A 223,944-nucleotide genomic window follows, 5' to 3' on the forward strand; every position below is an offset into this window, starting at 1 on the left:
TGACCGACCCGTACCCGCCCGCGCCGGCCGCCGCGGAGGCCGTCGCGTCCGGGCTGGACGCGCTGATCGCCGACGGGCATCCGGGCCCGCTGGGGTTGCTGTCCGGGGGTTCGGCGTTGCGGATGGCCGCCGCGCTCGCGGTCCGGCCCGGTGCCATCGCGCGCCGCGGCATCGGGTTCGCCGCGGAGCTGGCCCGGATCGGTGCCGGCCTCTCCCGGGTGTCGCCGGCGCCGGACGACGCGCGCTACGCCGACCCCGCGTGGTGGCACAACCCGCTCCTGCGCCGCCTCGCCCAGGCGCACCTGGCCGCGAGCGCCACCGCCGACGCGCTCGTCTCCGACGCCGGGCTCGGCGCCGCGGACGAGGCCCGGCTGCGCGGTGCGGTCGCCGCTCTGTCCGGCGCGCTCTCCCCGAGCACGTCCCCGCTCAACCCGGCGGTGTGGCGGTCGGCGGTCGACACCGGCGGGGCGAGCGCCGTGCGGGGCGTCCGCAGGCTCGTCGCTGACCTGGCCGTTCCGCCGCGCGCCCCGGTACACGTGGCGGCCTCGCTGGAGGTCGGCGCCGACGTCGGCGCCACACCGGGCGCGGTCGTGCTGCGCACGCCGGTCTTCGAGCTCATCCACTACCTGCCCCAGACCGAGCTGGTGCACGAGGTGCCGCTGCTCGTCGTGCCACCGGTGCTGAACCGCTTCTACGTCGCCGACCTCGCACCCGGCCGCAGCATCGTCGAGCACCTGGTCCGGGCGGGCGTGCAGGTGTTCGCCCTGTCCTGGCGCAACCCCGATCCCGCGGAGGTCCGGGCTCACGCTGACTGGGACCTCGACACCTACGGCCGGGCCGTGCTCGAGGGCATGGACGCCACCGAGCACGTCGCCCGCACCCAATGCACGTCGCTGATGGCCTTCGGCGCGGGCGGCACGATCACCGCGATGCTGCTCGCCCACCTCGCCGCCACCGGCGCCCAGCACCGGGTCGCGGCCGTGACGCTCGCCGGCACCGTGCTCGACACCCGCACCGTGCCGCCGGATCCGGCCACGGCACGGGCGGCGGTGGCGGAGTCGGAGCGCACCGGGCACCTGGACGGCCGGCCGCTGCTCGCCGAGCTGGCCTGGCGGGCGCCGGACGCCCTGCTGTGGCCGCAGGCCGTGCGCTCCTACCTCTGCGGGGAGGAACCCCCGACGTCGGACGTCCTGTTCTGGCTGACCGACACCACCCGCGCGCCCGCCGGTCTGCACCGCGACCTCGTCGACGTCGCGCTGCGTGCGCCGCTGTCGGTGCCGGGCGCGGCCAGCATGCTCGACACGCCGCTCGACCTGGCCAAGGTCGACCGCGACTGCTACCTGGTGGCCGGTGCCGCCGACCCCGTCACCGCGTGGCGCGACGCGTACACGGCGGCCGGCCTGTTCGGTGGCAGCTGCCGGTTCGTGCTCGCGACGGGCGGGCACGCCGCGTCGCTGGTGAGCCCTCCGGGTGGCGCCGGGACCGGCTTCCGCGCGGCGGGCGCGGTGCCCGGCAAGCCGGGCCACTGGCTCGCCGCCGCCGAGGAACAGCCCGGATCCTGGTGGACCGACCACCTCGGCTGGCTCACCGCGCGCAGCGGCCGGCTGCAGGACGCCCCACCGGAACTCGGCGGGCGCGGGATGCACGCCCTCGCTCCCGCGCCCGGGGCGTACGTGCTGGAGCGTTAGCGCCCCGCAGGGAGTGCTAGGCGGCCTCGGGCAGGCGGGCGACCGCGAGCCGGTAGGACGAGCGCCGCGTGCTGCGCATCGTGGAGAGCTCCTCGAGCTCGACGCCCGCGTCGGCGAAGGCCTTGCGGAACTCGTGCTCGTATGTGACCCGCCCGAAGTGGATCGTGGTGACGTGCTGGGCGAGGGGCTTCGCCCACTCCAGCAGCGGGGATCGCCGGTGGTGGAACGTCTGCGTGGCGTACAGCCGTCCGTCCGGCGCGAGCAGGGCCGCCACGTGCGCGATGGCGGCGGCCGGGTCCGGGAGCAGCATCAGGCTGGCGCTGAAGTACACGGCGTCGTACGGGCCGCCGCGGTGGTCGTAGACCGAGCCGAGCACCGGGGCGACGTGCCCGGTGAGGTCGGCCCGCTCCAGCGCGGCGCGGCAGCACGCCACGTAGTCGGGATCGATGTCGAGGCCGACGACGGAGAGCTCCTTGGCCCGCACGACGTCGGCGCACCGCGCCAGCGCCGCTCCGGTGCCGATACCCACGTCGAGCATCCGGGCACCGTGCGGGAGGCGCGTGAGCACCTGCCGGTACCAGGTGGAGGTCATTCCGGCGATGACGCGGTCGTAGACCCAGGCGCGGACGGCGCTGCGCACGGGGACCCGGCCCGGGGACGGCATGCTGCCGGGTACCCCGGCGGGGTGGTCAGTCAACAGACCGGCCGCTCAGTCTCCGCCACCGTCATTGCCGTCGTCCTTGCGGTACGTGTCGAAGATCTTCTTGCACTCGGGGCACACCGGCGAGCCGGGCTTCGGCGAACGGGTGACGGGGAAGGTCTCGCCGCACAGCGCCACCACCATGTTGCCGAGGACCGCGCTTTCGGCGATCTTGGCCTTCTTGACGTAGTGGAACATCTTCGGCGAGTCGTCGCCCGTGGTGTCCGTGCCCTCGGGCCGGGTGTCGACGTCGGGCAGAACCTGCGTGGCCATGTCGTCCATGATGCCCCACGTGCCCGTTCCCGTCTCCCCACGTGATCCGTTGCTGACCTCACCCGAGGTCGGCGATGCCGTTGCCGCAGGCCGCCCCGTTGTCGCGCTGGAGAGCACGCTGCTCGCCCACGGCCTTCCGGCGCCGCAGAACCGCGCCGCCGCGGAGGACCTAGAGACCGCCGTCCGCGCCCACGGAGCCGTCCCGGCCACCGTGGCGGTCCTCGACGGGGTGGCCCGCGTCGGGCTCACGGCGGGCGAGCTGGACCGCGTGTGCGCGGGCGGGCTCGCGAAGCTGTCGGTGCGCGACCTGGGCGCCGCGGTGGGCCTGCGCCGGGACGGCGCCACCACCGTGGCCGCCACCGCCGCCCTCGCGCACGCCGCAGGCGTGCAGGTGTTCGCGACCGGTGGGCTGGGTGGCGTGCACCGCGGCGCGCGGGAGAGCTGGGACGTGTCCGCCGACCTCGCCGCCCTCGCCACCACACCCGTGCTCGTCGTCTGCTCGGGCGTGAAGTCGATCCTCGACGTCCCGGCCACCCTCGAGGTCCTCGAGACCGAGTCGGTGCCCGTCGTCGGCTACCGCACCGACGCCTTCCCCGGCTTCTACCGGCGCGACTCCGGTCATCCGGTGCCGTGGCGCGTGGACACGCCCGCCGAGGCCGCGGCGGTGTGGCAGGCGCACCGGGCGCTGGGCGGCAGGCCGGGCGCCGTGCTCGCGCAGCCGGTGCCGGCCGACGCCGAGCTCGACGCCGTGCTGCACGACCGCCTGCTCGACGAGGGACTCGCGCTGATCTCGTCGCGCGGGGTCACCGGCAAGGACGTGACGCCGGTGCTGCTCGAGCACTTCCACTCGGGCAGCGACGGCGCGAGCCTGAGGACGAACCTCGCCCTCGTGCTGGCCAACGCCGCGCTGGCCGCGCAGGTGGCGGCGGCGCTCGGCGCATGACGCCGCCCCGGACCGTGCCCCGGATCGTCGTCGTGGGCGACGTCGCGGTGGACGTCCTCGTCGAGCCCCGCTCGCCGGTGGTCCCCGGAGCCGACGTGCCGGCGCGGATCCGGACGCGCGCGGGAGGCGCCGGGGCGAACACCGCCGCGTGGCTCGCCCACCTCGGTGCGGAGGTCACGCTCGTCGCACGCGTCGGGGACGACCCGGCGGGCCGCGCGGCCGCCGCCGACCTGCACGAGGCCGGCGTGCGCCCCGCGCTTTCGGTCGACCCCGGCCACCCGACCTGCGCGGTGGTCGTGCTGCTCGCCGACGGCGACCGCACGATGCTCTCCGACCGCGGCGCAGCCGCCCTGCTGGCGCCCGCCGACCTGCCCGCGTTCGACGGGGCCGACCACCTGCACCTCTCCGGGTACGTCCTGCTCGACCGGGCATCGCGGGCGGCGGGGCTGGCCGCCCTCGCGCGGGCCCGGGCCGCCGGGCTGAGCACGTCGGTGGACCCGCAGGTCGCCCCCGCGCTGGGGCCCGGGTTCGTCGACGACGTGCGCGGAGTCGGCCTGCTGCTGCCGAACGCCGCCGAGCTGGCCGCGCTGGGCGGCGTGGCGGCACTGCGGGACGTGGCCGGGGCCGTCGCGGCGACGGACGGGCCGAGGGCGGCGCGGTGGACCGACCCGCACGGGACGTGGACCGCCCATCCCCCACCCACCGCCGTGGTGGACCCGACGGGTGCGGGCGACGCCTTCGACGCGGGCCTGCTCGTCGCCTGGCTCACCGGGTCGGACCCGTCGGCCGCACTGGCGGCGGGCTGCGCCGCGGGCGCGGCGGCGGTGGGACAGCTGGGCGCGCGGCCCGCTGGTCCGCCTCAGCAGCCCAGCGCCGTCGCCAGCTCGTGAACGGAGCGGACCGCCAGGTCGGACGGCGTGTCGGCGGCCCGGTCCGCGACGCGCTGCGGGCCCTTCTCCCCCGGGCGTTCGAGGAACGCGGTGCGCAGACCGGCGTTCGCCGCCCCGGCGATGTCCCACCCGTGGCAGGCGACCATCAGCATCCGGGCCGGCTCGACGCCGAGCAGGTCGACCGCCGTGCGGTACGCGGCGGGATCGGGTTTGTAGGTCCGGGCGAGCTCGGAGGACACGATCGCGTCGAAGCGCAGGCCCGCGTCCTTGGTCAGGCGTGTGAGCAGCCCGAACCCGCCGTTGGACAGGGCGACCACGAGGAAGCGCTCGCGCAGCCGCTCCAGGCCGTCCGCCACGTCCTCCCACGCGGGCAGGCGGTACCAGCCGCGCACCAGCTCCCGGCGGGGCTGCTCGTCGAAGCGGTCGGCCACCCCGAACGCCTCCAGGAGGTCGTCGAGCGACTCGCGGTGGAGCGTGTCGAGCGGCGTCCACGGACGCTCACCGTCCCGGACCCGAGCCATCGACGGCAGGTACCGGTCGCGCCACGCGCCCGCGAGCGCCGCGGCGTCGACATCGACCCCGCCCGCGGCGGCGATCTCCGCGATCCGCCCGGTGATCCCCGTCCACCAGTCGACGGTGGTGCCGAAGACGTCCAGCGCGACCACGTCGACCTCGTCGGCCCGCATCACAGGTCGACCTCCAACCAGTCGCCGAGACCCCGCCTGCCCTGCGCCGTCACGTGCACGATGCGGCTCCCCTCGGCCACCCGCATCCAGCCGAGCGCGATCAGCCGGCTCATGACGGCCGCGCCGAGGCTGCCCGCCAGGTGGTGGCGCCGCTCGCTCCAGTCCATGCAGCGGCGGGCCAGCGGGCGGCGCAGGCGGTCGAGCTGCTCGAGCCGCACACCGATCCGCGCCAGCACGGCCGGGGCGGTCGCCGTCACCGCGTAGCCGCGACCGTTCTCGACGAGCACGTCCCGCTGGGCCAGCGCCTCGGTGAGGACGACGCCGGCCGTGCCCGCCAGGTGGTCGTAGCACAACCGGGCCCGCCGCAGGTTCTGCCCGCGGACCGAGGCCCGCAGCGACGTCACGCGGTCCGGCGGCGCGAGCAGCAGCAGCGCCTCCATGGCGTCGGCCACGGCGTTCGCCAGCCGGTACAGCCGCTGCCTGCCGACCGGCTCGACGACGAGCAGCCCGCCGTCGACGAGCTTCCGCAGATGGGCGCTCGCCAGCGACGCGGACGCCCCCGCGGCGTCGGCCAGCGCGGACGCCGACATGGCACGCCCGCTGAGCAGCGCCAGCAGCATCGCGACGCGCGTCCGGTCGGCCAGGAGCGCCCCGATCCGCGCGAGATCCGCTTCTCCCGTCACGGGTGGAACGTAACCGCCGGAAGCTCGAACGGCGGTTGAAGTGTGTCAGCCGTCGATCACCGGGTGTTCGCGCTGCTCGATCTGGCGGCGGTCGGGCTGGTAGCGGTTGGTCTTCTCGACCTTCTTCGGCAGCCGGTCGTTGGCGACGAGCACGGCCACCCACGGCAGCGGGATCGACAGCACGAGCAGGGTGACCGCGAGCCACGGGATCTGGTAGCAGGCGGCAGCGACGACCATGAACGGGATCCGCATCCCCATCATGATCTTGTAGCGGCGCTTCCGGACCGCGAGCTCTTCCTCGTAGGAGCGAGCCGCGTCGGTGATGAGCACCGGTTCGGTTGGGCGAAGTGGATCTGCCACGACTCTCCCTCTGTAGACCCCCCATCGTGCCACTCGGGTGGGCCTGCGTGTGCCCTACCCGGGTGCCCGGTTCAGCGCCTGACCGTCGAGGAGGGCGTGCAGCTCGGCGGCGCTGCGCGGGCTGGCGTCGAACCCGGCGGCGCGCAGCAGCCGGTGCACGGCCGGCGCCCAGGCCGGCCCGAGCCGGGCGGTCCGCAGCAGGTCCGGGTCGCCGAGCACGGCGTCGGCCGGTCCGGTCCGCACCCGCCCGTCCACGACCACGGCGACGTCGGCGGCCCACCGGTGGGCGAGGTCGACGTCGTGGGTGGAGAGCACCGGCGTCGTGCCGCCCGCCTCCAGGGCGGTCAGCGTGTCCAGCAGCGCCTCGACACCCGCCGGGTCGAGGCCCGCCGTCGGCTCGTCGAGCACCAGGAGTCGGGGCGCCATCGCGACCGCACCCGCGATCGCCACCCGCTTCTTCTGGCCGAACGAGAGCAGGTGCGGGGGCCGGTCGGCGAGGTGGGTGAGGTCGAGCGCGGCGAGTGCGCCGTCGACGCTGGCCCGCACGGTCGCCTCGTCAAGGCCCAGGTTGACCGGCCCGAACGACACGTCCTGCGCCACCGTGGCGGCGAAGAGCTGGTCGTCGGGGTCCTGCAGCACGAGCTGCACCGCGGTGCGCAGCGCGGTCCGGCCCGCGCGACTGCGGCGCACCGGGACGCCGTCGAGCAGCACCTCCCCCGCATCCGGCGCGAGCGCCCCGGCGAGCAGCCGGAAGAGCGTGGTCTTGCCGCCGCCGTTGGGCCCGAGGACGGCCACGCGCCGGCCCGGGTGCAGCACGAGGTCGGCACCGGTGAGGACCGGTCGCCCGGGCTCGTAACCGAAGTGGAGGCCGCGGGCCTCCAGCACCGGCGGCGTCACACCGGCACCAGCGACAGGGTGACTACCGCCGCGAGCAGCACCGCGGTTCCCGCCAGGAACCGCCGGGAGAGCCGCTGCGGCGGCAGCTGCACCCGAAGCGAGCCCGGGTCGCCACGCAGGGCGAGGCCCTGCTCCATCCGCCGTGCCCGGTCGAACGCGCTCACGAACACCGCCCCTGCCTGCCCCGCCACCGAACGGAACGTGGTGCGGAAGGAGCGGAACCCGAGCCGGCCCGCCTGAGCGGCGCGCACCGCGGCCATGCGGTCGAGCAGCAGGAACAGCAGCCGGTAGACCAGCCCGGCGACGTCGACCACGGCGGCGGGCACGCCGAGCCGCGCCAGCCGGGGCAGGGTGTCGGCGAGCGGCGTCGTCGCCGCGAACAGCAGCAGGCACAACAGCGCTGCCGTCGCGCGCCCGGCCAGGGCGAGCGCGGCGCCCACCCCGCCCGGGTCCAGCCGCACGAGCGTCGGGCCACCCACCGAGAACAGCAGTGGCAACGCGCCCACCACGACGAACAGCAGTGGCCCCCGGGCGGCCCGCAGCAACCGGCGCGCCCCGAGCCCCGCCGGGCCGAGCAGCAGCGCGAGCGCCGTCCCGCCGACCACGAGGGCGCCCGGCCACGGCGGCACCGCGACGGCACAGCAGAGCAGGCCGAACGCCAGCACGGCCTTCTCCCCCGGGTGGCGGTGCCGCCACGGCCCCGTGCAGGCCACCGCGTCGAGTGCGGGCATCAGGCGGGCGGGTCCGCGTCCCGGCGGCGCGTGCGAGCCGCCCCGAACACGTAGCCGAGCACACCTCCGCCGATCGCCGCCTGCAGCGCGAACAGGCCCGATGCCGTTTCGGCCGACGGGTTGAACAGCGGCGCGAACCACGGCCGGTAGTCGCTCTCGTCGATGCGCTCCACCGCCCTGCCGTCAGCGCCCGCGAACTCCGAGTCGCTGCCGATGAAGAGCGGGACGGCCGCGAGCAGCACCACGCCCAGCACGAGGATCCAGTTGACGATGCTGAAGCGCGACACTCAGGCCTCCTGCCGGGCCGGGCGGAAGCCGAGCCGGGCCAGCTCGGCCGGGCTGACGCGGGTGAGCAGGCGCACGACCAGCACCGTCAGCAGGCCCTCGCTCACGGCGAGGGGGATCTGGGTCACGGCGAAGATCGCGAGGAACTCGGCGAGCGCGCCCGGCACACCGGACGTGGCGTCCGGGTGGGCGAGTGCGAGCTGGACCGCGGTGGTGCAGTAGGTCGAGAGGTCGGCGAGCGCGGCGGCGAGGAACACCGCAACCGCGAGCCCACCCCCGAGCCGCCGGACCAGCGCGTACACCCCGTAGGCGACCCACGGCCCCACCACTGCCATGGAGAAGGCGTTGGCCCCGAGCGTGGTGATCCCGCCGTGGGCGAGCAGCAACGCCTGGAAGGTCAGCACGATCGTGCCGAGCAGCGCCATCACGGGTGGCCGGAACAGGATCGCGCCGAGGCCGGTGCCCGTCGGGTGGGAGCTGGAACCGGTGACGGACGGGAGCTTCAGCGCCGAGAGCACGAACGTGAACGCGCCGGCCGCGCCGAGCAGCAGCCGGGTCTCGGGCTCCTCGCGGACCTGACGGACGACGGCGCGCGCTCCGTGCACCACGAACGGGGCGGCCACGGCGGTCCAGGCCACGGCGTGCAACGGCGGCAGGTACCCCTCGGCGATGTGCACCGGCGGACACTAAGCCGACGGCGCGATCACCATCAAGTCTGAACAGTCCTTCAATCGTTCAGCGGTGATCGTCGCCATGGGCGTGCAGCACGACGTCCCCGACCACGCCCTCGGACACGACGTCCAGCAGCCGGGTGGTGAGCTCGCCGGTGACCCGGTAGCGCACGAGCCTGCCCTGCCGGTTGGCGCTCACCATCCCGTGCGCGCGCAGCAGCCGCAGCGCGTGCGACACGGCGCTGTCGCTCATCCCGACGGCGAACGCGAGGTCCGAGACGCACAGGTCACCGGCGTGGTGCAGCGCGAGCAGGATGCTGAGCCGGTTGACGTCGCCGAGCGCGTCCAGCACGGCGGCCGAGTGCTGCAGCTGTGCGGCGTCGGCCAGTACGGCCGCTGCGTCGCACACCTGGTCGGGGTCGATGACCCGCGCGTCCCGGCGGGTCTCGGGCACCCGATGCACTAGTGCCCCCCTCCGGAAGTTCGGCGCACATCTCGACGGCCCAGCTTCCCGCTGGGCGCACCGGCGAACCGGCCGAGTATGTCCAATACGAGGCCGGCCCCCCGGCGCACCCAACGAAAACCTGGATCCGTCGATATACGCACCGGCCTTCCGGAGGGGGGCACTAGCCTCCCGCCTTCGCAGCCGCCTTCTTCGCCTGCTTGTACTCCCGGACCTGGGCGAGCGACGCGGCGTCGACGACGTCGGCGACCGAGCGGTGCACGCCCTCCTCGCCGTAGCCGCCGGCGGCCTCCCGCCACCCCGCCGGGGTGATCCCGCGCTGCTTGCCCAGCAGCGCCGTGAAGATCTGCGCCTTCTGCTTGCCGAAGCCGGGCAGCGCGGCGAGCCGGCGGAACAGCTCCCGCCCGTCGTCGACGTCGCTCCAGATCCGGGACGCGTCGCCGTCGTACTGCTCGACGATCGCGGCTGCGAGCGCCTGCACCCGCCCTGCCATCGAGCCCGGGTAGCGGTGCACCGCCGGCGGGCCGCGGAAGACCTGCACGAGCGCCTCCGGGTCGTACGCGGCGAGTTCGCGCGCGTCGAGCTCGGTGACACCGAGGCGCTGCGCGATCAGGCCGGGACCGGCGAACGCCCGCTCCATCGGGAACTGCTGGTCCAGCAGCATGCCGATCAGCAGGGCCAGCGGGTCGCGGTCGAGCAACGCGTCGGCGTCGGCGTCCTGGGCGAGACAGAGGGCCACGACCGGAGGGTAGCGCCGCTGCCCGGCCCGCCGGAGTTCAGGAAAGCCACGTTCCTGTACTGCAAGGCCCTGAATGTGGCTTTCCTGAACCCACGGGGAGGATCTCCCCGTGGTTCCCCATCTCTCCCCGGCCGCCGCCGACGCGCTGCGCACCGCGCTGCTGCGCTCCCGCTACACCACCGACGGCGTGCGCGAGCTGCTCGGCCCGTCCGCGCACGCCGCGCTCGGGCGCGGCGAGCTCGAGCCCGCCTTCCGCGCCAGCCGCGACGGCGGTGAGCTCGGTGTACTGGTGCGCCTGCTGCTGCTCGGTTCGACGGAGCCGGACGCCGCCGTCGCGGCCGCGCTCGCACCGCTGGCGCCCGCCGACGCGGCCGCCGCGGGCCTGCTCGCGCCGTCGGGGCAGGGCTGGACGGCCGCGCTCGACCTGCGGCCGTACGGGGACGAGGACGGCGACTGGTGGGTGCTGTCCGACCTCGACGCCCGCCGCCAGGAACGCGACCACGTCACCGGGGTGGGTGCCGCGTCGCTCACGCTCGCCGCGGCCACGGTCCGGCGACCGGTCGGGTCGCTGCTCGACCTGGGTACCGGCTGCGGCGTGCAGGCCCTGCACGCGGGGCGGCACGCGGCGGCGGTGTCGGCCACGGACGTCGCGCCGCGGGCCCTCGCCATGGCGAGGGCGACGTTCGCGCTGAACGACCTCGACGTCGAGCTCCTCGACGGGCCATGGCTGGAGCCGGTGCGGGGGCGCCGGTTCGACCAGATCGTGTCCAACCCGCCGTTCGTGCCGGGACCGGCGCGCGTCGACTACGTCTACCGCGACTCCGGCCAGGACGGCGACGCCGCCCTCGCGGCGTTGCTGCGGGCCCTGCCCGACTACCTGGAACCGGGTGGCGTCGCGCAGCTGCTCGGCTCGTGGCTGCACGTGCGGGGCGAGGACTGGCCCGACCGCGTGCGGTCCTGGCTCCCGGCGGGCGTCGACGCGTGGATCGTGCAGCGGGAGGTCTCGGACCCCGCTCTGCACGTCGGGACGTGGCAGCGCGACGCCGGCCTCGACCTCGCCTCGCCGGAGGCGCGCCGGCAGGCCGGCGCCTGGCTGGACTGGATGGAGCGCGAGCGCGTCGAGGCCGTCGGGTTCGGGTTCCTCACCGTCCGGCGGACCGACGGGGAGCCGACCGTCGTGTTCGAGGACCTGCTCGGGGACGTCGCCGACCCGCTGGGCCCGGAGACCGCCGGCTGGCTGGACCGCGTCGACTGGCTGCGCGCCCACGCCCGCGACGACGCCCTGCTCGCCGCGCCGCTGACCGTCGCGCCGTCGGTGGTGCTCGAGACCTACGCCGAGCCGGGTGCAGAGGGGTGGACCGAGGTCGGCGCGGCCGTCGCCCGGCTGGACGGGCCGCGCTGGCGCCACGAGGTCGACGGCCCGGCCGCCGCCCTGCTGGCCGGCTGCCAGGGGGCGCTCGCGCTCGGCGAGCTCGTGGACCTGCTGGCCTTCGCGCACGACCGGCCGGCCGACGAGCTGGTGGCCGCGACCCTGCCCGCCGTGCGGGAGTTCGTCCGGCACGGCGTGCTGGTGCCGGCGTGAGGGCCGCCACATGAGAGCGGTGGCCGCCCGAGTGACGCACGCAGCGGTTCGCGTGGACGGCGAGGTGGTCGGCGAGATCGAGGGGCCCGGCCTGCTCGTGCTGCTCGGCGTGCACCGCGACGACACCGAGGCCGCCGTGCCCGTGATGGCCCGCAAGCTGCACGAGCTGCGGATCCTCCCCGGCGAGGTGTCCTGTGCGGAGGCGGGCGCCCCACTGCTGGTGGTGAGCCAATTCACCCTCTACGGGGAGACCCGCAAGGGCAGGCGCCCGTCCTGGTCGGCAGCCGCCCCACCGGAGCAGGCGGAGCCCCTGGTCGAGGCGGTGGTGACGGCGCTGCGGGAGCGCGGTGCCCCCGTGGCCACGGGGGTGTTCGGCGCGATGATGGCGGTGGAGTCGGTGAACGACGGCCCGTTCACCGTGCTCGTCGAGGTGTAAGCCGTGCCGCTGAGGGCACGCTGAGAGTGCACGAGCGCACAGTGGCGACCCGGGAACGATACGAGCGAAGGGTGCGTTGACCCCCATTGAGAGCCCCGGCGGCAGCTGAAGCCAACGCCCCGCCCGGGTCGCGTAAGGGGAGGACCACCATGACAGCGCCCACCATCAACGGGCCGAAGACTGCCCGGCCCGCCATCCCGGGCCAGCGTACCGACTCCGACCCGTTGGAGACCACCTTCGGCGACCGTCCCGAGGAGATCACCCCCGAGATCTCCGCCGAGGACCTCGACGCCCAGAGCCCCGCGGCCGACCTGGTCCGCGTCTACCTCAACGGCATCGGCAAGACTGCGCTGCTCACGGCCGCGCAGGAGGTCGAGCTGGCCAAGCGCATCGAGGCGGGCGTCTTCGCCCAGCACGTGCTCGACGAGGCCGCGCCCGGCGAGCTCGACAAGCAGTACGCGGCCGACCTGCGCGCGATCGTCCGCGACGGCCGGCGGGCCCGCAACCACCTGCTCGAGGCCAACCTGCGCCTCGTCGTGTCGCTGGCCAAGCGCTACACCGGCCGCGGCATGCCGCTGCTGGACCTGATCCAGGAGGGCAACCTCGGCCTGATCAGGGCCGTCGAGAAGTTCGACTACACCAAGGGCTTCAAGTTCTCCACCTACGCCACCTGGTGGATCCGCCAGGCGATCACGCGCGGCATGGCCGACCAGGCCCGCACGATCCGCCTGCCCGTCCACCTCGTGGAGCAGGTCAACAAGCTGGCGCGCATCAAGCGCGACCTGCACCAGAAGCTCGGCCGCGACGCCACCCACGAGGAGCTCGCCGCCGAGTCGGGCATCGACGAGGACAAGATCTCCGACCTGCTCGACCACGCCCGCGACCCGGTGAGCCTCGACATGCCGGTCGGTGCCGAGGAGGAGGCGCCGCTCGGCGACTTCATCGAGGACGGCGAGGCCGCCGACGCCGAGACCACGGTGATCTCGCACCTGCTGCACGACGACCTGCGTCGCGTGCTCGCCACCCTCGAGGAGCGCGAGCAGCAGGTCATCCGGATGCGCTACGGCCTCGACGACGGCCAGCCGCGCACCCTCGACCAGATCGGCCGCCGGTTCGGGCTCTCCCGGGAGCGCGTGCGGCAGATCGAGCGCGAGGTCATGGCCAAACTGCGGATCGGCGAGCGCGCCGACCGGCTGCGGGCCTACGCCAGCTGAACCACCCCGGACGACCTGACCGGCGCCACCCGAATGGGCTCCCCGTGAGCCGGGTGGCGCCGGCCAGCGCACTGTGTACCGGCTCCACGGCGACATCCCGGCCGGGGCACACCGGCGACGTTCGGACTTCACTCGAACGAGTCACCGCCTAGGCTCGGGCCATGGGTGCACCCGCCGGACCCGTCTCGCCCGCCGTCATGCGGGAGGTCCTCGGCCACTTCGTGTCCGGGATCGTCGTGGTCACCGCGGCAACCCCCGCCGGCCCCATCGGCTTCACCTGCCAGTCCTTCGCCTCGCTGTCGCTGGACCCGCCGCTGGTCAGCTTCGCCGCCGCCCGCTCGTCCACCACCTGGCCGCGGATCCGCGAGGCCGACACCTTCTGCGTCAACGTGCTGGCCGCCGACCACCAGGAGCTCTCCGTCGGCTTCGCCCGCTCAGCAGGCAACGGCGTCGACAAGTTCGACGGGGTGCCATGGCGCCCGAGCCCGTCCGGCGCGCCCGTCCTCGACGGCGTCAGCGCCTGGATCGACTGCACGCTCTGGAACGAGTACGACGGCGGCGACCACACGATCGCCGTCGGCCGCGTCCTGGACCTGGGCGCCACCCCCGCCCGCCTCCCCCTGCTGTACTACCGCGGCCGCTACGGCGTCACAGCCGATCCCCCGCAGACCTGACACCCAGACCGCGACTCGCGTACACCCAGCCCGCGACTCGCGGGTCTTCCCCGCGAGTCGCGGTGTGGGTGCGCGCGAGTCGCGGTGTCAGCGGGGGTGGCGGACGGCGGCCGGGCCGTCGGCCGTGAGGGCCTCCGAGGCGCGGTGGGCCGCCTGGGAGACGTCCAGCTCGCGGACCGTCTGCTTGGTCGCGGGAACGGCGGGTGGGGCCGTGCTCAGCTCGCGCACTCCGAGGCCGACGAGGAGCTGCGCGGCCACGGGGTCGGCGGCTGACTCGCCGCACACCGCCACGAGGACCCGCTCCCCCGCTGCCCGGCACACGGCGTCGACGAGGCGGAGCACGCCGGGGTCGAGGGGGTCGGCGAGCGCCGCGAGCGCCGGGTTGCCCCGCTCGGCGGCGAGCGCGTACTGGGTGAGGTCGTTGGTGCCGATGCTGAAGAAGTCGACGTGGGGCACGAAGGCGGCGGCCTTGAGCGCCGTGGCGGGCACCTCCACCATGATCCCCACCTGCAGGCCGGGCGGTGTCCCCCTTCCCTCGGCGGCGATCGCGGCGTCGAGGGCCCGGCGGGCCGCGACCAGCTCGTCGAGCGCGGCGACCATCGGGAACATCAGGCTCACCGGCGTCTCGTGCGCCACGCGGACGGCGGCCAGCAGCTGGTCGGCGAGCAGGCCGGGGAACCCGTCGGCCAGTCGGATGCCGCGCAGCCCGAGGAACGGGTTGGCCTCGGCCGGGAGCGGCAGGTAGGGCAGCGGCTTGTCGCCGCCGACGTCGAGCGTGCGCAGCGTGATCCGGCGGCCCCCGAGCGCCGCGGCGACCTCGCGGTACGCCGCCTCCTGCTCGTCGACGTCCGGCGCCTCGGTGCGGCCGAGGAACAGGAACTCGGTGCGCAGGAGCCCCACCAGGTCGGCCCCGGACGCCGCGGCCTGCGCCGCGTCCGCCGGCGAGCCGACGTTGGCCCCGACGAGCACGGAGACGCCGTCGCGCGTCACGGCCGGTGCCGCCGCCTGCCCGCGGGCCTGCGACTCCCGCTCCGCCTGGGCGGCTGCTCGCTCCCGGAAGGCGGCCAGCACGTCGGGTGCGGGGTCGACGACCAGCTCGCCCGCGGCGCCGTCGACGACGATCGGCGTGCCGTCCGGTACGTCGAGCACGGCCGGCCCGGCCGCGACGAGCGCCGGCACGCCGCGGGCGCGCAGCAGGATCGCGCTGTGGGCGGTGGGGCTGCCCCCGGCCAGCACGACGCCCGCCACCCGTTCCGGGTCCAGCGCGGCGGCCTGCGCGGGGGTGAGGTCCCTGGCCACGAGGACGGCCGCGGGGCCACCGTCATCGACCGGGACGAGGGCCGGGCCTCCGACGAGCGCCCGCAGCACCTGCACGGAGACGGCGCGCACGTCGGCGGCGCGCGCCGCGAGGTAGGGGTCGGGCACGGCCTCCCACGCGGCCGCGACGCGTTCCGCCGCGTCGGACCAGGCCCGCGGCGCGGACGCCCCGCCGTCGATCCCGGCGTGTGCGTCGGCGAGCAGTGCGGGGTCGTCGAGCAGCAGGAGGTGGGCGTCGAAGATCGCGGCCTCCTCCTTCCCGAGCTCACGCGCGGCGACGTCGCGAGCGGCCGTGATCTCCGCGGCGACCGCGGGCAGTGCCGCGTCGAGCCGCTCGCGTTCGACGGCCGGGTCGGCGGCGGGCTCATCGGGCACGACCGGGGCGGGCGGCTCGGCCGCGCGTTTCGGCCCGATGCCGATCCCGGGCGACGCGGGGAGCGGCCCGCCGCCGGTCGAGGACGACGGGGCGGGCGGTGCCGGGGCCGAGGACTCGTCGAAGTGCCGGGAGGCCAGCGCGAGCACGGCGTCCACGGCGGCGCCCGCGCCCGGCCCGCTCGCGCTGATCTCGACCCGGTGCCCGGAGAGCGCGCCCAGTGCGGTCAGCCCGGCCAGGCTCGCGGCGGGGATCCAGTCAGAGCCCGTGGTCGCGTTGCGGACGCGGACCTCCGCCCCGTCCAGGCCCCGGACGAGGGCGGCGAGCCGGGCGGCGGGGCGCGCGTGCAGCCCGTGGGCGTTGGCGACGGTGAACTCGGAGGTGGGCCCGGCTTCCGCGACCTCGGCGGGACGTGCCTCCGGGGGCCCGCCCAGCTGCGCCTGCTTACCGCCGAGCGCGGCCGAGGCCTCGGCGGCGATCTCGTCCCGGTCGGCCCCGCCCGCCGCCGTCACCGCCGCGACGACGAGCCCCTCCACCAGCGGCGCCGGGCACAGCAGGACGCGGTCGCGCGCGTCGGGGTCGTCGAGCAGGTCGAGGGCCAGCTCCGCGGAGAGCACGGCGCTGCCGAGGTCCATCAGCACGACGACGCCGCAGCCGGAGTCGGCCGCCCCGATCGCGGTGGCGATGGCGACGGCGTCGGTGCCGAACGTGGTCTCGTCGAGCCCAGCGGCCACCTCGATCGCGAGCTCCCCCGGCGCCATCTCCCTGGCCAACGCCACGGCTGCTTCGCCGAGGGCGCGGCTGTGGGACACGACGACGAGCCCCACGAGGGAACTCACGCCAGCGTGTCCGCTGCCGTCTGCAGCAGCAGGGCCGCCGACGTCGCCCCGGGGTCCTGGTGGCCCACGCTGCGCTCGCCCAGGTAGCTCGCGCGGCCCTTGCGGGCCTGCATCGGCGTGGTGGAGTCGCGACCCTGCGCGGCGGCGTCGGCGGCCGCCTGCAGCGCGCCCGCGGTGTCCTCCCCTCCGAACGCGGCGTCGAGGGCGTCGACGGCGGGGGCGAGCGCGTCGTACATCGTCTTGTCCCCCGCCTCGGCCTTGCCGCGGGCGACCACACCGTCGACGCCGGCCCGCAGGGCCGCGGCGAACAGCTTCTGGTCGACGGTGTCGGCGTCACCGATCGCCGTGGCCATCCGCAGGAAGAACGTGCCGTAGAGCGGGCCGCTCGCACCGCCGACCGTGCTGACCAGCGTCATCCCGGTCTGCTTCAGCAGGGCGCCCGGACCGCCCGTGGACCCTCCGTCGAGCTTCGCGACCACGGCCTTGAGGCCGCGGTTCATGTTGGCGCCGTGGTCGGCGTCACCGATGGGCGAGTCGAGCCGGGTGAGCTCCTGCTCGTTCTCGGCGACCGCGGCCGCGAACGCGCGGATCCAGCGCTCGATCGCGGCGGCGTCGATCGCGGCGAACTGGTCGGGCGCGGCCATCAGGCGCCCCACCGCATGCCGGGCGTGCGGACCGGTGCGTCCCAGAGCCGCAGCAGCTCGTCGTCGAGCTGGAGCAGCGTGACCGAGCAGCCGGCCATCTCGAGGCTGGTGATGTACGGCCCCACCAGCGACCGGGCGACGGAGACCCCGGCCTTGGCGAGGATCCGGGAGACCTCGCGGTACATCACGTACAGCTCCAGGAGCGGCGTGCCGCCCATCCCGTTGACGAACAGGAGCGCACCGCCGTCACCGGTGAAGTCGCGGTCGGCGAGGATCGGCTCCACCAGCATCTCCGCCACCTCGCGCGCCGGCGCGAGCGGTACCCGCCGCCTGCCCGGCTCGCCGTGGATGCCGATGCCGATCTCCATCTCGTCCTCGGGCAGGTCGAAGGTCGGCCGACCGGCGGCCGGCACCGTGCACGAGGTGAGCGCCACACCCATGCTGCGGCCCGCCTCGTTGACCCGCCGCGCGACGGCGGCCACCCCGGCGAGGTCGCGGCCCTCGTCGGCAGCGGCACCGGCCAGCTTCTCCACCAGCACGGTGACGCCGACGCCACGCCGGCCCGCCGTGTAGAGGCTGTCCTGCACGGCGACGTCGTCGTTCGTCACGACGGAGACGACCTCGACGCCGGTATCGGCGGCGGCGAGCTCGGCTGCCATCTCGAAGTTCATGACGTCGCCGGTGTAGTTCTTCACGATGTGCAGCACGCCCGCGCCGCCGTCGATGCCGCGCGTGGCCTCGAGCATCTGGTCGGGCACCGGCGAGGTGAACACCTCGCCCGCGCAGGCGGCGTCGAGCATTCCGGGTCCGACGAAACCGCCGTGCAGCGGCTCGTGCCCCGAGCCGCCACCGGACAGCAGCCCCACCTTTCCCTGCACCGGCGCGTCCGCCCGGTACACGATCTTGTGGTCGAGGTCGACGCGCAGATCTGGATGGGCCGCGGCGATGCCGCTCAAGGCCTCGGTGACGACGTCGGCAGGATCATTGATCAGCTTCTTCACGCCGGCCCTCCGCAGCGATGGGACGATCACGCGGACCCTACGACTCCTGCGTGTCCTGCGCCACGTCCCTTGGGATGGCCGGGGGTAGGGCTACGCCCGGCTGGGCCCGCACGGCTCGCTCCATCGCCGGACCGAGCGCGGCCGCGAGCGCGGACGGCTCGTGCGGGCCCCGGACGAGCGCGGTGAACAGGAGCCCGTCCAGCGTGGCCGCGAGCTCCTCGGCGGACCGGGTCGGGTCGGTGGCACCCAGCGCCCGCAGCAGGTCGGCGACGAGCGCCCGGATGGTGTCGCCTGCCCGCGTCAACTCCTCCAGCAGCTGCGGATCGCGCGTCGCGGCGAGGCTCAGCTCGTAGCGGGCCACCGTGCGGTGCCGCTGCGTGGTGATCAACGAGACAGCGGCACCGACGAGCACGTCGACCAGCCCGCGACCGTCGCGCCCGACGGCGGCGACGAGCGGCCCCTCGGTGGTGAGGTCGAGCTCCACCAACCGCTGGACACAGCCCGCGACCAGCGCGGATCGGCTGCGGAAGTAGTACGACGTGCTGCCCTGTGGGATGCCGGCGGCGGTGTCGACGGCGCGGTGGGTGAGCCCGCGCATGCCGTGCTCGGCGAGGATGTGGAGGGCACCGTCGAGTATCAGGGTTCTGCGGTCCGCCATCTTCCCTCTACGTCTGTCGCGTCAGGTGAACTACGCTCGACTCTACAGATGTAGAGGGGGAGTCATGCACGTCGTGGTGATCGGGGCCGGGCTCGGCGGGCTGGCGGCGGCGGTGGCCGCCGACCGCGCCGGGCACACCGTCACCGTGCTGGAGCGGGCGCCGGCGCTGCGCGAGACGGGGGCCGGTATCGGGATCATGCCCAACGGCGTACTGGCGCTCGACGCGCTCGGGCTGGGCGCGCCGGTCCGGGCGCAGGCCGGCCCGCTCGACGCCGGGGGCGGGATGCGCGACCGGCACGGGAGACCGCTGCTCACCGCTGACCTGGCCGCCGTGCGGGAGCGCATCGGCGCGCCGGTCGTCGTCGTACGCCGCTCCTGGCTGCACGGCCTGCTCGTCGACGCGCTCGCGCCGGGCACGGCGCTCACCGACACCCCCGTCACGGCGCTGCGCGACGCCGGCGACCACGTCGAGCTCCGAACGGGCGGGGGCCCCGTGCACGCCGACGCCGTGGTCGTCGCCGACGGGGCCCGCAGCAGGCTGCGTGCCGGACTGCTGCCCGGGCATCCCGGTCTCGCGGGATCGGGCGAGTTCGCGGCACGGGCGATCGCCCCCGCCCCGCCGACCGGTGTGGCGTTGCCGGTCGGCGAGCTCGTCGACCACCGCACCGGCGACCGCTTCGGCTGCCTGCCGCTCGCCGACGGCGGCGTCTACTGGTACGCGACCTGGCACGACCCCGCCCCGGCCGATCCCACGCAGCGGCATCGGTGGCTGCGCGAACGCCGTGCCGGATGGCACCCGGCCGCCGTCGCGCTCGTCGACGCGACGCCCGCCGACACCGTGCACGTCGTGGAGACCGCGCAGCTGGTCCACCCGCTGCCCACCCTCGCGATCGGCCGCGTCGCGCTGCTCGGCGACGCCGCCCACGCGATGACACCCGACCTCGGACAGGGCGCCTGCCAGGCGTTCGAGGACGCCGTCACGCTGGGCGCGTTGCTCGACGGCACCTCAGCGGCCGACGTGCCGGCCGCGTTGCGGGAGTACGACGCGCTGCGGGGGCCGCGCACGTCCGCCCTGCAACGCGAGTGCCGCCGCATGCACCGGCTGCTCGGACTCACCGGCTGGCGCGGAAGGCTGCGCGACGCACTGCTGGGCTGCGTGCCCCGGGCCCTCGCCGTGCGCTCGCTGGCGGCCCAGTACCGGTTCACCCCACCGCGCGGTGGGAGCATGTCGGGATGGCGAGCACGGGAGAACGAGCAGTCCCGATCCTGACAGTGGGAGACCTCGACGAGGCGGTCGGGTTCTACGCCCTGCTCGGCTTCCGGGTCGAGTCGCGGTACGACGGCTACGTGATCATGGGGCGAACGCCGACGACCGAGCTGCACCTGTCCTGGTTCCCCGACCACGACCCGCACCTCACCGCCGGGAGCATCTACCTGCGGACCACCGACCCGCAGGCCCTCTACGACTCGCTGCGCGCCGAGCTCACCCGCCAGGGCGTGCTCTACCCGGCCCCGGCGTCCGGGCTCACGCCGGAGCTGACGGCCGAGCTCCGGGCCAGGGTCGCCTCGGGCGAACGGCTGGTGCGGCTCCACGAGATCGAGGACAAGCCGTGGGGCATGCGCGAGTTCACCGTGATCGACACCGCCGGCAACGCCGTGCGCGTGGGTCAGGTGTCAGCCGGGTAGCCGCACCCGCGCGAGCACGGCCCGGTGGTCGGTGCCGGCGAGGTCGAGCACGTCGAACCGCGTGGTGACGGCCGCGGCGGGCACGAGCACGTGGTCGATCTGGATGCCGAGCCAGCGGGGCACCCCGGCCGGGAACGTGCCGACCAGGCCACGCCCCGTGCCGTCGGCGGCGCTGCGGCAGCGGCCGAGCGCCGCACGAAGGGCGGGGTGGTCGAACGTGGCGTTGAAGTCGCCCGCCACCAGCGGCTCCACCGGGCCTGCGCACCAGCTCCCGATGAGCGCGAGCTCGTCGTGCCACCAGGCGGTGCTGCTGCGCGACATCGGCGCGGTGGGGTGCACGGCGTAGAGGGTGCGCGCGCCCAGGATGCCGCCGGTGACCTCCAGGTGCGGCAGCCGGAGCCCCCGGCCGGGCTGGACCCGCACGTCACCCGCGCCCTCGCCGACGAGCAGGACGACGTCGTGTCCGTCGCGGTGCCTGCCACCCGAGGCGACCCACGCCCGGTAGCCGAGCCCGGCCAGCAGCGGCATGAGCTTGTCGCGGAAGTCGGCACCCGCCTCTGGCAGGACCACGAAGTCCGGGCGCTCGTCGGCCACCACCGCGGCGAGGGCACCGCTGTCGGCCTGCCCGTGCCACACGTTCGCGGTGAGGACGGTGACGTCACCCGGTCCCGGCGTCGCGCCCGGTCGCCGGGCCGCCCGATGCACGACCGGCGCGCCGGCGGCCAGCCCCGCCGCCGCGAGGCCTGCCGCGAGCGAGCGGGTGCGGCGGCCGGTGGCCAGCACCGCGGCCCCCACCAGCGCGGAGGCGGCCACGTGCGGGCGCCACGCCTGCACGACCGCCGCGAACGTGGCCGGGCCGCCCTGCGCGAGCAGCTGGGCCGTGTAGACCTTCTCCGCGACCCGGGGTCGGAGGCTCCGCGGGACGAGCGGGCGCACCAGCGCGGTCACCAGCGGTACCAGGGCCATGGAGTGCCGCATCCTCTCTCGGTGGGGCCCGGCGTCGCGTCGGCGGGCACCAGGTGAACGTCCACGCCGCGGTGCCGGTTCCTCGCCGGCGACTACGCTCGGGCGCGGCCAGGCTATCGCTCCAGCACTGGATGTCAGCAAAGCCACCTTGCTGACGCGTGGGGTCAGCAAGGTGGCTTTGCTGACATCGGTGGGGAGGATCTCGCGCACCCCCGATTAAGGTGAGGCTTTCCATAGCTCAGGAGACCTTCGATGCGACTGCTCGGGCTGATCCTCGCCGGCCTGCTCACCGTGACGGCGTGCTCCACGGCGGCGCCCGCCGCCACCGGCACCGGGGGCTGGACGTTCACCGACGACCTCGGCCGCACGGTCACGCTCGACCAGCGGCCCACCCGGATCGCCGGGCTCACCGACGTTGTCGCGTCGTTGTGGAACTACGGGATCAAGCCGGTGGCCGCGTTCGGCTACACCGGGATCAGCCAGGACCAGCGGTTCGCGGGGCGCGACCTGTCCGGCGTCGCCGAGCTCGGGCCGATGTACGGCCAGATCGACCTGGAGGCGCTCGCCGCCGCCGATCCCGACCTGATCGTCACGCACGCCTACCCCGTCGACGCCGCGGGCACGATCGACCAGCAGGCCCCGCTGTACGGGTTCGCCGACCTCGCCCAGCAGGAGGCCGTCGCCCGCATCGCCCCGATCGTGGCGGTCACGATGGACGGGTCGGCCGTGCAGGTGATCGACCGCACCGCGCAGCTGGCGCTCGCGATCGGCGCCGATCCGGCCGTGGTGACGGAGGCCCGCGCCGAGTACGACGCGGCGGCCGACCGGCTGCGGGCCGCGGCGGCGTCCGGGCTGCAGGTGCTGGTGGTTGCCGCCTACCCCGCCGAGGGCCTCTACGTGGCGAAGGCCCCGCACGACCCGACGCTCACCGCGTTCGCCGATCTCGGCGTCCGGTTCGTCGACCCCGGCGGCACCGGCTACTACTGGCAGATCGTGAGCTGGGAGAACGTCGGCTCGCTGCCCGCCGACGTCCTGCTCGAGTCGCAGATCGACGACATGAGCGCGGAGCAGATCATGGCGCATCCGACGTTCGCGCGGACGCCCGCCGGGCAGGCCCGCCAGGTCTACCCCTGGGTGTTCGCGAGCATGGACTACGCAGCTCAGGCGGCGTACATGACCGAGGTGGCCGGGCACCTCGCGTCCGCCCGCAAGGTGGTGTGAGCCCCGCCGCGTGCCCGATAGGGTTGCGTGTAATCACGTAATTCGGAGGGGTTCCGTGCCCGACACCGTTCCCACCCTGTACGAGTGGTGCGGCGGCTCGCCCGCCCTGCACCGCCTCACCGACGTGTTCTACGAGAAGGTGCTCGCCGACCCGCTGCTCGAACCGATCTTCCGGAACATGAGCCCGGACCACCAGGACCACGTGGCCCGCTGGCTGGGCGAGGTGTTCCGCGGGCCCACCGACTACACCGACCAGCTCGGCGGCTACCCGGCGATGCTCTCCCACCACATCGACCTGGCGATCACCGAGCAGCAGCGGGCGCGCTGGGCGCAGCTGATCGCCGAGAGCGCGGACGAGGCGGGCCTGCCCGACGACCCCGAGTTCCGCTCGGCGTTCGTCGCCTACGTCGAGTGGGGCACGCGCATCGCGAAGGCCAACTCGGAGCCGGGGGCGAACCCGCCGACGGACTACCCGGCCCCGCGCTGGGGCTGGGGAGAGGCGCCGCCCTACACCCCGTGACGGGTTGCGGCGCCCTCAGGTCAGCGCCAGTCTCCCGGCGACGAGGGCGAGGGCGGGGCGGCGCAGGCCCAACCCGCCCGCCCCGCGGACGATGCCCTCCTTCACCATCGCGGCCGCCCGCCCGGTGAGCATCGGGCCGACCGGTCCGCCGTCGGAGCCGGAGTACTGGACGAGGCCCTCCTTCCGGCCGAGGCTGATGCACTGGCCGTCGAAATCAACGCGCAGCTGCCGCGGGGTCCGGCCGGCCAGGCGGTCGCCGATCGCGCGGACGGCGCACGCGGCCGCCAGCCCTCCCGGACCGCACCCCATGCGCAGCTCCCGCCCGTCCGGGTTGTGGGCGGCCGCGGCGTCGCCGACGGCGTAGACGTCGGGGTGCGACACCGACCGCATCGTGCCGTCCACGAGCACGCGCCCGTTGCCGCCGACCTCGAGCCCGGCCTCGCGAGCCAGCTGCGGCACCCGGAAGCCGGTCGTCCAGACCACCACGTCGGCGCCGACGTGCTCGCCGTTCTCCAGCAGCAGGCCGTCCGCGGCGACCTTGGCCACCTGCGTGTGCTCGTGGAGCCGGATGTCGAGGCGGTCGAAAGTGCGGTACAGGTGGTCCTGGCCGCGCTCGGACAGCGCGGGACCGAGGGTGCCGCCGGTGAGCAGTCGCACCGTCCGATCCGGGTAGGTCTCCGCCAGCTCGGTGGCGGCCTCGATGCCGGTCAGCCCGCCGCCGACCACGGCGACCGTCGAGGCGGTGCGCATCCGCTCGGGCAGGCGCGCGGCCCGCTCGGCGTCGGCCACCGAGGTGGCGTGCTCGGCGGCGCCGGGCACGGCGTCGAGGTCGGCGCGGCTGCCCAGCGCGTACACGAGCCGGTCGTAACCGACCGGATCGGCGCCGCTCGCCAGCTCCACCTGCCGCTGTTCGGGGTCGATCCGGGTGACCTGGTCGACGAGCAGGCGGACGCCGCTGCCCCTGAGCAGGTCGCGCAACGGCAGCTCGCGCAGCCGCTGGCCGGTGGCGAGCTGGTGGTTGCGCATCCGCTCCACGAACCGGTCCCGGTTGTTGACCAGCGTGACCGGGCCGCCGGTGCGCCTGGCGAGCAGCTTGGCGGCGACGAGGCCGGTGTAGCCGGCGCCCAGGACCACGATGTGCGGTGTCGTTGTCGTCATGTGCACGAGACGCCGGCGACCCGCTCCTTGTGACACCGCCCGGCGAGACGTGGGCCACGCGCACTCCTTTTACACCGGACGGGCCACGAGGACGTGCACGCCGCTCCTCGGGCCGGTCGGCAGGACGCGGTCGAGCCGGAAGCCGCCTACGTCGAGGAGCGCGGCGAACTCGTCGGCCGTCCGCTCCTGGCCGCCCAGCAACGTCAGCATGTGCACGTCCATCCGGATGGCCGCTGGGTCGTCGGCCGCCCGTTCCGGGAGCACCGCCTCGACGAGGAGCAAGGTGCCCGTGTCGGGGATCGCGCGGCGGACGGTCCGCAGGATCGCCACGGCCTCGTCGTCGGTCCAGTCGTGGATCACGCGGGAGAGCACGTACGCGTCGGCCCCGGCGGGGACGTCGGAGAAGAAGTCGCCGCCGACGGCCGGCAGCTGCGCGTCGCGCACGACCTCGGGGCGATCGAACAGCGTCGCCGACAGCTGCGGCGCGGCGCCCAGGATCTCCCGGAGCAGCACGCCCGATCCCCCGCCGACGTCGACGAGGCTGCGGAACCGCCGGAAGTCGTACGCCTCCACCACCGCGGCCGCCTCGCGCACGGCACGCACGGCCATCGAGCCCTGGAAGCGGGCGCTGTTCGCGGGTTGGGCGTCGAGGTACTGGAAGAACGTCATGCCGTGGACGCGCTCGAACGGGGTTCCGCCGTCGCGCACCGCGTCCAGCAGCCCCGCCAGCGCGCCGTAGTAGAGGCCGCCCCGCGCGAGCACCGCACCGCGCTGCGAGCCCTCGACGCCCTCCCGCAGCAGCTCGCTCGTGGCCGTCAGCCCGAACCGGCGGTCCGGCAGCTCCTCGAAGACCTCCTCGGCGGCGAGACCGCGCAGCACCCGGCGCAGCGCGCCCGCGTCCGCGCCGACCTTCTCGGCGAGCTCCTCCGCCGTGCGCGGGCCGCCCGCGAGCTCGTCGGCGATGCGCAGCTCGGCCGCGACCCACAGCAGCTGCGTCACGACGTAACCGTCCGTGAGCCGGGCGAGCCGCGCGTCGGGAGTCATGCACGAGAACGCTATGACCCGGCTGCCCCGGCGCCTATCCGCCGGACGGCATACGCGGGGCTACTCGCTCGCGAGCGCGCGACCACGACGCCCGCGAGCGCATCCTCCGCGAGCGCGCCTGGCCAGGCCGACCCCGAGACCTCAACCGCCTGCCACCATTCCTGGCGATCATGCCCATCCGAGGCCGGCGACCGGCCTCACACACCGGCGATCACCCCGGATGGCGCCGATCAAGGGCCAATGGTCGCGGTCCAAGATCAACGAGCGACCTTCTCCCCTCGATCACCGACGGGAAGCCTGCCAATCGGCCACCTCAGGCCGAATCCGGGAGGGCAACGAGATGCCGGTGACACCGGCCTCCTGGCGGCGCCGCGCGGCCCCAGAGGGCAGGCCCTTGGGCCTGCCCGCGAAGCAGGCCCTCAGGGGCCGCAGAGGCTCACAGAAGGCACATCCTTGAGCCAGGAGCCTTGCCGCACACCTCGCGTAGCCGTGCAGTCTCTGGCTGGTCGCCGACACAGCGCGCACGCCTCCTCGCGATCCGAACCGAGGACGACGCCGTACTCCTCGACTGATCAACCGCGCGGCGGCAGCACGCAGAACTCGTTGCCCTCCGGGTCCGCGAGCACCACCCACGGGAGCTCCGGCTCGTCGGCGATGCGGGTCGCGCCCAGGTCGACGAGCCGCTGGACCTCGCTCTCCTGCGTCCCTGCGGCAGGTGCGATGTCCAGGTGCAGCCGGTTCTTCCCGGCCCGCTCCTCGGGCACCGGCTGGAAGAGCAGCAGCGGGCCGCCGCCCGTGCCGATCTGCACGTACTCGACGCCGTGGGCGTCGCGCCACCGCCGGTCGACCTCCGTGCCGAGCGCCGCGCACCAGAAGGTGGCGCAGCGCTCGGGGTCGCGGCAGTCGACGGCCACCGCGATCAGCCTGCTGACCATGCCCACCCGTTCCCTTCCCGCCGCCGGCTAGTGCGCGTCGAACAGCACGCTCACGGACTCGCCGTTGTGGATCCGGCGGACCGCCTCGGCGAGCGCCGGGGCGATCGAGAGCACGGTGAGCTTCGGCGCGTGCTCGGCGCCGGGCACCGGGACCGTGTTGGTGCAGACGATCTCCGCGACGTCGTCGCGCCGCCCGATCCGCTCCAGCGCGCCGTCGCTGAACAGGCCGTGCGTGCAGGCCACGCGCGCGGAGGCGATGTCGTGGTCGACGAGCCGGTCGAGCAGCTCGACGATCGTGCTGCCGCGGGCGATCTCGTCGTCGAGCACCACGACGTCCTTGCCGCGGACGTCACCGATGATCGAGCTGATCACGACCTTGTCGTCGGAGATCCGCTCCTTCGCGCCGGCCGCGACGGGCAGGCCGAGCAGCCGGGCGAAGCGCGAGGCCTCCTTGGCGTTGCCGAGGTCCGGCGACACCACGACGGAGTTGGACAGGTCCCCGTTGCGGAAGTGGCCGGCCAGCTCGTGCAGCGCGTGCAGGTGGTCGACCGGCACCCCGAAGAAGCCGTGCACCTGCGGGGAGTGGAGGGTCATCGTCAGCACGCGGTTCGCGCCCGCGGTCTGCATGAGGTCAGCCATCAGGCGGGCTCCGATGGAGATCCGCGGCGCACCCTTCTTGTCCGACCGCGCGTAGGCGAAGTGCGGCATCACCACCGTGATCCGCGCGGCCGACGCGCCGCGGGCCGCGTCGAGCATCAGGAGCAGCTCGACGAGGTGCTCTTGGACCGGCTGCACCAGCGGCTGCACGATGAAGACGTCCCGCTCCCGGCAGTTGGCCTGCAGCTGGACCTCGAGGCAGTCGTTCGCGAACCGGGTGATCCGGGACGGTGCGAGCGGCACCTCCAGGTGGTGGCAGATCGCGGCCGCGAGCTCCGGGTGGGCCGAGCCGCTGAAGATCGTGATCTCTTTCATCGGGTCCTCCAGACTCCGCGGCGAGCGTCGAGCAGCGGGGCCTGCAGCTGCGCCCACGGGGACAGCTCGCCCGCGACCGCCGCCGCGAGGAACGCCTCCCAGCTCCACCACTCCACCGACTCGACCTCGTCGGGCCGCGCCCGCGGCTCGCCGACGAGCGTGCACACGTACACGGGGCAGAGCTCGTTCTCCTCGACCCCGCCCGCCTCGGCCCGGTAGGCGAAGTCGGGCAGGACCAGCTGCAGGTCCACGGCATCCAGGCCGAGCTCGTCGGCCAGCCGCCGCCGGACCGCGTCCTCCATCGCCTCGCCCGGCGCCGGATGGCCGCAGCAGGTGTTGGTCTGCACGCCGGGGAACGTCGCCTTGTGCCGGGCACGGCGCGTGACGAGCAGGCGGCCGTCCCGGTCGAAGCCGTAGCAGGAGAAGGCGAGGTGCAGCGGGGTGCTCGGCCCGTGCACGGTGGCCTTGTCGGCGACGCCGATGGCGCGCCCGTCGTCGTCGAGGAGCACGACCTGTTCGGGAGGGCCCACGCGGTAACCGTAGTCGATCGCTTGCTTTTCATACATACACGCATGTATGAAAAAGAAGTGCGCAGGACGGCCGAGGACACCGCAGCCACCCGGGCCGCGCTCGTCGACGCCGCGCTCTTCGCCTTCGCCCGCGAGGGCGTCGAACGCGCGACCCTGGGCGGGATCGCCGAGGCCGCAGGGGTGACGCGCGGGGCGGTCTACCACCACTTCGCCGACAAGGACGCGCTGCTCGCCGCCGTGCTCGGTGAGACGTGGGAGGTCGTCGCCGCGCCGGTGTGGGCCGCACTCGATGCGCCCGGCCTCCCGCTGGGCGACCGGCTGGAGGCGTTCGCGCTCGCCTGGCTCACGGCGTTGCACTCCGATCGCCGGTTCGCCGCCCTGATGGCGGTGAGCCTGCGGGCGGCCGCCCCGTCCACCGGGGAGAAGGCCGCGGGGTTCCACGCGTGGCGCGACCGGCTCCGCACCGCGTTGCGTTCCGGCCTCCCCAGCGGCCCGGACCCGGCCGCGGCGCACCTGCTCGCCTGGCTGAGCGGCACCGCGCTGCTCGCGGGCCACGACCCCGCGCTCGTTCCCCCGGCCGACACCCGCAGCGTGCGGCCACTGCTCGGAGGGATCCTCCTGTGACATCCCGTGGACCGACCCACCCGCGAGCCGCGGTCGGCGTCGTCACGCTCGCGCTCGTCGTCGACATGTTCCTGTACGGCAGCCTCGTCCCACTGCTGCCCGTGCTCCCCGCGGTCGCCGGCTCGTCGGGTGCCGCCGGGCTGCTCTTCGCCGCGTACGCGGTGGCGATGCTCGTCGCGACGCCGGTGGTGGGCCGCTGGGTCGACCGGAGCGGTCCGCGGGCGCCCCTGCTCGCCGGTCTGGTCGCGCTCGCCGCGGCGACGGCGCTGTTCGCGGCGGTGGTCGACGTCCCGGGTGCCGCCGGGCTCACGGTGCTCTCGCTCGCCAGGGCGGCGCAGGGCGTCGCAGCGGCCGCGAGCTGGTCGGCGGGGCTGGCGCTGATCGCGAGCACCCACCCACCCGAGCGGCGCGGCACCGTCATGGGGCTCGCGCTGTCGGCGATCGGGGTCGGGGTGCTGCTCGGTCCGGCCGTCTCCGGGTTCCTCGCTGACGCGTTCGGCCCGCGTGCCCCGTTCGTGCTGGTCGCGGTACTGGCCGCCGCCGACGCGGTGGCTCGGATGATCTGGATCCGGCCCACCGCGGCCGCCCCGGCGTCGGTCCCCCTGCGGGTGGTCGCGCGGGGGCCGCGGGCCGGGCTGCTGATCGGGCTCACCGCCCTGGGCGCGGCCGCGATCGCGTTCGCCGAGCCCGTGCTGCCGCTGCACCTGTCCGCGCTCGGGCTGGGCTCCACCGGCATCGGGCTGGTCTTCGGCGCGGCCGCGCTGCTCGGCGGGCTGGCGGCGCCGCTCGCCGGGATCGTGACCGACCGGCTCGGCGCGCCCCGCGTGGCGGCGCTCGGCACGCTGGTCGCGGCCGCCGGGTTCGTGCTGTGCGGCATGCCGGCGGCCGCCGCGTCGATCGCGGGGGTGCTCGTGGTCGGGATCGGCGCGCAGCTGGTGCTCGCGCCCACGCTCGTGCTGATCGGCGCGCTCGCCGAGCACATCCAGCCGCCCGCCTACGGCGCGGCGTACGCGCTCTACAACCTCGCCTACACCGCCGGGCTCGCCGTGGCGCCGCTGGCGGCCGGCACCGCGGCCGCGCTGGCCGGCGTGGCAGCGACGACGATCGCGGCGGCGGCCGTCGCCGCCCTCACCGGCCTCTGGCTGCTCCTCCCCTCACGCACCTCTGCTCCGCCGACGCACCCCGTCAACGGGTAGCGCGAGCTGCGCGGGCCGCAGGAGGGGCACGAGGCTAGGTGCGCGGCAGGCGGTACCAGCGCCTCGCGGTACCGGCGCGCACCTCGGCCAGCCCCGCCTCGTCGACGCCCGCCGCGACCACCGCGGCCTCGAGGTCGCGCAGTGCCGTGGCGTAGTCGGCCCGCAGCGTCACGACGGGCCAGTTGCTGGCGAGCATCAGGCGGTCCGGCCCGAACGCCTCCACGGCGTGGGCCACGGCGGGGGCGATCGCGGCGGGATCCCACCGCTCCCAGGAGCTGAGCAGGTCGACCCCGATCGAGAGCTTCAGCGCCACGTTGGGGCAGGTGGCCAGGGCGGCGAGCCGTTCCACCCAGCCGCCGAGATCACCGGTCTCCAGGGGCGGGCGGGCCAGGTGGTCGGCGACGATGCGCAGCTCCGGCACCCGCCGCGCGAGTGCGACCACGCTCTCGACCTGCGCGTCGGTGACGGGGACGACGTCCCAGGCGAGGTCGGCGGCGGCGAGCGAGGCCATGAGGTCGGGGTCGAGCCAGTCGAGGGGCTCGCGGGCGACGAGGCAGCGCACGCCGCACCAGCGGGTCCGGTCGGCGCGGGCCAGCTCGGCGCGGGCCGCGGCCGCATCGGCGAGCGGCAGCCACCCGACGACGCCCGCCACCTGCGGGAACGCGGCCGCATAGGCGGCGAGCCGGTCGTTCTCCTCCGGGGTGTCGACCGACTCGACGAGCACGGTGGCCTCGACACCGGACGCGTCCAGCAGCGGTGCGAGGTCGGCGGGCCCGAAGTCGACGGCGAGCTCGGTGTGCGCGGGGCTGCGCCAGGGCTGTTCCTGGAGGTCGGTCCGCCAGAAGTGGTGATGCGTGTCGATCACGATCCGCTCCAGCGAGGTGCTCGGCGGGCGACGAACGCGGCGACGCCCTCCCGGAAGTCGGCGCTGCCGTAGCAGTCGGCGAGGACGTCGTCGGCGTCCACGTCGCCCGAGCCGTCGGCGGCGGCGAGCCGCCGGTCGATCTCCTTGAGCCCGGCGAGGGTGCGGGGCGCGCCGGAGGCGAGCCGCTCGGTGAAGTCCGCCGCGGCGGAGTCCAGCTCGTCGGGTGGGACGACCGCGTGCACGAACCCGGCGGCCGCGGCCTCCCGGGCGTCGATCGTGCGGGCGGTGAGCAGCATGCCCATGGTCCGGGAGACGCCGAGGCGCCGCTGCAGCCGCGCCACCGCGGCCGGTGCGAGGCAGTTGCCCAGCGTCCGCGCGATCGGCGCGCCGAACACGGCCCGGTCGGTGGCCACGAGCACGTCGCAGCACGCGGCGAGCGCCAGCCCGCCGCCCACGGCGGGCCCGTCCACCACGCCCAGCACGGGCACCGGCACCGCGAGCAGGGCCTCGATCACGGCGCCGACCCGGCGCTCGTAGTCGAGACCGTCGGCGGCTCCGGAGAACTCGGTGAACTGGGAGATGTCCGTGCCGGCCGCGAACGCCTCCCCCGCCCCGCGCAGCACCACGACCCGCAGGTCGGGGTCGGTGCGCGCCGCGAGGCAGAGCTCGTGCAGCTCGTCGTACATCTTCCAGGTCAGGGCGTTACGACGCGCCGGGTTCGCCAGCTCGACGTGCAGGACCGGGCCGTCGCGCCGACTGCGCACCTCCCCTTCCGGCTGGCTGCGCGCGGCGAGCACCTCGTCGTTGTGCTGGCCGAGCAGCGGCGGGGGCATGCGGACGGTGGCAGGCGTGCGGGACAAGTGCAGCGGCGAGGACAGCACCGGGACCGGTCCCTCGACCGGGTGCTCGACCGTGGCGACCATCCCGCGCGCCTTCACGTGCGGGTCCTCCTCGAGGACCTGCTGGTAGTCCTGGATCGGCCCGGCCGGCACGCCCGCGGCGAGCAGCCGGTCCACCCATGCGGCCGTGTCGTCGCCCGCCAGCCGCCGTTCCAGCTCGGTCACCAGCTCGCCGCGGTTGGCCATCCGGTCGTCGTTGTGGGCGAACCGCGGGTCGTCGGCCAGCTCCACCGCGTCGAGGGCGCGGCACAGCCGCTGCCACAGGCGCTCGTTGTTGGCCCCGACGGTGATGAAGCCGTCGCGCGTGGCGAGCGCCTGGTACGGCGCGGACATCCGGTGGGCGGAGCCGAGCGCCTGCGGGGCCTTCCCGGTGGCCCAGAACTCCGTCGACTCCCACACCGACAGCGCGAGCGCCGCCTCGAACAGCGACGTCTCGACGTACTGGCCCTGCCCGGTGCGCTGCCGGGACGCCCACGCGGCGAGGATCCCGACGGCGGTGAACAGGCCCGCCCCCAGGTCGGCCACCGGGATGCCCGACTTCACCGGCCGGTCCCCCGGCTCCCCGGTGACGCTCATGATCCCGGCCATCGCCTGCGCGATCAGGTCGTAGCCGGGGCGGTCGGCGTACGGCCCGGTCTGGCCGAACCCGGACACGCTCCCGTAGATCAGCCCCGGGTTGAGCGGCCGGAGCGTCTCGTAGTCGACGCCGAGCTTCGCCGCCACGCCGGGCCGCCAGTTCTCCACCACGACGTCGGCCGAGCGCACCATCTCGTGGAAGGTCGCGCGCCCCTCGTCGGACTTCAGGTCGAGGGTGATGCTGCGCTTGTTCCGGTTGAGCGCTCGGAACGCGCCCGGATGTGCGAACGACGAGCGCGTCTGGTCGCCGGACTCCGGGTTCTCCACCTTGACGACGTCGGCCCCGAGGTCCGCGAGGATCATCGTGCAGAAGGGGCCTGCCATCACCTGGGTGAGGTCGAGGACGGTCATGCCGGCCAGTGCGCCGTCGTGGTTCGCCATACGTGTCCTTCCGGTCAGGTGGTGGCCAGTGCCGCGTTGACCTCGGTGATGAAGGCACGCGCAGCATCGCGCGTCGAGGTTCCGCCGAACACCACACTCTCGTATGCCCGCACGAACGCCCCCTCGAAGCTCGCGTGGTAGCCCGGCGGGTAGACGACGCTGACCGGGTTCTGCGCCACGATCCGCTGGTACAGGTCGAGCTCGGCTCGCTTCAGCGCGGGGAGGTTCGGGTCGTCGAGCTGCTGCTGCAGGTGCCGGCTGTTGGTGACGGCTCCGTTGGCCGAGAGGAACGCCTTCGCGCCGGCGTCGTCGTTCATCCAGAAGTCGACGAATGCGGCAGCCGTCGGGATGTTGTCGCAGTTGGTCGGGATCGAGAAGCCCGAGGTGAAGAGCACGTTCCCGGGGCCGGCCGGCCCCTTCGGCTGCGGCAGCGTCACCAGCTGCTGGCCGGGCTGCGTGCCGTCGAGGGTCTTCTGCGCGGGCGTGAGCGCGTTGCCCGGCAGGTTGTCGACGAGCACCCGGCCCTGGGCGACGTAGCGCTGCTCGGTCTGGTTCGGCTCCTCGGCGGTGGCCTCGGCCGTGGTGGTGACGCCGGCTGCGCGCAGCCGCTCCCACATGTCCCAGAACTCGACCAGCAGGTCCTCCGAGAAGCCGAGCTGCCGGTCGGCGAACAAGGACTCGCCACGCCCGGCCGCGTAGGAGATGAAGTTGTTCGGCAGCGACCCGCCGAGGTTGACGGCCGGGACGCCCTCCGGCAGGCCCGGCTGGGCTCGCGTCACCCAGTCGGCGAAGGCGTCCCAGTCGTAGCCCTCCGGCGGCAGACCGACGCCGGCCTTCTCGGCGAGGGTCCGGTTGACCGTCATCGCGTCGTACGCCGCTCCGTACGGGATCATGTAGAGCTTCCCGTCGAGGCCGCGGCCGGTGTCGAGCACCTCGGCCGGGACGTCCGACACGTCGATCGCGCCGGAGTCGATCATCGGCTGCAGGTCGAGCAGCACGTTCTTCGTGGTGTAGTCGTTGAGCTGGCGGCCCTGCATCTGCGTGACGCAGGGCATGTTCCCGCTCGAGGCCTGCACGTTGAGCCGCTCGAAGTACGCCTGGAAGTCGGCCGACTCCCCTTCCACCGTCGTGCCCGGGTGCGCCGCCTTGAACAGGTCGATGACCGCGTTGGTCACCTCGTTGCGCGGCCCCGAGCCCCACCAGGACATCCGGAGGTTGCCGGCGACCTCGCCGGTGCCGGTGGCGCCCTCGTTCGGGTTGGCCCCGATCGACGTGCCGCCTGCGCAACCGGTGGCCAGCAGGCCGAGCGCGAGCGCGCAGGCCGCGAGCGAGCGTGTGAACATCGTTGTTCCCTTCTACTTCAGCCCGCTGGTCGCGATGCCCTCGATGAGCAGCCGCTGGGCGACCAGGAAGAACCCGACGATCGGGGCGAGCGAGAGCGTCGCCATGGCGAAGAGCGGCCCGTACGCCGACTCGCCGGTGGCGTCCAGGAAGCCGTTGAGCCCCTGCGCCACCGTCCACGTCTCGGGACGGACGAGGTAGAGGAGCGGCCCGAGGAAGTCGTTCCAGGTGGAGATGAACGTGAAGAGCGCCGTTGTGCCGAGCGCCGGGATCGACAGCGGCAGCACGATCCGCCGGAAGATCCCGATGTGCCCGCACCCGTCCATGCGCGCGGCGTCGTCCAGCTCGTGGGGCAGGGTGCGGATGAACTGGACCATCAGGAAGATGAAGAACGCGTCGGTGGCCAGGAACTTCGGCACCACGAGCGGCAGGATCGTGTTGATCCAGGCCAGCTCGTTGAACAGCACGTACTGCGGCACCAGCGTGACGTGGTACGGCAGCAGCATCGTGCCGAGCATCAGCGCGAACATCGTCTTCTTGAACGGGAACGTGAGCCGCGCGAACGCGTACGCGGCCATCGAGCAGGCCACCACGTTGCCCACCACCGCGAGCAGCGTGATCACCACCGAGTTCAGGAAGAACCGCGAGAAGTTGAGGTTGCCGAAGCTCCAGCCCTCGACGTAGTTCTCGGTGGTGAGGTTGCCCGGCAGGACCGACAGGGTCCCGAACGCCTCGTTGCTCGGCCGGAACGACGCGCCCACCATCCACAGCAGCGGGTAGAGGATCACGACCAGGATCGCCACCAGCAGCGCGTGCCGGGCCAGCGCGAGCACGAGCGGGTTGCGCGACCGCCTGCGTCCGAAGATCATCGTTCGTCCCCGTAGTGGACCCAGAACCGGGCACTGGCGAACAGGCCCGCCGTGAACAGGGCCAGCACGACGACGAGCATCCAGGCCATCGCCGACGCGTAGCCCATCTCGAGGTTCGCGAAGCCACGCTGGTAGAGGTAGAGCGTGTAGAAGAGCGTGGAGTCGAGCGGCCCGCCCTCGCCGCCGGAGATCACGTACGCCGGCGTGAACGCCTGGAACGCGTTCACCGTCGACAGCAGCAGGTTGAAGAAGATCAGCGGCGTCAGCATCGGCAGCGTGATGTGCACGAACCGGCGGACCGCGCCCGCACCGTCCACGGCGGCCGCCTCGTAGTACTCCTTCGGCACCTGCCGCAGCCCGGCCAGAAAGATGATCATGGTGGAGCCGAACGACCAGACGTGCAGCACCACCAGCGTCGACAGCGCCGTGCGCGGGTTGCCGATCCAGCTGCCGCCCTCGATGCCGACGAGGGCGAGCACCTCGTTGACGATGCCGTCCTGGCCGAACACCTGGCGCCACAGCACCGCGATCGCCACGCTCGAGGCGATCAGCGACGGCAGGTAGAACGCGGCGCGGTAGCCGGCCAGGAACGTCATGCCCTTGTTGAGCAGCATCGCCACCAGCAGCGACACCACGAGCAGCAGCGGCACCGAGATCGCGACGTACCGCAGCGTGACGCTCACCGACGCGAGGTAGCGCGGGTCGGCGGTGAACATCCGCACGTAGTTGTCGAAGCCCACCCACTGCGCCGGGGTCATCAGGTTGTAGCGGGTGAACGACAGGTAGAGCGAGTAGACCATCGGGCCGACGGTCAGGAGCAGCATCCCGGCGATCCACGGCGACAGGAACCCGTACGCCGCGATCGCCTCGTGCGTGCGCCTGCTCGTACGGGCCGCGACCGGCGCCGGTACCGGCGGCGCGACCGGCGTGGCGGTCCCGGCCGTCATGGGCCCGACGCCGCGCGTTCCTCGACGCGCGCGGCGAGCGTCTGGGCGAGCCAGCCCGCGAGCGGCACGGGCACGTCGGCGGCCCGGGCGGCCTGCACCACCTCCGCGAGGTCCTTGCTCCAGGGCCGGTCGTGGACCGGCGTGCCGCTGCGGTCGTAGGCGGCGGCGGTGCGGCCCCAGAAGTCGAGGTTCCGGGCGATCCAGGAGTCGCCGAGGCTCGTCTCCAGCGCCGTGAGCAGGGCCTCGGTGGCCACGCCGTGGGCCGCGGCGAAGTCGATCGCCTCGTAGACGCCCGCGAGGTTGGCGAACATCGTGAGCTGGTTGGCGAGCTTGGCCGCCGCGCCCGCGCCGACGGGGCCGACGTGCAGCACCGGGTCGCCGATGGCGTCGAGCAGCGGCCGCAGCCGTTCGAGGACCGATGGCTCGCCGCCTGCCATCACGGTGAGCGTGCCCGAGGCCGCCCGCTCCGCTCCCCCGCTGACCGGGGCGTCGACCAGGTCGACCCCCTGGGCCGCGGCGACCTCGGCCAGGCGCTTCGCGGTCTGCGGCAGCACGGTGCTGTGCACGACGACCGCCCGCCCCGGCCGGTCGACGGTGAGGTAGGCGTCGAGGACCTGCTCGACGGCGGCGTCGTCGGGCACGGCGAGCACCAGCACGTCCCGCTCGGCGAGCGCGCCCGCGTCCGGTACCGCCTTCGCGCCGAGCTCGACGAGTGGTTCGGCGCGCTCGGGCACGGTGTCGAGGACCGCGAGATCCCATCCCGCCCGCACGAGTGTGGTGGCCAGCGGGAGCCCGAGGTTCCCGAGGCCTGCGAAGCCGACCGACCCCGACATCGACCCGGCCATCAGAGGCCGGCGTAGTAGGCCTCGACGGCCTCGACGTCGACGGTGCTGTCGGCGGGGAGGCCGAGGGCGGCGTAGTGCTTGCGCCGCGCGTTCATGTCTGCGAGCAGGACCGCGCGTGCGTGCGTGGCCACCTCGTGGGCGACCTCGACGGGCACGACGATGCAGCCGTCGCCGTCGGCGCCGACGATGTCGCCGGGCCGCACCTGCACGCCACCGCAGGCGATCGTCGTCTGGACCTCCACCACCTCGATGCGGCCCGGGATGATCGTGCGCCCGCGGCGGCGGGTGCAGATCGGCGTGCGCTGGCGGATCACCTCGTCGGTGTCGCGGCAGTACCCGTCGGTGACGATCCCGTTGGCGCCCTTGACGACCGCGCCCATCGAGTTCTCCGAACCCCAGAACCCCACCTCGCGGCCGCCGCCGGAGTCGGTGACGACCACGTGGCCGGGCTCGAGGTCGTCGGACAGCCGCTTGTGGCCGTACCGGCCGAACCAGATGCCGTGGGCGCCGACGATCTCCTCGGTGGTCTCTAGCTTCCACATCGGCTTGTTCGCCGGGACGCAGCGGATCGTCGCCGCGGGGCCCCAGAACCGCATGCCCTCCCACAGCGGCCGGATCTCCGGAGACATGAGCGTGAGGTCGAAGTAGCCCATGCCGTCCAGGGCGTCGGCGACGTCGGCCACCCGCAGGTGCCGGTAGAGCGAGCCGAGGTTCTCCGGGTCTGCCGTCGCCGGGGCGGTCCGGTCGTGCGCGATCGTCATCGAACGCCTTTCGAGTCGTCTCGCTGCAAGTCGGCTATTGTCTACAACAGTCAAAAGACAGACGCAAGGCACGGACCCCCGCCGTCGCAGCGGGCAGGGCGCGGGATGCTTGGGGCGACAGGAGCACGGGAGGGCGAGATGACCAGCGTCGATGCAGTCACCGGCGAGCGGATCGACCCGCCGAGCCTGGTGGCGCTGGCCGCCGAGTCGATCCGGAAGATGATCCTCTCCGGCGCGTACGCGCCGGGCGAGCGGCTGATCGAGGAACGGCTCACCGAGCAGCTGGGGATCAGCCGCCCCCCGCTGCGCGAGGCCCTGCGCCTCCTGCAGAACGACGGGCTGATCGTCACGCGGCCGCGCTACGGCTCCACCGTCGCCACCCTCACCGACCAGGACGTCTTCGAGATCCTCACCCTGCGCACCGGCCTGGAACGCATGGCGGTGGAGCTCGGCGTGCCGGTGCAGGACCGCAGCCGGCTCACCGCCTGCCACGCCGCGCTCGAACGGATGGAGCGCAACGCCCGCGACTCCGACCGCGGCTCACTGGTCGAGAACGCCTACGCCTTCCACGCCTCGATCGTGGCGCTCGCGGGCCACCGGAGGTTGTCGGAGATGTACCGGTCGGTGCAGCAGCAGATGCTGCTGTGCATGTCCCGCAACCTCGGCGCCCGCGAGCGCCACTACGAGAACCTCGTCGAGCACGTGGGGCGCCACCGGTACCTGCTGGACCTCATCGAGGCCGGCGACCCCCAGGCCGTGCTCGCCGAGCTGGCCGTCCACGGCGAGCGCAGCTTCGCCGAGCGGCGCGACCCGGAGACGGGCCGGTAGCTCAGCCCCGCTTCGGCTGGCGGAGCTCGATCCGGTTGCCGTCGGGGTCCAGCGCCGTGGCGCGGACGCCGAACGCGTAGTCGAGGGGCTCCGGTTCCACGAACCGGACGCCGCGGGACCGGAGGACGTCGAACTCCTTGCGCAGGTCGTCCGACTCGATGAAGACCGGACCCGGCGCCACACCGACCGGCCCCTGCCCGGGGTCGCCCGGCCACAACACGATCTGCACCGACCTGTCGCTCGCCGCGACCGTCAGGAACCGCCCGTCGGGTCCCGGGTTGTCGGCGACCTTCTCCAGTCCGAGCTTCTCGGTGTAGAACGCCAGCGCCCGGTCCTGGTCGCTCACGTAGATCGTCACGAACATCAGCTTCTTCAACATCACGACCTCCTCGCCGGTACGACGAGGCAGCCCCAGCGGATGTGAGCACGGAGACGCCCGCGAGCGCGGTCTCGAGATGGGCGATGCTGCCGGTCGGCATCAGGATCGTGAGCGGACGGTCCAGGCCATGCCGCTCGTACCGCGCCAGGGCGCACGGCGCCCTGTTCGCCGGCTGCTCGGTCCCGGGGGGCTCAGCCGGTGAATTCGTTGACGCCGAGGGCGAAGTCCCAGTGGCCAACCCCGTTGGCGGCGAGGCCCACCGTGACCACGCCCACTCCTTCCAGCCAGTGCGCCATTTTCAGGCCGCCGACGTCCAGCGGGCGCAGCCCGAGGCTCTCGATGAATGCCGCCACGCCCGCCTTGGCCTGCGAATCGTCGCCAGCGATGAAGACGTTGGGCCGGCCCTTCTCCAGGACGTTGCGGAAGATGGTGTTGAACGCCTTCACCACGCTGGCGCCGGCCGGGGCCACCTTGGCGACTTCCTGCGCGATCGAGGTCTCCTCGCTGTGGGCCAGTCCGTCGAACGTGGCGTTGAAGGGGTTGCTGATGTCGACGATGACCTTGCCCGCGAGGGCGTCTCCGTACTCGGCGACGACCGGAACGACACCGTCGTACAACAGGGCCGTGATGACGATGTCCCCGGCCGGAACGGCGCCCCACTTGCCCGTCGTCGCGCCGCCGCCCAGAGCCTTGGCCAGGTCATCGGCCTTGGACTGATCGCGCCCCATGACCTCGACGGTGTTGCCGCCCGCCACGGCGAGCGTGCCGATGGCACGGGCCATGTTCCCCGTACCGATGAGGGTGATGCTGCTCATGAGGTGTGCTCTCTTCCTGTTCTCGAGGTGTCGCTCTGTCTCGTTCGTGCCGCGTGTTCAGATAGCGGTGGTGCCGCCGTCGGTGACCAGTTCCAGGCCGTTGACGTAGCTGGAGTCGTCGGAGGCGAGGAACAGGGCGACGGTGGCGATTTCTTCGGGGCGACCCATCTTTCCGCGAGGGATGAGGGACTCGAATGCTGCCCTGGTTGCCTCGTCGAACAGTTCTTCCTGTTTGGCGGTGGCGACCTGGCCGGGGGTCAGGACGTTGACCCGGATCTTGCGGTCGCGCAGTTCGTTGAGCCAGACGCGGGCCCAGGCCTGCTGGACGGCTTTGCTTCCCGCGTAAAGACTCCAGCCGGGGAAGGCGCCGAGGGAGGCGTTGGATCCGGTCATGAAGATCGAGCCGCTGTCGTTGATCAGCGGCAGTGCCTTCTGCACGGTGAACAGCGTGCCGCGCGCGTTGAGCCAGAAGGCGCGGTGGAACTGTTCCTCGGTGATCTCGCCGAGGACGGCGGGTTCGCCCATCCCGGCGCTGGCCCACAGCACGTCGATCGAGCCCTTTTCCCGCTCGACGGTGTCGTACAAGCGGTCCAGGTCGTCCAGTTCGGCCGCGTCACCCTGGACGGCGGTGACGTTGCGGCCGATCAGCTCGACGGCGTCGTCCAGTGCTTCCTGCCGCCGGGCCTGGATGAAGACGTGCGCTCCTTCCTCGACGAACAGTTTGGCGCCGGCCAGTGCCATGCCGGTGGATCCGCCGGTGATCACCGCTACCTTGCCATCGAGTTTTCCCACGGTCACTCCGTTGAATTGATGAGTATCCGAAACAGTTCGGTGCTAGCGATTCGGGTCCCTGCCGTCAGCCGGCGGAGAAGTAGTGGCCGTTGTCCAGATCGGCGAGCAGGCCGGGCCGAGCGGGTTCCCAGCCGAGGGTCCGGGGGTAGGTGGAGGGGCTGTTCTTCTCGTGCCGTAGATCGACTGACGGGACGGCACGCGAGAAGTGGCGGTGCGGGTGCGCTCAGCCGGGAAGGTTGATACCGAGAGAGAAGTTGAAGTTCCCCACGCCATTGCGGGCCAGGCTGATCATCAGCACGCCTGCCCCTTCCAGCCAGCGCGCCACCTCCAGGCCGCCGGCATCCAGCGGGCGCAGCCCGAGGCTCTCGATGAACGCCGACACGCTCGCCTTGGCCCGCGCGTCGTCGCCGAACGCGGCGGCCAATTCCCTGGCTTTGGACTGGTCGCGGCCGATGATCTCGACGGCGTTGCCGCCGGCGAGCGCCCGGTCGGCCAGGGCGCCGGCCATGTTCCCCAGGCCGATGATACTGATGCTACTCATGGTGCGCCTGCTTTCCGGAGTCAGATAGAACAGCATGCCCACCCCGTCGCTGTTGACGGTTGCGCCCTCAACGCCGTCGAATGACGCGATGGACGCGGCTCAATTCCTGATGTGCTCAACCGAATTCGCTCGGGCCCCATTGACGATGCCATTGACTTGGGTGGGTGTCCAAGACTTCTTTCAGCCGTGGTGATACCCTGGAGGCATCACCAGGTCGGGAGGTTCCATGGATCTGGACCTGCGCAAGCTGCGCTACTTCCTCGCGGTCGCCGAGAGGCTGCACTTCGGCCGCGCCGCTGAAGAGCTGCATATCGCGCAGCCGGTGCTCAGTCGGCAGATCCGCGCGCTGGAACAGGATCTCGGCGCCTCGCTGTTCACCAGGGATCGCCACGGCGTGGCGCTGACCGACGCCGGCCGACAACTGCTGGCCGACGCCGGTCCGCTGCTCGCCTCCGCGCACGCGGTCCGCCGCCGGGTGACCGTGGCCGCCCGCGGCAGCCGGCGGCTGGCGGTCGGCTTCCGGACCGGTATCCCGGTCATTCCGGCGGCCCGGGCGTTCGAGGCCCGACATCCGGACGTGGTCTTGGACGTGCAGCGGATCGAATGGGACGACCAGGCCCCGATGCTGCTCGACGGCCGCATCGACGTCGGCTTCGTGCGGCTGCCCATCGACGAGACCGGCCTGCGCGTGACCCCGCTGTACACCGAGCCGCTCATGGTGGTGCTGCCCGCAGGCCACCGGCTGGCCGGCAAGGAGGAGGTCACCGAGGCCGACCTGGCCGGTGAGCCGCTGGTCTGGCATGCCGACCAGAGCACGCAGCCCACCAGGCGTCCGCACCCCGACTCCGGGCTCCGGGTGCGCGGCGTGGAGGAGAAGCTCGAGCACGTCGCGGCCGGCCGGGGCATCTCGTTCGTGGGCCGTTCGGAGACGGTGTTCTACTCACGTCCGGACATCAGCTACGTACCCATCCCGGAACTCGCGCCCGACCAGGTGTGCCTCGCGATGGCGGCATCGCGCAACTCGCCGCTGGCCGACGACTTCTTCACGGCGGCGCAAGCGACGGCCGAGATCACGGCAGAATGTGGGAACTACGAGGCTTATTCAGGCGGTCGCGGAACTGTAGGGCGATAACGGTCGAGATGGTCTCCTGGAAAGTCTTGAGCGGTCGACGGTAGTCGGTGTGCATGACGCGCCAGGTCTTGAAGTCGGCGATTGTTCGGTGCCGAGCGACCGGGGGCCACTGGAAGGGGTCTCGCACCTCCGACGTCAGGACAGCGGCACGACGGCCGGACCGCCGACGATCCGGCCGGTGAGCGACCCGAGCTGCTCGACCTCCACCGTCACCACGTCACCGGGCCGCAGCCAGGGGTAGCGCTGCGATCCGTGCAGGCCGGAGAGCTCCAGGAGGCACCCGGTGCCGACCGTGCCGCTGCCGATGACGTCGCCGGGGCGCAGCTCGGTGCCGCGGGAGGCGTAGGCCAGCATCTGCCCGAACGACCAGTGGATGTCGGCCCAGCTGCCGCCGCCGATGTCGCGCCCGTTCACCGAGCCCCGCATCGCGAGCCGGTAGCCCTTGCCGCTGCGGTGGGGCTCCAGCTCGTCCGGGGTGACGAGGACGGGGCCGATGCTGGTGGCGCCGTCCTTGCCCTTGGCCGGGCCGAGCCCGACGGTCGACTCGCGCGCCTGCACGTCCCGCGCCGACCAGTCGCAGAAGATCGTGTAGCCGGCGATGTGCTGCTCGGCCTCGGCCGGGGTGAGGTCGCTCCCGGCGCGGCCGACGACGGCGGCCACCTCCACCTCGTAGTCGAACGCCTCACAGCCGGGGGAGATCGGGACCTCGTCGTCGGGTCCGAGGATCGCTGCCGGGTTGGAGAAGTAGAAGACGGGCTGCTCGAACCACACCGGCGGCACGTCGTCGCGGCCCAGCGCGCGCCGCGCGTTGCGCAGGTGCTCCTCGAAGGACAGGAAGTCGCGCACCGAAGGCGGCCGTGGGATCGGCGCGGCGAGCCGCACATCGGCGAGGTCGACCACCTCGACCGGGCGGGCGGTCGCGCGCTCGGCGGCGGCCGCGAGGCCCGACTCGATCAGGCCGAGCAGGGTTCCGTCCAGCCCGTGGACCCGCCCGTCCTGCAGCAGTCCGGGGCGTTCGGTGCCGTCCGCGGAGCGGTAGGTGACCCAGCGCATCAGGCGAAGCACCCGAGCGGGCCGCCGTGGAAGGCGACCATGTCCGGCCAGACGACCTCGAGCGGGATCCGGGTGCCGAGCGGGTGCCCGTCCAGCTCGTTGTAGGCGCGGTGGAGGTTCCCGACGAACCGCTCGCTCTCCTGCCACGCGGCGAACCGGTTGTCCTTCTCCGCGACGGCCGCCTCCATCGGCGTGTGCCCGGCCGCGTGGTGCTCGCGGGCCACGGCGTCGACGAAAGCCGCGTACTCGGCGAGGTCGTCGAGCAGCGCGGGGATCTCCGCGCCGCGCCGCACCGGCCCGTGCCCGGGCACGAGGATCTCCGGTTCCAGCTCCCGGATCCGCGCCAGCGCACGTGGGTAGCCGGCGAGGCTCCCCTCGACGAGGAACGGCTGGCCGCCCGCGAACGCGAGGTCACCCGCGAACAGCACGCGCTCCTGCGGCAGCCAGACCAGCACGTCACTGCGGGTGTGGGCCGGGCCGACGTGGATCAGCTCCACCGGGCGGTCGCCGAGGTGCAGCGTCATCGCGTCGGTGAACGTGACGTCCGGTGGCCGGACCTCCAGGTGGCCGTAGTCGGGCCCGGTGAGCACGTGTGCCGCGATCAGCCCGGCGGCGAGCACGTCCTCGCGGCAGGTGACGTGGCCGATGATCGGGGTCTGCGGCGGCACGAGCCAGTTGCCGAAGGTGTGGTCGCCGTGGTGGTGGGTGTTGACCAGTGCCCGGGGCCGTCCCGGGCAGACGTCGGCGACGGCGGCGAGCAGGGCCCGGTTGCGCGCCTCGGTGGACGTCGTGTCCACCATCAGGTGCCCCGAGTCCCCGGCGACCGCGCCGGTGTTGTTGATCATCCAGCTGCCGTTCGGCTGGATGTAGGCGAACACGCCGGGAACGATCTCGACCAGCTCGGGCGGGGGCATCGTGGTCACGCCCGAAGCCTGCCACGAGCGAGCGCGCGTACCGTGCCTGTAACCGCTTTCCGAAGGAGGATCATGACCCCGCGTGTCGCGCTGCTCGGCCTGCACGGATTCGGGCGGGTGCACCTCGACGGGCTGCTGCGCCTCGCCGCCACCGGCGCGGTGCGGGTGGCGGGGCTCGCCGACCCGCGGCCACCCGAGCCCGATGCCCTCGACCGGGTACGGGCCCTCCCCGGCGGCGCGGACGTGCCGGTGCTCGCCGACGCGGCCGCGCTGCTCGAACAGGTCCGGCCGGACGTCACGATCGTCTCCACCCCGATCCACACGCACCTGCCGCTCGCCCGGCTCGCACTGGCCGCCGGGTCGCACCTGTTCCTGGAGAAGCCGCCCACGGCCTCGATGGAGCAGTTCCGCGGCCTGTCCGCCGAGGTCGCCGCGGCGGGGCGGGTGTGCCAGGTCGGGTTCCAGTCCTTCGGCTCGCACGCCCTCGCACACGCGGCCCGGCTCGCCGCCGACGGTGCCATCGGACGGGTGCGCGGGATCGGGGTGCACGGCGCGTGGGTGCGGGAGCGGTCCTACTTCACCAGGGCGGCCTGGGCCGGCCGCATGGAGCTGGACGGCGTGCCCGTCACCGACGGCGCGCTCACCAACGCGTTCGCCCACGCCACCGCCTCGGCGCTGCGCGTGGCCGGTGTCACCGACGACGCCGACGTCGAGGTGGAGCTGGAGCGGTACCGCGTCGCCTCGCCGGAGAGCGACGACACCGCCGCGGCCCGGCTCACCGTGGACGGGGTACCGATCGTCGTGGCCGTCACCCTGTGCGCCACGGAGCACAGGCACCCGCTGATCGTCGTGCACGGCGAGCAGGGCCGGCTGGAGCTGGAGTACACCACCGACACGCTCACCGGACGCACCGCCGACGGCGCCGCGGTCACCGGGCCGCCCGGCCGCGCCGCGCTGCTGGACAACCTCGTGGCCCACCTCGCCGACCCGGCCGTACCGCTCCTCGCCCCGCTCGCGTCGTGCGCGCCGTTCATGCACCTGCTGGAGGCCGTCCGGCGCGACGGCCCGGCCCGGCCACTCCCCCCGTCCGCCGTGACCGAGGTCGACGGCCGCCCGGTGGTCATCGGCGCGGACGAGACGATGCGGCGGTGCGCGGAGGAACTGGCTCTCTTCTCGGAGCTCGGACCGGCGCGAGGCGGCCGGGTTCCGGTCACAGGCGGGCGATGATCGTCTCGCCGACGGTGTCGATCAGGTCGTCGATCTCCGTTCCGTCCATCGTGGATGGTTGGACGACGAGACGGTGGACGCCCGCGTCGGCGTAGCGGCGAACCTGGTCGAGGTCGATGGGTCCGGGCGGCGTGATGCTCACCTCGACTTCGCCGAGCGCGGCCGGGCGCGGGCCGGCAGCACCGATCGCGGCGATCGACTCGGCAGCCTGTTCCGGGGTGAGCTCCCAGCCGTACCACCCGTTCCCGGAGCGGGCGACGCGCCGGAAGGTGGCCGCGGACTGGCCCCCGATGATGATCGGCGGATGCGGGCGCTGGATCGGTTGCGGGCGTTGGAGAACGCCGTCGAAAGACACGAACCGGCCGGCGAAGCTCGGCGTCGGGGCGTCCCAGAGCGCGTGCATGGCAGCGAGGTACTCGTCGGTGCGGGCGGCCCGGTCGGCCAGCGACGCGCCGAGCGCCGACAGCTCGGCCTCGACGTAACCGACACCGATGCCGACGGTGAGCCGGCCGCCGGAGAGCACGTCGATGGAGGCGAGCTGCTTGGCCAGCAGCACGGGTTGGCGCTGAGGCAGCACGATCACGCCGACGCCGAGACCGATCCGGGTGGTCAGGGCAGCGAGATGGGCGAGCGCCACAACGGCTTCGATGCGTGGCTGCTCGGGCGGGTCGGATCCCCCGGCCGGCAACGCGATGTGATCGCCGACCCACAACGCCTCGAACCCCAGCTCCTCGGCCCGGCGCGCCCGCCTGGCCATTACGGCCGGCTCGGCACTGCTCCCCCGGTGCAACCCGTACAGCGCGATCTGCATGATCCGATCCAACACCGCTGCAGGACGGTTCTGCATGACCTTTCGTCGAACGCAGGCGTCGCTCCCTATCGCGATGGCGCCGCTGCGCGGTCGAGGCGGATGCGCACGGCCACGGTCGCGCAGAGGATCACGGCGAGGCCGCCGAGAACGGTCGGCAGGGTCAGTTGCTCCCCCAGGAGCAGGGCCGCCCACATGATCGTGAGAACGGGCTGCACCAGCTGCACCTGGCTGACCTGCGCCATCGGCCCGATGGCCAGGCCGCGGTACCAGGCGAAGAAGCCGAGGAACATGCTCACCACCGCGAGGTAGGCGAACGCCGCCCACTCCACCGGCGTCGCGGACGGCGGCTGCCGGAACATCGAGGCGGCCGCGAGCGCGGTCATCACCGGGGCGGACAGCACGAGGGCCCAGGACACGGTCTGCCAGGAGCCGAGCTCGCGGGCGAGCAGGCCACCCTCGGCGTAGCCGATCGCGGCGGCGACGACGGCGCCGAACAGCAGCAGGTCCTCGACGTGGAGCTGCCCGAACCCGCCACCCTGCAGCGACGCGAACGCCAGCGCGGCGAGGGCGCCCACCGCGGCCATCACCCAGAACAGCAGGGGCAGGCGTTCCCTGGCCCGCAGGACCGCGGCGACGGCGGTCACGGCCGGGAGTAGCGCGATCACCACGGCGCCGTGGCTCGCCGGGACCGTCGTCAGCGCGTACGAGGTCAGCAACGGGAATCCGGCGACGACGCCGCCGGCCACCACCGCCAGCCGCACCCACTGACCACCCACCGGGAGGCGCTGCCGGGTGAGGGCGAGCGCGGCAGCGGCCAGCAGCGACGCGACGACCGCGCGTCCGGCGCCGATGAGGAGCGGCGACAGCCCGGCGACGGCGACGCGGGTGAACGGCACCGTCAACGAGAACGACGCCACGCCGAGCAGGCCCCACCAGAGTCCCGCGCGCGATAACGCAGCTGGCCGCGGATGAGTAACGCTACTGTCTAGTGACATGTCCGACGATAGCAGTTCCCGGATCGTGGCCGGGCTCCGCGCGTGGATCGCACAGGCACCTCCGGGCGCGCAGGTGCCGTCCAACCGGGCGCTGATGGCGCAGTACGGCGCCGGCCCCGTCACCGTCCAGAAGGCGATGCGGACGCTCGGCGCGCTGGGGCTGGTCGAGAGCCGCCCCGGGGTGGGCACGTTCGTCCGCGCGGTGCGGACCGCCCGCGCGCTCGACTACGGCTGGCAGACCGCCGCACTCGGGGCGCCGCGGGCGCGGATACCCACCCTGTCGACGCCCCTGCGCAGCAGCTCGCCCGACATGATCGGGCTGCACGCCGGCTACCCCGACCGCACGCTCCTCCCGGAGCGCCTGGTGCGGTCCGCGCTCACCCGGGCCGCCCGCGGCGCCGCCGCGCTGGCACGTTCGGACGCGGCCGGGCTGCCGGAGCTGCGGGCCTGGTTCGCCACGGAGCTCGCCGAGGCCACCCCGGCCGGCGTCACCCCGCCCGCGGCGCGGGACGTCGTGATCGTCCCCGGCAGCCAGAGCGGGCTGAGCTCGATCTTCCGGGCCCTGGTGGGCTTCGGGCGGCCGGTCCTGCTGGAGTCCCCGACCTACTGGGGTGCCATCCTCGCCGCGGCGCAGGCCGGCGTGCGCGCCGTCCCCGTGCCCAGCGGGCCGGACGGCCCCGATCCGGCCGAGCTCGCTCGCGCGTTCGACGAGACCGGAGCGCGGGTGCTCTACGCCCAGCCCAACTACGCCAACCCGACGGGCGCGCAGTGGTCCGGCGAGCGCGCCGAGCAGGTGCTCGACGTCGTCCGCTCCCGGGGCGCCTTCCTCGTGGAGGACGACTGGGCCCACGACTTCGGGATCGACACCACCGCGCACCCGCTCGCCACCCACGACGACGCCGGCCACGTGATCTACCTGCGCTCGCTGACCAAGAACGTGTCGCCGTCGGTGCGGGTCGCGGCGATCGTCACCCGGGGGCCCGCCCGCGACCGCATCCTCGCCGACCGCGGCGCCGAGTCGATGTACGTGAGCGACCTGCTCCAGACCGCCGCGCTCGACGTCGTCACCCAGCGCGGCTGGGTGACCCACCTGCGCAGCCTCGGCCAGCAGCTGCGGGCCCGGCGGGACCTGCTGATCGAGAGCCTCGCCGAGCACGTGCCCGACGCGCAGCTCGACCACGTACCCCGCGGCGGCCTGCACCTGTGGGCGCGCCTGCCCGACGGCACCGACCTCGACCGACTCCTCCGCGACTGCGAGACCGAGGGCGTGCTGATCGCACCGGGCACGGAGTCGTTCCCCGCCGAGCCCGCAGGCCCCTACGTCCGCCTCAACTACACCGGGCCCGCGCCCGAACGCTTCCCCGACGGCGCCCGGGTGATCGGGCGCGCCCTCGCCCGGCAGCTCGCTTGACGCAACCAATGGATTGCCATACTCTGCTTGGCAACTGACCGGTTGCTATATGAGCGGGGTTCGAGATGGCGACGACGATCGGAAACCTGCCCGAGGTGGTGTCCCGCGAGGAGTGGCTCGCCGCCCGCAAGGAGCTGCTGGCGAGGGAGAAGGCGCTCACCCGGGCTCGGGATCAGCTGAACGCCGACCGCAGACGACTGCCGATGGTCCGGGTGGACAAGCCGTACACGTTCGAGGGCCCGGACGGACCGGTGGGCCTGCTCGACCTGTTCGAGGGCCGGCCACAGCTCGTGGTGCACCACTTCATGTTCGACCCGGAATGGGAGACCGCCTGCCAGAGCTGCTCCTCGGCAGCCGACCAGATCCCCGCCAACCTGCGGCAGCTGCACGTGCGCAGCACGACGCTCGTGGCCGTGTCACGGGCCCCGTACCCGAAGCTCGCCGCCTACCGGGAACGGATGGGCTGGTCGTTCCCCTGGTTCTCCTCCTACGGGAGCGACTTCAACTACGACTTCCACGCCACGCTCGACGACCGCGTCGCGCCGGTGATGCTCCACTTCCGCACGGAGGCCGAGCTCGCCGAGACCGGCATCCCGTGGACGGGCCGGCCCTGGACCGAGAGCGACCGCGGCGTGGAACTGCCCGGGATCAGCACCTTCCTGCGGGTCGGCGACGAGGTCTTCCACACCTACTCCACGTACGGCCGCGGCCTCGAGGAGTTCCACAACGGCGACAACTACCTCGACCTCACCGCGCTCGGCCGCCAGGAGGAGTGGGAGGAGCCCAAGGGGCGCGCGGTCCCGCTCGGCCGGCAGGTCGGCGGCCCGGGGATGCGCCTGCCCGACGAGTACGACGTCTGAGACCGGAGGAGCATCCGATGTTCGACCCACTTGCCGTTCTCCTCGCCGACAAGGCGACCGTGCACCACGTGATGTCCGGACGCCCGGACGCGCCCACGACGCCCGACCGCCCGCCGCGGCACCGTTCCCACGCGGTGCGCCGGCTGATCGTCACGACCGTGCGCCGGCTCGCCGACCGGCTCGAGCCGCGCACCGTCGGCACGTGTGCCGCGGCACCGTAGCTGCGCGCTGCCGAACCGCTGATCAGAGACTGGGGTGCGTTCCGCGGAACGCAGTCGGTACCGTCGTGGTGGAACAGTTCCGGTGGGCGCGCCGTCACCGGCTCGGGACACCCGGCCTCACCCATCCGCCCGAGGCCGCTGGTGTGGCAATCCGATCCGCTCTTCCCCACCCTTACCGGGATGGCTGGGTGGGCATCACCACCGAATTCTGTGGTTGCGCCGGCGGCCGTCCCCCAGGGGATCGGCAAAAGTCAGATGATCTTGAGTAGGTGCAGTGGCGGCTGGAGGGCCTCATGCCGTAGCGCGGCGGCGATGTTGGTGGCACCAGCGCCAGTAGGAATGAAGATCACATCCGCCCAACCGGCCGGCCGCGATCGCGGTCATCATCTGGCATGCGAATCTCGCAGTACGTCTACTTCGCGTTGCGTTCGGAGCGCACAGCAGCGCACCACATCACCGGCCGGCTCGGGATCGAGCCGGACGAGATTCAGGTGCGGGGCAGCAGGTCCGTTGTTCCGGTCCGACCCCGATATCACGCCTGGGAGATCGTCTGCCGTGACCGCGGCCTGAGGATCGACGAGCAGATCGATCGGATCGTCGCCAGGCTTGCGCCGCATGCCGACCAGATCGCAGCCCTGGTAGCCGAGATCGACGGTCCCGGAGATCGCAGCACCGCGAGCCTTCAGCTCGTGCGCTACCTCGATGACGACGGCGGTGAAGAGGAGGATCTCGGCCCGCAGGACGGCGAGCTGGTGAAGATCCCCGGCCAGCATCAGCTCCTTGGCTGGCACCTCGATCGTCGAACCCTCGAGTTCCTCTGCCACATCGGCGCCGAACTGGACGCAGACGAATACGGCTGACCGCCTCACCCGACAGAGGGGCTGGCACGTCAGATGATCTCGAGTAGCTGTGGCGGTCGGAGGGCGTCACGGCCGTGATGTCGCAGCGCGGCGGCGATGTTGGTGGCTCCAGCGAGGCGGTGCAGGCTGATCGCCAGGTTGCGCAGCGATGCCATGACTTCACGGCGGTCCCCGACGAGCGCGCGACCTGGCTGCCACGCAACTTGCTGTGGTCCCGTTCCCACCTCGACCACCCCAGCGATCCGGGCATGATCAGCGGCACCTGATCCCAGGGGTGGTCTCGGCCGCGACCATTCCAGAAGGCTGGGGTGGTGAGGGGCGGGACCACAGCAGGTTGCGTAGGCACCCGACCGCGACGGTCTCGTCCCCGACCGCCGTGCCCCCAAGCCGGGGACGGCGCGCCCACCGGCGGGCTTTCTGACGAGGGACGACCATGATCCGAACTAGCGGTTGCCCATGGCTGTCAGCACAACCATGAACGCCCGATACACCGGATCATCCCCACCAAGATCGCGTGTATCGGTTGTCCACGGCTGTCACCACAGCCATGGACAACCGCTACAGCGGATCATGCGGACGACCACCATCGAGCAGCCCCGGCAACTGCCTCAGCGGCTCGCCGCGTTACCCGCGTCCTGTGCCTGCTGCAGCCCCTCCGCCACGGGGCTGCGCCCGGCGAACACCTCGTTCAGGATCGGGTTGAACGCGGTCGAGGCCGCCTCGAACTTCGGCCCGAACGGGGCGGGGGTCGTGGCCGTGCCGCCCGCATCGCCGAAGGCGGTGGTGTCGACGCCCTGACCCTCCCAGTAGTCGTAGAAGGCCTGCTGGGCGGCGGTGACGGCGGGCAGCGCAGCGCCCTCCTCGCCGACGTAGGTCGCGCCGTCCTCGGAGCCGATCCAGCGCAGCACCTTGAGGATGGCGTCGCGGCGGGGGCTGTCGACGTTGCCGGCGGCGATCACGCTGTTGACGACGCTGACCCGGCCCAGTGGCCCGGCGACGATCGGCGCGACCCCCCAGTCGAACGTCGCCCCGTCGCCGACGTTCTTGAGGTTGTAGGTGCCGGACTGGAAGAGCGCCATCTTGCCCTGCAGGAACTGGTCACGGCTGAAGTCGCTGTTGTCGTTGGTGTCGGCGGCCGACGGCGACACGTGGTCGGTGTTGATCAGCTTGACCAGGTAGGCGAACGCCTCGACGGTCTTCGGGTCGGTGAAGGTGAAGGTCCCGTCCGGCGCCTGGATGCGGCCGCCGTTGGAGCCTGCGAAGTTGTAGTAGATGGCGTTGAGGTCGCGGGCGGCGTTGAAGCCGAACTGGGTGATCGCGCCCGGGTCGAAGCTGGGCTGGTCGGCGGTGCGGCCTGCGCCGTCGCGGGTGAGCTTGCGCGCGGCGGGGAGGAACGTGTCGGCGGCCGGGTCGGTCGGGTGCCACGTCAGGTTGCTCGGGTCGACGCCCGCGGCCTCGACCATCGCCTTGTTGTAGTAGACGGCGATGCGCCCGTCGGTGAGCGCGGGCACCCCCCACAGCGTGCCGTTGCGCGAGTACTGCTCGATCGCGGCGGGCACCCAGCTCGCCTGCTGGTCGGCGAGCTCCTTGCCGACGTCGATGAGCTTGCCGCCGTCGGCGAGCGCCCCGAAGTTGGCGGCGTTGAGCCAGTAGACGTCGTCCATGGTGCCGCCGGCGACGTCGAGGGGCAGGCGGACGAAGTAGTCCTTCCACGGCACCACGTTCACCTGCACCCGCACGTCCGGGTTCTGCCGGGTGAACTCGTCGAACGACTGCTCGTACGCGGCCGCGACCTGCTCGTCCCACAGGCGCACGGTGACGGTGGTGGCGCCCTCGCCTTCGGGCGCGTCGTCCGGCGCGGCGGGCGAGCAGGCGGCGAGTGCGAGCACGGCGGCACCTGCCGCCACCAAGGAGCGCAGTCTCATGGGGAACTCCTACCGGAACCCGGTGATCGTGATCGAGCGGACGACGTGGCGCTGGAACGCCAGGAACAGGATCGTGAGCGGCAGGATCGCGAGCGTCGTGGCGGCCATGACGATCGTCCAGTTCGAGTTGTACTGGGACTGCAGCGCCGACGTCGCCACCGTCAGCATCTGCCACTGCCGGCCGCTGGTGATCACGAGCGGCCACAGGAAGTTGTTCCAGTGCGTGACGACCGTGATGATCGCGAGCGTCGCGAGGATCGGCCGGCTCACCGGGACGACGACGTGCCACAGGATGCGCAGGGTGCCTGCGCCGTCGAGCTTCGCGGCGTCGAGCAGGTCGCCGGGGATGCCGCGGAAGTACTCGCGCAGCAGGAAGATCCCGTACGGGCTGCCGAACACGTACGGGAGCACGAGGGCCCAGAACGTGTTGCGGATGCCGAGGTCGGCGAACATCGCGTAGAGCGGGATGATCGTGACGACCTGCGGAACCATCAGCGTGGCCAGGTACACCCAGAAGAGCGGGTCGCGGCCGGGGAAGCTCAGGCGGGCGAACGCGTACGCGGCGAACACCGAGAACAGCAGCTGCCCCACCAGGATCACGGCGACGACCTGCGCGGTGACCACGGTGGGCACCACGAAGTCGTACCGCTCGCCGAACAGCTCCGCGAAGTTGGAGAGGGTGGGCGGGTCGGGCGGGGTGAGCACGGGCTCGGACGCGAACTGCTTCGGCGACTTGAGCGCCGTCATCAGGCTCAGCAGGAACGGGCCGAGCGTCACGACGGCGCCCAGCACGAGGAGCGCGTAGGTACCCGGCGGTTCTCATGTGGCCAGGTCGTAGGTCGTGCGGCGGGCGAACCACCGCTGCTGGACGAGCGTGATCGCGACGAGGAGCACGAACAGCACCAGCGCCATCACCGCGGCCTGCCCGACGGCGCGCTGCTCGAACGCCTCGTAGTAGATCCGCCCGGCGACGACGTCGGTGACGCCCTGCGGCCCGCCGTCCGGGGTGAGCGCGTAGACCGAGTCGAACACCTGGAAGGTCGCGATGATCTGCGTGACCAGCACGAAGAACGTGGTGGGCCGCAGCAGCGGCAGCGTGATCCGCCAGAACCGCTGCCACGCGCCCGCGCCGTCGAGCGTCGCCGCCTCGTGCACGGTGTCCGGGATCGCGCGCAGGCCCGCGGAGAAGAACAGCGCGACGTAGCCGACGTGCGTCCACACGGTCACCGCCGCCACCGACGGCAGCGCGAGCACGGGGTCGGCGAGCCACTCGACGCGCCTGCCGAGCAGTGCGTTGAGGGCGCCGTCGGTGGGGGCGAGCACCCAGCTCCACATCACGCCGAGCGCGAGCGGCGCGCAGATCCACGGCAGCACGTAGAGCACCCGGAAGGTGGCCGAGCCGCGCAGCCCGCGGTTGAGCAGCAGCGCGGCGACCAGCCCGAGCACGGTCTGCGCCGGGATCACGATCGCCACGAACACCGCGGTGATCAGCAGGGACCGGGCGAACCGCCCGTCGGCTGCCACCTCGACGACGTTGTCGAGCCCGACGAACGTTCGCGGGCCGATCAGGTCCCAGCGCTGCAGCGCGAGCACCGCGACGACGAGGATCGGCAGCACCAGGAACGCGCTGATGCCGAAGAGGCTGGGGGCGAGCAGCAGGTACGCCGTGCGTGTGTCCCGCCGCTGCCTCACATCCGCCCCCCGCGCTCTGCGCGCGAATCCCATCAGATCATGTATAGAGCGTGAACGGCGGGTGCGTCCCGTTGAGGAAGTGGTCGCCGACCTCCCGCCGCTTGTACGCCACCGGGTCGTGCAGCGTGTGGGTGCGGACGTTGCGCCAGAACCGGTCCAGCCCCACGGCGTTGCTCGTGGCGCGGGCGCCGGTCACCTCGAAGATCGTGTTGGTGACGTCGAGCGCGACGTCGGTGGACACCACCTTGAGGGCGGCCACCTGCTCGGCGAGCTCCCCGCGGGCCTCCCAGGTGAGCGCGTCGCCCGCGGCGTCGGCGCGGTCGAGGTGGCCGGCCACGGCGTCGGCGAGCGCCTCCACCGCCCGCGTCGCCGCGACGAGCCGGCCGTAGGTGGCGAGCACGTACGGGTCGGCGGCGGCGCTCGGGCTGTCCGACAGGATCCACGGGCGCGAGGTGGTGCGCGTGTAGTCGCGGGCCGTGCCGAGCGCACCCTGCGCGACGCCGAGGTAGAACGCGCCGAACACGGCCTGGATCGCGGGCGTCACCAGCGAGGACCGCGGGGTTGCCGCGTCCTCGCCGAGGCCGCCGAGGACCTGGTCGGGCCCGATCGCGACGTCCGTGAACCTCACGCTCCCGCTGGCGGAGAGGCGCTGGCCGAGGTTGTCCCAGTCACCGCCCCGTACGAGGCCGGGCGCGTCGCCGCGCACCACGACGAGCAGGGGTTCGCCCTCGGCGGTACCGGACACGACCGAGGCGTCCCCCACCGACACCCCGGTCGCGAAGCTCTTCCGCCCGTTCAGCCGGTACCCGGAGCCGTCCGGCACGAGCTCGAGGTCCGGGTCGGTCGGGTTGACCGCGTCGCCCCACAGCCACTGCCCCGCCGCCGACGGCGGGCCCCAGCGCTCGAGACCGCCGACCCACCACAGGTTGGCGACGTTGACGTAGTGGTAGCCGAGCAGCTGCGCGATCGAGCCGTCCGCCACCGCGATCTCGCGGACCACGCGCAGCGCGGTGGCCCAGCCGAGGCCGTCGCCGCCGACGCTCGTGGGCAGCAGCAGGGCGGGGAGGCCCGCGTCGCGCAGCAGCTGCGCCTCTGCGAGTGGCTCGGCGTTCGCCCGGTCGCGCTCGAGCGCGTCCTTGGCGAGGACGGCGGCGACGCCGCGGGCGGCCTCGATCGCCCGGTCGTGGGTGAGGGTCATGCGGTCCTCCTCAGACCAGGCCGCTGGGCGGCGGCGGGACGTCGTTGAGGGCGTGGTTGCCGATGTGCTGGATCTTCATCCGGCGCGGGTCGTGCAGGGTGTGGGTGCGCGCGTTGCGCCAGTGCCGGTGCAGGTTGAGGTCGTTCGCGGTGGCCCGGCTCCCGATCAGGGCGAACACGTCGCCGGCCACGCCGACGGCGGCCCGGTCGGTCTCGGCGCGCGCCGCCGCCACGGCGACCGACGCCTCGGCCGCGGTCTCGACGGTCAGCTCGGCGCGGGCGGCGTCGATCGCGTCGCCCGCCTCGTGCAGCAGGGCAGCGGCGGTGCGCACCCGCAGGGCGAGCTCACCGAACTCCTGGATCACCAGCGGATCCTCCGCGGGGCGGGCCGCCGTGGACTCCGCGCCCGGGCGGGCGATCCGCCGGACCAGGTCCTTCCCGTCGCGCAGCGCCGCCCGCGCGATGCCGAGGTCGATCGCGGCGTGCAGGTAGTTGCCGAACGCCCCGAACACCTCGGGCCGCTCGAAGATCGTCCAGACCGGCACGACCCAGGCAGACGGGATCACGACCTGCTCGAACCGCACGGTGCCGCTGCCCGTGGTGCGCTGCCCCATCCCGTGCCAGTCGTCAACGACCGTGACGCCGGGCGCGTCGGCCGGCACCCAGGCGGCCACCTTCCGCCCGTCGGGGTCGTTGGCGTAGATCGGGATCCACGGCGCGAACGGGGAGCCGGTGGCGTAGTACTTGGTGCCGTCGATCAGCACGTCCCCGCCGGGACGTGGCCCGAACCGGATCGCGTACTCGCCGGGCGTGCGGGTGCCCCGCTCGGAGAGCGCGTTGCCGAAGTGCCGCCCGGCGAGCACCTCGGCGAAGAAGAACTCCCGCTGGGCGGCGTTCGCGGCCTCGCGCAGGACCTCCACGAAGAAGAAATGGTTCTGCGGGATCTGCCCGACGCTCGCGTCGCCCTCGGAGAGGGTCGCGATCAGCTCACCCATCGTGCGGGCGGAGACGTCGGCGCCGCCGTGCTCGCGCGGGACGGTGACGCCGAGCAGGCCGGACGCGGCGAGCGCGGCGACCTCGGCGCGGGGCAGCCTGCGCTGCGCGTCCCGCTCGCTGTCGCCGGTGGCGAGGTCGGCGGCGAAGTCGCGGGCGACGGCGAGCGCCTGGGCGTCGCCGGTGATCACGGGGACGGCGGTCGTCGTCACGGGGTCACCGCCTTCGTCGAGAAGCGGGCGCCGGGATGGTCGTCGCGCAGCCGCACCTGCCCCGGCCCGTACAGCTCCTCGCGCAGCGTGCGGCCCGCGTAGTGCTTGGGCAGCAGGCCGCGGCGGCGCAGCTCCGGCACGACGAGCTCCACGAGGTCGACGAACGTGCCGGGCGTGATCGCGTAGGCGAGGTTGAACCCGTCGACGTCGGCGACCTCGACCCAGCGCTCCATCTCGTCCGCGACCGTCTGCGGGCTGCCGACCACCACGACGCCCATGCCGCCGATGCCGACCCACTCGGCGATGTCGCGGGGCGTCCAGTCGCGGTCGGGGTCGACGGTGGTGAAGGCCTCGACGGCGCTGCGCACCGCCTCGGTCTCGGCGTAGCGCAGCGGCTCGTCGGGGTCCATCCGCGACAGGTCGAGCCCGCTCCAGCCGCCGTAGAGGGTGAGCGCGCCCTCGAGGCTGACGTAGCGCCGGTACTCCTCGTACTTGGCCTGCGCCTCCTCGTCGGTGGGCGCGATGATCACCGTCATCAGGGAGAAGAACTTGATCGAGCGCGGGTCCCGGCCCAGCTCGGCGGCGAGAGCACGGGTGGCGGCGATCGACCGGCCCAGGATCTCTGGACGGGTGGCGGTGGTGAAGATGCCCTCGGCGTGCGCCGCGGCGAACCGGCGACCGCGCGGCGACGCGCCCGCCTGGAAGATCACCGGCGTGCGCTGCGGCGACGGTTCGGTGAGACCGATGCCCGGCACGTCGAAGTAGCGGCCGTGGTGGCCGATCGGGTGCACCTTCCCCGGGTCGGCGTAGACGCCCGCGGCCTTGTCCAGCCGCACCGCGTCGTCCTCCCAGGATCCCTCCCAGAGCTTGTAGACGACCTCCATGAACTCCTCGGCCACCTCGTAGCGCTCGTCGTGGGGCACCTGGTGCTCCAGGCCGAGGTTGCGCGCCGCCGACTCCAGGTAGGACGTGACGACGTTCCAGGCGATCCGGCCCCGCGTGTAGTGGTCGAGCGTGGCGAACCGGCGGGCGAAGGAGTACGGCTTCTCGTAGGTGAGCGAGACGGTCACGCCGAAGCCGAGGTGCTCGGTGACCGCCGCCATCGCCGGCACGGCCAGGGTCGGGTCGCCCACCGGCACCTGCGCGCCGTCGCGGATCGCGGTCTCCGGGCCACCGCGGTAGACGTCGTAGATCCCGAGCACGTCCGCGATGAACAAGCTCGTGAAGCCGCCGCGTTCGAGGAGCTGGGCGAGGTCGGTCCAGTAGCGCAGGTCGCGGTAGCGGTGGGACTGGTCGTCGGGATGGCGCCACAGCCCGGGCGACTGGTGACCGGCGCAGGTCATGTCGAAGGCGTTGAGGTGAATCCGGCGAGTCACTTGACCGCTCCCTGGGACAGGCCGCCCACCAGCGCGCGCTGGGCGAGGACGGCGAGGACGTACACGGGCACGATCGCGACGAGCGAGGCCGCCGCCTGCTGCCCGAACTGGACGGTGCGGTCGCCCTGGAAGAGCGACAGGCCGACCGTCAGCGTCTGCGCCGACGGGGACTGGGCGAACGACACCGCGAAGAGGAACTCGTTGTAGGCGAGGAAGAAGCACACGAGCGAGGCCGCGACCAGCCCGGGCACGATCAGCGGCAGCACGATCCGGCGCAGCCCGGCCGCGACCGACAGCCCGTCCACCCAGGCCGCCTCCTCGACCTCGGCCGGCACGCGGCGGACGAACCCGTCGAGCAGCCACACGGCCACCGGTACGTTCGCCAGCCCGTTGACCAGGGCGAGCCCGACCACCGAGTTCGTCAGCCCGACCGACTTCAGCAGGAAGTACAACGGCAGCACCGCCACGACCGGCGGGGCGCAGTAGGCCGCCAGCAGCCCCGAGTACAGGCGCTTGCCCGACCGCCCCGCCCGTGCCGTGACGTAGGCGGTGGGCACCGCGATCAGCGCCGTCAGCACGGTGGCCCCGAGCGCGACCACCCACGAGTTGGCGAGCATCTGCGCGAGCGGCACCGTCTGGAAGGCGGCAGGCCAGTTGTCCCAGCGCACCCGCTCCGGCAGCCAGCCGCCGTTCTGCACGTCGTCGACGCCGCGCAGGGAGAGCGACACCAGGAACAGCACCGGAGCCGTGGCCAGCACGGCGGCCACGGCGAGCACCGCCCTCGGGAGCACGGCCCTCATCCGTCCGCCCTGCGGGTGACGAGCCCGGCGGCGGCGAGCACGAGACCGACGAGCAGGCCCAGCACGATCGTCTCGGCCGCGGCCGTGCCGACCTCGAAGCTGCCGCGGAACGCCGTGCGGAACACCTCGAAGCCGGCGACGATCGTGGCGACCCCCGGCCCGCCTGCGGTGACGACGGCGACCAGGTCGAACACCTTGAACGCGATCACCAGCTGCAGCACGGCCGCGGCCACCACCGTCGGCGCGACGACCGGGCCCACCACCGAACGGAGCGTGCGCCACCAGCCCGCGCCGTCGAGCGCGGCGGCCTCCCACAGCTCGGCCGGCACCCCGAGCAGCGCGGCGTAGACCAGGAGCAGCACCAGCGGCGCCCATTGCCATGCGTGGATCAGCACGAGGGTCGTGAACGCGCCTGCGCCGGTGCCGAGCGGGTTGAACCCGGCGATGCCGAGGGCGCCCCACAGCCCGGTGAGGCCGCCGCCGACCGGGGCGAGCAGCAGCTTCCACGCCACGCCCACCGAGACCGGCGGGGTGACCATCGGCAGCAGCAGCACGGCCCCGAGCAGCCCGAAGCGGCCGCCGCGGGCGTGCAGCGCGAGCGCGCCGGTCACGCCGGCCAGCACCGCGAGCAGGGTGGCGAGCACCGCGAAGAGCGTCGAGCGCACGAGTGATCCGCCGAACGCCACCGACTCCGCGGCCGCCACGAAGTTGTCGAACCCCGCGAACTCACGCAGCGGCCGCGCCAGCGACGAGTCGGTGACCGCCAGCGCGATGCCGGCCACCGCCGGGTAGGCACCCGTCACCAACAGCGACCCGATCGCCGGCACCGCGAGCCACAGCGGGACCCGCCTGCGCCCCCGCGCAGCCCGGGTGGGAGCCACCGCCGGTCGGGACGCCGGCCGGACGGCCGTGACGGTCATGTGAGCGCCCGCTCCCAGCTCGCCTGCGCGTTCGCGAGGGACTGCTGGGGCGTCTGGCTGCCGGCGATGGCGAGCGCGAGCTGGTCGACGAGATCCTGCAGCAGCCGCGGCGCGTCCTTGTCCTTCGGCCAGACCAGCGGGGAGCCCTCCAGGCCCGCCTTGATCACGTCGGTGGCCGGGGCGCTCACCTTCGCGTAGTCCGGGGACTCGAGGGCGCTGCGCCGCGCCGGGTCGATGCCAGAGCCCGCGGTGCTCGCGAGCAGCAGGTTGCGGGTGGGGTCGGTGGCCCAGCGGACGAACGCGGCGGCCTTCGCGGGGTCGGCCGCGGCCGTGGACACGCCGAGGCCGAAGCCCGCGTTCAGCGCGGTGCGGTGCTCGGTGTTGGAGCCGCCGACCGGGAGCGGCACCACGCCCCACTTGTCGACGATCTTCGAGCTCGCCGGGTCCTGCGCCTTCAGGCCCAGGTCGGTCCAGGTGTCGAGCATCGCGGCCTGCCCGGACAGGAAGGCGGAGTTGGCCTGGTCGAAGCCAATCTGCAGCGGGGTCGGCAGCGCGTACGGGTTCACGTCGATCAGGTGCTGCAGCGCGGCCTGGGCCGCGTCGGAGGTGAGGGTCGGGGCGCCGTCCGGGCCGACCAGCGCGCCGCCGTAGCCGGCGAGCCGGTTGATGAACGAGCAGCCCAGGATCATCGGCACCTGCTGGCCCTCGACCACCGCGCCGTAGACGGAGCCGCCGCTGCGCTCGGTGATCGTGCGCGCCGCGGCGTCGTACTCGTCCCAGGTGGCGGGCGGCGCGAGGCCGTAGGTCTCGAAGACCTCGCGGTTGTAGTAGAGGACGTGCACGTCGCCGTCGAACGGCACGCCGTAGCGGCGGCCGTCGAGCAGCGTGTAGGCGTCGTAGACCGAGGGCAGGAAATCGGAGGTGTCGGCGACCGCGAGCTGATCGGTGAGATCGACCAGTGCACCCGCGTCGACCAGCGCGCCGAGGCCGAAGTAGAAGTAGTCGAACACGTCGAACTGCCCGGCGCCGCCCTGCACGTCCAGGATCTGCTGGCTGGTGAGCTGGTCGTACGGCACGGCGGTGGTCTCCAGCCTGCCGCCGAACTCGCGCTCGAACGCCGGGGCGAGCAGCTGCGTGAACGCCAGCACGTGCGGCTGGTTGACCATCGCGCGGATCGTGGCGCCCTGGAGATCGGCGGGCGCGGTGGCCGGGACCGAGGCGGTCGTCCCCTGGCCACAGGCAGCGAGGCCGAGGCCGAGGGCACCCGCCCCGAGGGCGGAACGCAGGAGCAGGCGGCGGGACAGCACGGGTGAAGGCATGCGGAACTCCGGGGACGAGCTGGGGAAGGGGGACGGGGCCGGGCGTCAGGCCGGACAGACCGCCGTGCTCGTGCGGCAGAGGTCGACGTGGTGACGGCGGACGAGCGGAGCGCTCATGCCGTCCTCCCTCCCCGTCGTGCCAGCGGATACCGCCGGGAACGGTAGAGAAACGCGCGACGGCAATCAAAGCTCCGACGTTTTTGCGATGGACGTCACGCCGAATTGTCGGGACATCGGCAGGCGTCGCCCAATCATTGGGAACGAATTGTCCGGACGATTACAGCGGGTTTGCATTTCCGGCGCTGCCGTGCTGCGCTGGAAATGCTTTCTGTGCCCGTTCCCCGAGGAGAACCTCCCGTGTCCCTGACCGCCCACTGGTTCCTGCCCACCTACGGCGACGGCCGCCAGCTCGTCGGCGGCGGCCACGGCGTCGGCGTCGGCTCCGCAGGCGGCGTCCGCCCGGCCTCGATCGGCTACCTCACGCAGGTCGCGCGGGCGGCCGAGCAGGTGGGGTTCGAGGGCGCCCTCACGCCCACCGGGGCGTGGTGCGAGGACGCCTGGCTCACCACGGCGATGCTCGTGGGCGAGACCGAGCGGCTGAAGTTCCTGGTCGCGTTCCGGCCGGGGTTCGTCTCCCCCACGCTCGCCGCGCAGATGGCCGCCACCTACCAGCGGCACTCCGACGGGCGGCTGCTGCTCAACGTCGTCACGGGCGGCGAGCCGTCGGAGCAGCGCGCCTACGGCGACTTCCTCGACAAGGACGCGCGCTACCGCCGCAGCGGCGAGTTCCTGCAAGTGGTGCGCGCGCTGTGGCGCGGGGAGAAGGTCGACCTGGAGGGCGAGCACATCCGGGTCGAGGGCGCCCACCTGGACCGGCTGCCCGACCCGGTGCCGCCGCTGTACTTCGGGGGCTCCTCCCCCGCCGCGCTGCAGGTGGCGGCCGAGCACATCGACGTCTACCTGACGTGGGGCGAGCCGCCCGCCCAGGTCGCGGAGAAGGTCGCCGCCGTGCGCGCGCTCGCCGCGAAGCACGGCCGGACCGTCCGGTTCGGCATCCGGCTGCACGTGATCACCCGCGACACCTCCGAGCAGGCGTGGGCCCACGCCGAGTCGCTGCTGACGGCGATCGACCCGGCCACGATCGAGAAGGTGCAGGCGGGGCTCGCGCAGAGCGAGTCGGAGGGGCAGCGGCGGATGCGTGCCCTGCACGGCGGCTCGACGGCGAGCCTCGAGGTGTCGCCGAACCTGTGGGCGGGCGTCGGGCTCGTGCGCGGCGGTGCCGGCACCGCGCTCGTCGGCAGCCACAGCGAGGTGGCCGACCGGATCGCCGAGTACCACGCGCTGGGCATCGACGAGTTCGTGCTCTCCGGCCACCCGCACCTGGAGGAGGCCTGGTGGGTGGGCGAGGGCGTGCTGCCGATCCTGCAGCGGCGCGGGCTCTGGCAGCCGCCCGGCGGGACCGACCTCGCCCCGGCGCCGTCCCGGACCGTTCCGTTCGCGGCCGCCCAGTGACCGCCCTCGTCGAGGAGCGCGCCCCGGCGGCACGGACCCGCACCGTTCTCACTGCGAGCCTCATCGGCACCACCGTCGAGTGGTACGACTTCTTCCTCTACGCGACCGCCGCGAGCCTGGTGTTCCCCAAGCTGTTCTTCCCGGTCGGCAACGAGGTCGCGGCCACGCTGCTGGCGTTCGGCACGTTCGCGGTCGGGTTCGTGGCGCGGCCGATCGGTGGGATCCTGTTCGGGCACGTCGGCGACCGCATCGGGCGCAAGCGCACGCTCGTCGCCACGATGCTGCTGATGGGCGCGGCAACCGCGCTGATCGGCCTGCTGCCCTCGTACGCGGCGATCGGCGTCGCGGCCCCCGTGCTGCTGGTCGTCCTGCGGGTGCTGCAGGGCCTCGCCGTCGGCGGCGAGTGGGGTGGCGCGGTGCTGCTGGCCGTCGAGAACGCGCCGCCCGGCAAGCGCGCCCGGTACGGCAGCGTCCCGCAGATCGGGCTCGGGCTGGGCCTCGCGCTGGGCACCGGCGCGTTCGCGCTGCTCGGCGAGGCGCTCGACGAGGAGACGTTCCTGGCGGTCGGCTGGCGGGTTGCGTTCGTGCTGAGCGTGGTGCTCGTCGCCGTCGGGCTGCTGGTGCGGCTGCGGATCATGGAGACCCCGGAGTTCCAGCGGCTGCGCGAGAGCGGCGCCACCGCGAAGGTGCCGGTGGTCCAGGTCTTCCGCACCCGCGCCCACCGACGCGGCATAGCCGCAGGCATGCTCGCGCGCTGGGCCGAGGGCGCGGCGTTCAACACCTGGGGCGTCTTCGCGATCACCTACGCCACGGCGACCGTCGGCATGGACCGGGTCGTCGTGCTGCTCGCCGTCACGGCCGGTGCGCTGCTGATGGCCGCGGTCGCGCCCGTCGCCGGAGCGCTCGCCGACCGCTACGGGCGCAGGCTCGTGTTCGGCACCGGCGTGGCCGGGTTCGGGATCACGGTGATCCCGTCCTTCTTCGCGGTGCAGACCGGGTCGGACCCGCTAGTCGTCGCGATCCTGCTGATGCAGCTCGGGCTCTGGTACGGACTGATGACCGGGGCGGAGTCCACCCTCTTCGCCGAGCTGTTCGACACCGACGTGCGCTACACCGGGATGTCGCTGGTGTTCCAGGGCTCGGGCATCTGGGCCTCCGGCCTCACCCCCATGGTGCTGACCGCCCTGCTGGCCGCCGGTGGCGGCAGCCCGTGGTGGGCCGCCGGGTACCTGGCCGCCACCGCGGTCGTGAGCTTCACGGCGGTGGCGGCCATGCCCCGGTGGATCGGCTGGCGACCCACCTGGACGGGCGGCACCCGCTGGTGATCGCCGGTTCGATCACCCCTGCGGCAGGATGTTGTTGTTGAGCTGGAACAGGTTGTCCCGGTCGTAGGTGGCCTTGATCCGGCCCAGTCGCGCCAGGTTGCGCCCGAACGCGCTGTCGACGTTCGCCTGCAGCGGCTCGCCGGCGCGGCCGGTGAAGTTCAGGAACACGTTCCCGTTCCCGTACTTCGAGGTGGTTGCAGTTCGCTGTGCTGCTGCGTTGTTGGTTCACGCTCCACCGGTCGAGCCGGCGTTCGGGATCTCGTCAGCCTGGCCGGCCCGGCAATCACGACGACGGCAACCGCGGTCGCGCAATGCAGACCGATACCGATCAAAGTGGGGCGGACGTCTCCGATGGCAGCCGGTAGAACCGGCAGGAAGACCGCGGAGGTGTTCAGCGACGCGTGGAACAGCGTAGCCATCAAGAGGCTGTTGCCGGTGCTGTTGTAGACCCAGGCGGTCAGAATCGCCTTTGCGATGCTGTCCAGCACGAAGAGGCCGAACGAGTAGTCCTGTGCGCTGCCTTCCGTCAGGAACTTCGGGATGTGCCAGCACGCCGCGACCAGCCCGACGACGAGACAGCCGACCAGAGCGCTGTGGCGGGCCTGGAGTCGCGACTGCGCGTACCCGCGCCAGCCGATCTCCTCCCCGTTCGTCAACACCCCCATGAGGAAGAAGACGGGCAGCAGTGCCCACAGACTCCCCGAAGGCCCGACGATCTGACGGGCGAAGGGCTGACCGAAATCCGGAGCGGCTCCGCCGAGCATGACGTGCGCGGCCAGCGAAGCCAGGTCGATGACCGCGGGCAGGAGCAGCACAACGGCGTACCAGACCAGTCCGACCCGCCAGATCAGGAACTGCCGCAGCAACGAGCGAACGCCCTCCCGCCCGTCGATGATCCCGGTCATGACGATGGCGGCGACCACGAATCCGTAGCCCACGAAGAGCGGCAGCACGGACGGAATCCGCACACTCGTCAGATCATGTGAGTCCGCCGCCGCCCACAGATCGATCGGCCAGGTCAGGGCGAACATCAGGACGAAGCCGGCGAGCACCGGGAAGCGCTTCAACGAATGCAGCATCCGGTCCACTCCGTTCGTCCTCACGGCATCATTCGGGTGACCGCGTGCATAGCGCACTCGGTTGCCGTCGGCCCCCCGTTACGGATGCGGCTGTGGTTCGTGCAGCCCCGCGCGCTGGCGCACGTTCCCGGGCGAACCCGATCGGTAGCGGCCCGGTGTGGTGCCCATGATCGTGCTGAAGGCAGCGATGAAGCTGCTGGGATTCGCCCACCCGGATGCGTGGGCGACGCGGGTGGTGTCGTGGCCCTCCGCGAGCAGGACGAGCGCGTGGTGGATGCGCAGCTGCGTGCGCCACTCGTGGAAGGTCATGCCGAGCTCGTCGTGGAACAGCCGGCTGAGCGTGCGGGCACCGGCCCCGACCGACCGCCCGAGCTCGGCCAGCGCGGTGTTGTCCGCCGGGTTGTCGTACAGGATCCGCGCAACGGCCTGCAACCGGTCGTCGCGTGGCTCCGGTAGCTGCAGCGCCTGCTCGGGTGCTTCCTGGAGCTCGTCGACGAGGACCCGGCGAAGGCGGGCGTGCGCGGCCCGGTACCGGTTGCGCGCGCCGCGGTCGTGGTTGCGTGCGCCGCTGAGGGTGAGCAGGACTTCGCGGACGAGGCCGGAGGCCGTGAACACGGCGGGATGACCCGGCAGCGGACGGGCCAGGGATGCCGGCAGGAACTCGATCCGCATGTCCGTGTCGCCGTGGGCGCGGTGGTGGTGGGTGAACCCGGCGGGGATCCATGCGACCCGGTTCGCGGGAACGATCGACGTGCCGGACTCGGTGTGGACCGACAGGACGCCGCGAGCCGCGTACACCAGGTGCCCACGTGGATGGGAGTGCGCCGAGCTCGTGCCTCCCGACCGCCAGAGATGCGCCCCACCGGACGGCCACAGGCGTGACTCGAGAGGTTGGCGGCCAACGGGCACAACGTGGCAACTTACCGGTGGTCGGCCAGGCCTCGCTCCGGCGAGGGTGCAGGCATGAGCACGACGATGCGAGCGGCGGTCTGTGTCAGCGCGGGTGGCCCGGAGGTGCTGGAGATCCGCGACCTGCCGGTACCGGCCGTTCGGGAGGGCTGGAGCCTGGTGCAGGTGAGGGGCGCGGGCCTGAACCGGTCGGAGCTGCGGACCCGGCAGGGGCATTCCCCGAACGTGGGGTTCCCCCGCGTGCTCGGGATCGAGTGCGTCGGAGTCGTGGCGGCCTCCACGGATGCCCGGTTGCCGGAGGGGACGACCGTCGCAGCCGTGATGGGTGAGATGGGCCGGGCGTTCGACGGCGGCTACGCCGAGTACGCCTTGCTGCCGAACGCGCTGCTGATGCCGGTCACCACCACGTTGCCGTGGGACGTCCTGGCCGCGCTACCCGAGACGTACCTGACCGCGCACGGCTCGCTGGACGCGCTGGGCGTCGAGGCGGGTGGACGGTTGCTGATCCGCGGCGGGACCTCGTCGGTGGGGATGGCGGCCGCGTCGATCGCGTCCGGCCGCGGCATCGGGACCGCGGCCACGACCCGCCGGTCCGGCAGGATCGACGCGTTGACCGCTGCCGGTGTGGACCACGTGCTCGTCGACGACGGTGGGTCGCTCGCGGCGAGGGTGCACGCCATCTGGCCGGAGGGCCCGGACCACGTCCTCGACCTCGTCGGCACGACCACGGCGGTGGACTCGCTGCGCCTGGTGCGGCGGGGCGGCACGGTGTGCGTGGCCGGCTCGCTCAGCGGGTGGCTGATCCCGAACTTCGAACCGATCGCGATGATCCCGTCCGGGACGAAGCTCACGGCCTTCCACAGCGACAACCTCAAGGGCAGCGCGGGCGCGGCCGTGTTGCAGCGGATCGTCGACGAGGTCGAGGCCGGCCGGTACCGGCCCAACGTCGACCGGGTCTTCCGCCTGGAGGACATCGTGGCGGCCCACCGGTACATGGAGGACGACCGGGCCACCGGGAAGGTCGTCGTGGTGCCCTAGTAGGTGCACTCCGCGCACCGCGCAGGCCACCTCCCACCAGGCCTTCGGTGGCGCCGCGCATCGTGCGGGGCCGCCCCTCACGCCTCAACGGCGCTCCGCGTCGCTGCCGCGATCGCTACGCGACCCTTGACCCGCGAGCCTCTACGACCCCTGAAGGGCCCGCTTCGCGGGCAGGCCCACGGGCCAGCCCCTTCGGCGCGCGGCGCCACCGAAGGCGGTCCTACCATCATGATCAGGCTTCGGGGCGAGCAGGAGCCGGTACCGCCACGATCAGAGGCTCCGGCGGAGGTGATCACCGCAAGTGGTGGGAGAGCGACAGATCTGTCGTCCTCACACCACTTCCGGCGATCACCCACCCGAGGCGCCCGCGACCGGCCAACACACCGGCGACCACGCCCGGATGGCGGCGATCAAGGGCTGATGGTCGTGATTCAAGATCAACTGGCGACCTTCTCCCCTTGATCAGCGACGGGCTGGGAGCCCGCGCGTCCGGAGTTCGCCGCGGACCCGGGTGTGCCGACGACGACCTTCGACGACTGGGCGAGAACCACCCTGCCCGGCCGGCCGTCCGGCTCACCCGGGAAGTGAGCCTCAGATCTGCGGCGTGATCGCCTGGAGCGCCGCGGAGCCCCGGACGGCCGCGGCCAGGTCGGCCAGGGCCGCGCCGTGGGATGCGGCGAGCTCGGCGCTCTGCTCCGTCAGCGTGGTGCGGTCGACGTAGCCGCCGTGGTCGAGGTACAGGCCCGGCGACAGCACCTGCACGGCGAAGAAGCCGGCGAGCACGTTCCGCAGGTCGCCGAGGGCGAGGTAGTGGTGCCCGCTCGCCCCGGTGAGCACGGTGGCGGCCACCTTCCCCTGCAGCGGAGCCGTGGACTCGCCCCACTTCCCGCGTTCCGTGCGCTCCAGGAGGTCCTTGAGCAGGGCGCTGTACGTGGCCCGGTAGACCGGGCTGCCGAACACCACGGCGTCGGCGTCGCCGAACGCGGCGATCACGGCGTCGACGCCCGCCTCGGCCAGCTCCACCAGCGACGTCGCGGCGCCCGCCTTCTCCGCGCCGGCCAGCACCCCGGCGACGGCGGTGGCGGTGCGCCCACCCGGCTCCGGCCCGGCGACGACGCCCAGCACCCGTGTCAATGGTCCTCCTCGATGTGCGTGGCGAGACCGTAGCGGCCCCGGTGGAACAGCAGGGGCGAGCGGGTGGCGTCGGCACCGAGGTCGCGCACCCGGCCGGCGACGATCGTGTGGTCGCCGCCGTCGTACTCCCGCCACAGCGTGCAGCTGATCCACGCGCAGGCGCCCTCCAGCACCGGCGCGCCGTCCGGGCCCGGCCACCAGCTCACCCCGGCGAACTTGTCCACCCCGGAGCGGGCGAACCCGGCGGACAGCTGCTGCTGGTCGGCGGCCAGCACGTTGACGCAGAACGCGCCTGCCGCCCGGATCCGCGGCCACGTCGACGACGTGCGGGACGGCGAGAAGCTGATCAGCGCCGGATCCAGCGACAGTGACGCGAAGGACTGGCACGTGAAGCCCAGCGGCCCATCGGGCCCGGCCGCCGTGACCACGACGACGCCCGACGCGAAGTGCCCCAGGACCTCCCGCATCGTCGCGGGTTCGACAACGACCGTCATGCCTGCTGGAGGTCGGGCCGCGGCGGGATGCGCTCCCCCGCCTCCACCGCCACCGGCAACCGGTTCTCCGCCGGTGGGAGCGGGCACGTGGCGTGGGCGGTGAACGCGCACGGCAGGTTCACGGTGCGGTTCAGGTCGATCCGGACGCGGCCGTCGGCGTCCGGGTCGGGCAGCGCGACCTGGCGGCCGCCGCCGTAGGTGCTGTCCCCGGACGTCGCGTCGCGGAAGTGCAGGGACAGGCCGCCGGCCTTGCCCGGGAACGCCACCAGCTCGTGCTCGGCCCCGTCGAGCTCGAACCGGACCACCCCGACGGCGGTCGGGAAGTGCTGCAGCCCGTCCACGACGGCGCCGACGGTGAGCTGCTTCGGCTCCGGGTACGGCTCGAAGCGGCCGTCGACCACCCAGCGCTCGTCGACGGGGAAGGCAGGCGCGCCGGTGAACGCGGTGCGCGTGATCGCCTCGGGGTCGCGTACCCGCAGCGCGTAGGTGTCGGTGCGGCGGATGACCTCGACCCGCCGGTCCCCGATCTCCACGAGCACGCCCGGCTGCCCGTCGACGGGCTCCAGCCGGACGGTGCCGCTGACCGGCGTGCCCTCGATGGCTGGGCCGATCTCCGGGTCCCCGTCGGCGGTGAGCTCCACCCCGCCGTCACCGGTGGCGCGCCAGGTGCCGGGGATGCCGTCGTAGCCGCGGGCGGTGTCGTCGAGCCAGTGCAGGGCGGTGAGGCTGAGCCAGCCGTGCGGGGTGCTCAGCTGCTCCTCGCGCTCGCGGTGCCAGGCGTCCCACTCCTGCTGGAGCGAGGACTCGATGGTGGTCATGCGGACTCCTTCCGGGTCAGCGGTGCGTGCGGGTGGCGCAGGCCGAGGTGGTCGCGCAAGGTCGGGCCGGGGTACTCGGTGCGGTAGCTGCCGCGGTCCTGCAGCTCGGGCACGACCTCGGCCACGAACCGGTCCAGGCCGCCGGGCGTCAGGTGCGGCACGAGGATGAACCCGTCGCAGGCGTCGCGCTGGACGAACTCGTCCATCTGCGTGGCGACGGTGCGCGGCGTGCCGATGAACGACTGCCGCCCGGTCTTCTCGATCACGACCTCGCGGATCGAGAGGCCGCCGTGCGCGGCAGCGAAGTCGCGCCACTCCTGCGCGACGGCCCGCGGGTCGCGGGCGTGCCGAACCCGGCCGCGGGTGATCGAGACGTTGTCGACGTCGGGCTCCAGGTCGGGCAGCGGGCCGTCCGGGTCGTACTCGGACAGCTCGCGGCCCCACACCTGCTCCAGGAAGGCGATCGCGGTCTGCGGGGAGACCTGCTGGCGCCGGATCCGCGCTGCCTCCTCCCGGGCCTCCTCGTCGGTGTCGCCGAGCACGAACGTGACGCCCGGCAGCACCTTGAGGTCGTCGGCGTTCCGCCCGTGCTGCGGGAGCCGCGCCTTGACGTCCGCGTAGAACGCCTGCCCCGCTTCGAGGGTGCCGTGCAGGGTGAAGATCGCGTCGGCCGTGGCGGCGGCGAAGTCGCGGCCCTGCGCGGAGTCGCCCGCCTGGATGAGCACCGGGTGGCCCTGCGGGCTGGGCGAGAGCGGGAAGCGGCCGCGCACGTCGAACTGCGGGCCGTGGTGCTCGATCTCGCCGCCCTGGGAGTCCCAGAGGGCGCGGGTGACGGCGACGACCTCCGCCGCCCGCTCGTACCGCTGCTCGCGCGGCAGGAACCCGCCCCGGCGGAAGTTCTCCCCGGTGAACGCGTCGGACGTGGTGACCATGTTCCACGCCGCGCGCCCCGCGGACAGGTGGTCGAGCGAGGCGAACTGCACGGCCAGCTCGTACGGCTCGTTGTAGGTGGTGTTGATCGTGCCGGCCAGCCCGATCCGCGAGGTGACGGCGGCGAGGGCGGCGAGGACGGTGAACGTGTCCGGCCGGCCGACGACGTCCAGGTCGTGGATGCGGCCGCGGTGCTCGCGCAGCCGCAGGCCCTCGGCGAGGAAGACGAAGTCCATCAGCCCGCGCTCGGCGTTCTGGGCGAAGTGTGCGAACGAGGCGAAGTCGGTCTGGCTGCCGGCGCGGGGGTCGCTCCAGACCGTCGTGTTGTTGACGCCCGGGAAGTGCGCGCCTAGGTGGATCTGCTTCTTGACGCTCACGCAGACGCTCCAGTGAAGTGGTTGGCCGGTCGGGCTAGGCCGAAGCGGGCGCGCAGCGAGCCGCCCGCCGAGCCGGTGCGCAGCAGTCCGCGGCCCGCGAGCAGCGGCACGACCTGGGCGGCCACCACGTCCAGGTCGGCGGGCAGCACGAGCGGCACCAGCGTCACGCCGTCGGCCGCGCGGGTGCGCACCGCGGCGCCGACCAGGTCGGCGAGGTCGGTGGGCGGGCCGAGCACCCGCACCGACGACGCGGGCAGCTCGGCCCCGGCGAGCCGGTCGAGCTCGACGAGGTCGCGGCGGGCCTGGTCGCGGTCCGCGGCCAGGTGCACCTCGACGTCGAGCAGCACGGTGACGTCATCCGGGTCGCGGCCGGCGCCCGCGACGGCGTCGCGGATCCGATCGCGGGCCGCCGCGGCGGCCGTGAGGTCCGGGGCCGAGATCCGCACGACGTCGGCCCAGCGGGCGGCCACCGGGAGCGCCTCGTCCTCGTCGCAACGCAGCACGACCGGCGGGTGGCCCTGCGGCGGTCGGGGGGTGATGGACGGGCCCTTGACGGAGAAGAACTCACCCTGGAAGTCGATGTGGTGCAGCTTGTCGCGGTCGACGTAGCGGCCGGTGGCGGCGTCGCGGATCACCGCGTCGTCCTCCCAGGAGTCCCACAGCCGCACCACCACCTCGATGGCGTCGGCGGCCTCGCGCCACAGCTCGTCGGCTGGAGCGGCCTGCTTGCGGCCGAAGAGGTCCGCCTCGACCTGCGTGCGCGACACGGCGGGTTCCCAGCCGGCGCGGCCCGCGGACACGATGTCCAGGGTGGCGATCGCCTTGGAGAGGTGGAACGGCTCGGTGTGCGTCACGGTCGCGGTGGGCGCCAGCCCGATCCCCGGCACCACCGGCGCGATCCGCGCGGCCAGCGAGACGGCGTCGAGCAGCGGGCCGCCGTCGGGGTGGAAGGTGTGCGGCAGCAGCACGAGGTCGAGGCCGCGGCGCGCGGCCGTGCGCACCAGCCCCGCGTGGTGCACCGCCGAGAGCAGCACCGCCGGGTCGAGCCGGGCCCAGCGCGCGGCGGCCGGATGTCGGCCGGCCGCGGTCAGCTCGACGGCCAGGTGCATCCGCGCCTCAGTGAAGGGACTCATCGCGCGAGGCTCGCCTCCGTCTCGTCGGACTTCGTGTTCCAACCCGCCCGTGCTGCGGCGTGTTCCGCCCACGCGCCGGCGAGCAGCTCGGTGCTGCGCACGCGGTCGGCGTGCTCGGTGGTGATCGTGGTGACCAGCAGCTCGTCGGCACCGGTCACGCGGGCGAGGGTGGCCAGCTTCCCGGCGACCGCCTCCGGCGAGCCGACGAGCTGCGTGTCGACCCGGTCGGCGACGACCGCCCGCTCGGCGGGCGTCCATTCCCGCGCCCTGGCCTGCTCCGGCGTGACGTAGGGCCGGGCGCCGACGCCGGTGCGGATGTCGAGCACCCACTGCGCGTACGGCGCGGCCAGCTCCTCCGCGCGCTCCTGGCTGTCGGCGACGACCACGTCCGCCGACACCACGACGTACGGCGCCGCGAGCCGCGCCGACGGCCGGAACGCGCGGCGGTAGGCGTCGACGGTCTCCAGGACCGCGCCCGGCGCGATGTGGTAGCTCGCCGCGAACGGCAATCCGCGCGCCCCCGCCACCTCTGCGCTCTCGCCGGGGCTGGAGCCGAGGATCCAGACGTCGAGGTCCGCGCCCTCGGCCGCCGGCACGGTGACCGGCCGGCCGTCCGGGCGGCGGGCGGCGCCGCCCAGGTGGTCGAGGATCGCGCCGACCTGCGCGTCGTAGTCCGGGGCCGGGTCCTCCGCCTGGATCCCGAGCAGCCGGGCGAGGTGCACGTAGGTCGACACGTCCCCGCGGAACCGGGCGGCGGGCGGGATCAGCAGCCCGTCGACGACCCGGGCGGGTGGCACGGGCGGCGGCTCGGCGTCCGGCGGCGGTGCCGTGCCGGCCAGCCGGAGGATCTTGTGGATGTCGAACCGGCCGAGGCCCAGGTCCACCCGGCCCGGGTGCAACGCGGCGACCGTGCCGAACTGCTCGGCCGCCTGCAGCGGCGAGGTCAGCGGGAGCTGCACGGCGCCGGACCCGACCCGGATCCCGGACGTGGCCGCCGCGATCAGCGCCACCAGCACGGGCGTGGACGAGGACGCCACGCCGGACGCCAGGTGGTGCTCGGCCACCCAGAAGCGCCGGTAGCCCGCCCGTTCCGCGACGCGGGCGAGGTCGACCGAGTTGCGGATCGCGTCGCGCGCCGTGCCACCGGCCGGGACCGGGGAGAGGTCGAGGATCGACAAGGGGATCGTCATGACGCCACCCCCACGGGCGAGTCGGCGGGCCGGGCGTCGTCCGGGTCGCGGGGCACGGCGCCTGCCAGTGGGCGGCTCGGCACGTCCGCCCGCAGCGCCGGCGCCACCTCCGACTGGAACGTCTCAAGCTGCTCCCGCTGCCGCCGCGGGGTGAGCCCGTCGCCGTCGAGGTGCAGGTGCAGCACTTCGTGGCCGAACACCGCGTGGTAGCGAAGCACCTTGTCGACGATCTGCTGCGGGCTCCCGACCAGCGCGGACGAGCGTTCCACGAAGTCCTCGACGGTGGGGAACACGGTCGGCAGCCCGAACCGCTCCGCCGCGGCGAGCCGCGCGGCGTAGGCGGGCCGGAACTCCTCGATCGCCTGCTGCGAGGTCGGCGCGATGTGGAACGCCGCGGTGCCGGCCCCGACGAGCGCGTCCGCCGGGTCGTGCCCGTGCGCCGCCCAGCGCTCGCGGTAGTGGGCGATCAACTCGGCGTACGGCTCGATCGGGTTGGTGACGTTCGCCGAGAACAGCGGGTCGCCGTACCGGGCGGCCACCTCGACGGACTCCTTGCTGGTCGCGCTGCCGTGCCAGACCCGGACCGGGTGCTGCCGCGGCGGCGGCCAGGTCTCGGCGTCGACGAGCGGCGGGCGGAACCGGCCGCTCCACGTGGTGCGCTCCTCGCGCCACAGCCGGCGGAACAGCTCGTAGCCCTCCGCGTTGCGGTCCCACTGGTCGTCGGTGGTCACGTCGAACAGCTGGGCCTGCGCCGCGCCGTTGCCCTTGCCGATGATCAGCTCGAGGCGGCCGTCGGCGAGCTGGTCGAGGGTGGCGTAGTCCTCGTAGGCACGCACCGGGTCGAGCAGCGACAGCGTGGTGACACCGGTGAACAGGGTGATCCGCGATGTGCGGGCCGCGATGTGCGACAGCACCACCGGCGGCGCCGACGACAGGAACGGCCGCTCGTGCCGCTCCCCCACCGCGTAGCCGTCGAAGCCCAGCTCCTCGGCGAGCACCGCGTTGTCGACCACCCGGTGCAACCGGGCGTTCGGCGTCGGCGTCCGGCCGGTGACCGGGTCGGGTCCGTTCGTGATCAGGGTGAGGACGAGGATCTTCATGCCGTTTCCTCCAACCGGCGTCCCGCGATCGCCGCGAGCAGCTCGCGCGTGTACTCGTGCCGCGGTGCGGCGAAGAGCTGCTCGGTGGGCGCGAGCTCGAGCAGCTTCCCGTCGCGCAGCACCCCGACGCGGTGCGCGATCCGGCGCACCACGGCCAGGTCGTGGGAGATGAACAGGTAGGTGAGCCCCGCGTCGGCCTGCAGCTCCGCGAGCAGGTCGAGGACCTGCGCGGACACGCTGACGTCGAGCGCGGACACCGGTTCGTCGCACACCACGAGGTCGGGCGAGAGGGCCAGCGCCCGGGCGATCGCCACGCGCTGGCGCTGCCCGCCCGACAGCTCCGCCGGCCGCCGGTCGAGCACCGCCTCCGGCAGCGCGACGCGGTCGAGCAGCTCGGCGGCGCGCGCCCGGCGCGACCGCGCGTCCCCCACCCGGAACGCCCGCAGCGGCTCGGCGATCACCTCGGCGATCGAGAACCGGGGGTCGAGGGACGCGTACGGGTTCTGGTAGATCAGCTGCGCGCGCCGGCGCAGATCCCGCCAGGCCCGCCCGCGCACGCGGGTGATGTCGGCGCCGTCGAACGTCACCGCGCCGGAGGTGGGGTCGGCCAGGCGCAGCACCAGCCGGGCGGTGGTCGACTTGCCGGACCCGGACTCACCGACCATTGCCAGCGTCTCGCCGCGCGCGATCGTGAAGCTCACGCCGTCCACGGCGCGGATGCGTCCCTTCCCCAGCGGGAACTCCTTCACGAGGTCCCGCACCTCCACCAGCGGGGCTGCGGACGTGGGAGCCGGGGCGGAGCGCGGCACCGCGCGCAGCCCGGGCGCGCTCTCCAGCAGCTGCCGGGTGTAGGGATCGCGCGGCGCGGCCAGCACCTCCCGCACCGGCCCCTGCTCGACGACCCGCCCGCCCTGCATCACGACGAGCCGGTCGGCGCGGTCAGCCGCAACGCCGAGGTCGTGCGTGACGAGCAGGACGGCCGTGCCGGACGCGCGGACGAGCTCGTCGAGGCGGTCGAGGATGTGCCGCTGCACGGTGGCGTCCAGCGCGCTCGTGGGCTCGTCGGCCACGAGCAGCTGCGGGCGCGCGGCGATCGCGATGGCGATGAGCACGCGCTGGCGCATCCCGCCCGACAGCTCGTGCGGGTACTGGCGGGCCCGCGCCGCGGCGTCCGGCAGCCCGGCCTCGGCGAGCAGCTCGACGGCCCGGGCCGGGGCGCTGCGGCGGTCGGCGAGGCCGTGCACCGTCAGCGCCTCGGCGACCTGCACCCCGACCCGCTGCACGGGGTTGAGCGAGACGCCCGGATCCTGCGGCACGAGCCCGATCCGCCGGCCGCGCACCGTGCGCCACGCCCGCTCGGACAGCCCGGTCAGCTCCTGCTCGCCGAGCGTGATCCGCCCGGCGTCGATCCGGCCGGTGCCCGGGAGCAACCCGGCCACGGCGTGCACGAGCGTCGACTTCCCCGATCCGGACTCGCCGACGACGGCGACGACCTCCCCGGGCGCCACCGCGAGCGAGACGCCGCGCACGGCCGCGACGGTGGTGTAGGAGACGCGCAGGTCGGTCACCTGCAGCAACGGCGCGGTCATCGGGGACCGTCCAGCGCGCGGGAGATCCGGTTCACCGCGAGAACGGCGGCCGCGATCGCGGCGCCCGGCACGGCGCACAGCCACCAGGCCACCGCCATGTAGTTGCGTCCCTCGGCCACCAGCGAGCCCCACTCGGGCGCCGGGGGCGGCGCGCCGTAGCCGAGGAACGACAGCGACGACACCGCGAGGATCGCGAGCCCGAACTCCAGCACGGCGAGCACCAGCACCGGACCGGCGGCGTTCGGCAGCACGTGCCGCAGCAGCGTGACGTGCCAACGGGTGCCGACCGAGCGCGCCGCCTCCACGTACACCGACTGCCGCACGCGCAGCGTCTCTGCGCGCATCACCCGGGCGAAGCTCGCGACGCTCGCGATCCCCACCGCGATCGCCACCTTGACCGTGCCGTACCCGAGCGCCGTGATCAGCGCGAGCGACAGCAGCACCGCGGGTACGGCGAGCAGCACGTCGACACCGCGCATGAGCACCTCGTCGAGCCAGCCGCGTACGAATCCCGCGAGCACACCCACCAGCCCGCCCACGACCAGCGCGACCGACACCGCGATCACCGTGGCCTGCAGCGAGAGCGACGCGCCGTGCACGACGCGTGTGTAGACGTCGCGGCCGAGGTAGTCGGTGCCGAACACGTGCGCCGCACCGGGCGGCTGCAGCCGCTCGGCCGGCACGCCGACGGCGGGGTCCCCTGGCGCCAGCACGTGCGGCGCGAACGCCGCGAGCAGCACCAGCGCCACGTAGACGATCGAGACGACGAGCCCCGGCCTGCGCAGCAGGAACCGCACGCGGCCCTCCCGGCGCGGCGGCGCCTCGTCTATCCGGGGAGCCGCGATCGGTTCCCGTACCAGCAGCTCCGTCATGAGGCAGCCCCGATCCGCGGGTCGAGCAACGGGTAGATCAGGTCCACCGCCAGGTTGACCAGCACGAACACCGCCGCGGCGAACACCACGACCCCCTGCACGACCGGGATGTCCTGCACCCCGACGGCGGCCACGGTGAGGCGACCGAGCCCGGGCCGGGTGAACACCGTCTCCACCACCACCGACCCGGCGATGAGGTTGCCCACGATGTAGCCGAGCACGGTGAGCGCGGGCAGGGCGGCGTTGCGCAGCGCGTGCCGCAGGTGGATCCCGGCGCGGCCGACGCCCTTCGCGCGCGCCGTGGTGACGTACGGCTCGCCGAGGGCCTGCGCCAGGCTCTTCGCGAGCACCTGCGCCACCAGCGCCCCGGTCGGCAGCCCGAGCGTCACCGCCGGCAGCACGAGCGCGGCCGCACCGTTCGCCCCGACCGAAGGCAGGAGGTGGAACCCGAACGCGAAGACCTGCACGAGCACGAGCCCGACCCAGAACACGGGCAGCGACACCGCGAGCGAGGGCAGCGCCATCAGCAGCTGCCGCAGCCACGGCGCGCGCGTGTAGGTGGCGACGAGCGCGGTGGTCCCGCCGAAGACCACCGCGACCAGGAGCCCGGCGGCCGAGATCTGCAGCGTGGGCGGGAGTGCCTCGATGATCGCCGAGCGCACGTCCTGCCCGTTCTGGATCGACGTGCCGAAGTCGCCGGTCAGCGCGGCGACGAGCCGGTGCCCGTACTGCACGACCACCGGCTGGTCGAGCCCGTAGCGGGCGCGCAGCGCGTCCAGCTGCTCGGGTGGGAGCGGCTCGCCGTCCAGGCCGCCGCTCGCCATCGTCGCCACCGGGTCACCCGGCAGCAGGTAGAGCACCACGAACGACACGGTGAACGCCGCCCAGAGCACCCCGACGGCCGCGAGGAGCCGCCGCAGCAGGTACCGACCGGTCATGGCTGGACTTTCCACGCGTCGTGCAGCTGGATCCGCGAGCCCGCGTCGAACGCGATGCCGTGGACGTCCGCGGCGACGCCCAGCACCGTGGTCAGCTCCACGACCGGGATCGCGTCGTACTCCTGCACGAGCAGTTGCTGCGCCTGCGCGACGACGGCGGCGCGGGCCGCCTGGTCCGGCTCGGCGGCCTGCTGGGCGAGCAGCGCGTCGAGCGGGCCGGGCGACAACCGGTAGTAGTTGTTGCCGGCCGTCGAGTAGGTGCTGCGCAGGATGTCGGGGTCGGCGCGGGTGGTGTTGCCCCAGGTCGCGACGAACTGGCCGGACTGCAGCGTCGGCGTGTTCTCCGAGATCGGCTTCTCCCGCAGCTGCAGGTCGATCCCGACCTTGCGCACCTGCTGCTGGATCAGCTCGACGGCGGCCCGGTTCGCGGGCGAGTTGGAGAACCAGGTCAGCTCCACCGTCAACGGCGTGCCGTTCCTCGCCCGGATGCCGTCCGCGCCGGGCAGCCAGCCTGCGGCGTCGAGCACCGCCCCCGCCTTCGCGGGGTCGAACGCGAGCAGCGTGGACTGGTCGGCGTAGCCGGGTGTCGTCGAGGCGAGCGCGCTGGTGGCCGGCTTCGTCTGCGAGTTGTAGACGGTGGCGACCACCTCGGCGCGGTCGATCGCGAGCGACAACGCCTCCCGCACCGCCGCGTCCCCGCCGAGCGGGGTGGCCTGGTTGAACGAGATCCCGAACGGGATGCCCGGGTTGGGCCGGCCCACCAGCTGCGCGCCGGCCGCCGTCAGGGGTGCCTCGTCCTGCTGCGCGAGGTTGCCGATGGCGTCCACCTCGCCGGACTGGAGGCTCCCCACCCGCACGCCGGACTCGGGCACGATGCGGAACTCGACCCGGTCCAGCTGGGCCTCGCCCGGCGACCGCCACAACGACGAGCCCCACGCGTACCCCGCCCGCTTGGCGAGCACGATCGCCTCGTCGCGGGTGTAGGACTCGATCACGAACGGGCCGGACCCGACCACCGCCGCGCAGCGGTCGTCGTCGCTCTTCGCCACCGTGGCCGGGGACAGGATGCCCAGGCTGTGCGTCGACGTGCCCTGCAGGAACTGGACGTTGGGCCGGTCGAACGCCACCGTGAACCGCGTCGGGCCCTCCACGGTGGTGCCCGTGTAGCCGGCGAGGTAGCCCTTCGGCAGCGTGCCCCGGGGGCCGAGGTCCTGGACGGCGTCGAAGTTCGCCTTCACGGCGGCGGCGTCGAGCGGGCTGCCGTCGCTGAACGTCACGCCCTCGCGCAGGGTGAACGTGTAGGCGCTGGCGTCGGCGTTGCCCTCCCAGCTCGTCGCGAGCCACGGCCGCAGCTCGCCGGTGGCGGGGTCCTGGTCGGTGAGCGAGTCGACCACCTGCCGCAGCGAGTAGATCGTGTCGTTGCTGCCGACCTGCTGGGGGTCGACGCACCCCTGATCGCTGCTCACCGCGAAGCGCAGCGTGCCGCCCGGTTGCGGGACGCCGGGGTCGGCGGTGCTCGCGGCAGGCGTGGCACCGCACGCGCTCAGCAGAACGGCGGCGACTCCGAGCCACGGTGCGAGTGATCGGGGCATGAGAATGGTCCTTCGAAAAGCGCAGGAGTGGGCACCACCGCGGGATGCGGTGGGTTTCGGATAGGTGCGCTCAGCCCCGACAGAGCGCCGCGCAGGTGCGGCACAGGTCGACGTGGCGGCGCCAGGCGTGCCATGTCGTCATCAGCACAGTCGTCCGCGGCTCGATCCGTTCCCGACCCGGCACTGCTACCTCCATCGCTCCCGGCGGTAGCACCCGCTCCCGCTTCCGCGGGGGGTTGCTGCGGCGTCGTCGATCCGGGTCTCTCGGCCGCTCTGGATGGGATTGCTCCTCGAACTTACGTAGCGATCGCACCGTTTTTCAAGCGGTGTGTCGATTGCCATCGAGAACCGCGAAATGACCGGACAGATTCGCCGGGGAAATGTCCGTTCGTTGACACGGCCCGGGCCCGGCCGCCTACCGTGATGTTCCGTTGACCGGGAGAGCTGGAGGCCGCCGTGCCCTGTCCACCGAGCCTGCTGGACCCGACGCCAACCGACGCCCCGCCCATCCCCACCGACGTCGCCGTCATCGGCGCGGGCGCCGTGGGTGCCGCCACCGCGTGGCACCTCGCCCGCCGCGGCCTCGCCGTCACGCTGCTCGAGCGGCGGCCGGCGGGCGTGGTCTGGCGGGCGGCCGGGCCCGCACCGTGGACCGACACGGGGCTCTCCAGCAGGCTCGCCACCCGGCTCTGGCAGCAGGTCGAGCAGGCGACCGGTGCCGCGTTGCTGCACGTCGTCGACGGGGTCCGGCAGGTGCGGGCCGACCAGGCGACGGCCGCGCTCACGGCCGCGGCCACCGCGTGGGGAGCGCAGCTGCGGCACTGCGACGAGGTCCTCACCATCGACGGCTCCGCCGGTGGCGCGCTGGTCCGCACCCGCACCGCCACCTGGTCGGCCGCACGCGTCGTGCTGGCCGGAGCCGGCCCGGCCACCCTCGATGTCGACCCGGCCGCGTCGATCGTCACGGTCGCGACCCCCGGCTGCTTCGCCGTGCCCGCGCTCACGGCCACCGTCGGGGAGATCGGCTTGACCGACCACTCCGGCCGCCCGTAATCTCCGCCTCAGGTCAAGAGCGCCAGCGTCAAGCCCCGGCTCGCTGGCCGGCAACCCTCCTCCGCGGTGGGGTGCTCCGGGTGACGACCAGGCCGCCGTGCAACCACGGCCGGCAAGCGCGGACCCGACATCCGTCCGGGTCCACAGAGTGGGTCCGGAGGACCTCGATGACTGCTGTGCTGTCCGCCCGTCCCGGCACCTGTGCCCCGGCGACCGTCACGGGCGCCGACCTGCGGGTGCCGCTCGTCACCGGTGAGCACGTGCGCTACGCCAACCTCGACCTGGCCGCGAGTGCCCCCGCGCTCACCGCCGTGGCCGACCACGTCGCCGCGCTGCTGCCCTACTACGCGAGCGTGCACCGCGGCGCCGGCTACGCCTCCCAGGTCTGCACCAACGTGCTGGAGCAGGCACGGGAGACCGTCGGCCGGTTCGTCGGCGCCCGCCCGGACGACGTCGTGGTGTTCACCCGCAACACCACCGACGCGCTCAACCTGCTGGCCGGCTGCGTGCCCGGCCCGGTGCTGCGGCTGGACGTCGAGCACCACGCCAACCTCCTCGCATGGGGCCCCGGCCGGGTGCTGCGGGCCGCCGGAACCGTCGAGCAGACGCTCGCCGACCTGCGCTACGCCCTCCTCGCCGACCGGCCCGCCCTGCTCGCCGTCACCGGGGCGTCCAACGTCACCGGCGAGCTGCTGCCCCTCGAGGAGATCGCGGCGCTCGCCCACGCCGCAGGCGCCCGCGTGGTCGTCGACGCCGCCCAGCTCGCGCCGCACCGCAGCATCGACATCACGGCCAGCGGCATCGACTACGTCGCGCTCTCCGGGCACAAGCTCTACGCCCCCTACGGCGCCGGGGTGCTCGTCGGGCACCGCGACTGGCTCGACGTCGCCACGCCGTACCTGGCGGGCGGCGGGGCCGTGCACGCCGTCACCGCGCCCGACGAGGGCGGAGCCACCGAGGTGTCGTGGGCCCCCGCGCCGCACCGGCACGAGGCCGGCACCCCCAACGTCCTCGGCGCCGCCGCGCTCGCCGAGGCCTGCCGGGTGCTGCCCGGCGCACTCGACCCCGCCCACGAGGCCGCGCTCCTGCACCGGCTCGAGACCGGCCTGGACGCGCTGCCCGGGGTCCGGACGCTGCGGATCTGGCCGGACAGCACCGACCGGGTCGCGGTCTGCACGTTCGTGGTCGACGGCCACCCGGCCGGGCGCGTCGCGGCCTACCTTTCGGCGGAGCACGGCATCGGCGTGCGGGACGGCAAGTTCTGCGCCCACCCGTTGCTCTCCCGCCTCGCCGGCACGTTCGACGGCTGCGCGGTGCGCGCCAGCCTCGGCCTCGGCTCCACGGTCGACGACGTGGACCGGCTGGTCGACGCCGTCGAGTGGCTCGTCACGGACGGGCCGGGCTGGGACTACGCCGTGGTCGACGGCCGCTGGAGCCCGGTGCCCGACCCGCGCGAGACCGACCCGCTGGGCATCGGCAGCCCGACGGGCGCCACGCTCCCCGGCTGCGGCCACTGACCTCGACCCGTGAGTGGACAATGGCGGCTGATGTCCATTCCCACCAGCGCCGACCGCCTCACCGCCGACTGCTCCCGCTGCGCCGGCCTGTGCTGCGTCGCCCTCCCGTTCGCGGCGTCGGCCGACTTCGCCGCCGACAAGCCCGCCGGCACGCCCTGCCGGAACCTGCAGGCGGACTTCCGCTGCGGCATCCACACCGGCCTGCGCGAGGCCGGCTACCCCGGCTGCACGGTCTACGACTGCTTCGGCGCCGGGCAGCAGGTCGTGCAAGTGACGTTCGGCGGCCGGGACTGGCGCGGCCACCCGGAGCTCGCCGACTCGATGTTCGCGGTGTTCCCGGTGGTCCGGGTGCTGCACGAGCTGCTGCGGTACCTCACGGAGGCGCGCGCACTCCCGGCGGCGGCTCCGCTCTCGGACGCGCTCGACGATGCCATCGCCACGACCGAGCGGCTCGCCGGGGGCACCCCCGACGAGCTCGCGGCGCTCGACGTGGAGGCGCACCGGCGGTCGGTCGCCGACCTGCTGGGACGGGTGAGCGACCGGGCCCGAGCCGCCCGTCCGGCCCCCGATCACCGCGGCGCCCAGCTGCTGGGGGCCCGGCTGCGCGGCGCCGACCTGCGCCGGGCGAGCTTCCGCGGCGCCCTGCTCGTCGGCGCCGATCTCAGAGGAGCGGACCTGCGGGGTGCCGACCTCCTCGGCGCGGACCTCCGCGGCGCCGACCTGGCAGGCGCCGACCTCCGCAACACCCTCTTCCTGACCCCCGCGCAGCTGACGGCCGCGAGAGGCGACACGACCACGCGAATCCCGCCGCCGTTGACGCGCCCCACCCACTGGAGGCCGAGGGGCCGCGCCCGCCGCTGAACCCCCGCGTCACTTCACAGAGCCCGTGCGGACTTCACACAGGGCGGGCCTTCTGTGAAGGGCGGGCTGGGTCTGTGAAGTCGATCGGGGACGGGACCGGCGACTCCTCCGTGTCGGTTTTCCGGCGGTTTCAGACCGCCGAAGCGGGTTCCGCCCGTCCCCCGGCGCCGCTAGCGTCGGTGATCGTGAAGGTGCTGATCGTCGGGGCCGGCATCGCCGGGCTCGCCACTGCCCTGTTCCTGCACGATTCCGGGATCGAGTGCGAGGTCTACGAGCGCAGCCCCGAGATCAGGGAACTGGGGGTCGGGATCAACGCCCTGCCGCTGGCCGTCGGGCCGCTGGCCGGGCTGGGCCTGCTCGACGCGCTCGACGAGGTGGCGGTGCGCACGAAGGAGCTGTTCTACTGCCACCGCCTCGGCCAGGTGATCATGCACCGGCAGTGCGGCATCGACGCCGGCTTCGACGTCCCGCAGCTGTCGGTGCACCGCGGCCGGCTGCAAGGGGTGCTGCTGCGCGCCGTCCAGGAGCGCCTCGGCCCCGGCGCCGTGCACACCGGACACCGGTTCGCCGGGTTCGAACAGGACGGCGACGGCGTCCGCGTCAGGTTCACCGCCCCGGACGGGGAGCCGCTCGGTGAGCGCTCGGGCGACGTGCTGATCGGCGCGGACGGCATCCACTCCACGGTGCGCGCCACGTTCTTCCCCGAGGAGGGCCCGCCGCGCTGGAACGGCGTGCTGATGTGGCGCGGCGCCACCGACTGGCCGCCGTTCCTCACCGGCCGTTCGATGATCGTGGCCGGCGGCAACGCGGCCAAGCTCGTCCTGTACCCGATCGGCCGGGGCGGCTCGCCCGAGACCGTGCTCACCAACTGGGCGATCTGCATCCGCACGGGCGAGCCGGGCGACCCGCCGCGCCGCAGGGAGGACTGGTCCCGCACGGGCGACCGGGCCGAGCTCGCCCCGCACGTCGAGCGCTTCCACACCCCGCACCTCGACCTGCCCGGCCTGGTGGCGGCCACACCGGAGTTCTACGAGTACCCGATGTGCGACCGCGACCCCCTGCCTCGGTGGAGCCACGGCCGCGTCACCCTCCTCGGCGACGCCGCCCACCCCATGTACCCGATGGGGTCGAACGGCGCGGGCCAGGCCGTGCTCGACGCCGTCGCGCTCACCCGCCACCTGACCTCCGGCGCCGACCCGGAGACCGCGCTCACCGCGTACCAGGACGAACGGCTGCCGGCCACGAGCGAGATCGTGCTGCGCAACCGGATCGGCGGACCGGAGATGGTGATCGACGAGGTGGAGCGCCGCGCGCCCGACGGCTTTGACCGCCTCGACGACGTGATCGACCCGGCCGAGCTCGAGTCGATCGTGAAGAGCTACGCCGCCGCGTCCGTGGCCGCACCGCGGTCCTGAGCGCTCACGCACGACCGCCCGCGGCCAGCAGGGCGAGCCATCGCCGACCACACGTCTACCGGGGCGACGGTCGCGTGGACGGTGGTCCTGTGCGCCGCGGGCGCGGGATCGCAGTCGCCGCACCCCGCCCGTCCTCCGCAGCGCGGGCCTGACGCCCCCCGACCCGGTCGGACCGCGTCGGCCAAGTGGTTTCGGTGATCGCACTAGCGATGAGTTGTCGGCTACTCCAAGGTCATAGAGAGGTCGTCCACCCACGCGAGAAAAGGACCCGACCATGACCGTCGAAACCTCCCCGGGCGTTCGGGGCATCCGGGACGTCGTTCTGCTCCTCGCCCGCATCGGCCTCGGAGTGATCATGATCGCGCACGCGAAGCTCGAATGGGACTTCGCCGGCGGGAGCCTGGCCGGGGTCGGGCAGCTGTTCGCGCAGTCCGGCATACCCCTACCGGAGATCTCGGGGCCGGTCAACGTCCTCTTCGAGTTCGTCGGTGGCGTCGCGATGATCGTCGGCCTCGCGGTGCCGATCGTCGGTGTCCTGATGGCGCTGAACATGGTGGGTGCATGGGTACTCGTGCACACCAGCCCGCTGTTCTCCATGGATCACAACGGGCCAGAGCTGGCCATCATGATCGGTCTGCTCAGCCTCGTGCTCGCCGTGGTCGGCTCCGGCCGGTTCGGGCTCGACCACCTGATCATCGCCCGCCGGAGGGCCAGGGTCACGGCCGGCCGGTAGGTCGAGTGCCCAGTTCGACCAGGGAGATGGTGGCGCACTTCGAAAATTGTCTGATCGGAAGCGGCCCGAGATGTCCGTGAAAGGAGCGTGACATCTCCATCCGCGACCGTTGCTCCCATGACCGACGGGGCGAGCGACGAGAATCGGCGCTGGAACGCCTACCTCTACCGCAGGCATTCGCCGAGGGAGCTGCGCGACTGGGCGACCCGGCTGCGGTGGTTCCGGATGTGCCGGGCGTCCGGCGGCCACCACGACGACGGTGATGATCTCCGGCTCGCCCTGCGGGCGGAGACCGAGCAGGAGCTGGGCGCCGTCCTCGCGGCGCTCGGGCTCACGGAACTCGGACACGTCCGCATCGCAGGCGAGAGCGCGTTCGCCTCGGCCCGTCCCGGCCGCCTGGAGCTCAGGCTGTCCGACCCCGACGAGCCGTATGAGGTGAGCGCACGGGCGGTCGCCTCCGCGGTCGCGATCGAAGCAGCGCTCGGCGCGCTGACGTCCTCCGTGATCGACCCGCCGCTCGACGACCCGAAGTGCGTCTGCCCCAAGTACTACCCGCACCTCTGGGCGCCCTGATCCGCCATAGTTGAGTCACGGTGACCGCGCTCCAGCTCGCCGGCCTCGACGTCGCGTTCCCCGAGCACGCCCGCCACTGCCTCGGCGGGCCGGTCGATCTTGTCCCCGAGGACCTGTTCGCAGTTCACCAGAAGTTCGCACTCCACCCACGGCCGCAGCGAGCGCGGGGCGTAACGCCGGGCCTACCGTCGGCGAGCGTCGACATGCCCCAGGGAGGCGCGATGGACATCAAGGTGGGCACGTTCAACGTCCTGAACCTCGCACGGCCCGGCGAGACCTTCTACCCGGACGACCGGCCCTACTCGTTGGCCGAGTTCGACCGGAAGGCCGACTGGATCGCGGAGCAGCTGCGCCGGATGGATGCCGACGTCGTCGGCTTCCAGGAGGTGTTCCACGTGGAGGCGCTGCAGGAGGTGTGCAAGCGATCGGGCCTCTACGCCGCCGGAACCGTCGTGGCACCGGGAGCGGACGGGGCGAGCGGGCCGCTGCTCGGGCTGGCCACCCGGCTTCCCGTGACGGAGGCGGCAACCACCATCGACACGTTCCCGGCAGGCGTCGACGTCGCAGCCGAGGGTGTCGCGCTGCCGGTGGGCAACTTCAGCCGGCCGGTGCTGCGGGCCCGGCTGCGCCTCGACGAGACGCGCGAGGTCACGGTGTTCGTCGTGCACCTGAAGTCCAAGCGCCCGATCCTGGCCGACGGCGCCGACGACCACGACCCGCGCGAGGAGGCGCTCGGAAAGGCGAGGTCGCTCATCCGGCGGGCGTCCGAGGCGGCGGCGCTGCGGTTCCTCGTGCTCGACGAGATCGTCGGCAACACGCGGGCCGCGGTGGTGCTCGGGGACCTCAACGACGGCGCCCGCGCCGTCACCACCGACATCGTGATGGGCGACGAGCCGTCCCGGTTCTGGCCGCGGCCCAATCAGAAGCCCGCCTACTGGGACCGGGTGCTGTACTCGGCGCACGAGATCAACTCGCGGCTGGCCGGCCGGGACGTCAGCTACACCCACATCTTCAACGGCCGCTACGAGAACCTCGACCACATCTTGGTCAGCCAGGAGTTCTACGACCGCAACCCGCAGCGGATCGGCGAGGTCGCGAACGTGCGTTACTTCAACGACCACCTCTTCGACAGCCGCCTGAGCGACGACGACCGCGACCGGATCGCGTCCGACCACGCCCAGCTCGTCGCCGAGCTCCGGCTGCGCCCGGCCCCGACCGGTTGAGTCACGGGTGGGGACAGCCTCCATCCGCACCGGCGGACCTGCGCCATGCGGTCGTAGTGCCAGCCGGATGGCCCGAGGCCCTCGCCACGTGAACCCTTGCGGGTGACGAGCTCACCGGAAGGTGGTCGACGATGAACACCGCGACACCCGCGGGCAACCGCGACCCCGCCGTGCCCGCGCCGCTCGCCCGGCCGGAACGCTGTGACCGGTGCGGTGCAGGGGCTCTGGTCAGGGTCACGCTGGCCACCGGGGGCGAGCTCCACTTCTGCGGTCACCACGCCCGCATGCACGCCGCCCGGCTCCTCGAGATCGGCGCAGGCCTGCGCTCCGCCCTCTGAATCTCGCGACTATGTTCGGCCCGTGACGGTGCGGGTGGAGCAACGGGACGCGGTCCGCCTCCTCACCCTCGACCGGCCGGCGAAGCGCAACGCGTTCGACGCCACCATGTCCGCGGCCCTCGACGCCGCGCTCAACGAGTTCGAGGACGACGACGGCGCCCTGGTCGCCGTCCTCACCGGCGGGCCGGACTTCTTCTCGGCGGGTACGGACATCAGGGCGTGGGCCGGCGAGCCGACCGAGCGGGGCGGGCCGTACGGGATCGCGGGGCGCCGGATGCGCAAGCCCGTCATCGCCGCGGTCGAGGGCGTCGCCGCGGGCGGCGGGTTCGAGGTCGCGCTCTCCGCCACCATGATCGTGGCGTCGCGCTCGGCGACGTTCTCCTTCCCCGAGGTCGGGCTCGGCCTGATAGCCGAGTGCGGCGGCCTGTTCCGCGGGCCGCGCGCCCTGCCCCTCAACGTAGCGCGGGAGCTGCTCCTCACCGGCGACCCGCTGCCCGCCACACGCGCGTACGAGCTGGGCCTGGTCAACCGGCTGACGGAGTCCGGCGGCGCCGTGGCCGAAGCCCTCGTCATGGCGGAGCGGATCGCGTCCCGTGCGCCGATCGCCGTGCGGGAGACGCTGCGCGCGATCGAGGCGGCCTACGACACCGGCGACGAGCAGGGCTGGGCCGAGACCGGCGTCGCCCGCGACCGCGCCCGCGCCTCCGCCGACTCCGTCGAGGGCGTGGCCGCGTTCCTGGAGAAGCGCGCCGCCCGCTGGACGGGAACCTGACGGCGAGCGCTGCAACGGTCAGGCGACGGCGGCTCGGAGGTAGAAGTCCTGGACCCGCTCGGCCAGTTCGCGGGGGAGCCCGTCGTCCTCGCACCGGGACTCCAGGTACCCGAGGAGCTCGACCCCCGTGGAGGCCTTGACGTCGAGCTCGCCGTCCCGGATCGGGTTCGAGTCGATCCGCAGGCGGGCGAAGGCGCTGTGCAGATCCGGCGCCAGCGCGGTGGCCGTGTTCGTTCCGGGAAGACCGGTCCAGGCCGGGGCGCCGCTCATCCAGGCGACCACGGAGCCGTAGCGGGGCGAATCGGGGTCGGCCACGACGTAGACCCGCTCGAGGTACTCGAACCCGCCGATCGGCAGCGCGTCGAGCTGGCCGGCGAGCCCGCGGGCCGCCGCTTCCTCGTGGACCAGCTCGACCTGGAAGTCGATCCACTCGTGGAGGTCGCGGTATCCGGGGCTGCCGTCGTAGAAGAGCTCGGTCCAGCTGAACGCCGCCGGACGTCCCTCTACGGTGACCGTCAAGTCGTAGTCGAGCTGCCCGCCTGCGGTGACGCTCCACAGCTCGCGCACCGCCTCCGGGATGGGGCCGGGGCACACCGACTCGACGTAGGCGAGGGACTTCGCGCTGATCGGCGGCTGCGCCTCGTAGATCACCCGGTCGGCGAAGAACGCCAATCCGTGGCTGCGGAGCACCGTCAGCTCGTCACCGGTGAACGGCAGGGGTTCGGGAGCCACGGGCTGACCCTAACCAGGCGCTCAGCTCACAGGCGTGGGGCGGACGAGCTGGCCTGTAAGCCGGATCCTGTTCCCGGGCGCCTCGCGGCGCTCCGTTCGGCGACCATCCATCTAGACCCGCCGTCACCGGCGGGCTCGAGCGGTCTACCCGCAGGCTCGGACGGGCCGCCCTCGAACGCCTGCGCAGCTCCCGCGCGCGGGAGCCTTTTGACCTTGCTCCGGGTGGGGTTTACCGAGCCACCCCGGTCACCCGGGGTGCTGGTGGTCTCTTACACCACCGTTTCACCCTTACCCCGCGCGGTTGCGCGAGGCGGTCTGTTCTCTGTGGCACTTTCCCGCGGGTCGCCCCGGGTTGCCGTTGACAACCACCCTGCCCTGCGGAGTCCGGACTTTCCTCGGCGACGGTTGCCCGTCGACGCGGTCGCCCGGCCAGCTCGTCCGCCTGCGCAGTTTACTCGGGGCGGTTCAGGACCAGCGGTGCGCCACGTCGACGACGACGCGGGATCCTTCGACGACGGACACCCGGAACGGGAGGCGGGCGCGCACGCCGACGCCGAAGGTCGTGGCGCCCTCGAAGCTGCTGCCGTAGACGACGGAGCGCAGCGTCCGGTAGCCGCTCAGGTCGGCGACCTCCTGCCCGGCGGCGGGCACGGGAACGACCGTCGGGTTGCCGGCGTCGTCGTATGCCGGGTGGTTGACGTTCACGAGCAGCCGTGCCCCGCCGGGCACCGTGAGCACGGCGCCGGACCCGTCCTGGAACACCTGGTCCACGTACTCCACGCGGTATCCGGCTGCGGGGCCGGCCAGGTCGAACACGACGCGGTCGAAGCAGTCGTGGCGGCCGGTCCGCACGGCGGTCAGCGGGGCGGCACCCAGCGGCTCGACCCACTCGGACGTGCTCCCCCACGGCGTGGCGCAGGACGTCGTCGCGGCGGGGACCGCCCTCGGAGCCGTGGCTGCCACGACGGGCAGCGCCACCGCGGTGAGGGCGAGCACCACGGTCAACAGGCGGCGGAGGGTGCGGGACATGGCGACCTCCTCGGTCGTGTGACCTGAGGACGTTCACCCGTGCTCTCAGGTTGCCTCGCGCTCGTCGACCGGCCGTCGCTCCGCTCCGCACCGCCAGCAGCGCTCGTCCCCTTCGCTGGGCATGGCCCCGCATTCCGGGCACAGCTTGCCGAGCCAGCAGACCACGTCGCCGCTGTCGTCGTCGGGCATGAGCCCATCCTGCGCCCGCACCGGTGTCGTGCGCACCACGCGTGACGCGGACCGCGCATCCCGAGATCCGCCGCAGGCCGCAACTACCGTTGGCCCGTGGTCGACACGTCCCCGAGCTCGCTGGCGTTCCTCCTCGTCGCCGGTCTGGTGGCCGGGGCGGTGAACGCCGCTGCCGGTGGCGGTTCCCTGCTGGTGTTCCCCTCGCTGCTCGCGGTGGGCCTACCGCCGCTCGCCGCCAACGTCACGAACTCGATCGCGCAGTGGCCGGGTTACCTCGGCATCGTCGCGGGTGCCCGCCGCGATCTGCGGGGCCAGGGCAGGCGCATCATGTTCACGTCCGTGGTGTCGGCCGCCGGCTCGGCCGTCGGCTGCGCGCTCCTGCTGGTGCTGCCCAGCGCCGTGTTCGACGCGGTCGTGCCGGCCCTGGTACTGCTCGCGAGCGCGGTGTTCGCGCTGCAGCCGCTGATCCGGCGCTGGACCGCGCCCACCCCGGGCGCACCGGACCGGCTCGCCACCCTGCTGCCCACCGTGTTCCTCGCCGCCGTCTACGGCGGCTACTTCGGCGGGGCGCTCGGCGTCATCCTCATCGCGACGCTGTCGCTGTTCGCCCACGACTCCCTCGTGCGGCTCAACGCGCTGAAAGGACTGCTGTCACTGGTGGTGGCCACGGTGACCGTCGTCTACTTCGCGATCGGCGCCCCGGTCCACTGGCTCGCGGTCGGAGTGCTCGCCCCCACCACGCTCGTCGGGGGCTACGTCGGCGCACGTGTCGCCCGGCGCTCGCCGGAACGGGTGCTGCGCGCCGCGGTGGTGCTGCTCGGGTTGACCGTCGGGGTCTACCTGCTCCTCAACCCTTGACGCACCCACGGACGCAGCACGACGCTCCGGCCCGTGAAATACGTCGTCCTGATCTACAGCAACGCCGGTTCCCGCAAGCTGTGGGAGCAGTTCTCCGAGGCCGAGCGCGGTGCGGGCCTCGCGTACTACGCGGGGATCGACGCCGAGCTGGAGGCCTCGGGCGAGCTCGTGGCCAGCCAGGCGCTCGCCGACCACACCACGGCGAAGCGGGTGCGCGTCGACGAGGGGCGGACGTTCACGACGGACGGGCCGTTCGCCGAGGCGAAGGAGCACCTCGCCGGGATCTACCTGCTCGACGTCGCGAGCGAGGAGCGGGCGGTCGAGATCGCGGCGAAGCTCCCGGAGGCGTCGCTCGGCCTGGTCGAGGTGCGCCCGGCCCGGAGCCTGGACGTCGCGGAGTGGTGACACCCACCGACGTCGGGCAGCTGGTGCGGGAGCTCGCGCCCCAGGTGCTCGTCGCGGTCGTCCGGCGGCACGGCGGGTTCGACGCCTCCGAGGACGCAGTGCAGGAGGCCCTGCTCGCCGCCGCGATGCAGTGGCCCGCCGAGGGGGTGCCGGACAACCCGAAGGGCTGGCTGATCACCACCGCGTCCCGGCGGCGCATCGAGATGTGGCGCTCGGAGTCGGCGCGCCGGCGGCGCGAGGAGAACGTCTTCGCGCTGACGCCTGCCCCCTCCGACCCGGCGCCCGCCGTCGACGACTCCCTCACCCTCCTCCTGCTGTGCTGCCATCCCGCGCTCACGCCGCCGTCGCAGGTGGCGCTCACGCTGCGCGCCGTCGGCGGGCTCACCACCGGTGAGATCGCCCGCGCGTTCCTGGTGCCGGAGTCGACCGTCGCGCAGCGGATCAGCCGGGCGAAGCAGCGGATCAAGGCCGCCGGCGCGGAGTTCCGGATGCCGCCGCCCGCCGAGCAGCCCGAGCGGATCGCCGCGGTGCTGCACGTCCTCTACCTGATCTTCAACGAGGGCTACACGGCCAGCTCCGGCGCGGAGCTGAACCGGGTCGACCTCACGGCGGAGGCGATCCGGCTCACGCGCCGGCTGCGCGCCATGCTGCCCGCGGACGGCGAGGTCGCGGGCCTCCTGGCTCTCATGCTGCTCACCGACGCCCGCCGCGCCGCACGCACCGCCCCCGACGGCAGCCTCGTGCCGCTGCCCGAGCAGGACCGTCGCGAGTGGGACGCCGCCGCGATCGCCGAGGGCACCGCGCTGATCAGCGAGACACTGGCCTCCGCTCCGATCGGCCCGTACCAGCTGCAGGCCGCGATCGCCGCCGTGCACGACGAGGCCGCTCGTGCCGAGGACACCGACTGGCCCCAGATCCTCGCGCTCTACAACCACCTGCAGGTCCTCGCCCCCGGGCCGATGGTCACTCTGAACCGGGTCGTCGCCGTGTCCGAGGTGCGCGGGCCACTGGCGGCGCTCGAGCAGCTGACGGCGGCGGCAGCCGATCCGGCGCTGGCCGGGCACCACCGACTGCACGCCGTGCGCGCCCACCTGCTCGAAGCCGCAGGTGACCGCGACGCCGCAGCCGTCGAGTTCCGGCTGGCCGCCCGCGGCACGCTCAGTGCGCCGGAGCAGCGCTACCTCGAGGCACAGGCCGCCCGGCTCGCCCACTGACCAGGACGGCCGCGGTCGCGATCGCCACGACCGCGGTGGCGCCGTGGATCCCGTACGCCGCGTACGCCGGGCCACCGTTGGCCAGCACGATCAGGGCGTCACCGATCGGGATGGAGCTCGCCGCCAGCGTCACCCAGCCGAGGACGTGGGGCCTGCGCAGCGCGAGCAGCGTGAGCAGGATCAGCCCGCTGCCGATGTCCCGCACCCCCTTCACGGCCAGGAACGGATCGTCCGCGGCAGGCGCCGGCACCCCGAACGCGACCGCGGCCGCGGCCGGGTCCAGCAGGAACCTGAGCCCGATGAAGATGATCCCGACGCCGATGAGCCCGGCGACGACCAGGGCGATCCGGTGCAACCACATGTCTCCTCCTAGCACTGCTAGCTTCTCTGTCGAAGCTAGACTAGCGACGATTGAATTGCTAGCGGTGCTAGAATCCGGAGCTGTGAGTGCCGCCACCCGCCGGGAACGCCAGCGCGCCGAACGCCATCAGCTGATCATCGACACGGCCCGCGAGATCGCGGAGGCCGAAGGCTGGGACGCCGTCACCACCCGCAGGCTGGCCGAGCGGATCGAGTACAGCCAGCCCGTGCTCTACAGCCATTTCTCCGGCAAGGATGCGATCGTCGGTGCCGTCGCGCTGCAGGGGTTCACCGAGCTGGCGCAGCGGATCCGGGAGCGCGTCGCCACGGCGTCGGACACCCGGTCGGCCGCAGCCGCGGTCGCCCGCACGTACCTGCAGTTCGCCACCGACCGTCCCGCGCTCTACGAGGCGATGTTCCAGCTCGCCACGGACTACCCGTTCGCCGATCCGGCGTCCCCGGCGCCACTGCACGAGGCGTTCGCCGCGCTCCGCGACGGCCTCGAGGCGGCGACCGGACCGGACGACCTCGACCTGCGCACCGAGGTGTTCTGGAGCGCGTTGCACGGCCTCGTGTCCCTCACGAGCAGCGGCCGGCTCCCCCCGGAGGCACAGGACGAGCGGCTGCGCCTGCTCGTCTCCCATCTCGGGTGAACCGGGGCGGAATCGGGCACAATCAGTTGCCACCGGCCGGCGACAAGGAAGTCACCATGACCGCTCCCACCCCTGCCCTCCGGACCTCGCGCAAGGTGGCATTGGCGAGTCTCGTCGGCACGACGATCGAGTGGTACGACTTCTTCATCTTCGGCACCGCCGCCGCCCTGGTGTTCGACCAGGTCTTCTTCCCGGAGTTCGACCCGCTCACCGGCACGCTGGCGGCGTTCGGCTCGTTCGCGGTGGGTTTCATCGCCCGCCCCGTCGGCGGCGCGGTCTTCGCGCACTTCGGTGACCGCATCGGCCGCAAGCCGATGCTCGTGTACTCGCTCCTGCTCATGGGTGCGGCGACGCTGCTGATGGGTCTGCTCCCTGGCTACGCCACGATCGGCGTGGCAGCCCCGGTTCTGCTCGTGCTGCTGCGCTTCGCGCAGGGCTTCGGGGTGGGCGGTGAGTGGGGCGGCGCCGCGTTGATGTCGGTCGAGCACGCACCGTCGCACCGGCGCGGCTTCTACGGCAGCTGGCCCCAGGTCGGAGTCCCGCTCGGGCTGCTGCTCGGTACCGGCGCGTTCGCCGTGCTCTCGGCCAGCCTGACCGACGAGCAGTTCCTCGCGTGGGGGTGGCGGATCCCGTTCCTCGCGAGCGTCCTGCTCATCGCCGTGGGCATGTGGATCCGGCTGACGGTCAGCGAGAGCCCGGTCTTCCAGGAGACGTTGGACGCGAAGGCCGCCGCCCGCATGCCGGTGCTCGACGCGATCCGCACCTACCCGAAGGAGATCGCGCTCGCCGCCGGGTCGTTCGTGGCCACGCACTCGACGTTCTACGTCGGCTCGGTCTGGCTCGTCTCCTACGCGACCACGCAGCTGACCTACGAGCGGACCGCCGTGCTCAACGCGAACGCCGCGTTGAGCGCTTCGGACATCCCGATGATCATCGCGTTCGGCCTGCTGTCGGACCACATCGGCCGTCGGCGGCTGTTCCTCGCCGGTATGGCCGTGCTCGCCGCGTTCGCGGTGCCGTACGTGCTGCTCGTGGGCAGCGAGAACATCTGGCTGTTCCTGCTCGGCGGCCTGGTCGTGCAGGCCTGCCGCAGCGCGGTGTACGGGCCGCAGTCGGCGTACTTCGCGGAGATGTTCAGCACCCGGATGCGCTACAGCGGCAGTTCGCTCGCCTACCAGCTCGCGGCGATCTTCGGCGGGTTCGCACCGCTGATCTGCACCGCGCTCGTCGCCGCAACCGGGAGCCTGTACGCCGTGGCGGGATACGTGGCCGTGCTCGCGCTGATCTCGCTGACCTGCTCGGCGCTGATGACCGAGACCGTGCGCACGGGCCTGCGCACGGACGACCCGGTGCGGGGCGCTCAGGCCGGATGATGACCGGTGTCGTTGACCAGTCGCACGCTCGCGCCGCCGTCCGGGTAGAAGTCGACGATCGACAGCGCGGCGAGGTCCAGGTGCAGCCGGTACAGCACGCCCGGGCCGGCCTGCAGGGCGTCGCGCAGCAGCATCTTGATCGGCGTGACGTGCGTGACCAGCACGAGCGTCGCACCCGGGTACTCGCGCAGTACGTCGGCGAGCTCCACGGCCACCCGCCTGCCCACCGCGGCGAAGCTCTCGCCGTCGGGCGGGGCGACGTCCTCGGAGCCGAGCCACTCGGCGTGCAGCTGCGGGTCGCGGGCTCGGGCCTCGAGGAAGGTGAGGCCCTCCCACTTGCCGAAGTCGGTCTCGATCAGCCGCTCCCGCACGACGAGCGGGGCTCCGGTCGCGGCGGCCACCAGGCCCGCGGTCTGGCGGGCGCGCCGCAGCGGCGAGGTGAGCACGGCGGCGATGTCCGGGACGCGCGCGAGCCGCGCGGCCGCCCCGGCCGCCTGCGCGTGGCCGAGCGGGGTGAGCTCGGGATCCCCGTGGCCGGAGTAGCGCCGCTGCACCGACAGCTCGGTCTGCCCGTGGCGCAGCAGGAGCAGGCGGGTCGGGGTGCCGACCTGCCCGGTCCAGGACGCAATCGTCACCGGTCGGCGGCCTGCGCGTCCATCGCCTGGTTGGCCAGGGCGTCGGCGCGGGAGTTGCGCAGCCGCGGGATCCACTCGAACCGCACCGAACCGATCTCGCGGACGAGCCGGCCTGCCTCCTGCGCGAGCGGCTGCATCGCCGGGTGCTTGATCTTCCAGCGCCCGCTCATCTGCTCGACCACCAGCTTCGAGTCCATCCGGACGTCGACCTCGGTGGCTCCCAGCTCGACGGCGGCGCGCAGGCCCGCGATCAGCCCCTGGTACTCGGCCACGTTGTTGGTGGTGATGCCGAGGCCTTCCGCCCGCTCGACCAGCACCTCGTCGGTGTCGGGATCCAGCACGACCGCGCCGTAGCCGGCAGGCCCGGGGTTGCCCCGCGAGCCGCCGTCCGCCTCGATGATCACCTTCACAGCCCGGACGCCTCCGTGCGCACGAGGATCACGCCGCACTCCTCGCAGTGCACCACGTCGTCGGCGGGTGCGGCCTTCAGCTCCGCGATCGCGGTGCGGTCCAGCTCCAGCCGGCACGCCTGGCAGCGCCGCGCGATCAGCGCCGCCGCCCCCACCCCGTGCTGCTCGCGGCGTCGCTCGTAGGCGGCGAGGACGTCGGCCGGGATCGTCACGACGACCTCCTCCCGGGCGCGGCGGCGACCGGCCTCGGCGGTGTCGATGTCGACGAGGGCGGTGTCGCGGCGCTCCGTGACCGCGGCCAGCTCGTGCTCAGCGGTGGCCAGCACGACCCGGGAGTGCTCCAAGTCCGAGCCGACGGCCTCGCGCTGCTCCATGATCTCCAGCTGCTCGTCCTCCAGCACGGCCTGCCGGCGCGCCAGGGTCTCCAGCTCGTGCTGCAGGTCGGCCGCCTGCTTCGCGCTGATCCCGGCCCCGGCGAGCAACTGGTTGTCGCGTTGGGTGCGCGACCGCACGCCGTCGACGTCGCGTTCCAGGCGGCGGATGTCCCGATCGAGGTCGCCTGCGGCGGTCTCGACCTCCACGAGCTTGTCCTTCGCCTCCCGCACCGCGGCCTCGGCTGCGGTCAGCTCGGCGTGCTCGGGCAGGGTGCGGCGGCGGTGCGCGAGCCGCGACAGCTCGGCGTCGACCTCGGCCAGGTCGAGCAGCCGGCGCTGGACGGCGGGGTCGGCTTTCACGAGGAGGTCCTTCCGGGCGAATGCGGACCCCGACGCTACCGCCCCGCGCCACCCTCGCTCCGCGGGCGCCCCGGGTGGCCGGAGGTTCAGGAAAGCCACGTTCCTGTACTGCAGGTTCAGGAAAGTGGCTTTCCTGAACCTCCGTAGGTGGCGCCCTCTAGGTACAGGTGCGGCCTGCGGTCACGCAGGGCGTCATTGCGGGGACCGACGCTCTTGTCCCGGGCCTCGGCCGGGTCGAGCTCCGCCGTGAGCACGGCGGGCGCCGCCACCGCGCCTTCCGGGGTGGCCGGGCCTGCGAGCAGGTACCCGGTGCTCGCGCACACGAGGCTGCCCCCGATCCATTCGACGCCCCGCTCGCGGCCGCAGCGGTCGGCGACGACGACGTGCACGCGGTAGGTCCCGGCGGCCGCCTGCGCCTTGACCACCTCCAGCGCGCGCTCCCCCGCAGGCCGCGGCAGCAGCGGCCAGTTGACCGGCACCGCGACGATCTCCGCGCCGGCCTGCGCGGCGAGCCGCACCCACTCGGGGAACTCCAGGTCGTAGCAGACCATCACCGCCACCCGGCCCACCGCGGTGTCGACGACCGGCGGCGGCGCGTCCCCGGGTACGAACAGCTCCGACTCCCGGTCCCACAGGTGCACCTTGCGGTAGCGCAGGCGCACCTCGCCGTCCTCCACGAGCACGGCCGCGTTGTGGACCGCGCCGTCCGCACCCCGCTCGGCGAACCCGCACACGAGCACGCAGCCCAGCTCCCGGGAGAGGTCCCGCAGCAGCGTGACGGTCGGCCCGTCCAGGTCCTGGGCGGCCGCGCGTGCCTCGGCGGCGTCCCGGAAGACGTAGCCGCACACGGCCAGCTCGGGGAGCACGATGAGGCGCGCTCCCCGCCCGGCCGCCTCCCGGACGGCGGCCACCAGCGCGGCGTGGTCACCGGCCCCCACGCGCACCGGGATCTGGCAGGCCGCGACGGTGATCACCACGCGGGTCAGTCGTCCTCCGTCGCCGCTGCCAGGACAGCGGCGGGGGCCAGGTAGCCGTTCGGGTCCAGGACCCGGCCGGCCCGGCGGGCCGCCGCGGCGACCTCCGGGGCCCAGTCGAGCTGCGTGCGCCCGTCGCCACCGGTGACCACGAGCAGCTCGCCCTCGCCGTCGTCGAGCTGCGTGAACGAGCGCCACGCGCCGGGGGGGACGGAGAGCGTGTCCAGCCTGCCTAGCTCGACGACCTGCTCGTCGGCGCCCGTGTTGAGGCGCACCGCCCAGCGCCCGGTCCTGGCCGTGACGACCTGAGTGGCCTGGAGGCGGTGGGTGAGCAGCCCGTCCCCGGCGCCCGCGCGCAACCAGGCGAGGGAGAACCCGTGCGGCTCGTGCAGCCGCGGCACCGCCCTGCGCTGCTCGCTGATCCCGTAGCCGATCACCAGCGAGAGCTGGGCGCCGCCGCCGGGCAGCCCGGAGCACAGGAACGGCTCGGCGATCCACTCGCGGTCGGCGGCGGTGGTGACGCGGCCGCGGAACTGCGCGGTCGTGAAGACGTCGAGCCGGTCGATCTCCTCCTGCGGCATCGGCTCGATCAGCTGCGCGCCGGGCGGCACCTGCTGCCCCTGCACCGTGTCGATCAGCTGGTTCTCGGCGGTGAGGTACAGGCCGTGGCCTGCCGCCTCGCGCAGCACGTCGGGGCCCCAGATGATGCCACCGGTGTCGTCGCGCCCGAGCACGGTGAGCAGGACGCCCTCGTCGTCGCCGATGTTGGTGAAGCCGCGGAAGATCCAGGTCGGCACGGAGATCACGTCGCCGTCGACGCTGCGGTACTCGCCCTGGCGGCCGTCGGCGCCCCAGCGCAGCTGGTAGTCGCCGTCGAAGTTGATGAACACCTCGGCGGTGAAGTGCAGGTGCAGGCTGTTGGTGGTGCCGTTCGGCATGCCGGCGGCGCCGAGGTTGAACCCGTGGGGCTCGGTGAGGTTGACGAACTGGTCGGCGTTCTGCGAGACGCCCGAGCCGATGAAGGAGTAGTTGTCCTTGCGGTCCGAGCCGGGCGTCCGGCAGTCGATGAACGCGGCCTTGCACGGGACCCAGTCGCTGCGGCGGATCGTCCGGCGGACGACCTCGCCGGGCGGGACCACGGTGTCGGTCATGGCGATCCCTCTCAGTAGATGTTCGTGTCGGTGAACTCGCCGTCGCCCCGCGTCGAGTTGATCTGCGCCCGCAGCGCGATCTCGTCGTAGACCCGCACCTCGCGGACGATCCGCCCGCGCTGCACGAGGAACTGCGAGACGCCCAGCAGGTCGACCGGGGCGTTGGTCAGGGGCCCGAAGGCGGGCGTGCCGTGGTAGGTGCCGTGCATCGTCCACAGCACCGCGATGCGCAGGCCCGCGTAGCGCTCGGCGTGGTTGGTCTGGACGTCGCGCACGGCGAACCGCGCGTCCGGGAACGGCGCGACGAGCGACAGCAGGTCGCGCTGGTAGCCGTCGGGACGCACGACCGTGGTGTCGCCGATGGTGTGCAGGAACAGGTCCCGCTCCATGTACTGCGGCACCTTGTGCAGCCGCCGCTGGTTCCACACCTCGTCGAGGAACTCGAGCACCATCTCGCACTCGGGCCAGAAGTCGTCGGCGCGCGGGCCGCTGTCACCGGCGCTCAGCACGTCGGACGGCGCAGGCTTGGTCATCGAGCCCTCGTAGCCGCGGAAGCGCATGCCGCGGGCCGCCTCGTCGGGGTCGATGCCGCGCTGCAGGCACTCGGCGAGCTCGTCGCGCACCACCCACTCCTCGACCATCCGCCCGCGGCGGTAGAGGCAGTTGGCGATCGTCCGCTTGCGGATCCGCCGAACCCGCCCGTCGACGATGTTCTCGTCGCTGGAGAACACCAGGTGCGAGCTCAGGAACGCGTCGTCCCCACGTGCTTCCCACACCACGTCCTCGGCCTGACCGACGTGCTGCGGCGTGCCGGCGATGCGCATGAGGCTGCCCTCGATCACGCCGTCGCGCCCGACCACCGTGCCGAGCCCGCCGTGGACGATCGAGTCCGGCTCGTAGTTGTCGACGATGTAGGAGATGTCGCGCTGCACCCAGATCCGGTCGGTCACCTCCCGGATGAAGTCGTCCGGGTCCTCGTAGGGCCGGTACGCGACCGGGTCGAGCGGCATGTCGATGATCCTCTCCTCGTCGGGTCGACTTGGACTGTATGCGTATGCACAACGCGGGCACAAGAGGCCCGCGTCCGCCGAGTGGGCACGACTCAGGGGCGCGGTGCGGCGATCGTCGCGCGCGCGACGTACCGCGTGGGGTAGACCGGGTGCGCAGGCGGCGCGTCCGGTCGCTCCACCCGCGCGACGATCAGGCGGGCCGCCTCCCGCGACATCTCGTCGAGGTCGTAGGCCACGGTGCTCAGCCGGATCAGCGCCCAGCTCGACGTGGGCAGGTCGTCGAACCCGGCGATCGAGACGTCGTCCGGAACCGCGAGACCGAGCTCGGCAGCTGCGTTGAGCGCCCCGAGGGCCACCACGTCGTTGCCGCACAGCACGAGCGTGGGCGGGTCGGCGCGGTCCAGCAGCGCCCGCAGGCCCTCGTGGCCGGTGCGGAAGTCGAAGGGGCCGTGCCGGACGTCGCGGTGCGCGAGCGCCAGACCGTGCTCGTCGAGCACGGCGTGCACGGCGTTCTCGCGCTGCTCACCGGTGCTGGTGTTGCGCGGGCCGAAGATCGCGCCGATCCGCCGGTGCCCCTTGCCGATCGCGTCCTCCAGCAGCTCGCGGACGCCGTTCTCCGGGTCGACGGTGACCGCGTCCGCCTGCACGCTCTGCGAGGTCCGGTTGAAGTAGACGAACGGGACGCCCCGGTCCTGCAGCCGGACCGGTACGACCGACTCCACCGTGGTCGTGGCCAGCACCACGCCGCACAACCCGTGGGCGGTGACGTGCTCGGCCACCGGTGCCGACTCCGACGACTCGGTGATGAGCACCAGCTCGTAGCCCAGCCGCTCGAGCTCGTGGTGCATCGGGGCGATGACGTGCGCGTAGAACTGGTTCTCGAGGTCGGTGACGACGAGCCCGACCCGCGTGGACCGGCCGACCGACAGCGCGCGGCCGATCGCGTTCGGCGCGTAGCCGAGGGCGAGCGCCGCCTCGCGCACCCGCTGCTTCGTGGCCTCCGAGACCTTGGGGTCGTCGCGCAACGCGCGGGAGACCGTCGGCTGGGACACGCCGGCGAGCCGCGCAACGTCCCGGCTGGTGATCATCTGCGACGCCCTCCCCCGACCCGGCGCGAGCATAGCGGCGGCACCGTGATCACCGGTGCCGCCTTGACAGCGCGACCGCTCGCCGGTTCAACTATCGCGCATACGTATGTTACATCGACGGGAGCAGCATGGCGCGCGAGCTCAAGAAGACCGTTTCCCCCGCACGCGGGGCGGCGTCCGGCGGCGAGGTCGCCGAGCGGGTCCGGGAGATCATCGCCGAGGTCCGCGCACGCGGGGACGCAGCGGTACGCGAGTACTCGGCGCGATTCGACGGATGGGAGCCCGAGTCGTTCCGGCTGGACGCGGACCGGGTGGCCGAGCTCGTCGCCTCGCTGCCCGACCAGGTCGTCGAGGACATCCGGTTCGTGCAGGAGCAGGTGCGCGGCTTCGCGCTCGTGCAGCGCGAGGCGCTGCGTGAGGTCGAGGTGGAGACGCTGCCCGGGGTCGTGCTCGGGCACAAGCACGTGCCGGTCGCCGCTGCGGGGGCGTACGTCCCGGGCGGGCGCTACCCGCTCACGGCCTCGGCGCACATGACGATCGTGACGGCGAAGGCGGCCGGCGTCCCGCGCGTGGTCGCGTGCACGCCGCCCATCCGCGGTGAGGTGCCTGCCGCCACGGTGGCCGCGATGCACCTCGCGGGCGCGGACGAGATCCACCTGCTCGGCGGCGTGCAGGCCGTCGCGGCGATGGCGCTGGGCACCGAGTCGATCGAGGCGGTGGACCTGATCGCGGGCCCGGGCAACGCCTACGTCGCCGAGGCGAAGCGCCAGCTGTTCGGCGAGGTCGGCATCGACCTGTTCGCCGGGCCGACCGAGATCCTCGTCGTCGCCGACGACACGGCCGACCCGCTCACGGTCGCCGTCGACCTGCTGTCGCAGGCCGAGCACGGGCCCGACTCCCCCGCCGTGCTCGTCACGACCTCCGAGGCGCTCGCGCGCGAGGTCCTCGAACTGGTCGAGCGGCTGCTGCCGGGCCTGCCGACCAACGACATGGCCGGCCCGGCGTGGCGCGACCACGGGCGGGTCGTCGTGTGCGACGACGCCGACGAGATGTGGCGCGTGGCCGACTCGCTCGCCTCCGAGCACGTCGAGGTGCTCACCGCGCAGCCGCGCGAGGCTCTCGAGCGGATGCAGAACTACGGCGCGCTCTTCCTCGGCGAGGGCACCTGCGTCTCCTACGGCGACAAGGTCATCGGCACCAACCACGTCCTGCCGACGCTCGGCGCCGCCCGCTACACCGGCGGCCTGTGGGTCGGGAAGTACCTCAAAACCGTCACCTACCAGGAGGTGCGCGACCCGGCGCAGAGCGCGGAGCTCGGCCGCGTCTGCGGGCGCGCCTCACGGGTGGAGCTGTTCGAGGGGCACGCGCGCTCGGGCGACCTGCGCGCGTACAAGTACGGCGGCGACCGCTTCGACTGGATCGACGACCTCGTCGGAGCGCAGGCGTGAGCCTGGCGGGACGGACGGCGCTGGTCACCGGCGGCGGCTCCGGGCTCGGCGCCGCGATCGCCGAGCACCTCACCCGGGCCGGCGCCCGGGTCGTCGTGACCGGGCGGCGCGCGGAACCGCTGCAGGAGGTGGCCGGGCGGCTCGGCGCCCGGGCCGAGGTGTGCGACGTAGCCGACCCCGCCGCCGTCGACGCGCTCGCCGACCGGCTGCGCGACGAGGAGGTCTCGATCCTGGTCAACAACGCCGGCATCGCCGGGCCGGTCGCGCCGCTCACCGAGATCGCCCCGGACGAGTGGGACGAGGTGTTCGCGGTGAACGTCCGCGGCACCTACCTCGTGTGCCGGGCGTTCCTGCCGCCGATGGTCGCGCGCGGGGACGGCGACGTGATCAACCTCGCCTCGGTGTCCGGCAAGCGGCCGCTGACCCGCCGCACGCCCTACTGCGCATCGAAGATGGCGGTGCTCGGGCTGACCTCCACACTCGCGTTCGAGGTCGGGCCGGCCGGGGTGCGGGTGAACGCGCTGTCGCCCGGGCCGGTCGAGGGCCACCGGATGGACCGCAACTTCCGGCTGGAGGCCGAGCGCACCGGCACGTCCGTCGAGGAAGCGCGCGCGGCGTTCGTCGGGCGGGCCGCGCTGGGCCGGATGATCACCGCCGACGAGGTGGGCGCTGCCGTCGTCACGATGCTCGCCATACCCGGGATGGCCGGCGCCGACGTGGACCTCTCGGCCGGGATGGTCGCATGAGCCCCGCGCTGCGGGCCCGGCTGCGCGCGGGCGAGCGGGTGGCCGGTGGGCTGGTGCGGATGCCGTGCGAGGAGCTCGTGGAGATGCTCGCCGTCGCCGGGCTGGACTTCGTGCTGATCGACTGCGAGCACGGGCCCGCCGACGTCGTCGAGCTGCGCCGGCACATCGCCTACGCCGACGCGCACGCGCTGCCGGTGCTCGTCCGGATCGGCGAAGGCGAGAACCACCTCGCGCAGCGCGCCCTCGACCAGGGAGCGCAGGGGATCGTCGCGCCGCACGTCGAGTCCGCCGCCGATGCCGCCGCCCTCGTGCAGGCCCTGCACTACCCGCCGCGGGGCGCCCGGGGCTTCGCCACCTACCCCCGCGCCGGGCTGTTCGGCACGGTGCCGGCGGCCGAGCACCGGGCTGCGGCGGCGGAGACCACCCTGGTGATCGCCATGCTCGAGTCGCCCGCCGCGATCCGCGCCGCCGGCGAGATCGTCGGCGTCGACGGGATCGACGGCTGGCTGGTCGGTGTCGCCGACCTCGCCGCGTCCCGGAGCCCGGACGACCCGACCGTCGAGGAGCTGCTCGCCGAGGTCCGCCGCGACCCGGCCGTGGCCGGCGCGGTCCGGGCCGACCTGGCCACCAGCGCCGAGGCCGCCGCGGCGTCCTTCGCCGACGGGGCGCAACTGGTGGTGCACAACATCACGCACGTGCTGATGGAGGCCCTGCGCCCCCTGCGCGCCTGAGGCCTCCGCTCCCGGATGTCAGCAAAGCCACTTTCATGACGTCTCGTGACGTGAAAGTGGCTTTGCTGACACAGGCCGGGGCGGGGCGCACCTCAGCTCGCCCGCCAGGTCCCCAATGCTTCGGCTACCCGGGCCGGGGCCTCCAGCGGCATGAGGTGGCCGACGCCGGCGACGACCTCCAGCCTGGCCCCGGGAACCAGCGCGGCGATCTCCTCGTGCCGGTCCGGCGGGCAGAGCCGGTCCTGCGCCCCGGCGAGCACGAGGGTGGGCACCCGCACATCCGCGAGGCCGGGGCGTTCGTCGATGCGGGTGGCCTGGGCGGCGAGCTGCCGGTCGAACGCCGCGGTGCCGACATCGTCGGCCATGGCGAGGGCCGTCTCGTCGTGGGTGCGGTCGTGGAGGAGCAGCGGGAGCAGGTCGCGCTGCAGGTCGCGGGCCCGCCGGCCGGCGGCGAGGCCGGAGCGCGCGGTCGCCCAACCCTCGTACTGGGCGGGGGTCGGGCCGCGGGCGTTCGTCGCCAGCAGCGCCAGCCGCGTCACCCGCTCCGGCGCCCGCCGCACCAGCGCCATCGCCACGATCCCGCCGAGCGAGAGGCCGGCCAGCGCGAACCGCGGGGGCAGCACGTCCAGGAGGGCGTCGACGCAGCCGTCGATGCTGGGCCGGTCGAGCGTCCCGTGCACGACCGGCACGTCCGGCAGCGCGGAGCACCACAGCCGCGGCGAGCAGCCCATGCCCGGCAGGACGACCAGCGTCACCCCTTGACCGACCCGGAGCTGAGGCCGGCCACCAGGTAGCGCTGCGCGATGAACGCGAACGCGACCACCGGCAGCGTCAGCAGCATCGCCGCGGCCCCGGCCTGCTGCAGCATCGGCAGCGTCTGGCCGAGCTGGGTGGCGATGAAGACCGGCACGGTGCGGGCGGAGACGTCGGTGAGGATGTTCGCGGTGAGGTACTCCTGGAACGCGAACAGGAAGACGAAGATCCCGGCGGTCAGGATGCCCGGACCCATCAGCGGGATCATCACCCGGCGCAGGATCCCGAACCGGCTGCAGCCGTCGATCATCGCGGCCTCGTCGAGCTCCTTGGGGATCTCGGCGAAGAAGTTGCGCAGCAGCCAGATGCTGAACGGCTGGTTGATCGCGACCAGCGCTGCCGCCACCGCGAAGGTGGTGTCGTAGATCCCGAGCGCGCGGGAGATGTCGTACATCGGCAGCACCACCGAGAACCGCGGAAGCGCCCGGAACACCAGTGCGGCGATGAGCAGCACCGCGCTGATCCAGCCGGGGAACCGCGACAGCGCGTACGCGGCGGGCAGCCCGATCACCAGCGCCGCCACCGTGGAGAGCAGCGCCACGATCAGGGTGTTGATCAGGTACTGGTAGAAGAGCGTGGTCTGCCAGAGGTCGACGAACGCGGTGAGCGTGGGCTCGTAGAAGAACACCGGTGGGTCGAGGAACGCCACGTCGGTGGGCTTCGTGACCGTCATCGCGGTCCACAGCACCGGGCTGAGCATCGCCCAGCACACGAGCACGAGGATCCCGCCGACGAGGTAGGTCGAGCCCTTCCGGCGGCGCTTCGGCCGCGGCGGGGCGGGCGGCGGCGGCGCCTGCGTCGCGGCCGTCGCCTTCTCCTGAACGACGCTCATGCCTGCCTGGCCTCCTTCGCGATGCCCCGGATGAAGGGGAAGAGCATGAGCACGATCAGCAGGATCAGCAGCACGTTCACCGCGCTGCCGAGCCCGAGCTGCTGGCCGCCGTCCTGGAAGGCCACGTTGAAGATGTAGAGCATGATCGACTCGTTACCGAGCTGGACCGCCTGCGGCGAGAGCGCGACGAGCTGGTCGAACGTCCGCAGGATGTCCATGATCGAGATGATCGCGACGAAACCCAGCACACCGCGGATGCTCGGGATGATCACGCTCCAGTGCGTGCGGACGGCGGAGGCACCGTCGATGCGCGCCGCCTCGAGCAGCTCGCCGGGCACGCCCTGCAGCCCCGCGATGATCACGAGCATCGCGAACGGCAGCATGAACCAGATCGTGTTGAGCGCGACGATGACCCGGTTCGGCCACGGGTCGGTGAACCAGAGCACCTCCTGGCCGGTGACGAGCGTGACCAGGTGGTCGACCACGCCGCCGAAGTTGGCGTCGAAGAGCCAGGAGAACATCGCGCCGCCCACCACGTGCGGGATCACGTAGGAGATCAGCAGGATGCCCAGCACCCACGGCTTGGACCGGCCGAGGCCGTTCACCATCACCGCGAGCAGGTAGCCGCCGACGAGCAGGGCCGCGGTGACGGCCAGCGTGAGCCCGACGGTGAACAGCACCGCCTGCCCGAGCCGCGGGTCGGTCAGCGCGGCGCCGTAGTTGGCGAGGCCGACGAACGTGCCGGCCTCGCCGTAGTTCACGCGCTCGAGGCTCCACTCGAGCGTCCGGTAGAGCGGCAGCACGAGCAGGCCGCCCATGACGAGCACGCTCGGGGTCACGAGCGCCAGGAACTCCCGCCGCCGCATGACGTCACCTCCCCTGTCGGTCGGTCACGGCTGGTACTCGGCCAGGATCTCGGTGGCGATCTCCTGCATCCGCGCGGTGCCCTCCGCCACCGGCACGGCGCCGGTGATCACGTCGGCCACCACGGACCGGGTGTCGTTGCCGATGCGCGCGGTCCACGGGTACGGCTCCGCGGGCGGGGCCTTGCCGATCGACTGCTGGGCCGCTGCGGCGTACGGGCTGCTCTCGGGCGTGACGATGCCCTCGCGGGCGGGGAACGCGGCCGGGACCGACGCGCGCGATGCGTCCACGCTCACCGCCGAGGCGATCATCTCGAACAACAGCGCCTTGTCCGCCTTCGTGTTGGTCGGGATCGACCAGCCGTCCACCGAGAGCACGTTGTAGAGGGTGTCAGCACCCCCGACCGACGGCGGAGGCGCGAAGGCGAACTGGCCGGCGAACCGGCTGTTGGACGGCTGCGACAGGTCGTTCATCCGGCCCGAGAACATGATCGCGATCGCGGCCGAGCCGTTGTACATCTGCTGCTGCACTCGCGGCTGGTCGAACGTGGTGACCTGCGGGTCCATGAACGGCAGCAGGGACCGCAGCTCCTCGAACGCCTGCGCCGCCTCCGGCCGGTCGAAGTTCGGACGCATCGCGGCGGCGTCGACGTAGTCGACACCGAGCGAGCCGAGCGCCGCGTCGTAGGCCGTGGAGATGTCGGCGCTGGCGAGCAGCGGCAGCGCGACCGGGTACTTGATCTCGCCGGCCTGCTGGATCTTCGCCGCCACGTCGCGCAGCTCGGCGAACGTGGTGGGCGGCTGCAGCCCGAGGGCGTCGAGGACGTCCTTGCGGTAGGCCATGACGTACATCTGCGCCTGCATCGGCAGCCCGTAGAGCTTGCCGTCGTAGGACAGGGCCTTGCGCATGTCGGCGTTGATGTCGCCGAGCGCGTACTCCTGGTCGAACTGAGCCACCAGGTCGTCGAGCGGCTGCAGCTTCTGTTGCGACGCGTACTGCGGCACCACGTAGGAGTAGGTCTCGACGATGTCGTAGGTGCCGGAGTCGCCTGCGAGCGTCGCCGTGGTCTTCTGCACCTGCCCGCCGAAGTCGATGGGCTCGTGGTTGAGCGTCACGCCGTTCTTGGAGCAGCTCTTGACCATCGTGTTCGTGAACGGGTCGATGGCCGAGGAGTTGTAGGCGAGCACGTTGACCGTGACCGGCTGCGGCGGTGCGGGGAGGTCGCACGCGACCTCGGTGGCGGACTGGTCGGCGGTGCGCGAGCCGGCTCCGCAGGCCGTCACGGCGAGCGCGGCGGCCAGCGCGACGGCGGTGGCGCGCAGCACGGTGGTGGGCGTGGGCATGGTTCGGTTCCTACCGTCCGGTCTGGGTGGTGGTCAGTTGTTCATACGCATGCATTGAGTCGGAGACGTCGGCCTCCGCGATCATGTCGAGGCGGAGCTGGGCACTGTCGCGGTGACCGACGAGCGCCTCGAAGTGGGAGACGGCCACGGTGGGCTCGGCCTGCGTGCGCGTGGCCTCGCGCGTGGCGCGCTGGTAGGTGAGCTGCTTGAGGAACCCGGCAACCGACAGCCCGCCGGTGTGCTTGGCGCCGCGAGCGGTGGGCAGCACGTGGTTGGTACCCGACATGCCCTTGTCCGCGTACACCACCGTCGACCAGGTGCCGAGGAACAGCGACCCGTAGTTGTGCAGGGCCCCGAGCCACCAGTCCAGGTCCTCGGCCAGCACCTCCAGGTGCTCAGGCGCGAGCAGGTCCATCGCGGCAGCTGCGGTCTCCCGGTCGGCGGCGAGGTACACCGAGCCGTGGTCGCGCCACGCGGCTCCGGCGATCTCCCGCGTGGCGAGGCCCGCCAGCTGCCGCTCGACCTCGACGGGCACCTCGGCGGCGAGCCGCTCGGAGGTCGTGATCAGGCACGCGGGCGACGTGGGCCCGTGCTCGGCCTGCGCGAGCAGGTCGGCGGCCACGACCGCGGCGTCGGCGGTGTCGTCGGCGAGCACCGCGACCTCGGACGGGCCGGCCAGCACGTCGATCCCGACCCGCCCGTAGAGCTGCCGCTTCGCTTCAGCGACGTAGGCGTTCCCGGCGCCGACCAGCATGTCCGCCGGCTCGCCGTCCAACAGGCCGAAGGCCATCGCGGCCAGTGCCTGCACGCCGCCGACGGCGTAGACCGCCTCCGCGCCGCTCACCTGGGCCGCGTACAGCACGGCCGGGTGCGGGCGGCCGTTCAGCGAAGGCGGCGTGCACGTCACGACGTTCGGCACGCCGGCGACCCGCGCGACGCCGACCGTCATGAACGCGCTCGCGAGCAGCGGGAACCGCCCGGCGGGCAGGTACGCGCCCACGTTCTGCACCGGCACGAACTTCTGCCCGCACACGACGCCGGGCACGACCTCGTCCTCGAAGTCCTGCAGCCGCGCCCGCTGCATCGCGGCGAAGCGCTTGGTGCGCTCGGCACCGGTGTCGAGCGCCGCGCGCACGGCCGCGGGCACCTGGTCGGCAGCCCTGGCCAGCTCCGCGTCGGGGACCCGCAGGTCGGTGCCGGTGAAGCCGTCGAGCCGCGCGGCGTAGTCGAGCACTGCGGGCATGCCCTCGCGCTCGATGCGTACGAGCATCTCCGACACCGTCGCGACGACCGCGGGATCGCGCTCGGCGGGCCGGTCCGGGCCCACCGGCTCCTTCACGACGCGAATGCGGTCGCCGACCCTGCGCTTGTCCCGATCCGTGAGGTGCATACGCATACACTAAGGATCGACGTCACTCCGTGGCAAGCGCGGGGGGCGAGTCGGGAGGCGGCGCCGATGCTCCACGGATCGGGTGCGGCGGAGCCACCGGTGCGGTAGGAGCCGAGAGGTCCGCACACCGTTGGCGTAGGCTCGACGTCGGGGGAGGTGGCTCCGACGAGCGATCAGCGGTTCGTGCTCGGAGCTCCCCGCCTGGCTCGCCGGCCGGAGCAGTAGCCACACCGTCGCTCGTACTGACCTGCACGCCCCGGAAGCCGGGGTCCGCCACCACATGAGTCAGGAACAGCGCATTCCTCCGACCGATGCCCGACCCGTAGCGCCCTCCTCGTCCACCACCTCCGCTCCCGAGGTCGACACGGTCAGCTGTGCCGCATGTCCGCACGATCGGGATGCGCACGACGCGATCGGCACGAGGTTCTGCGCAGCGACGATCGCGGGCGCGGTGCCCCGGGGATGCGCCTGCGCCGGTGAAGCGCGGGGGCCCGTGCACCGGGCTCGTTGAGCTCGACCCTCCCGCATCCACCCAGGAGTGCCGGATGCGATCGCCGACCGGCAACTGCGGCTCGCCTGTCGAGACCGACGAGGGACACCGACGGGCCGCCGAACCCGGCGTAGCTCGGCGTCACCGCCCGGGTCGCTCCGCCTGGGCCTCGACGTCGTACAGCCGGAACATCTCTGCCGCGTCGGGCCCGTCGTAGACCGGCTGCCCGTTCGCGTCAGCGACGTGGTTCACCCCGTCGGACGGCTGGTTGCGCCACGGCAATGGGCTCTCGGAGTCCGGGATCTGCGCGGCTACAGGTGCATTTTTGCGGGTGATCCTCCTCTTCCCGCCGCTCCTCATCTATCGCACCTTCTCCGGGATGTGGTCGATGGCGTACAGCACGTGCACCGCGAGGCTCGACGCATCCTTCTCGGTGAGCTTCGAGTTCTGCTTCAGGGCATCCGCGACGAGCCGGATGCGCTGCTCGTAGAGCGATACGTAGTTCGTGGCACTGTTTTCCATGGTTCGACTCCTCCGTGATTGGTGCAGATCAGGAATCGGGAACGGGCTCGGGGAGCAGCAGCGCGTCCACCTGGTCGACGTTGCCCCGGTGTCCCGCCGCCATCAGCGCTGAGTGCGCGGCGTCTGGTGCGGCGTCCGGTGCTACGACCAGGAGCGTGACGCGGTGGGCTGCGCTGATGACGTCGATCGTGGCCGGGTGCTGGGACCGGTAGCCGGCGAGCCGGACGAGCCGACCGTCGAGCACGATCCTGCGCGGCGTGGGACCCCAGGTGTCGAGGTGGTAGCTCACGCTCTCGACGGGACCCAGCCGGACCGCGAGCACGGCCAGCAGTTCCGGCAGCTCGGCCGGAAGGTCACGCGACCTGGGCCACCATCCACCGTCGACGAAACCGGTGACCGGTCCGCGCGGTTTCAACCGCAGCCGGAGGTGCTGATGGTCGTCGATCGACGGGGTATTCGTGGTGGCAGCCGACGTCATGTCGGTGCTCCGTCCTCGGACGTGAACGTCCGCATGGCCTTTCGCCGAGGACGAGATGGGCTCGAGCGCCCCTGTACTCACTGAACCCGACAAGCGTCACGATACACCCGCCGAACCCTCGGGATCGCCGATTCGGCTGCTTTTCTGGAGCGTCGTCGCCCGCGTTCCTCGCGGTGGCCGAACTCGACGAATTCACTCGCGAAGCCACCGGGCGAGCCGTGCCGCCAGCGGCCGGGGAACGACGCCGGCGCCTCCCCACCTCCGTGCTCGCCATCGTGTGCTTCCCCACCTCGGGTGGAAGATCCCGGCGCCGCACCGTAAGGTCTACGTCGTAGCGCTAGATCGTAGCGTCAGCTGTAGCACTACACCGTCGATCCCCAGGTACTCCTGGTAGGGGACGCCCCGGACACCCGCGGATGCCGTCCCGCCGCAGGGCCTCACGAACGGCCCACGCCGCCGCCCGGACCAGCGCGGCACCACCGCTCGCACGTCCGACACTCCTAGGAGAACCCCAATGACGACGTTGACCCGCGCGTCCGCCGCCTCCCGCGGCGGCGCCAAACCCGTCCTCGACGGTCGACGCCCGCCCGGCGAGAGCGCACTCGTCTACATCTTCACCCTCGTCCCGACGTTCGCCCTGCTCGCAGCCGTCCCGATGGCCTGGGGCTGGGCGCTGAGCTGGACCGACATCGGCCTCGCGGTCGGCTTCTACCTCCTGTCCGCCTTCGGCGTCACCGTCGGCTTCCACCGCCACTTCACCCACCGGGCGTTCAAGGCCAACCGGGGCCTGCGGGCCGGGCTGGCGATCGCGGGCAGCATGGCCCTGCAGGGCGACGTCATCACCTGGGTCGCCGACCACCGCCGCCACCACGCCTTCTCCGACAAGGAGGGCGACCCGCACTCCCCGTGGCTGTTCGGCACCACCCCCGCCGCGCTGGCCAAGGGCTTCTTCCACGCCCACCTCGGCTGGCTGTTCGGCAAGGACCGCACCAACGCCGCGCGCTTCACCCCCGACCTGCTCGCCGACCGCGACATCGCACGGGTCAGCCGGTTGTTCCCGCTGTGGACGGTGATCAGCCTGGTCGCCCCTGCCCTGCTCGGTGGCCTGATCACCATGTCGTTCTGGGGCGCCGTCACGGCGTTCTTCTGGGCCGGGCTGGTCCGCGTCGCCGTGCTGCACCACGTCACCTGGTCGATCAACTCGATCTGCCACATGGTCGGTGAGCGCCCTTTCGCCGCGCAGGGCAAGGCGACCAACTTCTGGCCGCTGGCGATCCTGTCCCTCGGCGAGTCGTGGCACAACCTGCACCACGCCGACCCCACCTGCGCCCGCCACGGGGTCCGACCCGGGCAGATCGACCTGTCCGCACGCCTGATCCAGGCGTTCGAGAAGCTGGGCTGGGCGCGCGACGTCCGCTGGCCGACACCCGCCCGGCTCGCGAAGCTCGACGTCGCGAGCTGACCGCAACGGGCGGCCCGGCCCCTCGCCGCAGACGCAGCGGCGAGACCGGGCGGCCGGTTCGATTCGCGGTACGGTAGCCGCGTCCAAGGATGCCGAGCCGGAGCGGGGCGAGCGCATCGTCGATGTCCTGAGCCCCGTGTCGACCGAGCCCGGCGAGACGGAGCGGGTTCCGATGCGGTCGGGCTGGATGTTCACGACGGGGTCGGTCCTGCCCCGGTTGCGTGGCGTCCGCCGTGCCTGAGCCGGCCGAGCTCGAGCGGATGTTGGCCGAGATCGTGGCCGAAGGCGGCACGACGGCACCGCGGCGGATCTGCGAGGCCTGCATCTCCGTGCTGAAGGTCAGTCGAGCTGCCGTCACGATGATGGCGGGCCCCGACCGCCAGGAGCCGATCTTCGCCAGCGACTCGGTCGCGGCCCATCTCGACGAGATGCAGTTCCGCCTGGGTGAGGGACCGTGCGTCGAGGCGTTCACGGAGCGCCGGCCGGTGCTCATCCCGGACCTCGCGGAGCTCACCGGAAGCCGCTGGCCGGTCTTCGCCGCCGCTGCCCGCCGCACTCCGGTTCGAGCTGCCTTCGTACTCCCGCTCCAGGCAGGCGCCATCGGGGTCGGGGTCCTCGACCTGTACCGCGACGAGCCCGGCATGCTCGACCACGACGAGCTCGCCGGTGCGCTGCGTGCGGCCGACGCGGTGCTGTGGGCGCTGCTCGGCATCCGCGCCGGCAAAGCGACGGAGCTGCCGGCACCGGCGACCCAGCCGCACAACGGCGCCGATCCCCACGGCTGGCTGACGGGGTCGCCGTTGGATCACATCGAGGTCTACCAGGCCACGGGAATGATCATGGTTCAGCTGGACGTGTCCGCCGAGACGGCGTTGAGCAGGCTTCGCGCGTACGCATTCGTGCACGAACGATCGATCGACGACATCGCCCGCGATGTGGTGGCGCGACGCCTTCGGTTCGGGACCGAGGAGGAGGAATCATGACGAACGCCGAGCAGGAAGGTCGCGAGCGGGTACTGACGGAGGCGTTCGTCAGTCTCGCAGACACCCTCGTCACCGACTTCGACGTGATCGACCTCCTGCACCGCCTGTGCAACGACTCGGTCAGGCTGCTGCCGGTCGAAGCCGCCGGCCTGATGCTGTCGGACCAGCGCGGCACGCTGCGAGTCGTTTCCTCCTCGACCGAGCAGGCGCACCTCGTCGAGCTCTTCCAGCTCCAGGCCGACGAGGGTCCTTGCCTCGACTGCTTCCGCACGAGCCATCAGATCGTCGCCGGCGACCTCGGTCACGAGTCCCGCTGGCCGCGCTTCGCCGAGCATGCCCGGCAAGCCGGCTACCGAGCCGTGCACGCCCTGCCCCTGCGCCTGCGCTCGGAGACCATCGGAGCTCTCAACTTGTTCGGGAGCACACCCGGTGCGCTCTCGCCCCACGCACTCCGGATCGGCCAGGCGCTCGCCGACGTGGCCACCATCGGGATCCTGCAGGAGCGCGCCCTCCGCCGACAGGAGGTGCTCGCCGAGCAACTGCAAGCCGCGCTCAACAGCCGCGTGATCATCGAACAGGCCAAGGGCATGCTCGCCGAACGCGGCCAGATCGATCTCTCGCAGGCGTTCACCCTGCTCCGGACCCACGCCCGTACCCGCCAGCTGCGGCTCAGCGACCTGGCCCGGGATGTCGTCAACGGTGCGACCCTCCCCGGCGGGCTGCTCGATCCCGGCCGGCCGGAGGAGTAGCACCTCGGCTGCTCGGCCCACCCCGGGCCGTCCGCCGGCCGCGCGGCCCATCTGCGGCCACCGATCGGCGCTGTACGGCCGGAAACCCGCCGTCTAGGCTCGGCCGGCGGCGTCGCCCCAGACCCCGGTGCCCGCTGTACGAGCGTGTGTTGTTCCGGGGACGCATCGACGACCGTGCACGCGGGATATGGCCCGCCAGGAGAGCACAGATGAGTAACGCCACCGCGGACCTGGTCGAATTCGCCCACCGCGAATGGCCGGCGCACCCACTCCAGCTGGCTCCGATCCACACCGAAACCCAGCGCTTGCTGGCACCGCTCAACCTGTCCGACGACACCGAGCAAGCTTTCGTCCGGGCCGTTGACGAAGCAGCGAGCAACGTCGTGGAACACGCCTATGCACCCGGCCCGACCGACGATGCGGTGACCGATCACGTCGCATCCGACGACGTCGTCGAACTGACCTTCTGGACCGAGGATCGGTCCGTCTGCATCGAGATCGTGGATCACGGGCGTTGGCGGCCACCGGACGCCACTCCCAGCAGTAGCTGCAGCGGGTTCGCGATCATGATTCAACTGATGCCGACGGTTCTGATCCACTACGACAGCCGCGGCACCCGCGTGCTCCTGCGCGGCACGGTCTGAATCCCACCAGGCCGTGGGACCAGCCGCACGCCGTCGCTCGAGGGGTTCGGCGGCGGAATGGCGGAGCAGCGAGCGGGTGCCGCGGCCCGACGTGCCGATCGGCGGCGGGGTGAATGCTCAGGAGCCGCGGGCGCGGCGACGTCGACGGGCGGACCTCGATGCAACACGTGGCGGACCTGCGTGCCATGGCGACTCGTACTTCTGCAGGAGGCGGAGTCCGCTGTTGCGGTCGAGCGCGCCGATCAGGACGACGATCGCGAAGATGAATGCTCCGAGAAGATTGATCATCGCCGACGTTCCCTTCTGCCACAGCTCGGCCTGGTGATCAGGCGAGGCTTCAGGGTCAGGCGGTGACTCCGCCCGGTCTCGGCGCCGCCAACGGCGGCGCGTCACGGCGAACGGAATGAGGCGATCGAGAGCCGACGCCGGTCGGCGCTCTTCGTTCTCGGCTTCGTGGTTGATCGAGTCGAATGCGGGACGACAGCGATCCGGAGGCCGCGTCTGAAATCCTTCTGCAACACCGGAGCCTACTCCTGTTCTCCCTCTACAGGGGCGAAGACCGATGCGCCAGGAGCCGCTGACTCGAATACCCGGTTCACGACCTCGGTGGACCGCGGTGGACGGCCGAACGCATCACCGCTAGCCTCTCCACGCGGTCTCACCCCAGACCCCGGTGCCCGCTGTCAGAGCGTTGTGCCGAACCGGGTAGGAGTGATCGACATCGTCCGTGCCGCGCTTCCCTGCTGCTCCTACGCGACATGGACACGCATCGAGCGCCCACACGTCCGTCGAAGGGCCAGGACGGGGGCTCGCGAAACTGGCGGTGGCCGCGCCTCCGGAGGGGGACGTGCGAGTCACCGGCTGTCGTCGGGCCTCGGCCGAGCAGGGAACGGCCGAGGCGCGATGACGCGGTAGCGGTCGGGTGACCGACCGCCCGTCAGCGGGCGGCGCCGATGCTCCACGGGTCGGTGCGGCGGGTGGACACCGTGACCCGCACGCGGTCGCCGAGCGCCGCGCGCACGACGTCCGCCGCCTGCGCGCACCACGGCCACTCGGACGCCCAGTGCGCCACGTCCACCAGTGCGGGCGTCGGGCGGCCGACCGTGCCCGCCAGAAGGTGCTCCGACGCGGGGTGGTGGCGCAGGTCAGCGGTGACGTAGGCGTCGACGCCTGCGGCGGTGGCGGCCCCCAGCGCCGAGTCGCCCGCGCCGCCGCAGACCGCGACCGAGTGGATCGGGCGGTCCGGATCCCCGGCCGCCCGCACGCCCCACGCCGTCTCCGGGAGCCCAGCCCGCACCCGCGCCGCGAATGCCGACAGCGGCTCGGGCTCGGGCAGGGTGCCGATCCGGCCCAGCCCGCGCGACGACGACAGCTCTGCGAGCTCGAACACGTCGAACGCAGGCTCCTCGTACGGATGCGTGGCCCGCAGCGCCGCGACCACCGCCTCCCGCCGCCCGCGTGGCAGCACCATCTCCAGCTTCGTCTCGGCCACCCGCTCCAGCTTCCCGACGGTCCCGATCGTCGGGTTCGCGCCGTCCAGGGGCTTGAACTGGCCGGTGCCGGCCGTCGCGAACGAGCAGTGGCTGTAGTCGCCGATCCGGCCTGCGCCTGCCGCCGACATCGCCTCGTGCACGGCGGTGATCACCGGGCCGGTCGGGATGAACGTCACGATCTTGTCGAGCGGCTCGGCCGGTTCGCTGATCAGCGGGCCGCTGACGGCCAGCCCGATCGCGCCGGCGAGCGCGTCGGACACGCCAGGGTCGGCCGAGTCGGCGTTCGTGTGCGCGGTGAACAGCGCGGTGCCGCCGCGGATGAGCCGGTGCAGGAGGGCGCCCTTCGGCGTGTCGGCGCCGACGCCGTGCACGCCCCGCAGCAGCAGCGGGTGGTGGGTGACGAGCAGCTGGTGGCCCCCGATCGCCTCGTCGACGGTCTCCGGCACGGGGTCGACCGCGAACAGCACCGACTCGACGGGTTCGGCCGGGTCACCGCAGACGAGCCCGACGGCGTCCCACTCGGCGGCGAGCGCGGGCGGGTACGCGGCCTCCAGAGCCGCGATGACGTCGCCGACGGTCGCGGTCACGCCGCCACCGCCGCGAGCGCCTCCGCGAACGCCGTCACCAGGCGGCCGACCTCGGCCGCGGGACGCACGGCGACCCGGACGTGGTCGGGGCCGAGCCCGGGGAACGTGTCGCCGCGGCGCACGGCGATCCCGGCTTCGCGCAACGCCGTCCGCACCCGCTCACCCTGCCCGTCCGGCAGCCGCAGCAGCAGGTACGGGGCGGTGCCGGGCAGCACCGTGACGCCCGGGACGGCCGCCAGCCGCTCCACCTGCTCGGCCCGGGCCACGGCGAGCCGCTCCGCCGCCTTCCGGGACTCCTCCACCGCGGACGGCGTCGAGCACCCGATCACCGCCTCCAGCGCGAGCGTCGAGACCGGCCACGGCGGGCGCGGCGCGGCCAGCCGCGCGAGCAGCTCGGGGTCGCCCAGCGCGTAGCCCGCGCGCAGGCCCGCGAGCGCCCAGGTCTTGGTGAGGCTGCGGAACACCAGCAGGCCCGGCACGTCGGTGGCGCCCGCGACGGACTCCGGCTCACCCGGGATCGCGTCGGCGAACGCCTCGTCGACGAGCAGCACGCGGTCCGGCGCGGCGAGCGCGCGGACGTCCTCGGCCGGGTGCAGCACGCCGGTGGGGTTGGTGGGGTTGCCGATCACGACGAGGTCGGCCTCGGCCGGCACGGCGTCGGGGTGCAGGCGGTGGCCGTCGGCCTCGTCGGTGAGCACGTGGACGACCTCGACCCCGGCCGCCCGCAGCGCCGCCTCCGGCTCGGTGAACCCTGGGTGCACCACCGCCGCCAGCCGCGGCCGCAACGCGGGGAGCAGCGCGAACCCCTCGGCGCTGCCCGCGAGCACGAGCACCTCGTCCGGCCGGCGCGAGTGCCGCGCCGCGACCGCCTCCCGTGCCTGCCGGTCGTGGGAGGCGGCCGGGTAGCGCCCGATCCCGTCGAGCGCGACGACCAGCCGATCCCGCAACCAGGGCGGCGGCCCGCTGCCCTGGACGTTGACGGCGAAGTCGAGCAATCCGGGCCCGGCATCGACGTCCCCGTGATGCCGCAAGGACGCAAGATCCATGGCCGGAAGCGTACGGCGGCGGCCCACGCCACTTCACACATCCAGCACGTACTTCACACAGGGCGGGCCCTGTGCGAAGTCGGTACTGGGTCTGTGAAGTGGGTCTGGGGTCAGGCCCGGGCCGCGACGACGAGTGACCGGCTGCGAGAGACTGCAGCCGTGACCGACAACCCCCTGCGCGTCGTGTTCGTCTGCACCGGCAACATCTGCCGGTCGCCGATCGCGGAGAAGGTGTTCGTCCACGAGCTGGAGCGAGCCGGTCTGGCCGACGCCGTGCACGTGTCGAGCGCCGGCACGGGCAACTGGCACGTCGGGTCACCCGCCGACGAGCGGGCCGTGGCCGCGCTGCTGGCCGGGGGCTACAAGTCCGAGCACATCGCGCGGCAGGTGGACGCGGACCAGCTCGGCGCGGACCTGATCGTCGCGCTCGACCGGTCCCACGAGCGGGCGCTGCGGTCGTTGGTGCGCGACCCGGACCGGGTGCGGCTCCTGCGCTCGTTCGACCCGGACGCCCCGCCCCGCGCCGAGGTGCCCGACCCGTACTACGGCGACGACGACGGCTTCACCTCCGTGCTGGACATGATCAAGGCCGCGATGCCCGGGATGGTCGAGTGGGTGCGCGAGAACAGGTGACGGTGCTGGGCGTCGTGGTCCGCGGCCGGGTGTCGCTGGGAGGCGGCGCCGCGCGGGTCGGGCTCGCCGACGGGCGCACCGTCGTCGTCAAGGAGGGTGACCGGGCGGCGATCGCCGCCGAGGCGGCGGGGCTGCGCTGGCTCGACGAGGCGGGTGGCGCGCCCGTGCCCGCCGTGCTGGAGTCGGACGGCGGGCGGCTGGTCACCGAGCTGGTCCCAAGCGGCTCCCCCGACGCGCGAGCGGCCGATGAGCTGGGCCGCGCGCTGGCCCGGACGCACGCGGCAGGTGCGCCCGCATTCGGTGCCGCGCCGCCCGGCGGCCCCGCCGACGCGCGCATCGGCGCCGCCCCGATGCGCAACGCACCCGCCCCGAGCTGGCCGGAGTGGTACGCAGCCGACCGGCTCGTTCCCTACCTGCGCACGGCCCGCGACGCCGGCACCCTGAGCGCCGACGACGCCCGGGTGATCGAGGCGGTCGCGGACCCCCTGCCCGCCCTCGCCGGGCCCGCGGAGCCGCCCGCCAGGCTGCACGGCGACCTGTGGTCGGGGAACGTGCTGTGGTCGCCGGCCGGAGCCGTGCTCATCGATCCGGCGGCCCACGGCGGGCACCGGGAGACCGACCTCGCGATGGCGGATGCAGCGTCACATGCTCGAGCCCGTCGGGGACGAACCTGTCGCAGAAGTGGTGCGGCGCCTCGGGGCGGAGGCAGTCAGCGCCGCAAGGAGGTCACCGCCCCTGGTCGGGCACTACTTCTTTCGCCTGGCGTTATCATCAATAAAGGGAATCAATACGTCCAGCAAGCCAGCGGGATTCTCCTCCTGAACGTAATGCCCAGCATCTGGAACGATCGCAACCTGAACATTAGTGGCGACCTCTCGAAGCATTTCCTCATTCACGTCAGAAAACAGGTTGGCCGCCCCCGCTACTCCCAAGACGGGCAACGTCAGTCGTCCGGCATCGACCAAGGCTGCTCGGTTGTCGCGATCGTCTCTTGCGAAGGCGCGGTAGAGCTCAAAACCTGCACGCATGGCGCCCGGTTGCTCAAAGTGAGCGGCATAGACAGACAAGTCCTCAAGTGTGATCGCTTCCGGATTGAAGGTTGCGCCGTCAAAGAATAGTTTCAGATAGGTTCGTTCTCGTCCCGCCGTCAGCTGCTCAGGCACATCCAGCGCCTGATGGAAGAAGAAGTGCCAATGACGCATATCGACCCTGAGTCGTTCGTACACGTCTGTCCCCGGCAATGTTGCTTCCATCAGGGTCAGCGTCGACAGATCGTCACGGAATCGAAGCGCGTATGCCAATGACACCATCGAGCCAATATCGTGGCCAACCAGACTGATTGGCTCGTTGACCCGTAGGATTTCGCGCACTATCACCCGCACATCCCCGGCCATCGTCCATTTGTCGTATCCGCTCGCGGGGTGCGAAGAACTGCCTGCGCCTCGATAGTCAATACATACGACACTGTTACCTGCACGCACTAGCGGCGCGGCGACATGTCGCCAACTATGCCAAGTTTGGGGGTATCCATGCAGCAGGACCACCGTGTGCTCGCCCACGCCTGCCCGCGCATAGTGAAGTCGTACTCCCGGAGCCACTTCAGACGACCCGTGGCTCCACTCTGTGGAGTCAGTGCTCATATACATCCCCTTCGGTTGGAGCCTTTTTGAGTCGGCCGAACGCCAGGCAGAGCGGCGCCCCAGATACCACAGAAGGTACAGAAGGCGGCGAAGGCGCTGTATGCGGCTGCTAGGATGCGGCTGCTAGGCGCATCTGTGTAACGATACACGGATAGGGTCGGAAAGGTGAAGCCGTCCCGTGCCACGATGCGGCAGGTCGCCACCGAGGCAGGCGTCGCGGTGATGACGGTGACCTACACCTACACCCGACCCGAGCGAGTCGCTGCCGCGACGCGTACCCGGGTGCTCGACCGATCGAACCGCCCACCCGGTGCGACCTGCTTGGGCGCTGACCTGCGTAGATACGCCTAGGCTGGCAGCCTACTCAGAAGGCCTATAGATGCTCGCCCTCTTCGGCTGCCCGCACCTGCACACCGTGCTCGCCGCCTACGACGAGGCCGCGCCGCTCGCGGCCGGCTGGCGCGACCGCGTGCCGCTGCACCAGCTGTTCCCGCTGCTCGTGCACGTGGTGCTGTTCGGCGGCGGCTACGCAGCGCAGGCGGTGGACGCAGCCCGAGCGGCGCTGCGGGCAGGATGACCGGGATCAGCGCCAGTCGTCCAGCAGCCGCACGTCCTCCCGGTCGTAGCCGCTCTCGTTGGGGCGGTGCATGGTGATGCCTGGGCTGTCGGTGCGGAAGCCCGCCGCCAGCAGCTGCCGGTACGCCTCGTGGCGCGCGGTGTTCACCCCCAGCGTGAGCCGGACCGCTCCCGCACCCGCCGCGTAGCCCTGGCAGGCCGCCACCAACGACTCGAAGGCCTGCGCCGCGCCCGGGCCCGGCCGGACCGCCGCGAACTTGGCGTACGCAACTCCGCTACCCGCCTCCGTGCCCGGCCCGGCGTGGCACACGGCGAAGCCGCGCGGCACGTCCGGCTCACCGATGAGCACGACGTCTCCGAGGCCCTGGTCGAGCACGGCCTCGATCTCACCGCGCACGTCCAGCCCCGGGTGGATGGCGTCGGTGACGGCGGCGCAGCCGGCCACGAGGGCCGGACGGTGGGCGGGCGCCACGTCCGACAGGCGCCACCCGAGCTCCGGCTCAGCGCCCGTCAACGGTCTTGACATGATCGCCGTCAGGAACCGCGGCCAGAAGCCGAACCGCTGGTAGAAGCCGTGGTGCTGCGGGCTCTGGGCGAACGTGAACAGGCCCTGGTGCCCCGCACCCCACCCGTCGAGCACGTCGACGGCGGCGCCGACGAGCCGCGTGCCGATCCCCTGGCCCCACAGCTTGGGGCGCACCGAGAGCGGACCGAGGTAGCCGACGCTGCCCCAGCGGGTGACGATCGTCGAGCCGGCCACCTCGCCGTCCACGAACGCGCCGACCGTCATCGTGTGCTGCGCCCTGAACCGGGTGCGCACGAGCTCGGTGTCGCGATGCACCCCGGCGCCGAGAACGGTGGAGAACGCGTCGCGGAAGACGTCGTCCGCGGCGTCAACGTCGGCCGCCCCGAGCGGCCGAACCTCGATGTCCACGAGGGCAGGATGCCGTGTCACTGGGCTGAACGGACGGCGGGGTTACTCCAGATCGATACCAACCGGAGTAGACGGCAGGCCGAAGTGGGGGAACAGGCGGCGGTCGCCGAACCAGGTCACGGCCGACACGAGGTCGCCCTCGACGGCCAGCACGAGCAGCCCGTACCCGCCGATCTCGGGCAGGTAGCACCGGCGCCGCGCTCGTCGCGTCCGCACGCTCGGAGGAGCACGGCTGAACCGCTCGTACCCACCGCACGTGCGGTGATCCGGCGCGTCGCGGTGCTCGCTCACTCGCGCGGAGCGGGCGACGGCCCCTCGCCGGCTGAGGGCCGCCGCCCGCAGAGCCACGAAAGGGTCAGGCGCTGTCGTCGCTGGCGTTGATGTCGCCGTTGACGCCGTCCGGGAAGAAGCCACCGGATGTCACGCTGTCCGGGTTCAGGTAGACGATGTTGAGGACCTGTCCTGCGCTGCGACCGAAGGCGATGGCGTTCTCGTCGGTCGGGACGATGTTCGGTACCCCGTCGAGCTCGAGGCCCTGGTCGAGGTCGGCCTCGCCGTCCAGGCCGTCGCGGGCGTCGGAGATGGCGATCGTCGCCTCCTCGGCCCCACGAGCCTGCAGTGACGCGCGGATCAGGCCGGCGTGGTACGCCTCGACCGCGAGAATCCCGGCCGCGGCATCCAGGAACGTCTTGTTCTCTATCAGCGGAGCGGCGCCCTTGTAAGCGGTCACACCCACGTCCTCGAATACGAAGGCGCCGAGCAGGAAGTTGTCCTCGCTGCCGAACACGTCGAAGCGCTCACCGTCCTCGATGAGCCCGGCAGCCAATGCGGCGGCGGTGAACGCCTCGTCCAGGTCGATCGCCGGACGGGCGACCTTGGCGTCCCCGAGCGCGGTACGCAGGAAATCGACATGGGCGCGCTCGTCGTTCGCGATCTCGGTCGCGTTGGCCTTCAGGACCTGGTCGGTGAACTCCACCTGGCGACCGCCGGTTACCCCGCCGACGGTGCCGACGCCGTCGATCTGGTTGTCGTCGAGCCCCTCACCGGTGACGGCGCGCAGGTAGAACTCGGCCTCGAGGTACTCGAGGTTGAGGGCGAAGTTGAGCACGGCGGCATCGCTGATCGCGGCGTCATCCGACACCTCGGCCACGGTGCGGATCGCGGCTGTGGAGGGTGGGGCGGAGAGCCCGCCACCGGCCAGCGCGCCGCCGCCGACGACGCCGGCCGTGGTGAAACCCGCGACCCGCAGGAATCTTCTTCTGTCGACCTCGTTCTCGGCACTGCGGTTGATTGCCTCGCGGACAAACGCCTTGCTGAAACCTTTGAACACCGCTGCTCATTTCTGCTCGGTCATCTGGTCGAGGATCGGACGTCACCCTGTTCCACGCCGATTCCCACCGCGCAGTTCACCGCCACCGAACCGGATCGGATGAATGGTCGACTGGCCGCGATCAACGGAAGCAGTGGCAACCCGGGCACCAACGCGCCTCGGCCACCCGGCCGATCCGGTTGATCCACTCGACACCCGAGACCCCCGCCTCGCGCGACTCGCGCTCTCCGTGCAGGCGAGCCGAGTGCGGCGTCAGGAGAGGCCGACGAGTTCGGCCAGTGAATCCGCGACGAAGCCCGCCAGGACGTCCACGTCGGGGACGGCGTCGCGGTCGGCGGTGAACCCGTAGTGCATGCCGGTGTCGTAGGACGTGATTCCGATGGCGACGGCCTGGCCACCGGCGAGCGGGACCACCGGGAACATGTCGAGCATGGGGGCGCCCATGGCGTAGAGCGGGCGGGGTGGGCCGGGCACGTTGGTGACGAGGACGTTGTAGAAGTTGCTGGAGAACTGGCTGGCCAGCCGGGCGCCGAGGCTGTGCACGATCGGCGGGGCGAGCCCGACCAGCTTCATCAGCGTGGCGGCGCCCACGGCCTGGCCGCTGCGCTTGTGCACCTCCATGGCCTCGCGCAGCACCGCCAGCCGGGCGAGCGGGTCGTCCTCGGTGACGGGCAGGTCCACGAGGTAGGCGGAGATGCTGTTGCCCGCTCCCGATCCACCCCGGGCCCGGGCTCGGACGCTGACCGGCACCATCGCGCGGACGGCCGTGTCGGCGGTCAGCGGCTCGCCCCGGCTGATCAGCCAGCGGCGGAGGGCGCCTGCGACCACCGCGAGCACCACGTCGTTGACGGTGCCGCCGTGCGCCCGCCGGACAGCGCGGTGCTCGGCCAGCGACGTGCGGCACATGCCGTAGCGCCGTTGTTGGCCGGTGGCGGCGTTGAGCGGCTGCACCGGCCGGACGGTGGCGGCGCTGCGGCCCGCGGCGAGCACGCCCTCCACGGTCTTGCCCACCGTCGACACCGCCTCGCGGACGTCGGTGAGGGCGCGCCCGGCGACGTCGAGCACGTCGCGGGGCCTGCGCAGGGCGTGCGCGGCCGCGGACGCGGCCAGCTCCAGCCCGGACGGCTCGGGGGCGGGCCGCCAGTCGTCCTCGGGGGTCTCGCGCGGCTGCGGGGTGAGGTCGAGCAGCGCGGCGCCGATGTCCATGGACGCGAGCCCGTCGACCATGGCGTGGTGGGTCTTCGTGACCACGGCGAACCGGCCGTCGGCGAGCCCCTCGACCAGGTAGACCTCCCACAGCGGCCGCGAACGGTCCAGCTGCCGGGCGAGGAGCCGCCCGACGAGGTCGAGCAGCTCCTCCTCGGTGCCGGGCGCCGGCAGGGCGGAGCGCCGGACGTGGAAACCCAGATCGAAGTCGGGGTCGTCCACCCACACCGGCAGCCCCAGCCCGCCCGGTACCTCGCGCACCTTCTGCCGGTACCGCGGCACGAGCGCCAGCCGGTGCCCGATGAGATCGGTGAAGGCGTCCGGGTCGAACGGTCCGTCCTCCGGGGGCGCGAACGTCATGACCGCACCCACGTGCATCGCCGCCGTGCGGTGCTCGGCGAAGAGGAAGGACGCGTCGAGCGGCGAGAGGCGGTCGACCACGCTCCTATTCTGGACCGCTACCAACCGCGAAGGGGGAACCCGGACCGGGCGCGGTCGCCGAGCTTCACACCCAGCACCTGGTGCAGCTGGATGTTGTCGCGCTCGAACCCGAGCCGGCTGGCCGCCATGTAGAGCCGCCACACCCGCGCGCGGCCGAGCCCGACCTCGGCGACGGCCTCCTCCCAGTGCTCCTCCAGGTTGCGGCACCACTCGGTGAGGGTGAGCGCGTAGTGCTCGCGGAGGTTCTCCTCGTGCCGGATCTCGAACCCGGTGTCGTTCATCGCCGAGATGATGTCCCCGACCGGCTCGAGCTGGCCGTCCGGGAACACGTACCGCGCGATGAAGGGGTCGAGCTTGCGCGTGAGCGGGGTGCGCGGCTGCGTGATGCTGTGGTTGAGCAGCCGCCCCTCCGGCCGGAGCCGCCGGTACAGGGCGCCGAAGTAGCTCGGCAGGTTGGCCTTGCCGATGTGCTCGGTGAGCCCGATGGAGCTGATCGCGTCGAACTGCTCCTCCGGTGCGTCGCGGTAGTCGAGGTGGCGCACCTCGGCGAGGTCGGACAGGCCCCGCCGCTCGATCTCGGCCTGCGCCCACTCGGCCTGGTTGCGCGAGAGCGTGACGCCCAGCGCCTTCACGCCGTGCTCGGCGGCCGCGTGCATCACCATGCCGCCCCAGCCGCAGCCGACGTCGAGCAGTCGCATCCCCGGTCTCAGGGCCAGCTTCTGCGCCACCAGCTCGAACTTGGCCGCCTGCGCCTCCTCGAGCGTGCTGTCCTCGGTGGCGAAGACCGCGCAGGTGTACGCCATCGAGGGTCCGAGCACCCACTCGTAGAAGCGGTTGGAGACGTCGTAGTGGTGCGAGATCGCCTTGCTGTCCCGCGCCTTGGAGTGCAGCCGGCCCGGCGGGCGGTACTCGAACTCGGGTGGCGGCTGGCGATGGCGCAGCCACACCGGGAACAGCTTGCGCGCGAGCGCCACCTGCTCCTTGCGGCTGAGGTCGTGCAGCGTGAGGTCGGCCATGGCGTTCAGCACGTCGTAGACGTCGCCGTCGACCTCGATCTCGCCGGTGACGTACGCGCGGGCGAGACCCAGGGTGCCGGGCGCCGTGGCGAGCCGGGCGAGCGCGCGCGGCGTGAGGATCTTCAGCGCGACGTCGGATCCGTCCGGCCCGGCCTTGCTTCCGTCGTAGGCCACGATCCGGATCGGTACATCCTGGCCGAGGACGTCGGAGATGATCTCTGCTACCTGCATGACTGCCCCCTTCACCTGGTGACCTTGGAGTACAGATCGGGCTGCCTGCCGTGCGGGTCGTACCGCTGCTTGAGCGCGCGGTAGGCAGGCCCGTTGTAGTGCTTCCAGAACTCACCTTCGTCGTAGTGCACTGTGGAGTACAGCGACTTGTGCCCACCGAGATCGGCCACGAGCTCCTCGATCCGGCGGTTGTGCGCGTCCGGTCGACCTGGTGTTTCCGGCACGCTCGACCAGAAACCCACGTTGACGTACAGCTCACCCGGCTGCATCGGGTAGAGCGGCCACGTCCGCTCGCCGCGCAGCCGCAGCGGGCACAGCCACACCGGCCGGATGCCGATGTCGCGGTGGAACGCGTCGAGGAACTCGGCGAGCCGGTCGACCGGGATCTCGACGTCCTGGATCACCGGCTCCTCCTGCGGCGTGCGGGTGATGCGGTGCGCGAGCCGGGAGAAGCCGTGGCGCCGGTCGAGGGCGACGAGGCGGCGGTAGACGTCGGAGCGGCGGTAGCGGCGCGGCCAGAACCTGCGCACGACCGGGTGCTGGGCGCCGAGGGCCCGGGAGCACCAGAACCAGTCGGTGTCCCAGCGCCAGATGTAGTCGTGCACCGTCAGCACGTCCGTGGTCCGCTCGCGGATGGAGCGGTAGAAGATCTGCTGGCCGGTGTAGTCGCTCACGCCGGGCCCGGGGTCCTCGCTGAACGTGCCGAGCGTGAGGTACTGCTCCCCCGGCTCGAAGACCGTGCCGTCGACGAAGTCGGGCCCGTCGGGACCGCAGACCTCCTCGATCGTGGCGGCCAGGTCGGCCGTGGCCACCCGCCGGTGCTCCAGCCGGACGAACGGCGAGACCCGCTGCAGCTCGATCTTCAGCCGCAGCGCGTAGCCGAGGGTGCCGTAGGAGTTCGGGAAGCCGGCGAAGAGATCGGCGTGCTCCCCGTCGGGCGTGGCCGTGACGAGCTCGCCTTCGGGCGTGAGGATGTCCATCTCGAGCACCGACTCGTGCGGCAGCCCGTGGCGGAACGACGTGGACTCGATGCCCAACCCGGTGACGGCCCCGCCGAGCGTGATCGTCTTCAGCTGAGGCACCACCAGGGGCATGAGCCGGTGCGGCAGGGTGGCCTCGACCAGGTCCTCGTAGGTGGTCATGCCCTGCACGTCGGCGGTGCGCGCCACGTCGTCGACGGAGATCACGCCGGCCAGCGCGGACGCGTCGATGGTGCCGGCGGATTCGGCGCCGTCGAAGCGGAACAGGTTCGACGTCTTCTTGGCCAGCCGCACCCGCGTGCCCGGCGGCAGCGCCCGGTATCGACCCACCAGGTCGGCCACCGCTGCGTCGTGCCGGCTGGGCGTCAAGGTCATGTCAGCGACGCTAGTCTGCATCCCTCGCCTCACCCAACCCTCCGACCTGCACCGTTCCTCACATCGCCCGGATCGTCCCGGTGTGGGGGATCCGGCGACGCCCAGGTGGGCGTGGTGAGATGTGGCCGTGACCGACAACCCGCTCCAGGACGTCACGTTCCCCTCCAACGGCGGCACGGCCCACGGCTACCTCGCCGTCCCCGCGTCCGGCAGCGGTCCGGGTGTCGTCGTCATCCAGGAGTGGTGGGGGCTGACCAACCACATCGCCGACGTCACCAACCGGCTGGCCGCGGAGGGCTTCGTGGCCCTGGCCCCCGACCTGTACGGCGGCAGCACCACGCACGACTCCGAGGAGGCCGGGCGGCTCATGCAGGAGCTGCCGGTCGACCGGGCCGCCCGCGACCTCGGCGGCGCGGTCGACTACCTGCTCGGGCACGAGGCCGTCACGTCGCAGAAGGTCGGCGCCGTGGGCTTCTGCATGGGCGGTGGCTTCGTGCTCGTGCTCGCCGCGCAGCAGGGCGACAAGATCGGTGCCGCCGTGCCGTTCTACGGCCTGCTCAAGGAGGACTACCCGAGCTTTGCCGGGCTCACCGCGCCGCTGCTCGGGCACTTCGGCGAGCAGGACGACTTCGCGCCGACCGACGCGGTGCGCGAGCTCGCCTCACGGATCGAGGCCGAGTCGGGCGTGAAGCCGGAGTTCCACCTCTATCCGGCGGGCCACGCGTTCTTCAACGACGAGAACCACCTCGGCACCTACGACGCCGAGCAGGCGCAGACCGCGTGGAACCGCACGCTGGAGTTCCTCCGCGCGCACCTGAGCTGAGCGCGTCAGTCGTGCTCCGCGAGGAACTCGTCGAGCGCCTTCCAGGTGGTGGTGCGCGCGCCGCGCCCGGTGAGCACGCCGAGGTGCCCGCCGGGTGCGGTGCTGAACCGCACCTCCGGGGCGCCGGTGAGCAGGCCCACCACCTTCTGCACGGCCGGCAGCGGGGCGATCACGTCGTTCCGCCCGCCCACCACGAGCACCGGGACCTGCACGGCGGCGAGCCGGATCGACCGCCCGCCCAGTGACAGCTCGCCGTCGGCCAGGTCGTTGTGGCGCAGCATCAGGTGGAAGATCTGGCCGAACACCCGGCCCGGGTAGCCGTGCATGTTGCGCATCAGGTGCTCGACAGCCTCGATCTGGGCGAGCGCGTCGCGGTCGTCGAGCTGGGACAGCACCGTGAGCGGCTTCGTCACCAGCTTGTCGACGGCCACGAGCTGGAACGCCGCGCTCACCAGGGGCGCGGGGAAGCTCCCGATCGCGCGGTAGACCGCCGACAGGCCGCGCCCACCGGTCACCATCGCCAGTGGTCGCAGGGGGGCCACGAACGGCACGGCCGACACGTCGACCGGGCTGCCGACCATCGTCAGGGTCCGCACCGGGAGCGGTTGGCCCGCCTGCGTCCCGGCGGCGACCGCGAGCGCGCAGAAGATGCCCGCGAGCGACCAGCCGACGAGGTGGACGTCCGGCCCGGCGTCCTCCGCGGTGAGCCGCGCCGCCCACGGCACGACGTCGTCGACCCAGTGCTCCATGCCGAGGCGACGGTCGGCGAACGACTTCGGCCCGTGGTCGACCAGGTACACGAGCCGGCCCTCGCCGAGCAGGTGCTCAACGAGCGAACAGCCGCGGCGCAGGTCGTAGGCGAAGTCGGGGGCGCCGAGCGGCGGCACCAGCAACACCGGCTCGCCGCCGACCGGGGCGACACCGGGCACCGGGAGGTACCGGTAGAGCGCGCCGCGCGGGCCGTCGTCCACCAGCTCCCGCGGCATCCGCCGCAGGTCGGCCACCCCGCCGCGCGCCATGCCGACGAGGTTGACCGCGGCGGCGGGGAGGTCCACGGAACAACACGCTACCGATCACCTGCCGAACCCCGCCGTCACCCGGTCAGGGCGGGGAAGGAACGATCTCCGTCGGGAACATCGCTCTGACGAGGGGGGACACGATGAGCACGCCGGATCCGCAGCAGCCTTCTGATCCGCCGCCCGACAAGGCGGAGGAGTCGGCGACCGTGTCCTTGGACAAGCCGGGCCCGCCGGCACCCGAGCAGCCGACCGCGCCGGCGTACGGCGCCCCGCCGTACGAGCCGCTCCCCGGGCAGGCGTTCGACCCCCGGACCGGCCTTCCCCTCGGCCCGCCACCCGGCTCGCCGTACGGCCCGCAGGGCACGGCCGCGTACGCCCCTCCCCCTCCCTACGGGCCCCCTCCCGGCTACGGACCCCAGCCCGGCTACCCGCCGCAGTACTACGGCGGATACCCGCCCTACCCGCCGCCGCGCCCCACCAACGGCATGGCGATCGCCTCGCTCGTCCTCGGGATCCTGTGGATCTACTGGATCGGCAGCATCCTGGCGCTGGTGTTCGGGTACGTCGCACAGCAGCAGATCAGGCAGCGGGGCGAGTCCGGCGGCGGCATGGCGATCGCCGGCATCGTCCTCGGCTGGATCGGGGCCGCGACCCTGGTCGTCATGCTGTTCTTCGTGTTCGCCGTACCCGGGCAGTACTACTAGCCCATTTCTTGTTACCGGCCGGTATGTGAGACTCCGGCGATGCAGCGCGACATCTTCGACGCCGAGCATGCCGACTTCCGGGACCTGGCGCGGACGTTCATCGCCAAAGAGGTCACCCCGTTCCACGACCAGTGGGAGCGCGACGGTCAGGTCAGCCGGGAGGTATGGCTCGCGGCCGGGAAGGCCGGGCTGCTGGGCACCGACGTGCCCGAGGAGTACGGCGGCGGCGGGGTGGCCGACTTCCGGTACAACGCCGTGCTCACCGAGGAGCTGAACCGGGCGGGCGCGAGCGGGATCGGCTTCCCGCTGCAGAACGACGTGGTGGCGCCCTACCTGCTGCGACTGGCCACCGACGAGCAGAAACGGCGCTGGCTGCCCGGCTTCTGCTCTGGTGAGATCATCACCGCGATCGCGATGACGGAGCCCGGCACCGGCTCCGACCTGCAGGGCATCCAGACGAACGCCCGCCGCAGCGACGACGGCTGGGTCCTGAACGGCGCGAAGACGTTCATCACCAACGGGATCATGGCCGACCTGGTGATCGTGGTGGCCCGCACCGACCCGGACGCCGGCAGCCGCGGCTTCACCCTGCTCGTGGTCGAGCGCGGGATGCCCGGCTTCGAACGCGGCCGCCGCCTCAACAAGGTCGGCTTGAAGGCACAGGACACCGCGGAGCTCTCCTTCACCGACGTCCACGTCCCCGACGCCAACGTGCTCGGCGAGCCGGGCGGCGGGCTGATCGCGCTCATGCAGAACCTGGCCCAGGAGCGGCTCTCGATCGCGGTCGGCTGCGCGGCGGCCGCGGCGCGGGCGCTCGAGATCACCGTGGAGTACACGAAGGAGCGCACCGCCTTCGGCCGGCCGGTGGCGAGCTTCCAGAACACGCGCTTCGAGCTGGCGGAGATCGCCACCGAGGTCGACGTCACCCAGGCCTTCGTCGACCGCTGCATCACCGAGCTCGTCGCAGACCGCCTGGACGCGGCCGACGCGGCGAAGGCCAAGTGGTGGGCGAGCGACGTGCTCAAGCGGGTCGTCGACCGCTGCGTGCAGCTGCACGGCGGCTACGGCTACATGCTCGAGTACCCGATCGCGAAGGCCTTCGTCGACTCGCGCGTACAGGCGATCTTCGGTGGGACCAACGAGATCATGAAAGAGATCATCGGGCGGAAGTTGCTGGGGTAGGTCCTCCTGCTCAAGGCCTCCTGGCTCAAGGTCTTGCTTCCTCAGGGCCTCCTGGCGGCGCCGCGCATCGTGCGGGGCCGCCCCTCACAGCTCAAGGGCGCTGCGCGTCGCTCCGCGATCGCTGGCGCGACCCTTGACCTGCGAGCCTCTGCGGCCCCTTCAGGCCCGCTTCGCGGGCAGGCCCGTGCCTGCCCTTCCTGGCGCGCGGCGCCGCCAGGAGGCCGGTCTTCGGCGATCTCCTTGCCACCGCGCACCGGTCCCCGCTCAGGCACCCCGTGTCGGCCCACGAACCCCGTCGACCGGCAGCATCCGCCCACCACAGGTGCGCGAGCAGCGGAGATCACCCCGAGCAGCACACCACGGTGCCGCCCGCGACCGGAAAGTACTGCTCGCGCCGGCCAGGCCACCTCATGATCGGCGACTGGGCGCGTTTCCCGACGCAGGGCGTCGGTATTCGCACCGAAACGCTGATCATGCCCGCGAGACCAGCCTTCGGTGGCGCCGCGCGCCCAAAAAGGGCAGGCCCGTGGGCCTGCCCTCGAAGCGGGCCCTCAGGGATCGCAGAGGCTCAGGGGTCAAGGGTCGCGCAGCGATCGCGGCAGCGACGCGCAGCGCCCTTGAGGCGTGAGGGGCGGCCCCGCACCATGCGCGGCGCCACCGAAGGCCCCGGTGGCGGTTCGCCTGGACGGGCGTGGGGCCACGAAAGGCCGAGCCCGAAGGCGCACGCAGCCTGAGACAGCGTTCCGCGGAACGCGGTCTCAGGACACCCCGCTCGCAGCGAGCCGGGCGCGTTCGGCGTCGACGTCGAAGTCCGGCTCGGGGAACCGCGGGTCCAGGTCCGCCAGGGTCTCGGCGAGGAGAGCCGCGATCGCCCAGTTGCGGTACCACTTGCGGTCGGACGGGATGACGTACCAGGGGGCGTCGTCGGTGTCGGTCCGCTGCACCGCCTCCGCGTAGGCCTCCTGGTAGGCGGGCCACTTCACGCGGGCGTCCAGATCGCCGGGGTTGTACTTCCACCGCTTGGCCGGGTCGTCGAGGCGGGCGACGAGCCGCTCGGCCTGCTCCTTCGCCGAGATGTGCAGCATGCACTTCACCATCGTGATGCCCTGGGCGCCGAGCTCCGCCTCGAAGTCCGTGATCTGGGAGTACCGGGCCCGCCAGACGTCCTCGGGCACGAGCGAGTCGACGCGGGCGATGAGGACGTCCTCGTAGTGCGAGCGGTCGAAGATCCCGATCCGGCCTGGCGCCGGTACCTGGCGGCGCACGCGCCACAGGAAGTCGTGCGCGAGCTCCTCCTCGGTGGGCTTCTTGAACGTCGCGATCTGCAGGCCCTGCGGGTTGACCAGGCCGCCGACGTGCCGGATCACGCCGCCCTTGCCGGAGGTGTCCATCCCCTGCAGCACGAGCAGGAGGGCGCGCGGGCTGCCGCCGGTGGCCTCGGCGTAGAGGGCCTCCTGCAGGTGGTCGAGGCGCTTGCCGATGTCGCCCATCTCCTCGGCCGCGGCCGCCTTGTCCCGTGGCCCGATCGGCCGGGCCCGGGTGTCGACCCGGTCGAGGTCGGCGGGCGCCCGGAACGTCTCGCGCACGGTCTTTCCCATGCCGGGAGCCTAATCACATGTCCCGTCGTCGGTCGTGGTGATCGTCAGGGGAGGCCGAACAGCGCGAAGACCGCCGGGTCGCCGAACGCGTACACGTGCTCGATCCCACCCGGACCGATGTCGAGCACCTGCAGGAACGCCCGCCGCTGCGAGCCGTCCGGCTCCCGCGTGTACGTGGCGAACGCGGGCTGGCCGTTCGCCCGGATCGGCACGAGGCGGGCCTGCCCCGGTCGCACCGGACACCGCTCGGCGAGGTGGTGGGCGATGTCCGCCTGCCCGCGGTACCACGCCGCCAGCGGCGGCATCTCCCAGATCACGTCGGCGCTGAACAGCGCCACGATGGCGGGCACGTCCTTCGCCTCCCACGCGGCGACGTACTGGTCGAGCCGGCGGCGCAGCTCCGGCTCTGCGGGCTCGGCGGGGGTCTGCACGCGGGCCGCGAGCTGGTCCCGCGCCCGCCGCAGGCCGCTGTTGACGGCAACGGCCGTCGTGTCGAGCATCTGCGCGCTCTCAGCGGCGGAGAAGCGCAGGACGTCGCGCAGCAGCAGGATGGCGCGCTGACGCGGCGGGAGCGTCTGGAGCACCGCGACGAACGCCAGCCGCAGGCTCTCCCGCTCCACGGCCGCGTCCTCCGGCCCGACGGCGACCCTCGTCGTCGGGAGCGGTTCGACCCAGGGGACGTCAGTGGCCTCGGCCACCGCGTCGGCCGGATCGGAGGCGGGCCACAACTGCACGGGCAGCGCACGCCGCCGCGCAGCCTCCACCGCGTTCAGGCAGGTGTTCGTCGCGATGCGGTAGAGCCAGGTCCGCATCGAGGATCGCCGTTCGAACGAGTCGAGCGCGTGCCAGGCGCGGAGGTAGGTCTCCTGGACGAGGTCCTCAGCCTCGTGCACCGAGCCGACCATGCGGTAGCAGTGCGCGAAGAGCTCGTTCCGGAGCGCCTCCGCCTGCGCGACGAACTCCGCTGCCGGCTCCGGTGATTCCCGGGGCGCCCGGCTGTCAGTACGGATGACACCCACCACCCCTGAAGAGGATTCCAGATGGCACGCAAGCTCTTCCTGCAGATCAACATGACGGTCGACGGTTACGTCGAGGACGCGAACGGCGACATCGACTGGCACTTCGCCGACGCCGAGTTCGACTCTTTCATCCTCGACACGCTGCGCTCGATCGACGGCATGGTGTTCGGCCGGGTCGCCTTCGAGAAGCTCGCAGCGTACTGGCCGACGGCCGAGGCATCGGCGGGCAGCGAGACCCAGCGGGAAACCGCACGCCTCATGAACGAGCTGCCGAAGTACGTCCTCTCGCAGACGCTGACCGGCAGCGACTGGCACAACAGCCACGTGCTGTCCCGTGACGTCCCGGCCGAGATCGAGCGGCTGAAGGCCCGGCCCGGCAAGGACCTCGCGCTGTTCGCCGGCGCCGCCGCGGCCACGTCGCTCGTCCGGCTCGGTGTCGTCGACGAGCTGCGGTTGATCGTCGACCCGCTCCTGCAGGGCGGGGGTACCCGGCTCTTCGACGGGAAGGGCGAACCGACCCGGCTCGAGCTGACGGCCACGCGGCCGTTCGCCAGCGGCGCAGTCGTGCTGACCTACGTGCCGCGACGGCAGTAGCCCGGGTTCACCGGTGCCGGGCGTCAGGCCTTGACGCCCGGCTCCTCGGTCGGGATCACGGGGAGCGTCTGGGTGGGTGGGCCCTCGGCAGGCGACGTCGCCGGCGGCGCGGAGTCCGGCGCCGTGATCTCCGCGAGGTCGAGCTCGAGCCGGAACGGCTCCTCGATCAGCAGCGTCTCGTCGCCGCCCGCGCGGGCGTACTCGTGGTACCGGCCGCCGATGATCATGTCGACGACCGCGAACGGGCCGTCGTGGTCGAGCAGCAGCGAGTACGGGATGCGGCTGCGGGCGTACAGCTGCAGCTTGAAGCTCCGGTCGGCAGCACCGTGGTCGGAGCCGACCACCTCGATCACCAGCAGCGCCGCGGCGGCGTCGAGGACCACCGGCTCCGCGTCCTCGGCGGGCTCGTCACCGGTTCTCTCCTCGGTGGGGGCCGCTGTGACGATCAGGTCCGGCACCAGCACGCAGTCCAGGCCGAGGCGCAGCGGCACCGGGCCGCGAACGACGAGCCCGTCCGGCAGCACCGCGGCCACGGCAGCCCGCACGCGCTCGATCGCCCGAGCCCGCCGCGGGCGCGCATTCGGGCCGATGAGCAGCGTGCCGTCAACGACCTCGACGCGGCCGTCGTGCTTCAGGGTGAGGTAGGCGGCCTCGGTCCAGGGGCCCTCGTGGTCGAAGATGGAGCGCTCCACCACGGCCTCCTCTCACTCGATCCTGGTCGTCGCAGGTCACATGGTGACACGTGACACACAGGGAGCTCAGGACGACTGAGCGTGACCGCCGATGGGCACGACGAGGGGGGTGCCGGCCACCGGGTCGGATATCACGCGGGCCGCGAGCCCGAAAACCTCGGCGAGCATGGACTCGGTGACGACCTCCGAAGGCTCACCGGCGGCGACGACCCGGCCGTCCCGCATGGCGATGAGCCGGTCGGCGTAGCGGGCGGCCAGATTCAGGTCGTGCAGCACCATGACGACGGTGCGGTCGGCCTCCTGGTGCAGGCGCCGGACCAGCTCCAGCACGTCGACCTGGTGGGCGAGGTCGAGGAACGTCGTCGGCTCGTCGAGCAGGAGCAGGTCGGTGCCCTGCGCGAGCGCCATCGAGATCCACGCCCGCTGCCGCTGGCCACCGGACAGCTCGTCGACCGGGCGCTCCGCGAGGTCGGCGATGCCGGTCCATTCGAGGGCCTGGGCCACGGCCTCCTCGTCGTCGGCCGACCACTGCCGGTACCACGCCTGGTGCGGGTGCCTGCCGCGCGCGACGAGGTCGGCCACGGTGAGCCCCTCCGGCGCGGTGGGCGCCTGCGGCAGCAGCCCGAGGATCTTGGCGACCTCGCGGGTGGGCATCTTGTCGATGCGCGCCCCGTCGAGCAGGACGTGCCCGCCGGTGGGCTTGAGCAGCCGGCCCAGCGCCCGCAGGAGCGTGGACTTGCCGCACCCGTTGGGCCCGATCACCGCCGTGATGGTGCCCGCGACGACATCGAGGTCCAGCCCGTCCACCACAACGCGCTCGCCGTAGGCCAGCCGGACGTGCTCGGCCCGCAGCCGGACGGCGGGGTCCGTGCCGGCGGCAGCGCCGTTCTGAGAGGCGTCGGTCTTGGTCAGCGGCGTCATGCACGGGCCTCCCGGCCGTAGCGGGCGAGCAGGTAGAGCAGGTAGGGCGCGCCGAGCACCGCGGTGACGATGCCGACCGGCAGCTCGGTGGCGCCGAACGCGGTGCGCGCCACGACGTCCGCGATCACGGTGAGCGCCGCGCCGACGACGAGCGACATGCCGATCGGCGGCCGCGCTCCCCCGACGAGGCGCTGCGCGATCTGCGGCGCCACCAGCGCCACGAACGCGATCGGCCCCGCGGAGGCCGTGGCCACCGACGCCAGCCCGACGGCGACGAGGAGCAGCAGGGACCGCGCCCGGTTGACGGGCACGCCGAGGCCGCGTGCGGTGTCGTCGCCGTACTGCAGCGCGCCGAGGACGTGCGCCAGCAGGAACGCGGCCGGCAGCAGCACGACGAGCGCGACCGACACGGGCAGGACGTGCTCCCAGCCGCGCGCGTTGAGGCTGCCGTTGAGCCACACGTAGGCGCGCGCCGCCTCGAACACCTCCGCGACGACGAGCAGCCAGTGCACGATGGCCAGCAGCATCGCCTGCAGGCCGATGCCGACCAGCACGAGCCGGAACCCGTGCACCCCGCGCCGCCAGGCCAGCCCGTAGATCAGGGCGGCGGTGACCAGCCCGCCGACCAGCGCGGCCATCGGGAGACCCGCGGCCGCGAGGAACCCGCCGACCAGGCCGAACCCGCCGCCGAGCACGATCACGAAGACGGCGGCGGCGCTGGCGCCCGCGGTGAGGCCGATCATGTCCGGGCTGGCCAGTGGGTTGCGCGCGATCGACTGCGTGATCGCCCCCGCAACGGCGAGCGCCCCGCCGACGAGCGCGCCGGTGAGCGACCGGGGCAGCCGCAGGTCCAGGATGATGAACCGCTGCCCCGAGTCGCCGCCGCCCATCAGCACGGCGAGCACGTCGGGGATGCTGATCGGGTACTCGCCGCGGCCGATGTTCGCCGCCATGCCGAGCACGAGAGCGGCCACGCCGATCGCGAGCACGACCACGTACCGCGGCCGCCAGACCAGCGACATCCCCCGTGCGCGCAGCGCGGGACGCCCGGGCACGCGCTGCTTCTCCAGCACTGCCATCAGATCGCCACCATCTTCCGGCGGCGCACGAGCCAGACGAAGAACGGGCCGCCGATCAGCGCCAGCACGATCCCGACCTGCAGCTCCCCCGGACGTACGACCACGCGGCCGATCACGTCGGCGACGAGCAGCAGGGCGGCTCCGGCGAGCGCCGACGCGGGCAGCAGCCACCGGTAGTCCGGGCCGGTGAAGGACCGGACGATGTGCGGGACGACGAGCCCGACGAACGCGATCGGCCCGCACGCCGCCGTGGCCGACCCGGCCAGCAGGGTGATCGCGACGATCCCCATGGTGCGGGTGCGGCGCACGGAGTGGCCGAGCGAGCGGGCGACGTCGTCGCCGAGCGAGAGCGCGTTCAGCGCGGGGGCGCTCGCCAGCCCGATGACCGCACCGGCGAGCAGGAACCACTGCACCTGCCCCGCGATCTCGACCTCGCGCCCGGCGAGGGAGCCGACGGCCCAGAACCGGTAGGCGTCGAGGGTCTGGACGTCGACGAGGATGACGGCGGATGTGAGCGCGGCTAGCAGCGCCGACACCGCGGCGCCCGCGAGCGCCAGGGTGACCGGGGTGGGTCCGCCGCGGCCGACCGACCCGAGCACGAACACCGCGACGCTCGCGACGAGCGCACCCGCGAAGGCGAACCAGACGTAGCCGTAGAGGTTGGTGACGCCGAACGCGTAGATCCCGATGACGACGAAGAACGCCGCCCCGTTGTTCACGCCCAGGAGCCCTGGGTCGGCGAGCGGGTTGCGGGTGTGGCCCTGGATCAGCGCCCCGGCGAGGCCGAGCGCGGCGCCCGCGAGCACACCGAGCAGCGTGCGGGGCACCCGCAGCGAGCGCACGACGATGTCGTCCCCGAGGCCGGTCGGCGTGAACACCGCGTGCCACACGCCGTCGAGGGGAATGGCCTTCGCGCCGACCGCGATGCTCGCGACGCAGGCCGCCACCAGGACGGCCGCGAGCAGGGCGAGCCCGGCGAGCCGGCGCCTGCGCAGCCCACCGACCGCGGGCGCGGGAGCGGCCGGCGTCGTCAACACGGATCCACCATAGGTGAGGCTGGCCTTCACTCCATAGTGGCCCCACACGAGCGGGCCGGGTGGCGCGTGCCACCCGGCCCTGTCGTTAGCCCTCGTCAGTGAGCGCCTGCGCGCGCTCGCTTCGGGAGCGCGAAGCCGAGCACGAACCCGATCGCGATCAGGCCGGCCGCGACCAACGCCGTCGCGCTGCCCGCGTCGACCGCCGACTGCGCGGTGGGCGTCTCGCCGACGATGCTGAAGAAGACCGTGCCGAGGATCGCGATGCCGAGGGTGACGCCCAGCTGCTCGATCGCGCTGAGCGCGCCCGTCGCGGAACCGACCTCGCGGTCCTCCACGCCGCCGAGAACGATGTCGAACAGCGGGACGAAGATCATCCCCATTCCGGTGCCGCCGACCAGCAGCGGCAGCGCCATCGTCGCGAACCCGACCTCGACGCCCACCACCTCGTAGACCGCGTACAGCCCGAGCACGCCCGCCCCCATCAGCGCGAGCCCGGTGTGCAGCAGCGCGCGGCCCAGCCTCGCCATGAGCACCCCGGAGACGGCCGAGCCGACCAGCGCACCGAACGCCCAGGGCGCCATCATCAGGCTGGCGCCGATCGCCGAGTAGCCCAGGCCGATCTGCAGCATCATGCCGATGGTGAACATCGCGCCCATCGCCGCGAAGAAGATCGTCGCGAACGCCACGCCCGCCACGTAGGAGCGCTTCCCGGCGAGGCTGGGCTCCACGAGCGGGGTGCGGCCGGCGCGGGCGAGCCGCGACTGGCGGCGGGCGAAGATCGCGAACACCGGCACGGACGCGACCAGCGAGACGATCGTCCACGCGGGCCAGTGCAGCTCGTGCCCCTGGACCAGCGGGAGGATGAGAAGCACGGTGCCGGCCGCCGAGAGCGCGACGCTGATCCAGTCCAGGCGGGTGCCCGCTGCGGCGGGAGCGACCTTCGGCAGGTGCTTCACCGCGAGCACCGCCGTGAGGATGCCGAGCGGCAAGTTGATCAGGAAGATCATCCGCCAGCCGGTGCCGAACAGGTTCGCGTCGACCAGGAATCCGCCGACGATCGGGCCGAGCACCGCGCCGATGCCCATCACCGGGCCGAACGCGGCGAGGGGCTTGGCCATCTCGGCGGGCGGGAACGCGTCCCGGATCAGGCCGAAGCCCTGCGGGAGCATCAGCGCCGCGAACGCACCCTGCACAACCCGACCGCCGGCGAGGACCTCCGGAGACCAGGCGAGACCGCACAGCATCGACACGGCGGTGAAGCCGGCGCTGCCGATCAGCAGCATCCTGCGGCGCCCGACCATGTCGCCCAGCCGGCCGCCGACGATCAGCAGCACCGCCAGCGCGAGCGTGTAGCCCGCCGTCGTCCACTGCAGCGTGGCGTTGGTGCCACCCAGCTCGTCACGGATGACCGGCGCCGCGACCGACACGACGGTGGAGTCCAGCAGGTTCATCAGGGCGGCGCCGAGGACGGCGGAGAAGCCGAGCCACGACGAGCGCGTCGAGCGGGCGGCGGGGATGGCGACCGGGAGGGGCCGGTCGAGCGTCGCGGTCATCGGACTCCTCGTGGAACGGAATGAACTGTTCCCCTTTAAGGTAGCGGAACGGAACGTTCCGGTCAAGTGGTAGGGTGGGCGCATGCCAGCCGCACCCATGAGCGGACGCCGCGCGCAGGCGGCCCGCAACGACGAGCTGATCATGAACGCCGCGCGGGAGGTGTTCGTGGCCGATCCGACCGCGCCGATCGCCGCGGTCGCCGAGCGGGCCGGGGTCGGGATCAGCGCGCTCTACCGGCGCTACGGCAGCAAGGAGGACATGCTGCGGCGGCTGTGCGCCGACGGGCTGTCCCTCTACATCCGGATCGCGGAGGCGGCGCTGGACAGCGCGGATCCGCCCTGGGAGACGTTCGTGGCCTTCGCGCGGGCGGTGGTGGCCGCCGACACGCACGCGATGACGATCTCCCTCGCCGGCACGTTCACCACGACGCCCGAGCTGATGGAGCTCGCCCAGCGCTGCGACCAGCGGGTCCGTGCGGTGGTCGACAAGGCGCAGGCGGCCGGGGTGCTGCGGGCCGACGTGACCCACACCGACTTCGGCCTCCTCTTCGAGCAGCTGTCCACGGTGCGGCGGGGCTCACCGGAGCGGACGACCGAGCTGCGCGAGCGCTACCTGGCGCTCCTGCTCGACTCCCTGCGCACCCCGCCGCAGCACGAGCCCCTCCCCGGCCCGCCGCCCCGGCAAGGGGAGTTCGCCGACCGGTGGGAGAAGCGGTAGCCGGTGCCGCGGAGAGTTGTGCTGGGATGACGTCGTGCGACCGCTGCTGCCCGCCGACGACGACCTGGACGACGAGCGGCTCGCGCAGCGCTACGCATACCCCGAGCAGTTGGGCGCGCCGTTCGTGCGCGCCAACTTCGTGGCCAGCGCCGACGGCGCCGTGTCCGTCGACGGCCGCTCCGCGGGCCTCGGCTCCCCCGCCGACCACCGGGTGTTCGTGATGCTGCGCCGGCTCGCCGACGTCATCCTCGTGGGAGCCGGGACGGCGCGGGCCGAGGACTACCGGGGCGCCCGCAAGCCGACCCGCGGCCGCGACGCACCGCCGCCGATCGCGGTCGTCACCGGCTCGGCGATGCTCGACCCCGGCGGGAGGCTGTTCACCGACACGCACGTCCCGCCGATCGTCCTCACCCTCGCGTCCGCGCCCCCGGAGCGCCGCGAGCGGCTGGCCGCCGCGGGTGGGGACGTCGTCGCGCTCGACCGCCTCACCCCCGACCTCGTGCTGGCCGAGCTCGCGCGGCGCGGGCTGCACCGGGTGCTGTGCGAGGGAGGGCCCACCCTCTTCGGCGAGCTCGTGGCGGCGGACGCGGTCGACGAGCTCTGCCTGACCGTCTCGCCGGTGCTCGTCGGGGGCACCGCAGGCCGGATCGCGACGGGACCGGCGAGCGAGCACCGCCAACCCCTCGAGCTCGCGGACGCCCTGCACGAGGACGGGGTCCTCCTGCTCCGGTACCGCCGCGCCGCCGCTACCCCGATCGGGTGACTTCCCGGCAGAGGGGTTCGAGAATCCGCACCCCACATACCCCACTGGCGAACACTCGCCAATGCGCTCCGCACGCGCGCGCGGGCGCGAAGAGTCGATGGAGAAGGATCAACGGCATGAGCGAGAGCACCGCGACTCCCACGACGACGACACCCACCACCACCGTCGCGTCGCCGGCCCGGCTCGCCGACGACACCACGCAGGGCAAGACCACGATCGCCGCCTCGGTCGTACAGAAGATCGCCGGCATCGCCGCGCGGGAGATCTCCGGCGTGCACTCGATGGGCGGCGGCGTCTCCCGGGCCTTCGGCGCGATCCGCGAGCGGATCCCGGGCGGGGGCACCGGCGGCGCCAACATCGCGGGCGTTCAGGTCGAGGTCGGTGAGAAGCAGGCCGCGGTCGACCTCGACATCGTCGTCGAGTACGGCGCGTCGATCGTCGAGCTGGCCAGGGCCGTGCGCCGCAACGTGATCACGGCCGTCGAGCGCATGACCGGGCTCGAGGTGATCGAGGTCAACATCGCGGTCAACGACATCCACCTGCCGCAGGCCATCGAAGAGGACGCGCAGCCGCCCGTGGTGTCCGCGCGGGTCGAGTGACGGCCCCAGCGACGAGGACGACGGCCGTGCCGAACCCACCCGACCCGGTCGAGCTGGCCGAACGGGTGGCGGCCGCCGTCGCCGCACACCCCGCGGTCGCCGCCCTGCACGGCGGCATCTACAACGACATCGCCACCTACCTGCCGGGGCGCAAGCTCGTCGGCGTCCGGATCGGCGAGGGCGACGAACCCGTCGAGGTGGCCGTCGTGCTGCGCGCCGACCGGCCGATCCCGGAGGTGGTCCGCTCGCTGCGCCGCGACGTGTCCCGGCTGTGCGGCGGCGCGGCCGTCGACATCACCGTGGCCGACATCCTCGTGCCGGAGGAGCTGCTGTGAACGAGGAGGAGCGGGCCGCCTACCGGGCCTTCGTGCGCGAGAACCACCCGGACCGCGGTGGCGATCCGGAGGTGTTCGTCGCGGGCATCGCCCGGTTCCGCGAGGCCGGGATCGTGGAGGACGATCTCCGGTACGACGCTCCCGTCGAGGTGGTGCGGCCGCTGCCGTTCCCGGTGCGCGTGGGCGTCGCGCTGATCCGCACCTGGCACCGCCGCCGCAACCAGAGAGTGCTGTAAGAGGAGAACCATGAACGCCACCCAGACCGGCCTGCTGGCAGGCCTCGCCCTCGGCATCGCCGGGGCGTTCGGGGGCCTCGGTGCCTTCCTGATCGTGCTGGTCCTCGGCGCGATCGGGCTGCTCGTCGGCCGCGCGCTCGACGGCCAGCTCGACATCAACGCCCTGCTCGGACGGGGCCGCGACCGGTGAACCGGCTCCCGGCCGTCGAGGAGCGTGGCCGGCTCGAGATCCATCCCGCCGTGCTGCGCAAGATCGTCGAGCACGCAGCCGACCAGGTGCCCGGCACGCTGCGCCACGAACGGCGCCTCGCGGGTATCGACATCGGAGAGGCCGGGGCCAGCGCGCGCATCACCACCGGGGCGGGCGATCCCCCCACGGTCGACGTCCGGCTCGAGCTCACCCTCCAGTACCCCGCCCCGGTGCGCACCGTCGTCGCGGCCGTGCGGGCCAAGGTGGGCGAGGAGCTCGCGCGCGTCACCGGGCACCGCGTGCGCGCCATGACCGTGACGATCGCCGGCCTGCGGCCGGCGCGTCCCGCGGCGGCCCGGCTGCTCTAGCCACAAGAAGGAGGAAGTCGTGCGCGTGCTGCTGCGGGTGCTCGCCCCGCTGCTCGGCCTCGCCGTCGCCCTGGTCGGGGTGCTGGTGGTCCTCGAGGTGGTCGCGGCGTCGGTGCGGCCCGGCGGGGGCGACGGGCTCGTCGTGCCGTGGCCCGACTGGTTCGCCTCTCTCGAGCAGACCGCGTGGACCGACGCCCCGGTGCCGGGCATCGCGATCGGCGTCGCCGTCCTCGGGCTCCTCCTCGTGCTCCTCGGGCTGCTGGCCCGGCGCCACGACGTCCGGGTCGACGGACCGGCGCCCGAGATCAGCGTCACCACGTCGCCCCGCGTGCTCGCCCGCCTCGTCGGCCGCCGCGTGCGCACCGCGGAGGACGTCGCCGCAGCGTCCGTCACGGCGTCGCGGCGCCGGGTGTCGGTGGCCGCGGAGGGCTGGAGCGGCGCCGGTCCCGAGCTCGCCGACAGCGTGCGCGCCCGCGTCGAGGCTCTGCTCGACGAGATGCCGCTGCACCACCGGCCGCGGGTCACCGTGACCGTGCAGGAGCGGAGGATGCCGCGGTGACGACCGACCTGCCGAAGAGCACGGCCCCGAGCTCACCTGCGCTGCGGCGGCGGGCGACCGCGGCGATCGCCCGCTCCACCACCGGCGAGCGGACGCTCGCGGTGGTGGTCGGGCTCGTCCTGCTCGCCGCGGGCACCCTCGTCACGCTCCTGTCCTACGGCTACTTCGGCACGGCACGCGCCGGCCGGCCGCTGCTGGACCCGATGATCGTCGACGCCGTGCAGGCGCAGCCGCTCGTCGCCCGGGTCGTCGGGATCGCCTGCGGCCTGCTGCTCGCCGTGCTCGGGCTGGTCTGGGCCGCGCACGCCCTGCGCCCGGAACGCCGTCCCGACCTCCTGCTGGAGGGCGAACCGCTCGACGGCAGCATCGACACGTCCATCGTCGTGAGCGCCGCCGCGGCGGCCGAGGCGATGGCCGCGCAGGCCGCCGAGCTGCCCGGGGTCGGCCGGGCCAGGGCCCGGCTCGTGGGCACCGAAGCGGCACCTGCCGTCCGCATCACGCTGTGGCTCGCCGACGACGCCGCCGTGCGCGACATCCTCGCCCGCCTCCACTCCGAGGTGCTGACCACCGCCCGCGCGTCCCTCGGCCTGACCGAGCTCCCGGCGGCCGTACGACTGGAGCTCGATCACGTCCAACCCGGCCCGCGGGTCGCATAGGTTCACCTCCCCCACACCGGGTGTGCGGCACGCTGTTCCCGGATCCAGCACGACCGGGAGGGGCACGTGGCACGACCACCGCGTCATGCGGTCGGAGCGGCTCGCCTCCGCCTGGTTGCTCTGCTCTGCCTCGTCGCCGCGCTCGCCGGCTGCACGGTCGGTCCGTCGCAGCGTCCGCCGGTGGCCGTACGCGGCGAGAACGTGCCCGCGGCGCCCAGTGCCCTCGCGCCGACCGAGCCGCCGGAGCTCCCGGAACCGGAACCGCAGCGGGCGAGCATCCCGTTCTTCGAGTGCACCGAGGACACCCTCGTCACGCTCGTCGAACCGGTGCCCGCCGACCGGCAGCTGCAGGTGGACTGCGGGGAGCTCACCGTGCCCGCCGATCCCGACCAGCCCTCGCTCGGCGCCGTGACCCTGGGCGTGATCCGCGTCGGGGAGGCCGGGGCGCCCGCCGACCGGCCACCGCTGCTCGTGCTCGGCGACAGCACCCGGGAGCCGTCCACCCGGCACGCCGCAATTCTCGCGGGGCAGGTCGACCCGTCGGTGCTGCAGCAGTACACGCTCGTGGGCCTCGACCGCCGCGGAGCGGGCGAGGACATCCTGCACTGCGCGCCGGACACCGCCCGCTCCGCGCTCGTGGACGCCGACGCCGAGTCCACCGGCGAGGCGGACCTCGCCCAGCTGCTCGAACAGGCCCGCTCCGTCGTGCAGGAGTGCAACCTCACCCTCGACGGCGGCCTCGGCAGCTACCGCACCGCCGCGACCGCGGCCGACGTCGAGCTGCTGCGCGCCGCCCTCGGGGTGGAGCGGCTGTCCGCGGTGGGCGTCGGCGACGGCGCCGCCGCGCTCGCGACGTGGGCCAGGACCGCACCCCGTTCCGTCGGGCGGCTGGTGCTCGACGGGCCGCCGCACCCCACGCAGGACGAGCCCGACCTCACCGACAGCCGCGCCGCGGCCGCTGAGGCGGCCCTCGGGGCGTTCGGGGTGGCGTGCGCCGCGCGTCCGGACTGCCCGCTCGGCCCCGACCCGCGGGCCACGGTGGCCACTCTCCTCGGGCAGCTCCAGCGCCAGCCGCTGGTGGCAACCGACGGGAGCCGGCTCACCGCGGGCGCCACGGTCACCGCGCTGCTGGCGGGCCTCGGCGAGCCGCGGCGGTGGCCGGGCCTCGCGGCGGCCCTCGCTGCGGCGAACGCGGGCGACCCGGTCCCGATGCTGACCATCCTCGCCCCGCTCACCGGGCCGAGGGGCCTGTTCGACGGGATGCTCGCCACCAGCTGCAACGACACCCAGCGGCGCCTCGCCCCCGGCGAGATCGCGGAGGTCGCACAACGCTGGACCGCCGCGTACCCGACGTTCGGGGCGACGCTCGCTTTGCGGCTGCTGGCGTGCGCGCCGTGGCCGACCGGGCGGAAGGTCCCGCTGGCCGGTCAGGCCGATGCCGCGCCGCCGATCCTCGTGATCGGCACGGCGGCCGACCCGCGCAGCGCGCTCGACGGTGCCCGGCGCACGGCCGACTCGCTCACCACCGCCCGCTTCATCAGCTGGCAGGGTGCGGGCACCGGGGCCTACCCGCGCACCGCGTGCGTCTCCGGCGTGGTGAACGCGATGCTGCTCGACGGCGTGCTGCCCGACTCGGGCACCCTCTGCCCGCCGTGAGCGCGGGTCACGGAGTGGCTCAGCAGTAGAACCGCTGCGCGTGGTCCACCACGTCGCTCGCCTGGCCACGCGTGACGTTCGGCAGCACCGCGGGCACCGACCGCGCGAGCTGCGCCTCGTCGGCCCCCTGGTCCAGCTGGGAGCAGATCGCGTCGGCCGCTTCGACCTCGGCCTGCCCGCTGCTGCTGGTGGGAATGTCGGCGTCGCGCAGGGCGGTGAGGAAGGCGGTCGCCTTCTTGCTGTGCAGGTCGACGGCCGGAGTCATCGGCTCGGGCTGCTGCGGCTCCACCGGGGCGCTCACCGCGGCCGGGGTGGCCTCGGGGGGCGCCGCTTCGGGCTCGGACGTCGTGACGAGCGCGACGATCGCGGCGAGCACGAGCACCGCCCCCACCCCGACGGCGGCGAGGACCGGCCGCGAGGTGAGACGCCCGACCAGGCCGCGCTCCTCGGGCTCGTCGTCGAGCTCGGAGTCGTCGACGTCGTCGACGTCCTCGACTTCCTCCGGCTCGTGTTCGGGCTCCGCGGCCACCGGCCGCCGGGTGATGGTGGTGGCCTCGGCGGGCGCCGGTTCCGTGCGCCGGGGCCGGACCGGGTCGCGCAACGCGTCCAGCCCGGTCAGCACGGCCGTGGCCTCCCCGTCCGTGCTCCTGCGAACGGGGCTGTTCTGTTGGGAGGCACGGGGCGGGGGCCCGCTGGTGCGCCCGGACTCGTCCGGCCGGGGGGAGCGGGGCGGCGGCCCGGCCGGGCGGCGCGGCGGCGGGCGCCGTCCGGGGGCGCGGGCAGGCGCGATCAGCGGGACCGCCTGGGTGGGCGGTTCGGGCGCGTCCTGCCGGCCCGGCGCGTCACCGCGCGCGACGCTGTCGGCGATCGCGCGCACCTCTGCCTCGGCCGCTTCGTTGGCCTGCGCGGCCGCCTCGGCCGCCGCCTCCGCCGCCGCCTCGGCCTCCTCCGCAGCGCGCGCCGCGGCCGCGATGGCGGCGGAGGCCCGTTCGGCGGCCGACGCAGCAGCGTCCTCGGCGGACGCGGCGGCCTGCTCGGCGGCGCGACGACGGGCGGCGTACTCCTCGAGCGGAAGCGCCGGTGCCTCCGGAGCGCTGCGGTGAGCCGGCGCGACCGCGGTGAACGCGGTGGTGGGGTCGGGCGTCAGGTCGACCGGGTCGGGCGCCTGCGAGGGCTCCTGGCCGAAGATGTCGTCGGGACCGGGTCCATCGGCCTCGGTGATGCGGATGCGCCCGGTGAGGACGCTCTCGGCGAAGGCGGGGTCGGCGAAGGGGTCGGCGTCGCGGTGGTCACCGTTGTTCGACGCGAACAGGTCGCCACCACCCAGTTCGTCGCCACCCCGGTCGGTGCGGAGCGGATCGGACTCGGCGGGCTCGTCGGAGAACGGGGCCGGCAAGGCCGAGCGGTCACCGGAAGGCGCAGTGCTCGGCCGGTCGCGATCGGCCCAGCGGCGCAGCCGCGGGTCGGTGTCCACCAGCTTCCGCTCGGGCCGCTCCGCGCCCAGCGGGTCGCGGTCCAGCGGTTCGCTGTCGAACAGCGAGTGGGGCTCGTCCGGTTCGCGGCCGAGCGGGTCGCGGTCCTGCAGCGGTGGCGCGAAGGGCGATCGATCCAGCGGATCGGCCCCGGCCCGGGTACCGGTGTGGTCACCGTCCATACCGACATCGTGCGTCGGCCCGAGGTCCGGAGCGTCCCGATCGCGCGTGCCGTCGCCGAGCGGGCCGTTCTCGGCGTGGACCCGCGCGGTCGAGAGGGCGTCGAGGGGGTCGTCGCCGAACCCCGAGCCGCCGAACCGGTGGTCGAGCACGCCGTGCTCGACGTCCGGACGCGGGTCCTCGACGTCGAGGACCGATGTCCCCCACTCGTCGCCGCCCAGGTCGTCCAGCGCGCGATCGGACCACTCGCCGTAGGAGTTCTCGGCGTAGGAGTTCTCTGCGTGCAGGCGCGGTGTCGGGAAGGGCTTCTCCTCGGCGCCGTCCGGCTCGGCGGAGTCCGGCGCGGAGCGCTCGTCCGGTCCCCAGAGCTCCGGGATGTCGTGCAGCGGCTCCCGGTCCGAGGTCCCCGGGTCCCCCCAGCCCCAGTCGAAGGCGTGCTCGTCGCCGCCCTCCGCCAGCAACCGGTCGACGAGGGACCGGTCGCCGGAAGCCGGGTGGCGCCGCGATCCGTCCTCGTCCGCCACGGCGTGCCGGGCAGCGCCGTAGCGTCCACTCACCGCCTCACCGGCCATCGCTAGCTCCCGTCCCCCAAAGCACTCCCTTGCCGTGTCAGTACAACGACTGGATTACGGGGAAGGCGCGGTCGCGCCCGTCACGGTGCCCACGTGAGTGAGGTCAGTCACAGAATGTATGCCCAGGTCACGCGGCGCGTCCCCCACTCGTCACGCCCGGTCACCACGGTCGGGTCGCGGCCCGGGCAACCCTTCGACTGTTCGACGTACTGCATACGCCCGATCGGGTCAGCGGCTCATTTCGCATCGTCGAGGCCGCCCCGCAGCGCCTCGGTCAGCAGCTCGATGTGCCCCTCGGTGAAGGTCAGCGGGGGCGACACGGCCACGGCGGAGACCATCGGCCGCACGAGCACGCCACGCCTGCGGGCCCCGGCGGCCACCGCGGCCGGCAACGCGGGGTTCGCGGCCAGCCGCTCGGGGTCGAGCTCGATCGCGGCGAGCACCCCCGTGCCGCCGCGGGCCTCGGCGACGAGCGGGTGGTCGGCGAGCGACTGCACGGCTTCGTGCAGCGGGAGCTCCAGACCGTCGGCGCGCTTGAGCAGCCCTTCGTTCTCCATCACGTCGAGGTTCGCCAGCGCGGCCGCGCACGCCGTGGGGTGGCCGGAGTAGGTGGCGCCGTGCCGGAACGGGGGTGCCCCGTCGGCGAAGAACGGCTCGGCCACCCGCTCGTGCGCCACCACCCCGCCGAGCTGCACGTACCCGCTGGTGATGCCCTTGGCGAACGTGACGAGGTCGGGCACGATCCCGAACCGGTCGACGCCGAACCAGTCGCCGAGCCGGCCGAACCCGCAGATCACGCTGTCGATGACGAGCAGGACCCCGTGCCGGGTGCAGATCTCGCGCACGCGCTCGATGTAGCCGGGCGGCGGCGGGTACACCCCGCCCGCCCCGATCACCGGCTCGACGAAGAACGCGGCCACGCGCCCCGGCCCGATCCGCTCGATCTCGGCGTCGAGCGCCTCCGGGTCGTCCCACTCCACCTGCACGACGTCGGGCACGAACGGCGCGGCGAGCCGGTTGGCGGGGATGCCGGCGAGCGCGGTGCCGAAGCCGTGCGTGCCGTGGTAGGCGTGGCGCCGGCTGACCAGCACCGTGCGCTCCGGCTGCCCGGTGCGTGCGAAGTACTCGCGGGCGATCTTCGCGGCGGTGTCGATCGCCTCCCCGCCCCCGTTGACCAGGAAGATCTTGGCCCCCGGGACGGGGGCGAGACCGGCGAGCCTGCGGGTCAGCTCCAGCGCAGGACGGTTCGCGAAGTCGGTGAACGTGTGGTAGGTCGCCAGCTCGCTCATCTGCGCCGCGACGGCCTCGGCGATCTCGCGCCGCCCGTGGCCGACGTTGACGCACCACAGGCTCGCCGTGGCGTCCAGGTAGCGGTTCCCCGCCTCGTCCCAGAGCCAGACGTCCTCGCCACGCGTGACCACGAACTCGCCGTGGCGCACAGCGCCCATCGCAGCGAACGGATGCCAGAAAGCGGTGTCGGTCGCGTCCACGTCACTCATGCCGGTGACGTTACGCGGGGATCAGTCGTCCAGCCTGCGTTCCTCGGTGACCACGTGCACCGCGGCCTCCTCCGCCGACGCCGCTCCCCCGTCGATGCCCGCGTCGAGCGCGTACAGCTCCTCGTCGTCGTCGAACGTGCCGCCCGCCGCCACGAGCCGGCCGGCGCGCACGTCGCCGACCTCGTCGTCGAGCAGCTCGCCGTCGGTGTCGGAGGCGTCCCCCAGATCGTCGCCCAGCCACTCCTCGCCGTCCGGGAGCTCGCGCGCGAGCCGCGCGTCGAGGGGCTCGTCGCCCGCCTCCTCGCGGGCCGTGGTGCCCCAGCCGGTGCTCGCCCACGGCTTCTCGGCAGGCGACCAGCCCTCGTCGAGCACGTCACCGACGCCGCGGTCGTCCAGGCTGTCCTCCGGCTCGAGGACTCCGGAGTCGTCCTCGTCGGAGCGGTTCTCGGGATCCATGGGTGAACCCTTTCACGGTCAGCGGAGGCACTCCAGGGCGAGGAGCACCACGGCCGCGTCGGTCGGCACCGTGACGTCCCGCCCGGTGAGCTCGGCGAACCGGCGCAGGCGGTTGAGCACGGTGTTGCGGTGGCAGTACAGCCGGGCCGCGACCTGCGCGACCGAACCCGTGGTGGCGTAGGCGCGCACGGCCGCCAGCAGCCGCTCCCGCTCCCGGTGCGGCACCTCGGCGAGCCCACCGAGCTCGCTCCGCACGAGCTCGGCGGCGGTGTCGGTCAGGCGCGCGGCGGCGAGGGGCAGCCAGGCGTCGGTGAGCTCTCGCGGGCCTGCCGTCCCCGTCGAGACGTCGACGATCTCGCCCGCGATCCGGGCGCTGTGCGGCACGTCGGCGAGGCCGTGCGCCAGCGGGCCCACCCCGCACGGCACCCCGGCCAGCGCGGCGCGCACCGGCGCACCCGTCCCGCCCTCCCAGCGCGCGATCAGCACGACGTGTCGCCCGGTGGTCTGCACGTGCACCATCCGCCCGTCCGCCCCGAGGCGGTCGGCCGCCCGCCGCAAGCCCGGGCCCGCGGCGGCCGTCGCTGCGGCGACGAGCAGGTCGGCGTCCACGTCGACGTCGAGCGCGACCGCCAGCCGCTTCACCTCGTCGGGGTCGGGGTCACGGCCCGCGAGCAGGGAGGCGACGAGCATCGTGCGCTCGCCCTGCCGCTCGCGGGCGAGCAGCGCCGCCTCGGCCTGGTAGCTCACCTGGATCTGGGTGGTGTAGTCCTCGACCGCGGCCCACACGTCCTCGACGTGGGCGACCAGGAGCGGCTCCTCGGCGGGCTCCGCCCGCTCGACGAGACCGGCCCACAGCACCCGGAAGTCCAGCCGCACCGCCGTGAGCAGGTCGTTCAGCGGGACGCCCCGGCGCGCCCTGTCCCGGCCGATCGACGGGCCGATGTCGATCAGCCGCTCCGGGACGGGCTGTCCGGCCACGCGGCGCAGCAGGTAGTCGAAGGTGCGGTCGGCGTCGGCCTCGAGCACCTCGTGCGGCACCACCCCGCGCCCGTACGGGCCGATGGCGCGCACGCGGTCGACGAACTCGGTGACGAGCGCGTCGGCGTCGGCGCGGAGCCGCCCGACCAGCGCGGTCCAGCGGGCGGCCGCAGGGTCGTCACGGGGTTGCGGCATCCGCACACGTTAAGGGGCACCGCCCGAGGTCAGCTCCCGAGCGCCTCCGCGAGCCGCCGGGTGCGCTTGCGGTAGTCGGACCGGGTGGCGAGAGCGCCGTCCAGGTCGACCTCGACGAACCTGGTGCGGGTCTTCGGCGCCGACTGGGCCACGAGGTCGAGGTCGCCGGACAGCACCGTCGCGATCATCATGTAGCCGCCGCCGGAGACGGCGTCGCGGTGCAGGATGATCGGCTCGACGCTGCCCGGAACCTGGATCGAGCCGATCGGGTACGGCGCGTCCACGATGTTCGACGGGTCCTGCCCGGCGCCGAACGGGGGCTCGCGCGGCACCGTCTCCAGCTCCGGGCCCGCGTAGCGGAAGCCGATGCGGTCGGCGACCGGCGTGAGGTCCCACGTGCTGTCGAGGAAGGCCGCGCGGCCGGCCTCGCTGAGGCGGTGGTCGTAGAGGCCCATGACGACCCTGACCTCGATGTCCTTCGCCACGTTCGGCCGCAGGTCGGCTGGCACGCTCCGGCCGGGGGACGCTCCCGGGGCGGAGCCGACCGGCAGCCGGTCCCCCGCCGCGAGCGGCCGGCCGGAGAAGCCGCCGAGCGCCCCGAGGGCGTAGGTCGAGCGGCTGCCCAGCACCTCGGGCACGTCGATCCCACCGGAGACGGCGATGTACGCCCGTGCCCCCGCCGTGAGGTAGGCGAAGCTCAGCACGTCACCCGCAGACACCGGGAACGACTCCCACAGCGGGCGTTCCTCGCCGTTCACCTTCGGCACCATGCTCGCGCCCGCGACGGCGACCACGGCGTCGTCGGTGAACGCCAGCTCCGGACCCATGTAGACCGCCTCGAGCACCGCGGCGCCCGCCGGGTTGCCGACGAGCAGGTTCGCCGCGCGCAGCGAGTACTGGTCGAGCGCGCCCGACGGCGGGATGCCCAGGTGGTAGTAGCCGGTCCGGCCGGCGTCCTGCACGGTGGTGGACAGCCCTGGCTTGAGCACCTCGATCACTTCAGGACCTCCAGTAGCCGGGCGTTGTAGCCGTCGGGGTCGTCGAGGAACGACTGCAGGTGGAACTCGACGGGGCGCGCCGTGACGTGGAACGTCCCGGCCTCCACCTCCGCGAGCAGCTCGTCGTAGCGCTCCCGGTCGATGGGCGCGAACTTCACGATGTCGGCGGGCCGGAACAGCACCATGAAGTCGGTGAAGTCGGGCAGCGACTGGGTGGGGTCGTAGATCGGGGCGGGCGTGATGCCGAGCATCTGGTAGCCGCCCGCTCCGCGCACCGAGTAGATGCAGGCGAAGCAGCCCCCGTAGCCGACGGTCTGCTTCGGGGTGTCGGTGCGCGGACGCAGGTACTTCGGCACGATGATCTGCCGTTCCCGCGGCACCATCTGGAAGAGGAACGGCAGCCCGGCCACGAACCCGACCATCGAGGTGAACCACGGGGAGCCGGAGTGGGCGGCGATGAAGTCGTCCACGCCACCGTAGCCGTTGATGCGGGCCGCGTACTCGATGTCGGTGGCGTTCGGGTCCTGGTGGCGGTCGCGGAACCGCATGAGGGTCTCGGTGGTCCACGGGTCGCGGTAGAGCACCGGGACCTCCAGCACCCGGGTGGACAGCGCGAGCTCGTGCGCGTCCCCGACCTGCTGCTCCAGGTCCTGCAGCAGCGCGAGCAGCTCGGCGGGCTCCAGCACGTCCGGGTCGTACTGCACCTGGTAGGACGCGTTCGCCGGGCAGATCTCCAGCACGCCGTCGGGCCGCGCGTCGGAGAGCTTCTTCGTGATCGCCATGGCCCGGAAGTTGGCCTGCAGGCTCATCTCCTCGGCCAGCTCGACGAAGATGAACTCGTCGCCACCCCAGCTGTAGCGGGCGGGCTGGACCTCGGTCATCGCGGTCATGCCGTCGGCTCCTCACGGTCGGACAACCACTGCTCCAACGTCCCGGTGTGGAACTCCCCCGCCGCGAACCACGGCTGGTCGAGGATCTCGGTGTGCAGCCCGGCCGTCGTCGGGACGCCCTCGACGGCGAACTCCGCGAGCGCCCGGCGGGAGCGGCGGATGGCGGTCTCCCGGTCCTCGCCCCACACCACGACCTTCGCCAGCAGCGAGTCGTAGAACGGCGGGACCGTGACGTCGGGCTCCAGCCAGGTGTCGACGCGGACCCACGGCCCGGCCGGCAGCTCCACCCGCCCGACCTTCCCCGGCGAGGGCATGAACCCGCGCGCCGGGTCCTCGGCGTTCACCCGGAACTCGATCGCCCACCCGCGGGCCGCGATGCCGTCCTGCCCGTGGGGCAGCCGCTCGCCACCTGCGATCCGCAGCTGCTCGGTGACCAGGTCGATCCCGGTGACGAGCTCGGTGGTCGGGTGCTCCACCTGGATGCGGGTGTTCATCTCGATGAAGAAGAACGCGTGCGTCTCGTCGTCCACCAGGAACTCGACGGTGCCCGCGCTGCGGTAGCCGACCTCGCGGGCGAGCCGCACGGCCGCTGCCGTCATCGCGTCGCGCACCCCCGCGTCGATGCCCGGCGCGAGCGCCTCCTCCACCACCTTCTGCCTGCGCCGCTGCAGCGAGCACTCCCGCTCGAAAAGGTGCACGGCGTCCGTGCCGTCGCCGAGAACCTGCACCTCGACGTGGCGGGCCCGGCGCACGAAGCGCTCCAGGTACATCCGCCCGTCGCCGAAGGCGCTCGACGCCTCCCGGGACGCGGCCGGGAACGCGGTGCGCAGGCCGGCCTCGTCCTCGACGACGCGGATGCCGCGCCCGCCCCCACCTGCCGCGGCCTTGAGCATCACCGGGTAGCCGACGTCCGCGGCGGCGGCGACCGCCGCGGCCACGTCATCGACGCCGCCCGGCGTGCCCGGCACCGTCGGAACGCCCGCTGCGGCGGCGACCTGGCGGGCCCGGACCTTGTCGCCCATCTGGTCGATCACGGCGGCGTCCGGGCCGACGAACGCGAGCCCGGCGTCGGCGACGGCCGCGGCGAACCCGGCCCGCTCGGACAGGAACCCGTAGCCGGGGTGCACGGCGTCGGCGCCCGCCGAGCGCGCCGCCTCGATGATCGCGTCGACGACGAGGTAGCTCTTGCCCGCGGGCGGCGGCCCGATCTCCACCGCCGCGTCGGCCAGTCGGACGTGCCTGGCCTCGGCGTCGGCCGTGCTGTGCACCGCCACCGTGGAGATCCCGAGGTCGCGGGCGGCGCGGATGATCCGCACCGCGATCTCACCGCGGTTGGCGACGAGGAGCCGTTTCACCCGGCCTCGATCACCGCGACCGCCTGGCCAGCGTCGACGACGTCCTCGTTCTCGACGAGGAACTCCACGAGCGTGCCCGCCGCGCCTGCCGGGACCGGGTGGAAGGACTTCATGACCTCGACGAGGCAGACCGTGTCGTCGGCCCCGATGGTCTGGCCCTCCTTCGCGTACACGTCGCTGTCGGGGTCGGGTCGGCGGTAGAAGACACCGGGGATCGGCGAAACGACCTCGTGGCGGCTCACGCGGGCTCCTCTCAGCTCAGGTGGGGACGCAGCGCCTCGTGAACGGCTTTCGCGAGGTCGACGGCATTGGGGGTGTCGGAGTGCACGCAGACGCAGTCGGCCCGCACCGGGATCTCGGTGCCGTCGACGGCGGTGGCGACGCCGTCGGTGACGGCCCGCACCGCCTTCTGCGCCGATGAGCCCGGGTCGAACGCGGCGTGCTCCCGGGTGATGATCAGCGAGCCGTCCGGGCGGTAGTCGAGGTCGGCGTAGTACTCGGAGATGAACCCGCCGGGGCTCGCGCCCCAAACCTTCTCGTGCACGGTGCCCGCCATGCCCATCAGCGGCACGCCGAACACCGCGGCCGCGTCGGCGACGGCCTCGGCGACCTGTTCGTCGCGGGCCGCCATCCCGTACAGCGAACCGTGTGGCTTGACGTGGTTGAGCTCCATCCCCTGCTCGCGCAGGAAGCCGGAGAGCGCGCCGACCTGGTAGATCACGGCGGCGGTCAGCTCGTCGCGCTCCATCTTCATCTCGCGGCGGCCGAAACCCTCGCGGTCGGGCAGCGACGGGTGGGCGCCCACCTTCACCCCGTGCTCCTTGGCGAGCGCGACCGTCCGCCGCATCACCCGGGGGTCGGAGGCGTGGAAGCCGCAGGCCACGTTCGCGAGCGTGATCCAGGGCATCAGCCCCTCGTCGTCGCCGCACCGGTAGATGCTGAAGGCCTCGCCCATGTCGCAGTTGATCGCCACCATGTCGGCCTCCCGTCAGCGTTGGCGAGTGCTCGCAGTGTTACCCGCCTCGCTGACCGCCCGCCAGACCTTCTCCGGACTGACCGGCATGTCGAGGTGCGTGACCCCGAGGTGGGCGACCGCGTCGATCACGGCGTTCACGACCGCGGGTGACGACCCGATCGCCCCGGACTCGCCGATCCCCTTCACCCCCATCGGGTTGGTCGGCGACGGGGTGACCGTCTGGTCGAGGGTGAAGTTCGGCAGGTCCATCGCGGTCGGGAAGTGGTACTCGGCGAGCGTGCCGGTCTTCGGGTTGCCCGCCGCGTCGTAGAGGGCCTCCTCGTAGAGCGCCTGCGCCACCCCCTGGGCGATGCCGCCGTGCAGCTGGCCCTCGACGATCGCCGGGTTGACGATCGGGCCGCAGTCGTCCACCGCCACGTAGCGGCGGATCTCGACGCGTCCGGTCTGCGTGTCGACCTCGGCCGCGCAGATGTGGGTGCCGAACGGCCAGGTGAAGTTGGGCGGGTCGAAGTGGTGGTCGGCGGTGAGGTTCGGCTCCATCCCTTCGGGCAGGTTGTTCGCCAGCGACGCGGCGAGCGCAACCTCCTGGATGGTGATCCCGGGACCGGACGTGCCGGCCACCGAGAACCGGCCGCCGGTGAACTCGAGGTCGTCCTCGGCCGCCTCGAGCAGGTGCGCAGCGATCGCGCGGGCCTTTTCGGCGACGCGGCCGGCCGCCACGTGCACGGCGACCCCGCCGACGGGGAGGCTGCGCGAGCCGTAGGTGTCGCGGCCGAAGGGGGCGATCGCCGTGTCGCCGTGCAGCACCTCGACGTCGTCGGGGTGCACGCCGAGTGCGTCGGCGGCGATCTGCGCCCACACCGTCTCGTGCCCCTGACCGTGCGGGGAGGTGCCGGTGACGACCTCGACCTTGCCCCCGACCGTCATCCGCACGGTCGCGGCCTCCCAGCCGCCGCTCTGCAGCCGCACCCCGGCTGCGACCTTGGACGGCGAGAGCCCGCCGCTCTCGGTGAAGTTGCCGATGCCGATGCCGAGCTGCACGACGTCGCCCGCCTCGCGGCGCTCGCGCTGCTCGGCGCGCAGCCGCTCGTACTCGACGAGGTCCATCGCCTTGCGCATGGTGGTCTCGTAGTCGCCGGAGTCGTACATCACGCCGGACGGCACGGTGCGCGGCTCGGAGAACGGCGGGATGAGGTTGCGCAGCCGCACCTCGGCGGCATCCATCCCGAGCTCGCGGGCGAGGTCGTCCATGATCCGCTCGTGCGCGTAGGCGGCCTCGGAGCGGCCCGCGCCGCGGTAGGCATCGGTGGGCGTGAGGTTGGTGAACACGCCCTTGCACTCGAAGGAGTAGGCGCCGAAGTCGTAGAGGCCGCAGTAGGTGAACGCCCCGAAGACGGCGATGCCGGGGGTGAGCAGCTGCAGGTAGGCACCCATGTCCGCGAGCAGCTCGACCCGCATCCCGAGGATCTTGCCCTCGCGCGTGGCCGCGACCGCGATCTTCTGGATCTGGCCGCGCCCGTGGGTTGTGGCGACGTGGTTCTCCGAGCGCGTCTCGGTCCACTTCACCGGCTTGCGGAGACGCCGCGCCAACGCGAACGCGAGCGCCTCCTCGGCGTAGACGTTGAGCTTGGAGCCGAAGCCGCCGCCGACGTCCGGGGCGACGACGCGGATCTTGCTGTCGGAGACGCCGCAGATCAGGGCGAGCAGGTCGCGCACGAAGTGCGGCACCTGCGTGGAGGTGTAGACGGTGAACGCGCCGCCCACCGGCTCCGGGACGACCACGACCGCACGGGGCTCCATCGCCGAGGGCAGCACCCGCTGCTGCAGGTACCTCCCCTCGACCACCACGTCGGCCTGCGCGAAGGCCCCCTCGACGTCGCCGACGGCCAGTGGCCAGGTGTAGCAGTGGTTGGTGCCCAGCTCCTCGTGCACGAGTGGGGAGCCGGGTTCGAGGGCCGCCTCGATGTCCACGACCGCCGGCAGCTCCTCGTAGTCGACCTCGACGAGCCCGAGCGCCTCGTGGGCCGTGCGCGGGTCGGTCGCCAGCACGACGGCGACGCCGTCGCCGACGTGGTTGACCTCGCCCCGCGCCAGCGGCGGGTGGTCGGGGATCTTGATGTCCTCCGTGACCGGCCACCCGCACGGCAGGCCGATCGCGAACTCGCCGGCCAGGTCCTCGCCGGTGAGGACGGCCACGACGCCGGGCAGCGCGCGGGCGGCGCCCGCGTCGACACCCCGGATCCGGGCGTGCGCGAGCGGGCTCCGGACGACCGCCATGTGGAGCGTGCCGGCCGGTGCGATGTCGTCGGTCCAGGTGGCCCGGCCGGTGATCAGTGCGGCGTCCTCGCGGCGGGGCACGCTCCGGCCGACGAAGGTCGGGGTCTCGGCGGTCTGCGTCATCTGGCGCGCCTCCTCGCTCGACGGACCTCCCAGGGTGTTCTGGATCACGTGCCGCGGGAAGGGGCGACCGCATGATTCACCCGGGCGCCGCCGACCACTCGGCGAGTCCGGTGCCGGTCACACCGGCGTGCCGAACATCTGGGCGGCCATCCGCAGCGACCCCTCGACGACCTCGAACCCGCGGGGAAGCATGACCCGCTCGTACGCCGCGACCCCGTCGACGAGCGACGACCCGCCGGTCAGCTCCGCCGCGAGCGTCTGCGCGTCCCGCAGCGCGGTGTTCGCGCCCACCCCGCCGGTTGGCGGCATGGTGTGGATCGCGTCGCCGAGCAGTGTGACCGGGCCGGGCTCCCACGCCTCGACGCGCTCGCCCGCCCGGATCGTGATCGGGAAGAACGTGCCCCGGTCCGCGTGCCCGAACAGATCGCGGACCCGTGCGTGCCAGCCGGCCGTGGCGTCGACGGTCAACGCCCAGATCTCCTCCGGCGCCATCCGGAACAGCGCCTCGTCGGGCACGCCGAGGCGCTCGGGCCTGGCGGTGAGGACGGTCATGAGGTAGTCGGACGCGCCGTTGCCCGGCGGCGTGCGGAACCGGACCGGGGCGAAGCCCGCGCCGTACCCGGCGTCGTCGGCCACCCAGGAGAAGCCGCGGTCGAAGTCGGCGGGCACCAGCGGGTCGGTGGCCGGGGTGAGCGGCATCCGGCCGTACAGGCACCGGACCCCGAGGTCGCGCACGGCTGCGTGCGGGAGCAGTTGCCGGCGCACGGCCGACCCGACGCCGTCGGCGCCGACCAGCAGGTCGCCCTCGTCGCTGCCACCCCCGGCGAGGTCCACGCGCACGCGGCCGGACGGCAACACCTCGAAACCCGCAACCGTCCGCCCGAAGTGGACGGCGTCCGCGAGCCCGGAGAGCAGCCCCTGCCGGAACGTGAAGCGGTCGACGCAGGTGATCTCGTCGCCGATCGGCGGGAAGGTCTGGGCCATCACCTGCTCCAGCTGGTCGGTGTAGCCGGCGACGAGGTCGCCGTTGACCCCGCTGGTGCGCTGCACCAGGTCGAGGACGTCCGGCGGGAGGCATGCGGCCAGGGCGGCGTTGCCGTCGCGGTCGATGTGGATGCGATAGCCCTGGTTGCGCAGCTGCGGCGACGGGTCCCGCTCGTACACCGCGACGTCCAGGCCGGCGCGGCGCAGCGCCTGCGCGAGCGCCAGGCCGCCGATGCCGCCCCCGCTGATGAGGATCCGAGTCATGCGAGCAGATTATCATTCAACTGTTTGATTGAGTCACTCGTTTACTCGGATTGTGCATCTGCACAGTTTGAGAGCCCGATCTCGTGGGGCATCCGGCTATCCCACCGACCGTCCGGCCTCCATGCTGTGCCGGATGCCGATCCCGGAGGGCCGATGCACCTGACCCCTCGCGAACACGAGCGGCTGCTCCTCGCCGCGGGCGCCGACCTGGCCCGCCGCCGCCTCGCGCGCGGCGCCGTCCTCGGAGCGCCCGAGGCCGTTGCGCTGGTGTGCGACGAGATCTGCGAGCTCGCCTGGGACGGCCTGCCCTACGAGGAGGTCGTCGCACGGGCGCGCGAGGTGGTGAAGCCCGAGCAGCTCGTCGACGGCGTGCCGGCCGCGGTGCCCGCCCTGCAGGTGGAGGCACTGTTCCCGCACGGCTCGGTGCTGGTGCACGTCGACGCGCCATTCGGGCCGCCGCCCACCGACGGTCCCGGTGCGGTGCGCGTCGCCGCCGGGGACGTCGAGCTGGCGCCGGGCCGCGAGCGGGGCACCGCCGTGCTGCGCAACACCGGCCACCTGCCGATCTGGGTCTCGTCGCACGTCCCGCTAGACCAGCTGAACCCGGCACTCGACGTGCAGGCGCCGAAAGGCCGCTACCGGCTCGACGTCCCGGCAGGCACGGCGCTGCGGCTGGACGCCGGGGCCGAACGCGAGGTGGCCGTCGTCCGGATCGGGGGTACGGCGTGACCACGCTGGACCGGGCCGACTACGCCCGCCGCTACGGCCCCACCACCGGTGACCGCATCCGGCTCGCCGACACCGAGCTGTGGGTCGAGGTCGAGGCCGACGACACCGAGCCCGGCGAGGAGCTGCTCGGGGGCTGCGGCAAGACCGCCCGCCACGGCGCGCTCGTCTCCAGCTCGGCCGACCGCTCGTCCGCGCTGGACATGATCGTGCTCGGCGTGGTCCTGCTCGACCCGGTGCTCGGGATCCGCAAGACCAACATCGGCATCAAGGACGGCCGCGTCGTCGGCGTCGGCCGCGCCGGCAACCCGGACGTACTGGACGGCGTGGCCCTCGAGGTCGACGCGCACACCGCGATGATCACCGGCGAGGGCCTGCTCGCGACGCCCGGCATCGTCGACTCGCACGTCCACCTGTCCAACGCCGACCTCGCCGCGGCGGCGCTGTCGGCGGGCGTCACGACGATCGTCGGGATGGGCATCGGCGGTGCGTGGGACGTGGGCGCCAACCCCCGCTACAACCTGCACTCCCTCATCGCCGGGTGGGCGGACGTCCCGATCAACGCCGCGTTCCTGGCCCGCGGGTCGTCCACGTCGGCCGGGCTCCTCGAAGAGGCGGTCCTCTCCGGCTGCGCCGGGTTCAAGGTGCACGAGGACTGGGGCGCCACCCCGGACGTCATCGACACCTGCCTGTCCGTCGCCGAGGGCGCAGACCTGCCGGTGGCCCTGCACACCGACACGCTCAACGAGTCCGGCTACCTCGCCGACACCCTCGACGCGGTCGGCGGCCGCACCGTGCACGCCTACCACGTGGAGGGCGGCGGCGGGCACCCCGACCTGCTGTCGATCGTCTCGCGGCCCAACGTGCTCACCAGCTCGACGACCCCGACCCTGCCGCTCACCCCGTCAACGGTTGCCGAGCTGGGCCCGATGACGCTCACCGTGCACCGCGGCCACGCCCACGTCCCGAGCGACGCCGCGATCGCCGCCAGCCGGATCCGCGAGCACGCGATCTCCGCCGAGAACTGGCTGCACGACCAGGGCGCGATCAGCATCGTCAACTCCGACGCGCTCGGCATGGGCCGCATCGCCGAGTCGGCGCGCCGCACGTGGCAGCTCGCATCGGTGCAGGCGACGCTGGCCGGCGAGACCGGCCCGGACGTCCCCAACAACGCCCGCGTGCTGCGCTACCTGGCCAAGCTCACCCACAACGCGGCCGTCGCCCACGGGATCGCGGCGCACGTCGGGTCGCTGCAGCCGGGAAGGCTGGCCGACATCGCGCTCTGGAACCCGGCCTGGTTCGGCGCCCAGCCCGAGCTGGTGATCAAGTCCGGGTTCGTGGCATGGGGCGCGGCCGGCTCGGGCTCCGGGTCCACCCGGCTCACCCAGCCGCGGCGCATGCGCGCCTTCTACGGCGGGCGGGGCGCCGCACCCGCGCGGCTGGCGCACGTGTTCGTGTCGCAGCAGGCCGACCGGGCCGCGCTGCCGCCCGGGCGCACCTACTCCCCCATCGCCGACAGCCGCGGGCTGACCTGCGCCGACATGCTCCACAACACGGCCACCCCGACCGTCGAGGTCGCGCCCGAGCCCATCCCGGTGCGCGTCGACGGCCGGGAGATCCCGCTGCACCGGTCCGCGACGCTGCCGCTCACGCGGCTGCACCACCTGGGGTGACGATGGAGATCGACCTGGTCGTACGCAACGCCGCCGTCGTCACGATGGACGACGCACGTCCCCGCGCGCACACGCTTGCCGTGCACAACGGCCGCGTGCTGGCGCTGGATGCCGAGGGGCTGCGCGGACGCACCGAGATCGACGGTCAGGGCGCCGCGCTCGTCCCCGGGTTCGGCGACGCGCACAACCACATGGCGTGGTTCGGCTCGTCGCTCGAAGAGGTCGACCTCTCCGGCCTGACCGACCTCGCCACGCTCTACGACCGGGTCGCCGAGCGCGCGGCGACCCTCGCGCCGGACGCGTTCGTGGTCGGCGCCGGCTACGACGACACCGCCATCGGCGGGCACCCGCACCGCCGTGAGCTGGACCGGGCCGCGGGCGGCCGCCCGGTGGTGCTCAAGCACCGGTCCGGGCACGTGACCACCGTGAACAGCCCGGTGCTCGACCGGATCGGCGTGCTCGACGGCACCGCGGTGGTGCCCGAGGGCGGCGTCGTGGTGCGCGACGACTCCGACGACCCCACCGGCACGCTCGAGGAGCAGGCACAGAACCTGGCGAGCGCGCTGCTCGTCCCGTACGCCACCGGCGATCTGGCCCGCGCGATCGGGAACGCGTCGGCCGTCTACGCCACCGAGGGGCTCACCCACGTCACCGAGTGCGGCATCGGCGGCGGCTGGGTCGGGCGCTCACCACGCGAGCTCGCCGCCTACCAGCAGGCCCGCGACGCCGGCGCGCTGACCGTGCGGGTGCAGCTCATGCCGGTGGCCGACGCACTCCACCCGGTCACGGGTCACGCGAACGATCCGGACGGCATCGGCCTCGACCTGGGCATCCGCACCGGCTTCGGTGACGACCGGTTGCGCATCGGGCCGATGAAGATCTTCACCGACGGCTCGCTGGTCGCCCGCACCGCCGCCATGCACGAGGTCTTCTGCGACCGCCACTCGCACGGCTACTTCCAGGACGACCCGGACCTGCTGCGCTCCCTGATCCTGCGTGCCCACGCCACCGGGTGGCGGATCGCCGCGCACGCGATCGGCGACCGCGCGATCGACCTCGCCCTCGACGCGTTCGCCGAGATGCAGCGCACCCGCCCGCGCCCGGACGCCCGCCCGCGCATCGAGCACGCGGCCGTCACCACGCCCGAGCAGATCGCGCGCATGGCCGAGCTGGGCGTCACGCCGGTGCCGCAGGCCAGGTTCCTGTACGAGATCGGCGACACCATGGCCGCCGCCGTCGGGCCGGACCGGGCAGCGGGGCTGTACCGGCACGCGAGCTTCCTGCGCGCCGGGCTGCGGGTGCCGGGCAGCTCCGACCGGCCGGTCGCGGCCGGTGCGCCACTGCTCGGCATGCAGTCGATGGTGCAGCGCCGCTCGTCGACCGGGGCCGTGATCGGCCCGGACGAGCGCGTCGACGCCGCGACCGCCCTGCGCGCCTACACGCTCGACGCCGCCTGGATCGCGGGCGAGGAGCACGAGCGCGGCAGCCTCACGCCCGGCAAGCTCGCCGACTTCGTGCTGCTCACCGACGACGTCACGGTCGTCGAACCGGACCGGATCGGCGACGTCGGTGTCATCGCGACGTTCGTCGGGGGGCAGTGCACCCACGGCGCCGAGAAGCTCGGCCTGGACCAGGAGGGATGACATGGCGGTCACCGTCACAGAGGCCGAGGCGCGCAAGGTCGCGTTCGGCGCGTTCGTGGGCACGGCGCTGGAGTGGTACGACTTCTTCCTCTTCGGCACCGCCGCGTCGCTGGTGTTCAACCGGCTCTACTTCGCGAGCGACGACGTGGTCGTGGCCACCGCGGGCGCGTTCGCGTCGTTCGCGGTCGGCTTCCTCGCGCGCCCGCTCGGCGCCGTGCTGTTCGGCCACCTCGGCGACCGCATCGGCCGCCGCAAGTGCCTGATCATCACGGTCGCCCTGATCGGGTTCGTCACCGGAGCGATCGGGCTCCTGCCCACCTACTTCTCCATCGGCGTCGCCGCACCGGTGCTGCTCACCCTGCTGCGGCTGCTGCAGGGGGTCGCGGTCGGCGGCGAGTGGGGCGGCGCGGTCACGCTCGCCGTCGAACACGCACCGAAGGAGCACCGCGGCCGCTACGCCGCGATGCCGCAGATCGGCTCCCCGATCGGCACGCTGCTGTCGTCCGGCGCGTTCTTGCTCGTCTCGCTGCTGCCGCCGGAGAGCTTCGACGCATGGGGCTGGCGGCTGCCGTTCCTCGCCGCGTTCCCACTCCTGTACATCGCGCTGTGGATCCGGCGCCGGGTCGAGGAGTCCCCGCTCTTCGAGCAGCTGCTGAAGGAGGACGAGCTCGCCAGCTCCCCCGTCCCCGAGGTGTTCCGCCGGGCGTTCCCCCAGCTGCTGGTGGGTGCCGGGACGGCGTTCCTCGGCATCGGCGGCTTCTACCTCATCACCACGTTCGTGATCAGCTACGGCACCGCCAACCTCGGCATGCCGCGCTCGCTGCTCCTCACGGCCACGCTCGTCGCGGCCGCCGTCGAGATCGCCGTGCTCATCGTCGGCGGGCGGATGGCGGAGCGGTACGGGCCTGGCCGGATCACGCTGATCGGCGGGATCGTCTCGGCGCTGGTCGCGTTCCCCACGTTCTGGATGATCGACACCACGAACCCCGCGCTCGTGATCATCGGGGTGACGCTGGCCGTCGCGTGCCTCTCGATCCCGTACGCGGTGTCCGGGGCGCTGCTCACGGACCTCTTCCCCGCCCGGCTGCGCTACAGCGGGGTGGCGCTCTCGGCCAACGTCGCGGGCATCGTGAGCGGGTTCGTCCCGCTGCTGGCCACCGCGCTGCTGACGGTCAGCGACGGGCAGTCGTGGTCGGCTGCGCTCCTGCTGGTGGTCATCGCGCTGATCACGGCAGGCTCCGGCGCCCTCGCCCCGCGCATCGCGCTCGGGCACGACGAGGTGGTGTCACGCTAGGGCGCCGATGCGGCGCAGCGTGAGCGCCAGCCCGAGCCCGCCCGCGAACAGCGCGGTCACGTAGGCCACGACGGCGGGCCAGCCGCCGAGGTCGTAGGCGACACCGCCCGCCGCGCCGCCGACGCTGCTGCCCAGGTAGTAGGCGAACAGGTAGAGCGAGGACGCGACGGCCGGGGAGCCCGCAGCCAGCATCGACGCGCGCCTGCCCACCCAGCTGCTGGCCACCGAGTGGGCGGCGAAGAACCCGACCGTCACGACCAGCAGCCCGGCCAGGACGGCGGGCAGCGAGTCGGGCAGCGTCGCCCAGGCCCCGGCGACGGCCACGAGCACCGCCGCCCAGAGCACGCGGCGCCTGCCCCACCGGTCACCGAGGCGGCCCGCGCCGGTCGAGGCCCACGTGCCGGCGAGGTAGCCGAGGAAGACCAGCCCCACGAGCGCGGCCGGCAGCTCGAACGGCGGCGCGAGCAGCCGGAAGCCCAGGTAGTTGTAGACGGTGACGAACGCGCCCATGAGCAGGAACGCGATCCCGAACAGGCACCGCAGGCCGGGGTCGGCCAGCTGCGCGCGCAGCGGGCCGTCCAGCTCCCGCAGGCGCACGCGCGGCGGGGCCGGGGCGAGTGCGGGCGGCAGCAGCAGCCGGAACGCGAGCGTGCAGAGCAGCGACAGCCCGCCGATGACGGCCAGCGCAACGCGCCAGCCGGCCAGGTCCGCGACCGCGCCGGCGACGAGGCGTCCGGACAGGCCGCCGATCGTGTTGCCCGCGATCAGCAGCCCGACGGCGCCGCCGAGCCAGCGCGGGGCTACCTCGCGCGTCACGTGCGCCATCGCCAGCGCGGGCAGGGCGGCAAGCGCGACGCCCTGCAGCGCCCGGACCGCGACGAGCGCGCCGAACGTGGGCGCGAGCGGGGCGAGCACGCCCAGCACGGCGGACGCCGCGAGGGCCACCGTCATCACCCGCGCGCGGCCCCACGACTCGGCCACGGCGGAGAGCGGGACGATCGCGAGCGCGAGCGTTCCCGTGGTCGCCGAGAGCGCGAGGCTCGCCACCGACGACGAGACGTCGAACTCGGCCGCGAGGGTCGGCAGGAGCGCCTGCACGCAGTAGACCAGCACGAACGTCGCCAGGCCCGCGCACCACATCGCGGCGCCGAGGCGCCGGTAGGCAGGCGTCCCGCGTTCGTGGCCGGTGCGCGGCAGGGCAATCGTTGTCATCGCTCACCACCGTAGGAGCGGCCTTTCGATGCGTCCAATGCATCTTTGCTCGCCATACGATGAAGAAATGGATGAGTCCGAGCTGCTGGCCGCGCTCGCTCCCCGGTTGCGGCAGTTCACCGCCGTCGCGCGCAGCGAACACATGACGCAGGCCGCCGACGCGATCGGCGTGCCGCAGTCCACGCTGAGCCGGGGCGTCGCCCGCCTCGAACGCGACCTCGGCGTGGCACTGTTCGTCCGGGCCGGGCGCGCGGTCCGGCTCACCCGCGCGGGCCGCACGCTGCTGCGGCACGCCGAGCGCGCGCTCGCCGAGCTGGACGCGGCGGCCCGCGAGATCGGCACGGACGCCGACGCGGTGCGCGGCCGCGTGGCGCTGGGCTTCCTCCACACGTTCGGCGCCGAGGCGGTGCCGAGGCTGCTGCGCGAGTTCCGCCGGACGCACCCCGACGTGCGGTTCGACCTCGCGCAGGGCGGCAACGACGCGATCATCCAGCGGCTGTGGGCAGGCGAGGTGGACGCGTGCCTCACCTCCCCGCTGCCCGCCGACCCCGCCCTCGTCACCGCCCCGATGTACGAGCAGGAGCTGAGGCTCGTCGTGCCGGCCGACCACCCGCTCGCCGCCCACCGCGACGGCCTGCCGCTGTCCGCCGCAGCCGGTGCCCAGTTCGTGGGCTACCGGCCCGGGTTCGGGCTGCGCAGCCTCACCGAGGCCTGGTGCCGCGAGGCCGGCTTCGTGCCGCGGATGGCGTTCGAGGGGGAGGACGGGGAGACGCTGCGCGGGCTCGTCGGCGCGGGCCTCGGGGTGGCGCTGCTCGCCCCCTCGACCCACGTCACGCCCGGCGTTGTCGAGCTGGCCGTCACCGAGCCGCGGACGACCCGCACCGTCGGGCTGGTCTGGGTGGCCGACCGCCCGGCCGGCCCGGCCGTGCGCGTGTTCCGGGACTTCCTCCGCCGGTTCGGCCCGGCCCTGCTCGCGCCGCCGGAAGGGCGCTGAACAGCGGTTTCGGCGCTATGCTGAGCGGCCCTCTGGCACCGGTGGAGTGGTCATGGCCGATCAGGTCCGCATCCAGCTGCTGGGGACGTTCCGCGTCCTCGTCGGCGGGGAGCCGGTCACCGAGTGGCCCGGTCGCCGGTCCGCGGAGCTGGTGCAGCTCCTCGCGCTCGCCGACCACCACCGCCTCCTGCGCGACCAGGTGCTCGACGCCCTCTGGCCGCACCTGAGCCCCCCGCAAGGCGCGGCCAACCTGCGCAAGGCCGCGCACCACGCGCGCCAGGCGATCGGCCGCGACGACGCCGTCGTGCTGAGCGGCGGGGGCGTGTACCTGTTCCCGTCGTGCCGGGTCGAGACCGACGTCGAGGAGTTCGAACGCGCGGCCGCAGCGGCGCTGCGTTCCGGGGACGCCGCGGCGTGCGCGGACGCCACCGCCGCCCATCCCGGCTGCCTCCTGCCGGGATCGCTCTACGAGGAGTGGACGCAGGCGCGCCGCGACCACCTCGCGGCGCTGCACCTCGACCTGCTGCGGGCCGGCGGGCGATGGGGCCGGATCGCCGAGGTCGAGCCGTCCGACGAGCAGGCGCACCGCGAGCTGATGCGGGAGGCGCTCGCGAACGGCAACCGGCACTCGGCGATCCGCTGGTATGGCAAGCTGCGCACCCACCTGGAACGCGAGCTGGGCATCCGGCCGGGGCCCGAGACCCAGGCGCTCTACGACGAGTGCGTCGCCGGCATGGCCCGCACCGCCACGGCGTACGTCGGGCGGCAGCTGGAGCTGGCGTCCGCGACGGCGGCACTGCATGCCGCCGAGCGGCGCGAGGTGGACGCCCTGGTCGTCAGGGGGCACGCGGGGATGGGCAAGTCGGCCCTCTGCCGGCGGGTCGCCGCAGCGGCGCGCGAGCTCGGGTGGACCGCGGTGTCGGTCGCCGCGCGCCTCGGCGGCGAGCCGTACGGGCCGCTGGTGGGCGCTGCCGAGCAGCTCATCGGCCGGGATCGGAGCCTGCTCGACGCCCTCGGCGCCCCGGCGCGATCGACCCTGGCCCACCTGACGCCGCTCGCCGCTCCCGCCCCGCCGCGGAAGGGCGCGCTCACCCGGCACCTGGTGATCGGCGCCGTCCACCGCCTGCTGACCGCGCGCGATGCCACCGGGGTCCTGCTGGTGCTGGACGACGCGCACCTCGCCGACGACGCCACCGTCGACGCCTGCCTGCACCTGGCGCACGCCGGCGGGCGGGTCCCGGTGCTGGTGCTGCTCGCCTTCCGGCCCGAGTCCGCCCGGCAGGCGCTCACCCGGGCGGTCGCGGCGCTGGACCGGGCCGGGCGCTCCACCGAGATCGACCTCGGTCCGCTCGACCGGGAGGACGTCGTCGAGCTGGCGCGCGCCGGCGCCCCGGCCGCGCCCGCCGACCAGGCGCTCACCCACATCGTCCGCACTGCCCACGGCAACCCGTTCCTCGTGCTGGAGCTGGCCGGCACCGTCGGTCCCGCCGGGACCCTCGCCGTCGGCCGCTCCGTGTGGGACGCCGTCACCGCGCGGTTCCTCGACCTCGACGACACCTCAGCCGCGATGCTGCGCCGGCTCGCCGTCGCGGGCGACGACCTCGACCCCGTCGACGTCCCGGCGCTGACCGGGCTCTCCGAGGCGGACGCGTTCGAGCTGCTCGACACGGCACTCGAGAACGGGGCCCTGACCGTCACCGACGGGCGCTACCGGTTCCGGCACGAACTGGTGCGCCAGGCCCTCATCGGGCAGGTACCGCCGCACCGGCGGATCGCGATCCACCGGGAGACGGCGGGCCGGCTCGCCCGGGCCGGCGCCGCCCCCGCGCTGGTCGCCCGGCACTGGCTGGCCGGAGGCCGTCCGGACGAAGCCGTCGGGCCGCTGCTGGCCGCGGCCCGCCGAGCTGCCGGCCTCGGCGCCTTCGCCGACGCGCTCGGCCACCTGGAGCCGCTGCTGGAGCACTCCCCCGGGCACGGCGAGGCGCTGCGCCTGCGGGCGGAGGCGCTCGACGCGCTCGGCGACGTGCGGGCGCCGCGCGCGTACGCGGCGGCCGCGGCCGTCGGCGGCCCGGACGTCGACGAAATCCGGGCGAAGCAGGCGCTCGCGCAGGTCAAGCAGGGCGACCCCCCGGGAGCGCTGCGCACCCTCGAGGGAATCGAACCCGGGACGGTCGAGGGCAGGCTGGCCCACGCGCTGGCGCTCTGCGGAGCGGCGGTCCTCGGGTTCGCCGACCCGGCGCTCGGCACGGCGAAGGCCGCGGAGTGCCGCCGACTGGCGTTGGAGTCAGGAGACGCCACCAGCCTCGTGATCGCGTCGTGGGCACAGGCGGCCGCCGCGCACGCCCGCGGGGACCTGCGCGGCAGCGTGTGGGCCGACCTGCACGACACGCACGCCATCCGCGCACTCGCGATCAGCGTGTTCGACGGGCACCTGTGCATCAGCCAACGGCTCCTCTACGGGAACCGGCCCGACCCCGACGTGATCGCGTTCGCCGACTCGTTCGCCGCGGAGGCGCAGCGGCTCGGCGCCGCCCGCGGGCACGCCTTCGCCGTGACCCTGCGCGGCGAGGCCAACCTCCTGTCCGGCCAACTCGACCGGGCCGCCGCGGACCTCACCGAGGCCGTCCGGATCAGCCGGGGCATCGGGGCCGCCACCGGGGAGGCGCTCGCGCTGCAGCGGCGGGCCGAGGTCGCGCTGCACCGCGGGTGCCGCACCGAGGCGAGCACGCTCCTCGACGATGCGCTCGCCGTTGCCCGCGACTCCGACGTCGGCTTCCACCTGCTGGACCGCATCTACGGGACCCGGATCACCGCAGCCGCCGACCCCGACGCGGGCCTCGCCGCGCTGGAGGAGGCCGAGGCGGCCGTGCGCGGCCCGCTCGAGACCTGCCCCGGTTGCCGGATCACCTTCGCCGTCCCCGCGGCGATCGCGGCCGCCCGCGGCGGCGACCTGGACCGAACGGTGCAGTACGAGCAGGCCGCCGAGATGCTCGCGACCGTCGTGATGCGCCTGCCCGCGTGGCACGCGGCGCTCGCCGAGGTCAGGGGCCACCGCCTGCGCGCCACGGGAGACCGCGGCGCCACCGCCCAGTTCCGGGCGGCCGCCGAAGGCTTCCGGCAGGTCGGTCAGCCGCTCGACGCCGCCCGCTGCGCCGCGCTCCTCTAGAGGAACGATCCGGGAACGCCCTGCTGGAACCGTCGTGCCTCGTCCATGAGGAGGAGCCATGACGTCCACAGTGGGAACGACGACCTACACCCTCGAGGGCCGCATGCTCGAGGTCTGCACCTGTGACGCGATCTGCCCCTGCTGGGTCGGGCTCGACCCCGACGGCGGCACCTGCGACGGCACCATCGCCTGGTACATCGACAGCGGAACCGTGCGCGGCCTCGACGTATCCGACCGCGCGATCGCGGTCGTCGCGCACCTGCCCGGCAACCCCCTCGCCGGCAACTGGAAGGCCGCCATCTACGTCGACGACCGGTGCAGCGAGGAGCAGCGGCAGGCGATCCTCGACGTGTTCACCGGGCAGCTCGGGGGCGCGGTCGCCGACCTCGCGGGGCTCATCGGCGAGGTCGTGGCCGTGGAGCGCGCGCACGTCACGTTCACCGTCGACGGGGGCGCGGGCACGCTGCGGATCGGCGACGTCGTCGAGGCGGAGCTGACGCCGTTCCAGGGCGCCACCGGGCAGACCACCCTGCAGGACACGGTGTTCTCCACCGTCCCCGGATCGCCTGCGTTCCCCGGCACCGCGACGCTCTTCCGGCAGGCGGGCCGGCTGCTCGGCAGGCCGGACGTCGAGCTGTCGGGCAAGAACTCGATGCAGGCCTCGTTCCGGTTCTCGGCCTGATGACCACGCTCACGGGCGCCCGCCGCGACCCCGCCATCGCCGTCTGGGTCGTGGCGGGCGCCTGCTGGCTGCTCACCGGCTGGCTCGTGGTCAGCGGTGGCCACGAGCTGGGCCACCACGACGTCGTGCTCGACGGCTCGCCGTGGCCGTGGCCGGTGCGCATCGCGGGGTTCCTCGCGGTGTGGCTGGTGATGATCGGCGCGATGATGCTGCCGACCGTCGTGCCGCTGGTGCGACTGTTCACCGTCGTGGCCGCTCGGGCACCGCGCCCCGGCCGCGCGCTGGCCGCGCTCGGCGCGGGGTACGTCGCGGTGTGGGCGGCGTTCGCCCCGATCGCCCTGCTCGGCGACACCGGGGTGCACGCGCTCGTGGACCGCTGGGCGTGGCTCGCCGCCCGGCCGGAGCTGGTACTGGGCGCCACCCTCACGCTGGCCGGGCTGTTCCAGTTCAGCCCGCTGAAGAACGCCTGCCTCACCGCGTGCCGCAACCCGGTGGGCGTCGTGTGGCAGCACTACCGGCGCGGGGCAGGCGCGGCGTGGCGGATGGGGCTGCGCCACGGGCTGTCCTGCCTCGGCTGCTGCTGGGCGCTGATGCTCGTCATGTTCGGCACCGGCGTGGGCAGCCTCGCCTGGATGCTCGCGCTCACCGCCGTGATGGTCGCCGAGAAGACCACGCGGTGGGGCGCCCGGCTCGTCGCCCCGGTGGGCAGCGCATTGCTGGCGGCCGGGATCACCATCTCGATCGGAGGCCTGCTGTGACCGTCTACCTCCTCGCCCACGAGAGCCACTCCCACGGCCCCGACCTCGGGCTGATCGCACTCCTGGTGGCGGCTGCCGTGCTGGTGCTCCTGCTGGCGGTGAGGGCGCTCCGCCGTCCCTGAACGCCTGGTGCATGCTGGGCGCCGTGATCGGCGCCGAGGTGTTCCGTGACCAACCGACGCTCACCGGCGAGCGCGTCCGGCTCGAGCCTCTGACCCCGGCCGTCCAGGAGGACTACCTCACGACCCTGCGGGACCCGGAGGTGCGGCGGCTCACCGGCAGCCACGAGGCCGTCGACCCCGACGAGGTGAAGTGGTGGCTCGCCACCCGGCAGGACCACCACGACCGGGCCGACTGGGCCGCCGTCCGCATCGCCGACGGCGCGTTCCTCGGCGAAGCCGTGATCAACATGCTCGACGTCGACAACGCCTCCGCCAACTACCGCATCCTGCTCGGCAGCCCCTACACCGACCGCGGCTACGGCACCGAGATCACCCGGCTCGTCGTCGACTACGCGCTGGGGGTGGGCCTGCACCGGCTGAGCCTCGGCGTCTACGACTTCAACCCGCGTGCCCGGCGGGTCTACGAGAAGTGCGGCTTCGTGCTGGAGGGCCGTCTGCGCGACACCCTGCACTGGGACGGGCAGTGGCACGACGAGCTGGTCATGTCCGTGCTGGCAGGCGACCCCCGATGATCGACGACCTCGGCCTGACCGTCGCCGTACCCGAGCGCGTGACCCGGGTCGTGTCGATCGTGCCGTCGCTCACCGAGGCGGTGGCCGTCACCGCGCCGGATCTGCTCGTGGGCGCCACCGACTGGTGCACCCACCCGCCCGACCTGGACGTCCAGCGCGTGCGCGGCACCAAGAACCCCGATGTCGAGAAGATCGTCGCGCTCGCACCCGACCTCGTCGTCGCCAACCAGGAGGAGAACCGCCCGAGCGACCTCGACGCGCTGCGCGCAGCCGGCCTCGCCGTCTGGGTCACCGACATCCGCACCCTGGACGGTGCGTTCGCCTCCCTCACCCGGATGCTGAACGCCTGCGGCCTCGACCGCCCGGCGTGGCTCGACGAGGCGGAGGCCACCTGGGCAACCCTGCCGGAGCCGCCCGTGCGGCGCCGCGCCGTCGTCCCGATCTGGCGCAAGCCGTGGATGGCCGTCGGCCGCGACACCTTCACCGGCGCGGTGCTCCACCGCCTCGGCGTCGACAACGTGCTCGCCGACGCCGACGAGCGCTACCCCCGGATCGACCCGGCCCACCTGCCACCCCACGACCTCGTGGTGCTGCCCGACGAGCCGTACCTCTTCACCGCCGACGACGGGCCGGACGCGTTTCCCGGCGTGCCGGCGGCGCTGGTCAGCGGGCGGCTTCTGACCTGGTACGGGCCGAGTCTGGCGGAGGCGGCGCGGGTGCTCCCGGGGGCGGTTGCCTCGGCGCGCTGATCCGCGGCGCGTTCCGCGGAACGCTTGCGGTTGGCGCGCCGTTCCCGGCTCGGGTCGGAAGGAGTCGGGCCCAGCTCCTGGCTTCGCGTGATACTCCGGGCTTGCGTCGGCTCTCTTGCGTGGCGTGGTGGTCGGTTTGGCATAACTACCGAATATTGTGGTTGCTTTGGCGGCCGTCCCCGGCGCGGGGACACGCCTGTTCTGGACGAGTCCGTCGCTGCCGAGTGGGCGGGGACTGAGCCTTTGCCAACCTGATCAAGCGTTGGCGATCATGAGAGTCTGAACTGCGGCGATGAGCTCGGCCGCCCGGCTCGGGCGGCACCCATGTCGTGGCGCGCCCCGGGCAGCGGCGGGGGAGATCCACACCAGCCTGCCGATGGGGTCGGCGATGACCTGCACGTTCAGGCCGTGGGCCTTGTGCTTGCCGCTATAGAACGCGCGGTCGCGGCCCGAGACCATGCCGACCCGGTCGATGCGCAGCAGGGTGCCGTCGAGGATCACGAGCGCCTTGGCTCGGGCGACTTCCATCGCTTGGGCGAGCGTGGGTGCCATCGCAGCGAGCAGCGCGAGCGCGCGATTGGACACGGTCATCCCAGACTGGTAGTACAGCACCTCCAAGCTCCTGGTCAGGCGAGTTGATCTCAGCAATCGCCCGTCTACCAGCAGCTCACCCATTCGAGGTCGCGCCACGCCGCACACCCGCTGGCCAGCTCGAACGCCAGATTGGCAGGCAGGCTCAACTACCTGCATGTCACGGCGCCTGGCGGCTGTCTCGGCGACACGTGACCAGCGCCGACCCGGGCATCCCCTCGTACAGGCCGCTGATCTGTCCCGTTAGGGGATCCCGTTGCGGGGGCATGTCCCGGACGTCCCTCTCCTGGGCTTATGGAAGACGATGTGGTCATGATCGAGCACCTCGAACGGCCCGACGGACTCGGACCAACGAACGGCTACAGCCACGCGGTGATCGGCGAAGGTCGGCTCGTTGCCATCTCTGGTCAGCTCCCAGTTGATCGCGAGGGTGCTCTCGTCGACGCGTCCGATGCCTTGGTACAGGCCCGGCAAGTGTTCACCAACCTTGGGCGGGCGCTGAGCGCGGCCGGTGCGGAGCCACGGGACCTACTCCGCTTGACGTACTTCCTTACCGATCTTGCGGATATCGGCGAGGTGCGAACTGCACGTGACGAGTTTCTTGCAGCCGTCTCGCGACCGGCGAGTTCGCTCGTGCAGGTCGCGGGGCTGGTACTTCCGGGTGCTCGTGTCGAGATCGATGCGCTGGCGATGATCGAAAGCCGCTGACGAGGGTTCCGCTCACCCATCGACAACTGGGACGGCGTCGCGCGTCGATCGCAGCTCGACCGCCTCCCCCGCGAGCACGTTGGAAGACTTCAGAGCGCTTGCTCGTGGCTGTCCTCGTGCGATGCGGGCCCGGACGACTCCTCGTCGATCACCCGCTTCTCGCTACGGACTATGCCGGCGGCCGAGCTGGGGACTGTGCTACCCACTCGCATGGCCATCCGCGCGTGACCGGTGCCGGGTTCAGTGGGCAGCCTTACCCCCTCACGGGGACAGCCTGGGAGTAGGGATCGGGACGGGAAGGCGGTACCAGTTGGGCCGGGCCCCCGCGGACGCGGCCCGCATCCTCCTCCGCTACCGGACCTACTAGAGGGCATGATCAGGACCATGCAGGTGCGGCGAGTGACCGACGGCGATGACGAGGTCGTGGCCGAGATGGCAGAGATGCTGCGAGACTGCGTGGCAGGGGGAGCGAGTGTCGGGTACGTCGACGTCCCACGCCTGCAGAGGCTGTCCGGTTCTGGCGCGCTGAGATCGCGCTGCGCGGCAACGTGCTCGTCCAGGCCAGTCAGACGTTGATCATCTCGTCCTAGATCAGGTCGGCAAAGAATCATTGTCCTGTGGTGCCGAATCCGTTCTCCGTGATCACCAGGACGTGACTGCTTTCGCTGCGTTCCGCGGAACGCGTACAGCCCGGAATTGTCGGACCCTCGTGCCATTCTGAACTCGAACATAGTCCGATCTCAGGGGGTTTCCATGTCTGGCGCCGTCATTTCGCTGCCCACCCCGCTGCAGGCCATGACCACCCCCGCCCTGGAATCGGAACTACTCGGTCTGGCGGGCCACATCGCTGCTGCGGAGTGCCGGTTCCTGCAGTTGCTGGCCGAGTTCGATGAGCGGGGTGGCTGGTGTGGGGACGGGATCCGCTCGTGTGCGCATTGGCTGTCCTGGCGGGCCGGGATGAACCTGCGCACCGCCGTCGAGCACCTGCGGGTCGCGCACGCCCTGCAGCACCTGCCCGGCATCACCGAGGCGTTCGCCGCCGGCCGGGTGTCCTACTCGAAGGTTCGGGCGATCACCCGAGTCACCGGGTCCGATACCGCCACCCTGACCCGGATCGCCGCCGACATCGCCGCCGGCGCCTCGGAGTTGCGGCACACCGCGGTCGCGGACCCGCAGACCGCGGAACGGGTGCTGCTCGACGTGGCCCTGTCCGGCACCGCCAGCCACGTGGAGACCGTGGTGCGGGCCGTGCGGCGCCGCCACACCCCACCCGAAGACCTGGCTGCCCGCCGATCCCTGACCTGGCAGTGGGACGAGGACGGCTCCCTGATCCTGCGCGCCCGGCTCACCCCCGACGACGGGGCCACCCTCATCGCCGCCATCCAGGCCCTGGCACCGGTCTCTACTCCGGTGCGCCATCCGGTCCCGCCCGCACCGCAGGACCTGGACCAGCAGGCCCGCGAACACGAACCCGGCCCAGCCGCCGACCGAGTGGCCGCCCGCCGGGCCGATGCCCTGCTCACCCTGGTCAACCGGAAGGGGGGAGGGAAGGAGGCCGGGCCGGTGGTCGAGCGCGGGCAGGCGCAGGTGATCGTGCACCTGGACGCCACCACCGGTACCGCCCGCCTGAACGACGGTCCCGAGCTATCCGATGCCACCGCGCAGCGGCTTTCCTGCGACGCCCGCGTCCAAGTGCTGCTCAACGATCGGGAGGGCAACCGGCTGTACCTGGGCCGCTCGCGGCGCCTGGCCACCCCGGCCCAGATCGCGGCGTTGACCGTGCGCGACGGGGCGGGCTGCCGGTTCCCCGGCTGCACCCACACCCACTACCTGCACGCCCACCACGTGCAGCACTGGCTGCACGGCGGCCGCACCGACGTCGACAACCTGGTCATGATCTGCAGCTTCCACCACCGCCTGATCCACGACCACGGCTACCACATCCGATGGACCTCCGACGGCTGGCAGTTCAGCCGCCCCGACACCACCCCCATCCCCACCATCGCACCACCGTTGACCGGCAACAGCGAAAGCCTGATCGAGATGCACACCCGCGCCCGGCTACGCATCACCCGCACAACCCTCACCCCCGACTGGTACGGCGAACGCCTCGACCCGCAGCCGATCCTGGACGCCCTGCTACCCCGCAGAATCACAACCGCGGCGTGAGCAGCAGCCACTGCGTTCCGCGGAACGCGGACAGCAGCCCGCGCTAGACGTGAGCGAGGCGCCGACTCAACCCAAGGCGAAACGGGACCACAGGACAGTCCCCGCCCACCCGGCAGAGACGGACTCGTTCAGAACAGCCGTGCCCCCGCGCCGGGGACGGCCGCCAAAGCAACCACGAAATTCGGTAGTGATGCCAACCCAGCCACGGCGAGAACTGGCGAGGTCGACGCGGCCGAGGTGAATGCACCGGACGCCTGGGAGGTGGAGTGGCGGCGAGAACAGCAGGGGTGCCGGGAACGGCGCGCCAACCGCAGCCGATATCCACGAAGCGGAATCAGGTCTCGTAGGTCAGAACCACCACCCCAGATGCCAAAGCGCGCGTACCGACCAGCTTCATCCGCGTGTTGGTGCCTTCCCGCACCAGGGTGTCGTCGATCGTGCCCACCCCGGCGAACCGCGGGTTGACCCACAGGTGCAGCACGTCGAGCAGGCCGTGCTGCAGCAGGGTGTGGGAGACGGAGCCGAATCCGTGGATCAGGACGTCGCCCGGCTCGGACCTGAGCTTCTCCACCGTCCCGACGAGGTCGGTGATGATCGTGGTGTTCTCCCAGTCGGCCTTGTCCAGGGTGGTGGAGGCGACGTACTTCTGCATCTTGTTGAGCCGCTCGGCGGACGAGCCGTCCCGGCCTGGCCAGACGGCGGCGTACACCTCGTAGGTCGCGCGGCCCATCAGGAGGGCGTCCGCCTCGAGGAGCAGCTCTTCGTTGGCCCGGTCGTGCTCCTCGTCGGTGAAGTCGAAGTGCCAGGCCTGCATGTGGTTCATGACTCCGTCGAGGCTGACGAATGTCGAGTTGATGATCTTGCCCATGGCTTGCCTCCGTGGTCGGTGGGTTGGGAGCACCGTGGCGGAGGGCGTTTACGGTTTGTTGACGGTCGGCTGCGGGGGCGCGTTATCGTGCCGCATGCTCTTCGGGGTGCTGGGCCCCGTGGCGGTGTGGACAGCCGACGGTGAGCCCGTGCCCGTTCCGGGCCGGAAGGTCCGTGCGCTGCTAGCCGTCCTGCTCCTGCACGAGGGCCGTGCGGTGAGCGGAGCCCGGCTGGTCCACGACCTGTGGGGCGATGACCTGCCGGGCAACCCGGCCGGCACGCTGTCGGCGAAGGCCAGCCAGCTGCGCAAGGCGCTGGAGGACGCGGAGCCCGGTGCCCGGCGGCTGGTCGTGTCGCCGCCGCCCGGCTACCGCCTGCGGATCGATGCGGGCGCCGTGGACGCCCACCGGTTCCGGACGCTCACCGCGCAGGCTCGCCGCACCCACGATCCGCGGGCCAGGGTCGCCCTGCTGTCCGATGCCTTGGCGCTGTGGCGGGGGCCGGCCTTTTCCGATTTCGCCGACGAGCCGTTCGTGGAGGTCGCCGCGGCCCGGCTGAACGAGGAGCGGCTGACGGCGCTGGAGGAGCAGGCCGAGGCGCGGCTGTCGTCGGGTGAGAGCGGGGAGCTGGTCGCCGAGCTCGCCGAGCTGGTGGCCGCCCACCCGCTGAGGGAGCGGTTGTGCGGTCTCCACATGCGCGCCCTGTACCTGTCCGGGCGCCAGCCGGAGGCGCTGGCCGGCTACGCGGCGCTGCGCGCCCGGCTGGCCGACGAGCTGGGGCTCGACCCGGGCGACGACCTGGTCGCCCTGCACCGCGCGATCCTGACGCGCGATCCCTCGCTCGACGTCGCCGTCCTGCGAACCCGGCCGCGCAGCAACCTCCCCGCCCCGCTCACGGACCTGGTGGGTCGCGCCGACGACGTGAGCGGGATCCGCTCCGCGCTGGGGACGGCCCGGTTGGTCACGCTCACCGGGCCGGGAGGGGTGGGGAAGACGCGCTTGGCGACGGAGGTCGCGCGCGGTCTGGTCGACGCCTTCGACGACGGCGCATGGTTCGCGGAGCTGGGCTCGCTTGCGCCGGGTTCGACCTCGGACGCAGCGGACGTGGTGATGGAGGCGCTCGGCGTGCGCGACGTGGTGGGCGAGGGGAAGCCCTCGTCAGAGCGGCTCGTGGACGCCTTGCGCACCAGGCGGCTGCTGCTGGTGCTCGACAACTGCGAGCACGTCGTCGACGGGGTCGCCGCGCTGGCCGGCCGGCTGCTGCGGGCGGCGCCGGACCTGCGGATACTCGCGACCAGCCGGGAGCCGCTCGGGCTGCAGGGCGAGGTCGTGCGGGGCGTCCCGCCGCTGGAGGTGCCCGAGGCCGTCCGGCTGTTCACGGCCAGGGCGTCCGCGGCGGGGTTCGTCCTCGACGCGAGCACCGCAGGCGCGGTGGAGGTGCTCTGCCGCCGGCTGGACGGGCTACCGCTGGCGTTGGAGCTGGCGGCCACCCGGGTCAGGGCGCTGGGCGTGCACGAGCTGGTCGCGCGGCTGGACGACCGGTTCCGGCTGCTGGCGGCCGGCCACCGCGACTCCCCCGCCCGCCAGCAGACGCTGCAGGCGGTGATCGGGTGGAGCTGGGAGCTGCTCACCGAGCCCGAGCGGATCGTCCTGCGGCGGCTGGCGGTCCACGCCGACGGGTGCACGATCGAGGCGGCGGAACAGGTGGGCGCCGAGGACGGCATCGACGTGGCCTGCCTGCTCGCCCGCCTCGTCGACCGTTCCCTCGTGTCGGTCGTGCACCACGCCGACGGCCCGCGCTACCGGCTGCTGGAGTCGGTGGCCGCCTACTGCGCCGACCGTCTCACGGAGGCGGCCGAGACCGAGCGGATCCGGGAGCGTCACGGCCGCTACTACACCTCGCTCGCCGAGCGCGCCGCGCCCGGGCTGTACGGACCGGACCAGCGCGAGTGGCTGCGCCGGCTGGACGCGGAGACGGCCAACCTGCGGAGCGCGCTCGACCGCGCCACGACGCACCGTGACGCGGAACGGGCGCTCCGGCTCGTCGTCGCCCTGACCTGGTACTGGTTCCTGCGCGGCAGGCTCGTCGAGGCGGCGCAGCGGCTCCGCGCGGCGACCGCGCTCGACGGGGAGGCGCCTGCGATGCTGCGGGCGAGGGCCGCAGCCTGGCAGGCCGGAGTCGGGTGCCTGCTGGGTGAGCGGCCCGACCCGGCTGCCGAACCGCTGTGGGAACAGCTCGACGACCCGGCCGAGCGGGGCAGGGCCGAGTGGTTCCTGGCGTACGCGGAGATCGACTTCGGGGACGTCTCGGCGGTCGAGAAACGACTCGAGCGAGCCTTGACCGCGTTCCACGAGGCCGGCGACGACTGGGGCGTCGCAGCGGCGCTCAGCACCCGTGCGCGACTCGGGTATCTCGTGGACGACCTGGACGCGGTCCAGCGTGACGCCGGGCGGAGCGCCGCGCTGTTCCGCGAGCTCGGCGACCGCTGGGGACTCGCGCAGGCGACGACGCGGCTCGGCGGCCGGGCGGAGGCGCTCGGCGACCACGCCGAGGCGTCCCGGTTGGAGCACGAAGGGCTGCGGATGGCCGAGGAGCTCGGTCTGTGGTCCGAGGTCTCGGTCGGGTTGGGGTCGCTGGCGTGGATCGCCGTGCAGCAGCGCGACCACCGGCGGGCGTGCGATCTCGCCCACGAGGCCCGCCGCCTGGCCCGCGAGCAGGGATACCGGGTGGGCGAGATCTTCGCGGAGCTGTGTCTCGGGTTCGCCAGCCGCAGGCGGGGCGACCTCGACCGCGCGGAGCGCTACCTGACCGGGCTCGTACGCGCGGCCGAGCCGCGCCAGGAGGGCGAGCCACCGCCGCTGTACCTGCCGCTCGTGCTGACCGAGCTCGGCTTCCTCGCCGAGCAACGCGGTGATCGGGCCGAGGCCAGGCGGCTGCACCTCGAAGGCTTCACCACCGCACGGGCCAGGGGTGAACGACGCATGGTCGCGCTCGCGCTGGAAGGGCTGGCGGGGGCGGTCGGCTCCGCGGGTCAGCACCGGGCAGCGGCGCGGCTGCTCGGTGTCGCCGACACCATCCGGCGGTCGGTCTCCGTGCCGGCGGCTCCGTCCGAACGCGCCGAGATCGACCGGATCGCCGCGCCGGCCCGGCTCGCGTTGGGCGAGCCGGGCTTCACCGCCGCCTTCGAGCACGGGGCGACGCTGAGCCCGGAGGACGCGCTGGCCCGCATCGCCTGACGCGGCTCACGGCTCCGGCGCCTCCTTCACCCGCGCTACGAGCTGCGTCGGGTTCACGTACCGCAGCGCGATCACCAGCAGCACCAGCATCGTGGACGTGTAGATCACGGCCATCGCGTCGACCGACTGCTGCGCCCTGATCCCGGCCGCCGACATCGAGTAGTACAGCGCCACGACGAGGGTCTGGGAGTCCGGACCCGCCGTCAGGAACGTCAGCTCGAACATCCCGACGGTCCGGACCAGCACCAGGATCGACGCGGCCAGGATGCCCGGCACCAGCAGCGGGCCGAGCACGCGCAGGAAGAGCGCCCGCATCCCCGCCCCGCACATCCGGGCGGCGGACTCGATGCTCGGGTTGATCTGCTCGATGAACGGGGTCATCGTGAGGATCACGAACGGCACCGACGGCACCAGGTTCGCCAGCACCACGCCGGACATGTTGCCGGCGAAGCCGTACTTGTAGAGCACGGTGGCGAGCGGGATGCCGTAGGTGATCGGCGGCATGAGGATCGGCAGCAGGAACGCGAAGTACACGAGGTTCTTGCCGGGGAAGGTGCGGCGGGCCAGCACGTACGAGGCCGGCACGCCGATCAGCACCGAGATCAGCACCACGAGCAGCGACACCTGCAGGGTGACGCTGACGACGTCGAACAGGCCGAAGCTGCGCCATGCGTCGGCGTACCAGTGCGTGGTGAACCCCTCGGGCAGCCAGGTGCCGAACCACTGCGTGCCGAACGAGCTGACGAGCACCGACCCGACGACCCCGGCCAGGTTGACCAGGAAGAACGCCACGACGCCCCACACGAGCCACGCCGCGGGGCTCGCGACGATCCGGCGCCGCTCGGGAACGACGGCGGCCATCAGCCCTTGCCTCCCGTCGTGCCGGTGTAGAGCCGCGACCGCCACAGCAGCACCAGTGCGATGACGATCAGCTCGACCGCGCCCATCACCATCGCGATCGCCGAGGCCAGCGAGTAGTCGTACTGCTCGTACGCGGCCTGGTAGGCGGCGAGCGCCAGCACGCGGGTCTCCCCCGCCGGGTTGCCGACCAGCACCGCCGATGGGAACACGCTGAACGCGAGCACGAACGCCAGGCAGAAAGTGGTGGCGAGCCCCGGCGCGAGCAGCGGGAGCGTGATGTGGCGGAAGCGGGCCTTCCAGTCGGCGCCCAGCGTGGCGGCGGCCCGTTCGAGGGTGGGGTCGATGCCGGACAGGTAGGACAGGATCAGCAGGAACGCGAACGGGAACCCGGTGATCACCAGGGAGAAGAACACGCCCCAGTAGTTGCCGACCAGCCGCACCGGCTCGTCCACCCCGAACGCGGAGAGGACCTTGTTGAACCACCCCGCCGGGCCGAGGAAGTTGAGCAGGCCCTGCGCCGTGAGCACGGTGCCGAGCGTGATCGGCACGACCAGCACGGTGGTGAGCAGCCGCTTGCCGCGGAAGCTGCCGCGCATCCGGTACGCGATCGGCACCGACGCCAGCACGTTGAGCAGTGCGGCCGGCAGCGCGAGGCCGAGGGTGATCCAGATGGTGCCCCGCTGGTACGGGTCGGCGAAGAACGCGGCGTAGCTGGCGAGCGGCCCGCCTTCCTTCGGCGCGAACGACAGCTGCAGCCCGTAGAAGAACGGGTAGAGGAACAGCAGCACGACGAACAGCACGGCGGGAGCGAGCAGCAGCAACTGCCGGTCCACGCCACGCTCGGCCAGCCGGTGGCGCAGCGCGGGCGCCTGCGCCTGCCGCTCCAGGGTGGCGGTCACGACGGCACCGCCTCGGCCTCGGCGCCCACCTCGGCGAGCGGTGCGGGGGCCTGCTCACCGGGGGCGAGCGGGTAGACCAGCAGCCGCTGCGGATCGATCGCGAGGGCCACCCGGTCGCCGGGTGCGAGCCGCTGGTCGGTGCGCAGGTGCAGGGCGCGCCCGGCTCCGGTGCGGACCTCCACGGCGAGCTCCCGGCCCTGGTACTCGACCACCTCGACGTCGACGACGAGGTCGTTGTCCCGGTCCGTGGCGACCACGCGCACGTCGTCCGGGCGCACGGCGGCGACGACGCGCGAGCCGGCCGCGACCGTCCCGACCGCGGTGCCGGTGAGGCGCATCCCCTCCCCCTCGACCACGACGTCACCGCCGGACACCTGCGCCGCCGTGAGCTCGAAGAGGTTGCGGAAGCCCATGAAGTCGGCCACGTGCCAGTTGACCGGGCGGGTGTGCAGCTCCTCGGGAGTGCCGACCTGCTGCACGCGGCCCGCCCGCAGCACGACGAGGCGGTCGGCCAGCGACAGCGCCTCCTCCTGGTCGTGCGTGACGTAGACGGTCGTGAGCCCGAGCGACTGGTGCAGCCTGCGGATCTCGGTGCGCATCTCCAGCCGCAGCTTGGCGTCGAGGTTGGACAGCGGCTCGTCCATGAGCACGAGCGAGGGCTCCAGCACGACGGCGCGGGCGATCGCGACGCGCTGCTGCTGCCCGCCCGACAGCTGGCCGGGCAGCTTCGAGGCGTGCTCCTCGAGCTGGACGAGGCGGATGGCCTCCTCGGTGCGCCGCGCGACCTCCGCCCGCGGCAGCCGGCGCATCTGCAGCCCGAAGGCGACGTTGCGGCGCACCGACATGTGCGGGAAGAGGGCGTAGCTCTGGAACACCATGCCGAACCCGCGCTTCTCCGGCGGCAGCACGTCGATCCGCTTCTCGTCCTGCCAGATGCTGCCGGACGTCAGCGGCAGCAGGCCTGCGAGGCAGTTCAGCGCCGTCGACTTGCCGCACCCCGACGGCCCGAGCAGGGCGATGAACTCGCCCGCCCGGATCGTGAGGTCGAGGTCGGCCAGCGCGTCCTTGCCGGAGAACCGGCGCCCGACGCCGTCGAGGCGAAGCTCCCGGAAGTCCCCTGTCACGAGTTGCCCCCTCCGATCTCGCGGTCCCAGCGGTCGAACGCCGCGACGATGTCCTTCGTGGCGAGCGGGGTGGCCTTCGGGTTGTTCGCGATCAGCGCCTCGTACTCGGGGCGGCCGAACTGGCGGATCACCTGCTGCGACTCCGGCGGCGCCATCTCCAGGGTGACGCCCTCGACGGCCGGGCCCGGGTAGAAGTAGCCGGTGTCGTAGGCCTTCGCCTGCTGCTCAGGCGTGAGCATGAACGAGATCAGCGCGAGCAGGGCGGCCTGCTTGTCGGCCGAGACGCCCTTCGGGACGGCGGCGTAGTGCGCGTCGGTGACCCAGGTGAAGCCGTCGAGCGTGCCCACCTTGTAGTCGGCGGGCACGGTGCCCAGCGCGCGCGGGTTGATGTCCCAGCCGGTGGTGGAGGCGATGATGTCGTAGGTGCCGTTGGCCAGGTTCTTCATCGTGTCGGCCGTGCCGGTCGGGTAGGACGTGATCGTCTTGTCCAGCTCGGCGAGGTACGCCCAGGTCTTCTGCCACCCGTTGACGGGGTCCTTCGGGTCGGAGTCGCCGAGGATGTAGGGCAGGCCCATGAGGAAGGTGCGGCCGGGCCCGGAGTTCGCCGGCCGGGCGTAACCGACCTTGCCGGGGTTGGCCTGCGCGTAGGCGAGCAGCTCCTGCGCGGTCTTCGGCGGGTTCGGCACCCGGTCCGGGGCGTACTCGATGAGCGGCCCCGACGGGTAGTACGTGACGACGACGCCGAAGTCCCCGGCCAGCTGCTGCATCGCCGCAGCCGGCTCCTGGTAGTCCTGCATCCCCTTCAGCCGGTCGGCGAACTGCGGCAGCAGCGGCGTGAACAGGCCCTGCTCGGTGCCGGCGGACAGGCCGTCGGTGCCGGTGAGCACCATGTCGATGCCGAGCCGGCCTGCGTCCTGCTGCGCCTTGATCTTGCCGGCCATCTCGGGCGCGGCGGCCTTCTCCGTGGTCACGCGCGACACGATGTCCGGGTTCTTCGCCACGAAGTCGTCGATCATCCCCTGCGTGAGCTGCAGGTTGCCGGCGACGTCGAGGATGTTGAGCGTCACCGGCTGGGACGGGCGCTCCGGTACCTCACCCGCCGGCACCTGCGCGGCGCCCGGTCCCTCGGGGGCGCCGCAGCCGGCCAGCAGCAGGATCGCGCTGATCCCGCCCGCTGTGATTGCCCTGCGCCAATGCATGGTCATCGGGTGGTTCCCTTCGTCTCAGGAGTTGGGCGCGACGCCCGTCGTGCCGCGCACGATGAGCTGAGTGGGCAGTTGACGGTGCATCGGGCCCGAATCGGGACCCGCGTCGAGCAGTGACAGCAGCAGCCCGACGGTGGCCCGGCCGGCCGCTCGCTTGGGCACGGAGACCGTGGTGAGGGCGGGGTGGCTCATGGCCGACATCCCGATGTCGTCGCACCCGACCACGCTCATGGCCGACGGCACCGGGATGCCGCGGACGCCGAGGCGGCTGAGCAGGCCGAGCGCGACGAGGTCGTTGTAGGCGATCACGGCGGTGGCCCCGGACGCGACCGCGAGGTCGGCCGCCGCGACGCCGCCCTCGAACTGCGGCGGGAAGTGCCCGAGGTGCACGAGGTCGATCGCGCCCGCCTCCGCGCTGCGGCGCAGCCCGCTCTCCCGCTGCGCGTTCGACCACGACGTGCGCGGGCCGGCGACGAATGCGACGCGGCGGTGCCCCAGCGCCGCGAGGTGTTCGAGGGCCTGCCGCATGCCGTCGGCGTTGTCGACGGTGACGCTCGGCCGCTCGCCCGCCTCGCGGTTCATCAGCACGAGCGTGGTGTCGGGGTCGACGCCGGCGAGCTCGTCGTCGGGCGCCCGCGGCGAGCAGAGGATCAGGCCGTCCACCTGCTTGGCGAGCGCCCGCAGCAGGTCGACCTCCACGCCGGGCTCCTCGTCGGTGTCGGCGATGAACACCGAGTGGTCCGCCGCCCGCGCCGCGGCCTGCACGCCCTTCACGACCGCCGCGAAGAACGGGTTCGACAGGTCAGGGACGATCAGGCCGAGGTTGCCCGTGCGCCCGGTGATCAGGCCCCGCGCCGCCCGGTTGGGCCGGTAGCCCAGCTCCCGCGCGGCCGCCTCCACCCGGGCCCGCGTGGTGGCACGCACCAGGTCGGGCATCGAGAGCGCCCGGGAGACGGTGGCCTGCGAGACCCCTGCCGCACGGGCGACGTCCCGGATCGTCGGCGCCACGGAGCCTCCGTCGTTGGTCGGCCATTGCGCACGGAAGTCTGAAACCGTTTACGGCCGGAGTCAACCCCCTCTTGCCAGGAGAGTCGACGGACGAGGAAGTGCGGTGGATGTAAGCGTTGCAATCCTTTCCACTCACCGCACGCGGATGGCGGGGGCCTCCGACTTGCCGTACTCCTCGCGCAGCGCGGGGAGCAGCTCCCGCTCGGCGAAGGCCAGGTAGCCGGGCTGCGTCTCACCGCCCACCTGCACCAGGGCGACGTGGGTGAAACCCGCATCGACGAACGGGCGCACGGCCTCGACGTGCGCCGCCACGTCCGGCCCGCACGGGATCGCGCCCGCGACGTCGTCGGGCGTCACGAACTGGGTGGCCGCGGCGAACGCGGCAGTGCCGGGCAGCTCGGCGTTGACCTTCCAGCCGCCCGCGAACCAGCGGAACTGGTCGTGGGCGCGTGCCACCGCCGCGTCGCGCTCCGGGTCCCAGCACATCGGCTGCTGGCCGATCTTGGGCAGGACCGTGCCCGCGGCCGAGTCGAATGCCCGCACCAGCTCCGGCTGCGGCTCGACGGCGATCATCGCGTCGGCCACCCGCGCGAACGACCCCACGGACTGCTCCCCCGACACCGCCACGGCGATCGGGACGCCGGCCTCGGGACAGTCCCACAGCTTCGCGGAGTCGACGCGGTAGTGCGTGCCGCTGCGGTTGACGTAACCGCCGGCGAACAGCTCCCCGATGATCTCGAGAGCTTCCCCGAGCATCTCGTGCCGCACGTTCACCGGCGGCCACCCGGCCCCGATCACGTGCTCGTTCAGGTTCTCGCCCGAGCCGAGCCCGAGGCAGAAGCGACCGTCGCCCGCGAGCAGTGCGACGGTCGCCGCCTGCTGCGCCACGACCACCGGGTGGTAGCGCATGATCGGGCACGTCACGTACGTCATGAGCGGGATCCGCTCGGTGGCCGCCGCCACGGCTCCCAGCACCGGCCACGCGTTCGGCGCGTGCCCCTGGCTGTCCAGCCACGGGAAGTAGTGGTCGCTGATCACCGCGAAGTCGAAGCCCGCGTCCTCCGCCCCGACCGCGTCGGACACGAGCTCGTGGGGTCCGCGCTGCTCGCAGAGCAAGGAGTAGCCGAAGGCGACCATGACACGTCCTCCCGGGTCGGCTGCACTCGCCTTCGCGATACCCCCGCGAGGGCCCACCTACCCGAGGAGCACGCCGTTCGTCGGTTACCGGGCGGCGGTTGCGGGGGCGACGCGCTCGGCGAGGGCGCGACCGGTGGCGGCGGCGTCCTCCATCGCCCGGGCACGGGACGCGGCGGCGAGCTCGCGCAGGTGGGCCATCTCCGGCTTCATCTCGGCCAGCGTCAGCTCGGCGGCCACCACGGTGACGTCGGCGCCGAGCACGTCACCGAAGATGCGCTGCACGTAGGGCGTGCCGTGGTCCCACCCCTCGCGCGGGGTGCCGGGGCCGTAGCCGCCGCCCCGCGAGACCACGACGGTGACCGGCCGGCCGGTGAGCGGGGCGGAACCGGGAGCGAAGCGCGGATCGGTGAGCACGAGGTCGATCCACATCTTCAGGTTCTGCGAGACGCCGAAGTTGTACAGCGGCGCCGCGATGAGGGCGGCGTCGGCGTCGAGCAGCTCGTCCGCGAGCGACGAGGCCAGCGTGACGGCGGCCCGCTGCTGGGGGGTGCGCTCGCCCTCGGGGGTGAACAAGGCGGACACCGCGAGCGGCCACGCGTCGGCCGGCACCGGGTTCGCTGCGAGGTCGAGGCGAACCACCTTCGGCTCGGGGTGGTGGTCGCGCCATGCGCGCTCCACCGCGTCGGCCACGGCCCGGCTCACGGACGCGTCGCCCTGGATGCTGCTGTCCAACCGGAACAAGGTCATCGAGACTCCTCCACGAGATGTGCGCTGGCTTCCAGATCGTCTGTTACGCAGACGATCGTGTCAACAGAGCGTCTCGGACGACACATTCCCCGGTACGATCGGCGTGTGACCAGCCCCTCGAACGTCGAGTCCGACCTGGGCTGGGTGCTGGGCACGATCACGCGCTCCTACCTGCGCATCGCCGCCCAAGCGGTGGCCGACCTCCCCGGCGGCCCACGCGGCTACCAGGTCCTCACCTCCGCGGCCCGGGGCGACGCGGGCACCCAGCTCGCGATGGCCCAACACCTCGGCGTCGACCGCACCGTGATGACCTACCTCCTCGACGACCTCGAGAAGGCGGGGCTCGTCGAGCGCAAGCCCGACCCCGCCGACCGCCGCGCCCGGCGGGTCGTGCTCACCGAGGCCGGCACGGCTCGGCTCTGCGACGTCGAGCGCCGGCTGCGCAGGGTCGAGGAGCACGTCCTCGGCCCGCTCGACCCGGCCGAGCGCGACACCCTGCGCGCGCTCCTGCAGCGGGTCGCCGTCGCCACCGGCGACGAGCGCACCGACGCGTGCTCGGTGGCCGAGGAGATCCAGAACAGCTGCTGAAGCGTCGAACCCCCGGATCGCGGGTAGGCGGGTGGCATGGCCGATGTCGACGACGAGCTGTGGGACGAGTTCCACCGGGTGGTCAACATGACCTCGCGCGAGCTCTCCGAGTGGCTGCGCACCCGGGACGCCGGTGAGGAGGGTGAGGAGCTGCCCGACCAGGCCGGAACCCCGACCGGGCAGCAGGTGCTCGCCATCCTGGGCAAGCGCCGCCAGGACCTGACCCCGCACGACACGGACGTGATGCGGCGTGTGGTGGACCGCGTGCACGCCCAGCGCCGCGACGACCTGGAGCCGACGGCCGGGCAGTCCGGATGGCGGCACCGGCTGATGTCGCTGGGGCACGACCCGCTCAAGCCGGTCGCGTCCTGATCACGTCGATCATCCGGGTCCAGGAGTCCTTGCCGTAGCCGGCCGCGATCATGCGGTCGTAGAGGGACTTCACGGCCGCCGGAAGGGCCACGTCCTGACCGGCGGCCGCGACGGCGCCTGCGATGTGGTCGACGCCCACCGCCATCATCTGGGCGGACGCGCCCTCGTCCGGGTGGTCACCCGCGTCGATGTTGCCCGCCGCCTCGGCGAACGACGACCGCGCCAGCTGGACCAGCTCGTCAGCGAGCGGCGCGTACTCCCGCGCCGTCACGCCCGCCGTGCCGAGCAGCGCCGCACCCTGCACGAACGCGGCCAGCGTGGTGACGAAGACGTGCACGAGGGCCTGGTAGAACAGCTGGGCGAGGGCCGGGTCGCTCCCGCGGTGGTCGGCCCGCCCGATCACCCGCAACGTGGGCTCGTGGGCCTCGAAGGCCGACCGCGGTCCGCTGTAGAACACGTACGCCCCGTCCGTGCCCACCACCTCGGCCGGGACCATGATCCCGCCGACCAGCAGCTCGGCCCCGCGCTCCGCGAGCCAGACCGCGGCGTCCCGGGAGGCCTGCGGCGTGTCCGAGCTCAGGTTGACGATCACCTTGCCGGCCAGCGCGTCGCCGACGTGGCCGAGGATCTCGTACATGGCTCCGTAGTGGGTGAGGCTGAGCAGCACGAGCGGGCTCGCGGCCACCGCCTCGGCCGGGGTCGCGGCCCGGGTCGCACCCGCCTCGACGAGCTCGTCGGCGCGGCTCGCGGTGCGGTTCCAGACCGTGACGGGGTGGCCGGCGGCGAGGTACGCCCGCACCATGGCCCGGCCCATCGGGCCCAGACCGATCATCGTGATGCTCACGTGGTGCTCCGTCTCGTGAAGAGGAGTTCGATGAGGCCGGCGTTGTCCTCGTGGCCGTGGCCCTCGGCGGTGCGGCGCAGCATCAGCGGGTAGAGCGGCGCGAGCAGCTCAGGGCTCACGCCCTGCTCGTGCGCCGCGTCGATCAGGTTGTGGTAGGCCGCGGCCTGCATGCCGAGGTTCGAGACGACGTCGCGGGTGTAGTCGCGCGAGTCGACCAGCTCGGCGGTCCGCTCGTGGAACCCGCCGACCATGGCCATCCACCGCTGCAGCAGCGGCGCGAACTCGGCGGCCCGCACACCTGCCGAGCGGACCATCGCGAACGCGTGCAGCTCCCCCATGCTCGCGCCGTACATGGCGCTGAGCAGCGCGATGTCGTAGAGCGCCGCCATCCCGTGGTCGCTGCCGACGTACCGGCTCTCGCCGAGGGCGTCCAGCGCGTCCCGATGGGCGGTGAACACCTCCTCGGGGCCGCTGTAGAGCACGAACGCCCCTGGCCCACCGATCATCGGCGGCACGGCCATGATCCCGCCGTCGAGCAGCGCGAACCCGTGTTCCCCCGCCCAACCGCCCAGCTCGCGGCCCTGGCCGGGGGTGCCGTTCGTCAGGTTCACGACCACGCGGCCGGCCAGGGCACCGGTCACGGGGTCGAGGGTCTGGTGCACGGACCGGTGGTCCCACAGGCACGCCACCACCAGCCCGCTCGCCCGCACGGCCTCCTCCGCCGTCGCGACCTCGGTGGCCCCCCGGGCCACCAGCTCCCCCGCCTTGCCGGGGGTGCGGTTCCACACCGTCACCGGGCGGCCCGCGGCGAGGAACGCCCCGGCGAGCGCCGATCCCATCGCGCCGAGACCGAGCACGGTCACGGCCTTGTCGTCTGTCATGGACCAAGCGTCGGCGCCGGTGCGCACGGTCCACGCACGGAAGGCGCACGCCGCAGTTACCGTGGCCCCTGTGCGATTCGGGGTGCTCGGGCCGGTGGCCGTGTGGGCCGACGACGGCAGCCCGGTACGGGTGCCGGAGCGGAAGGTCCGCCTGCTGCTGGCCGACCTCCTCGTCCACGAGGGGCGGCCGGTGGCCGTCGAGCGGCTCGTCGAGCACCTGTGGGGCCCGCAGGAGCCGGGCAACCCGCTCAACACATTGCAGACCAAGGTCTCGCAGCTGCGGCGCACGCTCGAACGGGCGGGCGGGGGCCAGCTCGTGGTCCGCCAGCCGCCGGGATACCTGATCCGGCTCGAGCCGGGCGCACTCGACGTCCACCGGTTCCGCGCGCTCACGGCGCAGGCCCGGGAAGCGGCGGACCCGGGCGAGCGGGTCGCGCTGCTCTCCGACGCGCTGGAGCTGTGGCGTGGCCCCGCCCTCGCCGACGTCCGCGACGAGCCGTTCGCCGTCGCCGCGGCACAGCGGCTCGACGAGGAGCGGCTGGCCGCCGAGGAGGAACGCGCCGAGGCGCGGCTCGCGCTCGGTGGTGCGGAGCTGGGCCCGCTCGTCGCCGAGCTCGGCGATCTCGTCGCCCGCCACCCGCTGCGCGAACGGCTGCGCGGCCTGCACATGCGCGCGCTCTACCGGGCCGGGCGGCAGGGGGATGCCCTCGCCTCCTACGCCGAGCTGCGGGCCGCGCTCGTCGACGAGCTCGGCCTCGAACCGGGTTCGGAGATCACCGCCCTGCAGCACGCGATCCTCGCGCAGGACCCCGAGCTGCAGGGCCCGCCCGCGCCCGCCCGCCCGCCGATCACGGCCCCGCTCACCGAGCTCGTCGGCCGCGAGGACGCCGTCGCCCGGGTGCGGGAGCAGCTCAGCGCGGCGCGGCTCGTCACGCTCACCGGGCCGGGCGGGGTCGGCAAGACGAGCCTCGCGGTGGCCGTGGCGCGCGAGCACCCGGACGCCTGCCTGGTCGAGCTCGCCGGGCTCGACCGGCAGGTGTGCTCGGAGGACGCGTGCCCGGCCGAGCACTGGGTCGCCACGGCCGTGGCCACCGCGCTCGGGCTCCGCGACTCGGGCGATCCCGTCGAACGGATCGCGGAGGCGCTCGCCGGCTCGCGGCTGCTGCTCGTGCTCGACAACTGCGAGCAGGTCGTCGACGCAGTTGCCGCCGTCGCCGGGAGGCTGCTGCGGACGGTGCCCGGCCTGCGGGTCCTCGCCACGAGCCGGGAGCCGCTCGGGGTGACGGGCGAGGTCCTGCACGAGGTCCCGCCGCTGGAACTGCCCGCCGGCGTGCAGCTGTTCGCCGCGCGGGCCGCCGCGGCGGCGCCGGGGTTCGTCCTCGACGCCGACACCGCCCCCGCGGTCGCGGCGATCTGCCGGCGGCTGGACGGCCTTCCGCTCGCGCTGGAGCTCGCCGCCGGCCGGGTGCGCGCGCTGGGCGTCCACGAGCTGCTGGCACGGCTCGACAACCGGTTCGCGCTGCTCGCGGGCGGTCCGCGGGACGCCCCCGACCGGCAGCGCACGTTGCGCGCGGTGATCGACTGGAGCTGGGAGCTGCTCACACCCGGCGAGCAGATCGTGCTGCGGCGCCTCGCCGTGCACGCGGAGGGCTGCGACCTAGAGGCGGCCGAGGCGATCTGCGCGGGTGAGGGCGTCCGGCCCGGCGAGGTGCTCGACCTGCTCGCCCGCCTCGTCGACCGGTCCCTCGTGGTCAGCAGGCCCCCGCGGTTCCGGCTGCTGGAGACGGTGGCGGCGTACGGGCTGGAGCGCATGGTCGAGGCGGGCGAGCTCGAGTGCGTGCGGCAGCGCCACGCGGCCCACTACCTGGCGTTCGCCGAGCGGGCCGAGCCGGAGCTGCGCGGCGCCCACCAGCAGCGCTGGCTGGAGCGGCTCGACGCGGAGTCGGCCAACCTGCGCGCCGCCGTCGACCACCTGGTGCAGCAGGCCGACGGTGCCGAGCAGGCGTTGCGGCTGGTGCAGGCGTTGTGCTGGTACTGGTTCCTGCGCGGGCGCACCGGCGAGGCGGTCCGGTCGCTGCGCGCCGCGCTCGCCGTGCCCGGCACGGCACCGGCGGGCGCCCGCGTGCAGGCCGCCGCCTGGCTCACCGCGCTGCGCGTGCTCGACGGGGAGCCGCCCGAGGACGCCGCGCTCGACGTGTCGGCCATCGCCGACCCGGTGGCGAGGGCACGCACCCAGTGGTTCCTCGGTTACGTGCTCACCACCGTGGGCGACACCCGAGCCGTTCCGCTCACGTCCGCCGCCCTCGCCACGTTCGAGGCGCTGGGCGACCGGTGGGGCATCGCCGCCGCACTGGCCGACCGGGTGAGCCAGTCCTTCTACGCCGGTGAGCGGGAGCGGGCCGAGCGGTCCGCCGCCCTGTTCCGCGAACTGGGCGACCGCTGGGGGCAGGTGCAGGCCTCGTTCGCGCTCGGCGCCATCGCCGAGCTCACCGGCCGGTACGCCGAGGCCGCGGAGCAGCACCGCGCAGGCCTGCGGATGGCCGAGGAGCTGGGCCTCTGGGCCGAGGTCTCCTACCAGCTGTCGTGGCTGGGCCGGGTGGCCCTGCTGGAACGGCGGTTCGCCGATGCGGAGGGGCTGCACCGGCGCGCCGTCGACACGGCGGTGGCCCACGGCTTCGCCCCCGGCCGCATCTACGCGCTCACCGGCCTCGCCCTCGGCGAGCGGCGCACCGGGCAGCTCGACGCCGCCGAGCAGCACCTCCGGGAGGTGCTCGACTGGCACCTGGGATCGGGCGCCGACATCGCCATCACCTTGATCCACGCGGAGCTGGGTTTCGTCGCCGAGCTGCGCGGCGACGCCGAGGGCGCGCTGGCACACCACCTCGCGGGGCATGCCATCGCCCGGCGCAGCGGCGATCGGCGCGCGCTGGCACTAGCGCTGGAGGGGCTCGCCGGCTCCGTCGCGCTGGCCGGGGCCCACCGGCAGGCCGCGCGGCTGCTCGGGGCGGCCGCGGCGGCGCGGGAGAGCGTCGGCGCGCCGCTGCCGCCCGCCGAGCGCGGCGACGTCGACCGGATCGCGGCAACGGCAACCGCGGCGCTCGGTGAGGCCGCGTTCGCAGAGGAGTTCGCCCGGGGCGGCCTCACCGATCCCGACGAGCTCGTCGGCGAGCGGCTGCTCGCGGCACCGCAGCGCTAGTGCTCCCCGGCGCCGGGACGCACGATCATCAGCACGACGACGATCGCCCACAGGACGTTGTAGATCCCGGCGTACATGGCGAGCGAGCGCAGCCGGGCGCCACCGTCCGGCTCGGCGAGGGCGGCCTTCTGCCTCGGGTAGATCACCAGCGCCAGCAGCAGGCCTGCGGCCGCGGTGAGGAGCATCGCGATGTTGATCCAGACCTCGGCCATGCGCCCCTGGACCACCGCGAGCACGATCCCGACGATCGGCACGACGATGCCGAGCAGGCCGTACACCCGCGTGATGCGGTGCAGCAGCACGGCGACGGCCTCGTTGCGCTCCCCCTCCGGCGGCGTCGCACCGGCCGGCACCGTCGCCGCGACGGGCGCATAGCGCGGGAACAGGCTGGCCGCGACGGCCGAACCCCCGACGAAGACGATGCCCGCGAGCACGTGCACCGACAGCAGCAGACCTTCCACAGATCCTCCCGACCTTCAGACTAATTGAAGGCTAGCAGTACCTTCAGCACGCCTGAAACCAGTCAGGAGAAGGCCGACCGCACCACCACGCCGAGCTGCTGAAGCGCGGGGTCGGCGGCCGGGCCGAAGAGTTCGGTGTCCACGGCCTCCACCGCTGCCATCGCCTCCCGCAGCAGCCGGGCCCCTTCCGCCGTGAGCTCGATCCTGGAGGCGGCCCCGGCGCGCGCCGTGGCGTCCCGCACGAGCCCGGCGGCGACGAGCGCCTTCACCGCGGTGTGCACGCTCTGGACGCTGATCCCCGACATCCGCGCCAGGTCGCTGAACGACACCCCCGGCACCCCCGAGATGTGCCCGAGCAGCCCGAGTCGGCTCACGGTCAGGCCGAGCGGGGCGAGGGCGGCGCCGAGCGTGGTCTCGATCCGGTGCGCCACGGTGAGCAGCACGACGGATGGGCTGGTCGGCGGCGTACTCACGGGCGTCGACCCTAGTGCCCTCACCGCACGCCGAGCTGCAGCTCCCGGTCGATCCGCCGTTGCACCGTCGCGACGGTGCGGAACGCCTCGCGCAGCGACACGCGGGTGACGGGGCTCAGGTCCGCGGGCCGTACGAGGTCGTCGGGTTCCTCACCGGCGCGCAGCTGCTCCACCTGGTGGGCGAGGCGCAGCTGCAGCACGAGGTGGAAGGCCTCCTCGAGCGTGGCGGCCGGCCCCGGGTCCAGGGTGCCCGCGGCCGCGGCGGCCCGCAGCCGGGCCGGAGTGGACGCGCTGGTGACCCCGGCCGCCATGCCCGCCCAGCGGGCGAGGTCGACGATGGGGACGAGCCCTCCCCGCTTGAGGTCGAGCTTCCCCCGGCGCCGCCCGGTGTGCTCCACCACGAAGTCCCGCAGGAAACCGGTCGGCGGGCGGTGGGCCAGGGCGTAGCGACCGAGCAGGCGCAGCAGGTCGGGGTGGCGGCGGGCGTCGCGGAAGACGTCGGCCACCGCCGGGGCCGCGCGCACCCCCCACACCGGGCGGGCGTCCACCGCGAGCGAGACGAGGATCGGCGCGCGTTCCTGGGTGGGGTCGGCGAGCCAGCTGCGGGCCGCTGCGACCCAACCGTCGTAGGAGCGGGCGAAGAGCTTGTTGGTCGCGACCGCCCCGTTGGCGTCCGCCCGGAACCCGCACGCCGCGAGCCCGGACAGGACCTGCTCCGCCAGCGCGTGGGCGTACTCGGCGGCGTTGTCCGCACGACCCTGCCCGTCGCCCGCCCAGACGAGGGCGCTGTCGACGTCGGAGGACGGCACGGCCTCGCGCCGGGCGAGGCTGCCCAGCGCGAGCCACGTGAGCGGGCGGGGCGGCGGGCCGGGGGCGACCAGCTCGATGAGCCGCCGGGTGAGCGCGTCGACCACGACCGACGTGATGCCCGCGATGTCGGTGGCCGCCACCCGGGCGTCGTGCAGCGCGATCACCGTGGGGGTGAGCTCGGCGGCCGCCGCCACCAGCTCAGGCACGGAGCCGGCGCGGGCGATCGCGGCGCGGAGCCCGAAGCTGCTGCGTGTGGTGGCCGCGACGACGTCGACGTCGGTGAGCACGCCGAGGACCTGCCCGGTCGCGTCGAGCACCGGCACGTGCCGCACGCCGCGGTCGAGCATGTCGAGCAGCACCTCGCCGCCGAGCCGGTCGGCGGCCACCGTCCAGGCCGGCGCCGACATCGCCGCGCTGACGGGGGCGGCGGTGTCCGTGCCCTCTGCGATCACGCGGCGCAGGTCGCGGTCGGTGAGGATGCCGACCCGCCCGTCCCGGAGCGGGACGACGACGGCGGACGCGCCGGATGCCGTCATCCGCTGCGCGGTCTCCCGGATCGACAGCGCGGGTGCGGCGAACACGAGCGGGGCCCGCAGCAGCTCCCCCACCGGCCGCTGGGCGGAGCTCGCGGAACCGTCGTCGGCTCCGGCCGGGCCGGCAAGCGCCGACGACAGCAGCGACCGGGCGACGTAGCGCAGCCCTGCGGGCATGCCGAGCACGGGGCGCACGGCGTCCGCGGGAAGCCGCAGGCAGGTCGTCGTTCCCACCGCAACGGCGGCGAACCCGAGCGGCAGCCCGGACAGCATCGACGCGTGGCCGAACAGCTCGCCGGGCCCGAGCAGGTCGAGCACCCGCCCGTCGAGCACGATCTCCACCGCGCCGGTGTGCACCACCCGGACGTGCGTGACCGGCGGGCCGCCCTTGGGGAGGATCGTCGCCCCCGCGGGATGCTCCTCCAGCTCGGCGACGGCCGCCAACGCGGCGAGCTCGTCGGCGTCCAGGGCCTCGAACGGCGGATGAGCGTGGAGGAAACCGGCGATGTCGCCCACGCCGGCAATCCTCCCCGTTGTCACGTATCGGCGGTGAGCAGGTCGCTCGCCTTCTCCCCGATCATGTAGCAGGTGATGTTCGGGTTGATCGCCGGCAGGAACGGCATGATCGACGCGTCGGCCACCCGCAGCCCGTCGACGCCGCGCACCCGCAGCTGCGGGTCCACGACGGCGGCCGGGTCGCTCACCGGGCCCATCTTCGCGGTGCCGGCCGGGTGGTAGACGGTGTTGTGGGTCTTCGTGATGTAGTCGGCCAGCTCGTCGTCGGTGACGGCGTCCGGGCCGGGCGTGAGCTCGCGGGCCACCCACTCCTTGAGCGCCTCCTGCTCGGCGATGCGCCGAGCCAGCCGCACGCCCGTCTGCATCACCCGCATGTCGTGGCCGTCGGGGTCGGTGAAGTACCGCGGGTCGACCCGCGGGCGGTCGCGGAAGTCGCGCGTGCGCAGCCGCACCGTGCCCCGTGATCGTCCGCGGGTGACGTTCGGGGTGAGGCAGAACCCGTTGTCGGTGGTCGGGTAGCCCCAGCGCACCGTGTTCAGGTCGAACGGGACCGACCCGTAGTGCATCATCAGGTCCGGCCGATCGAGGCCGTCGCGGGTGCGGGTGAACAGCCCGATCTCCCACCACTGGGTGGAGCGGGTCACCATCGGCTGCGCGGCCTCCCACATCACCAGGCCCTCGACGTGGTCGTCCAGGTTCGTCCCGACACCCGGCGCGTCCACGAGCACGTCGATCCCGAACTCCCGCAGGTGCTCCGACGGCCCGATGCCCGAGAGCATCAGCAGCTTCGGGGTGTCGATCGCGCCTGCGCTGAGCACGACCTCCCGGCGGGCGGTGACCGTGCGCCTGCCCGGCCCGATGTCCTGCTGGTACTCGACGCCGGTGGCGCGGCGCCCCGCGAACAGCACCCGCGAGGCCCACGCACCGGTGCGGACCTCCAGGTTCGGCCGCTTACCCATGATCGGGTGCAGGTAGGCGCGGGAGGACGACGCCCGCGTGCCGTCTGCCTCGCGGTTGATCTGGAAGAACCCGGCGCCCTCGCAGACCGTGACGCCCTCGTTGAACCGGACGGTCGGGAGGCCGACCGCGGCGGCCGCCTCCAGCACGGCGCCCCCGCACGGGTCGTCCGGCTGCACCTGCATGATCGTGACCGGGCCGCTGCGGCCGTGCCCGTCCCACGGCCCGTCGTTGTTCTCCAGCCTCCTGATGAGCGGCCAGCAATCGTCGGCGCTCCACCCGGTGCAGCCGGCGGCGGCCCACTCGTCGAGGTCCTCGCGCGGCGTCCAGAACGCGATGCACGAGTTGTGGGACGAGCAGCCGCCGAGCACCTTCGCCCGGGCGTGGCGCAGGAAGCTGTTGCCGTGCTCCTGCGGCTCGATCAGGTAGTCCCAGTCGTAGCCGGAGTCGAGCAGGGCCATCCAGTCGGTGAGCTTCAGGATCGCCGGGTCGTCCACATCGGACGGACCGGCCTCCAGCAGGCAGACCGTGACGTCGGGGTTCTCGGAGAGCCGGGCCGCGAGCGCGCAGCCCGACGACCCGCCCCCGACGACGACGTAGTCGAAAGCGTCGTCCGCGGGCTCGCTCACGCCTGGCTCCCGTCCGGGCGTGCGTCGGGCGACGGCAGCGTCGGGTCCGCCTCGTGCGCTTCCTCGAGCTGCTGGGCCATGTGCTCGGGCAGGGTGCCGACCTGGTGGCGCCCGCGGAGGAGGTACCAGATCAGCCCTGCGAGGGCGATGACGCCGATGAAGATGAACGCGCTCCACGCCAGCCACCCGGCGCCGTAGACCTCCTCGCGGGGCCACGCCAGGTTGATCGACATCGCGACGCCCCACACGACCGCCAGGACGTTGACGACGATCCCGAAGCGGCCGAGCGAGAAGTAGCCCGTCGCGCGGCCGGCTTCGTCCGGCCACTCGCCACGCAGCCTCCGCATCAGCATCGGGACGGTGACCAGCAGGTATGCGATGTAGATCATGATGATGGCGACGCTGGTGACCGCGGTGAACACCTCGGGCGTCCCGATGTTGCTGATCAGGATCAGCAGGGCGAGAACCCCGATGAGGATCGACGGGATGACCGGCGTCTTGTGCACCGGGTCGATCTTGGCGAGCTGCGCACCCGCGGGCAGGGCGTTGTCGCGGGCCATCGCGAACATCAGCCGGATCGCGGCGGTGTGCACGGCGAGCGCGCACACGGTGATCGCGATCGCGATGCAGACGAGGAACACGATGCCGACCGGGCCGCCGAGCACCTGGAGAAGGATCAGCTGACCGCCGCCGGACTTCTCCCCGTACGCCGGGTCGCCCAGGTCGGGGGCGGCGAGGATCAGCAGGAGCAGGATCAGCCCGCCGATGATGAACGACGCGACGACGGCGCGCAGGATGGCCGACGGCGCGGTTCGCCGCGGGTCGACGGTCTCCTCGCCGAGGGAGCTCGCGGTGTCGAACCCGTACATGACGTAGGCCGAGGCGAGTGCGGCGACGAGGAACACCCCGAAGTAACCCCCGGGCATGCCTTCGCCCAGGCCCTGGGTGTCGAACAGCACCGACGGCGGGTTCACGATGTTGAACGCGAGCAGCACGATGATCAGCACAGCCGCGATCAGCTCGATGAACACACCTGCGCTGTTGATCCGCGACATCAGCTTGACGCCGATCGCGTTGATCACGGTGGTGAACACGATCAGCAACCCGCCGAGGATGGCGGCGTTGACGGCGGCGTCGTTCGCGTCGGCCGCGTCACCGACGAACTGGAAACCGGACCAGATCTGCGGCAGCACCAGCTGGTAGGCCAGCACGACGGCGGTGATCGTGACGATCGACGCCGTGAGCATCATCCAGCCGGCCATCCACGACGTCGTCCCGCCGGCGAGGCGCTTGGACCAGTTGTAGACCGATCCAGCCACCGGGTACCGGCCGGCGAGCTCGGCGAACGACAGCGCGACCATGAACTGGCCGGCGAAGACCAGCGGCCACGACCACCAGTAGGCCGCGCCACCGGTGCCGAAGCCGAAGTAGAAGAGCTGGAACGTGCCGGTCAGGATCGAGATGTAGCTGACTCCGGCCGCGAAGCTGGCGAACTTGCCGATACTGCGGTCGAGCGTCTGGGAGTAGCCGAACTCGGCCATCCCGTCGTCACCGGTGCGGTGCTCCGTCGTACTCATCGCCCACCTCCACGTCGGACCGATCAGCTCACGAACCACCGCGCCGGAGCCGGCTCAGTGTTGTGCCAGATGTGCTTGTGCTCCTGGTACTCGGCGAGCCCGGTGGGGCCGAGCTCGCGCCCGTTGCCGGAGCGCTTCATGCCGCCCCACTCCGCGGCGGGCACGTACGGGCCGAAATCGTTGATCCACACCGTGCCGTGCCGCAACGCGCGGGCCACCCGCTCGGCGCGCCCGGCGTCACCGGTCCAGACCCCGCCGGACAGGCCGTACTCGGTGTCGTTGCCGAGGGCGATCGCTTCCTCCTCGGTGCGGAAGCGCTCGACGGTGAGGATCGGGCCGAACGTCTCCTCGCGGATCACCCGCATCCCCCGGTGCACGTCGGCGAAGACCGTCGGCCGGTAGAAGAAGCCCTTCTGCAGGTCGGGCTCCTCGGGCCGGTGCCCGCCCGCGACCAGCCGGGCGCCCTCGTCGTGCGCCGATGCGACGAAGTCCTCGATCTTGGTGCGCTGGGCCGCCGAGACGAGCGGCCCGGACTCGGTGCCCTCGTCCAGGCCGTTGCCGAGCCGGATCCGCTCGGCGCGCCTGCCGATCTCGGCGACGAGGTCATCGTGCAGCGCGTCCTCCACGATCAGCCGGGCGCCCGCCGAGCAGACCTGACCGGCGTGCAGGAAGACCGCGGTGACGGCGTTGTCGACGACGGTCTCGAAGTCCCCGTCGGTCCTGACGCTGTCGGCGAAGACGATGTTGGGGTTCTTGCCGCCCAGCTCCACCGCCACCCGCTTCACGGTGGATGCGCCCGCCCGCACGATCGCCTGGCCGGTGGCGAGGCCGCCGGTGAAGCTGACCATGTCGACGCCCGGGTGCTCGGTGAGCGGCGCGCCGACGGACCGACCGTCCCCGAGCAGGATGTTGACCACCCCCTGCGGGGCACCCGCCTCCTCCAGCAGCCGGACGAGCAGGACGGACGTGAGCGGCGTGACCTCGCTCGGCTTGATCACGATGGTGTTGCCGGCCGCCAGCGCGGGCGCGACCTTCCAGGACAGCTGCAGCAGCGGGTAGTTCCACGGCGTGATCAGCACGCAGACGCCGACCGGCTCGTGCACGACCCGGCTCACGACGGCCGGTTTCCCGGTGTCGACGAGCCGGCCCGAGTCCTTGTCGGCGAGGTCGGCGTAGTAGCGGAAGACCGCGGTGACGTCGTCGACGTCGATGCGGCTCTCGACCAGCGTCTTGCCCGTGTCGAGGGTCTCGGTGCGGGCGATCTCTTCCTTGTCGCGCACCAGGAGGTCCGCGACCCGGCGCAGCAGCGCGGCCCGCTCGGCGGCGGGGGTGCGCGGCCATGGGCCGGTGTCGAAGGCCCTGCGGGCCGCGGCCACCGCGCGCTCGACGTCATCGGGGCCCGCCTGGTCGACGGCCTCGATCACGCTCGCGTCGAATGGGTTGACGACCTCGTCGCTGCCACCGGACCCGGACGTCCAGGTCCCGTCGATGTAGAGGGTGGGCACGCGCTGATCGTCCTCTGGAACCGCGGCCCGTCAAGGGGAAGCGGCTTTCCCGCCGTCAGTTCGGCGGACGCGGCGCCAATGGGCGGGCTGCACCTGCCGCCAGCAGGCCCAACAGGAGCGCTCCCAGCACGACGAACAGGGCCCGCAGGATGCCGGCGTGCTCACCGAGCAGGCCGATCAGGGGCGGCCCCGCGATGAAGGCGGTGTAGCCGATCGAGCTGACCACCGACACGCGGGCGGCCGCGCGGGCCGGGTCGTCGGCCGCGGCGCTCATGCCGACGGGGAAGCCCAGCGAGGCCCCGACCCCCCAGAGCAGGGCCCCGCTGAGCGCGACCGGGACGGACCCACCGAGCAGCATCAGCAGGAGCCCGGCCAACGCGATGACGGCGGTGGCCCGTACCACCGCGACCCGCCCGTAGCGCTCCAGTGCCGTGCCGCCGATCATCCGGCCGGCCGTCATCGCGGCCACGAAGAACCCGAAGGCGATGGCGCCGAGCGTCTCGCTCGTGCCGTGGCCGTCGACCATTGCGATGGCGACCCAGTCGTTGGCCGAGCCCTCGGTGAACGCGAAGGCGAGCACCATCAGCCCGACGACGAGCGTGCGCGGCTCCCGCCACGCGGTGAGCACGCCCGACCCGGCCGCGGTCTGCTCGGGGGTGGCCTCGGGTACCGGCAGGAACCGCCGCACGGCCACGGCGACGACGATCGGGAGCAGCACCACGATGCCGATCAGCTGCACGGGCAGCGGGATGCCGAGCGCGGCACAGGCCGCGCCGATCCCCGCACCGGCCACGGTGCCCAGGCTGAACCCCGCGTGCAGCCGGGGCATGAGGGAGCGGCCGAGCCTGCGCTCGACGTCGGCGCCCTCGACGTTCATCGCCACGTCCCACACCCCGGTGCCGAGCCCGGAGAAGACCAGGCCGACCGCCGCGACGGGCACGAGCCCGACGAACATGCCGACGGCGAGCAGCGCGAGCCCGAGCGTCATCGACAGCGAACCGGCGAGCACCGCCCGGCCCGGCCCGAGGCGGTGCACGATCGGGCCGGACAGCGGCAGCCCGGCGACCGCGCCTCCCGACATGCAGAGCAGCAGCAGGCCGAGCTGGGCGGTGGACAGGTCGAGCGAGTCGCGCAGCGCCGGCGTGCGCGCGATGAACGACGAGAACGCGAGACCCGCGGCGACGAAGGCGACGACCACGGCCGTGCGCGCCCTCAGCAGCTGAGCGGAGGGCAGCGCCCCTGTCGTCGTCACATCGGCTCCCGTCGTCGTATCGAATCGATTCGACGACCAGGCTACGTGACACGGGCGGCGGGCTCAACCTGGCACCGCCGTGCCGCTACCGTTCCGGGCGTGTCCACCCGCCCGACGCTCGCCGCCGTCGCGGCGCACGCCGGCGTGTCCCCGTCGACCGCGTCGCTCGCGTTCGCCGACAGCCCCCGCGTCGCCCCCGCCACCCGCGAACGCGTGCTCGCGGCGGCCGCCGAGCTCGGCTACGGGGGCCCCGACCCCATCGCGGCCTCGCTGCGCCGCGGCCGCAGCGGCGTCGTGGGCGCGTTCATCGGCGAGCGGCTGCTCTACGCCTTCCGCGACCCGGTGGCGCTCCAGCTGCTCGACGGCATCAGCGAGGTGCTCAGCTCGCACGACGTGGGACTGCTCCTGCTCGCAGGCGACGTCGGGCGCCCCTCCACCAACCAGATCGCGCGCATCCCGCTCGACGCGGCCATCTTCGCCACGTGCGGGCTCGAGGACGACCCGGCGCTGGAGCTGCTGCGGGCCCGCGGCGTGCCGATAGTGGCGGTGGAGGGCCCGGCCGTCGACGGCGTAGCGATGGTCGACATCGACGACCGCCGCGGCACCCGCGAGCTCGCGCAGCACCTGTACGACCTCGGCCACCGCCGGGTGGAGATCATCGCGATGCCGCTGCGACTCGACGGCACCCAGGGCCCGGTCACCCCGCAGCGGCGCGCGCGGTCGCACTACCGCGACGTGCGGCACCGCATCGAGGGCGTGGAGGACGTCTTCGGACCGGTCCCGATCTACGAGACCTCGAGCAACGCCGTGGACGAGGGCGCCGCCGCCGCGCGCATCCTGCTCGACGTGCCCGCCGACCGCCGGCCGACCGCGATCATCGCCCAGAGCGACGTGCTCGCCGCCGGCGTGCTGCAGGGCTCGGCCGAGCTGGGGCTGCGGGTGCCGGACGACCTGTCCGTCGGCGGCTTCGACGGCGCGGAGCTGCACTGGCTCGCCCCGACCCGGCTCACGACGGTGGTCCAGCCGAGCGAGGAGAAGGGCCGGGCGGCGGCCAGGGCCGCGATGGATCTCGTGGACGGCGCCGAACCGGTGAGCATCATGCTGCCGGTCGCGCTGCGGATCGGTACCACGAGCGGACGCGCTCCATCCTCCGATCGGTCGGCCTCCCGGTAGGACCGGCGGTTGGCGGGAATCCCGACAGCATGGTCGTCCGCGTGCTGATCGTCGATCGACAGCCGATGTTCCGCCGCGGCCTCGAAGAGGCGCTGCCGGCGGCCAGCGACGGCGGGGTGCGTGTCGTGGCGGGCACCGACCGCGCCGACTCCGCCGGGATGCTGGTGCGGCGCCACCAGCCCGACATCGCACTCGTCGACCTCGAGCTCGACCCGCCCGGCCCGCTCGCCGCACTCGCCGCCATGCGCCAGGTGCAGCCGCGCCTGCCGATCCTCGCGCTCGCCAGGAACGTCCCGGCCTTCCAGGGCGCCCTCGAGTTCCTCGGCGCAGGCGCGAGCGGCGTGCTGGTGCGGACCCGCGCCCCCGCCGGGCTGGTCCCGTCGCTGCTCGCCGCCGCCGGTGCCGCGACCCGGCCGCAGGCCCCGCCGACCGGACCGCAGCTCACCGGCAAGGAACGGCACCTGTGGAGCCTCATCGCGGGAGGCGCCAGCACCGCCCAGATCGCACGGGCCCTGCACGTCTCGGAGCGCACCGTGAAGCGGCTCACGGCGGGCCTGCTGCGCACCCTCGGCGTGGCGAACCGGACCGAGGCGGCCGCGCTCGCCGGCCGCGCCGGGCTGCTGGACGAGCGCCCGCCGGTGCAGCGCACGGCGCCACGCCCATAGGCCGACCGGCAGCGTGCCGTGCGGTCATGCTCACACTGGTCTTAACTCCGGCGCGAATTGCTGCATACCGTCGCCTTGTATACGTCTGATCTCCGGACCTCCGGAGATGTGCCGGAAGGATCCTCGTGCCCTTCGTCCCGCCCGCCGCCTTCACCACCCGTCCCACGCTGCAGGGCACCTTCGGGATGTCCGCAACCACGCACTGGCTCGCCACCGCCACCGCGCAGTCCGTGCTGGAGCGCGGCGGCAACGCCTTCGACGCGGCGACGGCGGCCGGGTTCGTGCTGCACGTCGTCGAGCCGCACCTCAACGGCCCGGGCGGCGACCTGACCGGGGTGTTCGCGACGGCGTCCGACCCGAACCCGCAGGTCCTCATGGGCCAGGGCCCGGCTCCGGCGGGCGCGACGATCGCGCACTACCGCGGTGAGGGCCTCGACCTGGTGCCGGGCGCGGGCGGGCTCGCCACCGCGGTGCCCGGCTCGGTGGACGCGTGGCTCCTGCTGCTCGCCGAGCACGGCACCTGGGAGCTCGCGGACGTCCTCGCCTACGCGATCGGCTACGCCCGCGACGGCCACCCCCTCGTCGGGCGGGTGGGCAGCACGATCGAGACCGTCGCGCAGCTGTTCACCGAGCACTGGCCGACGTCGGCGCAGCTCTGGATGCCGAACGGGCGGCCGCCGCGCGCGGGCGAGATCGTCCGCCTCCCGGCCTACGCCCGCACCCTGGAACGGCTCCTGGAGGCCGGCTCGGGCTCCTCCGACCGGCGGGGGCGGATCGAGGCGGCCCGGCGGGAGTGGAAGGAGGGGCTCGTCGCCAGGGAGGCCACCGAGTTCCTGCGCACCCCGCACCGGCACTCGTCCGGCACCGACCACGCGGCCGTGATCGACGTGGCCGACTTCGCGGCGTTCTCCGCGTCGTTCGAGCCCGCCGTCACGGCCGAGTTCCGCGGAACGACGATCGCCAAGACCGGCGCGTGGGGCCAGGGCCCCGTCCTGCTGCAGGCCCTTCTGATCCTCGACGGGCTGCCCGACGAGGCCCTCGACCCGTCCACCGCAGAGGGCGCCCACCACGTCCTGGAAGCGCTCAAGCTCGCCCTCGCCGACCGCGACGCCCACTACGGCGACGGGATCCCCGACGGCGTGCTGGATGCGCTGCTCTCACCCGAGTACGCGCGGGAGCGCCGGGAGCTGATCGGCAAGGACGCCTCGCACGAGTTCCGGCCGGGCCGTCCCGGCGGGCAGGAGCCGTTCCTGCCCCCGCTCGTCACGGAACCGGCGGAGGGCGCCGCGGCGGGCGTCGGAGAGCCCACCGTCGTGCTGTCCGGGGAGACCCGCGGCGACACCTGCCACGTCGACGTCGTCGACCGGTGGGGGAACATCGTCGCCGTCACGCCGTCCGGGGGCTGGCTGCAGTCCTCGCCCACGATCCCGGAGCTGGGCTTCTGCCTCGGCTCCCGGCTGCAGATGACGTGGCTGGAGGAGGGCGCGCCGTCCACGCTCAGGCCCGGCGAGCGCCCGCGCACCACGCTCACCCCGACGCTGCTGCTGCGCGACGGGAAGCCGGCGGGCGCGCTGGGCTCCCCCGGCGGTGACCAGCAGGACCAGTGGCAGCTGCTCTACCTGCTCCGCACGCTCGTCGGCGGGTACTCGCCGCAGCAGGCCATCGACGCCCCCGCCCTGCACACCACCTCGATGCCCGGGTCCTTCTGGCCGCGCACGTGGACGCCGGGTGGCGCGGTGGTCGAGGACCGCCTCGGCGACGACGTGATCGGCGACCTGGAGCGGCGCGGGCACGCGGTCACGCGGGCCGGCGACTGGGAGCTCGGGCGACTCTCCAGCGTCGGGCGCGACCCGGAGACCGGCGTGCTCACCGCCGCGGCCAACCCGCGCGGCGCCCAGGGGTACGCCGCGGGCCGCTAAGGGGCCCGCCCGCCCCACCCCTCGAGGTGCTCGAGGAGCGCCGTTGCGGCCGGCACGAGCCGGTCCCGGCGGTGCACGACGCCGGCGGTCCAGGTGGGTGCGTGCCGGGCGATGGCGACCGTGGGCAGGTCCGGGAACCCGGCGGCGAGTGCGGACGGGACGATCGTCACGCCGAGATCCGCCCGGACCAGCTCGGCCGCGGTGAGGATGTCGTTCGTCTCGAACACGGCGGCCCGCTCCACCCCCGCGGCGCGGAAGGCGCGGTCGACCGCCTGCCGCACCGCCCAGCCGGGCACGAAGTCGACGAAGGGGTTGCGCGCCAGCTCCGACAGGCTCACGGCGGTGTCCGGCAGGTTCGAGCTCGGGCCCACGAGCGCGACCATGCGGTCCCGCACCAGCTCGACGCTCACCAGCCCGCGCCGCCGTCCGGTCAGCGCGACGACGGCCAGGTCGATCGTTCCCTCCCGGACCGCGTCGACGATCTCGTCGGCGGGTGCCTGGCGCAGCCGCACCACCACCCCGGGATGCGCGCGGCGCATCGCGCCGATCGCGCGGGGCAGCCCGCCCAGCAGGCCCTGCATGACGCCCAGCGTGACCTGGCCGCGCAGCACACCCCGTGCCGCGTCGACGGCGGTGTGCACCTGGTCGACGGCGGACAGGGCCATCCGCGCCGCGGCCACGAACGCCTCTCCGGCCGCGGTCGGCACCACGCGGTGGGTGGTGCGGTCGAACAGCGGAGCGCCGAGCTCCCGCTCGACCGCGCGGACCGTGGCCGAGACCGCCGACTGCACCAGCCGCAGCCGCCTGCCGGCAGCCGAGAACCCCCCTGCCTCGGCCACCGCGACGACCACCTGCATCTGCCGGAGCTCCACGACACCCATCTTCGATGGAGATGACTGCGATCGCCAACGATCGCGCCGGCAGGGGAAGCCGAGGTAGTCGGACCAGGTTGGAAGATGGGTGCAGACCTCGTACGCCCCGCCACCGGCGCCTCCCGCGAGCCGCCGTCACGGCCGCGGCTTCTGGCTGATCGCCTACCTGTTCACGGTCACGATGGCCTCGTCGACGCTGCCGACCCCGCTGTACCCGCTCTACCAGCGCGAGGACGGCTTCGGCGCGCTGATGGTCACCGTGGTGTTCGCGACGTACGCGGTCGGCGTGCTCGCCGCGCTGTTCCTCGGCGGGCACATCTCGGACTGGGTCGGCCGCAGGCGGATGCTCGTGCTCGGCCTGCTGGTCGGCATCGTCTCCAGCGCGACCTTCGCCCTCTCGACCGCACTGCCCGCGCTCCTCGCCGGCAGGCTGCTCTCCGGGGTGAGCGTGGGCCTCATCACCGCGACCGCCACCGCCCACCTCGCCGACCTCGACGGCCGCGCGCGTCCCGGCCAGGGCCTCCGGCGTGCCGAGGTGGTGGCCACCGCGGCCAACCTGGGCGGCCTCGGCCTCGGCCCGTTGGTCTCGGGCCTGCTCGCCGAGCTCACGAGCTCGCCGCTGCGCGTCCCGTACGTGGTGTCGGTGGTGCTGCTCGCCATCGGGCTGGCCGCGCTCGCGGTCGTCCCCGAGACGGTTGAGCGGCCCGACCCGATGCCGGCCTACCGCCCGCAGCGCACCGGCGTGGCGCCCGAGCACCGGAGCACGTTCGTCGGTGCCGCTACCGCCTCTGTCGTGGCGTTCGCGGTCTTCGGCCTGTTCACCTCGCTGGCCCCCCTCGTGCTGACCACGCTGTTCGACAGCGGCAGCCGCGTCATGGCCGGCCTCGCCGCGCTGCTGGTGTTCGGCTCGGCGGCCGCGGCCCAGATCCCGCTGCACCGGGTCGCCGCGCACCGGCAGCTGGTCACCGGCCTCGCGGTCATGGCTGTCGGCGTGGTCGTCCTCGTCCTCGCGGTGCACCTGGCCGTGCTCGCGCTGTTCCTCGCAGGTGGTGCCCTCGCAGGCGCAGGCGCGGGCATCACGTTCAAGGGCAGCATGTCCACCGTGCTCGCCACGGCGGCGGAAAACCGGCGCGGCGAGTCGGTTGCCGCGCTCTTCCTGTCCGCGTACGTCGGGCTCACCGTGCCGGTCCTCGGACTGGGGTTCGCCGCCCAGAGCCTCCCGGTGACGGTCGCGCTGTACGCGTTCGCCGCCGTGCTGCTGCTCGCGCTGGCGTTCGCCGGGTGGCGCACGGTCACCGCGCGGGCGCGATGATGGAGTCATGACGGACGGGATCGACCCCACGGTTGCGCCGAGCGGCGCGGGCTGCACCGAGTGCGACGAGCTGGGCGGCTGGTGGGTGCACCTGCGCAGGTGCGCCCAGTGCGGCCACGTCGGCTGCTGCGACACCTCCCCCGCCCAGCACGCCACCGCGCACTTCCACGCCACCGGCCACCCGCTCGTGCGCAGCTTCGAGCCGGGCGAGAGCTGGTACTGGGACTACCGCACCGACACGATGCTGGACGGCCCCGAGCTGCCGGAACCGCAGCACCGCCCGGTGGATCAGTCGGTGCCAGGGCCCGCGGAGCGGGTCCCGGCGGACTGGCGCGCTCACATCCACTAGCGGCATCGGGGGTCAGCTGGGGAGGATCTTCCCCGTGGAACCCCTTCGGATCGGAGTCCTCGGCGCTGCACGCATCGCCGTCAACGCCATCGTCGCCCCAGCCCAGCTCACCGGGGCCCGGCTGGTCGCCGTCGCGGCGCGCGACCGCGGCCGGGCCGACGCGTTCGCCGCCGAGCACGGCGTGGAGCGGGTGCTCGGCTCCTACGCCGACGTGCTCGCCGACCCCGAGGTCGAGGCGATCTACAACCCGCTCGCCAACGGCCTGCACGGCCCGTGGAACCTCGCGGCGATCGCAGCCGGCAAGCACGTGCTCACCGAGAAGCCGTCGGCGAGCGACGCGGGTGAGGCCCGCGAGGTGCGCGACGCGGCCGCGGCGGCGGGCGTGGTGTTCATGGAGGCCTTCCACTACCTGTACCACCCGGTGGCCCAGCGGCTGCTCGACGTGGTGCGCTCCGGCGAGATCGGCGAGCTGCGCCACGTCGAGGTGCACATGGAGATCCCTCCGCCGCCCGACGGCGACCTGCGCTGGTCGCTCCCGCTCGCAGGCGGCGGGCTGATGGACGTCGGCTGCTACGGCGTCCACCTGCACCGGATGCTGGGCGAGTTCGCGGGCGGCGAACCGCGGGTGACCGGCGCCGAGGGCCGCGAACGCGCCGGGCACCCGGGCGTGGACGAGTGGGTGCGCGCCGAGTTCGCGTTCCCCGGCGGGGCCACCGGGGTGTTGCACAGCTCGATGGCGGCCGACGAGGTGCGCATGACGGCCCGGCTCGTCGGCGACTCGGGAGAGGTGCACGCCGCGAACTTCGTGCTCCCCCACCGCGACGACCGGATCCGGATCACCACGGGCGGCGTCGAGCGGGAGGAACGGCCGGGCATGCGCCCGTCGTACGCCTACCAGCTGGAGGCGTTCGCGGCGGCCGTCCGGGACGGGGCGCCCGTGCCCACCGGCGGCGACGACGCCGTGGCCACCGCTGAGCTGCTCGACGACTGCTACCGGGCTGCGGGCTTCGAACTGCGCCCGCGGACGGCCCCGATCGTCTGAGCCGGGCCCGGATCGGGCGACGCCGCGTGCCGGGTGGAGGATCTGGAGGTGGTCCCCCACCCCCTCGCCGACGCCGTCGGCGCCGCCGCCGCACGGCTCGAAGGCGTCGCCCTCCCCACCCCGCTGCAGCTCAACGAGCGGCTCTCCACCACTGCTCAGGTGTGGCTGAAGCGGGAGGACCTGCAGGTCGGGCGCTCGTACAAGCTGCGCGGCGCCTACAACCTCCTCGCTCAGCTGGGCGCGCAGGAGCGGGCGGCCGGCGCGGTGTGCGCGAGCGCGGGCAACCACGGCCAGGGCGTCGCCTACGCCTGCCGCCGGCTGGGGATCCGCGGCCGGGTGCACGTGCCGAGCACGACGCCGCGGCAGAAGCGGGAGCGGATCATCGCGCTCGGCGGGGACGCCGTGGAGCTGGTGGTCGGTGGCGACACCTACGACGAGGCCGCCGCTGCTGCCGCCGAGCACGCGGCCCGCACCGGCGCCACCGTCGTCCCGGCGTTCGACGACCTGCGCACGATCGCCGGACAGGGCACGGTGGCCGCGGAGATCGTGGCCCAGCTGGACGGGGCACCCGACGTCGTCGTGGTGCCGGTGGGCGGGGGCGGCCTGCTCGCAGGCGTCGGCGGTTACCTCGCGGCGCGGTACCCGCAGGTCCGGGTCGTCGGCGTGGAGCCGGCGGGCGCGGCGAGCATGACGGCCGCCCTCGCCGCCGGGGAGCCGGTGACGCTTCCCGAGCTGGACACGTTCGTCGACGGCGCCGCGGTGCGCCGCGTCGGCGACGTGAGCTTCCCCCTCGTCCGCGGCTGCGGCGCCGAGCTGACGACGGTGGCCGAGGGGCGCGTCTGCACCGAGATGCTCGACCTCTACCAGGTCGACGGGATCATCGCCGAGCCCGCGGGCGCCCTCGCCGCCGCGGCGCTCGACGAGCTCGACCTCCCGCCCGGCGCCACCGTCGTCTGCCTGCTCTCGGGGGGCAACAACGACGTGAGCCGCTACGCCGAGGTGGTCGAGCGCTCGCTCGTGCACCGCGGGCTCAAGCACTACTTCCTCGTGGAGTTCCCGCAGGAGCCGGGCGCGCTCCGCCGGTTCCTCGACGAGGTGCTCGGCCAGGACGACGACATCGTGCTGTTCGAGTACGTCAAGCGCGACAACCGCGAGACCGGCGCCGCGCTCGTCGGGATCGAGCTGGCGCACCGCGACGGCTACGAGCCGCTGTGGAAGCGCATGGAGGCCAGCCCGCTCAAGATCCAGCACGTGGCGCCGGGCACCACGGCGTACCGCTTCCTGGTGTGACCCGGCTGTACGCAGGCGAGCCCGCGGCCGGCCCGTGGCGCGCGGTTCCCGTGACCGAGGTCCTCGCCCAGCTGCGACGACCACGCATCCTGGCCGTCGACGGGCGTTCCGGCGGCGGCAAGACCACTGTCGCGCGCCGGCTCGCGGCCGCTGTCCCGGGCGCCACCGTGCTGCACACCGACGACGTCGCCTGGTACCACGCGTTCTTCGACTGGGCCGACCTCATGCGCGACGGGATCCTCGCTCCCCTGCACGCCGGGGAGGACGTCGCCTACCGCCCACCGGCCTGGGACGAGCGGGGCCGCGACGGCGCGATCACCGCGTCCGCGGCGAGCCCCCTCGTGGTCGTCGAAGGCGTGGGCATCGGGCGCCGCGAGCTCACCCGGTACTTCGACGCCCTGCTGTGGGTGCAGACCGACGAGGACGAGGCCCGCCGCCGCGGGCTCCTCCGCGACGGCGCCGATGCGGCGGACGTCTGGGCCGAGTGGCAGGCGGCCGAGGACCCGTTCCAGGCGGAGCAGCGGCCGTGGGAGCGGGCCGGGCTCATCGTGTCCGGTGCCCCCGATGTCCCCCACGACCCGCGGTCCGAGCTGGTGGTCGCCCCCGCCGTACGCCCGTCGCCTGCGTGAGCGCCGCGCCGATGGCGCTGAGCACCGCCCCGGCGATGCCGAGGAGGGTGACCGGCACCGCCTGCTGCAGGATCCCGCCGAGCGCACCACCGGCGGCCACGCCCGCGTAGATCGCCGAGTTGTTCAGCCCGAGCAGCACGGGCGTGGCGTCCGGCGCGTGGGCGACCAGCCGGTGCTGCTGCGGGACGATCGGCATCGAGACGAACACGCCCCACCCGACGGCCCAGACGACCGCGGTCACGAACCCGCCGACGGCCACCGGGGCGACCGCGAGCACGAGCGCGGCGGCGACGAGCCCGGCGAGCACAACGCGCCTCGGCGCGTAGCGGTCCGACAGCGCGCCGCCGAGCGCGTTGCCCGCGACGTTGCCGATCCCCCACGCGAACAGGACGACGGTGAGGGCCGTACCGGACCCGCCGGTGGCGCCCTCGAGCGCGGGGCCGATGTAGGTGTAGAGCACGTGGGTGCCGGCGAGCGCGAGCAGCGTGACCGCGAGCATGCCCAGCACCGCCGGTTCGCGCAGCGGGCGCAGGCGGGCGCGCAACGAGGTGCTGGGCAACGAGACCGCCGGCACCCCGAACGCCACGCCCGCCGCGGCGACGAGTCCGATCGCGGTGACCACCCACAGCGTCACGCGCCAGTCGGTCGCGCCGATCAGCGTGCCGGCCGGCAGCCCGAGCGCCATGGAGATGCTCAGCCCGCCCATCACGGTGGCGAGTGCGCGGCCCTGGCGCTCCGGTGGCGCGATCGCGGCGGCCGTGCTGAACGCCGCGGCACCGATCAGGCCCGCGCCGAGCGCCGTGAAGACGCGGGCACCGAGCACGACCGGGTAGGACGGCCCGAGCGCGGTGAGGGCGTTCCCGACGGAGAACCCGGCCAGCCCGATGAGCATCGTGGTCCGCCGGTCGAGCGAGCTGGTCGCGGCGCCCAGCACCGGCGCCGACACCGCGAACGCGAGTGCGAATGCGGTGACGAGCTGACCGGCGGCCGGGATGCCCACCGCGAGGTCCCGCGCGATCGCGGGAAGCAGGCCCGCGATGACGAACCCGTCCGTACCGACGGCGAACAGGGCGAGTGAGAGCGGCAGCAGCCGCACGAACAACGAGGAGCGCACGACGAACCTTTCGAGTGGTGGGTCAGAGCTGCGCGAGGCCGAACCGGGCGCCCTGGTCGTCGGCGCACTCGATCCGGGGGCCACCGCGCTGGTGGCGCACCGACCCGACCGGGCGGCCGCCGGATCCCTCCACCGCGGCGAGCGCGGTGTCCAGGTCCGGCACCCGGAACCAGGGCACGGCGACCGCACCGGTGGTGCCGCCCTCCAGCCCGAAGGCCGGGGTGGCCGGGCCGCCCGGCGGCTCCGGGTGCCAGTAGCCCGGTCCGGCACCGGGCCGGAAACGCCAGCCGAGGACGGTGCCGTAGAACGCGCGGGCCCGGGTGGTGTCCGGCAGCCGCAGCAGCACGTAGTCGAGCTCGCCGGGACCGGCGGACTGCTCGGGGGCGCGGCCGGTCCGCGCGACGAGGGTGAACGCCAGCCCCTGGTCGTCGACGCAGTCGGCGGTGCGCCCGTAGGACCGGTCGGCCGGCCCGGCAGCGGTTCCGCCTGCGGCGCGCACCAGCGCGACCGCCGCGTCGACGTCCGGCACCGCGTAGTACGGCGCCAGCGTCGGGTCCCGGTCGGTGACGCGGAGACCGAGGGGCAGGGCGAGGCCGCGGACCTGGCGCGTCGGGCGGCCGTCCCGGTCGGGGCTCGGGGTCGTCGTCCAGCCGAGCACGCGCCCGTAGAACCGCGCTGCCCGCCCGATGTCCCGCGTCAGGACGGCCGCGTAGGTGATCTGCCCGGGGAGCGGGCCCGACGGGCCGCGCACCACGTCGTCGGCGAGCAGCGCGCGCTCGATGCGGGCACGCAGCGCGCGGGCGAAGCCGGGGTCCGGTGCGACGGGAGTGGACGGCGTGCGCAGGGCGTCGAACGGGTCGGTCATCGCGGCCCTCCCTCCCCCAGTGCGGTGTAGCTGCGACGGAACGCGGCGCGAGCCCGCGTGAGCACCGCCTCGGTGGCGTGGACGGTGCGGCCGAGCGCCCGTGCGACCTCCGGCACCGGGAGTCCGTCGAGGTAGCGGAGGGTGAGCGCGGCGCGGTGCACGCCCGACTGCCGTTCGAGGACCTGCCGGGCGAGCATCGCGTCGAGCCGCTCGTCCCACGGGTCGTCGGCCGGGTCCGGCTCGGCGTCCACGGCGCGCAGCCCGCGCTGTTCGCGCTCCGCGGCCCGCCAGTGGTCGACCAGCTTGTGGCGCGCGATCCCGATCAGCCAGCCGATGGTGGGCAGCGGCCGCGGCTGCCCGCGTGCGGCGGCGACGGCGGCGAGGAACGTCTCGGCCGTGAGGTCCTCGGCCAGCGGCCGGCTACCGCAGCGCGCGAGCAGGTAGCCGTAGACCTCCGGCAGCGCCTCGTCGTACAGGTCGAGCAGCGCGGCCCCGACGACCGGCCGAACCTCCCCGCTGCTGCTCACAACCCTTCATCGTTCGGGCGCCGCACCCTCCGACGGAGCTTCACCCGATCGGCGCAGCAAGGCTGCGACTGGTAGGCAGCCGGTCCCGACCCTCACCCCCAACCGATCACGCATGGTCAGGCACGACCAGCCTCGGCCAGGCGTCGCGCCGCAGGTCGCCAGGGGTGGTGGGGGTGGGAACGGGACCACAGCAGGTCGCGTGGCACCCAAGCCGAGCGCTCGTCGGGACCGCCGTGCCCCCGAGTCGGGGACGGCCGCCAGAGCAACCACATGATTCGGTAGTGATGCCAACCCGGCCACCGAACGAGGTGCGGGGAGAGGCGACCGGATCGACCACACCAGCAGCCGGGGGCGGACAGGTGAGGCCGGGAGGCCCGAGCCGGGAACGGCGCGCCCACCGGAACGGTTCCCACCACGACGGGCACCGCCCGAGCGTTCCGCGGAACGCTGTGCACCGACCCCAAATGATGTGCACGCCCATCCGCGGATCGCGTTCCGCGGAACGCGGCGCCCTGGAGATTCAATCGCGAGCGTGGGCTGCCGGGCTGCGCCGGGCGAGGCCGTGCAGCAACAGCTCGGCGAGGCGGCCGTACGCCTCCGCGTCGTCCAGCCCGGTGGACGCGGCGACCTGCCGCTGCTGGATCCGCACCATCGTCGCGGTCACGACGTCGGCGACGAAGCCGGTGTGCACGTCGCGGAACGCGCCGGACGCGACGCCGTCGGCCACGAGCTGTTGCACGCGGGCCGCCGCGGCGTGCGTGTTGCGCTCGTACACCTCGGCGGCGGGCGGGAAGGCGGCGACGTCGTCGAAGAACCGCGCGGACGCGGGTGCGAGCTCCTCGGCGACGGCGCGCAGGTACGCGCCCACCCGCTCGGCCGGGTCGGCCCGGGCGGCGACGGCGGCCTCGACCCGCTCGGTTGCGCCGCGGAAGAAGTGCACCACGGCGGCGCGGACCAGCTGCTCCTTGCTGCCCGCCAGTGCGTAGAGGGTGCGCTTGGAGCAGTGCAGGCGCGCGGCGACGTCGTCGACGGTCAGGTGCGCGAAACCGTCGGCGAGCAGCAGCTCCACGAGTGCGTCGAACAGCTGCTCCCGACGAACTGCGCCACGCCGGATCACGCCCATGTCGGCTATCCTATCCGGTACTGGAGTTCCTCTTGCAGTACCGATACGAGGAGCGGTCATGGCCGTCGATCGCCTGCTGCCCACCACCGAAGCCGCCGACCTGATCGCGCTCGCCCGCGAGATCGCCGACAAGGAGCTCGCCCCGCGCGTCGACGAGCACGAGCGGGCCGAGACGTATCCGGAAGGGCTCTTCGCCACGCTCGGCGCCGCCGGCCTGCTGGGCCTGCCATACGCGGAGGAACACGGCGGCGGGGCGCAGCCGTACGAGGTCTACCTCCAGGTGCTCGAGGAGCTCGCGGCGCGCTGGGCTGCCGTAGCCGTCGCGGTGAGCGTGCACGGGCTCGCGTGCCACCCGCTCACGACGTTCGGCACGCCGGAGCAGCAGGAACGTTGGCTGCCGGACATGCTGGCCGGCGAGGTGGTCGGCGCCTACAGCCTGTCCGAGCCGCAGGCGGGCTCGGACGCCGCAGCGCTCGCCTGCAAGGCCGAGCGGGTCCCGGAGGGCTACCGCATCACCGGCACCAAGGCCTGGATCACCCACGGCGGCCGGGCCGGCTGCTACGCGTTGTTCGCCCGCACGGCGCCGGGCCCGCGCGGCGTCTCGTGCTTCCTCGCACCGGGGCAGGCCGACGGGCTCTCCTTCGGCCGGCCGGAGGAGAAGATGGGCCTGCACGCCATCCCCACCACCACGGCGCACTGGGACGGCGCCGTACTGGAGGCCGACCGCCTGATCGGTGCCGAGGGCCAGGGCCTCCAGATCGCGTTCGCCGCGCTCGACTCCGGGCGCCTCGGCATCGCCGCGGTCGCCACCGGCCTCGCCCAGGCCGCGCTCGACACCGCCACCGCATACGCCAACGAGCGCACCGCGTTCGGACGCAAGATCGTCGACCACCAGGGCCTCGGCTTCCTGCTCGCCGACATGGCCGCCGCCGTCGACGCCGCCCGCGCCACCTACCTCGACGCCGCCCGCCGCCGCGACGCCGGCCGCGACTGCCGCCGGGCGGCGAGCGTGGCGAAGCTCGTGGCCACGGACGCGGCGATGAAGGTCACCACCGACGCGGTGCAGGTCCTCGGGGGCTACGGCTACACCCGCGACTTCCCGGTGGAGCGGTACATGCGCGAGGCCAAGGTCATGCAGATCTTCGAGGGCACCAACCAGATCCAGCGGCTCGTGATCTCGCGGTCACTGGCCGCTCACTGACGCCAGGGCGCGCACTGCAGCGGCGACATCGCGCCCGGACGGTGCCCGCTCGGGGTCGATGAGCGCCTGCAGCACCACGCCGTTGACCAGCGCGAGGCCGAGCGAGCCCACCGCGCGCGCGATGTCGTCGTCGACCTCGTCCGCGTCGACGCCCAGCAGCATCGCGGCGAACTCGCGCCGAGCGCGGGCGTAGGTCTCCGCGAGCTCCCCGCGGACCCGGTCGGAGAACTCGATCTGCGCGACCCACTGCAAGCTGGCCGCGGCCAGCGCGCGCTCGGTACGGGTGTTGCCGATCACGACGTCGAGGAACGCCGCCAGCCGGTCGGTCGGCGCCCCGTCGCGCTGCTCGCGCAGCGCCGCCTCGACGTCGTCGTCCCAGTCGTTGAACCAGTCGAGGATGGCGGCGTCGAGCAGGGCGTCCTTCGATCCGAAGTGGTAGCCGATCGACGCGAGGTTGGTGCCGGACGCGGCCACGATGTCGCGGGCCGTGGTGTGCGCGAACCCCTTCTCGGCGATGCAGCGCTTCGCCCCGGCCAGCAGCGCCTCCCGATTGCCCATGCGCCGACCTTATCGGACGTACGTCCTTGACATCCGTCCTAGACGGTCGTCCTTGACGCTCGTACCATTCGCGCCATGACCCGCGCCGGGAACCGGGAATGGACCGGTCTTGCCGTACTCACGCTCCCGGCGCTACTGGCGTCGATGGACCTGTCCGTGCTGTTCATGGCCGCTCCGTGGCTCGCCGCCGACCTCGTCCCGACCGGCCCGCAGCTGCTGTGGATCATGGATGTATACGGCTTCCTCATGGCCGGCCTGCTGCTGACGATGGGCGCGCTCGGCGACCGCATCGGGCGGCGCAGGCTGCTGCTGCTCGGGGCCGCGGCGTTCGGCGCCGTGTCGGTGCTCGCCGCCTACGCGCCGACCGCCGAGCTGCTCGTACTGGCCAGGGCGCTGCTCGGCGTCGCGGGTGCGACGCTCGCCCCGTCCACCCTCGCGCTGCTCCGCGGCATGTTCGCCGACGCCGCCCAGCGGCGGGTCGCGATCGGGGTCTGGACGGCGGCGTTCACGGGCGGGTTCGCCGTGGGCCCCGTCGTCGGCGGGCTCCTGCTCGAGCGGTTCTGGTGGGGCGCGATCTTCCTGATCAACGTGCCGGTCATGGCCCTGCTCCTGCTCATCGGCCCGGCCCTGCTGCCCGAGTCGCGGGACGCCCGTCCCGCCGGGTTCGACCCGGTCAGCGCACTGCTGTCGATCGCGGCCGTGCTGCCGGTGATCTACGGGGTGAAGGAGCTGGTGCACGCGGGCGCGGCCGCGGGCCCGCTGCTCGCGATCGCCGTCGGGGTCGCGGTCGCCGTGGTCTTCGTCCGCAGGCAGGCCCGGATGGCCGACCCGCTCGTCGACGTCACGCTGTTCCGCAGCAGCGAGTTCAGCGCGGCTTTCGGCACGTACGTGGTGATGGTCGTCGCGAGCGCGGGCCTCGGCTTCCTCGTGGTGCAGTACCTGCAGGTCGTCCTCGGCCTCCGCCCGTTCACGGCGGCGCTCTGGCAGCTGCCTGCGGTCGCGGGCACGATGCTCGGGATCGGGCTCACCACCGCGCTGGCCAGGTCCGTGCGCCCCGCCGTCGTCGCCGGGACCGGCCTGCTCGTCGCCGCCGCCGGGTTCCTCCTGCTCACCGGGGTCGGGGTGGACACCGCCCCGGTCGCGGTGATGGCCTGCTACACGGTCGTGACGATCGGCACGGGGATGGTCACACCGCTCGCGATCGACCTCATCGTCGGCACCGCGCCGGCCCACCGGGCGGGGTCGGTGGCCGGGCTCGGCGAGGCGGGGGCCGAGTTCGGCGGTGCGCTCGGCATCGCCGTCCTCGGCAGCATCGCCGCCGCGGTCTACGCGGGCTGGGCCCGCGACGCGCTGCCCGCCGGTCTCCCACGCGGAGCCGCCGAGGCCGCCACGGAGACGCTCGGCGGTGCCGTCGCCGTCGCCGACGGGCTGCCGGGCCCGCTCGGCACCGCGGTCCGCGACGCCGCCGAAAGCGCGTTCACCGCCGGCTTCGCAGCGGCCGCCGCGAGCGCCTCGGCGCTCCTCGCCCTGGCCGCGGTGGTGGTGACGGTCCGGCTCCGCCGGTTGTGAGCCGGGCCAGGATCAGCGCAGGGGGCCGGTCACCGACTCCGCGGCGGCCAGCAGCTCGCCCGAGGCCACCAGCTGCACCGCCTCCTCGATCTCCGGGGCGAGCCAGCGGTCGGGACCGGGGCCGGCGACGACCGCACGCAGGCGGTCGCGAGCAGCACCGGTGGCCGGGGCCGGGGCGAGCGGGGCCCGCAGGTCGATGGCCCGGGCCGCGGTGAGCAGCTCGATCGCGACCACCCTCGTGAGCCCGTCGACGGCGCGGCGCAGCTTCCGGGCCGCCGCCCAGCCCATCGCGACGTGGTCCTCCTGCATGGCGCTGGACGGGATCGAGTCGACCGACGCGGGCGCGGCCAGCCGCTTCAGCTCCGACACGATCCCCGCCTGCGTGTACTGGGCGATCATGTGGCCGGAGTCGACGCCCGGGTCGTCGGCCAGGAACGGCGGCAGCCCGTGGTTGCGCGCGACGTCGAGGAACCGGTCGGTGCGCCGCTCGCTGATCGAGGCGACGTCCGCGATCGCGATCGCGAGGAAGTCGAGCACGTAGCCGAGCGGGGCGCCGTGGAAGTTGCCGTTGCTCTCGACCCGGCCGTCCGCGGTGACGACGGGGTTGTCGACGGCGGCGGCCAGCTCCCGCCCGGCGACCGCGTCGGCGTGGGCGAGTGTGTCGCGGGCGGCCCCGTGCACCTGCGGGGCGCAGCGCAGCGAGTACGCGTCCTGCACGCGGGTGGTGGCGTGGGCGTGGTGGCCCGCCATGATCGCCGAGCCCGTCAGCAGCGCGCGCAGGTTGGCCGCGCTGTCGGCCTGACCCGGATGCGGGCGCAGCGCCTGCAGGTCGGCGGCGAACACGGCGTCGGTGCCCAGGAGCGCCTCGACGCTCATCGCGGCGGCGAGGTCGAGGGTGGCGAAGAGCCGGTGCAGGTCCGCCGAGGCCAGCAGCAGCATGCCGAGCATCCCGCTCGTGCCGTTGATCAGCGCGAGCCCTTCCTTCTCGGCCAGCTCCACGGGTGCGATCCCGGCGGCGGCGAGCGCCTCGGACGCCGGGCGCAGCACCCCGTCGGCGTCGCGGACCTCGCCCTCCCCCATCAACGCGAGCGCACAGTGCGCGAGCGGGGCCAGGTCGCCGGAGCAGCCGAGCGAGCCGTACTCGCGCACCACGGGCGTGATGCCGGCGGAGATCATGTCGGCGTAGGCGACGGCGGTCTCGGTGCGCACCCCGGTGCGGCCGGTGGCGAGCGTCGCGAGCCGCAGCAGCATGAGGGCGCGGATCACCTCGCGCTCGACCTCGGGACCGTTCCCGGCCGCGTGGGAGCGCACGAGGCTGCGCTGCAGCTGGACCCGCCGCTCGACGGGGATGTGGCGGACGGCGAGCGCTCCGAAACCGGTGGAGACGCCGTAGTGCGGTTCCGCGTCGTCGGCGAGCGCCTCGACCACCTTGCGGCTCGCCGCGATCTCCCCGAGCGCCTCGGCCGAGAGCGTGACGGGCACGTCGTTCCTGGCGACGGCGACGACGTCCGGCGGGGTGAGCGGACGGGCGCCGATTTCGAGGGGAGCCGGTGGGAGCATCCGAACAGTTGACACCCATCGGGGCCCTGTTACCAGCGGCCACACGTGGAAAGACCCGATCACGCTCCGCGAATTCCTGCTGGCTGCAAGCGCGCTGCGTCCTCACGCAGGCCGAGTCGCTCGTGCAGGCGGCGCAGCGGCGTCCAGTCAATATTCATCAACTGTTGAGTTATCCGGTGAACCGGTCTACCGTGCCCGCATGGCCAACGAGGAGTTCGTCGTCGAGCTCAAGACCCTCGACGCGCAGGCGCTTCCGCGGGTGGGCGGCAAGGCCGCGAACCTCGGGGAGCTCATCTCGGCCGGGTTCCCGGTGCCGCCGGGCTTCGTGGTCACCACCGCCGCCTACCGGAACGTCGCGGACGCCCTCGACGTCTCCGATCCCGGCCGCGCGCGGCAGGCGCTCGCCGGCGCGGAGCTGCCGGCGGCGGTCGCGAAGGCGGTGCTGGCGGCCTACCCGGCCCTCGGCGCCGACGCCCCGGTCGCCGTGCGCTCCTCCGCCACCGCGGAGGACCTGCCCTGGGCGAGCTTCGCCGGCCAGCAGGACACCTACCTCAACGTCGTCGGCGCCGACGCCGTGCTCGACGCCGTGCGCCGGTGCTGGGGGTCGCTCTGGACCGAGCGGGCAGTCAGCTACCGCGAGACGCAGGGCATCGACCACCAGGCCGTCCACATCGCGGTCGTCGTGCAGCGGATGGTCGACGTGCAGGTGGCGGGCGTCCTCTTCACGGCCGACCCGGTGACCGGCACCCGCCACCGCGCCGTGATCGACGCAAGCCCCGGCCTGGGCGAAGCCGTGGTGTCCGGTGCGGTGAACCCCGACCACATCGTCGTCGACGCCGACGGTGTCCACGTCACGCCGGGCGACAAGACGGTGCAAGTGCGCGCGCTGCCCGGCGGCGGCACGGAACAGGTGTCGGTCGCGGCCGGAGCCGAGGCGTGCCTCACCGACGAGCAGGCCGTCGCGCTCTCCGACCTCGGCCGCCGCGTGGAGGCGCACTTCGGCGCGCCCCAGGACATCGAGTGGGCCGTCGACACCGAGGGCGAGCTGTGGCTCACCCAGGCCCGGCCGATCACGACCCTCCACCCGCTGCCGGCCCCGTCGGGCGACGGGCTGCGGGTCCTGTTCTGCGCGAGCCTCGCGCAGGGTCTCACCCGGCCCGTCACGCCGATGGGCCTGTCCGGTTTCCGGGTGCTCGCCTCCACCGCGGCCGAGCTGGCGTTCGGTGCGCCGGTCGCCGACCCCGTCGCCGGGCCGCCGGTGTTGCGGACAGCGGGCGGGCGCGCGTTCATCGACGTCACGGCCGCGCTGCGCAGCAACCCCGGCCGGGCACTCCTGCCGCGAGCGCTCGACCTGATGGAGTCGCGGTCCGCGGTCGTGCTGCGCGGGCTGCTCGACGACCCGCGGCTCTCGCCGACGACCACGTCCTGGACGCCGTTCGTCCGCCGGCTGGTGCGGACGTTGATCCGCTTCCGGGTACCGGTGCTGATGGCGCTGGCGCTGTTGCGGCCCGACGCCGCGCGCCGGCGGGTCGAGCGGGTCGGCGACCGGGTGCGGACGCTCACGTCGGCACCGCCAGGGCTCACCGCCGACGAGCGCCTCGACCGTGCGGTCCACGTGCTCCGCCAGGCCTTCCCGGTGCTGCCGCGGACGGTGCCCGCGGCCGGGGCGGGCTTCGTCATGCTCGGGCTGGCGCGCCGCCTCGCGGGTACCGATCTGGGCGCCGACGGGGTGCACGAGGTGCTGCGGTCGCTGCCGCACAACAGCACCACCGAGATGGACCTCCGGCTGTGGACGCTCGCGCGCAAGCTGAGCGGCGACCCCGCGTCCGCCGCCGCGCTGCGCGACACCCCACCCGCCGAGCTGGCCCGCCGCTACCGCGACGGCGTGCTGCCGCCCGCGCTGGAGAGCGGCCTCGCCGCGTTCCTCGTGCGCCACGGCCACCGTGCGGTAGCCGAGATCGACATCGGCGTGCCGCGCTGGTCGGAGGACCAGACGCACGTGCTCGGCATGCTGGCCAACTACCTGCGCCTCGACGATCTCTCGCACGCGCCGGACGCCGTGTTCGCCCGTGGCGCCGAGGCGGCCGACGCGGCGGTGTCGGCAACGGTCGGGCGGGTGCGGGCCCGCTCCCGCCTGCGCGCCGTCGCGGTGGGTTTCGCGCTGGACCGGATGCGCCGCCTCGCCGGCCTGCGGGAGGAGCACAAGGACTTCCTCATCCGGATCTTCGCGCACGTCAGGGCGCTGCTGACCGCGGTCGGCACCGACCTCGCCGGACACGGCCTGCTCGACCGCGCCGACGACGTCTTCTTCCTCGACCTCGCCGAGGCCCGCGCCGCTCTCGGCGGGGCCGACCTGCGCGAGACCGTCGCCGCCCGCCGCGCCGAGTACGACCGTGAGCTGCGCCGCCGCCGCATACCCCGGGTCCTGCTGTCCGACGGCACGGAACCCGAAGCGGTCGCGGTCCCGACCGGTGTGGAGGGGGCGCTGGTCGGGACCGCGGCATCCGCCGGTACCGCCACCGCCCCCGCACGCGTCGTGCTCGATCCCGTGGGCGCCCGCCTGGAACCCGGCGAGATCCTCGTCGCCCCGTCCACCGACCCCGGCTGGACCCCGCTCTTCCTCACCGCGGGCGGGCTCGTGATGGAGATGGGCGGCCCCAACTCCCACGGCGCCGTCGTGGCACGGGAGTACGGCATCCCCGCGGTGGTGGGGGTGGCGGACGCGACCACCCGCATCAGCACCGGTCAAGAGGTGACGGTGGATGGCGCCGCGGGGACCGTGCGCGTCACCTCCTGATGCGAGCGAAGCCACTTCGTGATCGCCGCGGGCAGCACCTGGTGACTTTCCTCGCATCGTTGCGGGTACCACCAACCCATGGCGCGAGCGATCTGGACAGGCGCGATCAGCTTCGGGTTGGTGTCGATCCCCGTCGGGCTGTTCAGCGCCACCGAGGACCACACGATCCACTTCCACCAGTTCGAGCGCGGCACGTCCGACCGCATCCGCAACCAGCGGATCAACGAGCGGACGGGCAAGGAGGTGGAGTACTCCGACATCGTGAAGGGCAAGGAGGTCGGCGACGGCGAGTACGTGATCGTCGAGCCGGAGGAGCTCGCCGACATCGCGCCCGGCCGCTCGCGCACCATCGACATCCAGACGTTCGTGGACCTCGACGAGATCGACCCGATCTACTTCCAGAAGACGTACTGGCTCGCGCCGACCGACGAGCGGTACGAGCGCCCGTACGCCCTGCTCCGCGAGGCGATGACGCGGACGAACCGGGCGGGTGTCGCCACGTTCGTGATGCGCGGCAAGGAGTACCTCACCGCGCTCCGGGCCGACGGTGACGTGCTCGCGCTGGAGACGCTGTTCTTCGCCGACGAGATCCGCGACCGGTCCGATCTGGATCTCCCCGGCGGCGCGAAGCCGAAGGGGAAGGAGCTCGACATGGCCACGGGGCTGATCGAGGCGATGAGCGGGCCGTGGAAGCCGGACGAGTTCCGCGACACCTTCACCGAACGCGTCGAGAAGCTGATCGAGGACAAGCGGAAGGGCCGCGAGATCGTCACCGAGGCGGAGCCGCCCGAGCCGACCGCGATGTCCGACCTGATCGCCGCCCTCGAACGCAGTGTCGACGCCGCACGCCGCGGCGGGAAGCCGAAGGAAGCGCCTGCGTCGTCGGACCTGTCCGAGCTCTCGAAGACCGACCTCGCGAAGATGGCCCGCGAGCTCGACGTGAAGGGCCGCTCCTCGATGAGCCGCGAGGAGCTGGAGAAGGCCGTTGCGGCCGCCGCATCCCAAGGCCGGAAGAAGGCGTCCTGACCGATTGTCACCCGCAGGCAGCGGGCACTCCGCCGGTATCCGATTAGGAGGCGAGATGGCGAGCACCGAGTTCGAGCAGCACACGCACGAGGGCGTGGTGCACGAGCACGAGCACTGGCACGTCACGCACAACTGGAGCGAGACGGCGGGTACCTTCGAGCACCTCGCGTCGAAGCACAGCCACCCGCACGACCACGCGGAGCTGACCCACTCCCACGTGCCGCACGTCGACTTCGACAGCGAGCACGAGGGCGAGGCGCACATCCACGACCACGACCAGCCGGTGGACCAGGACACCTGATCTCCCGCCCTCACCCCCGCCCGGCGCTAGGGTGACCCGGTGATCGACTGGCAGCGGCCGCTCGGCGGCACCGGGCTCGACGTCTCCGCGGTGTGCGCGGGCACCGCCCTCCTGGCGAGCATGCCGAAGGCCTTCGGGTACGAGGTCCCGGAGGAGCGCGCGATCGCCACCGTCGTGCGCGTGCTCGCCGGGCCGATCACCTTCCTCGACACGTCGAACGGGTACGGCGACGGCGAGAGCGAGCGGCGGATCGGCAAGGCGCTGGCCCGGGCGGGCGGCGTGCCGGAGGGCTTCGTGCTGGCCACCAAGGTCGACCCGGCCGGCGCGGACTTCTCCGGAGCTCGGGTGCGGCGCTCGCTCGAGGAGAGCCTCGAACGGCTCGGCCTGTCCCGCGTGCCCCTGCTGTACCTCCACGACCCCGAGCGGATCTCGTTCGACGACGCCACGGCGCGCGGTGGGCCTGTTGAGGAGCTCGTACGCATCCGTGACGAGGGGCTCGCCGAGCACATCGGCGTCGCGGGCGGGCCCGTCGAGCTGATGGAACGCTTCGTCCGCACCGGCGAGTTCGAGGTGCTGATCACCCACAACCGGTGGACGCTGCTCGACCGTTCAGCAGGCCCGCTCCTCGACGCCGCCGCCGAGCGGGGCGTGGCCGTGGTGAACGCGGCCTGCTTCGGGGGCGGGATCCTCGCGAAGGGCAGCGCCGCATCCGACCGCTACGCCTACCGCACCGCCCACCCCGAGGTGCTCGACGCCGTGCGCGGCATGGAGGCCGCCTGCGCGCGGCACGGGGTCCCGCTCCCGGCGGCGGCATTGCAGTTCTCGCTGCGCGACCCCCGGATCGCGTCGACGGTGGTCGGGTTCTCCCGCCCCGAGCGGGTGGACGAGTCCGTGGCCCACGCCGACACCGAGATCCCCGAGGACCTGTGGCCGGAGCTCGACGCGCTGCTCCCCAGCAGCGAGCGCTGGCTGCACTGACCCGCTAGCCGTCGGACGACTTGCCCCCGCCGGAACCGCCGTTGTCCGAGCTGCCGCCGTCCGAACCGCCGGAGTCGGAACCGCCGGAGTCCGAACCGCCGGAGTCGGACCCGCCGCCTTGGCCGGAACCGCCGTCGGACTCCCCTCCGTCCGAGCCGCCGTCGTCGCCCGGGTCGGGGTCCTGCTGCCCGGGGTCGTTCGTGGGCGGGTCGCTGGGCTCCGGCTCCGGCTCCGGCTCCGGCTCGGGCGTCGGGTCCGGCTCCGGGTCGGGTGACGGTGTCGGATCCGGTGTCGGGTCGGGCGAGGGTGTCGGGTCGGGAGAGGGTGTGGGGTCCGGCGAGGGTGTGGGGTCCGGATCCGGCGTGGGGGTGGGCTTCGGGTCCGGGCTCGGCGGGTCGGGACGCGGGTGGGAGGGCCGCGGGTCGTGGTCGGAGTCGCCCCGGCCCGGGTTGTCGCCCCGGCCTGCGTCGGCCCGGTTGGAGTCGTTCCTGCGGGAGTCGGCGGAGCCGGACGACGAGTGGTCGTCACCGTTGGACGAGGGCGCTGCCGCGAGGATCGGGTTGTCGAGGACCGGCGCGGGCGGCGTGACGGGCGCGGGCGCGAGCGGCTGGGGCGGCGTGCCCGGGAGCAGCTGCGGGAACACGGCGGAGGCGAGCACGGTGGGCGCGCCTGCCGCGAGCTGAGCGAGCGCGGCGATCCGGCCGCCGTCGGTGATGTCGTGCTCGGCGCCCACGCCGGTGTCGGTGGCACCGGGGGCGAACAGGCGGGGTTGGCGGTCGTCGGTGACGTTGCCGGCGGCCTGCACGTTGCCGTGCACGAGGTGGATCGGTGCGTTCCCGGTGGACAGCACGACGACGGAGGAGACGCTGGCCGCGGCGGCGCCCGCCACGGCGGTGGCGGCGAGCAGTGGCGCGGGTGCGATGCCTCGTACCGGCCCGCGCCGGTGGGCACCGGCGGGCCGGTTGGTGGTGCTGCCGGACTCCCGGCTCAGCAGTGCCTCGACGCTGACTCCACCCTGGCTCCGACGCTGGAGCCGCGAGGCGCCCGGCGTGGGCGAGTTGTTACCGTGCGTGTCCACCCTGCGCACT

223 protein-coding genes, 1 other RNA gene, 4 pseudogenes and 1 riboswitch (1 of these 229 only partly in view) are annotated in these 223,944 nt (G+C 73.3%); of the genes and pseudogenes, 95 read left to right on the plus strand and 133 right to left on the minus strand.

Going from position 1 to position 223,944, the window contains the following annotated elements:
- Nucleotides 1-1,688, plus strand: the 3' portion of a protein-coding gene (locus FB388_RS22735; protein ID WP_142104228.1) for a PHA/PHB synthase family protein. 1 nt of this gene lie to the left of the window's left edge; only the last 1,688 of its 1,689 coding nucleotides appear in the window; its start codon straddles the left edge of the window (only 2 of its three bases are visible, at nt 1-2); its stop codon occupies nt 1,686-1,688.
- Nucleotides 1,689-1,704: 16 nt separating this feature from the next.
- Here the strand turns inward: FB388_RS22735 and FB388_RS22740 are convergent, their stop codons facing one another.
- Both FB388_RS22740 and FB388_RS22745 read right to left on the minus strand, forming a co-directional pair.
- Nucleotides 1,705-2,385 (minus strand): class I SAM-dependent methyltransferase, encoded by a 681-nt coding sequence (locus tag FB388_RS22740; RefSeq protein WP_211362176.1) that lies wholly within the window; start codon nt 2,383-2,385, stop codon nt 1,705-1,707.
- 12 nt (nt 2,386-2,397) lie between these two features.
- Nucleotides 2,398-2,661, minus strand: coding sequence for a DUF3039 domain-containing protein (locus tag FB388_RS22745; RefSeq protein ID WP_142104229.1), 264 nt, complete (start codon nt 2,659-2,661; stop codon nt 2,398-2,400).
- 10 nt (nt 2,662-2,671) lie between these two features.
- On the opposite strand from FB388_RS22745, the gene FB388_RS22750 reads away from it, so the two are divergent.
- Complete coding sequence (locus tag FB388_RS22750; protein WP_246122586.1) at nt 2,672-3,604, plus strand: pseudouridine-5'-phosphate glycosidase; 933 nt, start codon at nt 2,672-2,674, stop codon at nt 3,602-3,604.
- Nucleotides 3,601-4,494: a carbohydrate kinase family protein gene (locus FB388_RS22755; protein ID WP_142104230.1), complete on the plus strand. Its 894-nt coding sequence runs from the start codon at nt 3,601-3,603 to the stop codon at nt 4,492-4,494. Before FB388_RS22750 ends, FB388_RS22755 begins: the two co-directional genes overlap by 4 nt.
- Here the strand turns inward: FB388_RS22755 and FB388_RS22760 are convergent.
- The 9 genes from FB388_RS22760 to FB388_RS22800 all read right to left on the minus strand — a co-directional run bounded on the left by FB388_RS22760 (nt 4,464) and on the right by FB388_RS22800 (nt 10,009).
- On the minus strand, nt 4,464-5,180 hold the full coding sequence (locus FB388_RS22760) for a haloacid dehalogenase type II (RefSeq protein WP_142104231.1): 717 nt from the start codon (nt 5,178-5,180) through the stop codon (nt 4,464-4,466). The genes FB388_RS22755 and FB388_RS22760 overlap by 31 nt on opposite strands.
- Nucleotides 5,180-5,863, minus strand: a complete 684-nt coding sequence (locus FB388_RS22765; RefSeq protein WP_211362177.1) for an ArsR/SmtB family transcription factor — start codon at nt 5,861-5,863, stop codon at nt 5,180-5,182. The genes FB388_RS22760 and FB388_RS22765 overlap by 1 nt, the downstream gene beginning before the upstream one ends.
- Nucleotides 5,864-5,908: 45 nt before the next feature.
- Complete coding sequence (locus FB388_RS22770) at nt 5,909-6,223, minus strand: DUF3099 domain-containing protein (protein WP_142104232.1); 315 nt, start codon at nt 6,221-6,223, stop codon at nt 5,909-5,911.
- Nucleotides 6,224-6,277: 54 nt separating this feature from the next.
- Entirely contained in the window at nt 6,278-7,120 is an 843-nt protein-coding gene (locus FB388_RS22775; protein WP_142104233.1) for an energy-coupling factor ABC transporter ATP-binding protein, read from the minus strand.
- Complete coding sequence (gene cbiQ / locus FB388_RS22780; RefSeq protein ID WP_142104234.1) at nt 7,117-7,851, minus strand: cobalt ECF transporter T component CbiQ; 735 nt, start codon at nt 7,849-7,851, stop codon at nt 7,117-7,119. Before cbiQ ends, FB388_RS22775 begins: the two co-directional genes overlap by 4 nt.
- Nucleotides 7,851-8,138 carry an energy-coupling factor ABC transporter substrate-binding protein gene (locus FB388_RS22785; protein WP_142104235.1) on the minus strand — a complete coding sequence of 96 codons (288 nt, stop codon included), beginning with the start codon at nt 8,136-8,138 and terminating at the stop codon, nt 7,851-7,853. Before FB388_RS22785 ends, cbiQ begins: the two co-directional genes overlap by 1 nt.
- Nucleotides 8,139-8,813 (minus strand): energy-coupling factor ABC transporter permease, encoded by a 675-nt coding sequence (locus tag FB388_RS22790; protein ID WP_142104236.1) that lies wholly within the window; start codon nt 8,811-8,813, stop codon nt 8,139-8,141. It abuts the gene before it with no gap.
- A gap of 58 nt (nt 8,814-8,871) precedes the next feature.
- Nucleotides 8,872-9,270, minus strand: coding sequence for an ArsR/SmtB family transcription factor (locus FB388_RS22795; RefSeq protein ID WP_142104237.1), 399 nt, complete (start codon nt 9,268-9,270; stop codon nt 8,872-8,874).
- Between the two features lie 163 nt (nt 9,271-9,433).
- Nucleotides 9,434-10,009, minus strand: a complete 576-nt coding sequence (locus FB388_RS22800) for an HhH-GPD-type base excision DNA repair protein (protein ID WP_142104238.1) — start codon at nt 10,007-10,009, stop codon at nt 9,434-9,436.
- Between the two features lie 109 nt (nt 10,010-10,118).
- Here FB388_RS22800 and FB388_RS22805 point away from each other — a divergent pair, with 109 nt between their 5' ends.
- The 4 genes from FB388_RS22805 (at nt 10,119) to FB388_RS22820 (ending at nt 13,915) form a co-directional block, all read left to right on the plus strand.
- Entirely contained in the window at nt 10,119-11,591 is a 1,473-nt protein-coding gene (locus tag FB388_RS22805) for a DUF7782 domain-containing protein (protein ID WP_142104239.1), read from the plus strand.
- A 10-nt stretch (nt 11,592-11,601) separates the two neighbouring features.
- Nucleotides 11,602-12,027: a D-aminoacyl-tRNA deacylase gene (gene dtd / locus FB388_RS22810; protein ID WP_142104240.1), complete on the plus strand. Its 426-nt coding sequence runs from the start codon at nt 11,602-11,604 to the stop codon at nt 12,025-12,027.
- A 149-nt stretch (nt 12,028-12,176) separates the two neighbouring features.
- Complete coding sequence (locus FB388_RS22815; protein WP_142104241.1) at nt 12,177-13,241, plus strand: sigma-70 family RNA polymerase sigma factor; 1,065 nt, start codon at nt 12,177-12,179, stop codon at nt 13,239-13,241.
- A 161-nt stretch (nt 13,242-13,402) separates the two neighbouring features.
- A complete protein-coding gene (locus tag FB388_RS22820) occupies nt 13,403-13,915 on the plus strand; it encodes a flavin reductase family protein (RefSeq protein ID WP_211362178.1) in 513 nt (170 codons plus the stop codon).
- An 87-nt stretch (nt 13,916-14,002) separates the two neighbouring features.
- Here the strand turns inward: FB388_RS22820 and ptsP are convergent, their stop codons facing one another.
- From ptsP to FB388_RS22840, 4 genes are read right to left on the minus strand one after another with little or no spacing between them, the layout of a single operon-like run.
- Nucleotides 14,003-16,444 (minus strand): phosphoenolpyruvate--protein phosphotransferase, encoded by a 2,442-nt coding sequence (gene ptsP / locus FB388_RS22825; protein WP_246122303.1) that lies wholly within the window; start codon nt 16,442-16,444, stop codon nt 14,003-14,005.
- A complete protein-coding gene (gene dhaL, locus FB388_RS22830; protein WP_142104242.1) occupies nt 16,441-17,088 on the minus strand; it encodes a dihydroxyacetone kinase subunit DhaL in 648 nt (215 codons plus the stop codon). Before dhaL ends, ptsP begins: the two co-directional genes overlap by 4 nt.
- Complete coding sequence (gene dhaK, locus FB388_RS22835) at nt 17,088-18,089, minus strand: dihydroxyacetone kinase subunit DhaK (RefSeq protein WP_142104243.1); 1,002 nt, start codon at nt 18,087-18,089, stop codon at nt 17,088-17,090. The genes dhaL and dhaK overlap by 1 nt, the downstream gene beginning before the upstream one ends.
- A gap of 37 nt (nt 18,090-18,126) precedes the next feature.
- Nucleotides 18,127-18,747, minus strand: coding sequence for a TetR/AcrR family transcriptional regulator (locus tag FB388_RS22840; RefSeq protein ID WP_142104244.1), 621 nt, complete (start codon nt 18,745-18,747; stop codon nt 18,127-18,129).
- 64 nt (nt 18,748-18,811) lie between these two features.
- On the opposite strand from FB388_RS22840, the gene FB388_RS22845 reads away from it, so the two are divergent.
- Nucleotides 18,812-20,017, plus strand: a complete 1,206-nt coding sequence (locus FB388_RS22845; protein ID WP_170225790.1) for an FAD-dependent monooxygenase — start codon at nt 18,812-18,814, stop codon at nt 20,015-20,017.
- A 2-nt stretch (nt 20,018-20,019) separates the two neighbouring features.
- Nucleotides 20,020-20,433 carry a bleomycin resistance protein gene (locus tag FB388_RS22850; protein WP_142104246.1) on the plus strand — a complete coding sequence of 138 codons (414 nt, stop codon included), beginning with the start codon at nt 20,020-20,022 and terminating at the stop codon, nt 20,431-20,433.
- On the opposite strand, the gene FB388_RS22855 is transcribed toward FB388_RS22850, so the two are convergent.
- Entirely contained in the window at nt 20,422-21,399 is a 978-nt protein-coding gene (locus FB388_RS22855; RefSeq protein WP_142104247.1) for an endonuclease/exonuclease/phosphatase family protein, read from the minus strand. The two genes, FB388_RS22850 and FB388_RS22855, sit on opposite strands and share 12 nt — an antisense overlap.
- Before the next feature lie 252 nt (nt 21,400-21,651).
- Here FB388_RS22855 and FB388_RS22860 point away from each other — a divergent pair, with 252 nt between their 5' ends.
- Entirely contained in the window at nt 21,652-22,620 is a 969-nt protein-coding gene (locus FB388_RS22860) for an ABC transporter substrate-binding protein (RefSeq protein ID WP_142104248.1), read from the plus strand.
- Nucleotides 22,621-22,675: 55 nt separating this feature from the next.
- A complete protein-coding gene (locus FB388_RS22865) occupies nt 22,676-23,140 on the plus strand; it encodes a group II truncated hemoglobin (protein WP_246122305.1) in 465 nt (154 codons plus the stop codon).
- A gap of 15 nt (nt 23,141-23,155) precedes the next feature.
- Here FB388_RS22865 and FB388_RS22870 read toward each other — a convergent pair whose 3' ends face one another.
- The 5 genes from FB388_RS22870 to idi all read right to left on the minus strand — a co-directional run bounded on the left by FB388_RS22870 (nt 23,156) and on the right by idi (nt 27,779).
- On the minus strand, nt 23,156-24,298 hold the full coding sequence (locus FB388_RS22870) for an NAD(P)/FAD-dependent oxidoreductase (protein WP_142104250.1): 1,143 nt from the start codon (nt 24,296-24,298) through the stop codon (nt 23,156-23,158).
- Between the two features lie 69 nt (nt 24,299-24,367).
- Entirely contained in the window at nt 24,368-25,342 is a 975-nt protein-coding gene (locus tag FB388_RS22875; RefSeq protein ID WP_142104251.1) for a methyltransferase, read from the minus strand.
- 572 nt (nt 25,343-25,914) lie between these two features.
- A complete protein-coding gene (locus tag FB388_RS22880) occupies nt 25,915-26,277 on the minus strand; it encodes a VOC family protein (protein ID WP_142104252.1) in 363 nt (120 codons plus the stop codon).
- Between the two features lie 27 nt (nt 26,278-26,304).
- Nucleotides 26,305-27,249 carry a ribose-phosphate diphosphokinase gene (locus FB388_RS22885; protein ID WP_142104253.1) on the minus strand — a complete coding sequence of 315 codons (945 nt, stop codon included), beginning with the start codon at nt 27,247-27,249 and terminating at the stop codon, nt 26,305-26,307.
- Nucleotides 27,246-27,779 (minus strand): isopentenyl-diphosphate Delta-isomerase, encoded by a 534-nt coding sequence (idi, locus tag FB388_RS22890; protein WP_246122307.1) that lies wholly within the window; start codon nt 27,777-27,779, stop codon nt 27,246-27,248. The genes FB388_RS22885 and idi overlap by 4 nt, the downstream gene beginning before the upstream one ends.
- Before the next feature lie 57 nt (nt 27,780-27,836).
- Here idi and FB388_RS22895 point away from each other — a divergent pair, with 57 nt between their 5' ends.
- The gene (locus FB388_RS22895) at nt 27,837-28,403 is read left to right on the plus strand and encodes a TetR/AcrR family transcriptional regulator (RefSeq protein ID WP_142104255.1); all 567 of its coding nucleotides are present in this window, start codon (nt 27,837-27,839) and stop codon (nt 28,401-28,403) included.
- Nucleotides 28,400-29,599: an MFS transporter gene (locus FB388_RS22900; protein WP_142104256.1), complete on the plus strand. Its 1,200-nt coding sequence runs from the start codon at nt 28,400-28,402 to the stop codon at nt 29,597-29,599. Before FB388_RS22895 ends, FB388_RS22900 begins: the two co-directional genes overlap by 4 nt.
- Before the next feature lie 34 nt (nt 29,600-29,633).
- Here the strand turns inward: FB388_RS22900 and FB388_RS22905 are convergent, their stop codons facing one another.
- Genes FB388_RS22905 through FB388_RS22935 form a run of 7 tightly spaced genes read right to left on the minus strand, consistent with a single transcriptional unit; the run spans nt 29,634 to nt 37,143 of the window.
- Nucleotides 29,634-30,464, minus strand: coding sequence for an amidohydrolase family protein (locus FB388_RS22905; protein ID WP_170225791.1), 831 nt, complete (start codon nt 30,462-30,464; stop codon nt 29,634-29,636).
- Entirely contained in the window at nt 30,461-32,380 is a 1,920-nt protein-coding gene (locus FB388_RS40010; RefSeq protein ID WP_142104258.1) for an enoyl-CoA hydratase, read from the minus strand. The genes FB388_RS22905 and FB388_RS40010 overlap by 4 nt, the downstream gene beginning before the upstream one ends.
- Nucleotides 32,381-32,394: 14 nt before the next feature.
- Nucleotides 32,395-33,723, minus strand: coding sequence for an ABC transporter substrate-binding protein (locus FB388_RS22915; protein WP_142104259.1), 1,329 nt, complete (start codon nt 33,721-33,723; stop codon nt 32,395-32,397).
- 12 nt (nt 33,724-33,735) lie between these two features.
- Nucleotides 33,736-34,590 (minus strand): carbohydrate ABC transporter permease, encoded by an 855-nt coding sequence (locus FB388_RS22920; RefSeq protein WP_142104260.1) that lies wholly within the window; start codon nt 34,588-34,590, stop codon nt 33,736-33,738.
- Nucleotides 34,587-35,537, minus strand: a complete 951-nt coding sequence (locus tag FB388_RS22925; protein WP_142104261.1) for a carbohydrate ABC transporter permease — start codon at nt 35,535-35,537, stop codon at nt 34,587-34,589. The genes FB388_RS22920 and FB388_RS22925 overlap by 4 nt, the downstream gene beginning before the upstream one ends.
- Entirely contained in the window at nt 35,534-36,382 is an 849-nt protein-coding gene (locus tag FB388_RS22930; protein WP_142104262.1) for an NAD(P)-dependent oxidoreductase, read from the minus strand. The genes FB388_RS22925 and FB388_RS22930 overlap by 4 nt, the downstream gene beginning before the upstream one ends.
- On the minus strand, nt 36,382-37,143 hold the full coding sequence (locus FB388_RS22935) for an RraA family protein (RefSeq protein ID WP_142104263.1): 762 nt from the start codon (nt 37,141-37,143) through the stop codon (nt 36,382-36,384). Before FB388_RS22935 ends, FB388_RS22930 begins: the two co-directional genes overlap by 1 nt.
- A gap of 138 nt (nt 37,144-37,281) precedes the next feature.
- Here FB388_RS22935 and FB388_RS22940 point away from each other — a divergent pair, with 138 nt between their 5' ends.
- Nucleotides 37,282-37,971 (plus strand): GntR family transcriptional regulator, encoded by a 690-nt coding sequence (locus FB388_RS22940; RefSeq protein ID WP_142104264.1) that lies wholly within the window; start codon nt 37,282-37,284, stop codon nt 37,969-37,971.
- 1 nt (nt 37,972) lies between these two features.
- Here the strand turns inward: FB388_RS22940 and FB388_RS22945 are convergent, their stop codons facing one another.
- From FB388_RS22945 to FB388_RS22960, 4 genes are all read right to left on the minus strand, one after another.
- Nucleotides 37,973-38,350: a VOC family protein gene (locus FB388_RS22945; RefSeq protein ID WP_142104265.1), complete on the minus strand. Its 378-nt coding sequence runs from the start codon at nt 38,348-38,350 to the stop codon at nt 37,973-37,975.
- Between the two features lie 191 nt (nt 38,351-38,541).
- A complete protein-coding gene (locus FB388_RS22950; RefSeq protein WP_142104266.1) occupies nt 38,542-39,165 on the minus strand; it encodes an NADPH-dependent F420 reductase in 624 nt (207 codons plus the stop codon).
- Between the two features lie 57 nt (nt 39,166-39,222).
- Entirely contained in the window at nt 39,223-39,957 is a 735-nt protein-coding gene (locus FB388_RS22955; protein WP_142104267.1) for an SDR family NAD(P)-dependent oxidoreductase, read from the minus strand.
- 223 nt (nt 39,958-40,180) lie between these two features.
- Entirely contained in the window at nt 40,181-40,534 is a 354-nt protein-coding gene (locus FB388_RS22960; protein ID WP_246122587.1) for an NAD(P)-binding domain-containing protein, read from the minus strand.
- Between the two features lie 190 nt (nt 40,535-40,724).
- Between FB388_RS22960 and FB388_RS22965 the strand changes: the two genes are divergently transcribed.
- Entirely contained in the window at nt 40,725-41,630 is a 906-nt protein-coding gene (locus tag FB388_RS22965) for a LysR family transcriptional regulator (RefSeq protein WP_142104268.1), read from the plus strand.
- 135 nt (nt 41,631-41,765) lie between these two features.
- Here FB388_RS22965 and FB388_RS22975 read toward each other — a convergent pair whose 3' ends face one another.
- Together FB388_RS22975 and FB388_RS22980 are read right to left on the minus strand one after the other, a co-directional pair.
- On the minus strand, nt 41,766-42,683 hold the full coding sequence (locus FB388_RS22975; protein WP_170225792.1) for a fumarylacetoacetate hydrolase family protein: 918 nt from the start codon (nt 42,681-42,683) through the stop codon (nt 41,766-41,768).
- Nucleotides 42,683-43,597, minus strand: coding sequence for an MBL fold metallo-hydrolase (locus FB388_RS22980; protein ID WP_142106219.1), 915 nt, complete (start codon nt 43,595-43,597; stop codon nt 42,683-42,685). Before FB388_RS22980 ends, FB388_RS22975 begins: the two co-directional genes overlap by 1 nt.
- Nucleotides 43,598-43,669: 72 nt before the next feature.
- Between FB388_RS22980 and FB388_RS22985 the strand changes: the two genes are divergently transcribed.
- Nucleotides 43,670-44,824, plus strand: a complete 1,155-nt coding sequence (locus FB388_RS22985; RefSeq protein ID WP_142104270.1) for a Gfo/Idh/MocA family protein — start codon at nt 43,670-43,672, stop codon at nt 44,822-44,824.
- On the opposite strand, the gene FB388_RS22990 is transcribed toward FB388_RS22985, so the two are convergent.
- Together FB388_RS22990 and FB388_RS22995 are read right to left on the minus strand one after the other, a co-directional pair.
- Complete coding sequence (locus tag FB388_RS22990; protein WP_170225793.1) at nt 44,808-45,635, minus strand: TIGR03619 family F420-dependent LLM class oxidoreductase; 828 nt, start codon at nt 45,633-45,635, stop codon at nt 44,808-44,810. The genes FB388_RS22985 and FB388_RS22990 overlap by 17 nt on opposite strands.
- Before the next feature lie 65 nt (nt 45,636-45,700).
- Nucleotides 45,701-46,630 carry a DMT family transporter gene (locus FB388_RS22995; protein WP_142104272.1) on the minus strand — a complete coding sequence of 310 codons (930 nt, stop codon included), beginning with the start codon at nt 46,628-46,630 and terminating at the stop codon, nt 45,701-45,703.
- Between FB388_RS22995 and FB388_RS23000 the strand changes: the two genes are divergently transcribed.
- From FB388_RS23000 to FB388_RS39565, 5 genes are all read left to right on the plus strand, one after another.
- Nucleotides 46,629-48,041, plus strand: coding sequence for an aminotransferase-like domain-containing protein (locus tag FB388_RS23000; protein ID WP_142104273.1), 1,413 nt, complete (start codon nt 46,629-46,631; stop codon nt 48,039-48,041). The genes FB388_RS22995 and FB388_RS23000 overlap by 2 nt on opposite strands.
- Nucleotides 48,042-48,106: 65 nt before the next feature.
- Nucleotides 48,107-48,901, plus strand: a complete 795-nt coding sequence (locus tag FB388_RS23005; protein ID WP_142104274.1) for a DUF899 domain-containing protein — start codon at nt 48,107-48,109, stop codon at nt 48,899-48,901.
- Nucleotides 48,902-48,918: 17 nt separating this feature from the next.
- On the plus strand, nt 48,919-49,122 hold the full coding sequence (locus tag FB388_RS23010; protein ID WP_142104275.1) for a hypothetical protein: 204 nt from the start codon (nt 48,919-48,921) through the stop codon (nt 49,120-49,122).
- Between the two features lie 392 nt (nt 49,123-49,514).
- A complete protein-coding gene (locus tag FB388_RS23015) occupies nt 49,515-49,982 on the plus strand; it encodes a DUF4279 domain-containing protein (RefSeq protein ID WP_142104276.1) in 468 nt (155 codons plus the stop codon).
- Nucleotides 49,983-50,056: 74 nt separating this feature from the next.
- Nucleotides 50,057-50,248: a hypothetical protein gene (locus FB388_RS39565; protein WP_170225794.1), complete on the plus strand. Its 192-nt coding sequence runs from the start codon at nt 50,057-50,059 to the stop codon at nt 50,246-50,248.
- Nucleotides 50,249-50,590: 342 nt separating this feature from the next.
- Here the strand turns inward: FB388_RS39565 and FB388_RS23025 are convergent, their stop codons facing one another.
- Genes FB388_RS23025 through FB388_RS41240 form a run of 10 tightly spaced genes read right to left on the minus strand, consistent with a single transcriptional unit; the run spans nt 50,591 to nt 60,533 of the window.
- Complete coding sequence (locus tag FB388_RS23025) at nt 50,591-51,907, minus strand: ABC transporter substrate-binding protein (protein ID WP_142104277.1); 1,317 nt, start codon at nt 51,905-51,907, stop codon at nt 50,591-50,593.
- Between the two features lie 9 nt (nt 51,908-51,916).
- A complete protein-coding gene (locus FB388_RS23030) occupies nt 51,917-52,699 on the minus strand; it encodes a carbohydrate ABC transporter permease (protein ID WP_246122311.1) in 783 nt (260 codons plus the stop codon).
- A gap of 27 nt (nt 52,700-52,726) precedes the next feature.
- A complete protein-coding gene (locus FB388_RS23035; RefSeq protein ID WP_246122313.1) occupies nt 52,727-53,599 on the minus strand; it encodes a carbohydrate ABC transporter permease in 873 nt (290 codons plus the stop codon).
- Between the two features lie 37 nt (nt 53,600-53,636).
- Nucleotides 53,637-54,797: an acyl-CoA dehydrogenase family protein gene (locus FB388_RS23040; protein ID WP_142104279.1), complete on the minus strand. Its 1,161-nt coding sequence runs from the start codon at nt 54,795-54,797 to the stop codon at nt 53,637-53,639.
- Nucleotides 54,798-54,807: 10 nt separating this feature from the next.
- Nucleotides 54,808-56,001, minus strand: a complete 1,194-nt coding sequence (locus FB388_RS23045; RefSeq protein WP_142104280.1) for an SfnB family sulfur acquisition oxidoreductase — start codon at nt 55,999-56,001, stop codon at nt 54,808-54,810.
- Nucleotides 55,998-57,377, minus strand: coding sequence for an LLM class flavin-dependent oxidoreductase (locus FB388_RS23050; RefSeq protein ID WP_246122315.1), 1,380 nt, complete (start codon nt 57,375-57,377; stop codon nt 55,998-56,000). The genes FB388_RS23045 and FB388_RS23050 overlap by 4 nt, the downstream gene beginning before the upstream one ends.
- Entirely contained in the window at nt 57,374-58,177 is an 804-nt protein-coding gene (locus tag FB388_RS23055) for a carbohydrate ABC transporter permease (RefSeq protein ID WP_142104281.1), read from the minus strand. The genes FB388_RS23050 and FB388_RS23055 overlap by 4 nt, the downstream gene beginning before the upstream one ends.
- Entirely contained in the window at nt 58,174-59,097 is a 924-nt protein-coding gene (locus FB388_RS23060) for a carbohydrate ABC transporter permease (protein ID WP_142104282.1), read from the minus strand. The genes FB388_RS23055 and FB388_RS23060 overlap by 4 nt, the downstream gene beginning before the upstream one ends.
- Nucleotides 59,094-60,416: an ABC transporter substrate-binding protein gene (locus tag FB388_RS23065; protein ID WP_142104283.1), complete on the minus strand. Its 1,323-nt coding sequence runs from the start codon at nt 60,414-60,416 to the stop codon at nt 59,094-59,096. The genes FB388_RS23060 and FB388_RS23065 overlap by 4 nt, the downstream gene beginning before the upstream one ends.
- Nucleotides 60,417-60,461: 45 nt before the next feature.
- A complete protein-coding gene (locus FB388_RS41240; RefSeq protein WP_425468586.1) occupies nt 60,462-60,533 on the minus strand; it encodes a putative leader peptide in 72 nt (23 codons plus the stop codon).
- Nucleotides 60,534-60,773: 240 nt separating this feature from the next.
- Here FB388_RS41240 and FB388_RS23070 point away from each other — a divergent pair, with 240 nt between their 5' ends.
- Both FB388_RS23070 and FB388_RS23075 read left to right on the plus strand, forming a co-directional pair.
- A complete protein-coding gene (locus tag FB388_RS23070; protein WP_142104284.1) occupies nt 60,774-61,928 on the plus strand; it encodes an LLM class flavin-dependent oxidoreductase in 1,155 nt (384 codons plus the stop codon).
- A complete protein-coding gene (locus FB388_RS23075) occupies nt 61,925-63,253 on the plus strand; it encodes an MFS transporter (protein ID WP_142104285.1) in 1,329 nt (442 codons plus the stop codon). The genes FB388_RS23070 and FB388_RS23075 overlap by 4 nt, the downstream gene beginning before the upstream one ends.
- 12 nt (nt 63,254-63,265) lie before the next feature.
- Here the strand turns inward: FB388_RS23075 and FB388_RS23080 are convergent, their stop codons facing one another.
- From FB388_RS23080 to FB388_RS23090, 3 genes are all read right to left on the minus strand, one after another.
- Nucleotides 63,266-63,421, minus strand: coding sequence for a BBE domain-containing protein (locus tag FB388_RS23080; protein WP_142104286.1), 156 nt, complete (start codon nt 63,419-63,421; stop codon nt 63,266-63,268).
- Nucleotides 63,412-64,332, minus strand: coding sequence for a CPBP family intramembrane glutamic endopeptidase (locus FB388_RS23085; RefSeq protein ID WP_246122589.1), 921 nt, complete (start codon nt 64,330-64,332; stop codon nt 63,412-63,414). The genes FB388_RS23080 and FB388_RS23085 overlap by 10 nt, the downstream gene beginning before the upstream one ends.
- A 78-nt stretch (nt 64,333-64,410) precedes the next feature.
- Nucleotides 64,411-65,130: a helix-turn-helix transcriptional regulator gene (locus tag FB388_RS23090; RefSeq protein WP_246122317.1), complete on the minus strand. Its 720-nt coding sequence runs from the start codon at nt 65,128-65,130 to the stop codon at nt 64,411-64,413.
- Between the two features lie 165 nt (nt 65,131-65,295).
- Between FB388_RS23090 and FB388_RS23095 the strand changes: the two genes are divergently transcribed.
- The gene (locus tag FB388_RS23095; protein WP_142104288.1) at nt 65,296-66,279 is read left to right on the plus strand and encodes a zinc-binding dehydrogenase; all 984 of its coding nucleotides are present in this window, start codon (nt 65,296-65,298) and stop codon (nt 66,277-66,279) included.
- A gap of 591 nt (nt 66,280-66,870) precedes the next feature.
- Here the strand turns inward: FB388_RS23095 and FB388_RS23100 are convergent.
- The 11 genes from FB388_RS23100 to FB388_RS23150 are packed head-to-tail and all read right to left on the minus strand — an operon-like array spanning nt 66,871 to nt 78,446.
- The gene (locus FB388_RS23100) at nt 66,871-67,404 is read right to left on the minus strand and encodes an NAD(P)H-dependent oxidoreductase (RefSeq protein ID WP_246122591.1); all 534 of its coding nucleotides are present in this window, start codon (nt 67,402-67,404) and stop codon (nt 66,871-66,873) included.
- A 5-nt stretch (nt 67,405-67,409) separates the two neighbouring features.
- Nucleotides 67,410-67,907: a flavin reductase family protein gene (locus FB388_RS23105; RefSeq protein ID WP_211362179.1), complete on the minus strand. Its 498-nt coding sequence runs from the start codon at nt 67,905-67,907 to the stop codon at nt 67,410-67,412.
- A complete protein-coding gene (locus tag FB388_RS23110; RefSeq protein WP_142104290.1) occupies nt 67,904-68,725 on the minus strand; it encodes a DUF1684 domain-containing protein in 822 nt (273 codons plus the stop codon). Before FB388_RS23110 ends, FB388_RS23105 begins: the two co-directional genes overlap by 4 nt.
- Entirely contained in the window at nt 68,722-70,032 is a 1,311-nt protein-coding gene (locus tag FB388_RS23115; RefSeq protein ID WP_142104291.1) for an LLM class flavin-dependent oxidoreductase, read from the minus strand. The genes FB388_RS23110 and FB388_RS23115 overlap by 4 nt, the downstream gene beginning before the upstream one ends.
- Nucleotides 70,029-71,165: an LLM class flavin-dependent oxidoreductase gene (locus FB388_RS23120; protein WP_170225796.1), complete on the minus strand. Its 1,137-nt coding sequence runs from the start codon at nt 71,163-71,165 to the stop codon at nt 70,029-70,031. The genes FB388_RS23115 and FB388_RS23120 overlap by 4 nt, the downstream gene beginning before the upstream one ends.
- Complete coding sequence (locus FB388_RS23125; RefSeq protein ID WP_142104292.1) at nt 71,162-72,355, minus strand: LLM class flavin-dependent oxidoreductase; 1,194 nt, start codon at nt 72,353-72,355, stop codon at nt 71,162-71,164. Before FB388_RS23125 ends, FB388_RS23120 begins: the two co-directional genes overlap by 4 nt.
- On the minus strand, nt 72,352-73,455 hold the full coding sequence (locus tag FB388_RS23130) for an LLM class flavin-dependent oxidoreductase (protein ID WP_142104293.1): 1,104 nt from the start codon (nt 73,453-73,455) through the stop codon (nt 72,352-72,354). Before FB388_RS23130 ends, FB388_RS23125 begins: the two co-directional genes overlap by 4 nt.
- The gene (locus FB388_RS23135; protein ID WP_142104294.1) at nt 73,452-75,044 is read right to left on the minus strand and encodes a dipeptide ABC transporter ATP-binding protein; all 1,593 of its coding nucleotides are present in this window, start codon (nt 75,042-75,044) and stop codon (nt 73,452-73,454) included. Before FB388_RS23135 ends, FB388_RS23130 begins: the two co-directional genes overlap by 4 nt.
- Nucleotides 75,041-75,916: an ABC transporter permease gene (locus tag FB388_RS23140; protein ID WP_142104295.1), complete on the minus strand. Its 876-nt coding sequence runs from the start codon at nt 75,914-75,916 to the stop codon at nt 75,041-75,043. Before FB388_RS23140 ends, FB388_RS23135 begins: the two co-directional genes overlap by 4 nt.
- Complete coding sequence (locus tag FB388_RS23145; protein WP_142104296.1) at nt 75,913-76,854, minus strand: ABC transporter permease; 942 nt, start codon at nt 76,852-76,854, stop codon at nt 75,913-75,915. Before FB388_RS23145 ends, FB388_RS23140 begins: the two co-directional genes overlap by 4 nt.
- On the minus strand, nt 76,851-78,446 hold the full coding sequence (locus FB388_RS23150) for an ABC transporter substrate-binding protein (protein WP_142104297.1): 1,596 nt from the start codon (nt 78,444-78,446) through the stop codon (nt 76,851-76,853). Before FB388_RS23150 ends, FB388_RS23145 begins: the two co-directional genes overlap by 4 nt.
- A 456-nt stretch (nt 78,447-78,902) precedes the next feature.
- On the opposite strand from FB388_RS23150, the gene FB388_RS23155 reads away from it, so the two are divergent.
- From FB388_RS23155 to FB388_RS23195, 9 genes are all read left to right on the plus strand, one after another.
- Nucleotides 78,903-79,499: an FAD-dependent oxidoreductase gene (locus tag FB388_RS23155; RefSeq protein WP_170225797.1), complete on the plus strand. Its 597-nt coding sequence runs from the start codon at nt 78,903-78,905 to the stop codon at nt 79,497-79,499.
- Nucleotides 79,500-79,510: 11 nt separating this feature from the next.
- Nucleotides 79,511-79,624, plus strand: a riboswitch (SAM riboswitch).
- Between the two features lie 42 nt (nt 79,625-79,666).
- On the plus strand, nt 79,667-81,016 hold the full coding sequence (locus FB388_RS23160) for an aminotransferase class V-fold PLP-dependent enzyme (RefSeq protein ID WP_142104299.1): 1,350 nt from the start codon (nt 79,667-79,669) through the stop codon (nt 81,014-81,016).
- Nucleotides 81,017-81,046: 30 nt separating this feature from the next.
- Nucleotides 81,047-81,877, plus strand: a complete 831-nt coding sequence (locus tag FB388_RS23165) for a pentapeptide repeat-containing protein (RefSeq protein ID WP_142104300.1) — start codon at nt 81,047-81,049, stop codon at nt 81,875-81,877.
- Nucleotides 81,878-82,062: 185 nt separating this feature from the next.
- The gene (locus FB388_RS23170; protein ID WP_142104301.1) at nt 82,063-83,292 is read left to right on the plus strand and encodes a flavin-dependent oxidoreductase; all 1,230 of its coding nucleotides are present in this window, start codon (nt 82,063-82,065) and stop codon (nt 83,290-83,292) included.
- 274 nt (nt 83,293-83,566) lie between these two features.
- Nucleotides 83,567-84,025: a DoxX family protein gene (locus tag FB388_RS23175; protein WP_142104302.1), complete on the plus strand. Its 459-nt coding sequence runs from the start codon at nt 83,567-83,569 to the stop codon at nt 84,023-84,025.
- A 117-nt stretch (nt 84,026-84,142) separates the two neighbouring features.
- Nucleotides 84,143-84,598: a hypothetical protein gene (locus FB388_RS23180; RefSeq protein ID WP_142104303.1), complete on the plus strand. Its 456-nt coding sequence runs from the start codon at nt 84,143-84,145 to the stop codon at nt 84,596-84,598.
- A 20-nt stretch (nt 84,599-84,618) separates the two neighbouring features.
- Complete coding sequence (locus tag FB388_RS23185; protein ID WP_142104304.1) at nt 84,619-85,821, plus strand: endonuclease/exonuclease/phosphatase family protein; 1,203 nt, start codon at nt 84,619-84,621, stop codon at nt 85,819-85,821.
- 131 nt (nt 85,822-85,952) lie between these two features.
- Nucleotides 85,953-86,159 (plus strand): DUF7455 domain-containing protein, encoded by a 207-nt coding sequence (locus FB388_RS23190; RefSeq protein ID WP_142104305.1) that lies wholly within the window; start codon nt 85,953-85,955, stop codon nt 86,157-86,159.
- Nucleotides 86,160-86,181: 22 nt separating this feature from the next.
- Nucleotides 86,182-86,931 carry an enoyl-CoA hydratase-related protein gene (locus FB388_RS23195; protein WP_142104306.1) on the plus strand — a complete coding sequence of 250 codons (750 nt, stop codon included), beginning with the start codon at nt 86,182-86,184 and terminating at the stop codon, nt 86,929-86,931.
- Nucleotides 86,932-86,949: 18 nt separating this feature from the next.
- Here FB388_RS23195 and FB388_RS23200 read toward each other — a convergent pair whose 3' ends face one another.
- The 4 genes from FB388_RS23200 to FB388_RS39570 all read right to left on the minus strand — a co-directional run bounded on the left by FB388_RS23200 (nt 86,950) and on the right by FB388_RS39570 (nt 88,881).
- Complete coding sequence (locus tag FB388_RS23200) at nt 86,950-87,663, minus strand: hypothetical protein (RefSeq protein WP_142104307.1); 714 nt, start codon at nt 87,661-87,663, stop codon at nt 86,950-86,952.
- Between the two features lie 40 nt (nt 87,664-87,703).
- An RNA gene (gene rnpB / locus FB388_RS23205) (RNase P RNA component class A) lies at nt 87,704-88,100 on the minus strand.
- Between the two features lie 28 nt (nt 88,101-88,128).
- Nucleotides 88,129-88,692, minus strand: a complete 564-nt coding sequence (locus FB388_RS23210) for an AMIN-like domain-containing (lipo)protein (RefSeq protein WP_142104308.1) — start codon at nt 88,690-88,692, stop codon at nt 88,129-88,131.
- A 45-nt stretch (nt 88,693-88,737) separates the two neighbouring features.
- Nucleotides 88,738-88,881, minus strand: coding sequence for a hypothetical protein (locus FB388_RS39570; protein ID WP_170225798.1), 144 nt, complete (start codon nt 88,879-88,881; stop codon nt 88,738-88,740).
- Between the two features lie 96 nt (nt 88,882-88,977).
- Here FB388_RS39570 and FB388_RS23215 point away from each other — a divergent pair, with 96 nt between their 5' ends.
- From FB388_RS23215 to FB388_RS23225, 3 genes are read left to right on the plus strand one after another with little or no spacing between them, the layout of a single operon-like run.
- A complete protein-coding gene (locus tag FB388_RS23215) occupies nt 88,978-89,739 on the plus strand; it encodes a sulfite exporter TauE/SafE family protein (RefSeq protein ID WP_142104309.1) in 762 nt (253 codons plus the stop codon).
- Between the two features lie 33 nt (nt 89,740-89,772).
- Entirely contained in the window at nt 89,773-90,144 is a 372-nt protein-coding gene (locus tag FB388_RS23220) for a YciI family protein (protein WP_142104310.1), read from the plus strand.
- Nucleotides 90,138-91,358 carry an RNA polymerase sigma factor gene (locus FB388_RS23225; RefSeq protein WP_425468569.1) on the plus strand — a complete coding sequence of 407 codons (1,221 nt, stop codon included), beginning with the start codon at nt 90,138-90,140 and terminating at the stop codon, nt 91,356-91,358. The genes FB388_RS23220 and FB388_RS23225 overlap by 7 nt, the downstream gene beginning before the upstream one ends.
- On the opposite strand, the gene FB388_RS23230 is transcribed toward FB388_RS23225, so the two are convergent.
- Complete coding sequence (locus FB388_RS23230; RefSeq protein WP_142104312.1) at nt 91,303-91,719, minus strand: DUF4267 domain-containing protein; 417 nt, start codon at nt 91,717-91,719, stop codon at nt 91,303-91,305. The genes FB388_RS23225 and FB388_RS23230 overlap by 56 nt on opposite strands.
- Before the next feature lie 82 nt (nt 91,720-91,801).
- Here FB388_RS23230 and FB388_RS23235 point away from each other — a divergent pair, with 82 nt between their 5' ends.
- Entirely contained in the window at nt 91,802-92,371 is a 570-nt protein-coding gene (locus tag FB388_RS23235; protein ID WP_142104313.1) for a TetR/AcrR family transcriptional regulator, read from the plus strand.
- Between the two features lie 56 nt (nt 92,372-92,427).
- On the plus strand, nt 92,428-93,744 hold the full coding sequence (locus tag FB388_RS23240; RefSeq protein WP_142104314.1) for an MFS transporter: 1,317 nt from the start codon (nt 92,428-92,430) through the stop codon (nt 93,742-93,744).
- On the opposite strand, the pseudogene FB388_RS23245 reads toward FB388_RS23240, so the two are convergent.
- From FB388_RS23245 to FB388_RS23270, 6 genes and pseudogenes are all read right to left on the minus strand, one after another.
- Nucleotides 93,732-94,783, minus strand: a pseudogene (locus tag FB388_RS23245) (histidine phosphatase family protein). The gene FB388_RS23240 and the pseudogene FB388_RS23245 overlap by 13 nt on opposite strands.
- A gap of 2 nt (nt 94,784-94,785) precedes the next feature.
- Entirely contained in the window at nt 94,786-95,523 is a 738-nt protein-coding gene (locus FB388_RS23250) for a zinc ribbon domain-containing protein (protein WP_142104315.1), read from the minus strand.
- 116 nt (nt 95,524-95,639) lie between these two features.
- The gene (locus FB388_RS23255; RefSeq protein ID WP_211362180.1) at nt 95,640-96,500 is read right to left on the minus strand and encodes a nitrilase-related carbon-nitrogen hydrolase; all 861 of its coding nucleotides are present in this window, start codon (nt 96,498-96,500) and stop codon (nt 95,640-95,642) included.
- 5 nt (nt 96,501-96,505) lie between these two features.
- Entirely contained in the window at nt 96,506-97,648 is a 1,143-nt protein-coding gene (locus FB388_RS23260) for a cupin domain-containing protein (protein WP_142104316.1), read from the minus strand.
- A gap of 11 nt (nt 97,649-97,659) precedes the next feature.
- A complete protein-coding gene (locus FB388_RS23265; RefSeq protein WP_142104317.1) occupies nt 97,660-98,658 on the minus strand; it encodes a nuclear transport factor 2 family protein in 999 nt (332 codons plus the stop codon).
- 92 nt (nt 98,659-98,750) lie between these two features.
- Nucleotides 98,751-99,746 carry a LacI family DNA-binding transcriptional regulator gene (locus tag FB388_RS23270; RefSeq protein ID WP_142104318.1) on the minus strand — a complete coding sequence of 332 codons (996 nt, stop codon included), beginning with the start codon at nt 99,744-99,746 and terminating at the stop codon, nt 98,751-98,753.
- Nucleotides 99,747-99,874: 128 nt separating this feature from the next.
- On the opposite strand from FB388_RS23270, the gene hisD (FB388_RS23275) reads away from it, so the two are divergent.
- From hisD (FB388_RS23275) to FB388_RS23285, 3 genes are read left to right on the plus strand one after another with little or no spacing between them, the layout of a single operon-like run.
- Nucleotides 99,875-101,194: a histidinol dehydrogenase gene (hisD, locus tag FB388_RS23275; protein WP_142104319.1), complete on the plus strand. Its 1,320-nt coding sequence runs from the start codon at nt 99,875-99,877 to the stop codon at nt 101,192-101,194.
- The gene (locus FB388_RS23280; protein WP_142104320.1) at nt 101,191-101,940 is read left to right on the plus strand and encodes an SDR family NAD(P)-dependent oxidoreductase; all 750 of its coding nucleotides are present in this window, start codon (nt 101,191-101,193) and stop codon (nt 101,938-101,940) included. The genes hisD (FB388_RS23275) and FB388_RS23280 overlap by 4 nt, the downstream gene beginning before the upstream one ends.
- Complete coding sequence (locus tag FB388_RS23285) at nt 101,937-102,671, plus strand: HpcH/HpaI aldolase family protein (protein WP_142104321.1); 735 nt, start codon at nt 101,937-101,939, stop codon at nt 102,669-102,671. The genes FB388_RS23280 and FB388_RS23285 overlap by 4 nt, the downstream gene beginning before the upstream one ends.
- Before the next feature lie 92 nt (nt 102,672-102,763).
- Here FB388_RS23285 and FB388_RS23290 read toward each other — a convergent pair whose 3' ends face one another.
- The 5 genes from FB388_RS23290 to hisD (FB388_RS23310) are packed head-to-tail and all read right to left on the minus strand — an operon-like array spanning nt 102,764 to nt 107,913.
- Nucleotides 102,764-103,426: an alpha/beta fold hydrolase gene (locus FB388_RS23290; RefSeq protein ID WP_142104322.1), complete on the minus strand. Its 663-nt coding sequence runs from the start codon at nt 103,424-103,426 to the stop codon at nt 102,764-102,766.
- Nucleotides 103,423-104,316 (minus strand): carbohydrate ABC transporter permease, encoded by an 894-nt coding sequence (locus tag FB388_RS23295; protein WP_142104323.1) that lies wholly within the window; start codon nt 104,314-104,316, stop codon nt 103,423-103,425. Before FB388_RS23295 ends, FB388_RS23290 begins: the two co-directional genes overlap by 4 nt.
- The gene (locus FB388_RS23300) at nt 104,313-105,182 is read right to left on the minus strand and encodes a carbohydrate ABC transporter permease (protein ID WP_142104324.1); all 870 of its coding nucleotides are present in this window, start codon (nt 105,180-105,182) and stop codon (nt 104,313-104,315) included. Before FB388_RS23300 ends, FB388_RS23295 begins: the two co-directional genes overlap by 4 nt.
- A 24-nt stretch (nt 105,183-105,206) precedes the next feature.
- Nucleotides 105,207-106,523 (minus strand): ABC transporter substrate-binding protein, encoded by a 1,317-nt coding sequence (locus FB388_RS23305; protein WP_142104325.1) that lies wholly within the window; start codon nt 106,521-106,523, stop codon nt 105,207-105,209.
- A gap of 10 nt (nt 106,524-106,533) precedes the next feature.
- A complete protein-coding gene (hisD, locus tag FB388_RS23310; RefSeq protein WP_142104326.1) occupies nt 106,534-107,913 on the minus strand; it encodes a histidinol dehydrogenase in 1,380 nt (459 codons plus the stop codon).
- A gap of 280 nt (nt 107,914-108,193) precedes the next feature.
- Here hisD (FB388_RS23310) and FB388_RS40015 point away from each other — a divergent pair, with 280 nt between their 5' ends.
- Complete coding sequence (locus FB388_RS40015; RefSeq protein ID WP_142104327.1) at nt 108,194-108,424, plus strand: RGCVC family protein; 231 nt, start codon at nt 108,194-108,196, stop codon at nt 108,422-108,424.
- A gap of 339 nt (nt 108,425-108,763) precedes the next feature.
- Here the strand turns inward: FB388_RS40015 and FB388_RS39575 are convergent, their stop codons facing one another.
- Both FB388_RS39575 and FB388_RS23320 read right to left on the minus strand, forming a co-directional pair.
- Complete coding sequence (locus FB388_RS39575; RefSeq protein WP_170225799.1) at nt 108,764-108,925, minus strand: DUF6307 family protein; 162 nt, start codon at nt 108,923-108,925, stop codon at nt 108,764-108,766.
- A 28-nt stretch (nt 108,926-108,953) separates the two neighbouring features.
- The gene (locus FB388_RS23320) at nt 108,954-109,403 is read right to left on the minus strand and encodes a DUF5994 family protein (protein ID WP_142104328.1); all 450 of its coding nucleotides are present in this window, start codon (nt 109,401-109,403) and stop codon (nt 108,954-108,956) included.
- Between the two features lie 514 nt (nt 109,404-109,917).
- Here FB388_RS23320 and FB388_RS23325 point away from each other — a divergent pair.
- The 4 genes from FB388_RS23325 to FB388_RS23340 all read left to right on the plus strand — a co-directional run bounded on the left by FB388_RS23325 (nt 109,918) and on the right by FB388_RS23340 (nt 113,241).
- Nucleotides 109,918-110,865: an acyl-CoA desaturase gene (locus FB388_RS23325; protein ID WP_142104329.1), complete on the plus strand. Its 948-nt coding sequence runs from the start codon at nt 109,918-109,920 to the stop codon at nt 110,863-110,865.
- 233 nt (nt 110,866-111,098) lie between these two features.
- On the plus strand, nt 111,099-111,848 hold the full coding sequence (locus FB388_RS23330) for a GAF and ANTAR domain-containing protein (RefSeq protein WP_142104330.1): 750 nt from the start codon (nt 111,099-111,101) through the stop codon (nt 111,846-111,848).
- Complete coding sequence (locus FB388_RS23335; protein ID WP_142104331.1) at nt 111,845-112,597, plus strand: GAF and ANTAR domain-containing protein; 753 nt, start codon at nt 111,845-111,847, stop codon at nt 112,595-112,597. The genes FB388_RS23330 and FB388_RS23335 overlap by 4 nt, the downstream gene beginning before the upstream one ends.
- A gap of 209 nt (nt 112,598-112,806) precedes the next feature.
- Nucleotides 112,807-113,241 (plus strand): ATP-binding protein, encoded by a 435-nt coding sequence (locus FB388_RS23340; protein ID WP_142104332.1) that lies wholly within the window; start codon nt 112,807-112,809, stop codon nt 113,239-113,241.
- 937 nt (nt 113,242-114,178) lie between these two features.
- Here FB388_RS23340 and FB388_RS23345 read toward each other — a convergent pair.
- Entirely contained in the window at nt 114,179-115,321 is a 1,143-nt protein-coding gene (locus FB388_RS23345) for a Nif3-like dinuclear metal center hexameric protein (protein ID WP_142104333.1), read from the minus strand.
- Nucleotides 115,318-116,367, minus strand: a complete 1,050-nt coding sequence (gene cobC / locus FB388_RS23350) for an Rv2231c family histidinol phosphate aminotransferase CobC (protein ID WP_142104334.1) — start codon at nt 116,365-116,367, stop codon at nt 115,318-115,320. Before cobC ends, FB388_RS23345 begins: the two co-directional genes overlap by 4 nt.
- Before the next feature lie 159 nt (nt 116,368-116,526).
- Here cobC and FB388_RS23355 point away from each other — a divergent pair, with 159 nt between their 5' ends.
- Both FB388_RS23355 and FB388_RS23360 read left to right on the plus strand, forming a co-directional pair.
- Nucleotides 116,527-117,000: a low molecular weight protein-tyrosine-phosphatase gene (locus FB388_RS23355; RefSeq protein WP_246122320.1), complete on the plus strand. Its 474-nt coding sequence runs from the start codon at nt 116,527-116,529 to the stop codon at nt 116,998-117,000.
- A 29-nt stretch (nt 117,001-117,029) separates the two neighbouring features.
- Nucleotides 117,030-117,623, plus strand: a pseudogene (locus tag FB388_RS23360) (fructosamine kinase family protein); the annotation flags it as partial.
- Nucleotides 117,624-117,746: 123 nt separating this feature from the next.
- Here the strand turns inward: FB388_RS23360 and FB388_RS41245 are convergent.
- A complete protein-coding gene (locus tag FB388_RS41245; RefSeq protein WP_142104336.1) occupies nt 117,747-118,646 on the minus strand; it encodes an alpha/beta fold hydrolase in 900 nt (299 codons plus the stop codon).
- 180 nt (nt 118,647-118,826) lie between these two features.
- On the opposite strand from FB388_RS41245, the gene FB388_RS41250 reads away from it, so the two are divergent.
- Together FB388_RS41250 and FB388_RS23375 are read left to right on the plus strand one after the other, a co-directional pair.
- The gene (locus tag FB388_RS41250) at nt 118,827-118,991 is read left to right on the plus strand and encodes a LacI family DNA-binding transcriptional regulator (RefSeq protein WP_142104337.1); all 165 of its coding nucleotides are present in this window, start codon (nt 118,827-118,829) and stop codon (nt 118,989-118,991) included.
- Between the two features lie 28 nt (nt 118,992-119,019).
- Nucleotides 119,020-119,217: pseudogene (locus FB388_RS23375) on the plus strand (fructosamine kinase family protein); the annotation flags it as partial.
- Between the two features lie 6 nt (nt 119,218-119,223).
- Here FB388_RS23375 and FB388_RS23380 read toward each other — a convergent pair.
- The 6 genes from FB388_RS23380 to FB388_RS23400 all read right to left on the minus strand — a co-directional run bounded on the left by FB388_RS23380 (nt 119,224) and on the right by FB388_RS23400 (nt 125,729).
- Nucleotides 119,224-120,150 carry a GNAT family N-acetyltransferase gene (locus FB388_RS23380; RefSeq protein WP_142104338.1) on the minus strand — a complete coding sequence of 309 codons (927 nt, stop codon included), beginning with the start codon at nt 120,148-120,150 and terminating at the stop codon, nt 119,224-119,226.
- A 42-nt stretch (nt 120,151-120,192) separates the two neighbouring features.
- Complete coding sequence (locus FB388_RS39580) at nt 120,193-120,366, minus strand: hypothetical protein (protein ID WP_170225711.1); 174 nt, start codon at nt 120,364-120,366, stop codon at nt 120,193-120,195.
- A gap of 139 nt (nt 120,367-120,505) precedes the next feature.
- Nucleotides 120,506-121,480 carry a ferritin-like domain-containing protein gene (locus FB388_RS23385; RefSeq protein WP_142104339.1) on the minus strand — a complete coding sequence of 325 codons (975 nt, stop codon included), beginning with the start codon at nt 121,478-121,480 and terminating at the stop codon, nt 120,506-120,508.
- A gap of 252 nt (nt 121,481-121,732) precedes the next feature.
- Nucleotides 121,733-123,127 (minus strand): WS/DGAT/MGAT family O-acyltransferase, encoded by a 1,395-nt coding sequence (locus tag FB388_RS23390; RefSeq protein ID WP_142104340.1) that lies wholly within the window; start codon nt 123,125-123,127, stop codon nt 121,733-121,735.
- A gap of 17 nt (nt 123,128-123,144) precedes the next feature.
- Complete coding sequence (locus tag FB388_RS23395; RefSeq protein WP_142104341.1) at nt 123,145-124,374, minus strand: SAM-dependent methyltransferase; 1,230 nt, start codon at nt 124,372-124,374, stop codon at nt 123,145-123,147.
- An 11-nt stretch (nt 124,375-124,385) separates the two neighbouring features.
- On the minus strand, nt 124,386-125,729 hold the full coding sequence (locus FB388_RS23400; protein WP_142104342.1) for an FAD-binding oxidoreductase: 1,344 nt from the start codon (nt 125,727-125,729) through the stop codon (nt 124,386-124,388).
- Between the two features lie 127 nt (nt 125,730-125,856).
- Between FB388_RS23400 and FB388_RS23405 the strand changes: the two genes are divergently transcribed.
- Nucleotides 125,857-126,552 (plus strand): dienelactone hydrolase family protein, encoded by a 696-nt coding sequence (locus tag FB388_RS23405; RefSeq protein WP_142104343.1) that lies wholly within the window; start codon nt 125,857-125,859, stop codon nt 126,550-126,552.
- Between the two features lie 5 nt (nt 126,553-126,557).
- Here the strand turns inward: FB388_RS23405 and FB388_RS23410 are convergent, their stop codons facing one another.
- Complete coding sequence (locus FB388_RS23410; protein ID WP_142106226.1) at nt 126,558-127,571, minus strand: alpha/beta hydrolase; 1,014 nt, start codon at nt 127,569-127,571, stop codon at nt 126,558-126,560.
- Between the two features lie 140 nt (nt 127,572-127,711).
- Here FB388_RS23410 and FB388_RS23415 point away from each other — a divergent pair, with 140 nt between their 5' ends.
- Both FB388_RS23415 and FB388_RS23420 read left to right on the plus strand, forming a co-directional pair.
- Nucleotides 127,712-128,275, plus strand: a complete 564-nt coding sequence (locus FB388_RS23415; protein WP_142104344.1) for a DUF4190 domain-containing protein — start codon at nt 127,712-127,714, stop codon at nt 128,273-128,275.
- A 39-nt stretch (nt 128,276-128,314) separates the two neighbouring features.
- Nucleotides 128,315-129,457: an acyl-CoA dehydrogenase family protein gene (locus FB388_RS23420; protein WP_142104345.1), complete on the plus strand. Its 1,143-nt coding sequence runs from the start codon at nt 128,315-128,317 to the stop codon at nt 129,455-129,457.
- A 758-nt stretch (nt 129,458-130,215) separates the two neighbouring features.
- On the opposite strand, the gene FB388_RS23425 is transcribed toward FB388_RS23420, so the two are convergent.
- The gene (locus FB388_RS23425; RefSeq protein WP_142104346.1) at nt 130,216-131,055 is read right to left on the minus strand and encodes a PPK2 family polyphosphate kinase; all 840 of its coding nucleotides are present in this window, start codon (nt 131,053-131,055) and stop codon (nt 130,216-130,218) included.
- A 44-nt stretch (nt 131,056-131,099) separates the two neighbouring features.
- Complete coding sequence (locus tag FB388_RS23430; protein WP_246122323.1) at nt 131,100-132,077, minus strand: sigma-70 family RNA polymerase sigma factor; 978 nt, start codon at nt 132,075-132,077, stop codon at nt 131,100-131,102.
- 18 nt (nt 132,078-132,095) lie between these two features.
- On the opposite strand from FB388_RS23430, the gene FB388_RS23435 reads away from it, so the two are divergent.
- Complete coding sequence (locus FB388_RS23435; RefSeq protein WP_142104347.1) at nt 132,096-132,668, plus strand: dihydrofolate reductase family protein; 573 nt, start codon at nt 132,096-132,098, stop codon at nt 132,666-132,668.
- 23 nt (nt 132,669-132,691) lie between these two features.
- Here the strand turns inward: FB388_RS23435 and FB388_RS23440 are convergent, their stop codons facing one another.
- The 5 genes from FB388_RS23440 to FB388_RS23460 all read right to left on the minus strand — a co-directional run bounded on the left by FB388_RS23440 (nt 132,692) and on the right by FB388_RS23460 (nt 137,950).
- Nucleotides 132,692-133,360 (minus strand): Uma2 family endonuclease, encoded by a 669-nt coding sequence (locus tag FB388_RS23440; RefSeq protein WP_170225800.1) that lies wholly within the window; start codon nt 133,358-133,360, stop codon nt 132,692-132,694.
- Nucleotides 133,361-133,426: 66 nt separating this feature from the next.
- Nucleotides 133,427-134,281, minus strand: coding sequence for an ABC transporter ATP-binding protein (locus tag FB388_RS23445; protein ID WP_142104349.1), 855 nt, complete (start codon nt 134,279-134,281; stop codon nt 133,427-133,429).
- Complete coding sequence (locus FB388_RS23450) at nt 134,278-135,360, minus strand: FecCD family ABC transporter permease (RefSeq protein ID WP_142104350.1); 1,083 nt, start codon at nt 135,358-135,360, stop codon at nt 134,278-134,280. The genes FB388_RS23445 and FB388_RS23450 overlap by 4 nt, the downstream gene beginning before the upstream one ends.
- On the minus strand, nt 135,360-136,394 hold the full coding sequence (locus FB388_RS23455) for a FecCD family ABC transporter permease (RefSeq protein WP_425468587.1): 1,035 nt from the start codon (nt 136,392-136,394) through the stop codon (nt 135,360-135,362). The genes FB388_RS23450 and FB388_RS23455 overlap by 1 nt, the downstream gene beginning before the upstream one ends.
- A 98-nt stretch (nt 136,395-136,492) precedes the next feature.
- A complete protein-coding gene (locus FB388_RS23460) occupies nt 136,493-137,950 on the minus strand; it encodes an MFS transporter (RefSeq protein WP_142104352.1) in 1,458 nt (485 codons plus the stop codon).
- Between the two features lie 82 nt (nt 137,951-138,032).
- On the opposite strand from FB388_RS23460, the gene FB388_RS23465 reads away from it, so the two are divergent.
- The 10 genes from FB388_RS23465 to FB388_RS23510 all read left to right on the plus strand — a co-directional run bounded on the left by FB388_RS23465 (nt 138,033) and on the right by FB388_RS23510 (nt 144,030).
- Nucleotides 138,033-138,668 carry a TetR/AcrR family transcriptional regulator gene (locus FB388_RS23465; protein WP_211362183.1) on the plus strand — a complete coding sequence of 212 codons (636 nt, stop codon included), beginning with the start codon at nt 138,033-138,035 and terminating at the stop codon, nt 138,666-138,668.
- 34 nt (nt 138,669-138,702) lie between these two features.
- Nucleotides 138,703-139,431 (plus strand): pyrimidine reductase family protein, encoded by a 729-nt coding sequence (locus FB388_RS23470; protein ID WP_142104353.1) that lies wholly within the window; start codon nt 138,703-138,705, stop codon nt 139,429-139,431.
- Nucleotides 139,432-139,547: 116 nt separating this feature from the next.
- Complete coding sequence (locus tag FB388_RS23475; protein ID WP_142104354.1) at nt 139,548-140,030, plus strand: Asp23/Gls24 family envelope stress response protein; 483 nt, start codon at nt 139,548-139,550, stop codon at nt 140,028-140,030.
- Between the two features lie 26 nt (nt 140,031-140,056).
- Nucleotides 140,057-140,365, plus strand: coding sequence for a hypothetical protein (locus tag FB388_RS23480; protein WP_142104355.1), 309 nt, complete (start codon nt 140,057-140,059; stop codon nt 140,363-140,365).
- Nucleotides 140,362-140,601 (plus strand): hypothetical protein, encoded by a 240-nt coding sequence (locus FB388_RS23485; protein ID WP_142104356.1) that lies wholly within the window; start codon nt 140,362-140,364, stop codon nt 140,599-140,601. Before FB388_RS23480 ends, FB388_RS23485 begins: the two co-directional genes overlap by 4 nt.
- Nucleotides 140,602-140,611: 10 nt before the next feature.
- The gene (locus FB388_RS23490; protein WP_142104357.1) at nt 140,612-140,791 is read left to right on the plus strand and encodes a hypothetical protein; all 180 of its coding nucleotides are present in this window, start codon (nt 140,612-140,614) and stop codon (nt 140,789-140,791) included.
- The gene (locus tag FB388_RS23495; RefSeq protein WP_142104358.1) at nt 140,788-141,159 is read left to right on the plus strand and encodes an Asp23/Gls24 family envelope stress response protein; all 372 of its coding nucleotides are present in this window, start codon (nt 140,788-140,790) and stop codon (nt 141,157-141,159) included. The genes FB388_RS23490 and FB388_RS23495 overlap by 4 nt, the downstream gene beginning before the upstream one ends.
- A gap of 19 nt (nt 141,160-141,178) precedes the next feature.
- Nucleotides 141,179-141,718: a DUF6286 domain-containing protein gene (locus tag FB388_RS23500; RefSeq protein WP_142104359.1), complete on the plus strand. Its 540-nt coding sequence runs from the start codon at nt 141,179-141,181 to the stop codon at nt 141,716-141,718.
- Nucleotides 141,715-142,374, plus strand: a complete 660-nt coding sequence (locus FB388_RS23505) for an alkaline shock response membrane anchor protein AmaP (protein ID WP_246122325.1) — start codon at nt 141,715-141,717, stop codon at nt 142,372-142,374. Before FB388_RS23500 ends, FB388_RS23505 begins: the two co-directional genes overlap by 4 nt.
- A 66-nt stretch (nt 142,375-142,440) precedes the next feature.
- On the plus strand, nt 142,441-144,030 hold the full coding sequence (locus tag FB388_RS23510) for an alpha/beta fold hydrolase (RefSeq protein WP_211362184.1): 1,590 nt from the start codon (nt 142,441-142,443) through the stop codon (nt 144,028-144,030).
- Between the two features lie 19 nt (nt 144,031-144,049).
- Here the strand turns inward: FB388_RS23510 and FB388_RS23515 are convergent, their stop codons facing one another.
- The 11 genes from FB388_RS23515 to FB388_RS23565 all read right to left on the minus strand — a co-directional run bounded on the left by FB388_RS23515 (nt 144,050) and on the right by FB388_RS23565 (nt 157,249).
- Nucleotides 144,050-146,239: a DUF732 domain-containing protein gene (locus FB388_RS23515; protein WP_142104361.1), complete on the minus strand. Its 2,190-nt coding sequence runs from the start codon at nt 146,237-146,239 to the stop codon at nt 144,050-144,052.
- A gap of 251 nt (nt 146,240-146,490) precedes the next feature.
- Complete coding sequence (locus FB388_RS23520; protein ID WP_142104362.1) at nt 146,491-147,753, minus strand: aminotransferase family protein; 1,263 nt, start codon at nt 147,751-147,753, stop codon at nt 146,491-146,493.
- Between the two features lie 21 nt (nt 147,754-147,774).
- Complete coding sequence (locus FB388_RS23525; protein ID WP_142104363.1) at nt 147,775-148,209, minus strand: DUF5709 domain-containing protein; 435 nt, start codon at nt 148,207-148,209, stop codon at nt 147,775-147,777.
- 18 nt (nt 148,210-148,227) lie between these two features.
- Nucleotides 148,228-149,382 carry a PucR family transcriptional regulator gene (locus FB388_RS23530; RefSeq protein WP_142104364.1) on the minus strand — a complete coding sequence of 385 codons (1,155 nt, stop codon included), beginning with the start codon at nt 149,380-149,382 and terminating at the stop codon, nt 148,228-148,230.
- A 29-nt stretch (nt 149,383-149,411) separates the two neighbouring features.
- Nucleotides 149,412-150,380: a 5-oxoprolinase subunit C family protein gene (locus tag FB388_RS23535; protein WP_142104365.1), complete on the minus strand. Its 969-nt coding sequence runs from the start codon at nt 150,378-150,380 to the stop codon at nt 149,412-149,414.
- Entirely contained in the window at nt 150,377-151,270 is an 894-nt protein-coding gene (locus tag FB388_RS23540) for a 5-oxoprolinase subunit B family protein (RefSeq protein ID WP_246122326.1), read from the minus strand. Before FB388_RS23540 ends, FB388_RS23535 begins: the two co-directional genes overlap by 4 nt.
- Nucleotides 151,267-152,625, minus strand: a complete 1,359-nt coding sequence (locus tag FB388_RS23545; RefSeq protein ID WP_142104366.1) for an acetyl-CoA carboxylase biotin carboxylase subunit — start codon at nt 152,623-152,625, stop codon at nt 151,267-151,269. The genes FB388_RS23540 and FB388_RS23545 overlap by 4 nt, the downstream gene beginning before the upstream one ends.
- Complete coding sequence (locus tag FB388_RS23550; RefSeq protein WP_142104367.1) at nt 152,622-152,867, minus strand: acetyl-CoA carboxylase; 246 nt, start codon at nt 152,865-152,867, stop codon at nt 152,622-152,624. Before FB388_RS23550 ends, FB388_RS23545 begins: the two co-directional genes overlap by 4 nt.
- A gap of 11 nt (nt 152,868-152,878) precedes the next feature.
- Nucleotides 152,879-153,601, minus strand: a complete 723-nt coding sequence (pxpA, locus tag FB388_RS23555; protein WP_142104368.1) for a 5-oxoprolinase subunit PxpA — start codon at nt 153,599-153,601, stop codon at nt 152,879-152,881.
- A gap of 12 nt (nt 153,602-153,613) precedes the next feature.
- A complete protein-coding gene (locus tag FB388_RS23560; RefSeq protein WP_142104369.1) occupies nt 153,614-156,001 on the minus strand; it encodes a xanthine dehydrogenase family protein molybdopterin-binding subunit in 2,388 nt (795 codons plus the stop codon).
- A 117-nt stretch (nt 156,002-156,118) separates the two neighbouring features.
- Nucleotides 156,119-157,249 carry an FAD-dependent oxidoreductase gene (locus FB388_RS23565; protein WP_142104370.1) on the minus strand — a complete coding sequence of 377 codons (1,131 nt, stop codon included), beginning with the start codon at nt 157,247-157,249 and terminating at the stop codon, nt 156,119-156,121.
- Between the two features lie 153 nt (nt 157,250-157,402).
- Here FB388_RS23565 and FB388_RS23570 point away from each other — a divergent pair, with 153 nt between their 5' ends.
- From FB388_RS23570 to FB388_RS23585, 4 genes are read left to right on the plus strand one after another with little or no spacing between them, the layout of a single operon-like run.
- Complete coding sequence (locus FB388_RS23570; protein ID WP_142104371.1) at nt 157,403-157,978, plus strand: urease subunit gamma; 576 nt, start codon at nt 157,403-157,405, stop codon at nt 157,976-157,978.
- Nucleotides 157,975-159,648, plus strand: coding sequence for an urease subunit alpha (locus tag FB388_RS23575; RefSeq protein WP_142104372.1), 1,674 nt, complete (start codon nt 157,975-157,977; stop codon nt 159,646-159,648). The genes FB388_RS23570 and FB388_RS23575 overlap by 4 nt, the downstream gene beginning before the upstream one ends.
- A 2-nt stretch (nt 159,649-159,650) precedes the next feature.
- The gene (locus tag FB388_RS23580; RefSeq protein ID WP_142104373.1) at nt 159,651-161,291 is read left to right on the plus strand and encodes an amidohydrolase; all 1,641 of its coding nucleotides are present in this window, start codon (nt 159,651-159,653) and stop codon (nt 161,289-161,291) included.
- A 1-nt stretch (nt 161,292) separates the two neighbouring features.
- Nucleotides 161,293-162,585 carry an MFS transporter gene (locus FB388_RS23585; RefSeq protein ID WP_142104374.1) on the plus strand — a complete coding sequence of 431 codons (1,293 nt, stop codon included), beginning with the start codon at nt 161,293-161,295 and terminating at the stop codon, nt 162,583-162,585.
- On the opposite strand, the gene FB388_RS23590 is transcribed toward FB388_RS23585, so the two are convergent.
- The gene (locus FB388_RS23590) at nt 162,577-163,797 is read right to left on the minus strand and encodes an MFS transporter (RefSeq protein WP_246122328.1); all 1,221 of its coding nucleotides are present in this window, start codon (nt 163,795-163,797) and stop codon (nt 162,577-162,579) included. The genes FB388_RS23585 and FB388_RS23590 overlap by 9 nt on opposite strands.
- A gap of 67 nt (nt 163,798-163,864) precedes the next feature.
- Between FB388_RS23590 and FB388_RS23595 the strand changes: the two genes are divergently transcribed.
- From FB388_RS23595 to FB388_RS23620, 7 genes are read left to right on the plus strand one after another with little or no spacing between them, the layout of a single operon-like run.
- On the plus strand, nt 163,865-164,791 hold the full coding sequence (locus tag FB388_RS23595) for a LysR substrate-binding domain-containing protein (RefSeq protein ID WP_211362185.1): 927 nt from the start codon (nt 163,865-163,867) through the stop codon (nt 164,789-164,791).
- A gap of 52 nt (nt 164,792-164,843) precedes the next feature.
- Nucleotides 164,844-167,957 (plus strand): ATP-binding protein, encoded by a 3,114-nt coding sequence (locus FB388_RS23600; RefSeq protein WP_142104375.1) that lies wholly within the window; start codon nt 164,844-164,846, stop codon nt 167,955-167,957.
- A gap of 58 nt (nt 167,958-168,015) precedes the next feature.
- The gene (locus FB388_RS23605; protein ID WP_142104376.1) at nt 168,016-168,639 is read left to right on the plus strand and encodes a DUF1326 domain-containing protein; all 624 of its coding nucleotides are present in this window, start codon (nt 168,016-168,018) and stop codon (nt 168,637-168,639) included.
- Entirely contained in the window at nt 168,639-169,397 is a 759-nt protein-coding gene (locus FB388_RS23610) for a DUF2182 domain-containing protein (protein ID WP_142104377.1), read from the plus strand. The genes FB388_RS23605 and FB388_RS23610 overlap by 1 nt, the downstream gene beginning before the upstream one ends.
- Nucleotides 169,394-169,519, plus strand: coding sequence for a hypothetical protein (locus FB388_RS40935; protein ID WP_281290459.1), 126 nt, complete (start codon nt 169,394-169,396; stop codon nt 169,517-169,519). The genes FB388_RS23610 and FB388_RS40935 overlap by 4 nt, the downstream gene beginning before the upstream one ends.
- A 23-nt stretch (nt 169,520-169,542) precedes the next feature.
- The gene (locus FB388_RS23615; protein WP_142104378.1) at nt 169,543-170,091 is read left to right on the plus strand and encodes a GNAT family N-acetyltransferase; all 549 of its coding nucleotides are present in this window, start codon (nt 169,543-169,545) and stop codon (nt 170,089-170,091) included.
- The gene (locus tag FB388_RS23620) at nt 170,088-170,840 is read left to right on the plus strand and encodes a helical backbone metal receptor (RefSeq protein WP_142104379.1); all 753 of its coding nucleotides are present in this window, start codon (nt 170,088-170,090) and stop codon (nt 170,838-170,840) included. Before FB388_RS23615 ends, FB388_RS23620 begins: the two co-directional genes overlap by 4 nt.
- Before the next feature lie 311 nt (nt 170,841-171,151).
- Here the strand turns inward: FB388_RS23620 and FB388_RS23625 are convergent.
- Nucleotides 171,152-171,413: pseudogene (locus FB388_RS23625) on the minus strand (transposase family protein); the annotation flags it as partial.
- A gap of 330 nt (nt 171,414-171,743) precedes the next feature.
- Here FB388_RS23625 and FB388_RS23630 point away from each other — a divergent pair.
- Both FB388_RS23630 and FB388_RS23635 read left to right on the plus strand, forming a co-directional pair.
- On the plus strand, nt 171,744-172,139 hold the full coding sequence (locus tag FB388_RS23630) for a RidA family protein (RefSeq protein ID WP_142104380.1): 396 nt from the start codon (nt 171,744-171,746) through the stop codon (nt 172,137-172,139).
- 753 nt (nt 172,140-172,892) lie between these two features.
- Nucleotides 172,893-174,308: an HNH endonuclease signature motif containing protein gene (locus FB388_RS23635; protein ID WP_142104381.1), complete on the plus strand. Its 1,416-nt coding sequence runs from the start codon at nt 172,893-172,895 to the stop codon at nt 174,306-174,308.
- 334 nt (nt 174,309-174,642) lie between these two features.
- Here the strand turns inward: FB388_RS23635 and FB388_RS23640 are convergent, their stop codons facing one another.
- Entirely contained in the window at nt 174,643-175,176 is a 534-nt protein-coding gene (locus FB388_RS23640) for a dihydrofolate reductase family protein (protein ID WP_142104382.1), read from the minus strand.
- Between the two features lie 94 nt (nt 175,177-175,270).
- On the opposite strand from FB388_RS23640, the gene FB388_RS23645 reads away from it, so the two are divergent.
- Nucleotides 175,271-178,411 carry an ATP-binding protein gene (locus FB388_RS23645; protein WP_142104383.1) on the plus strand — a complete coding sequence of 1,047 codons (3,141 nt, stop codon included), beginning with the start codon at nt 175,271-175,273 and terminating at the stop codon, nt 178,409-178,411.
- A 6-nt stretch (nt 178,412-178,417) separates the two neighbouring features.
- Here FB388_RS23645 and FB388_RS23650 read toward each other — a convergent pair whose 3' ends face one another.
- The 7 genes from FB388_RS23650 to FB388_RS23680 form a co-directional block, all read right to left on the minus strand.
- Entirely contained in the window at nt 178,418-179,272 is an 855-nt protein-coding gene (locus tag FB388_RS23650) for an ABC transporter permease (RefSeq protein ID WP_142104384.1), read from the minus strand.
- Nucleotides 179,272-180,171, minus strand: a complete 900-nt coding sequence (locus FB388_RS23655; RefSeq protein ID WP_246122330.1) for an ABC transporter permease — start codon at nt 180,169-180,171, stop codon at nt 179,272-179,274. Before FB388_RS23655 ends, FB388_RS23650 begins: the two co-directional genes overlap by 1 nt.
- On the minus strand, nt 180,168-181,295 hold the full coding sequence (locus FB388_RS23660) for an ABC transporter ATP-binding protein (protein ID WP_170225803.1): 1,128 nt from the start codon (nt 181,293-181,295) through the stop codon (nt 180,168-180,170). Before FB388_RS23660 ends, FB388_RS23655 begins: the two co-directional genes overlap by 4 nt.
- Nucleotides 181,292-182,500 (minus strand): extracellular solute-binding protein, encoded by a 1,209-nt coding sequence (locus tag FB388_RS23665; RefSeq protein WP_246122332.1) that lies wholly within the window; start codon nt 182,498-182,500, stop codon nt 181,292-181,294. Before FB388_RS23665 ends, FB388_RS23660 begins: the two co-directional genes overlap by 4 nt.
- A gap of 18 nt (nt 182,501-182,518) precedes the next feature.
- A complete protein-coding gene (locus FB388_RS23670; RefSeq protein WP_142104386.1) occupies nt 182,519-183,508 on the minus strand; it encodes a LacI family DNA-binding transcriptional regulator in 990 nt (329 codons plus the stop codon).
- A gap of 132 nt (nt 183,509-183,640) precedes the next feature.
- The gene (locus tag FB388_RS23675) at nt 183,641-184,645 is read right to left on the minus strand and encodes a TIGR03557 family F420-dependent LLM class oxidoreductase (protein WP_142104387.1); all 1,005 of its coding nucleotides are present in this window, start codon (nt 184,643-184,645) and stop codon (nt 183,641-183,643) included.
- An 84-nt stretch (nt 184,646-184,729) separates the two neighbouring features.
- The gene (locus tag FB388_RS23680) at nt 184,730-185,392 is read right to left on the minus strand and encodes an FMN-dependent NADH-azoreductase (protein ID WP_142104388.1); all 663 of its coding nucleotides are present in this window, start codon (nt 185,390-185,392) and stop codon (nt 184,730-184,732) included.
- 105 nt (nt 185,393-185,497) lie between these two features.
- On the opposite strand from FB388_RS23680, the gene FB388_RS23685 reads away from it, so the two are divergent.
- Complete coding sequence (locus tag FB388_RS23685) at nt 185,498-185,980, plus strand: MarR family winged helix-turn-helix transcriptional regulator (RefSeq protein ID WP_246122333.1); 483 nt, start codon at nt 185,498-185,500, stop codon at nt 185,978-185,980.
- Between the two features lie 36 nt (nt 185,981-186,016).
- On the plus strand, nt 186,017-186,352 hold the full coding sequence (locus tag FB388_RS23690) for a DUF3140 domain-containing protein (RefSeq protein ID WP_142104389.1): 336 nt from the start codon (nt 186,017-186,019) through the stop codon (nt 186,350-186,352).
- Here FB388_RS23690 and FB388_RS23695 read toward each other — a convergent pair.
- Nucleotides 186,333-187,184, minus strand: coding sequence for an NAD(P)-dependent oxidoreductase (locus tag FB388_RS23695; protein ID WP_142106236.1), 852 nt, complete (start codon nt 187,182-187,184; stop codon nt 186,333-186,335). The genes FB388_RS23690 and FB388_RS23695 overlap by 20 nt on opposite strands.
- An 8-nt stretch (nt 187,185-187,192) precedes the next feature.
- On the minus strand, nt 187,193-188,077 hold the full coding sequence (locus tag FB388_RS23700) for an NAD(P)-dependent oxidoreductase (protein WP_142104390.1): 885 nt from the start codon (nt 188,075-188,077) through the stop codon (nt 187,193-187,195).
- 70 nt (nt 188,078-188,147) lie between these two features.
- Here FB388_RS23700 and FB388_RS23705 point away from each other — a divergent pair, with 70 nt between their 5' ends.
- On the plus strand, nt 188,148-191,273 hold the full coding sequence (locus FB388_RS23705; RefSeq protein ID WP_142104391.1) for an AfsR/SARP family transcriptional regulator: 3,126 nt from the start codon (nt 188,148-188,150) through the stop codon (nt 191,271-191,273).
- Here the strand turns inward: FB388_RS23705 and FB388_RS23710 are convergent.
- From FB388_RS23710 to FB388_RS23740, 7 genes are all read right to left on the minus strand, one after another.
- Nucleotides 191,270-191,734 carry a hypothetical protein gene (locus FB388_RS23710; RefSeq protein WP_142104392.1) on the minus strand — a complete coding sequence of 155 codons (465 nt, stop codon included), beginning with the start codon at nt 191,732-191,734 and terminating at the stop codon, nt 191,270-191,272. The genes FB388_RS23705 and FB388_RS23710 overlap by 4 nt on opposite strands.
- Nucleotides 191,735-191,796: 62 nt before the next feature.
- Entirely contained in the window at nt 191,797-192,207 is a 411-nt protein-coding gene (locus tag FB388_RS23715; RefSeq protein ID WP_142104393.1) for a MarR family winged helix-turn-helix transcriptional regulator, read from the minus strand.
- 20 nt (nt 192,208-192,227) lie between these two features.
- A complete protein-coding gene (locus FB388_RS23720) occupies nt 192,228-194,066 on the minus strand; it encodes a putative nucleotidyltransferase substrate binding domain-containing protein (RefSeq protein ID WP_170225804.1) in 1,839 nt (612 codons plus the stop codon).
- A gap of 20 nt (nt 194,067-194,086) precedes the next feature.
- Nucleotides 194,087-195,652 (minus strand): GMC family oxidoreductase, encoded by a 1,566-nt coding sequence (locus tag FB388_RS23725; protein ID WP_142104395.1) that lies wholly within the window; start codon nt 195,650-195,652, stop codon nt 194,087-194,089.
- Nucleotides 195,649-197,229, minus strand: coding sequence for an APC family permease (locus tag FB388_RS23730; protein ID WP_142104396.1), 1,581 nt, complete (start codon nt 197,227-197,229; stop codon nt 195,649-195,651). Before FB388_RS23730 ends, FB388_RS23725 begins: the two co-directional genes overlap by 4 nt.
- A 23-nt stretch (nt 197,230-197,252) precedes the next feature.
- On the minus strand, nt 197,253-198,734 hold the full coding sequence (locus FB388_RS23735) for an aldehyde dehydrogenase family protein (protein WP_142104397.1): 1,482 nt from the start codon (nt 198,732-198,734) through the stop codon (nt 197,253-197,255).
- 55 nt (nt 198,735-198,789) lie between these two features.
- Nucleotides 198,790-199,986 carry an MFS transporter gene (locus FB388_RS23740; RefSeq protein WP_142104398.1) on the minus strand — a complete coding sequence of 399 codons (1,197 nt, stop codon included), beginning with the start codon at nt 199,984-199,986 and terminating at the stop codon, nt 198,790-198,792.
- 99 nt (nt 199,987-200,085) lie between these two features.
- Between FB388_RS23740 and FB388_RS23745 the strand changes: the two genes are divergently transcribed.
- From FB388_RS23745 to FB388_RS23755, 3 genes are all read left to right on the plus strand, one after another.
- On the plus strand, nt 200,086-201,159 hold the full coding sequence (locus tag FB388_RS23745; protein ID WP_246122335.1) for a LacI family DNA-binding transcriptional regulator: 1,074 nt from the start codon (nt 200,086-200,088) through the stop codon (nt 201,157-201,159).
- 41 nt (nt 201,160-201,200) lie between these two features.
- Entirely contained in the window at nt 201,201-201,824 is a 624-nt protein-coding gene (locus FB388_RS23750; RefSeq protein ID WP_211362188.1) for a response regulator transcription factor, read from the plus strand.
- Between the two features lie 185 nt (nt 201,825-202,009).
- Nucleotides 202,010-203,743 carry a gamma-glutamyltransferase family protein gene (locus FB388_RS23755; RefSeq protein ID WP_211362336.1) on the plus strand — a complete coding sequence of 578 codons (1,734 nt, stop codon included), beginning with the start codon at nt 202,010-202,012 and terminating at the stop codon, nt 203,741-203,743.
- Here the strand turns inward: FB388_RS23755 and FB388_RS23760 are convergent.
- Nucleotides 203,740-204,615, minus strand: coding sequence for a LysR family transcriptional regulator (locus FB388_RS23760; protein WP_142104402.1), 876 nt, complete (start codon nt 204,613-204,615; stop codon nt 203,740-203,742). The genes FB388_RS23755 and FB388_RS23760 overlap by 4 nt on opposite strands.
- Nucleotides 204,616-204,703: 88 nt before the next feature.
- Here FB388_RS23760 and FB388_RS23765 point away from each other — a divergent pair, with 88 nt between their 5' ends.
- From FB388_RS23765 to FB388_RS23785, 5 genes are read left to right on the plus strand one after another with little or no spacing between them, the layout of a single operon-like run.
- Nucleotides 204,704-205,927, plus strand: coding sequence for an MFS transporter (locus FB388_RS23765; protein WP_211362189.1), 1,224 nt, complete (start codon nt 204,704-204,706; stop codon nt 205,925-205,927).
- Between the two features lie 7 nt (nt 205,928-205,934).
- Complete coding sequence (locus tag FB388_RS23770) at nt 205,935-206,276, plus strand: UBP-type zinc finger domain-containing protein (protein ID WP_142104403.1); 342 nt, start codon at nt 205,935-205,937, stop codon at nt 206,274-206,276.
- 34 nt (nt 206,277-206,310) lie between these two features.
- Nucleotides 206,311-207,318 (plus strand): Gfo/Idh/MocA family protein, encoded by a 1,008-nt coding sequence (locus FB388_RS23775; protein ID WP_211362190.1) that lies wholly within the window; start codon nt 206,311-206,313, stop codon nt 207,316-207,318.
- Between the two features lie 42 nt (nt 207,319-207,360).
- Nucleotides 207,361-208,608: a threonine ammonia-lyase IlvA gene (ilvA, locus tag FB388_RS23780; RefSeq protein ID WP_425468588.1), complete on the plus strand. Its 1,248-nt coding sequence runs from the start codon at nt 207,361-207,363 to the stop codon at nt 208,606-208,608.
- Entirely contained in the window at nt 208,605-209,237 is a 633-nt protein-coding gene (locus FB388_RS23785) for a uridine kinase family protein (protein ID WP_211362191.1), read from the plus strand. Before ilvA ends, FB388_RS23785 begins: the two co-directional genes overlap by 4 nt.
- Here the strand turns inward: FB388_RS23785 and FB388_RS23790 are convergent.
- The 4 genes from FB388_RS23790 to FB388_RS23805 form a co-directional block, all read right to left on the minus strand.
- Nucleotides 209,152-210,351, minus strand: coding sequence for an MFS transporter (locus tag FB388_RS23790; RefSeq protein ID WP_211362192.1), 1,200 nt, complete (start codon nt 210,349-210,351; stop codon nt 209,152-209,154). The two genes, FB388_RS23785 and FB388_RS23790, sit on opposite strands and share 86 nt — an antisense overlap.
- 22 nt (nt 210,352-210,373) lie before the next feature.
- A complete protein-coding gene (locus FB388_RS23795; protein ID WP_142104405.1) occupies nt 210,374-211,216 on the minus strand; it encodes a VOC family protein in 843 nt (280 codons plus the stop codon).
- Nucleotides 211,213-211,743, minus strand: coding sequence for an RNA polymerase sigma factor (locus tag FB388_RS23800; protein WP_142104406.1), 531 nt, complete (start codon nt 211,741-211,743; stop codon nt 211,213-211,215). The genes FB388_RS23795 and FB388_RS23800 overlap by 4 nt, the downstream gene beginning before the upstream one ends.
- A gap of 520 nt (nt 211,744-212,263) precedes the next feature.
- Nucleotides 212,264-212,866, minus strand: coding sequence for a TetR/AcrR family transcriptional regulator (locus FB388_RS23805; protein WP_142104407.1), 603 nt, complete (start codon nt 212,864-212,866; stop codon nt 212,264-212,266).
- Between the two features lie 58 nt (nt 212,867-212,924).
- Here FB388_RS23805 and FB388_RS23810 point away from each other — a divergent pair, with 58 nt between their 5' ends.
- The gene (locus FB388_RS23810; RefSeq protein ID WP_142104408.1) at nt 212,925-214,067 is read left to right on the plus strand and encodes an acyl-CoA dehydrogenase family protein; all 1,143 of its coding nucleotides are present in this window, start codon (nt 212,925-212,927) and stop codon (nt 214,065-214,067) included.
- Here FB388_RS23810 and FB388_RS23815 read toward each other — a convergent pair.
- On the minus strand, nt 214,050-214,625 hold the full coding sequence (locus FB388_RS23815; protein WP_142104409.1) for a TetR/AcrR family transcriptional regulator: 576 nt from the start codon (nt 214,623-214,625) through the stop codon (nt 214,050-214,052). The two genes, FB388_RS23810 and FB388_RS23815, sit on opposite strands and share 18 nt — an antisense overlap.
- 75 nt (nt 214,626-214,700) lie before the next feature.
- Here FB388_RS23815 and FB388_RS23820 point away from each other — a divergent pair, with 75 nt between their 5' ends.
- Nucleotides 214,701-216,194: an MFS transporter gene (locus tag FB388_RS23820; RefSeq protein ID WP_142104410.1), complete on the plus strand. Its 1,494-nt coding sequence runs from the start codon at nt 214,701-214,703 to the stop codon at nt 216,192-216,194.
- 12 nt (nt 216,195-216,206) lie between these two features.
- Here FB388_RS23820 and hutH read toward each other — a convergent pair whose 3' ends face one another.
- Nucleotides 216,207-217,754 (minus strand): histidine ammonia-lyase, encoded by a 1,548-nt coding sequence (hutH, locus tag FB388_RS23825; protein ID WP_142104411.1) that lies wholly within the window; start codon nt 217,752-217,754, stop codon nt 216,207-216,209.
- A gap of 199 nt (nt 217,755-217,953) precedes the next feature.
- Here hutH and FB388_RS23830 point away from each other — a divergent pair, with 199 nt between their 5' ends.
- From FB388_RS23830 to FB388_RS23845, 4 genes are all read left to right on the plus strand, one after another.
- Nucleotides 217,954-220,551 (plus strand): PEP/pyruvate-binding domain-containing protein, encoded by a 2,598-nt coding sequence (locus tag FB388_RS23830; protein ID WP_142104412.1) that lies wholly within the window; start codon nt 217,954-217,956, stop codon nt 220,549-220,551.
- Between the two features lie 78 nt (nt 220,552-220,629).
- The gene (gene ku, locus FB388_RS23835) at nt 220,630-221,577 is read left to right on the plus strand and encodes a non-homologous end joining protein Ku (protein ID WP_142104413.1); all 948 of its coding nucleotides are present in this window, start codon (nt 220,630-220,632) and stop codon (nt 221,575-221,577) included.
- A gap of 55 nt (nt 221,578-221,632) precedes the next feature.
- On the plus strand, nt 221,633-221,878 hold the full coding sequence (locus FB388_RS23840) for a type 1 periplasmic-binding domain-containing protein (protein WP_211362193.1): 246 nt from the start codon (nt 221,633-221,635) through the stop codon (nt 221,876-221,878).
- Nucleotides 221,879-221,917: 39 nt separating this feature from the next.
- Entirely contained in the window at nt 221,918-222,856 is a 939-nt protein-coding gene (locus tag FB388_RS23845) for an aldo/keto reductase (RefSeq protein ID WP_211362194.1), read from the plus strand.
- Nucleotides 222,857-222,860: 4 nt separating this feature from the next.
- Here the strand turns inward: FB388_RS23845 and FB388_RS39585 are convergent, their stop codons facing one another.
- The gene (locus FB388_RS39585) at nt 222,861-223,934 is read right to left on the minus strand and encodes a hypothetical protein (protein ID WP_170225805.1); all 1,074 of its coding nucleotides are present in this window, start codon (nt 223,932-223,934) and stop codon (nt 222,861-222,863) included.
- Nucleotides 223,935-223,944: the final 10 nt, after the last annotated feature.

Source organism: Pseudonocardia cypriaca (assembly GCF_006717045.1).
Lineage (GTDB): Bacteria > Actinomycetota > Actinomycetes > Mycobacteriales > Pseudonocardiaceae > Pseudonocardia > Pseudonocardia cypriaca.

What these genes read in the sequence shown, in the direction of transcription:
- FB388_RS41250 (WP_142104337.1), top strand. Translation starts at nt 118,827, where the DNA reads ATGCGGCAGGTCGCCACCGAGGCAGGCGTCGCGGTGATGACGGTGACC.
- FB388_RS23295 (WP_142104323.1), bottom strand. Translation starts at nt 104,316, where the DNA reads ATGAGCGTCGTTCAGGAGAAGGCGACGGCCGCGACGCAGGCGCCGCCG.
- FB388_RS23415 (WP_142104344.1), top strand. Translation starts at nt 127,712, where the DNA reads ATGAGCACGCCGGATCCGCAGCAGCCTTCTGATCCGCCGCCCGACAAG.
- FB388_RS22990 (WP_170225793.1), bottom strand. Translation starts at nt 45,635, where the DNA reads ATGCAGATCGCGCTGTACGGGTTGCACCGGGGGAGCAGTGCCGAGCCG.
- FB388_RS23125 (WP_142104292.1), bottom strand. Translation starts at nt 72,355, where the DNA reads ATGACGATCCCCTTGTCGATCCTCGACCTCTCCCCGGTCCCGGCCGGT.
- FB388_RS41245 (WP_142104336.1), bottom strand. Translation starts at nt 118,646, where the DNA reads ATGTATATGAGCACTGACTCCACAGAGTGGAGCCACGGGTCGTCTGAA.
- FB388_RS23595 (WP_211362185.1), top strand. Translation starts at nt 163,865, where the DNA reads ATGGATGAGTCCGAGCTGCTGGCCGCGCTCGCTCCCCGGTTGCGGCAG.
- FB388_RS23815 (WP_142104409.1), bottom strand. Translation starts at nt 214,625, where the DNA reads ATGGGCAATCGGGAGGCGCTGCTGGCCGGGGCGAAGCGCTGCATCGCC.
- cobC (WP_142104334.1), bottom strand. Translation starts at nt 116,367, where the DNA reads ATGGATCTTGCGTCCTTGCGGCATCACGGGGACGTCGATGCCGGGCCC.
- FB388_RS22985 (WP_142104270.1), top strand. Translation starts at nt 43,670, where the DNA reads ATGACCCCGCGTGTCGCGCTGCTCGGCCTGCACGGATTCGGGCGGGTG.
- FB388_RS23320 (WP_142104328.1), bottom strand. Translation starts at nt 109,403, where the DNA reads ATGACGTCGGCTGCCACCACGAATACCCCGTCGATCGACGACCATCAG.
- hutH (WP_142104411.1), bottom strand. Translation starts at nt 217,754, where the DNA reads ATGCTCCCACCGGCTCCCCTCGAAATCGGCGCCCGTCCGCTCACCCCG.
- FB388_RS40015 (WP_142104327.1), top strand. Translation starts at nt 108,194, where the DNA reads ATGAGTCAGGAACAGCGCATTCCTCCGACCGATGCCCGACCCGTAGCG.
- FB388_RS23110 (WP_142104290.1), bottom strand. Translation starts at nt 68,725, where the DNA reads ATGACCACCATCGAGTCCTCGCTCCAGCAGGAGTGGGACGCCTGGCAC.
- FB388_RS23580 (WP_142104373.1), top strand. Translation starts at nt 159,651, where the DNA reads ATGGAGATCGACCTGGTCGTACGCAACGCCGCCGTCGTCACGATGGAC.
- FB388_RS23730 (WP_142104396.1), bottom strand. Translation starts at nt 197,229, where the DNA reads ATGAGTACGACGGAGCACCGCACCGGTGACGACGGGATGGCCGAGTTC.
- FB388_RS23610 (WP_142104377.1), top strand. Translation starts at nt 168,639, where the DNA reads ATGACCACGCTCACGGGCGCCCGCCGCGACCCCGCCATCGCCGTCTGG.
- FB388_RS23165 (WP_142104300.1), top strand. Translation starts at nt 81,047, where the DNA reads ATGTCCATTCCCACCAGCGCCGACCGCCTCACCGCCGACTGCTCCCGC.
- FB388_RS23695 (WP_142106236.1), bottom strand. Translation starts at nt 187,184, where the DNA reads ATGATCGGTCTGGGCCCGATGGGCCGGGCCATGGTGCGGGCGTACCTC.
- FB388_RS22935 (WP_142104263.1), bottom strand. Translation starts at nt 37,143, where the DNA reads ATGACGATCGCGCACGACCGGACCGCCCCGGCGACGGCAGACCCGGAG.
- FB388_RS23630 (WP_142104380.1), top strand. Translation starts at nt 171,744, where the DNA reads ATGATCGAGCACCTCGAACGGCCCGACGGACTCGGACCAACGAACGGC.
- FB388_RS22950 (WP_142104266.1), bottom strand. Translation starts at nt 39,165, where the DNA reads ATGAGCAGCATCACCCTCATCGGTACGGGGAACATGGCCCGTGCCATC.
- FB388_RS23150 (WP_142104297.1), bottom strand. Translation starts at nt 78,446, where the DNA reads ATGCCCCGATCACTCGCACCGTGGCTCGGAGTCGCCGCCGTTCTGCTG.
- dtd (WP_142104240.1), top strand. Translation starts at nt 11,602, where the DNA reads ATGAGAGCGGTGGCCGCCCGAGTGACGCACGCAGCGGTTCGCGTGGAC.
- FB388_RS23325 (WP_142104329.1), top strand. Translation starts at nt 109,918, where the DNA reads ATGACGACGTTGACCCGCGCGTCCGCCGCCTCCCGCGGCGGCGCCAAA.
- FB388_RS22760 (WP_142104231.1), bottom strand. Translation starts at nt 5,180, where the DNA reads ATGCGGGCCGACGAGGTCGACGTGGTCGCGCTGGACGTCTTCGGCACC.
- FB388_RS23460 (WP_142104352.1), bottom strand. Translation starts at nt 137,950, where the DNA reads ATGACCGCGACGCTCGACCGGCCCCTCCCGGTCGCCATCCCCGCCGCC.
- FB388_RS23645 (WP_142104383.1), top strand. Translation starts at nt 175,271, where the DNA reads ATGCTCTTCGGGGTGCTGGGCCCCGTGGCGGTGTGGACAGCCGACGGT.
- FB388_RS23635 (WP_142104381.1), top strand. Translation starts at nt 172,893, where the DNA reads ATGTCTGGCGCCGTCATTTCGCTGCCCACCCCGCTGCAGGCCATGACC.
- FB388_RS23105 (WP_211362179.1), bottom strand. Translation starts at nt 67,907, where the DNA reads ATGACGGTCGTTGTCGAACCCGCGACGATGCGGGAGGTCCTGGGGCAC.
- FB388_RS22750 (WP_246122586.1), top strand. Translation starts at nt 2,672, where the DNA reads ATGCCCCACGTGCCCGTTCCCGTCTCCCCACGTGATCCGTTGCTGACC.
- FB388_RS23305 (WP_142104325.1), bottom strand. Translation starts at nt 106,523, where the DNA reads ATGCCCACGCCCACCACCGTGCTGCGCGCCACCGCCGTCGCGCTGGCC.
- FB388_RS23700 (WP_142104390.1), bottom strand. Translation starts at nt 188,077, where the DNA reads ATGACAGACGACAAGGCCGTGACCGTGCTCGGTCTCGGCGCGATGGGA.
- hisD (WP_142104319.1), top strand. Translation starts at nt 99,875, where the DNA reads ATGGCGCGCGAGCTCAAGAAGACCGTTTCCCCCGCACGCGGGGCGGCG.
- FB388_RS23055 (WP_142104281.1), bottom strand. Translation starts at nt 58,177, where the DNA reads ATGAGGGCCGTGCTCCCGAGGGCGGTGCTCGCCGTGGCCGCCGTGCTG.
- FB388_RS23410 (WP_142106226.1), bottom strand. Translation starts at nt 127,571, where the DNA reads ATGGCGCGCGGCGGGGTGGCCGACCTGCGGCGGATGCCGCGGGAGCTG.
- FB388_RS22845 (WP_170225790.1), top strand. Translation starts at nt 18,812, where the DNA reads ATGCACGTCGTGGTGATCGGGGCCGGGCTCGGCGGGCTGGCGGCGGCG.
- FB388_RS22840 (WP_142104244.1), bottom strand. Translation starts at nt 18,747, where the DNA reads ATGGCGGACCGCAGAACCCTGATACTCGACGGTGCCCTCCACATCCTC.
- FB388_RS23190 (WP_142104305.1), top strand. Translation starts at nt 85,953, where the DNA reads ATGAACACCGCGACACCCGCGGGCAACCGCGACCCCGCCGTGCCCGCG.
- dhaL (WP_142104242.1), bottom strand. Translation starts at nt 17,088, where the DNA reads ATGGCCGCGCCCGACCAGTTCGCCGCGATCGACGCCGCCGCGATCGAG.
- FB388_RS22965 (WP_142104268.1), top strand. Translation starts at nt 40,725, where the DNA reads ATGGATCTGGACCTGCGCAAGCTGCGCTACTTCCTCGCGGTCGCCGAG.
- FB388_RS23340 (WP_142104332.1), top strand. Translation starts at nt 112,807, where the DNA reads ATGAGTAACGCCACCGCGGACCTGGTCGAATTCGCCCACCGCGAATGG.
- FB388_RS23140 (WP_142104295.1), bottom strand. Translation starts at nt 75,916, where the DNA reads ATGACGGAGCTGCTGGTACGGGAACCGATCGCGGCTCCCCGGATAGAC.
- FB388_RS23025 (WP_142104277.1), bottom strand. Translation starts at nt 51,907, where the DNA reads ATGAGACTGCGCTCCTTGGTGGCGGCAGGTGCCGCCGTGCTCGCACTC.
- FB388_RS23060 (WP_142104282.1), bottom strand. Translation starts at nt 59,097, where the DNA reads ATGACCGTCACGGCCGTCCGGCCGGCGTCCCGACCGGCGGTGGCTCCC.
- FB388_RS22945 (WP_142104265.1), bottom strand. Translation starts at nt 38,350, where the DNA reads ATGTTGAAGAAGCTGATGTTCGTGACGATCTACGTGAGCGACCAGGAC.
- ku (WP_142104413.1), top strand. Translation starts at nt 220,630, where the DNA reads ATGGCGCGAGCGATCTGGACAGGCGCGATCAGCTTCGGGTTGGTGTCG.
- FB388_RS22820 (WP_211362178.1), top strand. Translation starts at nt 13,403, where the DNA reads ATGGGTGCACCCGCCGGACCCGTCTCGCCCGCCGTCATGCGGGAGGTC.
- hisD (WP_142104326.1), bottom strand. Translation starts at nt 107,913, where the DNA reads ATGCACCTCACGGATCGGGACAAGCGCAGGGTCGGCGACCGCATTCGC.
- FB388_RS23130 (WP_142104293.1), bottom strand. Translation starts at nt 73,455, where the DNA reads ATGAAGATCCTCGTCCTCACCCTGATCACGAACGGACCCGACCCGGTC.
- FB388_RS23180 (WP_142104303.1), top strand. Translation starts at nt 84,143, where the DNA reads ATGACCGACGGGGCGAGCGACGAGAATCGGCGCTGGAACGCCTACCTC.
- FB388_RS23665 (WP_246122332.1), bottom strand. Translation starts at nt 182,500, where the DNA reads ATGACCATGCATTGGCGCAGGGCAATCACAGCGGGCGGGATCAGCGCG.
- FB388_RS23420 (WP_142104345.1), top strand. Translation starts at nt 128,315, where the DNA reads ATGCAGCGCGACATCTTCGACGCCGAGCATGCCGACTTCCGGGACCTG.
- FB388_RS23285 (WP_142104321.1), top strand. Translation starts at nt 101,937, where the DNA reads ATGAGCCCCGCGCTGCGGGCCCGGCTGCGCGCGGGCGAGCGGGTGGCC.
- FB388_RS23095 (WP_142104288.1), top strand. Translation starts at nt 65,296, where the DNA reads ATGAGCACGACGATGCGAGCGGCGGTCTGTGTCAGCGCGGGTGGCCCG.
- FB388_RS22940 (WP_142104264.1), top strand. Translation starts at nt 37,282, where the DNA reads ATGACCAGCGTCGATGCAGTCACCGGCGAGCGGATCGACCCGCCGAGC.
- FB388_RS22975 (WP_170225792.1), bottom strand. Translation starts at nt 42,683, where the DNA reads ATGCGCTGGGTCACCTACCGCTCCGCGGACGGCACCGAACGCCCCGGA.
- FB388_RS23040 (WP_142104279.1), bottom strand. Translation starts at nt 54,797, where the DNA reads ATGACCCTCACCCACGACCGGGCGATCGAGGCCGCCCGCGGCGTCGCC.
- FB388_RS23265 (WP_142104317.1), bottom strand. Translation starts at nt 98,658, where the DNA reads ATGCCGCTCGACCCGGTCGCGTACCGGCCCTACGAGGACCCGGACGAC.
- FB388_RS23260 (WP_142104316.1), bottom strand. Translation starts at nt 97,648, where the DNA reads ATGACCGACACCGTGGTCCCGCCCGGCGAGGTCGTCCGCCGGACGATC.
- FB388_RS23425 (WP_142104346.1), bottom strand. Translation starts at nt 131,055, where the DNA reads ATGGGAAAGACCGTGCGCGAGACGTTCCGGGCGCCCGCCGACCTCGAC.
- FB388_RS23015 (WP_142104276.1), top strand. Translation starts at nt 49,515, where the DNA reads ATGCGAATCTCGCAGTACGTCTACTTCGCGTTGCGTTCGGAGCGCACA.
- pxpA (WP_142104368.1), bottom strand. Translation starts at nt 153,601, where the DNA reads ATGGTGGCGATCAACTGCGACATGGGCGAGGCCTTCAGCATCTACCGG.
- FB388_RS23465 (WP_211362183.1), top strand. Translation starts at nt 138,033, where the DNA reads ATGCCAGCCGCACCCATGAGCGGACGCCGCGCGCAGGCGGCCCGCAAC.
- FB388_RS23840 (WP_211362193.1), top strand. Translation starts at nt 221,633, where the DNA reads ATGGCGAGCACCGAGTTCGAGCAGCACACGCACGAGGGCGTGGTGCAC.
- FB388_RS22855 (WP_142104247.1), bottom strand. Translation starts at nt 21,399, where the DNA reads ATGGCCCTGGTACCGCTGGTGACCGCGCTGGTGCGCCCGCTCGTCCCG.
- FB388_RS23520 (WP_142104362.1), bottom strand. Translation starts at nt 147,753, where the DNA reads ATGAGTGACGTGGACGCGACCGACACCGCTTTCTGGCATCCGTTCGCT.
- FB388_RS22960 (WP_246122587.1), bottom strand. Translation starts at nt 40,534, where the DNA reads ATGCTGTTCTATCTGACTCCGGAAAGCAGGCGCACCATGAGTAGCATC.
- FB388_RS23795 (WP_142104405.1), bottom strand. Translation starts at nt 211,216, where the DNA reads ATGACCGACCCGTTCGACGCCCTGCGCACGCCGTCCACTCCCGTCGCA.
- FB388_RS23570 (WP_142104371.1), top strand. Translation starts at nt 157,403, where the DNA reads ATGCACCTGACCCCTCGCGAACACGAGCGGCTGCTCCTCGCCGCGGGC.
- FB388_RS22930 (WP_142104262.1), bottom strand. Translation starts at nt 36,382, where the DNA reads ATGGCCGGGTCGATGTCGGGGTCGGTCGGCTTCGCAGGCCTCGGGAAC.
- FB388_RS22875 (WP_142104251.1), bottom strand. Translation starts at nt 25,342, where the DNA reads ATGACTCCCGACGCGCGGCTCGCCCGGCTCACGGACGGTTACGTCGTG.
- FB388_RS23675 (WP_142104387.1), bottom strand. Translation starts at nt 184,645, where the DNA reads ATGGTCGCCTTCGGCTACTCCTTGCTCTGCGAGCAGCGCGGACCCCAC.
- FB388_RS22870 (WP_142104250.1), bottom strand. Translation starts at nt 24,298, where the DNA reads ATGACGACAACGACACCGCACATCGTGGTCCTGGGCGCCGGCTACACC.
- FB388_RS23755 (WP_211362336.1), top strand. Translation starts at nt 202,010, where the DNA reads ATGTCCGCAACCACGCACTGGCTCGCCACCGCCACCGCGCAGTCCGTG.
- FB388_RS23680 (WP_142104388.1), bottom strand. Translation starts at nt 185,392, where the DNA reads ATGACCTTGTTCCGGTTGGACAGCAGCATCCAGGGCGACGCGTCCGTG.
- FB388_RS23270 (WP_142104318.1), bottom strand. Translation starts at nt 99,746, where the DNA reads ATGATCACCAGCCGGGACGTTGCGCGGCTCGCCGGCGTGTCCCAGCCG.
- FB388_RS22745 (WP_142104229.1), bottom strand. Translation starts at nt 2,661, where the DNA reads ATGGCCACGCAGGTTCTGCCCGACGTCGACACCCGGCCCGAGGGCACG.
- FB388_RS40010 (WP_142104258.1), bottom strand. Translation starts at nt 32,380, where the DNA reads ATGGCGAACCACGACGGCGCACTGGCCGGCATGACCGTCCTCGACCTC.
- FB388_RS23820 (WP_142104410.1), top strand. Translation starts at nt 214,701, where the DNA reads ATGACCCGCGCCGGGAACCGGGAATGGACCGGTCTTGCCGTACTCACG.
- FB388_RS23135 (WP_142104294.1), bottom strand. Translation starts at nt 75,044, where the DNA reads ATGACCGCGCCGTTGCTGCAGGTGACCGACCTGCGCGTCTCCTACACC.
- FB388_RS23065 (WP_142104283.1), bottom strand. Translation starts at nt 60,416, where the DNA reads ATGCCTTCACCCGTGCTGTCCCGCCGCCTGCTCCTGCGTTCCGCCCTC.
- FB388_RS22860 (WP_142104248.1), top strand. Translation starts at nt 21,652, where the DNA reads ATGCGACTGCTCGGGCTGATCCTCGCCGGCCTGCTCACCGTGACGGCG.
- FB388_RS23450 (WP_142104350.1), bottom strand. Translation starts at nt 135,360, where the DNA reads ATGGCAGTGCTGGAGAAGCAGCGCGTGCCCGGGCGTCCCGCGCTGCGC.
- FB388_RS22880 (WP_142104252.1), bottom strand. Translation starts at nt 26,277, where the DNA reads ATGGTCAGCAGGCTGATCGCGGTGGCCGTCGACTGCCGCGACCCCGAG.
- FB388_RS23620 (WP_142104379.1), top strand. Translation starts at nt 170,088, where the DNA reads ATGATCGACGACCTCGGCCTGACCGTCGCCGTACCCGAGCGCGTGACC.
- FB388_RS23585 (WP_142104374.1), top strand. Translation starts at nt 161,293, where the DNA reads ATGGCGGTCACCGTCACAGAGGCCGAGGCGCGCAAGGTCGCGTTCGGC.
- FB388_RS22920 (WP_142104260.1), bottom strand. Translation starts at nt 34,590, where the DNA reads ATGATCTTCGGACGCAGGCGGTCGCGCAACCCGCTCGTGCTCGCGCTG.
- FB388_RS23230 (WP_142104312.1), bottom strand. Translation starts at nt 91,719, where the DNA reads ATGTGGTTGCACCGGATCGCCCTGGTCGTCGCCGGGCTCATCGGCGTC.
- FB388_RS23540 (WP_246122326.1), bottom strand. Translation starts at nt 151,270, where the DNA reads ATGACCGCGATGACCGAGGTCCAGCCCGCCCGCTACAGCTGGGGTGGC.
- FB388_RS23690 (WP_142104389.1), top strand. Translation starts at nt 186,017, where the DNA reads ATGGCCGATGTCGACGACGAGCTGTGGGACGAGTTCCACCGGGTGGTC.
- FB388_RS22980 (WP_142106219.1), bottom strand. Translation starts at nt 43,597, where the DNA reads ATGCCCCCGCCCGAGCTGGTCGAGATCGTTCCCGGCGTGTTCGCCTAC.
- FB388_RS23335 (WP_142104331.1), top strand. Translation starts at nt 111,845, where the DNA reads ATGACGAACGCCGAGCAGGAAGGTCGCGAGCGGGTACTGACGGAGGCG.
- FB388_RS23805 (WP_142104407.1), bottom strand. Translation starts at nt 212,866, where the DNA reads ATGGGCGTGATCCGGCGTGGCGCAGTTCGTCGGGAGCAGCTGTTCGAC.
- FB388_RS22925 (WP_142104261.1), bottom strand. Translation starts at nt 35,537, where the DNA reads ATGACGGCCGGGACCGCCACGCCGGTCGCGCCGCCGGTACCGGCGCCG.
- FB388_RS23395 (WP_142104341.1), bottom strand. Translation starts at nt 124,374, where the DNA reads ATGCAGGTAGCAGAGATCATCTCCGACGTCCTCGGCCAGGATGTACCG.
- FB388_RS23565 (WP_142104370.1), bottom strand. Translation starts at nt 157,249, where the DNA reads ATGACTCGGATCCTCATCAGCGGGGGCGGCATCGGCGGCCTGGCGCTC.
- FB388_RS23530 (WP_142104364.1), bottom strand. Translation starts at nt 149,382, where the DNA reads ATGCCGCAACCCCGTGACGACCCTGCGGCCGCCCGCTGGACCGCGCTG.
- FB388_RS39575 (WP_170225799.1), bottom strand. Translation starts at nt 108,925, where the DNA reads ATGGAAAACAGTGCCACGAACTACGTATCGCTCTACGAGCAGCGCATC.
- FB388_RS23160 (WP_142104299.1), top strand. Translation starts at nt 79,667, where the DNA reads ATGACTGCTGTGCTGTCCGCCCGTCCCGGCACCTGTGCCCCGGCGACC.
- FB388_RS23000 (WP_142104273.1), top strand. Translation starts at nt 46,629, where the DNA reads ATGTCCGACGATAGCAGTTCCCGGATCGTGGCCGGGCTCCGCGCGTGG.
- FB388_RS23650 (WP_142104384.1), bottom strand. Translation starts at nt 179,272, where the DNA reads ATGGCCGCCGTCGTTCCCGAGCGGCGCCGGATCGTCGCGAGCCCCGCG.
- FB388_RS23830 (WP_142104412.1), top strand. Translation starts at nt 217,954, where the DNA reads ATGGCCAACGAGGAGTTCGTCGTCGAGCTCAAGACCCTCGACGCGCAG.
- FB388_RS22815 (WP_142104241.1), top strand. Translation starts at nt 12,177, where the DNA reads ATGACAGCGCCCACCATCAACGGGCCGAAGACTGCCCGGCCCGCCATC.
- FB388_RS23145 (WP_142104296.1), bottom strand. Translation starts at nt 76,854, where the DNA reads ATGACCGGTCGGTACCTGCTGCGGCGGCTCCTCGCGGCCGTCGGGGTG.
- FB388_RS23085 (WP_246122589.1), bottom strand. Translation starts at nt 64,332, where the DNA reads ATGCTGCATTCGTTGAAGCGCTTCCCGGTGCTCGCCGGCTTCGTCCTG.
- FB388_RS23445 (WP_142104349.1), bottom strand. Translation starts at nt 134,281, where the DNA reads ATGACGCCGCTGACCAAGACCGACGCCTCTCAGAACGGCGCTGCCGCC.
- FB388_RS39570 (WP_170225798.1), bottom strand. Translation starts at nt 88,881, where the DNA reads ATGCCCGACGACGACAGCGGCGACGTGGTCTGCTGGCTCGGCAAGCTG.
- FB388_RS23605 (WP_142104376.1), top strand. Translation starts at nt 168,016, where the DNA reads ATGACGTCCACAGTGGGAACGACGACCTACACCCTCGAGGGCCGCATG.
- FB388_RS23590 (WP_246122328.1), bottom strand. Translation starts at nt 163,797, where the DNA reads ATGACAACGATTGCCCTGCCGCGCACCGGCCACGAACGCGGGACGCCT.
- cbiQ (WP_142104234.1), bottom strand. Translation starts at nt 7,851, where the DNA reads ATGCCCGCACTCGACGCGGTGGCCTGCACGGGGCCGTGGCGGCACCGC.
- FB388_RS23810 (WP_142104408.1), top strand. Translation starts at nt 212,925, where the DNA reads ATGGCCGTCGATCGCCTGCTGCCCACCACCGAAGCCGCCGACCTGATC.
- FB388_RS23640 (WP_142104382.1), bottom strand. Translation starts at nt 175,176, where the DNA reads ATGGGCAAGATCATCAACTCGACATTCGTCAGCCTCGACGGAGTCATG.
- FB388_RS23560 (WP_142104369.1), bottom strand. Translation starts at nt 156,001, where the DNA reads ATGACGCAGACCGCCGAGACCCCGACCTTCGTCGGCCGGAGCGTGCCC.
- FB388_RS23010 (WP_142104275.1), top strand. Translation starts at nt 48,919, where the DNA reads ATGTTCGACCCACTTGCCGTTCTCCTCGCCGACAAGGCGACCGTGCAC.
- FB388_RS23600 (WP_142104375.1), top strand. Translation starts at nt 164,844, where the DNA reads ATGGCCGATCAGGTCCGCATCCAGCTGCTGGGGACGTTCCGCGTCCTC.
- FB388_RS23300 (WP_142104324.1), bottom strand. Translation starts at nt 105,182, where the DNA reads ATGCGGCGGCGGGAGTTCCTGGCGCTCGTGACCCCGAGCGTGCTCGTC.
- FB388_RS22915 (WP_142104259.1), bottom strand. Translation starts at nt 33,723, where the DNA reads ATGTTCACACGCTCGCTCGCGGCCTGCGCGCTCGCGCTCGGCCTGCTG.
- FB388_RS22755 (WP_142104230.1), top strand. Translation starts at nt 3,601, where the DNA reads ATGACGCCGCCCCGGACCGTGCCCCGGATCGTCGTCGTGGGCGACGTC.
- FB388_RS23005 (WP_142104274.1), top strand. Translation starts at nt 48,107, where the DNA reads ATGGCGACGACGATCGGAAACCTGCCCGAGGTGGTGTCCCGCGAGGAG.
- FB388_RS23175 (WP_142104302.1), top strand. Translation starts at nt 83,567, where the DNA reads ATGACCGTCGAAACCTCCCCGGGCGTTCGGGGCATCCGGGACGTCGTT.
- FB388_RS23475 (WP_142104354.1), top strand. Translation starts at nt 139,548, where the DNA reads ATGAGCGAGAGCACCGCGACTCCCACGACGACGACACCCACCACCACC.
- FB388_RS23525 (WP_142104363.1), bottom strand. Translation starts at nt 148,209, where the DNA reads ATGGATCCCGAGAACCGCTCCGACGAGGACGACTCCGGAGTCCTCGAG.
- FB388_RS23120 (WP_170225796.1), bottom strand. Translation starts at nt 71,165, where the DNA reads ATGAGTCCCTTCACTGAGGCGCGGATGCACCTGGCCGTCGAGCTGACC.
- FB388_RS23490 (WP_142104357.1), top strand. Translation starts at nt 140,612, where the DNA reads ATGAACGCCACCCAGACCGGCCTGCTGGCAGGCCTCGCCCTCGGCATC.
- FB388_RS23400 (WP_142104342.1), bottom strand. Translation starts at nt 125,729, where the DNA reads ATGACCTTGACGCCCAGCCGGCACGACGCAGCGGTGGCCGACCTGGTG.
- FB388_RS22885 (WP_142104253.1), bottom strand. Translation starts at nt 27,249, where the DNA reads ATGAAAGAGATCACGATCTTCAGCGGCTCGGCCCACCCGGAGCTCGCG.
- FB388_RS23770 (WP_142104403.1), top strand. Translation starts at nt 205,935, where the DNA reads ATGACGGACGGGATCGACCCCACGGTTGCGCCGAGCGGCGCGGGCTGC.
- FB388_RS23210 (WP_142104308.1), bottom strand. Translation starts at nt 88,692, where the DNA reads ATGTCCCGCACCCTCCGCCGCCTGTTGACCGTGGTGCTCGCCCTCACC.
- FB388_RS22995 (WP_142104272.1), bottom strand. Translation starts at nt 46,630, where the DNA reads ATGTCACTAGACAGTAGCGTTACTCATCCGCGGCCAGCTGCGTTATCG.
- FB388_RS23435 (WP_142104347.1), top strand. Translation starts at nt 132,096, where the DNA reads ATGGCACGCAAGCTCTTCCTGCAGATCAACATGACGGTCGACGGTTAC.
- FB388_RS23240 (WP_142104314.1), top strand. Translation starts at nt 92,428, where the DNA reads ATGACCGCTCCCACCCCTGCCCTCCGGACCTCGCGCAAGGTGGCATTG.